The sequence below is a fragment of the Micromonospora sp. NPDC048894 genome (assembly GCF_040649765.1).
GTDB lineage: Bacteria > Actinomycetota > Actinomycetes > Mycobacteriales > Micromonosporaceae > Micromonospora > Micromonospora antibiotica.
Genome location: NZ_JBEZFY010000003.1, coordinates 237,380 through 468,065 on the forward strand (window position 1 = coordinate 237,380; position 230,686 = coordinate 468,065).

Consider the following 230,686-nt stretch of genomic DNA (forward strand, 5'->3'; position numbering starts at 1 on the left):
CGCCGCCCCCCCCCGCCGGGCCGCCTCCCCACCCGGCGGGCCCCCGCGCCGGGCCGGCTCAGCCCGACCCCCGGGCGGGGGGGCGTCGCGGGGCCGGCCCGGCGCGGGCCGGCCCCACGGGCGGGGCCGACCCGGTCAGGTCGTGCCCGGGTGGGGTGGGGTGGGCGCCGCCGGACGGCTCAGCTGCTCCGGCAGCGGCTTGCTGTGCAGGATCACCAGTTCTCCGACGGCCCGGGTCAGGGCGACGTAGAGCCGGTTCATGCCCCGGGGTTCGGCGGCGACGATGTCGGCGGGTTCGACCAGCACCACCCGGTCGTACTCCAGGCCCTTGACCTGGCTGACCGGGACCGCGTGTAGGGCGTCGGCCAGGTGGTCGGGGGCGATGACGGTCCCGGTCTCCCCGGCCACGGCCGCGGCCAGGTCGTCGACCCGGCGGATCTCCAGGCTGCCGCCGGGCCGGAACGACCGGGTCGGGGCGATGCCGGGCGGCAGGGCCCGGGCCGCGAAGTCGGCGATGACCTCGGGCACCCGGTAGCCGGTGGGCAGGTCCAGCGTTCGGGCGGTCCGCTTGCCGAGCCGTTGCACCAGCTCCGGCCACGAGCCGCAGGCCAGCGGATGGGTCGCCTGACCGAGGTCGCCCACGATGGTCATCGAGGCGTACTCGGCCCGGCGGGCGATCATCCGGCACTCCATCGGCGACAGGTCCTGCGCCTCGTCGAGGATGACGTGCTGGTAGGCGTCCTCGACGGGATCCTCGGCCTCGGCCACCGGCAGCGGCTCGGCCAGCACCGGAACGTAGCCCTCCTCGCCGTACGGGTCGAAGCCGTCGACCCAGCCCACCACCTGGTGGCCCTCCCGCAGGATGATCGCCGCCGCCCAGCGCTGGGCACCCCAGTGGCCGCTGTCCAGCGACTGCCCGGACTGCGCCATGGGGGTGGCCAGGCCGGGAGCGAAGAGCTGCCACCCGTCGGCGAGGCTCGGGCTGAGCACGAAGGTCTCGGCCAGCCGGGTGCCGCTGCCCAGTTCCCGGCGCTGCCACTCGGGCCGGACCTCGGCGACCCGTGGCGGCCGGCCCAGGATCTCGGCCAGCTCGTCGAGCAGCGGGACGTCGTCCACCGACCATCCGCCCCGCTGGGCGGGGAGGACGTCCTGCGGGGTCAGTGCCGGCCACCAGGCGGTCAGGAAGGCGTCGGGGACCTCCCGGCCGTCCAGCAGTTCCGCCAGCACCGTCGCGGCCTGCGGCCGGGCGGCGTTGGGGGCGATCCCGGCGGCCTCGCACCGGCGGCGGATTTCCCGGCGGGCGCGCGCCAGGTCGTCGGCGTCGAGACCCCACAGCCGGTCCGGCACGTTCGGCGGGGTGTCCCAGGCCAGGTCGGTCAGCACCCGCACCATCCGCAGGTCACCCTTGGTGCGGGCCACCTCGGCGCTGTCCCGTCGGGTCGCCACGACACCGTCGAACAGCTCACCGATCGCGCGCAGGTGGACGCTGTCCTCGCCGAGACCGGGCAGCACCCGGCCGATGTAGGCGGTGAACACCGTGGACGGGCCGACCACCAGCACCCGGCCGTCGGCGAACCGGCCCCGGTCGCGGTAGAGCAGGTAGGCGGCCCGGTGCAGGGCCACCTGCGTCTTGCCGGTCCCCGGACCGCCGGTGATCAGGGTGACCCCGTGGGTCGGTGCCCGGATCGCCTCGTCCTGCTCGCGTTGGATGGTCGAGACGATGTCGCGCATGTGTGCGCCGCGTTCCCGGGTCAGCGACGCGAGCAGGGCACCCTCGCCGACCACCCCGTCGACGGGCGTGGTCGACAGCACCTCGTCGTCGAGGCCGACCACGGTACGCCCGGCGCAGGTGATCACACGGCGACGGGTGACCCCGAGCGGTTCGCCGGGGGTGGCCCGGTAGAACGGTGCGGCGGCGGGGGCCCGCCAGTCCACCACCAGCGGCTCCCGGTCGGCGTCGCGGACACCCAACCGACCGATCCGGTACGTCTCGTCGTCGTCGAAGTCGAGCCGGCCGAAGACGATGCCCTCTTCCTGGTCGTCGAGATCGGACAGCCGGGTGGCGGCACCCAGCACCATGGCGTCCCGCTCGACCAGGCCGGCGACCGGTCCGCCGCCGGCCCGCCGGTGCCCCTCCTCGTTCAGCTGTCTGGCCTGCGCTCGCATGACCTCCAGGCGGGCGTACACCGCGTCGACCACCTGTTGTTCGATGGCGATCTGCCGGGCTGTCTCGGACACGTGCTCCCCGTTCTCCCGCCGGCCGGTCCGGCGTGGACCGGTCGAGCGTAGGCGGGTCCCCGGGGGCAAAAATCGTTATCCGGGACGATCTGGGCGGCTTGACCGGCGCATATGATGAATGTGGCGGCAGGGGACGGATGCTCCGTTTCCGGGGATCGAGCGCTGCGACGCGACCCCCCATCTCACCGGCCGGACGCCGCCCCGGCGGCCCCGGTCGGACGATCACTCGTTCCACGGCGTGGGCCACTGTTTGTCTGAGACCTGGTTGGCCCTCACTCGGCCCGGGCCGCACTGCGCCGCCCGGCTGGTCGGGCTCGACCTCGACCGGGGCACCGACGCGGAACTCGCCGCCGTGCGTGCGGCCCTGGTGGCGCACAAGGCGGCATCTTCGTCAACCCGGGCTCGACGTCACACGTCTTCAGTGTCTCCCCGGCGGCGAGCCGGGCCGTGTTGGATCTGCTCTACGCCCACCTCACCGAGCCGGAGCACCTGGTCCGGGGGACCGTTCCCGGGGGGCCGGGCGACCTGTGGCGTCCGCCGGTGGCTTGATCACCGGTGTCCGACCTGCTCGCATCCCGGCGCGACCCTGTCGTCGGACGGGTGGGACCCGGGCGCGGCTGCGGTGCCGGCCGCGGCGGACCGGGTGTGACCGGGGGTCCGTCACCGAACGGGGATCGGTCGGGGTCGGCCTGGGTCGGGTGGTCCGTCGAGCTGCGGACCGGGATCGTGCTCGCTGCGGTACCCGCCGTCAGCGGGTCTTCCTGGTCGCCCGTTTGCGGGGCGGGGTCAACAGGTCGGCGATCGCGCTGATCGCGGTGGGCACCGTGCGGTAGTACGCCCAGACCCCGCGCTTCTCGCGTTCGATCAACCCGGCCTCGGTGAGGATGCGCAGGTGGTGACTGACCGTCGGCTGGGACAGGCCGAGCGGCGCGGTGAGGTCGGTGACGGACGCCTCGCCCTCCGGGGCGGACTGGATGAGGCTGAGCAGTCGCAGGCGGGCCGGGTCGGCGAATGCCTTCAGCACTCCCGCGAGCCGTTCCGCGTCGGCACGTTTGATCGGCTCGCCGGCCAGCGGCGAGACCACAGGTGTATTGATTTTCGCAGCTCCCACGTCCGCCATCATGGCAGCAAGTGCCCCGTCCGACCGCTGGATCGACAATCGGCCGGCACGAATTCGCGGATCGGGTGACTCCTGCCGGCGAGTCGGCCGACCCGCCGTGGTGGGAGTGGACGACACCCGGGGGCGGGGGCACAGGACGTCACTCCCGTGCCCCCGCCCCCGGGTCGCCTGCCTGCCGCTTCCCGGTGGCGCAGCCGTTCAGCGGCCGGTCCGTTCAGCGGGCGGCCCGGGTCAGCGGGCGGTGCGGCCGGCGGGCGGCCCCGGGTCAGCGGGCGGTGCGGCCGGCGGGCGGCCCGGGTCAGCGGGCGGTGCAGGTGGGTGTCAGCCCGGACCCGCTGCCGTTGCCCTGGAAGCCGAATTCCGCCACCTGGCCGGCACCGAGCTGGCCGTTGTAGCTGACGTTGGTGAAGCGCACCGTGCCGGTGCTGCCGCTGGCGGTGGCGTTCCAGGTGTTGGTGACGCTCGCGCCACCGGGCAGGGTCGTGCTGACGGTCCAGCCGGTGGTGCCGGAGGAGCCGGCGGTGACCCGTACGGAGGCGGTGAAGCCCCCGGTCCACTGGTTCACCGTGACGGTGGCGGAGCAGCCGCTACCGCCGGGCGGTGGCGTGGTCGGGGTCGCGGGGGGAGTGGTGGGGGTGGCCGGGGGAGTGGTCGGCGGCGGCGTGGTGGGCGGCGTCGTGCCGTCGAACTGGGTGAAGAAGCTCCACACCACCGGTCGGGTCCAGGACTTCTCGCCGGGCGCGTAGGGGTCGGCGGTGCCGTCCACGGCGTTGGGGGCGTGCCCGCCGTCGAACGGCGCCCAGGCGACCGGGTATCCGGCCCGGCAGCCCGAGTAGTAGGTGATGGTGTGCGTCAGGCTGCCCTGCGCCGGCTCCGGCGGGTTCTGCGGGGTGCAGCCGTTGTTGCGGACGAACCGGTCGCGCAGCGACCGCCCGGTCGCGATGGGGAGCACGCTGTCCCGCAGCCCGTGGATGCCGATGTACGCGATCGGCTGGGTGCCGCCGTTGCAGCCGCTGAGCTGGCCGCCGGAGTAGACGGCGACGGCGCGGAAGACGGTGGCGCGGGCGCAGGCGATGGCGTAGCTCATGCCGCCGCCGTAGCTGAAGCCCATGGCGAACCGCTGGGTGGTCTCGACGCACAGGGCGGACTCGATCTGGCGCATCATGTCGTCGACGAATGTCAGGTCCCGGTCGCCGCTGTTGGCCCAGCCGTTGCCGATGCCCTGCGGTGCGACGAAGATCGCGCTGTTGTTCGACAGCGCCCGGATGCCGTAGTACGACCAGGGATAGCCGCTGGTGCCGCCCGAGTCGACGTCGTTGGCGGTGCCACCGTTCCAGTGGAAGCCGAAGATCAGCTTGTAGGGGTGGTTGCGGTCGTAGTTGTCGGGGATCCGCAGGATGTACGAGCGGTTCTGGCCGCCGCTGGAGATGGTGCGGTTGCCGCTGGTCAGCGTGGGTGCCTTGCCGCAGCCGGCGGTCGCCGCGAGCGGGGTGACGTCGTTGGCGTACGCGGGCGGGCTGGCTCCGGCGGTGATCGCGGCACCGCCCAGCGTGAGGGCGAGCGTCGCCGCTGCCGCGACGATGCCGGCCGCGAGTCGGTGTCTCGACATCAGGGGAACTCCTTCGACGTCAGCGTGGTGGTGGGGGGTGTGACTTGCCCGCCTGCCCGGCGCGGACGGCGGCGGTCGTGGGGTGACCCGGTCGCGCCGGTGGTGGGTCACCGGATCGGGACAGGCGTTCACATTCATCGATGATTACGAACGTAATCCGTATGACGTATGATGTCAACGAGCGGGCGGTCGGTGGTGGCCACGGAGCGGGTCCGAGGCGTGCCGGTCCGGAGCCCGGCCAGGCGGGCACCGGGTGCGCGACGACGGGGCCGGCGACGCGGACCGGTCCGCATCGCCGGCCCCGTCGTCGTGGGCCCGTGCCGGCGTCAGCCGGGAGGGTGGTTCACCAGGTCAGGGGCAGGGTGTTGACGAACCGGGTGAGCGCGCCGGCGAGGAGCTGGTCGTCGCGGCGGGAGGGGTGCCAGTCGCAACCGAGCTTGTCCAGCCCCAGCGCGTTGTCGTCGTAGTAGAGCGAGCGGATCCGGGTGTCGCCCCGGCTGGTGCGGGTCTGCACGATCTGCTGGACTGAGCTGGCGAGCGCCGTGGTGGGGGACAGGTCGGGGTAGGTGAGCACGATGAACGTGTCGGGGCCGTACCGGCTGCGCAGCTTGTCGATGAACGCCAGGTAGGCGGTCCGGTAGTCGGCGGCGAGCTGGTCGACGGTGGACCAGCGCTCACCGGGGTTGAGGGCGGTGGAGAAGTCGTTGATGCCCAGCCCGACCACGACCAGCTGCGGCTTCCAGGTGCCCGGGTTCTGCCACGTCGTGCTGTTCCACAGGGCCTGGAGATCGGTCTCGTAGTAGGTGCGGAAGTTGTCCGTGCCGCCACCGTTGTAGTTGCGCACCATGCCGAGGCCGGACCAGGCGATGAGCTGGTAGTCGGCGTTCAGGCTCTGCGCGGTCAGCGCGCCGAAGGTGACGTCGGCGTTGGAGTTGCGGGTGACCCCGCCGTTGCTGTTGCAGTCCCGGGTGGTCGACATGTTGCCGTACCCGGCGGTCCAGGAGTCGCCGATGAACTCGATCTGCCGACTGCGCGGGGCGGGTCTGGCCAGGATCGCACCGCCGGAGGCGGCGACCAGACCACCGAACTCGCCGGCGGCCCACGGGCTCTCGGTGCGCTTGGCCAGTCGTACGGTGTGCTCGGTGTTGGCGAGGTTGCGCACCCAGTAGGTGGTCCGACCCGGGGTGACCAGGGTGGCGACGGTTGCCCCGTCGATCTGCACGACGTAGTCGTTCTGCGCGTCGTTGAGGACGATCCCGACCCCGGTGCCGCGGAACCGGCCCTCGAAGTAGACGCCGGGCCAGGTGTACTGCGCGCTGCTGCCGACCGCCTTGACCCGCCCGACCGTCGACGTCTGGTCCAGCGCCCCGGATGCCGGCGGCGCGGTGGTCGGCGGCACCGTCGTGGGCGGCGCGGTGGTCGGTGGTGCGGTGGTCGGTGGTGCGGTGGTGGGCGGCGTGGTCGTCGGTGGTGCGGTGGTGGGCGGCGCGGTCGGGCTGGTGGTACGCCCGGTGCACGGCACCCCGTTGAGGGCGAAGTCGACAGGCACCGGGTTCGCCGCGTTGTTCCATGAGGCGCCGAAGCCGAACTGGGTGCTCGCCCCGGAGCCGAGGGTGCCGTTCCAACCGGCATTGGTGACCGTGACCCGACCGGCGGACTGGGTCACCGTGCCGTTCCACAGCTGGTCGATCACCTGCCCTGCGGAAAAGGACCAGGTCAGCCGCCAACCGGTGAGCGGATCGCCGAGGTTGGTGAGGTCGACGCTCGCGCCGAACCCGCCCGGCCACTGGTTCGTGACCGTGTAGGTGACCCGACAGCCGGCAGCTGCCTGGGCGGGTACGGTGCCGACGAGCGCGGCAGTGGCGGCGACGGTGGCGGTGGCGAACAGCGACACCGCCAACCGGAACCGGGAACGGGTGAGTCGCATCGATGGTCCTTCCGCGAGGGTGGCGGCGACTGTTGTCGGCCGTGGTTCGGGGCGGCTGCACCGGATCTCCCGTTCGGGGCGGTGGCCGCGCAGGCGTCGAGGGGATGCGCCGGGTGGTGGCGTGCCGCCAACGGCCCTGATCCGCCGTCGGTCGACTCGCGTCTGTTGGTGTCGTGCGGTGTCTCGTCCGCAGCCAGCCCGGCTCCGCAGGCATTATCCCGCCCGGCTTTCACGTCCGTCAATCGAGACGGTCGTCGTGCGGGGCGTCGGCCGGTGGCGTCCCGGCCGTACCCGGACCGGAAATTTAGCGAGATCCATCTATATTGACGTCGGGCGTCGGCAGCGGCAGGATCGCGGCACCACCCCCGTGATCTGCCCTGGAGGCGTCATGCCCCGTCCCCGTCTGCCGCTGCTGCGGGCCGCCACCCGGACGGTCGCGCTCGCCGCGGCCACCGCCGGTGTGCTGTCCGTCGCCGCCGCGCCCGCCACCGCCGCCGTCCCCACCGGCCGCTACGTCGCGCTCGGCGACTCGTACACGTCCGGTCCGCTGATCCCCACCCAGGTCGACCGGAACTGCCTGCGCTCCAACCGCAACTACCCGTCCCTGGTCGCCGCGTCCGCCGGCTCCTCGTCGTTCACGGACGTGAGCTGCTCCGGGGCCACCACGGACGACATCCGCTACGGCAGCGGCACGCTGCCCCCGCAGCTCACCGCGGTCACCCCGGACACCGCCCTGGTGACGGTGCAGATCGGCGGCAACGACATCGGCTTCTCCAGCATCATCGGCGACTGCGCGCAGGCGAGCTTCAGCAGTCCGCTCGGCTCGCCGTGCAAGAACCTCTACACCGCCGGCGGCACCGACCAGTTGCAGGCCCGGATCACCGCCACCGCGCCGAAGGTGACCGCCGTGCTCCAGGCGGTCCGCCAGGCGGCGCCCGGCGCGCGGATCGTGGTGCTCGGATACCCGGCGATCGTGCCGGACTCCGGGTACGGCTGCTGGCCACTGGTCCCGATCGCCTACCAGGACGTGCCGTACCTGCGGGGGGTGGCCAAGTCGCTCAACGCGATGCTGGCCGGTGCCGCCGCCGCCAACGACGCCGTCTACGCCGACGTCTACACCCCGTCGATCGGACGCGACACCTGCAAGAGCAGCGGCACCCGGTGGGTGGAGGGGCTGCTGCCGGAGAACGCCGCCGCGCCCTTCCACCCGAACGCCCGGGGCGAGCAGGGCATGGCCACCGCACTGCTGGCCACCTTGGACGACTGAACTGACCGCACCCTGCTCACGCCGGTACGGCGGTGCGTCCGCCCGGCGGGGACCCCCCGGTCCTGAGCTGTCGGATCCCGGAGTCGGGGCCGACGTCATGACCGGGGGGCCCGCCGTTGCGGGGGACACCCGTCAGGCCACGGCGCATTCCTGGCCGTTGAGGGTGAACCCGGTCGGCTTGGCGTTGCCGCCGGACCAACTGGAGATGAAGCCGAAGTTGGCGCTGCCACCGGGGCTGATGGTGCCGTTCCAGCCCACGTTCGTGGCGGTGACCTGGGCCCCGCTCTGCGTGTAGGTGGCACCCCACGCCTGGTTGAGCTGCTGGCCGTTGGCGAACGACCAGCGCAGGCTCCAGCCGTCGACCGCCGTGGTGCCGGTGTTGCGGACGATCACCTCGGCCTGGAACCCGTCCGGCCACTGGCTGCTGATCGCGTACGTGACCTGGCAGGACGCGGTCGACGGCGGCGGCGTGGTCGGGGCCGGGGTGGTCGGGGCCGGCGTGGTGGGCGTCGGGGGCGGGGTGGTCGGGGTGGGGGTGCTGGTCGCGCCGCTGACCCGGTAGACGACCGTCCCGTGACCCGGCACGCTGGCCGAGATGGCCCCGGAGGTGGTGCTGGTCGTGTTGGCCCACGCGTCACGCAGGGTGAACGAGCCGCCCGACAGCCCGATCGCGGCGGCGGTGGTGCTGATCGTGGTGGCGGCCGTCCCCTGGTTGAACAGGGCGACGGCGACGTCGCCGTTGGCGAGCCGCTTGGCCAGCACCCGGCGGGTGCCGTCGAAGGAGACCTGGCTGGCCTGGAGCGCGAGCGGGTCCTGGCTGATGCCGAGGAGATTGGCGTTCTTCAGGATCGTCTGGGTCGCCGCGTTCATGTTGCGCAGGTCGTTCCCGGCGATCATCGGTGAGGCCAGGATGGCCCAGAGCGCGAAGTGGCTGCGCATCTCGGTGTCGGTCATGCCACCGCGGCCGACCTCCATCATGTCCATGTCGTTGAACGCGCCGGGCTTGGCCCGCGCCGCGAGCGGCACGGTGACGTCGACGATGTTCTGGATGCCCATCGGGTAGCCGTTGGTCTGGCCGCTGTTCCAGGTGTTGGTGATGTCCTCGGTGGTGCGCCACATGTTCGACACGTCGCCCCAGTTGCGCTGCGGCCCGGTCTTGGAGTGGATGCTGTTCGAGTTGATGCTCAGCACGATGGGTCGACCGGCCGCGGCCAGCCCGTCGCGCATCTTGGCGAAGGCCCGCACCTGGTCGTCGATGCTGCCGCTGGGCGAGCACCAGTCGTACTTCAGGTAGTCGACGCCCCAGGCGGCGAACTGCCGGGCGTCCTGGGCCTCGCGGCCCTGGGAGCCGGTGGCGCCGGGGTAGGAGTTGAAGTACTGGGCGCAGGTCTTGTCCAGCGGCGCCTGGTAGATGCCGAACTTCAGCCCCCGGGCGTGGATGTAGTCGCCGAGCGCCTTCATGCCGGAGGGGAACCGGGTCGGGTCACCCTGGAGGTTGCCGGCCGAGTCCCGGTTCGGGTTCATCCAGCAGTCGTCGACCACGACGTACTGGTAGCCGGCGTCCTTCATGCCGGAACTGACCATCGCGTCGGTCATCTGCCGGATCAGCGCCTCGCTGATGTTGCAGCCGAAGGTGTTCCAGCTGTTCCACCCCAGCGGCGGGGTGCGGGCCACCCCGTTGTCCAGGGCCAGCGCCGGGGAGGTCCGCAGCACCACCGCCGGGCCCGCCACCAGCAGCAGCCCGGCCGCCAGGGCGGTCAGCAGGCGACGCCTGCGGGTAGATGGTCTTCTCATGTTCTTCCGTCCGTTCCACTCGGGGATCATGTGTGCCGGCAGGGGGCGGGACGCGTCGTCGCCACCTCGGCCGGCCCGGGGGCGGACCGAGGCGGCGACGACACGTCCGGTGCCGGTCAGCTCGTGGTGCAGGTGAGGTTCGTCGGCGCGTTGTTGGTGCCGCTCACCGTGCCGATGAAGCCGAACGTGGTGGAGGCACCGGCGGCCAGCGCCCCGTTGTAGTCGACGTTCTTCACGGTCACGTTCGCGCCGCTCTGGGTGTGCGACCCGCCCCAGATCTGGCTGACGGTCTGTCCGTTGGGGAACGTCCAGGACACCGTCCAGCCCCGGATCGCGGTCGCGCCGGCGGTCACGGTGACCTCGGCCTGGAAGCCACCCGACCACGAGCCCGTCACCGCGTACGTCGCCCGTGCTCCCGAGGGTGCGGGCGAGCTGGTGGTCGGGACCGGGGTCGTCGGCGGTGGGGTCGTCGGCGGCGGGGTGGTCGGGACGGGGGTGGTCGGCGTGGGGGTCGGAGTCAGCGTCGGGGTCGGCGTCACGCCCGGCCGGGCCGCCCGGTAGGTGTGCCCGGCGCGGACGGTGAACTGGACGACGTCGGTCTCCGGGCGGGTGGTGGCCGGTGCGCTGCCGTCGGCGACATCGACGAGGGTGAAGCTGCCGGTGAACAGCCGCGACCGCACCCGCAGCGTGCCGTCGCGGTCGGCGCGGATACCGATCTCGTCGGGCTGCCCGCTGCTCCACGCCACCCCGACGGTGTAGCCGCCGCGCCCCCGCAGGCCGGCGACCTGGCCGGTGGGCCAGGCGCTGGGCAGCGCGGGCAGCACGTTCAGCTCACCGGTGTGGCTGTGCAGCAGCATCTCGGCGATGCCGGACGTGGCGCCGAAGTTGCCGTCGATCTGGAACGGCGGGTGCAGGTCGAACATGTTCGGGGCGAGCCGGTCGGTGCGCACCAGGTCCTTCAGCAGCTTGTGGGCGCGGGCGCCGTCCTCCAGCCGGGCCCAGAAATTGATCTTCCAGGCGAGGGACCAGCCGGTCCCGTCGTCGCCCCGCAACTCCAGGGTCTTGCGGGCGGCCTCGTACAGGGACGGGGTGCCCCGCTTGGTGATCTGGTTGCTGGGGTGCAGTCCGTACAGGTGCGAGACGTGCCGGTGGTTCCGCTCGGTCTCCACCCAGTCGGCCAGCCACTCCTGCACGTTGCCCCGCGAACCCACCCGGTTCGGGGGCAGCCGGTCCTTGGCGGTGCGTACCTGCGACCGGAAGGTGGTGTCCACGCCGAGGGTCTCGCTGGCGCGGGCGGCGGCGTCGAAGAGGTCCCGCAGGATCTGGTTGTCCATCGTCGGCCCGGCGCAGACGCTGGCGTTCGAGTGGTGCGGCAGCTCCGGTGAGTTCGACGGGTTCGTCACCAGGTAACCCAGCGTCGGGTGGGCGACCAGGGTGTCGAGGAAGAACTGCGCGGCGCCCTTGAGCGCCGGGTAGTTGGCCTGGAGGAAGCCCAGGTCACCGGTGAACAGGTAGTGGTCCCAGATCAGGGTGCCCAGCCACGCGCCACCGGTCTGCCACATGCCCCACAGCGCCCCGTCCACCACCGACGCGCCCCGCCAGGCGTCGGTGTTGTGGTGGGTGACCCAGCCACCCGCGCCGTACTGCGCCTGGGCGACCCGGGCACCGGTCACCGTCAGGTCCTTGACCATGTCGAAGACCGGCAGGAAACACTCGGCGAGGTTGGTGGTGTCGGCCGGCCAGTAGTTCATCGGCAGGTTCGCGTTGATCGTGTACTTCGAGTCCCAGGACGGCGTCAGCGAGTCGTTCCAGATGCCCTGCAGGTTCGCCGGCTGGGTGCCCGGCCGCGACGACGAGATGAGCAGGTACCGCCCGAACTGGAACAGCAGCGCGGCGAACTGCGGGTCGTTGCTGCTCGCGTGCTGGGCGATCCGTACGTCGGTCGTCTGGTCGGCCGCGGCCGTCCGACCCAGGTTGATGCTCACCCGGTTGAACAGCGCCTGGTAGTCGGCGAGGTGCCGGCTGCGCAGCTGCTCGATGGCGACGCCCTTGGCGGCGTTGAGCCGGGTTCGGGCGATGCCCTGGTAGTCGCCGTTGACGGTGCGGTAGTTGACGTAGCTGGAGCCGATCGAGATCAGGATGGTCACGCTGGTGGCCCCGGACACCCGCAGGGTGCCCCCGGAGCTGCTGACCGTGCCACCGGTCGCGGCGGCGTTGGCCAGGGCCAGGAACCGCACCGAGCCGGTGACCCCCTCCTGGCTGCCGGAGATGCCGTCCAGCCCGATGGTGGCGGAATCCGGGCTCGACACGGTGGTGCGCTGCGGGCTGTCGAAGGTGGCGGAGAACGTGATCGCGTTGGCCCGGTCGGCGGTCAACCGCACCACGATCACCTGGTCGGCTGCGCTGGCGAACACCTCCCGCTGGTGCCGTACCCCGTTGAGCAGGTAGGTCGTGGTGACCGTGGCGGTGGTCAGGTCGAGGGTCCGGACGTACTGGCTCGTCCCGCTGGCCGAGCCGAAGGCCAGCCGCAGGTTGCCCACGGTCTGGTAGGCGAGCTGGCCGCCCGGGTTGCCCATCATGGTCTGGTTGATCAGGTCCTGCGCCGAGGTCCACTGGTCGGCGAAGACCCGCCGCCGGATCTCGGCCAGGTTGGTCGCCCCCCGGGTGTTGGCCGAGTCGTACGGGCCGCCGGCCCAGACGGTGTCCTCGTTGAGCTGGAGCCGCTCGGTGTCGACGTTGCCGAACACCATCGCGCCGAGCCGTCCGTTGCCGATCGGCAGCGCGCGGAGCCAGTCGGTGCCGGCTCCCTCGTCGTACCACAGGGCCAGGTCGTTGGCGGCCAACACCTGGGGCGGTGCGACCGAGTCGGCGCGGGCGGTGGCGGTCCAGGCGACCGGGACCAGCGCGGCACCGGCCCCTGCCGCTCCTGCCTTGAGGACGTTCCTTCGGGTCACTTCAGACATGATCACTCCCAGCAGTGCGGATCAGGGACGGGTGCGGGTGGGGGGACGGGCGTCGCCGCCGGGCCGGGTGCTCAACCGTCACGCCCGGCCCGCCGTGGCCGGCGCATCGGTGCTGGCCGGACGTCGTGCCATGGCATGACTCCTGTCGGTGCTACGCAGTGGTGGTCCGACCGCAGGGCAGGGTGGGACGGCCGTCGTCGTGGTCCCGGGACGGGGACACGGCCGATCGCCAACCGGCCCGAGTCGGTGTTTCGATCAGCCGGCAACGGGATACGCCGCTGTGAGCGTTAACAGGTGCGGCCCCTCGCACCCTGACGTCGACATCCGCGAATGCCGTGACGGCGCGTCGAGCTCCCGGCGGCGCACCATCTCGCCTTATATGGACTCTCGTGGATTCGCGGGGTCCCGTCAAGATATGACGGCCATGTTGCGCGAATGTTCCTGCCGGGTGCCGGCGGTCCGGCCGGCCGGCCGTGTCCCGTCGCGCCGGGTGGGTGGACGCCCGGTGCCGTCGGGGGAGCTACCGACTCGGGCCCGGGGTGCGGGGTTTCTTGCCAGCTCAGGGCGCTGTCCTGGCGGGGTGCCGGTGGGTGCGCCGCCGGGGGTGGGGGTGTGCCGGCAGCCGGGGACCTTGAACCCCGGGCGGGTCTTCCGTAGCATTCGGGTCGCGAAATGTTATCGCAAACATTTCTGGACCGTGGCAGCGTCGCGGGCCCACAGGCACCGTCCACTGTGGTGAAATTCCCCTCAGGGAGGTGATGCCCGGTGTCCGCCGGACCGTCCTACCGCAATCCGGTCGTCCCCGGTTTCCACCCCGACCCGAGTGTCTGTCGGGTGGGCGAGGACTACTACCTGGTCTGCTCCAGCTTCGAGTACTTCCCCGGCGTACCCCTGCTGCACAGCCGTGACCTGGTCAACTGGCGGCAGATCGGCAACATCCTGGACCGGCCGGGCCAGTGCGAACTGCCCCCGGACGCCGAGGCGTCCCGGGGCATCTTCGCGCCGACCCTGCGCCACCACGACGGACGGTTCTGGCTGATCACCACCAACGTCAGCCTGGGGCGGCACCTCATCGTCACCGCGCCGCACCCCGACGGCCCCTGGTCCGACCCGGTCTATCTCGACCTGCCGCACGTCGACCCCTCGCTGGCCTGGGACGACGACGGCAACTGCTGGCTGACCACCTCCGGGGTGGACGCCTACCGGATCGACCCGGAGGCGGGGGAGGTGCTGGAGGGCCCGATCGCGCTGTGGTCGGGCACCGGCGGCCAGTACCCCGAGGCGCCGCACCTCTACCGGATCGACGGCTGGTGGTACCTGCTGCTCTCCGAGGGTGGCACGCACACCGGCCACGCCGTCTCCGTCGCCCGCTCGCGCAGCCCGCGCGGCCCGTTCACCCCCGCGCCCACCAACCCGATCCTGACCCACCGCAGCAGTGACCGCCCGGTGCAGGCCACCGGGCACGCCGACCTGGTCCAGGCCGTCGACGGTAGCTGGTGGCTGGTCCTGCTGGGCATCCGGGCCAAGGGCCACTGGCCGCCCTACCACGTCCTCGGCCGCGAGACCTTCCTCGCCCCGGTGCGCTGGGTCGACGGCTGGCCGGTCGTCGACCCGGTCGAGGAGCTCACCGTGGCACCCGCCGGCAGCGCCCCGGCCGGTGCCGCCCCGCCCGACCCGGGCGACCACCACGACGACTTCGACGCGACCACCCTGGCACCGGAGTGGATCTCGCCCCGCCGCCGACCCGCCGACTCCTGGTCGCTGACCGCCCGGCCGGGCTGGCTCACCCTGCATGCCGAGGGCGCGACGCTAGACCTGGCCGGCGCGACGATCGTGGCGCTGCGGCAACGGCACCACGACTGCCGGGCCAGCGTCCGGGTGGACCCGGGCGACGGCACCGCCGGGCTCACCATCCGGATCGACGAGGCGCACCACTACGACCTGGAGGTAGGGGCCGGCACGGTCCGGGTCGTCGGCCGGGTCGGGCCGTTCCGGCAGGTGTTCGCCACCCGTGCCGTGCCGCCGGGCCCGCTCGTGCTGACGATCGCCACCCGCACCGACGACGTCTTCCCGCCGACCGTGACGTCCGCCGCCGAACTGGCGGCCGGAACCGCACCCCGGGGGGTACGCGCCGCCGGCTGCGACATGGTCACCTTCGAGGTGGCCGGCCCGACCGGCCCGACCGTGCTGGCCGAACTGGACGGGCGCTACCTGTCCACCGAGGTCGCCGCCGGCTTCACCGGCCGGGTCATCGGCATGTACGTCACGCAGGGCAGCGCCGCGTTCGACTGGTTCGCGTACCGGCCGGTGGCGGAGCGCGCCGGTGCCGGGCCCGTGGGCGCTACCGGGCCGTCGGTGGAGCCCGCACCGTAGACTTCGTCCCGTGATCGAGGAAGGTCGACGCCGTGGCTCGCGCAAGCCCCGGCGGGGCGACCTGCCCATCGCCACCATCGCCGAACTCGCCGGGGTGTCCCCGCCGACGGTGTCCAAGGTGCTCAACGGCCGCCGGGGGGTGGGCGAGCAGACCCGGCAGCGGGTGGAGGCGTTGCTACGCGACCACGGCTACCGCCGCCGACCGGCCGGTGGCGTGGCACCCTGCATCGAGGTGGTCTTCCACCAGATGCTCTCCTCGATCGCCATGCCGATCCTGCGCGGGGTCCAGGAGGTCGCCGGCCCCCGCGACCACACGGTCGGCTTCACCGACGTGCACCACCGCCTGCGGGCCGGGCAGCCCTGGGTGGAGTCGCTGCTGCTGCGCCAACCGGCCGCCGTGATCACGGTGTTCTCGCTTCTCACAGCCGAGGACGGGGCGCGGTTCAGCGCCGCCGGCATTCCGTTGGTGGCGGTCGATCCGATCGGCGACCTGTTTCCCGTCCCCGCCGTCGGGTCGAGCAACTGGAGCGGGGCGCTGTCCGCCACCCGGCATCTCCTGGATCTCGGCCACCGGCGGATCGGGGTGCTCAACGGTCCGGTCGGGGACCTGTCGGCGCGGGCCCGCCGGGACGGCTTCCGCGCCGCGTTGGACTACGCGGGTGTCCCATTCGACGAGCGCCTCGAACGCGGCGGGGTGTTCACCTTCGAGGAGGGCCGACGCCTCGCCGCCGAGCTGCTCGGCCGGCCGGAGCCGCCCACCGCCGTCGTCTGCGGCAACGACCTGCAGGCGTTGGGCGTCTATGCGGCGGCCCGGGAGGTCGGACTGCGGATTCCCGACGAGCTCAGCGTCGTGGGCTTCGACGACGTCGACGAGGCGGCCTGGCTGGCGCCGCCGCTGACCACGGTGCGGCAGCCGTTCGGGGAGATCGGGGCCACCGCCGCCCGGCTCGCGTTGACCCTGGCCGACGGCCACCCGCTCACCCAGGACCGCTACGAACTCGGCACCTCGCTCGTGGTGCGGGGCAGCACCGCCGTACCACGGTCCCGCTGACCCCGGGCGGGTCGCGGACCCGTGCGCCGTGCCGTCGGCAACAGGTGCTGTCGGTCCCGGGCGGTGGCGGCCCCGCCGGTCCGCCCAGCTCCTGTGCTGCCGGTCCGCCCTGTGCCTGTGCTGCCGGTCCGCCCAGTGCCTGTGCGGTCGGGGGTCGCCCTGTTCCTGTGCTGCCGGGGGTCGGCCGGTGCCCGTGCCGCCGGGGGTTGCCGGTTTGCCCGATTCGCCCGCCGGTGTCATCCGGTGGGGGGACATGGGTCGACGCGCCGCAGCTAAACTTGATTTGTTCCAGAACAGCGGGCTAGGGTCGTGCCATGACGGCCGACCTCGAGGCACAGTTGCGGGCGGCATCGCTGCGCGTGACCCGGCCCCGACTGGCCGTGCTCGCCGCGCTGCGCGACCACCCGCACGTCGACACCGACACGGTGATCGCGCTGGTCCGGGCCGACCTGCCCACGGTCTCCCACCAGGCGGTCTACGACGTGCTGCGGGCGCTCACCGACGCCGGCCTGGTGCGCCGCATCCAGCCGGGGCGGGCGACCGCCCGCTACGAGTCACGGGTGGGGGACAACCACCACCACGTCGTGTGCCGCTCCTGCGGTGCGATCGCCGACGTCGACTGCGCCGTCGGTCACGTTCCTTGCCTCACCGCCTCCGACGATCACGGTTTCGTGGTCGACGAGGCGGAGGTCGTCTACTGGGGCACCTGCCCCGACTGCGCGGCCGACCGCACCTCCCAGTGATCCACCAGTTCGGAAGGAAGCACATGAGCGACACCCAGGACAACGCTCCCGCCAGCGCGCAGGGCGTGGACCAGAAGGCGGCGGCCGGTTGCCCGGTCGCGCACGACTCGGTGACCGCGCACGGCAGCGAGAGCGAGAACCCGGCGATCGACTCGCCGACGCCGAAGACCGGTGGGCGTCCGCGTACCAACCGGGACTGGTGGCCCAACCAGCTCGACCTCTCGGTCCTGCACGCCCACTCGGCCAAGGGCAACCCGCTGGGGGAGGACTTCAGCTACGCCAGGGAGTTCGCCAAGCTCGACGTCGAGGCGCTCAAGCGGGACATCACCGAGGTGCTCACCACCTCGCAGGACTGGTGGCCGGCCGACTTCGGCCACTACGGCGGCCTGATGATCCGGATGAGCTGGCACGCCGCCGGCACGTACCGGATCGAGGACGGCCGTGGGGGCGCCGGTGACGGCGGGCAGCGGTTCGCGCCGCTGAACAGCTGGCCGGACAACGCCAACCTGGACAAGGCCCGCCGGCTGCTCTGGCCGGTCAAGCAGAAGTACGGCCAGCAGATCTCCTGGGCCGACCTGCTCGTGCTTGCCGGCAACGTGGCCCTGGAGTCGATGGGCTTCACGACCTTCGGTTTCGGCTTCGGCCGGCAGGACGTCTGGGAGCCGGAGGAGATCTTCTGGGGCCCGGAGGACACCTGGCTCGGCGACGAGCGCTACGCCTCCGAGAGTGAGATGGCGGCCGGCGTCGGGGCGACCGAGATGGGCCTCATCTACGTCAACCCGGAGGGTCCCCGGGGCAACGCCGACCCGCTCGCGGCGTCGCACTTCATCCGGGAGACCTTCCGCCGGATGGCGATGAACGACGAGGAGACCGTCGCCCTCATCGCCGGCGGCCACACCTTCGGCAAGACCCACGGCGCCGGCATCGCCGACGACCACGTCGGCCCCGAGCCCGAGGGCGCCCCGCTGGAGGCGCAGGGCCTGGGCTGGCTGAGCACCCACGGCAGCGGCAAGGGTGGCGACACCATCACCAGTGGTCTGGAGGTCACCTGGACCGACCGGCCGACGCAGTGGAGCAACCGCTTCTTCGAGATCCTCTTCGGCTACGAGTGGGAGCTGACCACCAGCCCCGGCGGGGCGAAGCAGTGGGTCGCCAAGGACGCCGAGGCGATCATCCCGGACGCGCACGACCCGGCCAAGAAGCACAAGCCGACGATGCTCACCACCGACCTGTCGCTGCGCGTCGACCCGGCGTACGAGAAGATCTCGCGGCGCTTCCTGGAGCACCCGGACGAGTTCGCCCTGGCGTTCGCCAAGGCCTGGTACAAGCTGCTGCACCGGGACATGGGCCCGGTCAGCCGCTTCCTCGGCCCGTGGGTCGCCGAGCCGCAGCTCTGGCAGGACCCGGTGCCGGCCGTCGACCACGAGCTGGTGTCCGACGCCGACGTCGCCGCCCTCAAGGCGAAGGTCCTCGACTCCGGCCTGACCACCGCGCAGCTGGTCGCCACCGCGTGGGCCTCTGCGGCGACCTTCCGGCACACCGACAAGCGCGGTGGCGCCAACGGCGCGCGGATCCGCCTCGAGCCGCAGCGCAGCTGGGAGGTCAACCAGCCCGAGCAGCTCGCGACGGTGCTGGGCACGCTGGAGGGGATCCAGCGGGAGTTCAACGCCGCCGGTGCGGCCAAGATCTCCCTCGCGGACCTGATCGTGCTGGCCGGCTCGGCGGCCGTGGAGCGGGCGGCCCGCGAGGCGGGTGTCGAGGTGACCGTGCCGTTCCGGGCCGGCCGCACCGACGCCAGCCAGGAGGAGACGGACGTCGAGTCCTTCGCCGTGATGGAGCCGCGTGCCGACGGGTTCCGCAACTACCTGCGTCCGGGTGAGAAGACCCAGCCGGAGGTGCTGCTCGTCGACCGGGCGTACATGCTCAACCTGACCGCGCCGGAGATGACCGTCCTCGTCGGCGGTCTGCGGGCCCTCGGCAACAACGTCGGCGGCACGGCGCACGGCGTGCTCACCGACCGGCCGGGCGTGCTCACCAACGACTTCTTCGCCAACCTGCTCTCGCCGGGCACCCGGTGGCGGGCGTCGGAGTCCGACGAGCACGTCTACGAGATCCGGGACCTGGCCACCGACGAGGTGAAGTGGACCGCCACCGCGGTCGACCTCATCTTCGGGTCCAACTCCCAGCTGCGGGCCCTCGCCGAGGTCTACGCCAGCCAGGACGCGGGCACCAAGTTCGTGACCGACTTCGTGGCGGCCTGGACCAAGGTCATGGAGCTGGACCGGTTCGACCTGTCCTGACCCCAGGTTCCCTGAAGGGCCCCGGCCGATCGACGATCGGCCGGGGCCCGTTCCGGTTCGGGGGCGGGTGAACCCACTTCATATTGGACAAAAGCTGCCAAAGCGCCATATAGTCTCTTTCGTGTATTTCCTGGCAGCCCTGGTCAGCCCGTTGCTGCTCGTCGGTGGCGTCGCGCCGCCCGGCGTGGCACCCGTCGCCCGTGTGCAGGCGATGGCGCTGGTGGTCGGGCTGGACATCACCGTGCCCCCTACGGCCAGCCTCGGTGCGGGCCTGGCGGGGACCACCCTCAGTCGCTCGTTGGGCACCGTCACCGTGGCGGACACCCGGACGACCAACCCCAACACCTGGACGGCCACCGTGTCCGCCACGGCGTTCATCACCGGCGGGGGTGGCCCGGCCCAGACCATCGCCACCACCCAGGTCTCCTACTGGTCGGGCCCGGTGACCAAGCAGAACGGTGGGGGTACCAAGGTGCCTGGTCAGGCCACCGCAGCCCAGGCGGTGACGCTTACCGTGCCACGGATCGCGTTCAGCAAGACCACGGGCAACCAGCGAAACAGCGTGAGCTGGGCGCCCACCCTCCGCGTGGCGATCCCCGCCGGAGCGGTGACGGGCGTCTACTCCGGCACCATCACACACTCTGTCGCCTAATGGGTGATTTGACGCTAATGCAACCTATGGGCTTTTTTGAGTGTTTAGCGTGGAGGCATGAAGAAGTCATTGCTCGCCCTGGCCGCCGGGGCGGCGGTGCTCGCCGTAGCGTCGCCCGCCGCCGCCGCCCCGTCGGGCGACACCATCGTCACCTTCACCGTGTCGACCGCCAACCTGGACATCGCCGTGCCCGCCTCGGTGAACCTGGGCGCGGCCTTCGCCGGCTCCACCATCACCGGCTCGCTCGGCAACGTCACGGTCACGGACAGCCGGGCGGCGCTCTCGGCGACCTGGACCGCGTCGGTCACCAGCACCTCGTTCACCACCGGTGCGGGCTCGGTTGAGGAGACCATCCTGCCCAACCTGGTGGAGTACTGGTCCGGGCCGGCGCTGTCCACCACGGGCACCGGCACCTTCGTGCCCGGTCAACCCACCGTGGCCGACGCGGTGACGCTCAACCTGCCCCGGACGGCCTTCTCCAAGACCTCCGGCAGCGGCAACAACTCGGCCACCTGGGACCCCAGCCTCCGGATCACCATTCCGCCCGCAGCCGTCGGCGGACTCTACTCGGGGGTGATCACCCATTCGGTGGCCTGACCGACTCCGTGTCGTGATCCTGGCCGTCACCGTCCTGGTGGCGGCCGGGACACCGGCGATTGCCGCGTCGCCGTCGCCGCAGCCGAGCCCGAGCTTCAGCGGGCCGGCCGCGGCGGTCGGCATCCGGCTGCTCGACGCCCCGGTGAACCGGCGCGACGACAGCCGCGCGCACAAGTACATCGTCGACCACGTCCACCCCGGGACGACCATCAGGCGGCGGATCGTGGTGGAGAACGTCTCGGAGGTCGAGCGGAAGATCGCCGTCTACGCCGCCGCCGCCGAGATCGACCGCACCGGCTTCGTCTTCGCACCCGACCGGACGCCCAACGAGCTGAGCAGCTGGATCACCGTCGACCGCGACGAGGTGGAGCTGGAGCCCGACGACGAGGCGGTGCTCACGGTGACCATCACGGTGCCGAAGAAGGCATCCGCCGGGGAACGGTACGCGGTCATCTGGGCCGAGGTGTCCACCACCGACGGCGCGAACGTCCGCAACATCGGTCGGGCCGGAATCCGGGTGTACCTGTCGGTCGGGCCGGGCGGCGAGCCGCCGTCGGGCTTCGAGGTGTCGGGGCTCACCGGCGACCGCGACGGCGACGGCGCACCGGTGGTGACCGCCGAGGTGCGCAACACCGGGCAGCGGGCGCTGGATCTCGCCGGCCAGCTACGCCTCACCGACGGCCCGGGTGGGCTGTCGGTCGGGCCGGTGCGCGCCGAGGCGGACACGCTCGCCCTCGGCGCCACCACCACCGTACGCGTGGTGCTGGACCCCCGACTGCCGGACGGCCCGTGGGCCGCCCGGCTCGACCTCGCCAGCGGGTGGACCAAGCGCACCGCGACCGGCACGGTCTCCTTCGGTGGGCCGACGGCCGCCGCCGCGACCAGCACGGACCGCTCCGGACTGGTGCTCACCGGCGGCTTCGTCGCGTCGGCCGTGGTCCTGCTCCTGTTCACCGGCTACGTGTTCCGCCGTCGAGGCCGGTCGCGGCAGGCGCTACCCGCCTGAGCGGATCGACAGTGAAAGTGCGCGCCACGTAATATTGCGTGGTGCGCACTTTCCTGAACGGTGGTCACATGAGCGGCCTCCGTGAGCGCAAGAAGATCGAGACCAGGGCGGCGCTGAGTTGGGCGGCCATCCGGCTGACCGTGGCCCGGGGCTTCGACAACGTGCTGGTGGAGGACATCGCCCAGGCCGTGGGCGTCTCCCCGCGAACGTTCAACAACTACTTCTCCAGCAAGGCCGAGGCGATCGCCTTCCGGCATCTCGACCGCAGTCGCCGGGTGGCCGAGGCGCTGCGCCAGCGGCCGGCCGGCGAACCACTCTGGGCGGCGCTGGTCGAGGCGACGCTGACCCGGTTCACCCCCGGCCCGGAGGTCGCCCAGTCGCCACCGGGCGCGCACGCCGAGTGGGTCGACGGGCTCGCGGTGATGCTCGCCGAGCCGGCGTTGCAGGCGGAGATGCTGCGCGCCAGCGCGATCGCCGAGGCCGACCTGGCCGCAGCCGTCGCCGAACGCACCGGCACCGACCTGGGACGCGACCTCTATCCCCATCTCGTCGCGGCCAGTGTGACCGCCGCCGTGAACGCGGCGATCCGGCACTACCTGCGTGCCGATCCGCCCGTTCCGATGGAGCGGTTGCTCCCCGACGCGCTGGCCCAACTCGCCGCCGGCCTGCCGGCGCCCACACCACGATGACCGCATCCCCTGCCCTGCCTCGGCCATGTCCCTGCCCCGGCCCGCTCTCCGCGTCACCGCTGACCGTGCATCCCTGACCATGCGCACGCCGGCCTGACCCACGCGCGCCGGCCCGACCGTACGCCGGCATCATCCGCGCACCGCGACGACCGCCCGCTCTGAACCGCAGCTCACCGCGTCCACCCCGAGGCCGTCGGGGTGTCCTGTCCTGCCCATGGTCCGCCGCCGTCCCGGCGAGCGGGGCCACCCTGCCCCCGAAAGGATCTTGCGATGATCGATGTCGTAATCGTCGGTGCCGGCCCGAACGGCCTCCTGCTCGCCATCGAACTGGCCCTGGCCGGCGTTCGGCCCGTCGTGTGTGAGCGGCTGTCGGCACCCACCACCGAGCAGCGTGCCAACGGACTGGTCGGACAGGTGGTTCGGATGCTCGACCGGCGCGGCCTGCACCACCGTCTGGTCGACGATCCGGCACCGCCACAGCCCGCGCCCGGGTTCGTCTTCGGGGCGCTGCCGCTGGACCTGCGGGCGGTGCCGGACAACCCACTGCACCTGATCGAGGTTCCGCAGGCCCACCTGGAGCGGGTGCTCGCCGAACGGGCCGCCGAACTGGGCGTGCAGGTCCGCCGGGGGCACGAGGTGACCGGGCTGACCCAGGGGGCCGACGACGTACGCGTCGCGTTCTCCGACGGCACGACCCTGCGCTGCCGCTACCTGGTCGGCGCGGACGGCGGGCACAGCGTCGTCCGCCGGCTGGCCGGGATCGACTTCCCCGGCGTGTCGACGGATCGCACCGTCTCCCGCACCGCCCAGGTCAGCCTGCCGGCGGAGCTGATCGACGCGTCGACCGGCGGCCTCGCGATTCCCGGGTACGGCACCGTCGCACCGTTCCGGCACACCCGTACCGAGCGGGGACTGATCGCCTGGGCCCCCTTCACCGGGCGTCCGGCGGGCCTCAGCACGATCGAGTGGCCCGACGCGAGGCAGTTCGACGGGCCACTCACCCTCGCCGAGATGCGGGCCAGTGTCGCCCGGGTGCTCGGGGTCGACGTGCCGATCGATCCGCCGGCCGGCCCGGGGCCGCACCTGCTGCGCCGCCTGGTGGGGGGCAACACCCGGCTCGCCGAACGGTACCGCGCCGGGCGGGTGCTGCTGCTCGGCGACGCCGCCCACGTCCACTCCGCGATCGGCGGGCCCGGACTCAACCTCGGCCTCCAGGACGCGGTGAACCTGGGCTGGAAGCTGGCCGGGCAGCTGCACGGCTGGGCCCCGGACGGGCTGCTGGACTCGTACGAGGCGGAGCGTCGCCCGGTGGCGCGTCGGGTGACCATGTCGACGCAGGCCCAGTCGGCGCTGATCGCCCCGGGCAGTGACGTCACCGCGCTGCGGGTGCTCCTCGGCGAGCTGCTCAGCCGGCCGGAGAACGCCGCCCACGTCGCCGCCCTCCTGGCCGGCGCGGACATCCGCTACGAGACGGGGACGCCGGGCGGGCCGCTGGTCGGGCGCTGGGCACCCGACCTGGTGTGGCACACCGACGCCGGCCCGGTACGGCTGGCCGGGCTGACCCGGACCGCCCGTGCGCTGCTGCTCGACCCCACCGGCGAGCTGGCCGAGGTGGCCGGGCCGTGGCGGGACCGGGTCGACGTGGTCACCGGGCGGTTCGCCCTGGACACCGCAGCGGCCGACGCGCCCGGCGACGGCACGTCGACCGCGCTGCTGCTGCGTCCGGACTGCTACGTGGCCTGGCAGTCCACCCGGGACGACGCGGACCGCGACGGGTTGCGGGCCGCGCTCACCCGCTGGTTCGGCCCGCCGCGCGCCGACCGGTCCTGAAGGCCGGGGTCGGCCGGCCCGGCGGGGAGGTGCCGGGCCGGCCGGTGCGTGGTGCGGCGTCAGTCCCGCTGGATGACCATGCCGGCGGCGACGGTGCGGTTGGTGGTCTCGTCGATGATGACGAAACCGCCTGTGGTGCGGTTGCGGTGGTAGTCGTCGGCCAGCAACGGCACGGTGGTCCGCAACCGGATCCGCCCGATCTCGTTGAGCGCGAGCGACGTGCTGCTCTCGTCCCGGTGCAGGGTGTTGATGTCGAGCCGGTAGTGCAGCTCGCGGACGATGGCGCGCGCCGTCCGGGTGGTGTGCTTGACGACGTACCGGCCGCCGACCTCCAACGGGCGGGTCTCGTCCATCCAGCAGACCATCGCCTCGATGTCCTGCGAGACGGTCGGGGTGTTGTTCGGCCGGCAGATCATGTCGCCCCGGGACACGTCGATCTCGTCGTCGAGGCGGACGGTGACCGACATCGGGGGGAACGCCTCGTCGACCGGGCCGTCGGCGGTGTCGATCGAGGCGATCCGGCTGGTGAAGCCGGACGGCAGCACCATCACCTCGTCGCCGGGCTTGAGGACCCCGGAGGCGACCTGCCCGGCGTAGCCCCGGTAGTCGGTGACCGTGGTCGACTGGGGGCGGATCACGTACTGCACCGGGAACCGGACGTCGACCAGGTTGCGGTCCGAGGCGATGTGCACGTGCTCCAGGTGGTGCAGCAGCGACGGACCCTCGTACCACGGCATGGTGTCGGCGCGGGTGGCGATGTTGTCACCCTGCAACGCCGACACCGGAATCACCGCCAGGTCGGGCACGTCGAGTTTGGTCGCGAAGGCGGTGAACTCGTCGGCGATCTGCTCGAAGACGTCCTGGGAGTAGTCGACCAGGTCCATCTTGTTGACGCACAACACCAGGTGCGGCACCCGCAGCAGCGAACACAGGAACGCGTGCCGCCGCGACTGCTCCACCAGGCCCTTACGGGCGTCCACCAGCACCAGGGTGAGGTCCGCGGTGGACGCGCCGGTGACCATGTTGCGGGTGTACTGGGTGTGCCCGGGGGTGTCGGCGATGATGAACTTGCGCCGGGGGGTGGCGAAGTAGCGGTACGCCACGTCGATGGTGATGCCCTGCTCCCGCTCGGCCCGCAGACCGTCGGTGAGCAACGCCAGGTTGGTGTACTCGTCACCCCGGGCCGCGCTGACCGCCTCCACCGCCGCCAACTGGTCGGTGAACAACGACTTCGTGTCATACAGCAACCGACCGATCAGGGTCGACTTACCATCGTCCACACTCCCCGCGGTAGCGAACCGCAGCAGGTCCATCGGTCGGGCCTCGGCCGGGGAACCGGCCGGTGCCAGCATGTCGGTGCTCATCAGAAGTAGCCCTCCCGCTTGCGGTCCTCCATGGCGGCCTCGCTGACCCGGTCGTCGCCCCGGGTCGCACCCCGCTCGGTGATCCGCGTCGCGGCCACCTCGTCGATCACCTTCTCCACCGTGTCCGCGTCGGAGCGGACGGCGGCGGTGCACGACGCGTCGCCGACGGTGCGGTACCGCACCCGGGCGGTGAAGGGTTCCTCGCCGGCGCGGGGGGTGAAGAACTCGTTGACGGCGTAGAACATGCCGTCGCGTTCGATCACCTCACGGTCGTGCGCGTAGTAGATCGACGGCAACGGCACCCGCTCCCGCGCGATGTAGTGCCAGATGTCCAACTCGGTCCAGTTCGACAACGGAAACACCCGGATCGACTCACCCGGATGATGCCGACCGTTGTACAACGACCACAACTCCGGCCGCTGATTCTTCGGATCCCACTGCCCGAACTCGTCCCGGAACGAGAACACCCGCTCCTTCGCCCGCGCCTTCTCCTCGTCCCGCCGCGCCCCACCGAACAACGCGTCGAACCGGTGCTTCTCCACCGCGTCCAACAACACCGGCGTCTGGATCCGGTTCCGCATCCCGTCACCGGACTCGCGGACCAGGCCCCGGGTGAGCGCCTCCGGGACACTCGCCACGATCAGGTGCAGACCCAACTCGGTCACCCGCCGGTCGCGGTAGTCGAGCACCTCCGGGAAGTTGTGCCCGGTGTCGACGTGCATCACCGGAAACGGGATGCCGGCCGGGGCGAACGCCTTCTGCGCCAGACGCAGCATCACGATCGAGTCCTTGCCACCGGAGAAGAGCAGCACCGGCCGCTCCATCTCGGCGACCACCTCACGCATCACGAAGATGCTCTCCGCCTCCAGCTCGTCGAGCTGGGAGACCTGGTACGCAGCCGATCCGCTGCTCATCTCGGGTCCTTTCCGGGGTGGGGGACGGGGGAACCGGACGGGACCGCCGTGCCGGCCAGCTGCCGTCGCAGCGCGGCCAGCAGCGGCTCGGCCAGCTCGTCGCGACAGACCAGCAGGTCGGGCAGCCGGGGGTCCGCCTCGTTGTAGGTCAGCGGGGAACCGTCGATGCGGGACGCGTGCAACCCGGCGGCCGTGGCCACCGCCACCGGTGCGGCGGAGTCCCACTCGTACTGGCCGCCGGCGTGGATGTAGGCGTCCACCTCACCGGTCACCACCGCCGCGATCTTCGCCCCCGCCGAACCCATCGGCACCAGTTCCGCGCCGACCTCCTCGGCCAGCGCGGCCAGGAACGCGGGGGGACGGCTGCGGCTGGCCGCGAGCCGGATCACCCCGCCAGGCGGGGGCGGCGGTGCGGTGGGATCGTCGGTGGCCAGCACCCGACTCTGCGCCGGCAACCCGACCGCCCCGGCGACCAACCCGTGCGGGGTGGCCGCGTCGCGGGCCCAGAGCGCCACGTGCACCGCCCAGTCGGCACGCCCCGGCTCGGAGAACTCCCGGGTGCCGTCCAACGGGTCGACGATCCACACCCGGTCGGCGGTCCGGCGGGACACCGGGTCCCCGCCGTCGACCAGCCGCGAGCCCTCGTCCTCCTCGGACAACACCGCGTCGGCGGGCCGCCACCGGGCCAGCTCGGCCCGGAGGAAGTCGTGCGACGCCCGGTCACCGGCGGCCTTCAACGCGGCGGGATCGGCGTGACCGTGGGTGGCACGTACCCGGAGCAGCAGTTCACCGGCGAGGACGGCGAGCCGGCGGGCGAGCGCCGCGTCGGATTCGGCGATGGTGGGGTCAACCATGGCAACTCCTCGACCTGTCGGGAACGGGCGTGGTGCGGGTGCGGTGCCGGGCGCGGCTGGTCACTGGATCGCCCGACGGTTGAAGCAGCGGACACTGACCCAGGTCAGCACGACGGCCACCCCGGTCAGCACGGTCAGGCACACCCACCCCGGCAGGTGCGGCACGCCGGGCAGCAACGCCCCGCGCACCCCCTCCGAGACGTACGTCATCGGGTTGAGCGCGGTGACCACCTGGTACCAGGGCACCGACGACAGCCGGGGCCACGGGTAGTGGATGCAGCCGGTCCAGATGATCGGGGTGAGGATCACCGAGAAGGTCACGTTGATCCGCTGCACCGGCAGGGTGGTGGCCAGGCTCATCCCGATCGCCCCGCCGATCCACGCCCCGAGCAGCGCCACCACGAACGCCAGCGGCAGCCCCGCCGGCCGCCACGGCGCGGAACCGACCATCAGCGCCCCGAGCGGATAGATCAGCACGGCCGCGAGCAGCCCCCGGATGGTGGCGATCACCAGCTTGCCGATCGCGACGTACCCGGTCGGCAGCGGCGCCATCAACCGGTCCTCGATCTCCATGGTGAAGCCGAACTCCTTCACCAGCGGCAGGGCCACGCTCTGCAACGCGGTGGTGAGAGCGGCCAGCGCGATGATGCCGGGCAGGAAGACGTCGGCGAAGCCGCGCCCGACGAGGCCCTGGCTGCCCAGGACGGTGTCGAAGACGAAGAGCATGAACAGCGGCGTCAACCCGACCTGCACCAGGATGACCCACAGTTCCCGGCCGGTGACCATCAGGTCGCGGCGCAGCACCGCGGCGAACACCCGCCCGGTGCCGGGGCGGGAGCGCGGCTCGGTGGCCGGGCGCAGTGGGGTCGGGGTGTCGAGAGCGGTCACCTCGGTTGCCTTCCGGTGAGTTCGATGAAGACGTCCTCCAGGCTGGGTTCGCTGATGTCGACCGCGTTGACCGCCGCCGACCGGGCGGCCAGCGCGGCCACCGCCGGGCCGAGCAGGGTGGCGGCATCGCCGGCCAGGTGCAGGCGGATGCGCAGCCGGCCCCGGCCGCCGTTGCCCGCAGCGCCGCCGCCGCGCCCCAGCAGACCCGCCCCGGCCAGGGCGGCCAACCGGCCGCCACCGGGCCGCCCACCACCACCGGCGGCGAGCGCGGCCAACATCGCGGCACCACCCGCACCGACACCGGCCAGCCCGCCCGGTCGCCCGCCGGGCGGGCCGGTCGGCGTCGCCAGCCGTTCCGCCTTGCGCACGCCGGTCAGCTCGCCCAGGGCGGCGCAGAGCGCGTCCGGGTCGTCCCCGCCGGCCGGGGTGACCGTGAGGTCGAGCAGCGCGTCCCCGGCCAGGCCCCGGACCAGGTTGGTGGGGGTGTCGAGGGTGAGCAGCCGGCCGTGGTCGACGATGCCGACCCGGTCGACCACCCGGGCCGCCTCGTTCATCGCGTGGGTGGTCAGCACGATCGCCACCCCGCGGGCCCGCAGCTCGCGCAGCTGCCCCCAGATCAACAGGCGGGTCTGCGGGTCGAGGGCGTTGGTCGGCTCGTCGAGGAAGAGCACCGTCGGCTCGTGGGTCAGCGCCCGGGCGATCATCAACCGCTGCGCCATCCCGCCCGAGTACGCCTCGATCCGCCGGTCGGCCCGTTCGGTGAGACCGAACCGCTCCAGCAGCTCTGCGGCGCGGGCCTGCGCCTCCCGACGTCGTACCCCGTGGTAGGTGGCGTGGTAGACCAGGTTCTGCCGGGGGGTCAGGGCCCGGTCCAGGTTGTTGTGCTGCGGCACCACGGCCAGCTGGGCGCGGGCGGCGGCCGGGTCCCGGCCCACGTCGACCCCACCGACCACCACCCGGCCGCCGGTGGCCCGCAGCCGGGTGGTCAGGATGCCGACGGTGGTGGACTTGCCGGCCCCGTTCGGCCCGAACAGCCCGAAGATCTCGCCCGGCGCGACGGTGAACGACAGCCCGTCCACCGCGTTGGTGTCCGCGCGGGGATAACGCTTGACGAGGTCGTCGACCTCGACCACTGCCGGCCCGTCTCTGCTGGGCATCTCAACTCCTGTCCTGTGGGGTGCGGGTACCGACCCCGGCCGGCGGGTGGTGCCGTCAGCAGCCGGGGCCGGTGGTGGTGCCGTCAGCCGCCGGAGGGCTGGGGGTGCGCGGCGAAGAACCGCCAGATGGTGTCGGTGGCGTTCAGCGCGGTGGAGGGGGGATCGAGGTCGAGCAGTTTCTCCGCCCGGGGCGGGTTGGGCCGTCCGCCGGGCCACTGGTGTCCCGCGTCGGCGACGGTGATCAGCTCGACGGCGCGGCCCTGGGCGCAGTTCGCCGTCGTGCGGGTGACCGGCCCGTCGGTGGTCACCTTCGGTGCGCCACAGGAGTCGACGGAGCGCCAGCGGGCGGCCAGTTCGGTGGTGGGCGGACCGTCGATCTTGACCGGGTTGCGGCCGGTGCCGCCGTTGTCCCGGCGGCCGGGGCCACCGGCGTACGGCATGGTCTGGTCCTGGCGGCCGTGGATGTGCAGCACCGAGACCGGTTTCGGATCGGCGCACTGCCCGGTGAGGGTACTGGCCACCGCGCCGATCGCGGCGAACGTCGTGGTGTCGCAGACCAGCTTGTACGCCAGCAGCCCGCCGTTGGAGATCCCGGTGACGTAGCGGCGGGCCGGGTCGACCGGCAGCTCCCGGCCGACGGTGGTGACCAGTTCGGTGATGAAGCCGACGTCGTCGACGCCCTCCCGGGCGGGTGCGCCGCAGCACTGTGGACCGATGGCCCAGGCCCGGTTCAGCCCGTCCGGGAACAGCACCAGGAAGCCGTCCCGGTCGGCCTGGGCCGTCCAGCCGTACGCCTGCTCGGCCTGCTCGCCGGTGCCGGCCGCGCCGTGCAGCATCACCACCAGCGGGACCGGCCCGCTGAGGTCGGCCGAGGCGGGCCGGTAGAGCCGGTAGCTGCGTTCCCGCCCGTCCACGGTGATGGTGTGCGTGGAGCTGCCGACGGCGACGTCCGGCCGGGCGTCGGCGGAGGGTGCGGCGCTGGCGGGCGGGGTGGTGCCGCCGGTGGGCGTGGCGTCCTCGCGGCGGGGGCTGCATCCGGCGGGGGCGGTCAGCGCGACGAGCAGGGCGAGCGCCCCCACGAGCCGACGAGCCGACCGGCCCGGCCGGGCGGAGTGCTGCCCGACTTCAGGGCGAAAAACGGTAAAAGGCATCATATCAATACTTTCGCCCGGGAATGTTCGAGCAACGTCAGGGACGCGCCAGGATTGGGCAAGGGACGGCGGAGGCCGCCGGCCCGGCGACGACGCGGTCACCGGGCCGACGCCTCAGCTCAGTAGCCCCGGAGCCGGAGCAGTTCCCAACCACCCTCGGGGACGTCGTCGGTCGGGTCCGCCCGCAGGTTCATCGGGTTCGCCATCCCCAGATAGAGGGTGGGACCGTCGGCGACCATGTTGCGGATGCCGTAGTTCAGGTAGTTGCCCAACCCGGTGTTGTCCACCGTCGTCGCCGGCTTCGTCGGCGACGAGAAGGCGTACAGGTCACCGCCGTATACCGCCTCCGGCAGGGCACTGGAGCGCATCCCGGCCGCGTCCATCGGCGCCCGGGCCAGGTCGTCGGCCAACGCCGGTGACAGGCCCAACTCGGCGGCGGTCTCCTTGCCCAGCTCCTTGGCCAGGTAGCTCCAGTCCATCGTGCCGACGTACAGCTTCCCGCCGGCCACCACCATCTTCCAGGTGTAGTTGTTGTACGGGTTACCGAAACCGGGCGGGCCGAACTTCGGCGTCTGGTGCGTCGGCTGCAACGCCCACGCCCCGACCCCGTTGTTGGCCGCCGGGTCGAACGCGGGCAGCTCGGTCGCGCCGTACAGCAGCTCGACCTTCTCGAAGTGGGAGCCGAAGTTGCGGCCCCGGTAGATGCTGATCGACCGCTGGGTGTTCTGGATGGTGGCCTGCGCCGCCGCCTCGTCCACCGGCGGGTAGGTCGACATGTGCACCGTGGTCGCCTTCATCGGCACGTGCATCGTGCCCCAGTACAGGAAACCGCCGTAGGAGGCCAGGCCACCCAGGGCGTACGCGCGGGCCACCACCGGGTCCGGCTCGTACTCCGACACGTTCCACACCTGCTGCCAGCCGTCGGCGTCCTCCGGGTTGAGCCCCGGGGCGCCCGAGGCCAGCAGCGGGCTCATCCAGACCGCGGCGATGCTCGGCGGCGGGGCGGCCGAACCAGCCGTCGGGCCGGCCAGCTCGGCGTCGGAGCCCGGCCAGGTGGTGACGAACAGCCGCCCCTGGTGGACGGTGAGGTCGGCGGCCTGCGCCGGCAGGTTCGCCACCACCGTGAACGCGAACGGGTCGGACTTGCTGCCCGTCCAGCGCAGCACGTTGCCGCGCTCACCCCCGTTGGCCCCGACACCCACCCCGGCGTACAGGGCGTCACCGGCCACCGTGAAGTGCCGGATGTTGCCGTACATGGGGAAGTTGCGGGAGCCGAGGAACGCGCCGGTGTCGGTGTCGAACGCGAACAGGTTGACGCTGGTGCCCAGCGCCGGGCCGCCCAGCAGGGCCACCCCGTTGAAGCTGCCGGCCGCCCGGATGCCCGCAGTGGTCTGCAACCGGTTCGAGTCCTCGGTGGAGGCCGCCTTCACCAGGTCGGTCTTCTCGGTCAGCTTGTTGGCGCGGGTGTCATAGGTGTACAGGCGCGGCTGACGGTGGTCACCGAGGATCGGCGGCAACTGCGGGTTGCGCTTGGCGACCTGGCTCTCGCCGTACTCGCAGACCCAGTCGTCGTTGACCGTCGGGGTGGTGTTGCGCAGGGCCCGCCCACTGGTCAGGCAGTTGACGTTCGCTCCGGTGCCGAACCACAGCATCTTGCCGACCCGGGTCATCCCCCACAGGTACGCCTGGTTGACCTTGGTCTTGCCCTCGGCGCACGGCGGCCCGGCCGGGTACGGCAGCCCGATCCCGGCGAAGCACTCGTCCGGCTGAGCCTTGGCGAGCAGTTGCGGGCTGCTCTGCTGCGCGCCGGCCGCGCTGGCCGCGCTGCCGGGGTCGGCGGCGTCGAGTGGCGCACCGAGCGCCGCCGAGGGAACCGCCAACACCGACCCGAGTCCGAGTACGGCGACGGCGGTCGACAACCGCCGTGCGGAGAACCGGAGTGGATTCACCAACAATCTCTCTTTCGAAGGAAGGTGGACACCCGTTCCCGGGCCCGGCGGACCGGACCCGGTAGCGGGCAGGGACACACAGGGACCGCCTAGACGGCGGCGGGCAGCTTCCGGGGCGCCGGGGCGACGACCCGCGACGCCATCCGCTCGGCCCACCCGGACGGGTCGGGGAAGTCCAGGAACCGGCCGAGACCGGTCAGCTCGGCCACCGGGTCGGCGACCAGGTCCTCGTAGGACATCCGCAGCAGGTGCGCCGGGGGCACGTCCCGCAGCGCCTGGTCGGCCTGGCTGCTCATGAAGGCGCACAACCCGAGGTAACGGCGCAGGTCCTGGCCCCGCTCGCGCAGCGCGTCGGCGGTCAACCGGTCCGGCAGGTACGGCTGGAGGTCCTCCGGCACCGCCTGGTCCGCGCCGACCCGGAACGGGTCCAGACCGCACCGGCCGAGGAACTCCACCCGCAACTGGATGAGCTGGAACGACGAGTGCCGGCTCATCGACCGGGCGGTGTCCTCCCAGCTGCGGGTCAGGTAGACGACCTTGCAGTCCGGGAACCCCCGCAGCAGGTACGGCGCCACGTGGCTGGAGCCGCCGGAGCGTTCCACCCACCGGGTCTTGCCGGTCAGCACGGCGAGCAGATCCAGGAAGTCGTGGTGGTGCTGGGCCACCGTCTGGGTGCGGAACTGCGGCACCCGCTCGGCGAGCTGGTCGAACAGCGCATCGGGGTCGGGGGTCAGCTTCGACAGCGTGATCGCCAGGATGCGGGGCAGCTCGGTGAGCCGGTCGGCCCACCGGCCCGTGGCCGGGTAACGGACCTCCTTCGGCGGCAGGCCGATCCGGAACAGCGTGGACAGCTCCGCCTTGGGGCTGGCCAGCACCGCCCAGTATTCGGCGCCGGTGAGCACCTCGGCACTGCGCGCCCACGGCGCGACCGACATGAAGAACTCCTGGGCCGACAGGGTGTCCGGCTCCTCGTGGATCAGGTCGGACAGCAGCGTGGAGCCGCACCGACCGTTGCTGATGATGATCGACCGGCCGGTGATCGGGGTGTCCATCGGTACTCCTCCTGCGTGTCGCGTCGTCATGCTGTGGTGGGTTGGGCCACGTCGAGTGAGCAGTCCTCGGCGAGCCAGGCGAAGACCTGCCGGCGCACCTCCTCCGGCCGGTCGATCAGCACCGTGTGCCGCTGGTCGGGCAGCACCACGACCCGGGTCTGCGGCAGCAGCCCGCGTACCGTCGGGGCCAGCTCCACCACCGCCGAGTCGCCGCCGTAGAGGCAGAGCACCGGGCAGTCGATCGCGGCCAGCGCCCCGGCCGTCGGCAGCGGGCTCGCCGGCAACTCCTGCGCCAGACTGGTGTCGGTGAGCATCCGGTGCGTCTCGGCGGCCCGTTGGGCGGCGACCCGGCCCCGCCGGGCTCCGATCTCGGTGACCGCCCCGGCCCGGGGCAGCCGGTCGGCGACCCGGGCCAGCCGCTCACGGACCCGGCGCATCCACTCCGGGACCGGTGGCGCGGACTCCACGGTCACGATGCCGGCCACCCGTTCGGGGTGCCGGGCGGCGTACCCGAACGCGATGGTCCCGCCGAACGAGTTGCCCAGCAACAGCAGCGGCCCGGTGACGTCCAGGGCGGCCAGCAGCTCCGCCAGGTCGTCGACGAAGTCGTCCAGGGCGTACCCGGTGGCGGGGCGCTCGCTGCGCCCGTGGCCGCGCAGGTCGTACAGGACGGTCGGGAAGCCGGCCCGGGACAGCGGCTCGGCCAGGGTGAAGTACCAGCTCGCCATGGTGTCCGAGGCCATCCCGTGGATCAGCACGGCGGTCGGCGTCGGCCCGGTCCGGCCGTCGACGGCCGGACCGGGGGGATCGAGCCGCTGCGTGTGCAGGGTGATCCCGTTCGCCCGGACCATGGTCACCGGCTGCCCGCCCCGACCTCGTCGGCCTGCCCCAGCGACTCGGCGATGTGCGTGACGAGCTGGCCGACCTTCAACTCCCGGACGGTCTCCAGGTCCAGCTTGGCGACGAAGTGGGCGAAGTTCACCGTGTCGCCGTAGCGGGACTGGAGCCGACCGGCGAGCGCGACCACGTCGATGCTCTCCATCCCCAGGTCACCGGAGAACGTGGTGTCCATGGTGACCACCTGGTCGTCGGCGAAGTCGCCCAGTACGGCGTCGATCATCTCGGTGAGCTCGGCGAGGATGGTGTCCTGGGCCGCGGGCATGATCGTTGCTCCTTCTGCTGATCGGATGGGTTGGGCGGTGCTGCGCACCGGGTGCCGGGTCACGGCCGGGACACCCCGGGCGGGGTGGCGGGTGCCGGCTCCGGCCCCCAGGTCCAGGCCACGACGTAACGGCGCGGCGGGAGGTCCTCGGGGTTGGCCACGTCCCGGTGACCGACCCGGTAGGCCCGTCCGCCGATCTGGACGGTCATCCCGACGTCGGTGGCCGAGTAGACCCGGAACCGGCGCGGCGAGCCGTCCAGCCCGGTGCCCTCGGCCTTGGCGACCGCCTCCTTGGCCGCCCAGAACCGGGTGAACCACAACCGCCGGGCCTCGACGTCCGTGCCGGCGAGGGAGGTCAGCAGGGTCAGCTCGGCCGGGGTGAGGGCGAAGGTGAAGGTGCTCTCCGGGTGCTCGGTGACCTCCGCGACGTCGATGCCGACGCCGGGGGACCCGGGCACCGCGTCGGGTGCCCGGCGGCGGGCGATCGCCACCCCGATCTCCGCGCAGTGCGCCAGCGAGACGTCACAGTCGCCGAGGCCCCGGCCGGGCCGCCCACGCACCCACGGCCGGCCGTCGGGGTCGTTGCCGACGGTCAGCTCGATCGGGTAGATGTCGGTGTGGCCGTCCTCCCAGAGCCGGGCCCGCACCGCGTCCTTGGCCGCGATCCGACCCAGCATCCACTGCTTGCGGGTCTTGGCCGGGTGCCGCTCGTACTCGGCGTAGGCGGCCCCGCCGAGGATGCCCCGGGCGGCCATGCCCCGGGTGACCAGGTCGGTCCAGCAGTCGAAGGCCATCGTCCAGCCCTCGGGCTGCAACAGCGACATCGGGTGCCGCTCGGGGAACCGTTCCGCGACCCGGGCCTGCGGGTGGCTGTCGAACCGCCGGTCCACCGCCCCCTCGATCTCCGACCACACCCGGCCCTGGTAACTGAGCTGGGTGTCGGCGACGAGCTTGCCGTCGTCGATGACGCGGACCCGGGCGACGCACTCGAACGCCCGGCCGGCCGGCGGTGGCGGACCGTAGAACCGCACCTGGCCGAGACCGACCGGCAGCGCGACGGTCCGGAACGGCTGGGTGGTGATCAGCCAGTTGCCGATGAGCTGCAGGGCGTTGTCCAGCAGCGCACCCGGGGGCACCGGTGCGGTGACGATGCCGCGTACGTGCATGTCGCCGAGCGCGTGCACCTCGGTCACGCCCTGGAACTGCGGGCCGTGGAACATGAGCCGCTCCGCGTACATCTCGGCGGCGCCGAGGGTGGGCGGGCGTTCGGTGGCCGGGTCGTGGGTCCAGACCGGCGGCGGCGTCGGGTACGCCGTGCCGACCTCGATGGTCGCCCGGGCGTACCCGGCGAAGGCGACCGCGTACCGGTTCGGGCCGGCCGCGCGGACCACGATCTCCACGTCGGTGGCCGGTTCGGCGATCAGCCACCGGTTGAACTTGGCGTCGTGCACCGCCACCACCGGGACGCCGGGCACCAGCTGCTCCACGGCCTCCATCATGTGCGCGACCAGGGCGGTCGCCGGCACCACCGGCCACCGGTCCTCCGGGTCCGGCCAGTCGTCGGGCTGCACGAAGAAGCAGTGGTCCAGCAGGTAGGGCATGGTTTCCAGGGAGATCCGCCGGGTGATCCGACCGATCTCCGCGCCGACCGCTGCGACGGTCGCCGGGCGGACCGGGGCGGCCGGCGTCACCGGCCGGTTGCCGGTCGGCACGGTGGCGGTCTGCGCCGTCGGCACGGTGGGCGTCTTCGCCATCGGCGTGGTGGGCGGCATCCCGGTCGGCGTGGTGGGTGGCCGCCCGGTGGGGGCGGTCGCGGGTCGGGCCGACGTCGCGGTGCCGTTGCCACCGGTGGCCGTCGGGGCGTCGGCCGTGCCCCGGGTGTTCTCCCGCAGCAGGGCGGCGAGTTCGGCGGCGGCGCTGGAACCGCCGGAGAGCCGGTGCAGCGCGTCCAGCGCGGCGGCCGGAGCACCGGCCGGCGTGGCGGCGGCCGGCTGTCCGGCCACCCGGGCGACCGGGACCGGTGCGGCCGTCGGTGCCACGGCCGGCGGCGGTGCGGTGACCGGCGGCGGTGCGGCGGCGGGTCGGGCGACCGCAGCGGGCACGGCAGCCGGCGGGGTGATTGTGGTCGGCCGGGTGACCGCAGCGGGCACGGCGGTCGGCCGGGTGACCGTGGCGGGCACCACGGCCGGCCGGGCCGCGCCGTTTCCGTTGCCCGGGGTGGACAGCGGAGCGTCCTGCGACGCGGTCACGCCGAGCAGGCCGGCGGCGTCCGCGCCGAGGCGGACCAGCGGCCCGCCGAGGTCGAGCTTCATCCGGGGACCGCGTCGGCCGGTGCCCACCCCGGGCTTCGCCGGGCCGTCGGTGCCGGCCGCATCCGGGGTACGGCGCTGCGTCGTGGCCGCCGTCCGATCGGCCGGGGTCAGCGCGCCCAGATCCGGGGAGGCCCCCTCCACCCACAGGGCGGTGGCGACCCGGCGCAGCTGGTTCAACCCGCTGCGGTGCGCGGTGTTCACCGGCATCGCCAGATGGTCGCGCCCGCGCAGGTTGTCCCCGATCAGCGAGGCGAGCTGCCCCGCGCCGACCTGGAGGAACACCCGGAACCCGGCGGCGTACATCGCCTCCACGGTCTGCCGGAACCAGACCGGCTCCATCATGTGCCGGACGAAGATCCGGTTGACCTCCTCCTCGTCGGCGGGGAACGGCGCGTGCAGGGTCGCCGACCAGACCGGCATCCGGGTCGGGTGCACCTCCCAGCGGCCCAGGGCGGCACCGATCGAGGTGAGCCCGTCGGCGAAGGCGGGGGTGTGGAACGCCGACCGGAACGGCAGCTTCTGGCACAGGATGTTGCGGGTACGCAGCGCCTCGACGAGCCGGTCGACCTGCGGCTCCGGCCCGTTGACCACCGACTGCGCCGGAGCGTTGTCGTGCGACAGGACCACCCCCGGGTAGTCGCCGAGCAGCGGGGCGACCCGGTCCGCGCCGGCCCCGACGGCGGCGAAGACGTAGCCGGAGACCTCCACCGAGTCGGCGTTGAACAGGTCGAGGAACTCGTCCATCGCGGCGGTGCTGATCTGGCCGCTGACCGCGGCGGCGGTCCACTCGCCGATGCTGTGCCCGGCGACCGCGTCGGGTCGTACGCTCATCCGGGCCAGGGCGTCGTCGAGCAGCTTGCCCACCTCGATCAGGCCGGCGCCGTGCCGGCCCAGGTCGGCGGCGGACCACTCGCGGTCCGGCAGGCCGAAGTGGGCGGCCAGGTCGGCGGTGCGGGGGGCGAACTCCGCCTCCAGGCCGGGGAAGACGAAGGCGAGCTTGCCCGCCCCCGGGCCGAGCAGCGGCCGGGGACTGAACCAGATGTCCCGCCCGCCCCGCCACGCCTGCCCCCGGGCAACCGTCTTGCGGGCCACCGCGAGCAGCTTGTCCGTCGGGTTGACGATGCCCAGCCGGGTCTGCGGCGGGGCCTCCCCGCCGGAGCGGGCGGCCAGCTCGACGCCGATCCGGCGTACCTCCTGGTCGTCGCGGTCCAGCAGGTCGGCGAGCCCGGCCGGGTCCGACGCGGCCAGCCAGAGCACCTGGTCCGGCTCGTCGACGACGGCCCGGCCGGCGGCCGGGGCGGTCAGCCCCACCACCGGCTCGCCCACCGACACCGGGGCCTGCTCGATGATCAGGTGGGCGTTGATCCCACCGAACCCGAACGCGTTGACGCCGGCCCGGCGCGGCCCGTCGCTCTCCCACGGCCGGGCGGTGTCGATCGGCGCGAACCGGGTCGCCGCCATCTCCTTGCGCGGCGTCTCGCAGTGCAGGGTGGGCGGCAGCACCCCCCGGTGCACGGCGAGCGCGGCCTTGATCAGGCCGGCCACCCCGGCGGCCGGCATGGTGTGCCCGATCATCGACTTCACCGAGCCGATCACCGGACGCGGCCCACCGGTGTACGGGCCGAACACCTCCGCCACCGTGGTCAGCTCGGCGGCGTCCCCGGTCGGGGTGCCGGTGCCGTGCGCCTCCAGCAGCCCCAACGCGTCGGGGGCGGTCGGGTCGAGCCCGGCGGCCTCCCAGGCCCGGCGGATCGCCAGCACCTGACCGGAGACCGCCGGGTTGAACATGCTCGCCGACTTGCCGTCGCTGGACACCCCGCTGCCCCGGATCACCGCGTAGACCCGGTCGCCGTCGCGCACCGCGTCGGCGTACCGCTTGAGCACCACCACACCGGTGCCCTCGCCGATCAGCAGGCCGTCGGCGGCGGCGTCGAACGGCCGGATCTCCCCCTGCCGGGACAACGCCCGGAGCTGGTTGAACACCGACCAGAAGCTGATGTCGTGGACGTGGTGCACGCCACCGGCGAGCACCGCGTCGAGCCGACCGTTGACCAGCTCGGTGATGCCCTGGTCGACGGCGATCAGCGACGAGGCGCAGGCGGCGTCGATGGTGTACGCCGGGCCGCGCAGGTCGAGCCGGTTGGCCACCCGGGAGGCGGCCAGGTTGGGCACCAGACCGATCGTCCCCTCCGGCTGGTACGGCCCGAGCCGCTCGTCGAACTTCTTGCGCAGCAGCTCCAACCGGGCCGGGTCGACATCGGGGATCAGCTCCCGCAGGATGCTGACGACCTGGCTGGACATCCGCACCCGCTGGGCGTAGCGGGCCTGGGCGGGGCTGAGGATGCCACCCCGGCCGAGGATCACGCCGATCCGGTCGCGGGCCGGGAGCCGGTCGCCGCCGCCCGCGTCGTCGATCGCCGCGGCGGCCACCTCCAGCGTGATCAGCTGGTCCGGCTCGATGTCGCCGACGGAGGCCGGCATCACTCCGAACCGCAGCGGCTCGAAGGTGGCGTACTCGTCGACGAACCCGCCGCGCCGGCAGTACATCCGGTCGGCCCGGTGGGACTGCTCCGGGTCGTAGAACTCCTCGTCCCAACGGTGCGCGGGGACGTCGGTGATCGCGTCGACCCCGCCGATCAGGTTGCGCCAGTAGCTTTCCAGGTCACCGGCGGAGGGCATCAGGGCGGCCATCCCGACGATCGCGATCTGGCCGGGCGCAGCGGCGCCGTTGTTCATCGGTTCCTCCGACGGATGGGGCGGGTGGGGGCGGGACGAGGCATCGACACCCTCACCACCCGGAGGCGGTGTAGACGACCGAGGTGACCGACGGGTCGGCCCAGGCCAGCTCGCGCAGCAGGGCCAGCGCGCCCTCCTCCGGGTCGATCAGGCCGATGCCGCGCCGGGCGTACTCCCGGCTCAGTTCGGCGGTGACCATGCCGCCGTGGCCGACGCCCGGGGCCCACGGACCCCAGTGGACGGTCACGCAGCGCACCCCGGTCCGGGCGGCGTACCGGGTGCCGATGGCGTCCAGCGCGTCGTTGGCCGCCGCGTAGTCGGCCTGGCCCCGGTTGCCGTAGGCGGCGGCGATGCTGCCGAAGAAGACCAGGAACCGCGGCGCGGTGGGCAACGCGTCGAGGCCGGCCAGCAGGCCCCGCGCCCCGTCGACCTTGGTGTCGAAGACCCGGGTGAACGACGCCGGGTCCTTCTCGGCGATCAGCTTGTCCTCGATGATCCCGGCGGCGTAGACCACGCCGTCGAGGCGGCCGTACTCGGCGTGGATGCCGGCCAGCAGCGCGCTGGTCGCCGCCGCGTCCCGGACGTCCAGGGCGTGGTAGCGGACCTCACCGCCCAGCTCGGTCAGCTCGGCGATGGTCGCGGTCACCTCCCGGGCCGCCAGGATCGCCTGCGCGGTGCGGGAGATCTCGGCCGGCGAGGACGACCCGCGCCGGGCCAGCACACCGACGAGCGCGGCGCGGTCGGTGGCGGCGGCCAGCTCCGGGTCCTGGGGTCCGGTCGGCAACGGGGTACGGCCGACCAGTTCGATGCGGCAGCCGGTGGCGGAGGCGAGCGCCCGGGCGAACCACGGGGTGATGCCCCGCGCCCCACCGATCAGCACCACCACCGAGTCGCGTTCCAGGCCGATCGCGGCCGCCTCGGAGACCCCGTCACCGGCCGGTCCGGCACCCCCGGCGGCCAGCGCGCCCAGTTCGACCGGGACCAGGTCGGCGACGTACCGGTCGGTGCCGCGTCGGGCGACCACCGGGGCGTCGGAGGCGGTGAGCAGTTCGTCGAGGAGTTGCCGGGCGAGGACCTCCGGCGACGCGGCCGGGTCGACCGCCACGAAGCGGGCGGTCAGCCCCGGGTACTCCCGGGCGATCGTGCGGAACAGGCCGGGCATGCCGTCGGCCGCGCCGGTGACGTCCTGTGCCCCGGCGGCGAGCAGCCAGCGCGGCCCGGCGGCCAGGGCCCGCTGCAACAGCGGGAACACGTCGGGCAGCAGCGGCTCGTCGAGGTTGGTCAACCCGTCGAGCACCAGCACCCCGTCGAACCCCTGGTCGGCCTGCTCGCTGTCGAGCACTCCCAGCTGGCCGCCGGCACCGTGGGCCCCGAGCAGTTCGGCCAGGTACGCCCCGACCGGGCCGCCCCCGGTGATCAGGAAGCGCATTCCGGTGAGCGTGGTGGCGGGGTCGAGCTGCTGGCCGGCCTGGGTGCTCTCCCGGGCGACCAGTCGCTTCGGTGCGATCCCCACCCCGACCTCGGTCGGCGCGGGCGGTGCGGCGGGCGGGGCGGCGACGGCGGCCGGTGCGGCGACGGTCGCCGGGGCGGGCGGTGCGGCGGCGACGGCGACCGTCGGGGTGACGGTGACGGTGGCGCTCATCTTGTGGTCGAGCCAGGTGACCATGGCGCGGACGGTGCGGGCCTTGACGAGGTCTTCGAGTTCGCTCTCGTCGCCTTCGACGGCGAGGGAGAGGCGTTGGGCGACCTCGCCGGCGACTTCGGCGCGTTTGATGGAGTCGATGGAGAGGTCGGCTTCGAGGTCGAGGTCGAGTTCGATGAGGTCGACGGGGTAGCCGGTGCGCTCGCTGATGACGGTGAGGATCGCCTGCTGGAAGTCCGCGAGGCTGGCACCGGCGGGCGCGACCGGCCCGGCCGGGGCGGCGGCGGGCAGCGCCACCGGGGCGGCGGGGAGCGCCCCGGCGGGGGTGGCCGCCAGCGGGCCGGTCGTGGTGGACGAGACGTGGATGGTGCCGCTCATCTTCTGGTCGAGCCAGGTGACCATGGCCCGGACGGTGCGGGCCTTGACGAGGTCTTCGAGTTCGCTCTCGTCGCCTTCGACGCTGAGGGAGAGGCGTTGGGCGACCTCGCCGGCGACTTCGGCGCGTTTGATGGAGTCGATGGAGAGGTCGGCTTCGAGGTCGAGGTCGGGCTCGATGAGGTCGACGGGGTAGCCGGTGCGCTCGCTGATCACCGCCAGGATCGCCTGCTGGAAGTCCGCTGCGGTCACGCCGACCTGGTCGCCGGAGGGCAGCGCGGCGGTCAGGGTGGCGGTGGCGGTGACCGTGCCGCTCATCTTCTCGTCGAGCCAGGTGACCATGGCCCGGACGGTGCGGGCCTTGACGAGGTCTTCGAGTTCGCTCTCGTCACCTTCGACGCTGAGGGAGAGGCGTTGGGCGACCTCGCCGGCGACTTCGGCGCGTTTGATGGAGTCGATGGACAGGTCGGCTTCGAGGTCGAGGTCGAGTTCGATGAGGTCGACGGGGTAGCCGGTGCGCTCGCTGATCACCGCCAGGATCGCCTGCTGGAACTCGGCGATGCCCGGCCCGGCCGGAGCCACGACCACGCCCGCCGGGGCGGCAGCCGGGACGACACCACCGACCGTGGGGAAGGAGGGCACGAGGTCCGGGGTGACCGGCGCGGGCCGTTCGATCACCGGCGCGGTGGCCAGCGCCGTGCCGCCGTTCGACGCCGCCACGGCGGGCATCGCTGCCGGAGCCGCCACGGCCCGGGGGGTCGGGGTGGGAGGCGGAGCCACCGCCGGCGTCACCGAGGGTCGGGGCGTCGCCACGGGCGTCGCCGCCGGGGCGGGCACCGGGGCCGGGGTGGGCGTCGGGGCCGGGCCGGCCGGCAGCGCCGGGTACTGCTCGACCCGGTACGTCTCGGTGGGCTGCCCGCCCACCCGACCGCCGCCGTCACCGGAGTCGCCGAGGAAGGCGAGCATCACGTCGCGTTGGGTGGCGATCATCTCGCGGGTGGTGCGCAGGTATTCGCTGAGCAGCTCGCCCCGGATGTCCCGGACGGCCGCCGGCTCGGGGACGGTGACGGTCCGGACTTCGCGGACGGTCACCGGTTCGGGGGCGCGGACGGTGCCGGTGGCGGTGCCGGGGGTGGTGGCGGTGCCGTTGGCGGGGGTCATCGACAACTCCTTGATCCGTCGGGGTGGGGTCATGCCACCGGGAAGACAGTTGCCGTGCTGGTCCCGGACGAGTTGACCGTCGACCGTCCACAGCGGACGACGACTCGGAGCGGTGGTGGTGGTGTCGTCCGCGACCCGCCCGTGGAAGAGCCAGTCGGGGCGGACCGGTGCGCCGGCGCAGGCGAGTTCGGCCACCGAGATCAGGAATCCGCGTAGCCCGTCGGACGGACCGCGTTCACAGGCGACGGTCCGGTGCGGCCGGTCGCCGAGGACCGCCTGCACCAGCCGGCTGAGCACCTGACCGGGGCCGACCTCGACGAAGAGGCGGGCGCCGGCGGCGTACATCGCCTCGACCTGCTCGACGAAGCGCACCGGTGCGCCGATCTGCTCGGCGAGGTGGTGCCGGACCTGGCCGGCGTCACCGGAGTACGGGGCGGCGGTCAGGTTCGACCAGACCGGGATCCGGGGCTCGGCGATCGGCCGGGCGGCGAGCACCTCGGCGAAGGTCTCCACCGCCCCGGCGACCACCGGGCTGTGGAAGGCACAGGCCACCGGGATGGTCCGGGCCGACAGGCCGGCCTCCTTGAGCGCGACCACCGCCGCCCGTACCTTCGCCGTCGGGCCGGAGACCACCACCTGCTGCGGCGCGTTCCGGTTGGCCAGCACCACCTCGCTGGTCAGGCCGGCCCCGGCGAGCACCTGGGCGACCTGGTCGGCGGTGGCGGTGACGGCCGCCATGGTGCCCGGGTCCTCACCGCACGCGCCGAGGATGGCCGCCGCCCGTTCCCGGCTCAGGTCGAGCAGGGTGGCCGCGTCGAACGCCCCGGCGACGCAGAGGCCGACGAGTTCGCCGTAGCTGTGGCCGGCGGTCATGTCGGGGCGGACCCCGAGCCTGCGCAGCAGGTGGTCCATGGCCAGACCGCCGATGCCGAGCACCGGTTGGGCGGTCCGGGTGTCGCGTACCCGGTCGTCCTGGGCGCGGCGGGAGTCCTGGTCGAAGGCGGCCGGCGGGAAGAGCAGCTCCGCGGCGGCCGGGTCGAGTTCGAGGTAGTGCCGCAGCTCGGGGAAGGCGACGAAGAGTTCGGCCAGCGCGCCGGGGCGCTGGCTGCCCTGGCCGGGGAAGAGGAACGCCAGCTGACCGGGCCCGACCGGGTCGACCCCGGTCGGCTGGACCAGGCCCCGGACCGGGTCGTGTTCGCCGGCCAGCGCCCGGTGCAGCAGGGTCTCCAGTTCGGCCAGGTCGCGGGCGACCACCGCGACCTGGGTCGTCCCGGGCCGGTTGGCGGCCTTGGCGGCGACCGACGCGGCCAGCTCGGCCAGCCGACCCGACCGGTTGCCGGTCCCGTCGGCGGCCAGGCTCTCCAGCAGCTGCCGGACGCCCTGGTGGGCGGCGGCCCGGTCGGTGCCCCGGAAGCAGAACAGCTCCGCCGGCCAGATCCGTTGCGCGTGCCGGGGTTCCGCCGCGTTGGGGTAGGCGCTGAGCACGACGTGGAAGTTGGTGCCGCCGAAGCCGAAGGCGCTGACCCCGGCGATCCGCTCGGCGGCCGGCACCGGCCACGGGCGGGCCTCGGTGAAGAACGCGAACGGGCTCTGCTGCGGGTGCCAGGCCGGGTTGGGTCGTTCCAGATGGATGGTGGGGGGCCGGACGCCGTGGTAGAGGGCGAGCGTCGCCTTGATCAGCCCAGCCAGGCCGGCGGCGCACTTGGTGTGCCCGATCTGGGACTTCACCGAGCCGAGCGCGCAGCTGCCCGGTTCGGCGCCGGACTCGACGAACATCCGGGTCAGCGTCTCCAGTTCGGTGCGGTCGCCGACCACCGTGCCGGTGCCGTGCGCCTCGACCAGCCCGACCTCCCGGGGGGAGATGCCGGTGCGGTGGTAGGCCCGGTCCAGGGCCCGGCGCTGCCCGTCGGGGCGCGGCGCGGTCAGGCCGAGGGCCCGCCCGTCGCTGGCCCCGCCGAGCCCCTTGATCACGCCGTAGATCCGGTCGCCGTCGCGTTCGGCGTCGGCCAGCCGTTTGAGTACGACGCAGGCGACGCCCTCACCGAGGGCGATCCCGTCACCGGTGCTGTCGAAGGGGCGCGACCGGCCGGTGGGGGACAGCGCGTGCGCCGAGGTGAACATCAGGTAGTCGTTGACCCCGTTGTGCAGGTCGGCTCCGCCGCAGATCATCAGGTCGCTGTCCCCGGCGACCAGTTCCTTGCACGCGGCGTCCATCGCGGCCAGGGACGAGGCGCAGGCCGCGTCGATGGTGTAGTTGGGCCCGCCCAGGTCGAGCCGGTTGGCGACCCGGCCGGCGATCACGTTGGCCAGCACGCCGGGGAAGCTGTCCTCGGTGACCGTGGGCAGCAGCTCCTGCATCTGCTCGGGCACCTCACCGAGGTACGCCGGGAGCATGGTGCGCAGGGTCTGCGCGTGTCCCATGTCGCTGCCGGCCTCCGCGCCGAAGACCACGCCGGTGCGGGCGTGGTCCGCGCCGGGGGCGTCGTAGGCGTAACCGGCGTCGACCAGCGCCCGGTGGGAGACCTCCAGGGCGAGCAGTTGGGTCGGGTCGATGCTGCTCAGCGCGGCCGGCGGAATGCCGTAGCCGATGGCGTCGAAGGGCACCGGGTCGATGAACCCGCCCCACTTGGAGACGCTGATCCGGCCGGTCTGCCCCGGACCGACCTCGGGGGCGTAGTAGTGGTCGGTGTCCCAGCGGTCGGCCGGCACCTCGGTGACGGTGTCGACACCGCTGAGCACGGTACGCCAGAAGCTGTCCAGGTCGGGGGAGCCGGGCAGCATGCAGGCCATCCCGACGATGGCGATGTCCAGCGGGGCGGGCGACTCGTCGAGGTCGGCGGTCGGCGGCGTGAGCCGGGCCCGCAGCGCGTCGAGCCGGTCGGCGTGGAAGCCGCGTACCTCGGTGGTCACCTCGTCGTGCAGCGCGGCGACGGTGGTGGCGGTGTTGCGCAGTACGGCGACCTGGCCGGCCATGAACAGGCCGTCGCTGGCCTGGACGCTCTCGTCGACGGACTCGACGACGTCGCCGGAGCGGCGCAGGCCCTTGCTGGCGATCCGCAGCCGGCCGACGTTGAGCAGCTCCAACTGTTCCCACACTTCGCGGTTCTCCGCCCCGGCGCCCTCCAGTTGGTTGCGCAACTGGTGGAAGTCGTCGACGAACGGGGTGTGCAGGCAGCGGGTGGCGTGCCCGGGGGCGGTCTCCAGCAGCGCGGTGTGCTCGGCGGTGAGCGCCTCACGCTGGAACAACGGCTGGACCGCGCCGTGGGTCACGGCCTCGGCGGTGAACAGGTAGGCGGTGCCCATCAGGACGCCGACCCGGGCGCCCCGGCGGGCCAGCGGCGCGGCCATCGTGGCGACCATCGCGGCCGACCGGGCGTCGTGCACCCCACCGGCGAAGAAGACCTGGAGCTGGGCGCCGGCGGCCGGGTCGGTGTCGAGGTGCTCGTCGAGCACCGCGAGCTGGGCCTCCCACAGCGGGAAGCTCGCCCGGGGTCCGACGTGCCCGCCGCACTCGGCGCCCTCGAAGATGAACTTACGGGCGCCGGAGCGCAGGAACTGGCGCAGCAGGCCGGGGGAGGGCACGTGCAGGAAGGTGCTGATCCCCTGCTCCTCCAGGGCGCGGGCCTGCGGTGGGCGGCCACCGGCGATGATCGCGCAGGCGGGCCGGATCTCCTGGATGACCGCCAGTTGGGCGGCGCGCAGCTCCTCGGGGGCGAAACCGAGCACCCCGACGCCCCACGGGCGGTCACCGAGCTGGGCGGCGGTCTCGGTGAGCATCCGGCGGCACTGGTCGGCGGAGTTGAGGGCGAGCGCGATGAACGGCAGCGCGCCGCCGTCGGCGACGGCGGCGGCGAAGGCGGCCTCGTCGCTGACCCGGGTCATCGGGCCCTGGGCGACGGGCACCCGCACCCCGAGGGCCTCGGCCAGGGGCGCACCGGGTTGGAGCAGGTCGGCGGCGTCCGGGCCGTCGACGGCGTCGAGCATCGCCGCGCGCATGCCGCGTACGGCGGCGGCGGTGTCCGGCCAGCGGTCGGCGAAGGCGGCGGCCAGCCAGCCGTCCTGGCCGACGGGGAGCAGTTCGGCGTCGGCCTGGTGCGGCCCGCCCCGGCGGATGCCCCGGACCCCGTCGCGCAGCACGGTTTCCGAGCCGTCCATCCGCCGGATCACGGCCTGGACGTCGGCCGGGAGTTCCGACTCGGGCATCAGGGCGAGCTGGGTGTCCAGGACGACGCCGGCCGCGCCGCCGACCAGGCAGGCGCCGGCGGTCCGCGGGCCGATCCCGCCGGCCACCCAGACCGGCAGGTCGAGGGTGTCGTCGGCGACGAGCTGCTGGAGCAGGACGAACGAGCTGAGCTCGCCGACCCGGCCGCCGGCCTCCATTCCCCGGGCGATCAGCCCGTGTGCCCCGGCCGCCGCTGCGGCGTGCGCCTCGGCCCGGCTGGTGACCTCCACGAGCACCCGGTGGTGCCCGGTGATCTCGGCAAGCGGCCACGGGCTCGCCGGCTCGACCACGACCAGATCCACCCGGCCGGCCGCGGCGCGTGCCACGTCGGCGGGGGTGGCCCGGCAGCCGGCGGGCACCCGGATGCCGATCGGGTCGGCCGACCAGTTCGCCGCCCGGGTAAGTGCCCGTAACGACCAGTCGTCGCCGGCGGCCAGGTCGATGATGCCGCGCCCACCACCGGCGGTGGTGGCGGCCGTGATCCGTGGGCCGGGTTCCAGGACGCCGACAGGATTGACGACCAGGATCAGGTCACGCGTGTACGGTGCGCTACTCATCGGGCTCCCACTTCGGTCGCGAAGGATCGCGTGGTGACGGGGGGATCTGCCGGCCGAACGCCAGCGAGCGCGGTTCTGATTTGCGGCAGTCAATGTCGCGCTGAGTCACAATCTAGTGTGGCTCAGTTACATCCCGGTTAAATCCAACCGTCGGAGCCGCCGCAGTGAAGATTTCCTACCAAGGCTACCGGATATGCCCTCGGGGTCACCAGGCAAAATGTCGGCCGGTGAGCCGACGCTGTCGCCAGATCGTGCCACGGTGAGTTGCCAGTTCATTTGCGGGTTTATTTCCAAACTGTTTTCTGCTGATCGAGAACCTCCTGGTAGCAGAGATCAACTCGCCGCGCATCCCACGATGTGGAACGGGCCTTGCCATGGATTGCGGTGAACATTAAAGATCCGTATCGGCATTCTTGCCGTCATTACCCATCGATTTGATATGGCATTCGTGAGGCGAGGTGAGATTGGCTTCGATCATTAGAATCCCTGGTCGGGGGCGGGGTGTCGGTCACCCGGGCTCCCGCCTCGCCCATCGCCGCTGACCTCGGCGGTGACCACCGGCCGCGCGAAGATGCCCCGCCGGTGTCGCCGATAACGGCTCTGGGCTGGTCAAACGCCAAGCTTTGACGACAGTCGACGTACTCACTTAACGAACGTTTCACGCGCTGTCTGCCGATCCCCCTCCTGCGGGTCGGCGCAAGCGATCTGCGGGGGATTCCGCCAGCGGTGCCCACCCCCGTACAGGCCCCGACCAGCCGGGACGTCCGTCACCGCCACGGTGATCCGCCCTAGCCGGGCCGACTTTCCCCATTCACCTTCCGGATCGGCGGTAATTGTGCGTAGCCTGCTTCTTCTTGCCCTCGTCGGCCTCGGTGCGCAACTGGTCGACGGCAGCCTCGGGATGGCGTACGGCGTGACATCCACCACATTGTTGTTGGCCCTCAACACAGGCGCGGCCAGCGCCTCGGCGACCGTTCACCTGGCCGAGATCGGCACCACCCTGGTCTCGGGTGCCGCGCACTGGCGGTTCGGCAACGTCGACTGGACGGTGGTCCGCCGGGTCGGTGTGCCGGGCGCCGTGGGGGCGTTCGCCGGCGCGACCTTCCTGTCCAGCCTCTCCACCGCGACCGCGGCCCCGATCATGTCGCTGATCCTGCTCACCCTCGGCCTCTACGTGCTGATCCGGTTCACCGTCGCCGGGCTGCCCCGCGACCGGGTCGGGCTGCCCCTGCGCAAGCGTTTCCTCGGGCCGCTGGGGCTCGTCGCCGGCTTCGTCGACGCCACCGGTGGCGGGGGCTGGGGCCCGGTCGGCACGCCCGCGATCCTGGCCAGCGGCCGACTGGAGCCCCGCCGGGTGATCGGCTCGATCGACACCAGCGAGTTCCTGGTGGCGGTCGCCGCGAGCCTGGGCTTCCTGGTCGGCATCGGCTCGGAGAACATCAACTTCGGCTGGGTGGGGGCGCTGCTGCTCGGCGGCATGATCGCCGCGCCGATCGCCGCCTGGCTCGTCCGGTTGGTCCCGCCCCGCGTGCTCGGTTCCGCCGTCGGGGGGGTCATCGTCCTGACCAACATCCGGACCCTGCTGCGCAGCGACTGGATCGGTGCGCCGGACGCCGTCCGCTACGCCAGCTACCTGATCGTCGTGGTGCTCTGGGTGGCCGCGGTGACCTGGTCACTGCGTCGGCACCTGGCCGACCGGCAGGCCACCCCGGTCGCCGTCGGACCGGAGGCCGGTGCCGGGGAACCCGCCACCACGTCCAGCTGACCGGGCGGCCGGCGGCTCCCCGACCCCCCGGCCCCGGGCAGGTCGGGGAGCCGCCGGCAACCCCGGGCGTCGCAGTCCGGCCGGCGACTGCTGCTGGGGTCGGGCCGCCGACCGTGGCGCCGCCGACCGTGGTGCCGCCGGCGGGCGTGGTTCAGGGCGCGGCGTGCTCGGCCTGGGCCCGGATCTGCCGGAAGATCTCCTGCGGCTGGGCGGTCTGCGGAAAGTCGGCGAGGTGGACCACACCGAGCGTGTGCCGGTCGGCCCAGGCGCAGACGTCGAACCAGACACCCCCGCTGCGGCCGTGCCCGCAGCGGGCGGACCCACCGACCGGCCCCGGGGGCACCGGCGTCACATCCGTGATGGCGGTGAGCCGGGCGAAGATCTGGTCCAGGGCCCGCTCGGGGTCGGGGACCGTGCCGGAGACCCCACTGAGCAGGACGACCCGACGGTCGCCGGGTCGGTACAGCCCGAGTTCGGCCGAGTGTTCCTCCTTGACCGGGATGTAGGCGGTGCCCACCGCGCTGCCCGGCTCACCGTCGAGCAGCGGCTTGAGCCCTGACATGGTGCTCTGGGCGACCATGGTCAGTCGCCGGTCGAGCGACTCGTTCCAGGTGCCCAGCACCGTCGTCGGCTTGTCCAGCCGCGGCACGGCGGGGTCGGGGGGCGGCGGCGACGCCCCGGCCGACCTCGCGGCGACGGGCTCGGCGGTGCCCGAACAACCGGTCGCCGTCAGCAGGCCCGCGAGGACCAGCGCACCCGTGCGTACCGCCTGCCGTAACCCCGTGCTGGGTTGCGGATCCATGTGTGCCTCGTCCCCGGTCGCAGTGGCATCGGGCAGGATAGCGTGCACTGTCGTCAGTGGAGGGGGACCGGATGAAGCTGATGCGGGTGGGCCCGGCCGGCGCGGAGCGGCCGGTGCTGCACTCCGACGGCCGGCACTACGACCTGTCCCCGCTGACCACGGACATCGACGCCGCCTTCCTCGCCTCCGACGGCCCGGCCCGGGTCCGGGCGGCCCGCGACCTGCCGGAGGTGGACGTCACCGGCCTGCGGGTCGGTCCGCCGGTGGCCCGGCCCGGCGCGGTGCTCTGCGTGGGGCAGAACTACGCCGCGCATGCCGCCGAGTCCGGTGCCGCCCCGCCCGAGACCCCGATCATCTTCTACAAGGCACCCAACACGGTGGTCGGCCCGTACGACGACGTGCTGGTGCCCCGGGGCGCGACCGCCACCGACTGGGAGGTCGAGCTGGCCGTGGTCATCGGCCGGCGGGCCCGCTACCTGGAGTCGCCCGCGCAGAGCCTCGCCCACGTCGCCGGCTACCTGGTCTCCAACGACGTGTCCGAGCGCGACTTCCAGCTGCGTGACTCCGGTGGCCAGTGGTCCAAGGGGAAGTCCTGTGAGACCTTCCAGCCGCTCGGCCCGTGGCTGGTCACCCCGGACGAGATCGCCGACGTGCAGGATCTCGGGTTGCGTTCCTGGGTCAACGGCGAGCCCCGGCAGGACTCCCGCACCTCGGACATGGTCTTCGATGTGGCGTACCTGATCTGGCACCTGTCGCAGTACACGGTGCTCGACCCCGGTGACGTGATCAACACCGGTACGCCGGAGGGGGTGGCCCTGTCCGGCCGGTTCCCCTACCTGCGGCCCGGTGACGTGGTGGAGGTCGAGGTGGACGGGCTGGGCCGGCAACGGGTCACCATGGCGGCGGCCTGACCGGCGGCGGGGAGCCGCTGCCGGCGATTCTGACGGGCCAGCACCGGTCCGACGGGAGTGGGCACCGGTCCGACGGGAGCCGGGCGCCAGACCCACGGGAGCGGGCACCGGTCCGACGGGAGCCGGCGACCGCTGCCCGGGTGGCCCTGCCGTCCGCCCGGATCAGCGGACCAGCCGCAGGCCCGACATGCCGCCGTCGACGGCCAGCGCGGTGCCGGTGGTCGCCCCCGACAGCGGGGAGGCGAGAAAGGCCACCGCCTGGGCGACCTCGTCGGCGGTGACCAGCCGGCCGGTGGGCTGCCGGGCGGCGAGCCGGCGCTTCTCCGCGGCCGGGTCCCCGGCCCCGGCGAGCAGCCGGGTCACCCACGGGGTGTCCACCGTGCCCGGCGCCACCGTGCACACCCGGATGCCGTCGCCCACCAGGTCCGCGGCCATGGCCAGGCTGAGTGCGTGCACCGCACCCTTGGTGGCGGAGTAGACGGCCCGGTCGACCAGCCCCGCCGTCGCCGCGATCGAGGTGATGCTGACGATGGCGGCGCTGGTCGAACGCCGCAGGTGGGGCAGGGCGGCCCGGCAGGCCCGGGCGACCCCGACGACATTGACGTCGAGGCAGCGGTGCCACTCGGCGTCGTCAGCGGCCTCCACCGCCCCCACCGCACTGACCGCCGCGCAGTTCACCAGCACGTCGAGACCGCCCAGGGTCGCGGCGACCCGGTCCATGACCCCGTCCAGCGGGCCGGTGACGTCGGCGGTGAGCCGGAGGTGCCCGCCGCCCGCACCGGGGTCGCGGTCGAGGACGGCGACCCGGGCCCCACGCGCGGCCAGCAGGTCGGCGACCGCCGCGCCGATGCCCGAACCGCCGCCGGTGACCGCCGCCACCAGACCGTGGAAATCCGTCATCTCGGCACCTCGTAGCACGGGCGACAGGGACCGGCGGACGCCCCACCCGCACCGGACGTCCACCGGGGCCGGTGTGCCGTGGCGATCGGCGGGCCAGCCGCCCGCCCGGCCGCCGGGACCGCAGCACATCGCACCTCGCACCGGACGCCATAGATCATATACGATTTCTTCGATCGCGGCCGGGAGCGGTGAGGGGGCACGGTGCGCATCGCGTTGTTCGTCACCTGCCTCAACGACGCGCTCTTCCCGCGCGTCGGCATCGCCACCGTGACGGTGCTGGAGCGGCTCGGCCACACCGTGACCTTTCCCGCCGGGCAGAGCTGCTGCGGCCAGTTGCACGCCAACACCGGCTATCCGGGCCCGGCCCGCGCGCTGGAGCAGAGCACCGAGGCGGCGTTCGCCGGCCACGACGTCGTCGTCTCCCCGTCCGGTTCCTGCGTGGCCCACCTGCGGGCGCACACCCGACTGCCGGTGTACGAGCTGTCGGAGCTGCTGGTGGACGTGCTCGCGGTCACCGACGTGGGGGCCCGCTTCCCCTACCGGGTCACCTATCATCCGACCTGCCACGGGCTGCGGATGCTGCGGCTGGGCGACCGGCCGCTGCGGCTGCTCGGCGCGGTGCGTGACCTGGAACTGCTGGGCCTGCCCGAGCCGGAGCAGTGCTGCGGCTTCGGGGGCACCTTCGCGCTCAAGAACGCCGCCGTCTCCGGTGCCATGCTCGCCGACAAGTGCGCCCACGCGGTGGCCACCGGGGCCGACTACCTGGCCGCCGCCGACAGCTCCTGCCTGGCGCACATCGGTGGTGGTCTGGCCCGCCGGCCCGGTGCCCCGCGACCCGTCCACTACGCCGAGATCCTCGCCGCGACCGGGGCCGGAGCGGTGGGATGAGCACCCGACACCCCCCGCCGGGCCGGCAGTTGCCCATCGTGGCCGTCACCCCGTTCCCCCGGGCGGCGGCCGGTGCGCTGCGCGACGCCCAACTACGGGCCAACCTGGGCCGGGCCACCCGCACCATCCGGGAGAAGCGGGCCGCGGTGGTGGCCGAGGTGCCCGACTGGGAGCAGCTGCGCGACCGGGCGGCCCGGGTCAAGGACGACGTGCTCGACCGGCTGCCCGAGCTGGTGGACCGGTTCACGCGGGCGGCCACCGCCGCCGGGGCGACCGTGCACCACGCCACGGACGCCGCCGCCGCCAACGCGGTGGTCACCGACCTGGTCCGGGCGCAGGGCGTCGACCAGGTGGTGAAGGTCAAGTCGATGGCGACCCAGGAGATCGGCCTCAACGAGGCGTTGGCGGCGGCCGGGGTGACGGCGGTGGAGACCGACCTGGCCGAGCTGATCGTCCAACTCGCCGACGACACCCCGTCGCACATCCTGGTGCCGGCGATCCACTACAACCGGGGGCAGATCCGGGAGTTGTTCGCCCGGCGGATGCCCGGCTTCCGCGCCGACTCGGACGATCCGGCGGTGCTGGCCGGTGCCGCCCGGGACTATCTGCGGCGTACCTTCCTGGCGGCCCGGGTGGCGATCTGCGGGGCCAACTTCGCGGTGGCCGAGACCGGCTCGTTGGTGGTCGTCGAGTCCGAGGGCAACGGCCGGATGTGCCTGACCCTGCCGGACACCCTGATCGCCGTGGTCGGGGTGGAGAAGCTGCTGCCCCGCTTCGCCGATCTCGGTGACTTCCTGCGGCTGCTGCCGCGCTCGTCGACCGGCGAACGGATGAACCCGTACACCTCGATCTTCACCGGGGTGACCCCCGGCGACGGGCCGCGTCGGCTGCACGTCGTGCTGCTGGACAACGGCCGACGCCGGGTGGCGGCCGACCCGGTGGGCCGGGCGGCGTTGCGCTGCATCCGCTGCTCGGCCTGCCTGAACGTGTGCCCGGTCTACGAGCGGGTCGGCGGCCACGCCTACGGCTCGGTCTATCCCGGGCCGATCGGGGCGATCCTGTCGCCCCAGCTCACCGGGCAGGACGCCGGCCACAACGCGACCCTGCCGTACGCCTCGACGCTCTGCGGGGCCTGCTACGACGTCTGCCCCGTCAAGATCGACATCCCGGCCATCCTGGTCCACCTGCGCCAGACGGGGCCGAAGCCGGCCGCCGAACGCGTGGCGATGGCGTGGCTCGCCTGGACGATGCGTGACCGTCGGCGGTGGCGGGCGGCGCTGCGGGCGGCCCGCTCCGGCGGCCGGCCCCTGCGGGTGCTGGGCCGGCGGCACGGCGGGCGGCTGCGCCGCGCCCCGTGGCCCCTGTCGGCGTGGACGACGCACCGCGACGCCCCACTGCCCGCCGAGGAGTCCTTCCGCGACTGGTGGCACCGCACCCATGACTCCTGAGCTGACCGCGCTCTTCGTCGCCCGGGCCGGGGACCACCACGCCGGGGTGCACCCCTGCACCCCGGCGGAACTGCCCGGGCTGCTCGCCACCCTGCTCGCCGGGGCGACCGCCGTGGTGCTGCCGCCCGGGACACCACCGCAGTGGACCACCCGGCTCGGCCCGCCCACCCTGGCCGGCGACATGCTCACCGCCACCGAGCTGGACGCCCCCGGCCTGGCCGTGCTCACCGGCTGCGCACTCGCCGTCGCCGAGACCGGCACCCTGGTCCTCGACGGGGGCGCGGCCCAGGGCCGCCGGTTGCTGACCCTGGTCCCCGACCACCACGTCTGCGTGGTCCGCGCCGCGCAGATCGTGGCCGACGTGCCCGACCTGGTGATCGCGCTGCCCGACCCCACCCGCCCCCTGACGATGATCTCCGGCCCCTCCGCGACCAGCGACATCGAGCTGAACCGGGTGGAGGGCGTGCACGGCCCCCGCCGCCTCGACATCGTCTGCCTCCCCCCGGGGTAGCCGGGCCGGGCCCACCGGACCCCGCCATGATCGCGCTCGATCCGTGTCGTAGTGGCATCCGGCCGCGACGGAGGGGACCACCTCCGGGATCGAGCACGATCAAGCGGTTCCCCCACGGACCGGCAGCGCGGGCCACGAGCGCACCCCGGCTACCCTCGCCGCCGTGGACGCTGTGGAGATCGAAGCACCCGTCGTCGCGGTCACCGTCTATCCGGACCGGGCCCGGGTCACCCGCCGGGGGAGCACCCGGTTGACCGCCGGGGAACACCGGATCCGGATCGCCCCCCTGCCGCTGCGGCTGCGCCGGGACTCCCTGCGCACCGGGGGCGGGGGCGCGGTCACCGTCCTCGGGGTGGAGGTGAGCACCTGGCGGCAGCCCCGCAGCACCGACGGTCAGGTCGACACGCTCACCCGGCGGGCCCGGGAACTGGCCGACGCCCTGGCCGAGGTCGACGACGACGCCGAGGTCGAGACGCAGCGACGACAGTTCCTCACCCGGCTGGCCGACCGGGCCGGCGGCACGTACGCCCGCACGCTGGCCGCCGGTGACACCGCCCCGACCGACGTGGCCACCTTCGCCGACGCGGTGGCCGCCCAACTCGCCGAGTCCCACCGCCGTCGACGTGGGCTGGCCCGGCAGCGCACCGAGCTGACCGAGGAGTTGGCGGCCGTCGAACGGGAGCTGGCCGCCGCGAACGGCAAACGGGAACCGGACCGGCTGGCCGCCGAGGTGACGGTGGCGGTGGACGCCGACGACACCGACGTGGACCTGGAGCTGAGCTACCTGGTCGACGGGGCACGCTGGGAATCCTCCTACGACCTGCGGCTGGTCGAGGAGACCATGACGGTCACCTGGTTCGGTCTGGTCACCCAGGACACCGGCGAAGACTGGCCGCAGTGCGCGCTGCAACTCTCGACCGCCCGGCCGGCGGTGGCTGCCGGCGTACCCGAGTTGTCGCCCTGGTATCTCGACCGGGTCCGGCCGGTGCCGGTGCCCCGGACGGCGGCGAGCTTCGGCGCACCACCGCCCCCCGCGCCCGCCGCCGCCCCGGCCGGTGGTGGTGGGGTGGCCCGCGCGGGCGCCCCGCGCCCCGTGGTGCGGGAAAGCGTGGCCGAGGTCGAGCAGGGGGTCACCGCGGCCACCTACCGGCCGGCCCGCCCGGTGGCGGTGCCCGCCGACGGCAGCGCCTACCGGGCCGTCATCGCCGTGCTGGACCTGCCGGTCCGCCTCGACCACGTGACCGTGCCGGTCCGGGCCGCCGAGGCGCACCTGCGGGCGACGGTCCGCAACACCTCGGCGCACACCCTGCGCGCCGGCCCGGCGGCGGTCTTCCACGGTGCCGACTTCGTCGCCGCCACCCGGCTGCCGACGTGGGCGCCCGACGAGGAGACCGAGCTGGCGCTCGGGGTGGACGACCGGGTCCGGGTGGAACGGGAGCTGACCCGGCGGGCCGACACCCGGGCCACCCTCGGCTCCACCCGGCGGCGGGACGTGGAGTACCGGATCAGCGTGGCCAACCACACCCCCCGGCCGGCGACCGTCGAGGTCCACGACCAGCTGCCGGTCTCCCGCGACGAGGCGGTGGCGGTCCGGGAGGCCGCCCTGACCCCGCCGCCGGACGAGCGTACCGAGCTGGGCGAGCTGACCTGGCGGTTGCGGCTCGGCCCGGGCGAGAGCGGCGAGATCACCCTCGGTTTCCGGGTCGAACTCGGCAAGGGGGTCGACCTGGCCGGCTGGCGGGAGTGACCGCCGCTCCCGCCGTGACCCGCCCGGCCGGCCGGGCGGGTCACGGCGGTCACCCGACGGCCGTCACGGTGAGCGCGGCGACCGACGGGTGGGGCCGCCCCTGCGCGTCGTCGATCGCGACGGCCAGCCCGCCGGTGGCCCCCGGCCCGGTGGGCGTGACCACCCGCAGGGCCGGGCCGCCGTCGACCCGGGCCACCGTCTCCCCGTCGCGCACGGTGACCGCGAGCCGGTGGGTGGCCGCCGGATCCAGCGCGGCCTCGGCGACCACCCGGCCGGCGCGCAGCAACGCCACCCGGCCGTGGGCCACCCGCACCGACACCGTGGCGTCACCGTTCACCCCGACCAGCACGGTCACCGTGCCGCCGTCGGCACGCAGGCCACGCACCGTGGCGTCGGCCGTGTAGCCGGTCCAGTCCGCGCTGGCGTACGCGAGCAGGGTGCCGTAGGCGCGGCGGGGGCTGTCGGCGGGGAACCGGCCGCCGGTCAGCGGGGACAGGTCGGTCATCGGCTCGCCGTGCTGGTCGCGCCAGTCCCAGGCGCGGGCGAACGGGTCGGTCACCCCGGCCGGCACACCCGTGCGTTCGACGACCGCGCTGACCAGTTCGGCGGCGTCGGTCGTGGCGTACACCTCGGCCCGCTCGACCTGCCCGTCGGCCGCCGACCGGCGGCTGCCCGGTTGCGGGGCGAGCGACTTGTTGGTCAGCGCGCCGACGAACCGGGCGGCGATCAGGTCGCGGCTGAACGCGGCGGCCTGCGGGTCGGTCGTCGCGTCCCCGATCTCGGAGAACGGGTACGCGAACAGGCGCGGCCGGGGCAACCCGTGGGTGGTGAACGCGGCGAACATCGCATCGAAGTCGGCGGTCAGCCGCTGCCGGTAGGCGGCCAGGCTCTCCTGGGTGCCGGTGGTCGGCTCCCACCGCCGGTGGGTCAGCGGGGAGCCGAGCCGCCCTGGCGCGGTCTGCACCCGGGTGTGCAGGTCGTGGGTGTGCGCCTGGAAGTCCCACCGGCCGGAGCGGCGCATCCGGTCGATCTCCGCCCAGCTCAGGTAGTACGGCCGGTGGGTGCCCACCTGCCCGGTGATCAGGTAGGAGGCGGCCACCATCCGGTGCCGGCGCAGGATCGGGTCGGCGTACGACCACAGGCCCCGGGTGCCGTCGTCGAAGGTGAGGTAGACCGAACGGGCCGGCACCTCGCCGCCGCGCAGGTAGTCGACGTACTGGGCCGAGGAGATCGTCCGGTAGCCGGCGGTGCGCAGTGCGGTGAGCTGGGCGTCGAACGCCTCCGGGGTGACCACGTAGTGTTCCCGGCCGCCCGGCGTGGTCGCCGCCGGGTCGTCGCCGTGCGGTCGGATGTCGTGGTAGGCCACCACCACCGGCGCGGCCCGCTCCGGCAGCCGCCCGGCCGTCTCGGCGAAGCGGCGCAGGTCGGCGGGGTCGACCCGGGTGACCGGGGTGTCGTGCTGCCCGCTGACGTGACGGCGCAGGTCGGCCAGGTACCAGGACACCCCGAAGGGCGCCGCCACCACCAGCAGGGTCACCAGCGACAGCAGTCCGCCGAGCGTGCGGGGCCACAGCCGGCTCACCGGAGCACCTCGCCCCGGGAGAAGACCACCGCGTAGAGCAGCACCAGCACCGCCGCCCCGGCGAGGGTGAGCGCCACCCGGGCCAGCCGGCTCAGCGACCGCCGCCCGGCGTTCACACCGTGCTCCGCGACCACACGCCACGCCGGATCGTCCCCACCGACCAGGGCAGCAACCAGGACAACATGGTGGCGGAGAGCACGCTCATCAACGGCCGGTACGCCCAGCGCGGGTCACCCGGGTTGTCCAGCCGGTAGGCCAGCCCCCACGCAGTGCCCTTGAGCAGCACCCCGCACAGGTAGAGCAGCGGCACCGCCCACCAGCCGCGCAGCGGCGCCCAGACCAGGTGGGAGAAGGCCATCGCCGGGGCCAGCGCCACCCACAGCGCGTGTCCGTAGTAGAGCGCGGCCGGGCCGGGCCCCCGCCGCCACATGAACGTGCCGGTGAAGAACAGGTTCCGCACGTAGCTTTTCTTCCAGCGGGTCTGCTGACGCAGGAACGGCCGCAGCCGGGCCGGCACGGTGGTCCACACCTTCGCCGAACGCACGTAGCCGACCCGCCAGGCGCGGGGCGGGTGGTCCTCGTCGCGGACGAACGGCGAGTCGGCGAAGCGCGCCTTGAGCCGGTCGCCGATCCAGCGTTGCCCCAGCACGTAGCCGGTGAGCTGCCGGTCGGTGGCGAACCGGAACTCGCCGCCGAGGAACCGGTCGGCCGCCCAGGCGGGCAGGTAGTTGAGCACCGCCTCCCGCCGGAACACCGCCAGCGGGCCGGAGACGCAGGTGACCGCCCCGAACGACGCCTCGGCAGCCTTGGAAACCCGGAACTGGCCCTCGTACCAGACGTCCTGGACCCGGGTGAGCAGCGACTCGTCGGGGTTCAGCGCGCGGGCGTGGCCGCTGACCGCGCCGAGGTCGGGTTGCCGCAGCAGGGCCTCGACGCAGCGGCCCAACGCGTCCGGGGCGAGCACGCAGTCGGAGTCGGTGAAGGCGAGCACGTCGCCGGTGGCGTGTCGGGCGGCGTGCACCAGGGCCCGCTTCTTTCCGACGTTGCGCGGCAGGTGCAGCACGGTGACCGGGAGTTCGGCGGCCAGCCGGTCGAGCACCTCGGCGGTGCCGTCGGTGGAGCCGTCGTCGACCACGATCACCTGCAACGGGCGGACGTCGCTGCCGGTCATCGACCGCACGCACGCCTCGATGCCGTCCGCCTCGTCCTTCACCGCCACCAGCAGGCTCACCGTCGGGGCCGGCGGCAGCGGCGGGAAGGAGGCGGTGTGCCGGGGCTGCGCCGGGGCCTCGGCGGGGTCGACGTAGCGGGCGTAGGCCAGGTAGAACACGGCGACGGTGGCGGTGAGCACGGCGAAGCCGTAGAACGCCAGCAGCGGGGCGTACGGCAACTGGGGCAGTTGCCGGGCCAGCAGCACGATCAGCGGCAGCAACGCGAGCACGGTGAGCAGCCGGCGCAGGCCACGCCGGACGGGGGCGGTCACCGGCATCTCAGACGACCTCCCGCCGGGGCAGCCCGGCCAGCCGGTAGGTGGCGTCGAGCACCATCGGCTGCCCGCGCAGCCACGCCTCGTCCAGGCCGGACTGGCGGGTGTGCACGACCACCAGGTCCCACTCCCGGTCGGCCGGGTCGGCGACCCGGTGCAGGGTCTGGCCGTCGGGGGTGCGGACCGTGTCGACGAGCTCGTCGACGAAGCCGACGTCCGCGCCGGCCCGGACCAGCTCACCGATGATCTCCAACGCCGGGGACTCCCGTACGTCGGCCACCCCGGGCTTGTAGGTCACCCCGGCGAGCAGCACCCGGGCGCCGAGCAGGGGGCGGCCGGCCCCGGCGAGCAGTTCCCGGATCCGGTCGACGACCCGGCGGGGGCGGGCGGCGATGCCCCGCATCGCGGTCTCGATCAGGGGCGCCTCGCGGCGTTGGCCGCGTACCTGCCACAGCAGGTAGTGCGGGTCGCAGGGGATGCAGTGCCCGCCCACCCCGGGGCCGGGCTGGAAGGCCATGAACCCGTACGGCTTGGTGTCCGCCCCGTCGATCACCTCGGTGACGTCCAGGTGCAGGTCCCGGCAGAGGTCGGCGAACTCGTTGGCGAGGGCGATGTTGACCGCCCGGAAGGTGTTCTCCAGCAGCTTGGTCATCTCGGCGGCCTCGGGGGAGCCGAGCCGGTGCACCAGGGGGGTGATCCGGGACAGCGCGGCGGCGGCCCGTGCGGTGCAGTCCGGGGTGGTGCCGCCGACGACCCGGGGGGTGAGTTCCTGGCGGTGCCGGTCGTTGCCGGGGTCGACCCGTTCCGGGGCGAAGGCCACGAAGACCTCCTGCCCGACCCGCAGGCCCCGGGCGGCCAGCGGCGCGACCAGCAGCTCCCGGGTGGTGCCGACGTAGCTGGTGGAGGTGAGCACGATGGTCTGGCCGGGGCGGGCGTGGGCGACCACCGCCGCGCAGGCCGCCCGCAACGCGGCGAGGTCGGGGGCGAGGTGCCGGTCGACCGGCGTGGGTACGCAGATCAGCACCGTGTCGGCGTCGGCGATCTCACCGACCGCGGTGGTGAGGCGCAGCGCGGGATCGGTGGCCCGCAACGTCTCCCGGAGTCGGTCGTGGTCGTCGTCGAGCAGGTCGGCGCGACCGGCCCGGATGTCGTCGAGCCGGTCCGGTGAGATGTCCACCCCGATCACCCGGGAGCCGCTGGCGACCAGGGCCAGGCTGGTCGGCAGGCCCACGTAACCGAGGCCCACCACGGCGGTACGCGCCCCGGGGGCGGTGGTGGCGGTGGCCGGCTCCGGTGGCGCGGCCGGGGCCGTCGGGGCGCTGGTCGGGACGTCGGACCGGGCGGCGGGCAGAAGCTGCGACATGGTCGGTGACCCTCACGGACGGTGAACGGGGATGACCCAAGAGTGCGACTAGCCCACCCCCGTCGGCTGTCCGACGAACAGTCGTCACGAAGCGAAAAGGCTACGGTCGGTGACTGTCCTTTCGGTCAGTTTTCGGCGTGTTACCTGCCCGGAAGCGGTGTTGCCACCTGGAAGTCCTGACCGGCGGTGGTCTCCGGCGCATCATGGGTCCCGCCCGTCCCACCGCTGTCACCGGTCGGTGCGGAGTAAGAATCATCACTGGCGGTGAGCCGTCGATCGTGCGCAACCCGCCGGGGCCGGCGGTCCGACCGGTCGGCCGTTCCCCGGCTCCACGGCCCCGCGTGTCGCCCCGGGAGCGCCCGGGCGGGACGGGTGCGATCCGGCGATCCGTGTGGTTCACCGTCTCTGCCGCCGCCTGGGGCGACGGGCGGGCGTGGTGTCGCCCGGCTGCTCCGACGGGTACTCCGGGCACCCCCGTCGATGGTCACCCACGGTGACGCAGCGGTGCCGGCTGCTGGGTGCCGCCGCGTGACGGGACGACGGCCCGGCTTTGTCGCCCGGGTGGGCTAGCCTCCGGTGTCTTAACCCACCGAGCCATGGGGTGTCCACATGGGATGGTCAGAGGTGTCGGGTGGCTACCAGGTCACTCTCCGCGATGGTGATGTCGTCGCCCGGAACGCCAAGGGACGGGAACTCCGTTCCGTGCCGGCGTCCCTGCGCGACGATCCGACCGTGGTGGGGCTGCGTCAGCTCACCGAGTGGCTGACCCGGCACGAGGGCCAGTGCCGCACGGACATCGAACGCTGGATGGTGCGTTCGCTGCCGGTGCCGGTCGCGGTCCTGACCGAGGTGTGGCCGGACGAGGCGTGGCGCACCGCGCTGACCGACCTCGTCGTCGTGGTGCTCGACGACGACGGCCACCGGGACCCGGACGGCGTGGGTCTGCTCCGCGAGGTCGGCGACGGTCAGGTCGGGCTGGTCGACCTCGACGGTGACTCCGTCCGCCGGGCCGCCCGACGGATCGTCATCCCCCACCCGGTCACCCTCGACGACCTCGACGACCTCCGGGAGTTCGCCGCCGAACTCCAGGTCCGCCAGTCCGTCGACCAGCTCTTCCGGCAGACCTGGGTCCGGGGGCCGCAGGTCGACGCGACGGCGACCCGGTTCGGCGACTACGCCGGCGGCCGGTACGACCAGCTGCGCCACCTGACGGCCCGCGCGACGAAGCTCGGCTACCCGGTGCGCGGCGGCAACGCGGTGTGCCGGATCGTCGAGGACGGGCGCACCGTCGAGGCCCGGTCGTGGGTCGGCGCGGAGGACCCGTACTTCGAGACCGAGACCGGTGACCTCGTCTTCACCGACCGGCACGGCACCGCCCTGCCGCTGGGCGCGGTCGGCCCGGTGGCCTGGTCGGAGGGAACCCGGATGGCCGCCGCGCTGTACGCCGGCCGGGTCGTGGCAGCAGAGCAGGAGGAGGACCGGTGAGCATCGACGCGATGGACCTGTTGGAGGCGGGCGCGGTGCTGCCCGTCGGCACGGTGGTGGCCAAGGACGACACCACCGACACCCTGACCGCCCGCCGGTACACCCACCCCGTCCTCGCCGGACGGACCGTGGTCCGGCTGGTCAGCGAGGCGCTGGGCGAGGCCGAGGACCTGTCCATGGAGTTCCTCGGCTTCGACCGGCCGCAGCGGGTGACCCCGGTCGGCGTGGTCCGCCAGCAGGCGCTCGGCTTCCCGGCCTGGGCGCTGGTCCACGACCCGGCCAACGGGCACCACGCCCTGGCCCTGGTCAAGGAGATCGAGCGGCTGGCCCGTACGGCGCGCTCCCGGGTCGGCCCGGCCAAGGACGGCTTCAACGCCCTCGGGGAGCGGCTGGCCCGGTCGGTGCCGCACTTCCTGCCCACGTTCTACGAGGAGGCCGGTCGGGCGTTCCTCGCCGCCGACAGCGTCACCCACGCCGCGAGCATGTTCGGCAAGGCCCGCGACGCCGAACGCGCCTACGGGCTGACCATCGACGAGGACCGCCAGCACGCCGTGTTCCTGGAGTTCGCGCTGGCCGGGGCGCTGACCGCGAAGGCGCTCTCCGGTCACGCCCGGGACCTCGCGACCCGGCGTTCCGCCGCCGACGCGTACGCGATGTTCCTGCGGCTGTGCGTGGAGCGCACCCTGGGTGGCCTGCCCCCGTACGCGGCGATGCACACCGACCTGCGCCGGCTGGCCCGCGCCGCCGGGCTCGACCCGGCCGCCGAGGACGAGCGGGTACTCGGCGAACTGTTGGCCGCGCCCGCGCTCAACCGGGCGCCGGAGGCGTTCTGGAACGCCTACCGGGCGTCGTTGGCCCGGCTCGCCGCGAACGATCCCGCCCTGCGCGGCCGGCTGCTCGGCCTGACCCCCCAGCACTGCGGCGACGACGTCTGGCTGGAGGTGCTGGAGTCGGCCGGCGCCACCCAGGCGCTGACCGGGCCGGCGGGCGGCGTCCCCGCCGAGGCCGAGTCGCCGGACGGACCCGCCGGCTGGCTGCGCCGCTTCGACGAGCACCGGGAACGCCGCTCGTGGCGGGTCCGCAAGCGGCACCCCGGGCTGCTCGCCCTGGTGGACCGGATGGCGGGACGGCTCAAGGCCGACGGGGTGCCGGTCGTTCTCTGCCGCGCCCACGACGCCGTGGACCTCGACCTGCTCGACACCTGCCTGGCGCTGGGGGTGCCCGTCGCGGATCCGGCCGGCGACGTCCGGCACCGGCTGGACAACTGGTTCTCCGACGACACCGACGGCCGGCGTGACCTGGTCGCCGTCGCCGCCGACCCCCGGTTCCTGCCGATGCTGCTCGAGGGCGTCGAACGGCGACTGCGCACCGGCGCGCGCGACCAGCGCGACCCGACGCCCCGGGTACGGGAGATCGTCGCGGTGCCCGGCCTGCGGACCGCCCTGCGCAGCTGGCTGGACACCCTCGCCGACGCCGTCGGGCGGCAGGGGCTGCCGACACTCGACCAGCACCTCGACCGGGTCGGTACCGTCGCCTGCCCGACCGGCTTCGCCGTCAACCCCGACGCGGTACGCCGACTCGTCGACCACGACCTCGGCCCGGTCCTCGGCCGTACGCTGCGCTGCGGCCTGCTCGACGAGTACGGCTGGCCCGCCCTGGACACCGCCGCCGAACGGCTCACCGAGTCGACCACGGACGTGCAGCTCACCGGGCAGTGGCCGAACCTGCTGCTGCTCACCGGCGACCTGGTGACGGTCATCGGGCCGGACGCCGTGGAGCAGGAACACCTGATGCGGATCCCGGCCGGGGAGAACCGGTACCGCTGGCGGCTGGTGCTGCGCCACGTCGACGGGCAACTGCTGGTCTGCTGGGACCGGGGCCGGGACCGGGCCGCCTACTGGAGCGGCACCCCGGACGACGTCTTCACCCTCGCCGACGACGCCTTCACCACCTACCCCCAGCTGTCGCTGCCGCTGCCCGGCGGCGGGCGCACCATGGGGCGGCGTCCGTTGCGGGTCGGCGACCGGGCCGAGCGAACCGGTGGCCGGGTCATCAGCGACGGCACCACCTACTGGCTACGCGCCGCCGACCACCCGCTGGGCTGGCAGGAGTACGACCCCACGACGGGCGAGCGTGGACGGTTCTCCCGGCCGACGTTCTTCGAGGACGGCACCGTCGACGGTCGACCCCTCGACGCCGGCGCGTCCTGGCTGCGCCCCACCGAGTCGTCCGACAGCCCGCTGGGCCGCGCCGACGGGCTGGCCGGCTGGCGGGTGCGGCGCGGGGCGGACGGCGGCTGGTCCGGCGAAGCCGTGAACGGGCGGTCCTTCGCCCTGCCGGCGGGTGCCGCCGACGGCAGGCTCGCGGCGGCGGTGCGGTTCCCCGGCGCGGACACCACCTTCGGACTGCTGCACGGTGGCCGGGGCGCCAACGGCGAGTTGCTGCTCTGCGCCGAGGACGGCTTCCTGCTCGGGCGCTACCCGTCCGGCGGTGAGCGGTCCGCCTTCGCCGCCGGCAGCCGGCTGGTGCCGCCGCCGGAGTACTGGCACTTCCTGCGCCCCCGCGACGAGGCCGGCTCGGCGGCGCTGCGCGACGTCACCGACGCGCAGGCCGGCGCCCTGCTGGCCGACGCGGCCGGGCTGGACGCCGACCAGGTGCGTGCCCTGGTCGGCCGGCACCTGCCGCAGCTCACCGCGCCCGCCCTCGTCGCCGGGGTCGCCGGGCTCGTCACCCGGGCCGCCGAGCAGGTGACGCGGCTGCGGACGCTGGCCGCCGTGCTCGACGGCGAGCAGGACAACGCGCTGCCGGCGCAGGAGGCCCCGACCGGGTCACCGGCGGTCGACCGGCTGCTCTCCGAAGGGCTCGCCGGGCTGATCCAGTACTGCTACGCCGCGGAGGACAGCTCCCTGCGGCTGATCTCCCGCGCGGGTGCCGCGCTCACCGGCACCGACCCGATGCCTGCCGCCCGGGTCCAGCTGGACGGTGACCTCGACTGGTTCGACCTGCTGGGGGTACTGCCGGCCGCGATGTACCGGGCGGTGGCCCCGATCTGCCTGTCCGAGGTCCGTGAGGCGCTGCTGACGCTGCTGGAGGTGTGCGCCCGTTCCGGGCTCCTCGCCCCGGGCAGCCGACTGCGGCGGGTCACCCTGGTCGCCGACGGCAACCAGCCGCTCGACCACGTCCGGGGACAGGTGCTGACCGAGGCCGGCCGGCGGTTGCTGGTGCTCGCCGTCGACACCGACGACCGTGAACTCGACGTGCTCGACTGGACGCCGACCGGACGGTTCTCGGCGGTGTCCGGCTTCCGGATCACCGAGGAGCGGATCCTGCCGACCGGTGACGTCACGCCGCAGCGGATCGACGAGTTCGTCCGGCTCGCCCGGGCCAACGAGCCGATGGAGTGGCAGCCGGAGTGGGCCCGCACCCTGTCCGACGCGGCGGGCATGAGCTACTCCGAGGCGGTGCTGCTGCTGGCGGGCCTGCCCCGGCTCGTGTGGGAGAGGGCCCCCGCCGAACTGCTGACCATCCTGGAACTGCCCGACCCGGCCGCCCCCGCCGCGGCGGCCCGGTTCTGGGGCACCGGCGGTCGCGGCCGGCAGGTCTTCGCCAACCTGCTCGGGCGGCTGATCCCCGAGGACGCGGCGCGGCTGTGGGTCGACGGGCCCCGGCAGGATCTGATCGTCGAGGAGTGGGTGCGGCGGCACGGGCCACGGCGACCCGTGTCCGACGAGTTGATCGTTCAGGTGGACCGGGCCGGGGTGACCAGCCCGCTGCCGGCCTCGACGGTGCTCCACTGGGTCGCCAACGCGGCCACCGGCCGCTGGCTGGCCGGGTCCGGCACCGGTGTCGACGACGACGACGCGCTGATCGCGCTGACCAGGACGCTGCCGTGGCTGGCGTACCACCTGGCCGTCGACGACCCGATCCGGGCGGCGCTGCCGGTCGCCGCCGACCTGGCCCGGCAGCGGTTGGCCGACCCCGGCTTCACCGTCTTCGTCGGGCACGTCGACGGCACGAAGCTGCCGGCGTTCACCGCCGCGTTCGGCCTGCCGGTGACGACCGGCCCGGCCGGCACCGAGGTCGGCCCGGTGCTGATCCCGCCGACCGACCGCTGGCACCGGGTCCGGTTGTACCCGTCCCGGCTGTCCGCAACGGACGATCCGGCGGTGGCCGTGCTGCGGGCCCGCCTCGACCACGTCAACGAGCAGCTGCTCGCGGCGCTGCGGGCGCTGGTCGGCGGCCAGCTCACCGAGGTGGTGTCGCACGTCGTCCCGGCGATGGACGACGGCTTCGCGCAGGACCCGACCCGGTCCGACCCTGAACTGGTCGCCACGGTCGCCACGACGCTCGGGCTGGGTGCCGACGCCGCGGCGCTCTACCTGCAACTGCTCGCCCTGCCCGACCCGACCGACCGCAACGTCGCCCGGTGGACCGGCTGGAAGCCGGCCCGACTCAAGGCGGCCCGCGCCGAGCTGGCCGCGACCGGTCACGTCGTGGTGGCGAAACGGCCCCGGGCCGGGCGGTCGCTGTTCCTGCCCGGCGGCTGGTTGGCGCTCAAGGCGCCGCTGCTGCCGCTGGAACGGTGGAAACTCCCGCTGCTGATCGGGGGCGAGGGTGGCGTGACCGCCCTCGGCATCGTCTCCCCGGTGGCCCCACCGCCCCGCCTGTTCGCGCTCGCCTGGGCCCGGCTGCGCGACGGCGACGCACCCCGCTTCGACGATCTCGTTACGGAAGGCCGCCGATGACCACCACGACCACCCCGACGGCGCGTCAGGTCGAGCCGGCCGAACACGCCCACGCCACCGAGCTGGCGTTCCTCGCCGCGTACGACGACGGGGCCCGGCCGCCGGGCTGGCGGTTGACCCCCCGTGCCGTCGTCACGTTCATCGTCGGCAGCGCCGGTGTCCCGCTGGAACTGCCCCGACAGGCCCGCCGTGACGACCTGCCCCGCACCCTGACCGTGGCCGCCAAGTTCGTCGGGGAACGGGCACTGGTCGAACGCTGCGTCGTCACCCTCGCCGGGGAGCGGGGCCTGCTGCTCGTCGGCGAACCGGGCACCGCCAAGTCGATGCTGTCGGAGCTGCTGTCCGCCGCGATCTGCGGCAGCAGCGAACTGGTCGTGCAGGGCACCGCGGGCACCACCGAGGACCAGCTCCGCTACGGCTGGAACTACGCGCTGCTGCTCGCGCACGGGCCGAGCGCCGCCGCGCTGGTGCCGTCGCCGATCCTGTCCGCGATGCGTACCGGCGCGGTGGCCCGGGTGGAGGAGATCACCCGCTGCCTGCCGGAGGTCCAGGACGCGCTGGTGTCCATCCTGTCCGACCGGCGGATCGCGGTGCCCGAGCTGTCCGGCACCGCCGACGCCACCGTCCCCGCCGCGCCCGGGTTCACGCTGATCGCCACCGCCAACCTGCGTGACCGGGGGGTGTCGGAGATGTCGGCGGCGCTCAAGCGCCGGTTCAACTTCGAGACCGTCGGCCCCATCGGTGACCTGGCCCAGGAGATCGCCCTGGTGCAGCGGCAGGCCCGCGCCACGCTGGAGCGGGTGCAGGCCCCCTTCGCGGTCGACGAGGCCGTGCTGGAGGCCCTGGTCACCGCGTTCCGGGACCTGCGCGCGGGTCGGTCGGTCGAGGGCTGGGAGGTGGAACGGCCCTCCACCGTGATGAGCACCGCCGAGGCGGTGGCGGTCGCATCGTCGCTGGCGCTGGCGGCGGCCTACTTCCCCGGCGACCGGGACGTGTTGTCGCTGCTGCCGGGTCACCTGCTCGGCGTGGTCCGCAAGGACGACCCGGCCGACGGGGCCAAGTTGCTCGGCTACTGGGACGGCGCGGTGCGGCGGCGGGCCGAGGACGGTGCGCGGCTGTGGCGGCAACTCTGGGAACTGCGCGATGTCCTCGCCGACTGAACCGCCGTCCCCGGCCGGGCCGCCGTCGCCGCGCGCCGCGCAGGTGCCCGCCGGGCCACCGGCGGAACCGGTCGACCCCACGGTCGCGGTCACCGCGCTGGCCGGGCACCGGCGGCCCTACCTGATCGGGGTACGCCACCACTCGCCCGCGCTGGCGGTGGCCCTGCCCCGGCTGCTGGCCGGGTACCGGCCCGAGGTGCTGCTCCTGGAACTCCCACCGGAACTCGGCGAGTGGCTGCCGTGGCTCGCCGACCCGGCCACCACCGCCCCGGTGGCGCTGGCCGGGGTGGTCGGCGAGGGCGGGGGACCGGCGTTCTACCCGTTCGCCGACTTCTCCCCGGAACTGGTGGCGGTGCGCTGGGCCGCCCGTAACGGGGTTCCGGTCGTACCGTGTGACCTGCCGTTGGCGGACGCGGCCTGGGGGGAGCGCGAGCCGGGTGCCGCCCCGACGCCGGGCTTGTCGTTCGCCGACGCGCTGCGCGCGGCGGGCAGCGGGCGGGCCGACGAGGACCTGTGGGACCGGTCGGTCGAGGCCCGCGCCCCGGGCGCCGACCCGGAGGCGGTACGCCGGGCGGCGCTCGCGGTCGGCTGGGCGATGCGGGCCGACGCCGAACGGGGGACCGGGGTGTCCCCCCTCGACCTGCGGCGGGAGGCATGGATGCGGCAGTGCCTGGCGGAGGCGGGGCAGCGTCGGGTCGCCGCCCTGGTCGGCGCGTTCCACGCCCCGGCGCTGCTGACCGGTGCGCCGGCCCCGTCCCGGGCCGGGCCGGCCGGTGCGTCGTCGGTGGTGACGTCGCTGGTGCCGTACACGTTCGGGTTGCTCGACGCCCGGTCGGGCTATCCGGCGGGCATCCGCGATCCGCAGTGGCAGCAGTCGGTCCTCACCGCCGCCGGCGACCCCGCCGCGGTCGAGTCGGCCACGACCGCCGCCGTGGTGGCCGTCTGCGCGGCGATCCGGCGGGCCGGCCACCCGGCCGGTCCCGGCGAGGCCCGGGAGACGGTCCGGCTCGCCCTCGACCTGGCCCGACTGCGCGGCCTGCCCGCACCGGGCCGGGGTGAACTGGTCGAGGCGATCCAGAGCGTGTTGGCCCACGGCGAGGTGCTCGGTCGGGGTCGGGCGGTGGCCCGCGCGATGGAGGAGGTACTCGTCGGGGACCGGCGCGGCGCGCTGGCCCCCGGTGCCCCCCGCTCCGGGCTGGCCCCGGCGGTGCGGGAACTGCTGGCCCGGTTGCGCCTGCCCGGGGCCGGCGACCCAGCCAGGGAGCTGCGGTTGGACCCGTTGCGTTCGCCGCTGGACCGGCGGCGGGAGATCACCCTGCACCGGCTGACGGTCTGTGGCGTCGGCTACGCCACGCCGGTCGCCGGCACGGGGGTCGGCGGGGTCGACCCGGTCACCACCCGCTGGCGGGTGGAGTGGTCGCCCCGGACCGAGGCGACCATCGAGGTGGCCGGGCTGCACGGGGTGACCCTCGGCCAGGCCGCCGAGGGCGCGTTGGTGCAGCGGCGACGGCGGGAGCGGGCCGAGGACGGACCGACGGTGACCGCCCTGATCGCCGGGCTGGAGGACGCCGCCCGGTGCGACCTGGCCGGGTTGGCCGCCCGCCGGCTCGCCGAGGTGGCGGTCACCGTACCGGCCGAAGGCACCCTCGGTGAACTGGTCGCCGCGTTGGCGCTGCTCGACCGGTTGCGCCTCGGCCACCTGCCAGGCACATCGGAGCTGCCGGCGGACGAACTGGGCCGGGTCGTCGAGGCGTTGGAGAGCGCGGCGGTCCGGCAGGTCGACGGGCTGCTCGGCGCCGAGGACGTATCCGACGCGGAGGCGTTGGCAACGCTCGCCCAGCGGGCCGACGTCGCCGGGGCGGGGCTGCGCCTGGCCGACTGCCTGGCCCGGCTCGCCACCGGGGGTTCGCCGCTGATGGCCGCCGCCGCCGGGGCGGTCCAGGTCCTGCTGGGCCTGCGGGAGCCGGCCGCCTACGGACGGCTCGTCACGTCCTGGCTGGACACCGCGACGACGCCCACCGGACGCCAGCAGTTGCAGGGCCACCTGACCGGGTTGCTGGTCGCCGCCGAACCGCTGCTACGGGCCAGCGACGAGGTGCTCGACGGGCTCCTGGAACGGGTCGAGACCCTGCCCGACGAGGAGTTCCTCATCCGGCTGCCGGCGCTGCGCGCCGGCTTCCACGTGGTCAGCCCGGCCGGGCGGGACCGGCTGCTGGACGTGGTCCGGGAACGACTGGACGACACCGGTCCGACCGCCGACGTCGCGGTGCTCGACGACCCGGACGCCCTGCTGGTCCGGCTGCACGCCGACGCGGCGGGCCGCCGGGCGCTCCTGGCGCAGGGTCTGCTCGCCGCCGAGCCGGCGGACCCGTCGCCGCAGCCGCCGACGGTCACCGACGCGACGCGGCCGGCCGTCCGGCGTACCCCGGCCGGTGGGTTGTCGACAGTGGACCGGTGGCGGCTGGTGCTCGGCCGGGAGTCGACCCGGGTCGGGCCGCGCGCCCGCCGCTACGCCACCGCGCTCGACGAGCTGTACGGGGCCGGCCGGGGTGAGGGGGCCGGTGCCGAGGCGGCCGGTCGCGCCGGCCGGGAGGCGTCCTTCCCCGGCGTACGGGAGTGGGCGCAGGAACTGTCCGCCCTGTTCGGCCCCGGGGTGCGCGAGGAGGTGCTGGCCCGGGCGGTGGAGGCGGGCCGGCTGGACGCGGTCACCGAACTGGACCCGGCGGCGGTGCGCCCGTCGGTCGAGCTGCTCCGTGACGTGCTCACCCTCGCCGGTGGGCTGCCGGAGTCCACGGTGGCGCGGCTGCGCCCGCTGGTGGCCCGGATCGTGGCGGAGCTGACCCGGCAGCTGGCCGCCCGGCTGCGCCCGGCGTTGACCGGGTTGACGACCCCCCGCCCCACCTACCGGCCGGGTGGCCCGCTGGACCTGCCCCGGACGCTGCGCGCCAACCTGACCACCGCCCGCCGCGACGGGCAGGGCCGGGTGACGCTGGTGCCGGAGCGGCCGGTGTTCCGGACCCGGGCCCGCCGGGGGGTGGACTGGCGGCTGGTGCTCGTCGTCGACGTCTCCGGCTCGATGGAGGAGTCGGTGATCTGGTCGGCGCTCACCGCCGCGGTGCTGGCCGGTGTCCCGGCGCTGAGCACGCACTTCGTCGCCTTCTCCACCGAGGTGGTGGACCTGACCGAGCGGGTGGACGACCCGCTGGCCCTGCTGTTGGAGGTCAGCGTCGGCGGGGGCACGCACATCGCGGCCGGGCTGCGCTACGCCCGGTCCCTGGTCACCGTGCCGCAGCGGACGATGGTGGTGGTGATCAGCGACTTCGAGGAGGGGTACCCGATGGGTGGTCTGCTGGCCGAGACCCGGGCGTTGGTGGAGGCGGGCTGTCAGGTGCTGGGCTGTGCCAGCCTGGACGACACCGGCCGTCCCCGCTACTCGGTCGCGGCGGCGGGTCAGCTGGTCGCGGCGGGGATGCCGGTCGCCGCGTTGAGCCCGCTGGAGCTGGCCCGGTGGGTCGGCGAGCAGGTGCGGCGGTGACCGGCCTGCCGCCGGTGACCGCGCCGGTGCTGGCCGAGGCCCTGGAGGCGCTGCCCGCCCGGCTGCGCCGCAAGGTCGACGACGCGGTCGCCCGGGCCGCTGGCTGGCCGGTCACCGGCACGGACGGCGGGGCGACGGTCCGGGTCGACGAGGCGACCACGGTGACCCTGGTGACGGCCGACGGGGTGGTGCGCCGCGCCGCCGACGCCCGGTGCAGTTGCCTGCTCGCGCCGAACTGCCTGCACCGGATGGCGGTGCTCGCCCTGGCCCCGGTGGACGACGCGGCCCCGGTGGACGACGCGGCTGCCATGAACGACGCGGCCCGGGTGGACGACGCGGCCGCCGGCCGGCCCGTCGATCCGGCTTGCGCGACCGAACCGCCCGCCGGGGTGACCGGTGACGCGGTGGCGGAGGGTGCCGGGTCGCCGCCCGCGCCCACCGAGCGGCAGCGGGCCGCCGCCGACGGGCTGTGGCAGGTGGGCGTGGCGGTGCTCGGGGCGGGGATCGTCGGCTGCGGGGTGGTGCTGCGGACCGCCCTGCTGCGGGCGGTGCACGAGGCCCGGGCCAACGGCCTGCACCGGGCTGCCGCGGCCGGCACCCGGGTCGCGGCCGGGCTGCGGGCCGCCCGGGAGGGCGAACCCCAGCACCGGCTGGCCGACCTGACCGACGACCTGCGGGAGCTGCTGGCGGTGTCCCGCCGGCTGCGCGGGGAGACGCCGGCCGGTGACCTCGGCGCGTTGCTGGGCACCGCCCGGCGGACCTACGACCCACAGGCCGGCCTGCGACTGTACGGGCTCTGCACGGTCCCGGTGGTGGCCGATTCCGGGTACGCCGGGGTGGTCACCTACCTGGCGGACCGCGACGGTCGACTCTGGACGGTCGCCGATCTCGCCCCGGGTGACGCGGGCCGGGCCGCCGGCGCGGGTGACGCGACCGTGGCGGTGGGCGAGTCGGGGCTCAGCCACCGGCAGCTCACCCGGGCCGGGCTGGTGGTGTCCGGCGGCACCGCCTCGGAGTCGGGGCAGTTGGGTGCCGGGCGGGCGGTCCGGGCGGCGCGGGCCGCCGGGGTGGGCTGGGCCGAGGAACCCCTCGCCGGGCTCTGGGCGCAGCCCCTGCCCGACCAGGTCCGGCGGGCCTTCGGCGCGGTGACCCTGCCGTTGCCGGAGCGCCCGGCCGGTGCCGACCTGCTCTTCCTGACCGTACGGGTGCTGGGTGGGCACGACCACACCGTCCTGGTCGACACCGCCGACGGGGCGGTCCTGACGCTGACCGTCGCCGACGAGCACGCCGCCCTGCCGCACCGGGCCAACCTGCGCCTGCTGGGGCAGGCGGTGGGGGCGCGGCTGCGCCTGGTGGGTCGGCTCGATCCGACCCGCCGGGCGACCGTCCAGGCGCTCGCCGTGGGACCGGTCGACGACGACGGGCCGGGGCTCACCCTGCCGGCGAGCTGGGCGGGTCACGCCGATCTCGGCTACGACCGGCTGCACACGAGCCAGCTCAGGACGGGGGACGCTGCGGCGGTGCCACCGCCCGACCGGCTCGCGGCCCCGGACCCGGCCGTGCCGCGTCCCCGGCTCGGCGATCCCGCCCTGGAGTCGTTGCGCCGGCAGGTGGAGCGGGTCGTCTCGGGTGGCCGGGCGATCCAGGCGTTGGCCGACCCGACGGAACGGAAGCTGCGGCTGGCCCGCCTGGACCTCGGCGCGCACCTGCTCGCCGCGATGGGATCGGCGGCCCGGGCCCGACCCCGGGATGCCTTCGGGCGGCTCACCGACGACGACGGGCAGGCGTTCGCCGCGTCCTGGCTGGCGTTGGCGGTCTACGAGGAGGCGGCGTCTCGGGCGTCGGCGGAGGCGTCCTGGCTGCCGTGACCGTCCACGCCCGGCCGGGTCATTCGCCTGTCGGCCCGGCCCGGCCCGCCCGGTCGGGCCGGTCAGCGGGCGTCGTCGGGTACGGCGGTGGACAGCAGCGTGACCAGGTCGTCGAGGGTGTCCAGGGGCCGGCCGGGACCGTTCAGCTCGACCTCGACGTCGTACTCCAGCTCGATCGCGTCGACCATGCGGAGCAGGCCGAGCGAGTCGACGCCGAGAGCGACCATCGAGCCGCCGGTGAGCAGGTCGGTGGCCGCGACGTCGCCGCCGGTGGCCTCGCTGACCAGGTCGGCGAGCCGCCCCCGCAGGTCGGTGGTGTCGTTGGTGTCCATCAGCGCTCCTTCACGGACGGCCGGACGATCTCGGCGATCTCGGCGATGGTGGGGGTGTCGAAGAAGGCGTCCAGGGGCACCTCGACGCCGAGTCGTTGCCGGATGCGGCTACTGATCCGGGTGATCGTCAGCGAGTGGCCGCCCAGGTCGAACAGGTCCTCGTGCACGCCGATGTCGGGGATCCGCAGCACCTCCTGCCAGATCAGCCGCAGCTGGGTCACCACCGGATCGTCGTCCCCGACCGGCATGACGGCTGCGCCCGGTGCCGGGTCGCCGGGCGACCCGCCGGTTCCGGTGGTGCCGGGCGTGCCGGTGGTGCCGGGTGCTCCGGTGCCGGGCGTGCCGGTGGTGCCGGGCGCGAGGATGGTGCCGGGGGGATCGTCGGTGGTGCCGGCCGGGGGCGTCGCGGTGCCGGCCGGGCGGGTGGGGTCGGTGACCGGTGGCCGGGGGAGGTCCACGGTGAGGTCCCGGGCGGCCAGGGCGGCCCGGTCGACCTTGCCGTTCGGGCTCGACGGCAGCCGGTCGAGCGGCACGAAGTCGGTCGGCAGCACGGCCTGCGGCAGGCTCGCCGCCAGGTGCCGGCGCAGCTCGGCCGGTGCCGGGTCGGTGCCGGTGCGGGCCACCAGGTAGGCGACGAGCCGGGGCCCGTCGGCGTCCGGGCGCAGCACCGTCGCCGCGCCGGCCACGGCCGGATGGTCGAGCAGCCGGGCGTCGATCTCACCCAACTCGATCCGGTGTCCCCGGATCTTCACCTGGTCGTCGGTGCGGCCGAGGAAGTCCAGCCGCCCGTCGGGCAGCCACCGGCAGCGGTCGCCGGTGCGGTAGAGCCGCTCCCCGGGCCGCCCGAACGGGTCCGGCACGAACACCTCGGCGGTCCGGTCGTCGCGGCCGAGGTAGCCGGCGGCCAACCCGACGCCGGCCAGGTGCAACTCACCCGGCACCCCGATCGGCACCGGTCGTCCCGAGGTGTCCAGCAGGTACGCCCGCACGTTCGGCAGGGGCCGTCCGATGGTGACCTCGTCGGGATCGGCGGGGACGTCGGCCATCGTGGCGTACACCGTCGCCTCCGTCGGGCCGTACCCGTTGATCAGGCGGCTGGTGCGGGCCCGCAGGTCCCGGGCGAGGGCGACCGGCAGGGCCTCCCCGCCGGTGACCGCGACCAGCGGCGGGGTGGGCCCGGCGGCGTCCGGTGCGGGCGTGCCGAGGCCGGCCTCCAGCAGCACCCGCCAACCCGACGGGGTGGCCTGGGCGTGGGTCACCCCGGCGGTGTGGACCAGCCGCAGCACACCCGCGCCGTCGAGGGGGCCGACCGTCGAGGCGACGACCACCCGGCCGCCGGTGACCAGCGGCAGGAAGACCTCCACGGTGGAGATGTCGAACGACAGCGAGGTCAGGTGCAGCCACCGGTGCGCCGGGCCACTGCCCAGCAGGTCCCGGACGCCCAACAGCAGGTTGGTCAGCGCCCCGTGCCGCACCGACACACCCTTGGGTCGGCCGGTCGAGCCCGAGGTGTAGAGCACGTAGGCCAGGTCGTCGGCGTCCGGCGGCACGGCGGGGGTGACCGGCGTCGGCCCGGTGAGCAGGTCGATCCCGTCGAGGGTGAGGGTCGGCCAGGTCAGCGCGGTCACCGTCGGCGTCACCACCAGCGTGGGGGTGGCGTCGGCGAGGACGAGTTCCCGGCGGGCCGGCGGGTGCTGCGGATCCACCGGCAGGTACGCGGCCCGGCAGCGCAGCACCGCCAGTAGGGTGACCACCGCCCGCCAGGACCGGTCCAGGGCGACCGCGACGAGTGACCCGGGCCCGATCCCACGTTGGCGCAGCAGCCCGGCCAACCGGTCGGCGGCGGCGTCGAGCTGCGCGTAGCTGAGGATCAGGTCGTCGTCGACCACGGCCGGCGCGTCCGGGTCGGCGGCGACCCGGGCGGCGAACAGGGTGGGCACGCTCGCCCCGGCGGGGTACGCCCGGCCGGTGTCGTTCCACTCCCGGGTGACCCGGTCGAGTTCCTCGGCGGGCAGCACCGGCAGCTGCGCCACCGGCCGGTCCGGGTCGGCGACCACGGCGGCGAGCAGGGTACGCAGGTGCGCCCCGACGCGGCGTACCGCGTCGGTCGGGATCGCCGCCGGGCTGTGCTGGAGGCTGACCGTGGGGCCGGTGGGGGCGTCCACGATCTGTACGTGCAGGGCGTTGCGGGCGGCGCCACCGAACAGCGTCCAGTCGACCGCTGCGGTCACCCCGGGGAAGACCGGTTCCGCGCCGCGCCGCCGGTAGCCGACGCTGACCGGGGTCACCGCCGGGGCGGGCCGCAGACCGGGCACCGCGTGGGCCAGCGGCACGGCCCGGTGCCGGTACACCTCGCGCAGCCGGACCCGCACGGCGCGGGCGTACGCGCGGAACGTGCCGTCGGCCGGGTCGACGGTGACCGGCAGTTCGTTGACGAACAATCCGATCCGGTCGGCCTGCTCGGGGGTGCGGGTGGACAGCGCCACCCCGACCGGCGTGCCCTGGTTGCCGTACCGCCCGAGCAGGGTGTGCAGCGCGGCGAACAGCAGCTCGAAGCGGGTCACGCCGAGCGACCGGGCCGCCGGGTCGAGGCCGTCGACCACGTCGGCGGGCAGCGTCACCTCGACGGCGACGCCGGGTTCGGCGCCGGTGGGTAGCCGGCGCAGGCCGGGCAGCACCACGTCGCCGGGGCCGGACCAGTGCCGCGCCCAGAAGTCGCGGGCGGCGGGCAGGTCGACGGCGATCCGCTGCTGCTCGACCGCCGCGCGGCCGGCGTGGTCGTCGCCGGGCTGTTCCGGGCCGGTGTCGGCGGGCCGCACCGGCCCGGCGGACCGGGCGGCGGCGTATCCGGCGGCCAGGTCGTGGACCAGCACGTCCTTGGAGGTGCCGTCGAAGACCAGGTGGTGCGCGGTGACCAGCAGCAGGTGGGCACCCGTCGTCCCGGTCAGCAGGGTGAACCGGGCCAGCGGGCCGGTCCGCAGGTCGTACGGCCGGGCGATCTCCTCGGCGACCCGGGCGTCGGTCAGCTCCCCGAAGGTGACCGACGGGCGGGTGTCGGCCGGCGTCAACCGGGGGGTGCCGTCGTCGTCGGTGCCGACCCGGGCGGCCAGGACCGGATGCCGGGCGACCGTCGCCGCGCACGCCGCGACGAGGGCCGCCCGGTCCAGCTCCGCGCCGAACCGGATGCCCAGCGCCATGTGGTACGCCGTGCCGGCGACCCCGGCCTGTTCGGTGAACCAGACGGCGTGCTGCGCGAAGGTCGCCTCGGCGGTGCCCACATGCTCTCCCATGGTCGTGCTGTCGGTGCGGGTGGTCAGTTGTCGAACAGGACGGTCAGCTGCCGTTTGAGCACCTTGCCGCCCTCGTTGCGGGGCAGCCGGTCCAGCAGCAGCAGCCGGGCGGGCAGCTGGTGGTCGGCCAGCCGGTCGGCGAGGAAGCCGCGCAGCACCGGCAGCGTCAGCCCGTCCGTGCCGGCCTGCGGCCGGGTCACCACGGCGGCGGCCACCGCAGAACCGAGCACCGGATGCGGCACCCCCACCACGGCTACCTCGGCGACCAGCGGATGCTCGTGCAGCGCCGCCTCGACCTCGACGGTGGAGACCTTGAACGCACCGGTCTTGATCACGTCCTGGTGCCGGTCGGTGAGGTAGAGGTAGCCGTCGGCGTCGATCCGGCCCACGTCACCCATCCGTACCCACCCGTCGCGGAAGGTGGTCCGGTTCGCCGAGTCGTCGCGGTAGTAGGCGCGCGGGTGCGGTGAGCGTAGCCACACGTCGCCGGTCGTCCCGGCCGGCAGCGGGCGGCCCCCGGGGTCGGCGACCATCAGCTGCCCGCCGACCGGCCGGCCGACCGCGTCCGGCCGGGCCGGGTCGTAGATCATCGTGGTCTGCGCCGGGGCTGCCTCGGTGGAGGTGTAGTAGTTGACGATCGTGGCCTGCGGGAAGGCCGTGGCCAGCCGGGCCGCGACCGCCGGTGGCAGCGGCGCGGCGGTGGACCCGATCAGTTGTACGCCGCTGGTGTCGCGGTCCCGCAGCGCCCCGGAGTCGAGCAGCTCGATGGCGATCGACGGCACCACGAACACCGTCCCGGTGCCGGCGGCGGCGACCAGCCGGGCGAACCGGACCGGGGTGAACCGGGGCAGGGTGAGCGCGGCGGCCTTCGCGGTCAACGCGTTGAGCAGCATCGTCTGCCCGGCGTTGGTGCCGATGGCGAAGGCGTGCAGGAACCGCTGCGAGTGGGCCAGGGCCAACCGGCGCGGGTGGTGCGGCGCACCGGCGGTGAGGTTGGCGTGCCGTGCCGACACCCCCTTGGGGCGGCCCGTCGTCCCCGAGGTGTAGAGGATCTGCGCGAGGTCACCGGGGCGGACGGTGACCGGGTCGCCGTCGTCGGGGTGCCCGTCGGCGCGCAGCTCGGCGTCGCCGAACACCGCCACGCCGGGTGGGGCGGGTGGGGCGGGGGTGTCGTCGCCGTACACGACGGCGGTGGCCGTGCAGTGGGTCAGCGCGTACCCGAGCTGCCCGGCGGCGAGCCGGTCGGACAGCGGCACCGCCACCCCGCCGGCCCACAGGACCCCGCAGTACGCCACCGCGTAGCGGACCCAGTCGCGGGGGCCGAAGACCAGGCCGACCCGGTCGCCGGGGCGTAGCCCCCGACGTCGCAGCGCGGCGGCGACGGCCCGTGCCCCGGCGGACCACTGGGCGAAGGTCAACGTGGCCACCTGGTGCACCTCGACCGCCACCTGGTCCGGGTGCAGCCCGGTGCGCCAGTCGAGCAGTTCCGGCAGGGTACGCGGCGGTGGCGTCCCGGTGGGTGTCGTGCTCACCGCGACCCTCCCGTCCCGACACCCACCGGGGTCCGGTCGGCGGGGGCGGTCGTACGGGCCCGGCGTTCCTCGAGGCCGACCAGGTCGTCCGGGGGCGCGTCGGGCACCTCGTCGTCGAACCGGGCCAGGGTGGGGGTGGCCAGCGACACCAGCGCGGTCAGCGCGATGCACACCCCGAACAGCACGTAGAGCAGCCCGTGCCCGCGACCCGGCCCGACCCCGAGCACCACCCCGACGGTGCCGGCCAGCGCCCCGTCGGGCAGCAGCGTGGGCTCCACCACCCGGGCGGCGAACGGGGCGACGACGCCCCAGCCCAGCGGCAGGGTGGACTGGGCGACCATCTGGTTGACCGCGAACACCCGGCCGTGCACCCGGGCCGGCACCTTGGTCTGGATGATCGTCTGGTAGACGCCGTTGACGATGCCCAGCGCCAGGTACATGCCGAAGGCGCCGGCCCCGATGAGCAGCAGGTTGGGTCGCAACCCGGTCAGCACGGCGGCCACCGCGATGCCGAGGGTGCCCAGCAGCACCGCCCGCATCCGGCGTCGGCGGGGTCCGCCCCAGAGCAGCATCACCAGGCCCCCGGTGGCCGCACCGACCCCGCCGGTCAGCGCGACGCGGGACACGTCGGTGAGGTCGGCGAAGCCGAGCACCAGCGGGGAGAGCAGGAACAGCACCGGGAACAGGAAGAAGTTGAGCGCGGCGAAGAACGCCAGCATGGCGCGGAACTCCCGACGCCGCAGCGCGTAGCGCAGCCCGGCGACGATCTCGGTGCCGATGCCCTCGCGGCGTTGCAGGGCCAGGGTGCGGGGGAACCGGACGACCGCCAGCACCCCGACCGCGAACAGGTACGACGCCACGTCGACGAGCAGGATGCCGCGCAGCCCGACGGTCTCCAGCAGGGCCACGGCGAGCAGCGGCACGGTGAACTGGGTGAGGCCGACGGCGGTCTGGGTGAGGCCGTTGGCGTGCCCGAGGAAGCGTTTGGGCACCAGTTGCGGCACCGCCGAGACGAACGCGAGCCGTTGGAAGGCCAGTGCCACCGACAGCCAGCCGACCAGCGGATAGAAGTGCCACACCTGCGCCCGGTCGGTGAGCACCAGCCCGGCGAGCACCGCGTTGGCGCTGCCGGCGGCGAGGCCGGCGAGTAGCAGCACGCGCCGCCTGCTGGTGCGGTCGATCAGCGCGCCGGCCAGCGGTGCGACCAGCAGGCCGGGCAGCAGGCCGAGCACGGCGAACAGGGCGAACCGGGCGAGTGACCCGGTCTGCGTGTAGATCCACAGTGGAATCGCGAAGGTGGTCAGCGCGGTGCCCAGCCCGGAGACGACCTGACCGGCCGCGACCAGGCCGAAGCGGCGCAGGCTCGGCGGTGGCGCGGTCCGGCCCCGGTCCCCGCCACCCACGCCTGCCGGGGGCGGGTCGGACGTGGTGGGTGCGTCGGCGCTGCGGCGGGAGACGGCGGCGAGCTGCCAGGCCGGTGGCGTGGCGTCCGACCCGGTCGGGGCGGGCCGGGGTGGCGTGTCGAGCCGTCGGTGCACGTCGGTGACGATCTCGGCCAGTTCATCCGACCGGTACTTGAGGAAGTAGTGCCCGCCCTCGTCGACCACGACGAGCGCGGTGCGGTCACTGAGGAAGTGCCATTCCCGGAACCGTTCCTCGTGGTAGTCGGTGCTGCGGTCCCGCTCACCGACCACCGAGACGACCGGTGCCCGCAGCGGGGTGACCCGCCGGCGCATCAGGTCGGTGAAGTAGTCCTCGGCCACCCGGGCGTCGTGCCGCATCGCCCGGACCAGGAACCGCACCTCGTCGGGGGCGAGCGAGCCGACGGCGGTGCCCTGCGCCTGCAACCAGGTGCGGTAGATCCGGTCGCTGCGCAGCCGTTCGGCCAACCGCAGCCGCAGCAGCGGCCCGAGCGGCCCGTCGGCGGGGCGGGCGAACGGGAACACCGCACCGAGGTAGACCGCGAGCAGGTCCCGTCCGGCGGCCTCCAGCCGGCGGGCGACCTCCACGGCCAGCGCCCCGCCGGGGCCGCAGTGCCCGTACACGATCAGTGGGCCGGTGACCCGGCCCAGAAGTTCCGCGACCACCCCGGCGGCGACGTCGGCGATCGGTGCGGGCTCGTCGGCGAGGCCGATGTCGTGTCCGGGTACGGCCACCGCCAGCAGCCGGTACCCGGCCGGCAGCGCGTCGGCCAGCGGCTGGTACACCACCGCGCTGCCCCCGCCGTACGGCACGCACACCAGGGTGGCGACCCGGTCGACGGCGGGCACCGGCGGCGTCAGCTCGTGCAGCAGCCCGGCCCGACCCGGGTCCGGCCCGCCGACGAAGCCGGCCAACTCGCGTACGGTGCGGTACCGGAACAGGTCCATCACGCTGACCGTCGGGGTGCCGTCGGTGACGGTGGGCAGCTCCCGGCGCAGCCGGGCCACCACCCGGGTGGCCAGCAGCGAGTGCCCGCCCAGGTCGAAGAAGTCGTCGGTGACGCCCACCTCGGGCACCCCGAGCACCGCCCGCCACACGTCGGCCACCAGCGTCTCCACCGGCCCCACCGGGGGCACCCGCTCGCCGGTCGGGCCGTCGTCGGTGGGCTCGGGCAGGGCCCGCCGGTCCACCTTCCCGTGTTCCTGCAACGGCAGCCGGTCCAGCACCACCCAGCGGGTGGGCACCATGTGCTCGGGCAGCCGCCCGGCGAGCAGGCGACGCCAGCGCGCCGGGTCCGGGGCGTTCGCGTCCGGCCCCGGTTCGGCATCCGCGTCCGGCCCCGGTTCCGGCTCCAGGTAGGCCACCAGCCGCTCGTCGCGCAGCAGCACCGCCGCTTGGCGTACCCCCGGGCAGTCCCGCAGGGCGGCCTCCACCTCACCCAACTCGACCCGGTAGCCACGGATCTTCACCTGGTGGTCGCGGCGACCGAGGAAGACCAGCTCCCCGTCGGCCCGCCACCGGCCCAGGTCACCGGTGCGGTACAGCCGGGACCCGGGCGGCCCGTACGGGTCGGGCACGAACCGTTCGGCGGTCGGGCCGGGCCGGTGCAGGTAGCCCCGGGCGAGCCGGTCCCCGCCGAGGTACAGCTCACCGGGCACCCCGACCGGCACCGGACGCATCCGCTCGTCGAGCACGTGCACCGAGGCGTACGGCAGCGGCCGGCCGGTCGGTACCGGGCCGACGTCCGGCCCGTCCACGGGCACCTGGTAGGTGGCCACGCCGACGGTGGCCTCGGTGGGCCCGTAGTGGTTGAACACCCGGGTCGGCCCGGCGGCGAGCGGGGCGATCCGCTCCAGGTCGGACGCCTCGCCGCCGAGGATCAGCGCCCGGGCCGGCAGCAGGTCCTCCGCTGCGCAGTCGGCGGTCAGCGCCGCCAGGTGCGACGGGGTGATCTTGAGGTAGTCGATCCGTTCGTCGCGCAGCCGGGCGGCCAGCTCGGCCCCGGTGCCCCGGCGGGGGAGCAGGTGCACCGTGCCGCCGGTGGCCAGCGCCAGGTAGAAGACGGTGACGGCGAAGTCGAACGACATCGACTGCAACAGCCCGTACCGGGCGGCCGGGACCACGGCGAACCGGTCCGCCACCCCGTCGAGGTAGCGCAGCACCGGCCGGTGCGGCACGGCCACCCCCTTCGGGGTGCCGGTCGAGCCGGAGGTGTAGATGACGTAGGCCAGGTGCTCGCCGCCGACGCCGGCCGTGGGTCGGTCGTCCGGTGCGGCGGTGACCTCGGTGGCGATCTCGTCCAGGCGGGTCGCCACCGTCCCGGCGGGCAGCCGGTCGAGCAGGTCCGCGCTGGTCAGCAGCACGGTCGGCCGGGCGTCGGCGAGCATCAGGCCGAGCCGGGCGGCGGGCTGCTCCGGGTCCAGCGGCAGGTACGCGCCGCCGGCCCGCAGCACCCCGAGCAGCGTCACGGCCAGCTCGACCGACTGCTCCAGCAGCACCCCGACCAGCCGGTCCGGGCCCACCCCCCGGGCCCGCAACCAGTGGGCGAGCCGGTTGGCCCGCCGGTCCAGCTCCCGGTAGCTGATCCGGTCCGACCCGCAGACCACGGCCGGTGCGTCCGGGGTGGCGGCGACGTGCGGGGCGATCAGGTCGGCCAGGGTGACCGCCGCCCCGGTGACCCCGGTGCGGTCGTCCGACGGCAAACCACGCGCCTGCTCCCCGACCCACCGGTCCGGAGCCGGCGGTGTCCCCGGGGCGGGCGGCGTTGCCGGAGCGCCGGCGAGGGCCAGCATCCGGTCCCGTTCGGCCGGGTCGAGCAGGTCCAGGTCGACGACCGGCCGGTCCGGGTCGGCGACGGCGGCCCGCAGCAGGGTCTGGAAGGACCCGGCGAGCCGGGCCACGGTGGCGGCGTCGAACAGGTCGGTGTGGTAGACGAACGTGCCGCGCAGTCCGTCGGCGCTCTCCCCGACGTACAGCGACAGGTCGAAGCGGGCGCTGGCGGCGTCGGTGCCGACGCCCTCGACGTGCAGTCCGGCCGGCCACCGGTCGCCGCCCCGGGCGTAGTTCTGCAGGGTGAACAGCACCTGGAACACCGGGGCGCGGGTGACGTCCCGGGTGACGTTGAGTTCCTTGACGAGGCGTTCGAACGGGATCTCCTGGTGCGCCAGGGCGCGCACGACGGTGCCCCGGTTGCGGCGCAGCAGGCTCGCGAAGCTCGGCTCGGCGGCGGTCGTCGGGTCGGGGGAGAGGTCGGCGCGCAGGGCCAGGGTGTTGACGAAGAGACCGATCAGGTGTTCCAGCTCGGGGACCACCCGGCCGGCCACCGGCGAGCCGACGGCGAAGTCCCGCTGCCCGCTGTGTCGGAACAGCACGGCCTGCAAGCCGGTGAGCAGGGTCATGTAGAGGGTGGCCCGGTGGGTCCGGCCCAGCCGGCGCAGCCCGTCGGTGAGGTCGGCGTCGACGGTGAACCGGTGGGTCGCGCCCGGGTAGGACTGCACGGTCGGGCGGGGCCGGTCGGTGGGCAGCTCCAGCGGCGGCACGCCGGCCAGCGCGCGGGTCCAGTGGGCGAATCCGTCCCCGGTCGCCGGGCCGTCGAGCCGGTCCCGCTGCCAGCGGGCGTAGTCGACGTAGCGGGTGACCGGCGGGGCGGGTGGTTCGCCACCGTCGCGCAGCGCGGCGTAACCGGCGGCGATCTCGCCGAGCAGCAGGTCCAACGACCATCCGTCGCTGACGATGTGGTGCATGGCCAGGTGCAGCAGGTGCTCGGTGTCGGCCAGCCGGACGACGAGCACCCGCAGCAGCGGCGCGACGGTGAGGTCGAACGGGGTGTGGACCGACTCGGCGACCAGCGCGTGGGCGGCGTCCCCCGTCACTGCGGCGGTGACGGTCACCGGCACCCGCACCTCGGGCAGCACCGTCACCACGGGCTCCCCGTCGACGCTCTCGGTGAACCGCATCCGCAGGCTGTCGTGCCGGGTGGCGGTGGCGTCGAGGGCGGCGCGCAGCAGGTCGACGTCGAACGGCCCGCGCAGCCGCACCGTCGCGTGCACGACGTACGCGGCGGTGCCGGGGGAGAGCTGTTCGGTGAACCAGATCCGTTCCTGACCGAATGACAGACGCGGAGTTCCGGTGGACCGGGGGATGGCGGAATGTGGCGGGGCGGCCCGCGTCGGTACGTCAACGTTCGTCACGCGGTGCCTTACTCGAAACGGTGCGGGCAGTGGCCAGTAGTGTGCACGTCGGGTGCGAACCGTCGGATCGGCTGATCGGTCCACTATGGAAAGCACCTTCGAGCGATTCGGCGACGTTCGTCACGTCGTACGGTCGGGAATGCGATTCGCCGACGCGGTGGTGCCTGCGCAATGGGCGTCCGAGACCCTGGTCCACGCCGAGTTCGCCGGCGACGGTGCCGGGGTGGCCCCGTTGACCTGGGCCCAGCGGGTGATGTGGCGCTCGATCGCCCGCAACGGCTCGAACCACGTCTTTCTCAACCTGCGCCGTACCGTCCCGGTGTCCCGGCGGGCGGGGGCGGCGGTGCCCGGCGTCGCCCGCGCGGTGGGCGCGTTGGTCGGTCGGCACGGCGCGTTGCGCACCCGGGTCCGGGAGGTCGACGGGGAGCCACGCCAGGAGACGGCGGCGGCCGGGGCGCTGCCGCTGCTGGTCTGCGCCGGGGCGCACGACGGCGCAGAGGCCGCCCGGGAGGCCGCCGGCCGGCTCGGCGACGTCGCTTTCGACCACGCCGCCGAGTGGCCGCTGCGGGTCGCGCTGGTGACGGTCGACGACCGGGTACGACAGGTCGTGGTGGTGTTCAGCCACTCCACGGTGGACGCGTACGCCGCCGAGACGGTGCTGCGGGACCTGCGGCTGATCATGCTGCGTGGTGACGTGTCCACCCCCGCCGGACCGCAGTCGGCGGACGTGGCGCGGGGGCAGCACGGGGCCGACCGGGACCGCTCGGCGCGGGCGGTCGGGCACTGGCTGCGGGAGTTCGACCGGCTGCCGACGTCGCCGCCCGCGCAGCCGGGGCCGGGCCTGGCCCCGCCGTGGCGGCGCGGGGTGCTGGTCTCGTCCGCCGTCGACACGGCCACCCGGCTGATCGCCGCCCGGCACCGGGTCAGCGGCTCCGCGGTGTTGCTGGCCGGGGTGGTGGCGATGGCCGCCGGTGGTGACGGGCAGGACCGTCGCGGCTTATTCCCGATGGCCCACAATCGATTTCGCGCCGGGTACGCGAATGCCGTCGCCAATCTCGGCCAGATCGGTTTCGGTGTGCTGGATCTGTCCGGTCGCCCCCATTTCGGGGAGTTGTTGTCCCGGGTGTGGAGCGCCTCCCTGGACGGCCTGCGGCACGCGTATTACGACCCGGTCGCGCTGCGGCACGCATTCGTCGAACGGGGGGTCGACCCGGCGTCGGCGTTCCAGCCGCACTACTACTTCAATGACATCAGGTTGCCCCTCGGCGGGGTCGACCGGGTGCCGGTGGTGACCCGGGACACGCTGCGGGCCGCCACGGGCCGGAGCACCTTCTCCTGGACGACGGGGCTCGACCAGGCGTCCTGGCAGTTGCTGACCCACGTGGTCGACGAGCCGTCGGGGGTGGGTGTCACACTCACGGTCGACACCCGGCACCGGACGCTGGACGCCGTCGAACCGTTCCTGCGCGGGCTGGAGGAGTTGCTGGTGGAGGCCGCTTTCCACGAGGTGCCCTGGCCCTGGTCTCCGGCCGCCGGGCCGTCCCCGGCCGCTGAGTCGGCGCTCACCGCCGGGCCGTCCCCGGCCGCTGAGTCGGCGCTCACCGCCGGGCCGTCCCCGGCCGCTGAGTCGGCGCTCACCGCCGGGCCGTCCCCGGCTGCCGGGCCGGTGCCCACCGGGGGGACGGGCGGCGACGCCTGGCCCGGCGGCGACCGGGTGGCGTACGCCGAGTTCGACGGAGGTCGGGACGCGACCGCGCCGTTGACGTGGGGACAGCGGGCGATGTGGCGGACGGTGGCGGAGTTCGTGGCGCCCGCCGCCTACCGGGTGCTGACCCTGCCGCGCACGCTGGCGGTGTCGGCACGGGCCGGGGTGGACGTGCCCCGGGCGGTGCGGGCGGTGGGGGCGCTCCTCGCCCGGCACGAGTCGTTGCGCACCCGGGTCCGCCCGCACGACGGGCAGCTGTGCCAGGTGGCGTCGGCGGCCGGGCGGCTGCCGGTCGGAGTGCACGCCGTACCCCGGCCGGCCGACGACCCGGACGGCGCGCGCACCGCGGCGGAGCTGGCCGCGCGGCTGGCCGGGGTGCCCTTCGACCACGCCGTGGCGTATCCGCTGCGGGTCGCGCTGGTCACCGTGGACGATCGGGTACGGCAGGTCGTGCTGGTGTTCAGCCACTGCGCCGTCGACTTCCACGCCGCCGGCATCGTCCTGCGGGACCTGCGGTTGCTGCTGCTACGGGGGGTGTTGGACAGCCCGCCCGGGCTCCAGTCGCTGGATCTCGCCGCGCGGGAGCGCACGGTGCAGCGGCGGCGTTCGCAGCGGGCGGTGGCGTACTGGACCAGGCAGTTCGCGGGCCTGCCGATGGACCTGGCCGATCCGACCGGAGCGGGGTCGACGCCCCGCTACCGGCGGGGTTCGCTGGTCTCCCCGGCCGTCCACCACGCGGTGCGGCTGGTCGCCGCCCGGCACGGCGTCAGCACCTCGACCGTCCTGCTGGCCGCGACCGCCGCGGTGCTGAGCGGGGGTGGGCAGGATGCCTGCGGGATGGTGGTGATGGCGAACAACCGCTTCCCGCCGGGGTACGACCAGGCGGTCGCCACCCTGAACCAGATCGGGCTCTGCCGGCTCGACCTGGTCGATCGACCGGACTTCGCCGAGTTGCTGTCCCGGGCCGGGCGGGCGGCCCTGGACGCCTACCGGCACGCCTACTACGACCCGGCCGAGTTCGAGCGTGCCTTCACCGAGCTGGGGCACGACCACCGTAGCGTGCTGGCCCCGCTGTGCTACCTCAACGACACCCGGCTCGCCCCCGAGGTCGGGCCCGGCGCGGCCGGTCCGGACGAGGCCGGCCTGCGGGCGATGGTGACGCCCGGCGCGTTCCGCTGGGTGGGGGAGCTGGACCGGTTCGCGTGGCGGTGCCGGGTGCAGGTGCTCGACGCCCCGGGCGCGGTGGAACTGGTCGTCACCGCCGACACCCGCTACCTGTCTGTCGAGCGGGCCGAGGGGCTGCTGTCCGGCATCGAGGCGTTGCTGGTCGAGGCGGCCTTCCACGGGGTGCCGTGGCCATGGTCCCCGGCGGGGTGAGGGTGCCCCAGAGGCCCGGAGGGACACCCTCACCCCATTGGCCGGGGCGTCGCGGTCCATCGTCCGCGACGCCCCGGCCGGCTCAGGCCGGGCTGCCGGTGACCGTGCTCCCGGACTTCGTGATCCGGTACGTCTTCTGCGTACCGCTCCAGAAGTGGAAGGTCAGGGTGACCGGGCCGTCGTTGACCTCGGCGAAGAACTCCGGCTTCAGCAGGATGGTGTTGGCGCTGTAGTCCGGTTGGAAGTGCGTCCAGAACTCCTTGTAGGAGGTCCAGTTGGCCGGTCCCGCGCCGCTGCCGTCGGCGTACTTGGCCTCCATGGTGGCGAGCTGGTCACCCCGGAACTGGGTGGGGATGGCGAACGAGCTGGTCGTGCCGCTGGCCGCCGACTGGGTCGGCGGGTCGTAGGAGATGATGCTGATCTGCCACGGCACGCCCTGGGAGAAGCGGGCCTCGATGGTGGCGTTGACCCCGGCGGCGCGGTTGCCGGCCAGCCGGCTCAGCGCCGACGCGGTCAGCGTGAGGGTGCTGCCGGAGACCGTGTAGTCGGTGCCGTTGACCAGGTTGGTGCTGCCCTGCCGCAGGCCCTGGAACGACGTGCCGTTGAGGTTGAGGGTGAGCGACCTGCTGGTGATGGTGCCGCTGCGCGGCAGGTAGACCTGGTCGGAGGACGCGGTGGCCGAGCGGGTGGTCAGGTTCGCCTTCATCAGGTCGTAGATGCCCTGGTCCCGCCACTGCAACGTGGGGCGGTTGAGGAAGGATCCCGCGTCCCAGAGCATGGTGGTGAGGTTGCGGGTGCGGGCGTGGTAGCCGACGGCCTCGAAGAACTTCAGCAGTTCGCCGCGTTCGATGATGCCGGGGCGGGTGTAGTCGTAGCTGAGCAGCGCCCACTCACCGATGATCACGGGGATGCCGCGGGCGACGAAGGAGGCGCGGGCCCGCTCGAAGGTGCCGACGAGGTCCTGCTCGACGTTGCTGTCGTAGCGGGTGCCGCCGGCGATGTTGACGCTGAACGGCCAGTACCCGTAGAAGTGGATGGTCGCGGCGATGTTGGGGTCGCGCAGCTGGCTGAGCGTGGTGTTCAGCGCGTCCATCCGGGCCTGCTCGCCACTGGTGTGCAGGGTGGGCAGTACCAGCAGCCGGGTGGCGTTGCCGCCGCCGGACTGGCGGATCAGGCGGACGAAGGCCAGGTGCAGCTCCCGCAGCACCTCGTCGCCCTGGGCGTCGTCGGAGGTGCCGGTGAACTGCGGCTCGTTGATGTTCTCGAAGACCAGCTTGGCCGAGTGGTCGCGGAAGGTGGCTGCGATCTGGGTCCACAACGCGTTGTACCGGTTCAGGACGGTGGTGCGGTCGCCCGGGTACGTGTTGATCCACTGCCAGGAGTCGTGATGCAGGTTGATCATCACGTAGAAGCCCTCGGCCAGCGACCAGTCGACCACCTGCCGGACCCGCGCCAACCAGACCGGATCGATGGTGTACGTCGGCGCCGGACCGGTGTGGTCGGTCCAGGTCACCGGGATGCGGATGCTGTTGTAGCCCTGTGAGCGCACCTGGTGCAGCAGGGCCTGGGTGGTCAGCGGGTTGCCCCACGCGGTCTCGTCGGGAATGGCGTCGAGGGTGTTGCCCAGGTTCCAGCCGGGCTGCATCGCCGCCACCGTCGCCATCGGGTCCCCACCCGGCGACGGCGACGGGGAGGTCGTCGGCGTCGGGGTGGGGGTCGGCGTCGGCGTCGGGGTCTGGGTGGGGCTGGCGGTCGGGGTGCCGCTCGGGTTCCCGGTGCACGCGACGCCGTTGAGGGTGAACGAGGTCGGTACGGGGTTGCTGCCCGTCCACGACCCGTTGAAGCCGAAGGAGACCGTGCCGTTGGTGGCGATCGCCGCGTTGTAGCTCAGGTTCTTCGCGGTGACCTGGCTGCCGGCGGCGGTGACCGTCGAGTTCCACGCCTGGGTGACGCGCTGGCCGGCCGGGAAGGCCCAGGTCAGCGTCCAGCCGTTGATCGCGTCACCGAGGTTGGTGACCTTTACGTCGGCGGTGAATCCGCCCTGCCACTGCGACGGCACGGTGTACGCCACCCGGCAGCCGGCGGCGGCCTGGGCGCTGCCGGTGATCATCAGGCCCGCGAACAGCAGTGCGGCAAGTGCGCCGGCGAGCAGGCCGGCCCGCCGCCGCATTCTTCGGAGGTGGTGTGAACTCATCTGGGAACTCCTCGCCATGGTGGCACGGTGGTTGGGGTCGTCGGACGTCTCGCCGACCGGGCCGCCCTGACGGGTCCGGGGTTAACCGGATCGGGTGGGGCCACCGCACCGGGCCACCGCAACCGGGAGAACGGGGTTGCGCCGGGCGGGCGTGACCGTCCGACGGCACGGCCGGGCGTGGCGGATACGGACGCTGCCCAGTGCGTCCGTACGGAATGGCGAGGCTCCCGCCTGGAAACAATCGGAGGATGGACTCGGAAAGTTTCCGTCGCAGACCATACAAGTGGCGGTTGACGCACGTCAATGGAGGGGAAGTTCCCGGGTTGTCCGGGACCGGACTCGCTGGTCTGGCCCCGCTGGCGACACGGGAACACCGGAAGGTGCTTCGTTCAGATCGACAGATGACGGAAACTTTTGGTCGTACCCCCGAATGTGCGTCGGGGCCGGACGCCGACCGCCGGGTTATCCTGGTTTCCCTGAACGGTGCCGGCGGCCCGGTCGCGTGGCGATGCCGGCCCGACCGGCAGCCGCCGCAGAGGAGGAGGCCGGGTTGAGGCACGTCGAGTCGGGCAGGCCGGGCGGCGACCTGGCGTCGTTCGTCGATCCGACCAGGCCGGTGACGATCGCGGCGATCGCGGAGTCAGCCGGCGTGTCGATTCCGACCGTGTCGAAGGTGATCAACGGTAGGTCCGGTGTCGCGGCGGACACGCGGGCCCGCGTCGAGGCGGCGATCAGCCACCACGGCTACCGCAGGACCGCCCCGGCGACCCGCAGCAACATCATGGAGCTGGTCTTCGACGAGATCGAGGACATGTGGGGCCTGGAGATCATCCGGGGCGTCGAGCGGGCGGCCCGGCAGCAGCGCGTCGGCGTCGTGCTGACGGAGTTCGGGCCGCAACGCAACGCGATCCGGTACTGGATCGACGACACCCTCGCCCGCCGGCCGGACTGCCTGGTGATGGTGGCCCAACTGGGCGCGGAGGACCACCAGCGGCTACGGGCCCGGGGCATCCCGTTCGTGGTCTTCGACCCCACCACCGAGCTGCCCGAGGACGTGCCGTTCGTCGGTGCGACGAACTGGGCCGGCGGCCGGTCGGCCACCCGCCACCTGATCGGGCTCGGTCACCGACGGATCGCGATGATCGGTGGCCCGGAACACGTCCTGTGCTGCCGGGCCCGACTGGACGGCCACCGGTCCGCCCTGGAGGCGGCCGGCCTGCCGGTGACCGCCGACCTGGTCGTGCACACCGGCCTGAACCCCGCCGACGGCGAGGCCGCGGCGCTCGACCTGCTCCGCCGGCCCGACCGGCCGACCGCCATCTTCGCGTGCAACGACCTGCAGGCCCTGGGCGTCTACCAGGCGGCCCGGTCGCTGGGGCTGCGGATTCCCGCCGACCTCAGCGTCGTCGGCTTCGACGACCTGCCGATGGCCGCCCTGGTCGACCCGGCGCTGACCACCGTGCACCAGCCGTTGATCGAGATGGCGGCCACCGCCACCGAGCTGGCGCTCGCGCTCGGCCGGGGGGAGCCGACCGGCCAGGTCCGCCTGGAGCTGGCGACCACCCTCACCGTCCGGCAGAGCACCGCGCCCCCGGCGACCTGAGGGGACGGCCGCCCCGCGACCGCCCGCGTGCTGCCCGGTCCGCACCCGGACCGCCCGCCGGACCCGGTCGGGCGGGCGTGGTGTGCCGATCCGCGTGCCGATCTCGATCGCCGCGAGAAACTCCCGGCCCGCTGGCCCCCGGCGGCGACGGTGGACGGTCGGATCGACCCGGACAGATCGCTACGACTTGACGAATGACATGTTATCGCTCACAGTCGATGCGAGGACGACAGCGCCTGATGGCTCACCGGGCGAGCCGTGCTGGTCGCACCTTGGATCGCGACGTCCCCCCAGGGCATGCGGGACGTCGGATCAGGATTCCCGTCAGCAACTGCCGGTGGCGGCGCGACCGGCCCCGTACGCATGGGGTCGGACGGTTCCGCCCGGCCGGCCCGGTCTCCTCTGACAAGGAGGATCATGGCTCCCTTTTCGGGCGGCGCCACGCCGTTCCACCGTACGGGCGATCCTCCCGCCGGCCCGGGCTGCGCCCTCGGCGTCGAGGTCACCGGTGTCGATCGCGTGCGTGGACCACGGCGGGGTCTCCGCCCGTCCGCGCCGTGGCTGACCGGGCGGCGTACCACGCCGGCCGGTGCGGTCCGCCGCACGGGGAGTCGGGCATCCCAACACCACCACCGCTGCACCCACACCGAGAAGGATGCGACATGAGACCCAAGAGAGCCCTGCTAGCGACGGCGACCCTCGCCGTCGCCGGCGCACTCACCGTCGGAATGACGCTGGCGATGGCCCCCTCCGCCAGCGCCGGGACGACCCTGCGGGCGGCGGCGGCCGAGAAGGGCCGCTACTTCGGCGCGGCGGTCGCGACGGGCAAGCTGTCCACCAGCACCTACACCACCATTCTCAACCGCGAGTTCAACTCGATCGTGGCCGAGAACGAGATGAAGTGGGACGCCACCGAGCCGCAGCAGGGCCGGTTCAGCTACACCGGCGGCGACCGGATCGTCAGCCACGCCCAGGCCAACGGGATGAGCGTGCGTGGCCACGCGCTGCTCTGGCACCAGCAGGAGCCGGGCTGGGCGCAGGGCATGTCGGGCAGCGCACTGCGCAGCGCGATGATCAACCACGTCACCCAGGTCGCCACCCACTTCCGCGGCAAGATCTATGCCTGGGACGTGGTGAACGAGGCGTTCGCCGACGGTGGCAGCGGTGGGCGTCGTGACTCCAACCTGCAGCGCACCGGCAACGACTGGATCGAGGCGGCGTTCCGGGCCGCCCGCGCCGCCGACCCGGGCGCGAAGCTCTGCTACAACGACTACAACACCGACGGCGTCAACGCGAAGTCGACTGGCGTCTACAACATGGTGCGGGACTTCAAGTCCCGGGGTGTGCCGATCGACTGCGTCGGCTTCCAGTCCCACCTGGGCACCACGATCCCGGGCGACTACCAGGCCAACCTCAAGCGCTTCGCCGACCTCGGCGTGGAAGTCCAGATCACCGAGCTGGACGTGATGACCGGTGGCAACCAGGCCAACATCTTCGGCACGGTCACCCGGTCCTGCATGGCCATCCCGCAGTGCGCCGGCATCACCGTGTGGGGGGTGCGCGACTGCGACTCGTGGCGCGGCTCCGACAACGCGCTGCTGTTCGACTGCAACGGCAACAAGAAGCCGGCGTACGACTCGGTGCTGAACGCGCTCAACGCCGGCCCGGGCAACCCGACGACCACCCCGCCGAACCCGACCACCACGCCGCCGAACCCGACGACGACCCCGCCGAACCCGACCACGCCGCCTCCGGGCGGGGCGGGCTGCTCGGCGTCGGTGTCGTTGAACTCGTGGACGGGTGGTTTCGTGGCCACGGTGAAGGTGACCGCGGGTTCGTCGGGTACCCGTGGGTGGACGGTGAGCGTGACCCTGCCGGGTGGGACGAGTGTGACCGGGACGTGGTCGGCGACGGCCAGTGGTAACTCCGGGACGGTGCGGTTCACGAACGTGGACTACAACGGTGCGCTCGGTGCCGGTCAGTCGACCGAGTTCGGTTTCCAGGGCACGGGCAGCGCGGCGGGTGTGACCCCGACCTGCACCGCCAGCTGAGCACCACCGTCAGATTGAGTACCAGCGTCAGTTGACTACCACCACCGCCGCCGGCCCGACCCGGGCGCACCCGGGTCGGGCCGGCGGTGCATCACCCCCGACCCGCCGGCCGGTGCGACGCGCCCCGGCCGGACCATCGTCGGCCAGCCCCGGACCGGGCCAGTCCGGACCGTCGTCCCGCACGCCGGGAGGGCCCGTCGTCCGTCGCTGACCACCGACTCCGACAGAGGAACCGCCGATGAAACCCCGACTCGCACTGCTGGCCGCCGCGCTGGCGACCGCCCTGGCGACCGTCACGGCCGTGGTCGCGGCCCCCAACCCGGCGTCGGCCGCGACGTTGACCCAGGTGACCAACTTCGGCACCAACCCGACCAACCTGCAGATGCACCTGTACGTGCCCGACCGGGTGGCCGCCCGGCCGGCGCTGCTGCTGGCCCTGCACTACTGCACCGGCAGCGGCCCGGCGCTGCACACCGGTTACGGGCTCAGTTCGCTGGCCGACCGCTACGGCTACATCGTGATCTACCCGTCGGTGACCCGCAGCAGCAAGTGCTGGGACGTCTCCTCCCCGCAGGCGCTGCGGCGCAACGGCGGCAGCGACCCCGTGGGCCTCAAGTCGATGATCGACTACGTGCGGAACCGCTACCCGGTCGACGCGAACCGGATCGGCGTCGCCGGGTTCTCCTCCGGCGCGATGATGACCAACGTGATGGCGGGGGTCTATCCGGACGTGTTCAACGCCGGGGTCAGCTCCTCCGGTGTCCCGTTCGGCTGCTTCGCCACCACCAACGGCTCGGAGTGGAACAGCGACTGCTCCGGCGGGCGGATCGTGAAGACCCCCCAGCAGTGGGGTGACCTGGTCCGCAACGCCTACCCCGGCTACACCGGCAAGCGGCCCCGGATGCAGATCTGGCACGGCACCACGGACACCACGCTGAGCTACGTCAACTTCGGCGAGCAGGTCAAGCAGTGGACCAACGTGCTCGGTGTCGCGCAGACCCCCAGCTCCACCGACTACCCGCAGACCAGCGCCACCCGTACCCGCTACGGCGGCACCGGTGGCACCGCGCCGGTGGAGGCGATCAGCTTCCAGGGCTACGGGCACTCCATCCCGTTCGACGCCGCCCAGGCCGTCCGCTTCCTCGGCTTCGACAGCGCCAGCCCCACCACGCCGCCGCCGAACCCGACGACCACCCCGCCGAACCCCACCACCCCGCCGCCGAACCCCACCACGCCGCCGCCGACGACTCCGCCGGCCACGGGCGGGTGTTCGGCGTCGGTGTCGTTGAACTCGTGGACGGGTGGTTTCGTGGCCACGGTGAAGGTGACCGCGGGTTCGTCGGGTACCCGTGGGTGGACGGTGAGCGTGACCCTGCCGGGTGGGACGAGTGTGACCGGGACGTGGTCGGCGACGGCCAGTGGTAACTCCGGGACGGTGCGGTTCACGAACGTGGACTACAACGGTGCGCTCGGTGCCGGTCAGTCGACCGAGTTCGGTTTCCAGGGCACGGGCAGCGCGGCGGGTGTGACCCCGACCTGCACCGCCGCCTGACCGACACGACCGGCGGCTCCGGGCGGCGCACCCCCCGCAGAGGTGCTCCGCCCGGAGCCCCGTCGCGCCCGGACACCCCGGGCGACCTCCGACCGGGCGCAGGGCCGGGTTCACTCCCCGGCCCTGCGCCCTGCCTCACCGACGCAGACCCCTGCGCCGTGTCACACCGGCGTACGCCGCCACTGCTGGTTCGTGCCGGCGCCGCAGGTCCACTGCACGACCTGCACCCCGTCGGTCAGCCCGGCGTTGAGCACGTCGAGACACTTGTTGCTGTGCCGGGCCACCAGCTGCACCTGGCCGTCACCGACGTCCTGGATCCGCCACTGCTGGTTGGTGCCCCCGTTGCAGGTCCACTGCACCACCCGGGCTCCGTCGGCGGTCGTGCCGGCGCCGCCGTAGACGTCGAGGCACTTGCCGCTGTTGACGCTCACCACCGTGGACCAGCCGCCGCCGACGTCCGAGAACCGCCACCGCTGGTTGGCCTGACCGTTCGCGGCCCACTGCACGACGTTCGCGCCGTCGGTCGTGGCGGCGTTGTTGACGTCGAGCAGCTTCGCGCTGTGCCGGGCGGTCAGCGTGTACGTCGTCGGGGTCGGGGTGGTGGTCTGCGGCGTCAGCCGGTAGAGCCCGGCACCGTGGGCGGGCAGCGAACGGCTGAACGTCCCGGTCGAGGTGCCCAGGGCCGCGCCGGACCAGAGGTCGGTGGCGGTGGCCGAGCCGATGCCCAGGTCGGCCAGGTTCACCGACACGGTGGCCGCCGCGCCCTCCCGGTTGAACAGCGCGACGTACCGGTCCGTGCTGTCCGGCACGTCGGCGACCCACACCTGCCGGGTGCCGCCGGTGAGCTGGCGGTTGTTGGCGCTGCGCTGGTCGACCGCCAGCACCGCGCTGTTGGTCATCAACGCCAGCTCCGCCGGCCGGTTCTCCACCAGGTTGCCGCCCCACATCAGCGGCGCCCGGTTGATCACCCAGAGCGACATGAGGGTGCGCTGCTCGTCCGCGCTGAGGTTGGAGTAGCGCGGCGAGCCGACCGGGCCGTGCTTCGACAGCCGGCCGATCGGGATCATGTCCGGGTCGGGCCAGGCCCCCGCCCTGCGGTACGGCGTCCAGTTGCGCAACTGGTCGAACAGGGCGTCCACCGACGACCAGTTGTCCCACAGGTCGTTGACGATCCGCCACATGTGCGCGTTGTTCTGCACGTGCGGGCCGGCGGACAGCGGCGTGGCCCCCGGCGACAGGCTCAGCACCATCGGCCGGCCGCTGCGCCCGATCGCCGTCCGGTAACCCTCGACCTCCGCCTGCCGGTAGGTAGGCGCGGCGATGTCGTCGACCTTGACGAAGTCGACGCCCCACCCGGCCAGCAGTTGGAACACCGAGTCGAGGTACGCCTGCGCGCAGGGGTTGGACATGTCCAGCCCCCACATCAGGTTGAGCCAGGCCGCGCTGTTGCCGGCGTCGATCTGGTTGGCGCGGCACGAGGTGCCGAGGATCGGCACGTTGTCCGCGACCGCCTGCCGGGGGATGCCCCGCATCAGGTGGACGCCGAACTTCAGCCCCTGGGCGTGCACGTGGTCGGCCAGCGGTTTGAACCCGTTGTCGCCGGCCGCCGACGGGAACCGGGTGGTGTCGGGCAGCAGCCGCCCGTTGGCGTCCATCCGGAGCCGGGGTTGCAGGTTGGCATCCTGGTTGGGGCTGCCGTTGTGCTGCCCGGGGAAGTACCACGCCCAGTCGACGACGATGTACTGCCAGCCGTACTGGCGCAGGTTGGCGCCCATGTAGTCGGCGTTGGCCCGGACGTCGGCCTCGGTGACGCTCCAGTTGAACGAGTCGTAGCTGTTCCAGCCCATCGGTGGGGTGTCGGTGACGCCGTTGTCCCACGCCTGCGCCGGCTGTGGGCTGCCGACGCCGACCAGGTTCGTCACGAGCAGGACGGTGGCGGCCAGCAGGACCGCCGCCCGTCGGGTCGCTGAGTGGATGACACGGTGCTGCATCGGACCTCCTCGATCACCGGGTCAGCGGTAGCCGGCGGCGGTGATGTTGGCCTGTACCGCGTTCTCGGTGGCGTCCGACGGGTAGCCGGCGACCATCGCCCCCTCGTAGAAGGTGCCGACGCTCTGGTTGGTGTTGTCGATGCAGCAGTCCCCGCCGCTGCCCAGGATGATCGCGCCCTGCTTCTTCATCGGGCTGTACCCGCGCGGCAGCGACCCGTCATAGAGGGTGTAGAGGCTGCCGGACTGGGCGTTGCTGCCCTTGATGGCGAATCGGGAGGTGCCGTTGTTCTTCAGGGTGGCGGTGACGAACTTGCTGGTGAACGCCCGCTGGTTGGAGTTCCAGGAGCTGCTGCCGCCGGGGTAGAGGCCGTACTCCAGGTCGGCCTGCACCCAGGGGCCGGAGCCGGAGCAGCCACCGAACCAGCAGCTGGTGCCGAAGTAGATCGCGTCCATCGCGCCCGCGCCGTCGGCCCGCCGGGTGGTCTCGCTGTTGCCGTAGTCGAAGCAGCAGCCGCTGTTGACGTGGGTGCCGCTGGTGACCATGTACATGCCCTCCGGCGCGGCGCCGGTCGGCACCCCGGTCAGGTGACCGTCACGCCAGTAGCTGCTCTTACCGGGGATGTAGAGCGAGTACACCTTGTCGCCGCCGACCGTCAGCGACTCCTTGTTCGCCACCGCCGGCTGGACGGCGCCACCGACCCCGCCGGCACCCTGGTAGCCGAGGTTGTTGCCGCGTCCGGACTGGTCGAAGATGATCGTGATGACGCAGGTGGTGTTCGCGCAGAAGCTGTCCTGGCTGGCGGCGTTGGCCCGCCCGCCCGGCGACAGCACGCCGATGTTGCGGGTGGTGTTGTCCGAGGACCGGCGCACCTGGTAGAGCGAGCCGTTGTAGGCGGCGTAGAGCGCCCGGGTGGTGCTGTGCGCCGCGATGCAGGCGGTGCCCCCGGCGGCGTAGATGTCACACGGCTGGCTGGTGCCCGGCGGTGGGGTGGTCGGTGGCGGGGTGGTGGGCGGCGGTGTGGTCGGCGGGGGCGTGGTCGGCGGTGGTCCGGTGGTCGGGTTCACCCCGCCGGTGCAGGTGGTGCCGTTGAGGCTGAACGAGGTGGGGGCGGGGTTGCTGCCGGTCCACGCGCCGTTGAAGCCGAAGCTGGCGGTGCCGTTGGTGGGGATCGTGGCGTTGTAGCTGGCGTTGGTGACGGTGACCTGGGCGCCGGCCTGGGTGTAGCTGCCGTTCCACAGCTGGGTGATGGTCTGTCCGGCGGCGTAGTTCCAGGTCAGTCGCCACCCGTTCACCGCGTCACCGAGGTTGGTGATGGTGACGTTGGTGCCGAAGCCGCCCTGCCAGGACGAGCTGACCGCATAGCTGACCTGGCATCCGGCGGCAGCCGCCGAGGCTTCGGTCTGGGCGGCGACGGCACCGACGAGCAGGAGGGTGGTGGTGGCGGCGACCAGCGCCGGCCGCCGACGGAGGAATCGGGTTTCTGGCACGGGAACTCCTGATGATGACTGGACGGTGCGGCACGCCCTGGCAGGGCGGGGACGGATCACCCCTCGACGCGGTACGGGGGGCTGCGGTCGCGGCGGTTCAGGCGACCACGCAGGTCGCCCCGTTCAGGGTGAATGCCGTGGGGGCGGCGGCGTTGCCGGTGTGGGTGGCCTGGAATCCGATAGTGGTCGACGCTCCGGGGGCCAGCGTGCCGTTGTAACTGACGTTCGTGGCGGTGACCTGGCCGCTGGCCGGTGCGTAGCTGGCGTTCCAGCCGCCGGTGATGACCTGCCCGGCGGGCAGGGTGAACCCGAGGGACCAGCCGTTGAGCGCCGTGCTGGCGGTGTTGACGATGGTGATGCTGGAGGTCAGCCCGCTGTTCCACGCGCTGATCGTGTCGGTGACCCGGCAGGCACCCGACTGCGACGTCGGCGTGGGCGTCGGGGTCGAGGTCGGGGTGACCGTCGGCGTGGGGGTCGGGGTGACCGTCGGCGTCGGCGTCGGCGTGGGCGTGGGCGTGGGGCTGGCGGTGGGGGTGGGGGTGGGCGCGCTACCGTCCAGGCCGAGGAAGGTGATGGCGTACGCGAGCTGTCCGGCCATCGGCAGCTGGTGACCCACCCCGGCGATGCTGATCCCCTCGACGGGAGCCTGCGGGCCCGTCCCGCCGTAGCGGGTGCGCGTCCAGGACGACTGGGGACGGTCGGTGGCGGTGGGCGTGGTGCTCAACCCGTGCAGGTTGGTCCACTGCTTGATCTCCTCGCCGTAGTTGGGGTAGGCGAGGGTGGTGTCGGTGACGCCGTGCCACAACTGCATCCGGGGATAACGGCCCGTGTACCCGGGGTACATCGCGCGGGCCTGGTCGCCCCACTGTTGCGCCGTCTTGATCACCGTGCCGCCGGAGCAGCGGCTGTTCCACAGCGATCCGTCGGTGGTGGCGAAGCAGCCGGCCGGCACCCCGGAGAACGCCGACGCGGCGGAGAAGACGTCGGGGTACTGCGCGGCGAGCACATTGGTCATCATCGCCCCGGAGGAGAACCCGGAGACCACGATCCGCGCCGGGTCGACGTTGTAGCGCTGCCGGGCGTACGCGACCATCGACATGATCCCGGTCGAGTCGCCGCCACCGTTGCGGGTGAGGGCGGCCGGGGTGGAGACGTCGAAGCAGCTTCCGCTGCGGGTGGCCTCGGGCACCACGATGAGGTAGCCGTAGCGGTCGGCGGCGGTCACGTAGTCGTGCCCGTTGCCGTTGAAGATCCCGCTGGCCGAACCGCTGCAGTAGTGCACCAGGAGCAGCAGCGCCGGGCGGGGCGCGAGGGTGCTCGGGGCGTACAGGTACATGTTGAGGTTGGTGGGGTTGTTGCCGAATCCGGTCACTCTGGTCAGGGTCGCCGCGGTCGCGGGCTGCGCCGTCATCAGGACGGTGGATGCCGCGATTGCGAGGACGACGGCTGCCAGCGCGGCGCGCAGACTGCCCTTCATCGGTGGCCTTTCTTTCAGGGGGTGGAGATCGCCGCGCCGGGAGGCGGTGCGGGCGTCGCGTCCGGTCGTCGACCCTTGGGCGCGGACGGCGGTGGCGCGATCCGGTGGCGCGGACCGCTGTGCGCCGGTCGTAGCCGTCCGGCCCTTCGTGGCGTCGGCGTCGGCTCCGCCTACGGTCGGACGAGCGGCCACCCGGCCATCCGGAGTCCGTACCCGATAAATCGACGATCGTCCATTACGTTAACGTTAACAAGAAGTGCTGTCCAGAGCCGGACAGCACTGTGCGGGGCGGGTCGCCGCCAGCCTGGTCAGCGCGGCACGGCGGGTGGACACGCCACCGCGGCGACCGGTGACGGTCCGCCCGTCACCGGGGCGCGGCGACGCTGTCCCGGGTGATCAGGGTGGGGGAGATGGTCTGCCGCAGCGTGTGGTCGACGCCTGCGTCGATCTGCGTCAGCAGCAGGCCGAGGCTGGCCTCGGCCACGGTGTCGAAGTCCGGCCGGACGGTGGTCAACGGCGGGATGAAGTACGCGGCGTCCGGGACGTCGTCGAAACCGACGACGCTGACCTCCTCCGGCACCCGCCGGCCGTGTTCGTGCAGCGCGTGCAGCACGCCCAGCGCGAGATCGTCGTTGGCCGTGAAGATCGCGGTGACCTCAGGGGTCCGGGCCAGCATCTGGCCGCACCGGTATCCCGAGGCGGCGGACCAGTCCGCCTGCAACACCGGGGGAACCTCCGCACCGGCGGCCTGCAACGTCTCCCGCCAGCCGGCGAGACGCCCCGCGCTGTCGAACCAGTCGGCCGGGCCCGACACGTGCCAGACCGTCCGGTGACCCGCGTCGAGCAGGTGCCGGGTGGCCAACCGGCCCCCCTCCACCTGGTCGATGGTGACCAGCGGCACCGGACGGCGGGGGTCGCCGTCCACGGTGACCAGCGGGATGTCGGTGGGAAGGCACTCCAGCGCCTCGCCGGCGGACTCCACCGGTGCGATCACCACGATCCCGGCGACCCGGTGGGCCAGGTGCCGCTCGACGACGGCGGTGATGGAGGTACGGTCCAGGTTGCGGACGCTACCGACGCTGACGGCGAAGCCGGCCTCGGCCGCGGCGAGTTCGAAAGCGGACAGCAGGGACGCCGGGCCGTAGAGGGTGGTGTTGAGCGCCACCACACCGAGCACCTGCGATCGCCCGGTGACCAGGGTGCGGGCGGCCCGGTTCGGGCGGTAGCCGAGCTCGGTGATCGCGGCCTGGACCCGTAGGCGGGTCTGTTCCCGCACGTGGGGATGTCCGTTGAGGACCCGCGACACGGTCTGGTGGGAAACTCCGGCGAGGCGGGCCACGTCTCTCATCGCAGGAGCGCGCACAGTAATCCCACACCTCTCGGTCCGCCCCGCAGCCCGCTGACGGCGAAGCGGCCCGGCCCGGCGTCCGATGAGGGACGTCGGACACGAGGCATGGGCGTGCACGCCGTGGACAACGCTGGATCAGCGAGAGTCTACGCGGCGTGTCGCCCTGATTGGGTCGGCGACGCGGCCGAGTGTCGCCGGCGTGCCGTGATATTCGTCATCACGGATCGCAGGCGGTAGGCGAACTGGCGGTGACGGGTCCCTCTGGCCCTCCCTCGCTCCTCGAAGGTCACTGTCCTACGCCGTGTCGGGCCGGCCAGCCGTGCCGGACGACGGACCTGACCTGGACCCGCACGCCGTACCAGACGTCGGGCGGTGCGCCACCGGTGGAACCGGAGGACACCGTGACCAGGGCGACCGCACCACGACGACCTGCCGTATCGATCGAACCGGATGCTACTCGAAACCGTTCGGCAACGACAAGGACAGGTTTCGAGGACCCGCCCCGGCAACCGCCCCGGACCGGCCGCGCCGCCCCGGACCGGCCGCGCCGAGCGGGTCAGTGCGCCGGTGCCGCCGCGGTGCTGCCCCGCACCACCAGCGTGGTGGCCAGTTCGACCCGGGTCTGCGTGAGGTTCTCGTTGGCGGCCAGGGTCAGCACCATCCGCGTCGCGGCGGCGGCCATCTCGGTCAGCGGCTGCCGCACCGAGGTCATCGGCGGTCCGCAGAACATGGTGTACGGGATGTCGTCGAAGCCCACCACGCTGAGGTCCTGGGGGATCCGTCGGCCGGCCAACCGGGCCGCCTCGTAGACGCCGAGCGCCTGCAGGTCGTTGCCGCACACTATCGCCGTGGGCGTGGGGTTCTGCCGGAGCAGTTCCTGGCCGAGGCTGAGACCGTCCTCGAAGGAGAACCAGTGGCCGAAGCGCAGCCGGCGCGCGGGCAGCCCGGCTCCCGCCGCCTCCAACGCCGCCCGGGCACCGTCCAGGCGGGCCTTGGCGCACAGCCGTTCGGTCGGCCCGGAGATCACCCCGACCTGCCGATGCCCCAGGTCGAGTACGTGCCGGGCGGCCTCGAAGCCACCGCTCCAGTTGGTCGTCGTCACCGACGGGACGGCGTGCAGTGGCGGCTCGCCCGTGGGATCGATGACGACCAGGGGGATCGCGCTCGCCGCCAGCAGGGCGTGCTGTTCGGAGGTGAAGCCGAGATTCACCGCGATCACTCCGGTCGGGCGACGGGCCAGCAGGTCGCGGGCCCAGAACCGCCCCTCCGAGACCTGGCGGCGGGCGTCGATGAAGCCGACGGCGAGCCGGTGCGCCCCGGCGACCTGCTGCACCCCCTGCATGATCAGCACCGCCAGGTTGCTCTGCATGCCGTAGAAGACCACCTCCACGCTGGCGTTCGGGGTGCCCAGTTCGGGGCGGCGGTAGCCGTGCTCGCGTAGCAGCGACTCCACCCGGGCCCGGGTCTCCGCCGCGACCCCGGTGCGGCCGTTGAGGACCTTGGACACGGTGGGCGCCGAGACGTCCGCCAGTTGGGCGATCGTGGTCAGCGTCGGTTCGCCCCGGCGTCGGCTGCGTCGTGGCGCCCCGGCCGGCCTGCCGACCGTCGGGGTGGTGGTACGCGCGGGGTCCGCCGCGGCGGTTGCCGGGGGGACGGCGGCGGGGGGCCCGGGGGTGCCACCCGACCTGCCGGCCACCGGGTCGCCGGTCGGGGCGGCAGGCGTGGGCTGTCGTCGTACCCGGTCGAGCAGCCGGCTGCGGACGGCTTCGGCGTGGCGGGCCGCGACCGGGCCGGCGGGCACGGTCTCGGTGAGGTAGCGCCGACGCTTCGACACGGGGTCGATCCCGGCGTACACCCGCACCCGGAGCGAGCCGCTGGGAAGCTGCTCGATCTCGCCGCGAGCGCGCCGTCCGCGTCTGGAGCTATCTGACATGGAGCCAGCGTATTCGATGTCAGGCGGTGCAGATAGCTCCACGATGGCTCCATGCCGCACTGCTGCGTCCCGCGTCCCGGCGTGGTCCGCAGCCCTCGGGGGGCCGCCGGTGGGCCGACCTGCCGACGCCCGGTGATAGAGCGGTAAAAATATGGAAGCAGTTGAATACGCTGAAACGCTTACGTAACATGAGGGGCCGTTGTTAGCGCTCACACCGAGCCGTTCGAGCGCTCACACCCGGGGTGGTTCGAGCCGACTCCCGGACGTCCCGCCCGACGCGGCACCACTGATTGGAGACTTCGTGAAGCGATTCGTGCGAGCCCGGAGCTGGGGGCGGGCGCTGGCAGCCGGTCTGCTCCTGGCCGGCGTCCTGGTGGGCATCCGGATGCCGGTGGCGCAGGCACTGGACAACGGGACGGCCCGGACCCCGCCGATGGGCTGGAACAGTTGGAACTCCTTCGGCTGCAACATCAACGAGGCGCTGATCCGGCAGACGGCCGACGCGCTGGTCAGCAGCGGTATGCGGGATCTGGGCTACCAGTACGTCGTGGTCGACGACTGCTGGTTCAACCCCAACCGGGACTCGGCGGGCAACCTCCAGGGTGACCCGACCCGGTTCCCCTCCGGGATGAAGGCGCTCGGCGACTACATCCACGCCCGGGGGCTGAAGTTCGGCATCTACCAGGTGCCGGTCGACAAGACCTGCGCCCAGTACTTCAACTCCTACCCCGGCGCCACCGGCAGCCAGGGCCACGAGGTGCAGGACGCCCGGCAGTTCGCCAACTGGGGCGTCGACTATCTCAAGTACGACTGGTGCTCGCCGAACGGCTCCATCGACCAGCAGGTCACCACGTTCGCCAAGATGCGCGACGCCCTGGCCGCCACCGGCCGGCCGATCGTCTACAGCATCAACCCCAACAGCATCCACGCCAAGACCGGGCCGCAGCGCAACTGGGGCGACGTGGCGAACATGTGGCGCACCACCGAGGACATCACCAACACCTGGAACAGCGGCCAGACCAACGGCTACCCGATGGGCATCCAGAACATCATCGACGTCAACGTGCCGCTGGCCCCGTACGCGAAGCCCGGCGCCTTCACCGACCCCGACATGATGGAGGTGGGCCGGGGCGGCATGACCGACACCGAGATGCGCAGCCACTTCGCGATGTGGGCGATCATGGCCTCGCCCCTGATCGCCGGCAACGACGTCCGGTCGATGAACTCCGCCACCCAGACCATCCTCAAGAACGCGAACCTGATCGCCATCAACCAGGACGCGCTGGCGTTGCAGGGCGCCCAGGTCTCCTTCGACGGCACCCGCCGGGTGCTGGCCAAGCGGCTTGCCAACGGCGACGTCGCGGTCGCCCTGTTCAACCAGGGTGGCTCGACGACGACGATCTCCACCACCGCCGCCGCCATCGGCAAGTCCGGCTCCTCCTTCACCCTGGTCGACGCCTGGACCAACGCGAGCACCACCAGCACCGGCACCATCTCCGCGAGTGTGCCGTCGCACGGCACGGTGGTGTACCGGGTCAGCGGCGGTGGCACCGCCCCGCCGCCGACGACGCCGCCGTCCACCGCGGGCGCGCTGGCCAGCGTCGCCTCCGGTCGGTGCCTCGACGTCCCGCAGAGCAGCACCGCCAACGGCACCCAACCGGTGATCTGGGACTGCAACGGGGCTGCCAACCAGCGCTGGACGGCCAACGGCCAGACCCTCCAGTCCCTCGGTAAGTGCCTGGACGCGCCGACCAACGCCACCGCCGGCACCAAGGCCCAGATCTGGGACTGCAACGGTGGGACCAACCAGCAGTGGACGTTCAACGCCAACGGCACGATCAGCAGCGTGCAGTCCGGCCTCTGCCTCGACGTGAACAACAACGGCACCGCCAACGGCACCACGGTGCTGCTCTGGTCGTGCACCGGGGCGGCCAACCAGCGCTGGACCCGCCGCTGACCGACCGGCCGCCGCCGTCCGCCCGCTGCCGGTCCGGGCACCGGGCGGGCGGACGCCGGTGAGCGGCCCCGGACCCGGACGGCGTGGTGCGGACGCCGTCCGGGTCCGGTCCGCTTGCGCGTCCGTCCGTCCGTCCGGCACGGCGGTGGCCGCCCCCGCGTCCAACCCGGCACGGTGGTGGCCGCCTCCGAGCCCGTCCGGCACGGCGGTGGCCGCCCCCGCCCGTACCGCTGCGGCCGGGTGGTGGCCGCAGGAACGCTCAGCCGGCCGTGCCGGTGGCGGTCAGCCCGTCCCCGGCGCGGTAACGGACCGCGATCGGATCACTCAGCGCACCGACGAACTCCCCGTCGACGTGGTCGTGGAATCCGATGAGGGACCAGTCCCCGGCCGGTCCGGGGACCAGCCGGGGCGCGTAGAGGTGCGGGTGCGGGAACGGGCGGGCCGAGGCGATGTCCCACGGGCCGCGTACGTCGTGACCCTCCGCCACCCAGATCCGGTGGCCGTCGTGGCGGGTGCCGGCGGCGTCGGTGGAGAACAGCAGCAGGGGCTGCCCGTCGACGACGGCGACCTGGGGGACCTCCAGGTGCCCGAAGCCGGCCGGGATCGACAGCGGCGGTTGGACGGTCCAGTTCACCAGGTCCGGTGAGGTGGCGTGACCGACGACCCCGCGTGCCTCGGTCGGCCCGGTGTTGATCCGGGCGGTGACGAGCATGTGCCAGCCGGCGCCGTCCGGATCGGGGAACACCCACGGGTCGCGCCAGGCCTGCTCGTACCACAGCGTCCGGTCGAGCAGTTCGTACCAGGTGGGGTCGGCTTCGACGAGCGGCCCGTCGCCGTGCCGGCGCCAGGTGGTCAGGTCGTCGGAGACGGCCAGGCCGATCCGCTGGACCAGCCCGTCCTCGGCGCGGCCGACCCCGGTGTAGAACAGGTACCACCGCCCGTCCGGGCCGCGCACGGTGCAGCCCGTCCAGGTCGCGAGGTCGTCCCAGCTCGGCGCGTCGGCCGGGACGAGCGCGTCGGCGACCAGGTGCCAGGTGTGCAGGTCGGTCGAGACGGCGTGGCCGATCGTGGCGCGGCGGTGCCGGCGGTGCGGGTCGTGCAGGGCACGGGAGGCGCGCAGGAAGAACGCGTGCCACCGGTCGTTGTCGTCCCGGGCGTACCAGCTGTCCCACACCCAGTGGTCGGGTAGACGTAGCATGGCGGGGAAGCTAGCACTAAATCGGTTTAGCGACCAGTTCGGGTGGCCAGCGGCCGGTGGTGGGAGCGCTGCGGCGGGCACCTGCCCGGCGGTCGCGCCGGGGGGTCCCGGCTATCGGACCGGGGTGGCCACGGACCGGCGGCGACGCAGCGGCATGGGGACGAGGGACGGTTCGGCGTCGCCGCCGTCGAGGAGGATCTCGACGGCCCGCCGCCCCATCTGCTCGTGCGGCAGAGCGGTGGTGGACAGGCCGGGGCGCAACCAGGCGGCGATCGGGTCGTCGTCGAACGAGACCACCGAGAGGTCGTCCGGGACGGTCAGCCCGGCCTCGGCGAGCGCCTGGTAGGCGCCGAACGCGAGCCGGTCGTTCATGCAGATGATCGCGGTCGGCCGGGTGGGCCGGCCCAGCAGCGTGCGCATGGCGGCGTAGCCGTGTTCGGGCAGCCACTCGGCGCAGAAGCACTCGGTCAGCAGCTCGACCCCGGCGGCACCGAGCGCCTGGTGCACGCCGCGCAGCCGGGCCCGGGCCGCCAGGGAGACCTCCTCGTCGTCCTCCTTGAGACGGTTGCGGCCGATCAGCGCGATCCGGTCGCGGTGGCCCTGGTCGAGCAGGGTGGTGGCGACGGTACGGCCGGCCCGCTCGTCGTCGGGGAGCACGCAGGGCAGGTCGTCCGGGCTGGTGGCGTTGAGCAGCACCACCGGGCCGCCGAGGATGGCCGCCGGGACGGTCAGCCGCCGGGTCGCCATCGCGGCGTAGATCACCCCGTCGACCTGCCGGTCGAGCATCGCCTCGATGGCGTACTGCTCGAAGGTGGCGTCGCCCTGCGTCTCGGTGATGAGCAGCACGTGGTCGCGCTCCCGGGCCGCGTCGAGCGCGCCGCGGATGAGGCCGCCGGCGAACCGGGTGGTGGCGACGATGTCGGAGACGAACGCGATGGTGGCGGTCTTGCGGGTACGCAGGCTCCGGGCCGCCAGGTTGGGCCGGTAGCCCAGCTCCTCGGCGGCGGCGAAGACGCGCTGGTGCGCCTCGGCCGACAGCCGGGTGCCCTCCCGGCCGTTGAGGACCATCGACGCGGCGGTCTTGGACAGCCCGGCCCGTCGCGCGACATCGGCCAGGGTTGCTCTGTTGCGGCCCATCAGTCCTCCGAATCGGCGGCGGCGTCGCGGCCGTCGCTCCCGCCCATCATGATGCGTGGTCCGGCCGGGCCCGGTGCCGGCGGTCACCCCGGGTGTGTGTCGGTGACCACCCGCGACGGCCGGTGGGGCGGGTGGCTGAGCGTGAACCGGATGTTTCCGGACCGTTGCCAATTGGTCCTTGACAGCTCAGGTCGCCGCGCGCATGCTCTGCTAAATCAGTTTAGCGGCTACTTTTGACAGGTCGGGCGGCACCCTCGGTGACCCCCGGCGTGGTCATCGGTAACGACATCGCGTGCTGCGGCGGCATGCCGACGGCGACGTACTGTTGCGGCTGGTCACCCACCGTGACGACCCGCCGACCCGGCCCGTACCGCGGCCGGGGCACGCACGGAAGAGTCGAGGAGTCCTCAATTGGCTACACCACTGGCAAGGTTCTCCCGCCGGACGGCGCTCCTGGCCCCCGTGCTGGCGTTGGGGCTGGCCGCCACGGCGTGCAGCGCACCCGGTGCGGACGAGTCGCCGCGCGCCGGGTCCGACGCCGCCGTCAGCACCGAGCTGGGCAGCGACCCGATCACCCTGGAGATGTACGCCGAGACCGGCTTCCCGCTGGCCAAGGCGCTGGCCGACGAGTTCACCAAGCAGCACCCGAACGTCAAGTTCAACATCCGCGAGGACCAGTTCACGGTCATCGTGGAGAACGCGCCCCGGGTGATGGCCTCGGACAACTCGCCGGACATCATCCGGCTCCCCACCATGGTCGACCTGGTCAAGGACGACCTGCTCAAGAACCTCGACCCCTACTTCACCGCGTACGGCTGGGACAAGTTCCCCGCCTCCCAGTTGGTGCAGCTGCGGGTCGGCGAGGGCGGCACCACCCGGGGCACCGGCTCGCTGTGGGGGATGGGCCTCGGCTACAGCGTCACCGGGGTGTTCTACAACAAGAAGCTCGCCGAGCAGGTCGGGATGACCCAGCCGCCGGCCACCATCGCCGAGTTCGAGCAGCTGCTGGCCAAGGCCAAGACCGCCGGCGTGCAGCCGATCATGCAGTTCAACAAGAACACCGCGGGCATCAACTTCCCGCACCAGGCGTTGCAGAACCAGTTCGGTGACCCGGCCCAGGTGGCCGACTGGATCTTCCAGAAGCCGGGCGCGACGTTCGACACTCCGGCCGCGCTGAAGGCCACCCAGACCATCCAGAAGTGGGCCCAGGCCGGCTACTTCCCCAAGGACGCCAACGCCCTGGACTACGCGAGCATGGTGGGCGAGTTCCAGAAGAACAACGGCCTGTTCATGTTCAACGGCGACTGGGAGTCGGCCAACCTCGACAAGACGATGCCCGGCAACGTGGGCTTCTTCCTGTTCCCGAGCGAGTCGGCCGGCGGCAAACACGTGGCGATGTCCGCCCCGAACACCTTCGGCATCAGCGCCAAGGCCAAGAACCCCGACGCCGCCGCGTTCTTCCTGAACTGGGCGCACACCAACCCCACCGCCCGGGAGATCGCCGTCAAGATCGGCGGCTCCAGCCCGGGTGGCCCGAGTGACCTGGCCGTGCCGGCCGCCGCGCCGAACACCGTGCTGGCCGAGACGCTCAAGGCGTCGCAGCAGCTCGGTGAGGAGAACGGCGCGGTGGACTTCACCGCGAACGCCACCGGTGGCATCTTCGCCGCCGCGATCACCCCGGAGATGCAGAAGCTGATCGCCGGTCAGCAGACCCCCGAGGGGTACGTCAAGGCGGTCCAGGCCGAGTACGCGAAGGAACTCTCCCGATGACGTCTGCCTTCGGCAGCGCACCGGTCGGGCGGGGTGACCCGGTGTCCACACCGGCTCGTCCCACCCGTCCCTCCGCCGCGCGGGCCCCCCGGAAACGGTGGGCCCGCGCGGGCGGGACGGGCTGGCTCTTCGTCCTGCCCGCAGTCGTGATGTACGCCGCCTTCGTCCTTCGTCCACTCGTGCTGACCATCCAGTACTCGTTCTACAACTGGAACGGCATCGGGGTGGCCCGCTGGGCGGGACTGGACAACTACCTGACCGTGTTCACCGACAGCGACCTGCTGAAGATCATCGGCAACGCGCTCGTCCTGATCGTCTTCTTCAGCTTCGTCCCGGTCGCGCTCGGCCTGCTGGTGGCCAGCCTGGTCCGCCGCATCACCACCGGCGCGTTCGGCACCGTGGTGCGTACGGTGCTGTTCCTGCCCCAGGTCATCCCCCTGGTGGCGGCGGGTATCGCGTGGAGCTGGCTGCTGTCGTCCAACGGCCTGATCAACCAGCTGCTGCGCGCGGTCGGCCTGGGCGGGGTGGCCCGCGCCTGGCTCGGTGACTTCGACACCGCGCTGCCCGCCGTCGGCGTCATCGGCGCCTGGGTGCTGCTCGGCCTCTGCACGATCCTGCTGGTGACCGGGATGAGCAAGATCGATCCCGCGTTGTACGAGGCGGCCCGCCTCGACGGCGCCGGCCCGATCCGGGAGTTCTTCGCCGTCACTTTGCCCAGCCTGCGCCAGGAGATCGGGGTCTGCCTGACGGTGACCATCATCGCCGCCCTGGCCAGCTTCGACATCGTCTACATCTCGACCAGTGGCGGTCCCGGCCTGCAGACCACCGTGCCGGGCCTGGAGATCTACCGGCTGGCCTTCTCGCAGCGCCAGGTCGGTCTCGCCTCCGCGTTGGCCGTCGTGCTGATGCTGCTGGTGCTGCTCTGCGTGCTGCCGATCCAGCGACTGACCCGGGGGGACAAGTCATGAACCTGAGCCGGCGCGAGAACCTGACCGGCCGGATCTTCCTGCTCGTCCTGGTCGTGGTCACCCTGCTGCCGTTCGTCAGCATGCTCTCCGCGGCGTTGCAGCCCCGGGGCACCGTGCCCAGCGGCCTGGCCTGGCCGTCGGACCCGCAGTGGGGCAACTTCGCCGACGCGTTCACGGTGGCGAACATGGGTGCGCTGCTGCGCTCCAGCCTGCTCATCGTGGCCGGCGTCGTGCCGGTCTCGGTGCTGATCGCCACCATGGCCGGTTTCGGGCTGGGCCAGCTGCGGGTCCCCGGTGGCCGGATCGTGTTCGGTCTGCTGCTACTCGGGCTGACCCTGCCGTTCGAGGCGGTGGTCACCCCGCTCTACTACCAGATGCAGGACCTCGGCCTGCTCAACACCCGGTGGGCGATCATCCTGCCGTTGATCGGGCTCTACATGCCGTTCGCGGTCTTCTGGATGCGGGCGCACTTCAGCAACGTGCCGGTCGAGTTGTCCGAGGCGGCCCGGGTCGACGGCAGCAGCACCTGGCAGCTGTTCTGGCGGGTCCAGGTGCCGCTCGCCCGGCCGGCCATCGCGTCGCTGACCATCCTGATGTTCCTCTGGACGTGGAACCAGTTCCTGCTGGCCATCGTCCTGGTCGACGATCCGGCCAAGCGGACGATGGCGGGTGCGCTCGGGGCGTTCCAGGGGCAGTGGGGCACCGACCTGGTGCTGCTGTGCGCCGGCTCGCTGCTGATCCTCACCCCGACCCTGATCGTCTTCCTGATCTTCCAGCGTCAGTTCATCAAGGCCCTGATCCAGGGCTCACTGAAGGGATAGCAGTGGCCACGCAGCCGCAGATCCACGGCCACGCCGACGAACGCTACGGGCGGGTGGCAGACGTCTTCCGCACCAACTTCACCGACCGGGGGGAGGTCGGCGCGGCGGTCACCGTCTACGTCGGCGGTCGCCAGGTCGTCGACCTGTACGGCGGGACCGCCGACCCCCGTACCGGCCGGCCCTGGACGGCGCACACCCCGGTCGTCGTCTACTCCTGCACCAAGGGCATCCTGGCGGTCTGCGCCTACCTGCTGGTGCAGCAGGGCCGACTCGACCTCGACGCGCCGGTCACCCGCTACTGGCCCGAGTTCGGCCAGCACGGCAAGGCCGACATCCCGGTGCGCTGGCTGCTCACCCACCAGTCCGGCCTGCCCGCGCTCGACCGCCCGTTGACCCTCGACGAGGTGCTCGCGTGGGACCCGGTGATCGCGGCGATCGAGGCCCAGGCCCCACTGTGGCAGCCGGGCACGGCGCACAGCTACCACCCGATGACCTACGGCTGGCTGATCGGCGAGGTGATCCACCGGATCACCGGTCAGCTGCCCGGGGCGTACTTCCGCGACGCCCTGGCGGCACCGCTGGGCCTGCGGACCTGGCTCGGGTTGCCGGCGACCGAACGCGACACGGTCGCCTGGAACCTCGCCCCGCCGCCCGACCCGGAACCGTTCGTCGACCCGGTGGCCGACCGGGGGATCACCATGGGTGGCGCGTTCGCGTTCCCCGCCGACGACGCCGGCCTGGTCAGCTTCAACGACCCGGCCATCCAGGCCGCCGGCATCCCGGGCGCCGGCGCGGTGAGCACAGCCGACGGACTGGCCCGCCTCTACGCCGCGTGCGTGTCTCCGGTGGCGGGACCGCCCGTGCTCGACCCGGCGTCGATCGACGACGCGACGGTCGTGCGGTCCCGGGGCCAGCAGCGGCACGGACCGCCGGACACCGGCCAACGCTGGGGCAGTGGCTTCCTGCTGCACTCGCCGCCGGCCCGGCCGTTGCTGTCCGAGCGCAGCTTCGGCCACGACGGTGCGGGCGGCAACCTCGGCTTCGGCGACGACGCCCACCAGGTCGGCTTCGGTTACGTGGTCAACCAGATGCAGGGCATGGGCGACGAACGCGCCAACCTGCTGACCGCCGCGCTGCGGTCCTGCCTGGACGACTGACCAGCCAGGTAGGACACCCCACACAACTCGCACCCCGGACCCCCGGGACCCCCGGACCCCGGACCCCGGACTCCTTTGCGCCCCGGGCACCCCGACGATCGGGGCACCCGGGGCGCACGGCTGTCCCAGTCGCGACGGCCCGCCCACCGCCCACCACACCGCGCTCGTCGCCCGCCCCCGCGCCCACCACCCGTCGCCCGCCCCCGCGCCACCACCCGTCGCCCGCCCCCGCGCCCACCACCCGTCGCCCACCCCCGCGCCACCACCCGTCGCCCACCCCCGCGCCACCACCCGTCGCCCGTCCCCCTCCGGCCATCCACCCTCCGACCACCGGTCCTCCGGGGGATGCGTCGGTCGTGGTGGGGAGGGTGGGCGCTGAGTGCATTCAGCGGAGCGCCTGGCATTGATCGCCTGCTGTCGATGACGACCGCGTAACAGGTTGGAAACCCGGCGGGACGTCGGCGTCGGCGGGTCCGCCGTCCGGTCGCAGCCCGGGGGTGGTGGGCGGGCCGCCGTCGCCGTGTTCACCACGGAAGTGACCCCGCGCCGGCCCGGCGGGCGGGACGCCGGTGGGTGGACAAGTCGGAGACGCCCGTTACGAGACCGTGACGTCCGGATTTCCGAGGGGGTGTTGACGGGGGCGATGTGAGCGCTAACACTACCCCGAAAGGTGACAGGTGGTCCCCGCAGTCGGCGGGAGTTCCGGAGAGGAGAAACCTGTGCGCAGGAAATTCCTGGTCGCGATCGGCGGCGCGGCACTGGCGTTCAGCCTTGCCGCATGCAGCGGCGGGGGAGCGGGTAGCGGGGGCGACAGCAGCGACAAGAAGCCCGCCGATCTGACCATCGGCGTCTCCATGCCGACCCAGACCTCGGAGCGGTGGATCGCCGACGGCAAGGCGGTGAAGGAGAAGCTGGAGGCCAAGGGCTACAAGGTCGACCTCCAGTACGCCGGTGACGACATCCCCACCCAGTCCCAGCAGGTCGACCAGATGATCACGCAGGGCGCGGACGTCCTGATCATCGCGGCGATCGACGGCACCGCGCTCAGCGGCCAGCTGGACGCCGCCGCAGCGGCGAAGATCCCGGTCATCTCCTACGACCGGCTGCTGCTGGGCAACAAGAACGTCGACTTCTACGTCAGCTTCGACAACTACAAGGTCGGCGTCGCCCAGGCGACCGCTCTGCTGGTCGGCCTCGGCCTGCAGACCAAGGACGGTGGCAAGGGCACCGCCACCGGCCCGTTCAACGTCGAGCTGTTCGCCGGCTCGCTGGACGACAACAACACCCAGTACTTCTGGGGCGGGGCGATGGACACCCTCAAGCCGTTCATGGACAACGGCACGCTGAAGGTCAAGTCCGGCCAGACCCGCATCGAGCAGGCGGCGATCCTGCGCTGGCAGCAGGAGACCGCGCAGAAGCGGATGGAGGACCTGCTCACCTCCGGCTACAACGACGGCACCGTGGTCAACGGGGTGTTGTCGCCGTACGACGGGATCTCCCGGGGCATCATCACCGCCCTGCAGAACGCCGGCTACGGCAAGGGCGCCAAGAAGCTCCCCGTGGTGACCGGCCAGGACGCCGAGATCGCCTCGATCAAGCTGATCAACGACGGGGTGCAGAGCTCCACCGTCTTCAAGGACACCCGGCTGCTCGCCGAGCAGGCCGTCATCGCGGCGGAGGCGTTCCTGCAGGACAAGCAGCCGCAGGCCAACGACACCACGACCTACAACAACAAGATCAAGGTCGTCCCGGCGTACCTGCTGCCGATCGAGACCGTCTACAAGGACGACATCACCAAGGTGCTCGTCGACTCCGGTTACTGGTCGGCCGAAGAGGTCGCCGCCGGTCAGGCCAAGAAGTAAGCCGGTCGTCGGGCGCGGCGGTGACCGACCGCCGCGCCCGACGCATCGCAAGCCCGCCTCAGGCTTCGACGATCAGGACGCTGACCATGGACGACACCATCCTCGAGATGCGACGCATCACGAAGACCTTCCCCGGGGTGACCGCGCTGGCGGACGTCTCCCTCGCGGTGCGCCGGGGGGAGATCCACGCCATCTGCGGCGAGAACGGCGCCGGCAAGTCCACCCTGATGAAGGTGCTCTCCGGGGTGCACCCGACCGGCTCGTACGACGGCGAGATCGTGCTGGACGGCAAGCCGATGAACTTCCGCGGCATCCGCGACAGCGAGTCCCACGGCGTCGTCATCATCCACCAGGAACTCGCCCTGGTGCCCTACCTCTCGATCGCCGAGAACATCTTCCTCGGCAACGAGCGGCGCGGTCCGGGCGGCCTGATCGACTGGAACCGGGCCAACGCCGAGGCCGCCGAACTGCTCGCCTCGGTGGGCCTGTACGAGAACCCGGTCACCCCGGTCATCCAGCTCGGCGTCGGCAAGCAGCAGCTGGTCGAGATCGCCAAGGCGCTGTCCAAGAAGGTCCGGCTGCTCATCCTGGACGAGCCGACCGCCGCGCTCAACGACATCGACTCGGCGCACCTGCTCGACCTGCTGCGCCGGCTGCGCGACCAGGGCATCACCAGCATCCTGATCTCGCACAAGCTCAACGAGGTCACCGCGATCGCCGACGCGACCACGGTCATCCGGGACGGACGCACCGTGGAGACCCTCTCCCTGGCCTCCGGGGAGGTCACCCAGGAGCGGATCATCCGCGGCATGGTCGGCCGGGACCTGGACAGCTTCTATCCCGACCGGGTCTCGTCGCCGGGGGAGGAGGTGCTGCGCATCGAGAACTGGAGCGTGCGGCACCCCACCCAGGACCGGCTCGTCGTCGACGACGCCAGCCTGGACGTCCGTGCCGGCGAGGTGGTCGGCATCGCCGGTCTGATGGGCGCCGGTCGTACCGAGTTGGCGATGAGCCTCTTCGGCCGGACGTACGGCCGGGACATCCGGGGTCGGCTGTTCGTGCGCGGCCGGGAGGTCCGGGCGCGCACCGTCGCGGAGGCCATCGAGCACGGCATCGCCTATGTCACCGAGGACCGCAAGCGCTTCGGCCTCAACCTCATCGACGACGTGCGGCACAACGTCTCCGCCGCCGCCCTGGGCCGGCTCGCCCGCCTCGGTTGGGTCAACGGCAACGAGGAGATCAAGGTCGCCGAGCAGAGCCGGCGGGACATGAACATCAAGACGACAAGCGTGATGGCCGTGGTGGGCAAGCTCTCCGGTGGCAACCAGCAGAAGGTCGTGCTGTCGAAGTGGCTGTTCACCAATCCGGACGTGCTGATCCTCGACGAGCCGACCCGGGGAATCGACGTCGGGGCGAAGTTCGAGATCTACACGATCGTCAACCGGCTCGTCGCCGAGGGTAAGGCGGTGATCCTGATCTCCTCGGAGCTGCCGGAGCTGCTCGGCATGTGCGACCGCATCTACACCCTCGCCGCCGGCCGGATCACCGGCCAGGTGCCGGTGGCCGAGGCGACCCAGGAGAACCTCATGGATCTGATGACGAAGGACAAGGAGCGCGTGGGATGACCAGCGTCAAGACCTCATCGCCGCCGTCCCCGCCGCCGGCCGACAAGAGTCCGGGCGTCGCCCTGCACGCCGGCACCAGCGACCTGCGTGCGCTGATCATGAACAACCTGCGGCAGAGTGGCATCTACGTCGCACTCGTCGTCATCGTCGGGTTCTTCGCCGTGCTCACCGACGGGGTGTCGCTGAGCCCCGGCAACATCACCAACATCGTCCTGCAGTACTCGTACATCCTGGTGCTGGCGATCGGCATGGTGATCATCATCATCGGCGGTCACATCGACCTGTCGGTGGGCTCGGTGGTCGCCCTCACCGGGGCGGTCTCCGCCGTGCTGGTCATCCGGGAGGGCTTCCCGTGGTGGGTCGGCATCCTGGCCGCGGTGGCGGTGGGCGTCGCGGTCGGCGCGTGGCACGGCTTCTGGGTGGCGTACGCCGGTATCCCGGCCTTCATCGTGACGCTCGCCGGCATGCTGCTGTTCCGCGGCCTGACCCTGCGGGTGCTGGACAACATCTCGCTCTCCCCGTTCCCTGCCGACTACCAGCAGGTCGCGGCCGGCTTCCTCAACGGGCTGCTCGGCGGGGACGGCTTCGACGCCTTCACCCTGCTGATCGGCGCCGTCGCGGTGGCCGGGTACGCGGTGAGCGGCTTCCGGACCCGGGTGGCCCGGGTCCGCTACCAGCAGCCGGTGGAGTCGTTCCCCCTGTTCGTCGCCCGGGTGGTGCTGGTGGGCGCGGTCATCATGTACTTCGCCTGGCAGTTGGCGCACGCCCGGGGCCTGCCGATCGTGCTGATCATCCTGGCCGCGCTGGTGCTGGTCTACGGCCTGCTCACCCGGCGTACCGTCTTCGGTCGACAGGTCTACGCGATCGGCGGCAACCTCTCGGCGGCGACCCTCTCCGGGGTCAAGGTGCGGACGGTCAACTTCTGGATGTTCGTCAACATGGGCTTCCTGGCGGCGGTTGCCGGGGTGATCTACTCCTCGCGCTCCAACGGCGCGCAGCCCGCCGCGGGCAACATGTTCGAGCTCGACGCGATCGCCGCCGCGTTCATCGGTGGCGCGGCGGTCACCGGTGGGGTCGGCACCGTGATGGGTGCCGTGGTCGGTGGTCTGATCATGGCGGTGATGAGCAACGGGATGCAGCTCATGGGCGTCGACCAGTCCATCCAGTCGGTGGTCAAGGGCCTGGTGCTGCTCGTCGCCGTGGCCTTCGACGTCTACAACAAGCGGCGTGCCGGCGCCTCCCGCTGACCGGTGACGCGGCACCCGCCCGCGTCGTACCCCTTCGCCCGGACGCCCCGGGCCGCGTCGGAACGGTCCGACGCGGCCCGGGGCGTTGGCATTTGCGCCCGTCGATCGTGTCAACGCTGTTTCAGCTTGACGAGCATCATGTTATCGCTCACAGTCTATGGATAGCTGAAGCCGTTCCCGCAGCGGCTGGTCGGCACCCCCGACCTGTCGCTGTACCGCGTCGTGCGCCATCGCGGACGCGCCGCCGAGGTGAACGTTGACATCGGCAGGCTTCGAACAATGCGACGACGGTGGCCCCGGGCCGGACCCAGGGCCCCCGTCGATCGACCGTTGGTGAGGGAGGGTCATGGTAGCCATGGGAGAGGTGCCGATCGCGGTCCGGCGACGGCGCGGCTGGTGGTCACGGGTCGTCGCCGCCCTGCTGACGCTGCTGGTCGGCGGTGGTCTCGTCGTGGTCCAGTCGACCGGCGCGGCGGCGGCGACGGTGGACACCACCGCCTGGTACGTGCTGGTCAACCGCAACAGCGGCAAGGCGCTGGACGTGTACAACTTCGCCACCAACGACGGCGCGCGGATCACCCAGTGGACCCGCGGCGACGGCACCAACCAGCAGTGGCAGTTCGTCGACTCCGGCGGCGGCTACTACCGGTTGAAGTCGCGGCTCTCGGGCAAGGTCCTCGACGTCTACAACCTCTCCACCGCCGACGGCGCGGCGATCGTGCAGTGGACCGACGGCAACGGCACCAACCAGCAGTTCCGGCTCGCCGACTCGGCCGACGGCTACGTCCGGCTGCTCAACCGCAACAGCGGCAAGGCGGTCGAGGTGCAGAACGCCTCCACCGCCGACGGCGGCAACATCGTCCAGTACTCCGACTGGGGTGGCACCAACCAGCAGTGGCAGCTCGTCCGCGTCGACGGCGGCAGCACCCCGACCACGCCGCCACCCACCACGCCACCGGCGAGCGGCTCGTTCACCAACCCGGTGGTGTGGCAGGACTTCGCCGACGTCGACATCATCCGGGTCGGCGACGCGTTCTACCTGTCCGCCTCGACCATGCACTACTCGCCGGGCGCCCCGATCCTGCGCTCCTACGACCTGGTCAACTGGGAGTTCGCCGGGCACTCGGTGCCCAAGCTCGACTTCGGCGCGAAGTATGACATGTCCGGCGGGCGGGCGTACGTCAACGGGATCTGGGCGTCGACGCTGAACTACCGCCCGAGCAACCGCACCTACTACTGGGCCGGCTGCATCGACTTCGCCAAGACCTACATCTACACCGCCGCCGCCGTCGACGGGGCCTGGAACCAGCACTCCACCATCAACAAGTGCTACTACGACGCCGGCATGCTGGTCGACGACAACGACACCATGTACGTCGCCTACGGCAACAGCCAGATCAGCGTCGCGCAGCTGTCCGCCGACGGCAAGAGCGAGGTCCGCAGCCAGCAGGTCTTCTCCACCCCGTCGAGCGTGGGCACCCTGGAGGGGGCCCGGTTCTACAAGCGCAACGGCAGCTACTACATCTGGCTCACCCGGCCGGCCAACGGCCAGTACGTGCTGAAGTCGTCGAGCCCGTTCGGCCCGTACGAGATGCGGCAGGTGCTGCTCAACATGCCCGGCCCGATCTCCGGCGGCGGCGTGCCGCACCAGGGCGGTCTGGTGCAGACCCCGGCCGGCCAGTGGTACTACATGTCCTTCGTGGACGCCTACCCCGGTGGGCGGGTGCCGGCACTGGCCCCGATCACCTGGACCGCCGACGGCTGGCCGCAGATCCAGACGGTCAACGGCGGCTGGGGCACGTCGTACCCGAACCCGCTGCCGACCCGACCGGTCAAGCCGTTGACCGGCACCGACACCTTCAGCGGCAGCACCCTCGGCCCGCAGTGGGAGTGGAACCACAACCCGGACAACACCAAGTGGTCGGTGAACAACGGCCTGCGCCTGCAGACCGCCACCGTCACCAACGACCTCTACAGCGCCCGGAACACGGTGACCCACCGGATCCAGGGGCCGACCTCCACCGCCACCGTCGAACTCGACTACTCGGCGCTGCGCGACGGCGACCGGACCGGGCTGGCGGTGCTGCGCAACTCGTCGGCCTGGATCGGCGTCCGCCGGGACAACGGCGCGACCCGGGTGTCGATGACCAACAACCTCACCATGGACGGCAGCTGGCGGACCACCAACACCGGTTCGGAGATCGCCTCCGCCCCGGTCAGCGGGGGACGCATCTGGCTACGGGCCACCGCCGACATCCGGCCCGGCTCCGGCCGGCAGGCCCGGTTCTCCTACAGCACCGACGGCACCAACTTCACCGCCCTGGGTAACGCGCTCACCCTCGACAGCAACTGGCAGTTCTTCATGGGCTACCGCTTCGCCATCTTCAACCACGCCACCCAGGCCCTCGGTGGCACCAGCACGATCCGCCAGTTCCAGCTGACCACCCCCTGACCCACCCGGTCGCGGCCGGCAGACGCCGGGGCCGCCCGTACCGTCGGACCGCCCAGCGGACCCGGTCGGCACGGGCGGCCCCGGCGGCCAGGCTCCGGTTCGTGCCGGCTCCGGGTTCGTGCCGGCTTCGGTTCGTGCCGGGCTCCGGTCCGTGCCGGGTTCAGGGGCAAACGGAATGGGGCTGCCCCGATCGGGGCAGCCCCATTCGTCAGGCCGCAGGTCCGCCGCCGTCTCGCCGGCGGTGGCGGACCTGCGGCCGGTCCAGGCCAACCGCTACTGGTTGGCGACGATCCGCCACCGGTTGTCCGCGCTGCCGTTGTCGGAGTCCTGTACGGCCTGGGCGCCCTGGGCGGTCGAGCCGTTGAGGATGCCGAGCAGCTTCCCGCTGTTGACGTTGCGGATCTTGTAGGTGCCGTCACCCTGGTTCAGCAGGACCCAGCGGTGGTCGGCGGTGCCGTTGTCCGCCCACTGCAGGACGCGGGCGTTGTCGGCGGTGGACATGTTCTCCACGCCGAGGACCTTGCCGCTGTTGACGTTGCGGAACCGGACGGCGTCGCCGTCGGTCACCACCACCCAGTTGTGGTCGGCGGTGCCGGTGTCACCCCACTGGAGGGCGAGCCCGCCGTCGGCGGTGGACATGTTCTGGATGCCGAGGACCAGGCCGCTGCCGACGTTGACGAGTCGCGAGCTGGCACCACCGGGGTTGCTGCCACCGCTGGTGTTCCAGTAGACCGTGTAGTTGAAGCCGTGGGCGTCGTAGAACGGTCCGAGGTTGACCGTGGAGCCGTTCGCGGTGGCGGTGAACGCCAGGGTGCTGGTGCTCGTCCGGGTCACCGACGAGGCGTTCAACGACGGCAGGGCGCTCAGGCCGGTGTTGCCGTAGTTGCCCGCCAGCACCGCCGGGCCGTACATGAGGGCCGCGACGTTGGCGTTGTCGTTGCTCGGCTGCACGACGACCTTCATCGGCAGCCGTACGGTGACGGTGTCGCCGGCCGCCCAGGTGCGGGTGACCGTGGCGTAGCTGCCGGGGTTGGTGGCGACGCTCTGCGTCTCGCCGTTGACGGCGATCGTCGCGCCGGTGGCCCAGGCCGGGATGCGGACCCGGATGCTCCACGAGCCGCTCATCGACCCGGAGAGGGTGAGCGTGCTGGTGTCGCTCGCCGGGTAGCTGGTGCTCTGGGTGACCGTGATCCCGCGCTGCGACCAGGTCAGCACCGACGGAACGAACAGGTTCACCGTCAGCGTGGTGTCGTTGTAGAAGTAGATCGAGTCCATCAGCTTGGTGTTGGCCTCGATGCCGGTGCCCTGGCAGCACCAGAACGAGTTGTAGTCGGTGCTGAAGGTGCCGCCGCCCCAGGCCGGCCCGACGCCCCGTCGGCCACCCGGCTTGAGCGGGGTGAAGTAGGTGACGTGGCCGTGCCCGTCGGCCGGGTTCTGCGCGCCGACGACATGGTTGAGCAGGGCACGCTCGTAGAAGTCGAAGTACGCGACCCGGTTCGGGTCGAGCAGCCACAGCTCCCGGGTCAGCTTGAGCATGTTGTGGGTGTTGCAGTGCTCGCAGGTGTCGTTGGTCAGGTACCCGGCGATCGCGTTCGGCGGCCGGAAGTGCTCGGCCTGGCTGTTGCCGCCGATGACGTAGGTGTGCGCGTTGACGGTCATGTTCCACGCGTTGCTGGCGATGTCCCGGTAGCGCGTGGTGCCGGTCGCCTTGAACTCCCGCGCCGCGCCGATCCACTTGGGCACCTGGGTGTTGGCGTGCTTGCCGTTGAGCTGGTCGGAGTTGCTGGCGAGCGGGTTGAACACGCCTGCGTGGTCGAACCGCTGGGCGACGGTCAGCCAGCGCCCGTCGCCGGTGTGCTGGTAGATGTCGGTCAACGCCTCGTTCATGCCGCCGAACTCGGTCTCCAGCATCGACTGCATCTGGTTGTAGCTCAGCCGCGACGTGCGGGTGTCGACCCAGCCGGCCAGCGCCAGCAGCACCGAGCGGGCCTGCGTGTTGCCGATGTAGCGCCACACGTCGAGCAGCCCCATGAGGGTCTTGTGGATGCAGTAGTAGGGCACGTTGCCGTTGGACAGCGTGCGGGCCTCCAGGGCCGAGAAGTCCGACTCCGGGAAGCCGGACAGGTAACCGGCGGTGAATCCGGCAGCACCGTTGTTGGCCTGGCACTTCGCCAGCTCGGCCACCATGTAGTTCGCCTTGTCCCGGCAGGTGGTGTCGCCCAGCACCGCGTACGCCTGCGCCCAGGCGGTCAGGAAGTGCCCCTGCATGTGGGTGCGGAACGGGAACGACGGCGCGTCCCAGCCACCGTTGGAGGCGGCGTTGTTGGTGCCGAGGCGGTGGTTGGCCCGGAAGTTGCGGAGCATCCGGTCGACGTCGACGAACCGCAGGTAGCTCAGTGTCCGGTTCTGGTTGTCCAGCAGCCGGCCGGCGGTCAGCCGGACCTGCCCCAGCTCGAACGGGTACGCGGAGACACCGAGGTCCGATCGGGCCGGGGGGACCACCAGCGCCGCGGCGGCCGGCCCGGATCCGAGTAGGGTGCCACCCGCGGCGGAGACGAGCGCGGTGGCGCCGGCGGCCTGGAGAAGCTGGCGTCGGTTGAGGGACGGGGACATGGGAACCTCCAGTGGACCGGATCACGGGCTGGCGCCCGTCCGGGTGAGTAGTGGGTGTCGGTGGTGGGGTGCCGGCCCGCCCCGGTGGGGCGGAGCGGGCCGGCGCGACTGTCAGCCGCGCGACGGGGTCACGCGGGGGTGCAGGTCAGGTCGGTCGGTGGCTGGTTGCTGCCGGTGGTCGAGCTGATATAGCCGACGGTGGTGGAGCCGCCGGCTCCGAGCTGCCCGTTGTAGGCGGCGTTGGTGACGGTCACCTGGTTGCCCTGCTGGGTCAGGGTGCCGTTCCACGCCTGGGCCACCGTCTGCCCGCTGGGCAGGGTGAAGCTCACCCGCCAGCCGGTGATCGGGGCGGACCCGTTGGTGATGGTCAGCTTGCCCTCGAAGCCGCCCTGCCAGGTGTTGACCACGGTGTTGGTGGCCGCGCAGGTCGTTCCGGAGGGGGTCGTCGGAGCCGGCGTCGTCGGGGCCGGGGTCGTCGGGGTGGGGGTGGGGGTCGCGGTGGGCGTCGTGGTGGGCGTCGCGGTCGGGGTGGGCGTCGGGGTGGTGCCGCTGCCGTTGAACTGCCACCAGTTGACGTTGAACAGGGTGCCGCTGCCGCCGGTGAACCGCAGGTACATGTCGTGGGTGCCGGTCGCGCCGGACACCGGGCAGGAGACGGTCTGCCAGTTCTGCCAGCCGCCGGTGACCGGCACGGAGCAGCTCGCCACCCGGGTGCCGGTGGTGCTGTCCAGCCGGACCTCGATGGTGCCGCCGCTGCCGGCCGAGGCCACCCGGGCGTTGAAGGACGTCGCACCGGTACCGAAGCCGACCCCCTTGACCTTGATGTAGTCGCCGTTCTCGATGAAGCCGACGTTCATCCCGCCCTCGCTGGACGCCTCGGTCTCGATGCCGGAGCCCCAGGCGATCGTCTCGGCCTCCTGCCGCACGTACGGGTTGAGCGTGCCGATCTGCGGTGCGCCGGTGCTGCTCATGTTGATCGTCGGGATGGTGCCATTGGTGCCGTAGGTGAACTTCTCCACCGCGACCGACCGGGTGTAGCCGCCACCGCCGGGCAGCGCGCCGTTGTGGTAGAAGAAGTACGACCCGCCGTTGAAGTCGACGATTCCGGCATGGTTGGTGAAGCTGCCGCCCTGGCGGGGCATGACCGTGCCCCGGTAGGTCCACGGCCCGGTGGGGCCGGGCGCCGTGGAGTAGCCGATGAACTCGCTGCAGCACTCGGCGGCGAAGACGTTGTAGTAGGTTCCGTTGCGCTTGAAGACCCAGGGGCCCTCCTCGTAGAGGGTGGGTCGGGTGGCGTTGCCGTTGCGGGTGCCGTATCCGGCGGTGGTCAGCGGAATCTTGGTGACACTGCCGGAGTACGAGATCATGTCGGCGTTCAGCTTGACGTACCACAGGTTGGGGTTGCCCCAGTAGAGGTACGCCTGCCCGTCGTCGTCGATGAAGACGGTCGGGTCGATCTCGCCGTTGGCCGCCAGCGGGCGGCCGATGGCATCCCGGAACGGGCCGGTGGGGCTGTCGCTCACCGCCACCCCGATGGCCATCGAGTTGGTCGACTTCGCGGTCACCGGCACGTACCAGTAGAACTTGCCGTTGCGGGCGATGACCTGGCCCGCCCAGGCGTCCGCCTTCGCCCAGCTGAAGGTGCCGACGTTGAGCGGCGAGCCGTGGTCGGTCCAGTTGACCATGTCGGCGGAGGACCAGACCCGCCACTCCTTCATGGTGAACCAGGTCGAGCCGTCCTCGTCGTGGCCGGTGTAGAGGTACACCCGGCCGTTGTGCACCAGCGGGGCCGGGTCGGCGGTGTAGATGTGCTGGACGATGGGGTTGTCGGCCTTCGCGGTGCCGGCCGGGAGCAGGGTCGAGACCAGGAGCAGGGCCGTCAACCAGGCGAAGGAGCGCCGCAGTCGGGTCAGGGGTGGCAGTGCGGGTTTCACCAGTACCTCCCAGTATGGGCGATGCGTGTCGTGGGGCGTCACGCCTCGGTGGCCTGCCCGGACTCCGCCGACGCCCCGGCCGGTGAGCCGGTGCTGTCGGGACTCGTCCGGACTGCCCGCCGTGCGGGTACGCGGGTGTGGCGTCACGGTCGGCGATCGCGCTCCCGGCCTGCCAGGGACGGCACCGCAGTCGGCGCGCGGTCGTGTCAGGACCCCACGGTGGCGGTGGACGACGTGCGCCGGGGGATCCGGGTGTGTCGAGGTGTCGATGCGACCCGGCGGCGCGCAGCGTCCACGGAGGTGCCCGGAGGTGTCCCACCGACGTCGCCCGTGCCCGCACTCCGCTCCGCCGCCCGGATCCCGGGGGTGGAGCGGGGGAGGCGTGCCCTTCGCTCCCGCGGCCGACGGTATCTTGTTATCGTTAACACCCGCAAGCCATTGACGTTCGTTGGTTACGCGGGCGTCATCGGGGTCCCCCTGCGGGCCCGGTCCGCCGGGCGGGAGCGACGGGTGATCCACCCGCCGCCGGGGGTCAGCGCACCAATCGCCCGGTGTCCGGTCCGCCGCGCCGGACCAGCCAGGCCTCGGTGATGTGGGTGACCATGGCCGCGGCGGCGCCGTCCGGGTCGTGGGCCGCGATGCGCTCGTAGATGCGCCGGTGTCCCCGGTTGGAGGCCACGCACAGCGCCCGTTCGGAGCGGCCCATGTAGCGGGCGGTGTTGACCACCTGGCTCTCCAGTGACCGCACCACGCCCCTGGCGATCCGGTTGCCGGACGCCTGCATGATCACGTCGTGGAACGCCCGGTCGTGCTCGTGGTAGGCGACCTGGTCGTCGACCAGCTCGTCCATCCGGTCGACCAGGGCACGCAGCCGGTCGACGGTCTCCTGGTCGGCCAGCCGGGCGGCGACGTTGGCCATGTCGGACTCCAGCACCCGCCGGGTGGCCACCAGGTCGTCGAGAATGGTCAGGCTGTCGTCCTCGGCGATCGTCGCGGAGAGCACGAGTTCGTCGAGCATGTCCCACATCGACGGTGGGGTGACGATGGTGCCGCTGCCCTGGCGGACCTGCACCAGGCCCTTCTCCTGAAGGATCTTCACGGCCTCCCGGACGACCGTGCGGCTCACCGAGAACGCCTCGCACAGCGCCGGCTCGGGAGGCAGTGGGGCGCCGGGCGGGTGAACTCCGCGTACGATGCGTCCCACCAGTTCGGCGGTGACGGCGGTCGCGAGGTTGGCGGGTCGTCGTGCCCAGCTCGGGGGCGTTGCCGTGTTCAGGGTGATCTCCCGTGCCGTCATGTCCCCTCCAGTGGATTCCGCGGACCGCGCCACGACCTGCCTGCGGCGAATTCTACGTCCCAGTGTTGACGTCATACGTCATACGAGTTACTTTCTCGTCAATCCAAGTGTCTCGATTCAGCGGGGTCGGCCGACGTCGAAAGTGAGCAGCGATGAAGCACCGAGCAGTGTGGTCAGCCGTTCTCGTCGCGGCATTGGCGCTGGCCGGCTGCGGGAGCGCCGGCGGGACGCGTTCCCCGTCCGGCGGGGCGGACGGGAAGCTGGTCGTCTGGGACTGGAAGTCCGGCGAGGCGTCCGCCCGGGCGTACCTGGAGAAGGCGAAGGCCGACTTCGCCAGGAAGCACCCCGACGTCACCGTCGAGTTCGTCGCCCAGCCCTTCGAGCAGTACTACACCCTGCTCGGCACGGCGATCCAGGCCGGCAAGGGGCCGGACGTGATGCTGTTCAACGGGGGCGGCCAGATCCGGGACCGGGCGGACGCGCTGCTGCCCCTGGACGAGTACCTCACCGACGACCGGCAGCGGCTCGCCGGCTGGGACGCGTTCACCAAGGACGGCAAGACCTACGCCGCCCCGGTGACGCTGCAGGGCCACCCGATCTACTACAACCGGGCTCTTTACGACAAGGCCGGCCTCGACCCCGCCAGCCCCGCCACCACCTGGTCGAAGTTCCTCGCCGACTGCGCCACCATCACCCGGCAGACCGGCGCGAAGTGCCTCGCCCTCGGCAACAAGGAGGGCTACGGCATCCAGTTCTTCCTCTCCGCCTTCGGCTCCGGCGTGTTCAGCGCGCAGGAGTACGACGACTGGATCGCCGGCAAGCGGGACTGGACATCGCCGCACGTCAAGCGGATCTTCGCGCTCTGGAAGGAGGCCCAGGACGCGAAGCTGAACAGCGACGGGGCGAACTCGACGGCGATGTTCAACGACTCCTTCGCGATCTTCCAGTCCGCGAAGGCCGCCCACGTCATCGGGCTGATGTCGGACGTCGGACACTGGAAGGACTTCAGCGAGTTCCTCACCGCCGAGAAGCTCGGCGTGATGCGCGCCCCCGTCGTCGTACCCGGGGCCACCCCGAGCCTGCCCTACGACGGCGGCATCGGCTACGGGGTCGCCAGATGGACCAAGGACCCCAGGGTCGCCGCCGACCTGGTGCGTTCGCTGACCTCGACCGACGCGCTGAAGTCCTTCTACGCCGACGCCGGGGCGATCGCCGCCGACACCACCATCGACGTGTCCCAGGGCGGCCCGGCCGTGGCCACCATCGTCGCCGACCTCAAGGCCGGCAAGCCCGCCCTGCACGTGGCGCTCTCCTCCAAGACCCTGGAGCTGATGGGCCGGCTCTCCCAGCAACTGCTGAGCGGCTCGATCAGCGTCGACGAGGCGGTGAAGCAGCTGGCCGCCTCCGATCAGGCCGGCTGACCCCGTGCCGGTTCCCGAGGCGGTACCGTCGGTCCGTCCGGCCCCGACCGGCCGGGCCGGCGGGACGCCGCCGAGATCCGTACCCCCCGCCCCCGCCGTCTCGCGGCGCGGCCGGGGTGGCCGCCGGGCGGAACGGCTCGCCCCCTTCGTGCTGCTGGCCCCGGCCCTGCTGATCCTCGCGCTGCTGCGGTTCTGGCCGCTGCTGCTCGGGGTCAACTTCTCCTTCACCGGTGACGGCGACCGTGACGGGCTGATGGTCGGCCTGGACAACTACCGGGAGCTGCTCGGAGACCCGCTGTTCCGGGACGCGCTGGGCAACGTCGGGCTGCTCGTGCTGCTGCTGCCGGTGGCGGTGGCGATCCCCGGCCTGCTCGCGACCCTCATCTACCTGCGGGTCCCCGGGCACCGGCTGTACCGCAGCGTCTACTTCTTTCCGGCCGTGCTGTCCCCGGTCATCGTCGGGGCCATCTTCAACCTGCTGCTCGCCTTCGACGGCCCGCTCAACGCCCTGCTCGGCGGGGTCGGCATCGGGCCGGTGGACTGGCTCGGCGACCCGGACGTGGCGATGTTCGTCGTGGTCGGGGTGCACGTCTGGGCGACCTTCGGGATGGCGCTGGTGGTGTTCCTCGCCGGCTTCGCCACCCTGGACGCCTCGCTGCTGGACGCCGCCCGGGTCGACGGCGCGTCGCTGCCCCAGACCGTCCGGCACGTGATCGTGCCCAGCCTCGCCCGCACCATCCAGTTCGTCTTCGTCACCACGATGATCGGGATGCTGACCTCCATGTTCGGCCTGCTCTACGTGATGACCAGCGGCGGCCCGGAGGGGTCGACCTACCTGCCGGAGTACTACATCTGGATCCAGCAGGGCCAGATGAACCGGCCGGCGCTCGCCTCGGCCGCCTCGACGGTGCTCTTCCTCATCATGCTCGTGGTGGGGCTGCTGCAGATCAGCCTGCTCCGGCGGGCGGTGAGGGAGGCGTGATGTCCCGTGTCCGGTGGGGTCGGTGGCTGCTGGCCCTGCCGATGGCCGTGCTGGCCCTGGCGACCGTCTACCCCCTGGTCTTCACCGCCAACGTGGCGATGAAGACCCGCCGCGACTACGTCCTCGACCGCTTCTCGCTGGTGGACTCCCTGCGGTGGGACAACGTCGCGGCGGCGTGGAACAGCGTCGGGATGGCCCGCTACCTGACCAACTCGGTGGTCGTGGTGACGGTCTCGGTGCTCCTGCTGCTGTTGTTCGGGTCGATGGCCGGCTTCGCGTTGAGCCAGCTGCGTTTCCGGGGTTCGTCGGTGCTCTTCCTGTGCTGCCTCGCGGCGCTCTTCGTGCCGTTCCAGGTGATCATGGTGCCGCTGGCGCGGATCATGTCCGACGCCGGTCTCGTCGACACCTACCCGGGGCTGGTGCTCGCCTACGTGGCGCAGTTCCTGCCCTTCACCATCTTCCTGATGACCAGCTACTACCGGACCATACCCCCGGAGATCATCGACGCGGCCCGGATCGACGGCAACGACGTCTACGGTGTCTACCGGCGGATCATGCTGCCGCTGGGCGCCCCGGCCCTGCTGTCGGTCGGCATCCTCAACGCGCTGTTCTGCTGGAACGACGTACTGATCTCGTTGCTGCTGATGCCCTCGGCCGAGCACCGGACCCTGATGGTCGGGGTGACCTCGCTGCGGGGGCAGTACTCCGCCGACATCCCCACCTTCGCCGCGGGGGTGCTGATCGCCGCCGTACCCGTGCTGGTGATCTACCTCTTTCTCCAGCGTCAGATCGCCGACGGTGTCGCCGCCGGTGCTACGAAGGGCTGACATGCGGATCACCGGATACCGGACCCTGACCACCGTGCAGGAGTGGGGTCGGCCCGTCGGCGACGCGAACGGCGTCTTCACCGACGGGGTGACCACGGTGCCGATCATCGTGGTCGAGACCGACGAGGGCATCACCGGGGTCGGCCTCGGACCGCACACCGACCTCGAACGGATCTTCGCCGCGATCGACGGCGAGGACCCCCGCGCGGTGACCACCCTTTACGACCGGATGCTGCGGCAGACCTTCAAGGCGGGCCACGCCGGCACGGTGTTCGGCACGATCGGGGCGTTGGACACCGCGCTGTGGGACATCAAGGCCCAGTCGGCGGGGCAACCGCTCTGGCGGCTGCTGGGCGGACGCGACCGGCGGGTGCCCGCGTACGCGTCCGGCCTCGACATCGGCCTGGACGACGACGAGCTGGTGGCGGCCTACACGGTCTACGCCCGACACGGGCTGCGGGCCGCCAAGCTCAAGGGCGGCCTGGACATCGAGCGGGACCGGCACCGGCTGCACGTGGTCCGGGACGTGCTCACCGAGGCCGGTCGGGGGCAGCGCCCCGGCCTGATGCTCGACGTCAACGAGGCGTGGACCCGCAAGCAGGCCGTCCGGCACGTCGGCGAACTCGAACGTACCCTGGACCTCGTCTGGATCGAGGAACCCGTCCGACGGTGGGACGCCGAGGGCCTGGCCGTCGTCGGTCGCGGTATCCGGGCGTCGGTCGCGACCGGGGAGAACCTCACCGGCCTCGAACAGTACCGGCCGCTGATCGCCGCGGCGGCGGTGGACATCGTGCAGATGGCCGCGGTCTGGGGGGTCACCCACTTCCTGCGGGTGGCCGCCCTGGCGCACGCCTACGACCTGCCGGTCAGCCCGATCGGCAACAGCCCCGTGGGGCTGCTGCACGCCGCCACGTCGGTGCCCAACCACCTGGTCAGCGAGCTACAGGACCTCCGGCCCCCGGTCGGGATCACCCGTGACCTGTACGTCGAGGACGGGGCGTTCGTCCTCGGCGACACACCGGGCCTGGGCGTCACGGTCGCCGAGGAGGAGATCCGTACCCATCCCCGCCGTTCGGACGTGCCCACACCCGACGGACCCAACGTGCGGCCGGAACGGGCCGGACGCCGGCTGCTGGCGGAGAACGACCAGATCGTCGCCGGGCCGCAGCGGTACGTCACGCCGCTGCCCGGCACCCCGGCGCACCACCACGACGGCCTGCCGTCCGCCGTCAGGAACTGACCCCGACCCACGAGGGAGTACGCATGCAGGCAGTGGTCTGCCACCGCGCCCGGCACCACCGGCCCGACGAGCTGGTGGAGGCACACCGGTGAGCGCCCTGTTCGACCTGTCCGGCCGGACCGCCGTGGTGACCGGCGCACGCCGGGGCATCGGGCTGGCCATGGCCGAGGCGCTGGCCGTCGCGGGCGCCGACGTGATCGGGGTCTCGGCGCAGCTGGAGGCCACCGGCAGTGAGGTGGAGCGCCGGGTACGCGCGGCGGGCCGCTCGTTCACCGCGTTGCGCGCCGACCTGGCCGACCGGGCCGCGGTCCGCCGGCTCGTCGGTGACCTGCACGACCTCGGCCCGGTCGACATCCTGGTCAACAACGGCGGCACCATCGCCCGTGCCCCGGCGGCCGAGCACCCCGACGAGATGTGGGACCACGTCATCGAGGTGAACCTGACCAGCCAGTTCGTGCTGAGTCGGGAGATCGGCCGGGCGATGGTGGCCCGGGGCCACGGAAAGATCATCTTCACCGCGTCGCTGCTCAGCTTCCAGGGCGGCATCACCGTCCCCGGATACGCCGCCTCCAAGTCCGGCATCGCCGGGCTGACCAGGGCGCTGGCCAACGAGTGGGCGGCGCACGGGGTCAACGTCAACGCCATCGCCCCCGGCTACATCGCCACCGACAACACCCGGGCGCTACGCGAGGACCCGGAACGCGACCGGGCCATCCTGGCCCGCATCCCGACCGGCCGGTGGGGAAACGCCGACGACCTCGCCGGCGCCACGGTGTTCCTGGCCTCCCCGGCGTCGGACTACGTCAACGGCATCGTCCTGCCCGTCGACGGCGGATGGTTGGGCCGATGAGCGCACCGCCCGGCACCGTCGACGCCCACCACCACCTCTGGGTCCGGGCCCGGCACCCGCAACCCTGGATCGACCCGGCCACCATGGCCGCCATCGACGCCGACTTCACCCCGGCCGACCTGGCCCGGGTCACCCGTCCCGTCGGGGTCACCGGGACCGTCCTGGTGCAGGCCAACTCCACCGAGGCGGAGACGGTGGACCTGCTGGGCGTCGCCGCCGACGATCCGCTCATCCGGGGGGTCGTCGGCTGGCTGGACGTCACGGCCCCGGACGTCACCGAACGACTGGGCCGGCTGCGGGCGGCGCGCGGCGGCCACCTGCTGGTCGGCGTCCGCTACTCCGTGCAGGACGAGCCCGACCCGGCGTTCCTCGACCGGGTCGACGTGCGGCGGGGGATAACCGCGGTGGGCGCCGCCGGTCTCGCCTTCGACCTGTTGGTGCGGCAGCACCAACTGGGCGCGGCCGGTCGGCTCGCCCGCGACCTGCCCGAGGTGCGGTTCGTCCTGGACCACCTCGGCAAACCGGCGCTGGGCGGGACGGACCTCGACGGGTGGGCCCGCGACCTGCACGCCCTGGCGGGCGCGGCCAACGCCACGGCGAAACTGTCCGGCCTGGTCACCGAGGTGCACCGGGCACCGTGGACACCGCAGGACCTGCGCCCCGCCGTCGAACACGCCCTCGACGCGTTCGGCCCGGACCGGTTGATGTTCGGCTCCGACTGGCCGGTCTGCCTGCTCGCCAGCTCCTACCCACGCTGGGTCGACACGCTGGCGGGACTGCTGGACCCGCTCGGCGACGATGAGCGGGCGGCGATCTGGCGGCACACCGCCCGGCGGGTCTACCGACTGGAGCCGTCGTGAACGCCCGCCCGCTGCCGCGCCGACCGGCGGTACGCCTCACCGCGCTGGGCTTCGGCGCGGCGCAGGCCGGCAACCTCTACCGGGCCACCACCGACGAGGAGTTCACCGCCGCCGTCGACACCGCCTGGGCGGGTGGCCTGCGCTACTACGACACCGCACCGCACTACGGGCTCGGCCTGTCCGAACGGCGGCTCGGCGCGGCGCTGCGTACCCGGCCGCGCGACGAGTACGTGGTGTCGACGAAGGTCGGGCGGTTGCTCGTACCGTCGCCGCAGGACGCCCACCGGCGCGACCCGGAAGGCTTCGACGTGCCCGCCGACCACCGGCGGGTCTGGGACTTCAGCCGCGACGGCGTGCTCCGTTCGCTGGAGTCCAGCCTGGCCCGCACCGGCCTGGACCGGATCGACGTCGTCTACCTGCACGACCCCGACGACCACTGGGAGCAGGCCGCCACCGAGGCGGTGCCCGCCCTGGTGGAGCTGCGCGACCAGGGCGTGGTGGGGGCCATCGGGGCCGGCATGAACCAGTCCCACCTGCTCACCCGGTTCGTCGAGGAGACCGACGTCGACGTGGTGATGTGCGCCGGCCGGTACACCCTGCTGGAACAGGGGGCGCTGGCCGACCTGCTGCCCGCCGCCGAACGCCGGGGCGTCGGCGTGGTCATCGCCGGGGTCTACAACTCCGGCCTGCTGTCGCAGGACCGGCCCCCGGCCGACGCCACCTACAACTACCAACAGGCCCCACCGGAGCTGATCGACCGGGCCCACCGGATCGCCGACGTCTGCCAGGCGTACGGCGTCACCCTGCCGCAGGCGGCGCTCGCCTTCGTCCGCTCCCCTCCCGCAGTCGTCTCGACGGTCGTCGGCCTGCGCAACCGCGCGCAGGTCACGCAGGCGCTGACCCGCGCGGACGCCGACGTCCCGGCGGCGCTGTGGCCGGCGCTGCGGGCCGCCGGGCTGCTCGACCCGGCCGCGGCGTGATTCCACCGCGACCGGGGGCACCCCACCACCCCACCAGGATTGGAGTCCCACCCGTGTCCGTCCCGACATCACCCGCCCGGCGCGGGCCGGTGCTGGCCGGCCTGGCCGCCACGGCGCTCGCCGCCACGGTCGCCGTGCTCGCCCCGGCCGGTCCCGCCCTCGCCGCCACCACCACCCTCTACGCGTCCCCCGCCGGCAGCGGCACCGCCTGCTCCAGCAGCCAGCCCTGCTCGCTGACCGAGGCGCAGAACGCCGTCCGGTCCCGTACCGCCGGGATGTCCGGCGACATCGTCGTCGAGCTGGCCGACGGCGTCTACCGGCTGGCCGCGCCGCTGCGGTTCACCGCCGCCGACTCCGGCACCAACGGCTACACCGTGACCTGGCGGGCCGCCGCCTCCGCCCGCCCGCAGCTCAGCGGGGCGCGCGCGGTCACCGGCTGGTCGCAGGTCGACGCCGGGAAGAACATCTGGCGGGCGAGCGTGCCCGCCGGGCTGGACAGCCGGCAGCTCTACGTCAACGGCGCGGTCGCCACCCGGGCGCGGACCGCCGTCAACCGGGCCGACTTCACCTTCACCACCAGCGGCATGCGGTTCAGCAACGGCGCGTTGAGCTACCTCAACAACCTGGGCAACCAGAACCGGGTCGAGGTGGAGAGCGTCGGCTCGTTCACCGACCGGTACTCGCCGGTGCAGAGCATCAGCGGCAACTTCCTGACCATGCAGCAGCCGGCCTGGAACAACAACACCTTCGGCTTCGACACCCTGTCCAAGCCGCACCGTGCCGGCCCGTTCTACCTGGCCAACGCGTACGAGTTCCTGGACAGCCCGGGGGAGTGGTACCTCAATCCGGGCAGTGGGCAGCTCAACTACATCCCGCTGGCCGGGCAGAACATGAACAGCGTCAGCGTGGAGCTGCCGCAGCTGTCGTCGCTGGTGAACGTCGGTGGCAGCTACGACGCCCCGGCGCACCACATCGCGTTCAGCGGGATCACCTTCACCGGCACCAGCTGGCTCGGCCCGAGCAGCAGCAACGGCTTCGCCGACCAGCAGACCGGCGCGCACATCACCGGCACCTGGGCCCGCCCGGCCGACGCGCTCACCTCCTGCCAGGAGGGCTGCCCGCTGTTCGAGGCGACCCGGCCGAACTGGAACCAGATGCCGGCCGCCGTGCAGGTCTCCGCCGCCAACACCATCACCTTCGGCGACTCCCAGTTCGTCAACCTCGGGCAGACCGCCATCGGCATCGGCAACGACGCCAACGCGCACGCCAGCGGGGTCGGCCTGGGGGCCAGCAACATCACCGTCACCCGCTCCGAGATCGCCCGCAACTCGGCCGGCGGCATCGTCGTCGGCGGGGTGCGCGCCGACGCCCACCACCCGGGCGACCAGCGGATGACCAACCGGAACATCACCATCAGCAACAACCGGGTGCACGACCTCGGACTGGAGTACCGGGGTGTGGTGTCGATCCTGACCACGTACGTCAACACCTCGCTGGTGTCGCACAACGAGGTCTACAACATGCCGTACACCGGGCTGTCGGTGGGCTACGGCTGGGGCGCCAACGACGCGGGCGGCAGCCAGCACTACGCCAACCGTGGGCTGTACAACTACCAGCCGCGCTACTCGACGGCGACCACGGCGGCCAACAACCAGGTCGTCGGCAACTACATCCACGACGTGATGCAGCAGATGACCGACGGTGGCTGCCTCTACACGCTGTCGGCGAACCCGGGCGGGACCATCAACGAGAACTACTGCCTGCGGACCAACGGCTGGTTCGGGCTCTACTTCGACGAGGGCTCCCGTTACTACACCGCCCGCAACAACGTCTTCTCCTCCACCGGCACCTGGGCCACCGCCAACTACTGGTACGCCGAGAACATGGGCAACTTCACCGTGACCAACAACTGGTCGACCAACAACAGCACCAACGTGACCAACGGTGACCGGGGCAACGTCGTCAACAACAACACCGTGGTCAGCAACAACAGCTGGCCCTCGGCAGCGCAGACCGTGATGGCCAACGCCGGGGTGCAGGGCACCACCAACCCGCCGACGCAGGGCGCGCAGCTCGTCGGGGTGCAGTCCGGCCGGTGCGCCGAGGTCACCGGTTCCAGCACCACCAACGGCACCCAGGCCCAGCTCTGGGACTGCACCGGCGCGGCCAACCAGCGGTGGACCCAAACCGCCAGCCGGCAGTTGATGGTCTATGGCAACAAGTGCCTGGACGCCTCCGGGCAGGGCACCAGCAACGGCACCAAGGTGGTGATCTGGGACTGCAACGGCGGCACCAACCAGCAGTGGAACGTCAACGCCAACGGCACGGTCACCGGCGTGCAGTCCGGGCTCTGCCTGGACGCGAACGCCGCCGGTACGGCCAACGGCACCAAGTTGATCCTCTGGGCCTGCAACGGCGGCACCAACCAGCAGTGGAGCCTGCGCAGCTGACCGGTCGACCACGGGGTGCGCGGGGTCGGGCGGACGGCCCGGCCCCGCGCACCCGACGTCGTTGCCCACCCGGTGTCGCCACCGCCACGTGCGGCCGGTCAGGAGGTGCGGCGGCAGCGGGCGAGTGCGGTGCGCAGCTCGCGACGCAGTGACCGGTCCACCTCGGGTGCGGCGAGCGCGGCGGCGAAGTCCCGGGCCGCCTCGTCCCACCGGCCCAGCCGGGCCAGCGCGGTGCCCCGGTTGTAGCGGGGCACCGGTGCCGCCGACAGCGCGACCGCCCGGTCCAGGTCGGCCACGGCGTCGGCCACCGCACCCCGGTCGAACCGGACGGCGGCCCGGTTCGTCCACGCCTCGACCAGCTCCGGATCGCCGGCCAACGCCCGGCTGAACAGCGCCTCGGCCTCGGCCGCCGCACCGCGCTCCGAGCGGATCAGCCCGAGGGTGCACAGCAGGGCGGGTTCGTGCGGGGCCAGCACCAGCCCGGCCCGCGCCCCCGTCTCGGCGACGTCGAGGGCTCCCCGGCCGAGGTGCAGGTTGACCAGGGCGATCCGGGCATCGAGGTGTCCGGGCTCGATGGCCAGCACCCGGTCCAGGTCGTCGCGGGCCCGCCCGGTGCGGCCCCGCTCCTGCTGGAGCACCGCCCGGTTGTAGTACGCCTCCGGCAGGTGCGGCCCGAGGCGGATCGCGCTGCCGTAATCCCGGATCGCGGCCCGGTGTCGCCCGGCGGCCCGGTGCAGGGCGGCCCGGTCCACGTAGTACTCGCAGTTGTCGGGGTCGTGGCCGATCACGGTGTCGAGTTCGGCCAGGGCCCGTTGCGGGTCGCCCAGCGCCAGGTGGACCTGGGCCCGGTTGTGGCGCAGCCGGGCCACGTCCTGGGGGCGTTCACCGGGGGCGAGCACCGCCGTCAGCCGGGCCAGCCCGTCGTCGATCAGCCGCAGCGCCCGCTCCGGCTCGCCCGCCCGGCTGTCCAGCAGGGCGACGCCCTGCTCGTAGAAGACCGTCGAGAGGAGCCGCTGCCGGGGGTCGGGCACCGTGTGGGCGAGCCGGAGCGCCTCCGCCAGCCAGTGCCGCGCCCGTGCCGGGGCCTGGGCGGCGGCCGGCAGGTGCCGGGCGTACAACATCGCGGTGGCGTACGCGGCCGACATGGTGATCTTCGGATCGTCGGTGACGGTCCGGGTCTCGTGGTAGAGGTCGAGCGCCTCGGTGGCCTGGTCCAGTGCCGCCAGGGCGGTGGCCAGGCCGGTGGTGAACGACCACCAGTGCGGCAGGTCGTCGGCCGGGGTGACCAGGGCACGCCCCTGTCGGGCGGTGCGGGCCGCGTGGTGGTAGAAGCCGCCGGCCAGGCTCTCGCCGAGGGCGGTGCGCAGCGCCGCCGGGCTCAGGTCGACGGCCGGCAAGGCTGGGCCGTTGTCACACAGTTCCAGCCGCACCGGGTACGCCCCGAGTCGGCCGGCCAGCGCGTCGAGCAGCTCGCGGGTGGTCTCGTCGGCCGCGCCGACGTGGACGAACCGGAGCGTGACCGGTCGGCGCAGGGTGCCCGCCCAGGCCGCCACGAACTCGGTCGCGCCGTAGGCCAGGGCGGCGGTGCGTCGGGCGGGGTGGAACCGGATCGGCGCCTCGTCGGCGGCGGCGCGGGCGGCCGGGTCGAGCCGGGGCGCGATGGCCCGTAGCTCGGTGCGGTGCCGGGCGGCCAGCCGGGGGCGGTCCGCGGCGATCCGCTGGAGCAGGTCGGCGACCCCGGCGTACGGCCCGTGGTCACGGTGGCAGTCGTAGGGCGGTGGCTCGTCGGTCACGGTCGGGCCGGCGTCGCCGAGGGCGGGCGCCCGGGGGCGCCCGCCGGGCCGGCAGTTACCAGCACCACTCGATCCAGAGCCGGCGGGCGCCGGACACCAGACGCAGTGCACTCGTACGACGGACGGTCATCTTCTTCATGGGCACCTCCGTGGTCGTCCACTCCGGACTGCGCAGAGCCTAATCCCGATCAAGGGAAATGCGAAGGGCGCTCGGGAAACCGGCGGGCCTGGTGGCCTGACCGCCGACCGGTCCGGCGACGTCGCATTGACAGATGTCCCTCAATTAGTGAATATTCTTGCCTGAGAGCGCTCTCACATCCGTCGACAGCTCTGGAGGGTGCAGAATGATCCGTCACCTGGGTGCCGTTCTCGGGGCCGCGACGCTGGTCGGTGCGCTGGCCGCCGCGCCCGCCGGGGCCGCACCGGTCACTGCGCCGGCCGACCCGTCCGCGCCGGCCGCCGTCGACCCGTCCGCCGGCCTTCCCGCCGGGCAACGGGCGGCGCTGCGCCGGGATCTCGGTCTGACCGACGAGCAGCTCCGCCTCCGCACGGTCGTCGAGGCCGCTGCGCCGTCGACCGAGCGTCGGCTCCGGGCCGAGCTGGGCGTCGCGTACGGCGGGTCCTGGGTCGCGGGGGACGGGAGCAGCCTGGTGGTCGGGGTGACCACGGCCGCCGACGCCGCCCGGGTCCGCCGTGCCGGCGCCCAGCCGCAGGTGGTCCGGCGGAGCCTGGCCGAGCTGGACCGGGCCCGGGCCACCCTCGACCGGGCGGCCGGCCGGGCCGGCCCGGCCGTGCACTCCTGGTATGTCGACCCGGCGAGCAACAGCGTGGTGATCCAGGCCGCCGACACCGCTGCGGCCCGGGCGTTCGCCGAGGCCACCGGCACCGCCGACGCGACCCGACCGGTCGTCGCCGCGCAGTCCTACCGCCCGGTCTACGACATCCGGGGCGGCGACCAGTACGTCATCAACAACAACACCCTCTGCTCGGTCGGCTTCGCCGTCGCCGGTGGCTTCGTCACCGCCGGTCACTGCGGTGGGGCGGGCAGCACCACCAGCGGCAGCGGCGTCGCGCAGGGCACCTTCCGGGGCTCGTCCTTCCCGGGCAACGACTACGCCTGGGTGCAGACCAACTCCTCGTGGGTGGCCACGCCCACGGTGAACACCTACAACGGCGGCACGACCGCGGTGGCCGGCTCGGCGGAGGCCGCCGTCGGCAGCGCGGTCTGCCGGTCCGGCCGGACCACCGGCTGGCGGTGCGGCACCATCACCGCCCGGGACGTCACGGTCAACTACTCCGGTTCCCTGGTGTACGGCCTGGTGGCGAGCAGCGCGTGCGCCCAGCCCGGCGACTCGGGTGGCGCGTTCGTCTCCGGCAACCAGGCGCAGGGCGTCACCTCCGGTGCCGGTGGCGACTGCAACTCCGGTGGCACCACCGTCTACCAGCCGGTCAACGAGATCCTCGGCGCGTACGGGCTGTCGCTGACCACCACCGGCGGTGGCGGTGCCGGCCAGCTCGTCGGGTACGCCGGCAAGTGCATCGACGTGCCCAACTCCAACGGCGTGGACGGCCAGTACCTGCAACTGTGGACCTGCAACGGCACCAACGCCCAGCGGTGGACCTTCGCCGGGGACGGCACCGTGCGGGCGCTCGGGCTGTGCATGGACGTGGCCTGGGGCTCGACCGCCAACGGAGCGGTCGTCCAGTTGGCCAGGTGCAGCGGCAACCCGGCCCAGCAGTTCGTCCTCAGTGGTGCCGGTGACCTGGTCAACCCGCAGGCCGACAAGTGCGTCGACGTGCAGGGCGCGAACAGCGCGGACGGTGCCCGGCTGGTCATCTGGGAGTGCACCGGCGGGGCCAACCAGAAGTGGCGGCGCGGCTGAGCGACCCGGGCGCGGGGCAGGCGACGACCGGGTTGCCCGCCCCGCGCGCCGTCGCGCCACCGGTCAGCATCGCCGCAGCGCGTGCGGGTGCACCCGACGGCGGCACCCTCGGTCGTCGTCCGGCCGACCCGTCAGGTCGGTGTCGGGGCGCGGTCCGGGGTGGATCGGGGGTCACCGGGCAGCCGGTCGCGGCAGAAGTCCCGGAACGAGCGGGGTGGGCGGCCGGTCACGTCCGCGACGGTGCTGGTGGTCCGGTCCTCCGCGCCGGCCGCGATCGCCGTGTCCAGGCTCGCGAGGAACCGGGCGAAGTCGGCTGGCAGGCCGTTGGCCTCGTGGTACGCCGAGAGCTCGGCCTCGCTGACGGCACGGTGCCGGACCGGTCGGCCGCCGGTGTCGGTGAGGACGGCGGCGATGTCGGCATAGCTCAGGCGTTCGGGGCCGGTGATGAGGTGCTCGGTGTCGTGCGACGTCGGATCGGTGAGGGCGCGGACCGCCACCCCGGCGATGTCGGCCGGATCGACGATGCCGACCCGGGCGTCGCCGGTGGCGCTGATGATCTCGCCGCGTTCCCGGGCGCTCACCCCGTGCGGACGGTCACCGACGAAGTTCTCCATGAACCAGGAGGGCCGCAGCACCGCCCACTCCGGGAAGAGCCCACCCAGCCGGGCCTGCACCTCGCCCAGGCCGGGCGTGCCCGCCTCGATCGCCGAGGAGCTGAGCAGGACGGCCCGCCGCACTCCCCGGGTGCGGGCCAGTTCCAGCAACGGCAGCATGACCGGTGCGGGATCGACCTCGCCGACGGGTGGGACCAGGTACACGCCCGTCACGCCCTCCAGTGCGGCGCGGTGGGTGCCGGGGTCGTACCAGTCGAAGCGGACGTCCCCGGCGCAGGCCCGGCGGCTGGCGACGCGGACCGGGCGGCCGGCGTCGGCGAGGGTGGCGGCGACGAGCCGGCCGGTCGTCCCGGTGCCGCCGATGACCAGGATCACGAGCGCACCAGCCCGCCGTCGAGCAGGTCCTGTGCGGCCTGCGGGTTCCAGTAGTCGCGGTAGTGCACGATGTGGCCGTCCCGGATGGTCAGCACGGCGATGTACCGCAGGCGGTAGGGCCGGTCGCTGGCGACGACGACGCCACCGGCGGTGAACTCGGCGACGAGCACCGCCGGATCGGTGGTCTCGTGCACGGTGACCTCGGTGATCTCGCGAACGTCGAGGATCTCCGGATAGTCGATGAGGTAGTCGTGCACGGCGGCCCGGCCGGTGACCCGGCTCGGTTGCCCGGCCGGCGCGAACGGGAACTCCATGACGCCGTCGTCGGCGAACAGGGCGATGAATCCCGGCATGTCCTTGGCGAGCAACAGGTGCATGGCCCGGTGGAACAGGGCGGTGGAAGGGTTCGACACGGTTGTCCCCTGGTCGTCGGTGCCGTCCCGCTGGGTGGTTACCATAGCGGACGGCCGGTCCGTTTCACTGTAGCGGACTGGCGGTCCGTTTTGCGAGGGGAGAGCGGGTGCGCGCCGACGCGGCACGAAACCGGACGGCCGTACTGGCCGCCGCTGATCGGTTGTTCGATGCCGCGACCGACCCCGACCAGGTCTCGATGGACGACATCGCCGCCGCCGCCGGAGTGGGCAAGGGCACGCTGTTTCGCCGCTTCGGCGACCGGATGGGGCTGCTCCGGGCCCTGTACGCGCAGCGCGGAGACCAGTTGCGGGCGGTACTGACGGCGACGCCCCCGACGGGGCCGCCGGCGGAGCGTGCCCTGCACCTGCTCCGCGAGGTGGTGCGGTTCAAACGGGACAGCCGGGTGCTGACGTTGGCCCTGGAGAACGCGGGCGACGGCAGCCCCTACCGCACCGGGTCGTACGAGGAGTGGCACGTCCTGCTGGTCGCGCTCGTCACCGAGGCGCGCGGCCCCGCGTCGGCGGACTACCTGGCCCACGCCCTGTTGGCGGCAGTGCGCAGCGACCTGGTGGAACACCTGCGGGACTGGCCCGACGAGCGCTGGGAGACGGGGTTGGCCGCCCTGACCCGCGCGGTGCTGGACGTCGACGCGTCGCCGGCGGCAGCCGGGGCGGGTGACCCCGTACGCCACTAGGATCGGTGTGGAGGTGGGCGAGGCATGAGACTCGGACTGCACTACTGGAACTACTCGACCCCGACCGATCCGGCGGCGATCGCACCGACGCTGATCGAGACCGCGACGATCGCGGAGGAGGCCGGGGTCGCATCGTTCACCGTGATGGACCACTACTTCCAGATGGAGGCGATGGCCCCGGCCGAGGAGCCGATGCTGGAGGCGTACACGACGCTGGGTTTCGTCGCGGCGCGGACCTCGCGGATGACGCTCGGCGTGCTGGTCACCGGCGTGATGTACCGCTACCCGGGGCTGCTCGCCAAGATCGTGACCACCCTGGACGTGCTCTCCGGCGGCCGGGCCCGGCTCGGCATCGGCGCGTCCTGGTACGAGCGCGAGCAGCACGGCCTCGGGGTGCCGGTGGTGCCGGTGGCCGAGCGGTTCGAACGGCTGGAGGAGACGCTGCGGATCTGCCGGCAGATGTGGAGCGACGACAACGGGCCGTTCGAGGGCCGGCACTACCGGTTGGCCGAGACGCTCAACTCGCCGCAGCCGCTGCGACGGCCCCACCCGCCGGTCATGATCGGCGGCAGCGGCGAGAAGAGGACCCTGCTGCTGGTGGCCCGGTACGCCGACGCCTGCAACCTGTTCGGCAGCAGCCCTGCCGAGGTGGCGCACAAGCTGGACGTGCTGCGCGGGCACTGCGCCGCCGAGGGCCGCGACTACGACACCATCGACAAGACGGTCATCGTGATGCGACCGCCGCTGGCCGACGTGGACGCGTTCCTCGCCGAGGTGGCCGAGTACGCGGCGCTCGGCGTGACCGAGGTGCAGGTCACCCCGGACCGGCACCCGGTGGAGTTCACCCGACGGGTCGCCGACGAGGTGTTGCCCAGGCTGACCACCATCGGCTGAGCCGGTCGGGCCGCCGTCCGTCTTCCGGGACCGCGTCGCCCACCCTGCCCCGCCGCCCGTTTCGCGGGACCGGCCGTCCACCCCACCGTGCCCCGCCGCCCGTTTCGCGGGACCGGGTCGTCCACCCCACCGTGCCCACCCCGCCACTGTTCACCCCGCCGCTGTCCGTCCGTCGTCCGCCCCGCCGCTGTCCGGCGGGGCGGACGACGTGGCGGTCACTGGGACAGGTGGGCGACCTCGTCGGCGGTGAGCCGCAGCCCGGCCGGGGCGGCGCTGCGCGCCGCCGCCGCGACGGCCGGCGGGTCGGCCGGTCGGCGCAGGTGCCAGTCGGTCACCGCCTGGTAGGCGGCGACCACCGACAGCAGCCGGTCCTCGCCGTACGGCAGGCCACCGAGGATGGTGCCGATCGGCAGGCCCGCGCCGGTGAACCCGATCGGGAAGCCGATCTCCGGCAGGCCGAGGATGTCGAACGGCACCGGACCGGTCTGCACCACCACGTCGCACCCGGCGAAGAGTTGGTCGAGCACCCGTTCCATCAGCAGCAGCTTGGCCCGCTGGCCGGTGATGAACTCGCCGCCACCCAGCAGCGCCCCCTGCAACCAGCCGGTCACCGACACCCCGAAGCCGCGCAGGTCGGTACGCAGGTAGGGCAGGAACGGCTCGGTGCGCTCCGGCAGCCGTACGTTGTTGAACGCGGTGCCGGTGAGCAGCTCCCACTCGTCGGGCAGCGGCACGTCGACGATCGTCGCGCCGGTGATCGCGGCGAGCTTCGCCAGGTACGCCTGCCGGGCCAGCGCGGTCTCCGAGGTGCCGGCGGTGAAGCCGGGTAGCACCCCGATCCGGGTCTTCCACCGCAGCTTGAGCTTGCCGCCCTGGTGGGTCGGGGTGGCCGCGTCGATCAGCTTGGGCACCTCGGGCAGGCCCTGGCTGCGCGGGTCGGCCGGGTCCTCACCGGCCATCGCGGTGAGCATGATGGCGGCGTCCTTGGCGTCGCGGGCCAGCGGGCCGGGATGGTCGCGGGTGTAGCTGAGCGGGATGATCCCGTGCAGCGACACCCGACCCATCGTCGGCTTGAGACCGGTGAGGTTCTGCGCGTTGGACGGCGCGGTGATCGACCCGCCGGTCTGGGTGCCGGTGCCGGACGCGGCGAGCCGGCCCGCCACGGCGGTGGCGGTGCCGGTGGACGATCCGCCGGGGTCGGTGGCCGGGTTGGTGGGGGTCCAGGCGTTGACCGTGGTGACCACCCCGGCGGGGGTGGTGGCCCGGGTGGTGGCCAGCGGACCCATCTGGGTCTTGCCCAGCACGATCGCCCCGCCGCCGGTGACCAGCCGGGTCACCGCCGTGGCGTCGTACGGTGGTCGGAAGTCGGCGAACAGGTAGGAGCTGGCGGTGGTCGGCACCCCGGCGGTGTAGTAGTTGTCCTTGATGGCCAGCGGGATGCCGTGCAGCGCGCCCCGGTGCGGCTTGCGGGCCATCGCGCGGGCCGCCTTGACCGCCTGCTCGGCGAGCACCAGGTTGAACGCCTGGTAGGTCGGCTCGTAGCGGGAGATCCGGGCCAGGTACGCCTCGACCAGCTTCTCCGAGGTGAGCTTGCCGGCCCGGATCAGCCAGGCGGCCTCGGCGATGGTCAGCTCGGTCGGGTCGGCCACCGCCTCCGGGCGCGGCTTGACGTAGGCGTTCGGCACGGCCAGCGCCGGGTTGTAGCGGCCGGGCGGGGCGACCGCCGCGCGGGTGACGCCGGCCGCCGAGGCGACGGCGGGCAGCCCGACGACGCCGCCGACCGCCGAGGCGGTGGCCAGTGCGGCGGTCCGGGCGAGGAAGGCGCGACGGTCGACGCCGTGGTCGGCAGGGGCTGTGCTCATCACTTCCGCCATTCCGTGCTGATCGAGGGGTAGAGCATCGGCGCGGGCTGCTGGGACAGCGCCTTGGCCACGGCCGGGTCGGTGCCGGCCGGGGCGGGCGGCTGGTAGGCGGCGAGCGTGCCCACCGTGCTGCGGACGAACGAACGCAGCGAGGCCAGCACGGTGGCCTGGCCGGGGGAGCCGGTCTGTGGGTCGGCGGTGGTGCCGGGTGGGAGTTGGTCGAGGTCGATGCCGAGCGACGCGAGCCGGGCGCGGATGAGGACGTCCAGCTCGGCGTCGGTCGGTGGGGTGGGGGCCATGACGCTCCTTGAGGGGTGGGCGACGTTGACCCACTGTTGAGCCGGATCGTGTCGCGGACGTGACATGTTGATCTCGGCGTCGTGAAGCCACGCAGGTCAATGCCCCTGTACGTGGGCGCGACAGTGGACGGCCGGGCCAGCGCATCGGGGCCCCGCGATCGCCCAGCACGTCCCGGCCGACGGGTCTACTCGTACGACATGTTGGGCCCGTTCGTGGCCATTGCGCTGGGGCAGGTGGCGGTCGGGCCGGTCGCTGCGGTGGTCGGTACCCGCGACACCGTGCTGATCCTCGCTGCGCTGGTGGTGCTCTCCGTGCTCGGGATGGTGCCCAGCCGGGCGGTCCGCCGGCTGGCGGCGTCGACGCCGGGGCCTGAGCGTGCGGCGGCACGGCCGGCGTTGACGTCGGGCCCGTGCGGGAACCGGCCGGTGGACCGGCGCGTGGTCGGACGTTTCGCGGAGCCGGTGCCCGGCCGGCCCGCTCCCCGGTGGGGTGCCGCCTGCCCCCGTCGGACGACCGGCGGGGGCGGCGGCAGCCGGACGGCTGCCGGCAGCGGTCGGGCCGGCGCCGGTCGGGGTACGCCGGACCCGCGCACCACCATGCGGTGGACCGAGTCGCGCCGGCCCGACAGTTACCGCAGGGCATTCCCGTTCGACTATGGGGAAAGGGGGGAACGTCAGATCAATTGCCCGCCGTCGTCGCGAATCCCGCCACAATCGAACCGGTCCCGGCCGGCCCTGGGTGCCATGCGTTATGCCGGGTATTTCGGACCACGCCGGGTGGCCGTACCCCATTACCCGGTGGTCGTCCGCCGCCGGGAACGACTCAGTCGTGGAGCGTGACGTCGGGCAGTGGGCGGCCGGTGGCGTCGAACAGCGCGGTTCCGCAGTCGCAGTGCTCGTCGGCGAGGCTCCCGGTCGCGGGCAGTTGCCAGACCAGCATCTCCCCGCAGCCCGGGCAGTCGAGGCTGACCAGGGTCTCGGTGGGTGGCGAGGCCCAGTCCCGTACCGGCTGGCCCTGGTGGGTCAGCCCGGTCGGCGGCTGCCCGCCGGTCCGCAGGACCAGCACCGGGTAGCTGTCGGTGCCGTCGTCGTGCACCGCGAGAGTGAAGCCGAGCGGTGCCAGCACGCCGGACAGGTGGTGGAGTTGGCGGATCGGCAGGTCGCCCCGGCCCAGCGTCGGGTCGGCCTCGGCGGCCCGCTGGACGACGTCGGTGTCGACGCCGTCCGGCTGGGCCCCGAAGGCCCGGATCCGCCCGGCCACGAACGCCGCCAGGGCGCCGGGCTCCTCCTCGCCGGTCCAGTCCATCACGAACAGCACGCTGTCGACCCCGATGCCCCGGGCCCGCTCGTCGGGGGTGAGGACCAGGTCCGCCAACTCCGTCACGGCGGTCACGTTAGCAACCGTCGGATGGCGGGCCGTGCGCGCCGGTCGCCCCCTGTCGCCGCCCGCGTCGTGGCGGCGTGCGACGACCATCGGACGCGCGGGATCGGTGCGGACCCGGATGCGGCCGGCGTGCTTGACCCCTATGGAAGGGGAAACTAAACTCCGGCCGTTAACGTTCACAATTATCACAGTCGATATGTGCTGTCGAAACGCCGACGGTGACGTCCAGGTCATCCCCGTGGCGGCGCAGCAGATCGGTGCCGACCGGCTCGATGGAACCGGCAGGGCGCGTATCACCACCACCACCACCAGGAGGACGAAAGAAATGACGCAGGATCAGAATGGGCCGGCGGCCAGCGAGCGGAAAACACTGAGCCGTCGCGTAGTCCTGACCACGCTGGGCACGCTGCCCGTCGCGGCGGCCACGGCGGCCCTGGGAGCCACGGAGGCCTCCGCCGCCCCGGCGAGCATCAACCTGTCGGCGACCCGGCAGACGATCAAGGGCTACGGCGCGATGGCCCACGCCGGCTGGATCGGCGACCTGACCGCCGCCCAGCGGGAGACGGCGTTCGGCACCGGTGAGGGCCGGCTCGGCTTCTCCGTGCTGCGCATCCCGGTTGGCGAGAGCCAGGCGGACTGGAGCCGTGACCTGGCCACCGCCAAGCGCGCGGCCGAACTCGGGGTGACCGTCTTCGCCTCGCCGTGGAACCCCCCGGCCAGCATGATCGAGACGTTCACCCGGGGCAGCCAGACCAACGCCAAGCGCCTGCGGGCCAGCTCCTACGCCGCATATGCGCAGTACCTGAACGACTTCACCGTGTACATGCGCAACAACGGGGTGAACCTCTACGCCATCTCCGTGCAGAACGAGCCCGACTACGCCCACGACTGGACGTGGTGGACCTCCGGCGAGATCATCAAGTTCCTCAAGGAGAACTCCGGGGTGATCAGCACCCGGGTGATGGCGCCGGAGTCGTTCCAGTACGTCAAGTCGATGTCGGACCCGATCCTCAACGACGCCACCGCACTGGCCAACGTCGACATCATCGGGGCCCACCTCTACGGCACCTCGTACTCGAACTTCCCGTACCCGCTGTTCAAGCAGAAGGGGGCGGGCAAGGAACTGTGGATGACCGAGGTCTACTACCCGAACAGCAACGCGAACTCGGGTGACGCGTGGCCGGAGGCGCTCGACGTCGGCGAGCACATCCACCGGTCCATGGTCGACGCCGAGTTCCAGACGTACGTCTGGTGGTACCTGCGGCGCAGCTACGGCCCCATGCGCGAGGACGGCCAGATCAGTAAGCGGGGCGCGATGATGGCCCAGTTCGCCCGGTTCGTGCGGCCCGGATACGTCCGCGTCGACGCCACGGCCAACCCGGCGTCGAACGTCTACGTCTCGGCCTACCGGGGCGGCAACACCGTGGTCATCGTCGCGGTCAACAAGAACACCTCGGCGGTGAGCCAGCAGTTCACCCTCTCCGGCGCCACCGCGTCGGGCAGCGTGCAGAACTGGCTGACCGACGGCAGCCGCAACGTCGCCCCGCAGAGCGCGCTGACCATGTCCAACGGCTCGTTGACCGTCAACCTGCCCGCGCGCAGCGTGATGACGTTCGTGACCAGCGTCAACGGCACCACGCCGACCCCCACCCCGACCGTGACGCCCACGGGCACCCCGACGCCGACCCCGACGCCGACCCCGACGCCCACCCCGACCCCCACCCCCACGGCGGGCGGCAGCGGACCCCGGGTCGGCTACACGATGAACAGCTGGGACTCCGGCTTCACCGCCAGCATCAGCATCACCAACACCGGCACGTCGACGATCGACGGCTGGACGTTGGTGTTCACCCTGCCGTCGGGCCAGTCCATCACGTCGGCCTGGAGCGCCACCATCTCGCCCACCAGCGGTCAGGTGAGCGCCCGCAACGTCAGCTACAACGGCACGATCGCCCCCGGCGCCACCGTCGAGATCGGCTTCCAGGCCAACCACACCGGCAACACCGCCAAACCGACCGCGTTCACCCTCAACGGCATCCCCTGCACCGTGGCCTGACGGCCGACGGCGCGACCTCGACGACCGTGCGGGCCCGCCTCCTCCGGCACCGGAGCAGGCGGGCCCGCACCTTGTGCACGCGACGCTTGCTCCTCACGTGGCGTCATGGCGGATAGTCGGAGCCGTGGAGGAACACCTGACCGTGGGACGGGTGGCGGAGCTGGCCGGGGTCACCGTCCGCACCCTGCACCACTACGACGGGATCGGCCTGCTGACGCCGTCCGCCCGCACTCCGGCGGGGCACCGGGCGTACTCGGCGGGCGACGTGCGACGGCTGCGGGAGGTGCTCGGCTACCGGCGGCTCGGCTTCGGGCTGCGGGAGATCGCGGCACTGGTGGACGACCCGACGACCGACCCGGTCGCGCACCTGTGCCGGCTGCGCGGTCTGCTGGCGGACCAGCGCGACCGGGCCGCCGCCATGGTGACGGCCATCGACCGGGAACTGGAGGCGCGGGCGATGGGGATTGCGACGCCGCCGGAGGAGCAACTGCGGGTGTTCGGCGCGCGATTGTACGACACCATCGGCGCGGCCTACCCGGCGACCCGGCGTACCGAGCCCCGGATCGCCGCCCGGATCTGGGCGGCGCTGGGTGACGCGCGCACGGTGCTCAACGTCGGGGCCGGCACCGGTTCCTACGAGCCACCCGACCGCGAGGTCACGGCGGTGGAACCGTCGGCGGTGATGCGGGCGCAGCGCCCCCCGGGTGCGGCGCGGTGCGTGGCCGCCGCCGCCGAGAACCTGCCCTTCGCGGACCGGTCCTTCGACGCCGCGATGGCGGTCAGCACCGTCCATCACTGGCCGGACCCGGTCGCCGGGCTGCGGGAGATGCGACGGGTGGCCCGTCGGGTGGTGGTGTTCACCTACGACGCCGACGACACCGGCTGGCGGGAGCGGTTCTGGCTGACCCGCGACTACCTGCCGGAGTTTGCGGGACTGCTCGTCGGCTGGCCCGCGCTGGCCGACCTGACCCGCGCGACCGGTGGCCGCGCCGAGCCGGTGGGTGTCCCGTGGGACTGCGCCGACGGTCTCTTCGAGGCGTACTGGCGGCGGCCCGAAGCCTACCTGGACGAGCCGGTGCGGCGGGCGACGTCGGTCTGGACCAGGGTCGGGCCGCAGGCCGAGCGCAGGGCCGTGCGGATGCTGCGGGCGGACCTCGCCTCCGGCCGGTGGACGCAGCGCAACCGCGACCTCATCAGCCGCGACACCGCCGAGCTCGGCCTACGCCTGCTGGTGTCCTGAGCACGCCGGCCGGGAAACCTGTCCGCCGGTCGCCGGGGTGGTGCCGACGGATGCCCGGGCCGGGACCGACCCGGGCGGGTCTGTCACCCGTGGCGGCTAACCTGCCGTCATGGTGAGCGCCGAACTGGATGAGTTGATCGTCGCCGACGCGGACGCGCTGCGTGCCTGGTTGTCGGCTCACCACGCCACCTCGCCGGGCGTCTGGCTCGCCCTGACCCGCAAGGGCGGCACGGTCACCACGCTGACCTGGCAGCAGGCGGTCGACGAGGGCCTGTGCTTCGGCTGGATCGACGGCCAGGCCCGGAAACGGGACCTGGAGACCTCGTGGATCAGGTTCACCCCCCGCCGGCCGCGCAGCATCTGGTCGCAACGCAACGTCGCCCATGTGGCGCGGCTGGAGGAGCAGGGGCGGATGCAGCCCTCGGGGCGGGCCGCGGTGGAGGCCGCGAAGGCCGACGGGCGGTGGGCGGCGGCCTACGCCCCGCCGTCGGAGGTCGAGGTGCCGGCCGACCTGCTCGCCGCCATCGCCGCCGTACCGGCCGCCCAGGCCATGTTCGACGTGCTCACCAGCGCCAACCGGTTCGCGCTCAGCCACCGCCTCAACGCGGTGAAGCGGGCGCAGACCCGCGAGCGGAAGATCGTCGAGTTCGTCGCCATGCTGGCCCGCCACGAGACGATCCACCCGCAGAAGGCCAGGCCACCGCAGTCGCCGTGATCCCTTTCTAGCGGGGCGTCCCGGGCCAGGCGTCGATGCACAGCGCGTAGGTGTAGCCGTCCACCCAGCCCCGTTCGGCGTGCCAGGAATCGCCGACGCCGTGCTGCTCCCGACGCATCCCGACCTTCTCCAGCACCCGTACCGAGGCGAGGTTGTCGGCGAAGCAGCCGGCGGTGATCCGGCGGACGCCCAGCCCGGCGAACGCGTGCGTCACCATCGCCGCGACCGCCTCGGTGGCGTAGCCGTGGCCGCCGTGGGCCGGGTCGAAGATGTAGCCGAGCTGCGCCTCCGTGCGTGCCGGCATGCCCGGCTGGCCCATCCCGTCCACCACGTCGAGCGAGACCGTGCCGATCACCAGGCCGGCCAGGGTCACCGCCATGCTGTGGTCGTCGGGGTCCGCCGCCGCGCGCCGCCACGCCGCCCGGAACGCCGCCGGCTCCACCTGGGTACGCAGCAGCCAGTAGGTGACCTCGGGCAGGTTGCGGTATTCGAGGATCCGGTCGACGTCCTCGTCCCGTACCGGGCGGAGTTCCAGGCGGGCGGTGCGCAGCGTGGTGCCTTCCATGCGGCCGGACTCTAACCCACAGTGGTCGGGCTCAGCCGGCCGGTCGCAGGTCGGCGAGGAGCTGCTCCACCCGGGCCCGGATCTCGTCGCGGATCGGGCGGACCGCCTCGACGCCCTGGCCGGCCGGGTCGGGCACCGGTTCCGGCGGCGGAAACCGCAGTTCCGGTACGCGCAGCAGCGAAGTGTCAGGTAGGCGACGCTGCCCGCGCGACCACTGTGCAGGGCCCGAACCGTGCCCTGGCAGAACCCCTCTGAGCTGCGAAAACTGGTAGGAACGGAGCGAGATTCCACTACCCGCCGACGGCGGGGAGCGGGTCGATTTCCGCCGGTCACCGTCGCGGTACGGGGGCATCGGGCACGCGGTCCAGAGCCGAACCGCTGTCTCGTCCCTTCCTCCGTGGGTGGCCCACCGCCCCCCCCGAAGAGGGAGAACACTTCATGTCCCTGGTGCACCGTCTCCACCCACGGGCGGCCTTCGTCGCCGCCCTGCTGCTGCTCGTCGGCCTGCTCACCGCACCCACCTCCGCCTCGGCGCGTGACCCCGGTCGGTCCGTCCCGCCCCCGGCGTCCACACTCCACCGCCCGCTTCCTGCCGCGCCGGCCGCCACCCTGGCGGCCCGGCCGAAACCCCCGGCGGCCCCGGCCGCACCCACCGCCACCCGTTTCCGCACCACGGCCACGGTCACCTGGAAGGCGCCGGCCTCGCCGGACACCGCCATCACCGGGTACGCGGTGACCGTCTACCGGGACGGAAAGAAGACCCGCTCGGTCTCCTTCGACGCCTCAACGACCAGCCGGAAGGTCTCCGGGCTGACGGCGAAGGGCAGCTACACCTTCACCGTGGCGGCGAAGAACGTCGCCGGGACCGGCCCGGCCAGCGCGCGCTCGAAGGCGGCGAAGCTGCTCGCCCTGCCGGGTGCCCCGACCGTCATCGCGGTCACCGCGGACACCGCCTCGGCGGTGCTGAGCTGGACCCCCGGCCCGGACGGCGGCTCGCCGATCACCGGTTACGAGGTCCACCCGTACGTCGGCGGGGTACGCCAGGCCGCGCAGTCGTTCGGCCCGGCCACCACCAACACGGTGACCGGCCTGCTCCCGACCACCACGTACACCTTCACCGTGGCGGCCCGGACCGCCGCCGGGACCGGCCCGGAGTCCGCGCCGTCGGCGACGGTGACCGCGAACGTGTCGCCGACGCTGCTGTTCGACGCCCCCACCGACGCCACCGTCGGGATCGCCTACGTCGCCACCCTGAACGTCACCCACGGCGTGCCGCCGTTCACCTGGTCGGTGGCCTCCGGCGCGCTGCCCCCCGGGCTGATCCTCAACCCGGTCACCAACGGCATCTCCGGGGTGCCGACCACCGCCGGTCAGTACCCGGTGGTGATCCGGGTGGTCGACGCGGCGGCCCGCTCCGGCACCCGGCTGATCGTGCTGACCGTCAACCAGGCACCCACCCTGGTCTTCCCGCCGCCGCCGTTGGCCGAGGTCGATGCGATCTATGCCGACCTGCTCACCGTCGTCGGCGGCACCGCGCCGTTCGTCTGGGGGCTGGCCGACGGGTCGATGCCCCCCGGGCTGACCCTCGACCCGGCCACCGGCCTGATCTCCGGCCGGCCGACCCTCGCCGGGACCTACCCGGCCACCATCCGGGTCACCGACGCCAACGGCTTCACCGCCACCAAGCCGATCCGGCTGGTGGTGCAGCCCAAGAGCGTGGTCACCCTGACCGCCTCCACCAACGCCACCACCTTCGGCACCCCGGTGCACTTCGAGGTGGTCATCGGGCCCGGTCAGGCCGACGGGGCGGTGACGTTGATCGACGCACTGCCCAACGGGATCGAGACCCGGCTCGGGACGTTCCCGGTGGCGCTCAACCGCGCGTCGTTCGATCTGCAGATGCCGGCCTTCGGCCTCAACGAGTTCCGGGTGCAGTACGACGGGGTCGATCCGAACGCCGAGGTGGTGTCGAACTCGGTCACGGTCGAGGTCTCCGCCCTGCGGGAGCAACTGGAGATCAACCAGTTCGCCCAGTCGGGTCTGACCGGCCTCGCCGACCAGTACGTCACGGTCACCAACACCACCGCGCTCGACCTGCCGATCGCCGGGTTCCGGATCGAGGCCCCCGGCGGGGTGGTCGTGGTCGTTCCGGGCAGCGCCCGACCGCTCCCACCGCGCCGCGGCTTCCTGGTGGTGGGCCCGACCTACTCGCTGCCCAACATCCAACCCGACCTGGTCGTGTCGGGTCTCGGCCAGGGCGGCCTGCGGCTGGTCGCGCCGGACACGGCACACACCGTCACCGACGCGGCCGGCTCCACGCCGGGCTTCGTCGAGGGCACCCCGCTGCCGGCCTTCGGCAGCCCACCGTTCGTCAACCATGCGTGGGTCCGGCTGAGCGTCGGCGGCAAGCCACAGGACACCAGCGACAACGCGGCGGACTTCCGGCTGGTGGCGACCGTGCTCGGCCCGATCAACGGGGTGCCGTCGGCGTTGGGCACCCCGTCGCCGCAGAACAGCCTGGGCACCTACCAGCAGAACACCGCGGTGCAGTCGACGCTGCTCGACCCGGGCGTCGCCCAGGGCGTCGCGCCCAACCGGGTCCGGGTCGAGGGCAGCCCGGGAACGTTGATCATCCGGCGCACCATCACCAACCGGTCCAGCGCGCCGATCACCCAGGCCCGGGTCCGGATCACTGCCCTGAGCCAGGAGAACGGGGCCCCGCTGCCCGGCGGGTCGTCCCCGGCCATCCACTCCAACATGCGGCTGGTCAACCCGGTCAACCCGACCAGCTCGATCACCATCAGCACCGGTCAGACCCTGCTGGTGCGGAACCTGTCGATGGACGCGCCGGCCACCAACCCGCCCGGCGGCGGGCTGGCCACCACCCTGACCGTCCCGTTCGACCTGGGCGGGCTGCGGCCGGGCGGGCAGGTGCACATCGCCCTCACCTTCGCCGTCGACACGCCGGGCACGTTCTGGATCGCCTATGACATCGACGCGCTCGGCACCGGTGACACCCCGACCATCGCGGGCACCGGCAAGGCGGCCAAGAAGGCCAAGTCGGCCACCTCGGCCAGGCAGCGGGCGCTCGACGCCCGCCGGTTGGCCGAGTCCAGGAAGTTGAGCCTGATCACCGGCACCGTGCGCTGAGGCACGGCCGCATCAGGGGTGCGGGTGGCGGGTCACCATGACCGCCACCCGCACCGCTGCGCCGACGACGGTCGTTGACCAGGACATGAACGGGGGAGCGATGGGGACGACCGGGCGGTCCGTCTACGGGCTGTGCGTGCACGGGTTGGACGAGGTCGAGGAGCTTCCCCCGTCCGACGCCCACCCGGACCGTCCGGCGGTACGCGTCGGGCAGACCACCGCCGTGCCGCCGCCGCCGGTCCCCATCGACCTCGACGGTGGGGTACGGGTCCTCGTCGACGGGCGGACCCTCGCGGTGGACCGGCGGCGGGGCACCGCCACCTTCCACGGCCCGCCGCTCGCCCCCGACGTGCTCGCCCACCCCTACCTCGCCCCGGTGGCGACGGTCTTCAACCGGTGGGCCGGCCGGGAGACGTTCCACAGTGGCGCGTTCGTCCACGCCGGGCGGGCCTGGGCGGTGGTCGGGCCGCGTACCGCCGGCAAGAGCAGCCTGCTCGCCGCCCTGGCCGCCCGGGACGTCCCGGTGGTCGCCGACGACATCCTGGTGGTCGACCGGACCGAGGTCTACGCCGGCCCGCGCTGCATCGACCTGCGGGAACCCGTGCCGGGGCCGGCGCTGTCCACCCGGGCGGTCCGGGCCGGTGAGCGGCTGCGGGTGGCCCTGCCGCCGATCGCCGACCGGACCCCGCTGGGTGGCTGGCTCTTCCTCGGCTGGGGCCGGACGCCGACGACGACCCCGGTGCCCCCGGCCGAGCTGCTGGCCCGGCTCGCCGGCTGCCGGTCCTGGCACCGGTTGCCCACCGACCCGGCCGCCCTGCTGGGCCTCGCCGCCCTGCCGGCGTGGGACCTCACCCGGCCGCGTGACTGGGCCGCGTTCGGGCCGACCCTGCGGCTGGTCGAGCGGACCCTGACCGCCGCGCGGGCCGTGGCGGCGTCCCGATGACCGCATCGCAGGCCACCGGCGCGGCCGTCCGGCACCTCGCTCTCGACGCGACCGCCGTGGCGACCTGCGCCCGGCTGGCCGACCGGGGGATACCGGCCATCCTACTCAAGGGGGCCGGGCTGGCCCGCCGTCTCGGCACCGAGGGACGCCGGGTCTATTCCGACGTCGACCTGCTGGTCGCGCCGGACGACTTCGACCGCGCCGAAGCGCTTCTCGCCGGGTCGGGCTTCCGCAGCGCGTTGCCGCCGGGCCGCCCCGATCCCCGGCTGCTCTGGTATGAGCGCCCCTGGTACGCGCCCGGCCCGGCACCGCTCGTCGTCGACCTGCACCGGGGCTTTCACGGGGTGGCCGACCCGCAGGCGTTCTGGACCCTGCTGTCGGCGTCGGCGCAGCGGCTGCCGTTGGCCGGCGGCACGGTCGCCGTACCCGACGTGGCCGCCACCGCCCTGCTGGTCGCCGTGCACGCCGCGATGCCCGGTCGCTCCGACCGGCCGTACGCCGATCTGCGGCGTGCGTTGGTGGTCTTCCCGGTCGAGGTGTGGCGGGCGGCCACCGTGCTCGCCACACAGACCGGCGCGGTGCCGGCGTTCGGCTTCGGGCTGCGCCTGGCACCGGACGGCGCGGCACTGGCGGACCGCCTCGGCCTGCCCCGGCAGACGAGCCGGACGCAGTGGGCCGCCGTGCGTCGGGTCTCCGGCCCCGCGTACGTGCTGGCCCGGCTCGCCGAGCTGCCCACCGGACGGGACCGGTGGCGGCACCTGGTGCCGTACCTCCTGCCACCACCCACCGCGATGCGGCACGACAGCCGGCTGGCCCGGCGCGGTCCGGTGGGCCTGTCGGCCGCCTACCTGCTGCGTTTCGCCCGGCACATCGTCAGCCTGCCGACGGCGGTGCGGGAGCTGCGGACCGCCACCCGGCTGGCGCGGCGCTCCCGCCATGGCTGACCGGCACCGGTCGACCCTGCGTGCCATGGCGCGGGCGCTGCGCCGGGGTGGCCTGCCGGCGGCCCGGACGGCCCTCTGGACGGGCCGGGCGGTGCATCAGGCGCGTCGGCAGCTCGCCCGGCACGGCATGACCGACCTGCGGCTGCCGGCCCCGCCGCCCGGCGCGGCCGCCCACCGCGCGGTGGTGCTCGGCGTGCTGCGCCGCACCGGGGCCAACTGCCTGGAACGCTCCCTGGTGCGGCAACGCTGGTACGGCGCTCAGCTGGTCGCCCGGACGGTCGTGATCGGGGTGACCGCCCCGAGCACCGGTTTCCACGCCCACGCCTGGCTCGACGGCGACACCGACGCCGAGCGGGAGGCCATGGTGGAGATCCTCCGCCGGCCCACCCCGCCGGCCTGGCTGGGCGAACGGCCCTGACGCCGGCCACCCGGGCCTGGCGGTCGGCCCTGACGTCGGGGCATCCGGGCCGGTCGGGCTGGCGGGCCGACAGCGGGTCACCGCCCCGGTAGCAGGCCGTGTCGGCGCAGGTCGTCGAGGAAGGCCGCGACATCGGCGCTCGCCCGGTCCCGATCCACGGCGATGTCGGCGACCAGCACGGTCACCAGTTCCCGCTGGGTCGCGCCGCCGACCAGGCGCTGCCACAGCAACGCCCCGCAGCGGTCCAGTCCGAAGTAGACCGAGCGCTCGGTGTCCAGCACGACCACCTCGTCGCCGGCCTGCCGCCAGGCCACCCGGGTCGGGTCCACCCGGTGTACGGTCTCCGGCCGGCTCATCCGCTCACCTCCGCGTCGGCTCCGGCGCGTCGCCCTCCGGCCGGTGGCAGCGCTCGGATCGGCGTGGCCCGCGTCGGGAACCGAGGGGCCGGGGATGGTGTGGTCGCCAGCCAGAGCTGCTGGACCAGGGCGGCGGTGCCGCCGGGGATCGGCCAGCGGGACCAGGTGTCGCGCAGGGCGGCCACGTCGACCAGCTCCGGGTCCGCGCCGGTGCCGTCCCAGGAGCGGACGAAATCCCGGGTCGGGGTACGCAGAAAGACGTCGCGGAAGTGGGCCTTGCGGCGGGGCGCGATGACCTCGGGCGGCAGGGCGTCGCCGACGATCTCGGCGAGCAGACCGTCCCGGGAGGTGCGGTGCCGCCGCCCGGCCAGTGCGGTCAGCGCGTCCAGGAAGCCGTCGTCGAGCAGCGGATGGACCGGGGTGACGTCGTGGTCCTCGGCGACGGCGGTGAAGGCTGACCGGGTGATCACCAGGTCACGGCGGCGGGTGTGCCACGCGACGCGGGGGCCGAGCCGGCGCGGCTCGGCCCGCTGCTCCGCCCGCAGCGCGCGGCCGACCTGCCGGGCTGTCTCGGCCGGCAGCCACGGGAACAGCCGCTTCGGCCGGTGCCGGCGCGACAGCTCACGGGCGAGGACCCGGACCCGGCCCAGGCGGGCCCGGGTCGACCGGGGTGGCGGACGACGCCATCCCGACAACACCTGGTCCCCGCCGAGGCCGGTGAGCACGCTTCCGCCAGTGGCCAGCTCCAGCAGCGGCAGGTGCAGGTGCAGGTTCACCGGATGCCGTACCCCGTACCGGTGCAGGAAACGGCCGGCTACCGGGCCGACCAGGTCCAGGTCGTGGTCGGCCCGCAGGATCTCCCATGCGGACCCGAGGCCAAGCGCCGCGACGACCCGGTCCTGCCAGGGCGACTCGTCGGCCCGGGGTGCGCCGGTGAACCGCCAGGTGATCGGGACCGGGTCGGGCAGGCCCTCCCACCGGGCCATCCGGACGGCCACGGCGAGCACCAGCGACGAGTCCAACCCGCCGGAGAAGCTCACCACGCACGGCGGTCGGCGCAGCGCGGGCAGCACCGCCTGGCCCAGCGCGGCGAGCGGGTCCGGGGCGACCGGGGGGACGACCCGCAGGGTCGGCGGCCCCACGCCCAGCACGGTGCCGGACGCGATGTCGAGCGGAGTCGGACGGAGCATGGGCACCTCAATCACGGGTCAGGGTTCCCCGGGCGGTGGCGATCCGTAGCGCGCGCCCGAAGAACCAGGTCGACAGGGGTAACAGCAACACGGTGGCGGCCAACAGGGTGAGTGCGGAGCCGGCCCAGGCGTCGCCGGACAACGCGGCGCGCAGGCCGTCCAGCGCGATCCGGCTGGGCAGCACGGCGGTCAGGGTGGGTAGGCCACCGGGAAGCGCGGCCACCGGGAAGTACGTCCCGGACAGGAAGGACAATCCGACGATCATCAGGCGGGCGGCGCTCTCGCCGTACCCGACGGCAACGGCGAACGCGGTCAACCCGATGCCGATACCCATCATCGCCGCGCTGCCGGCCACCAGGACCGCGGCGACGCCCCACCAGTCGGCCCGCGCGGTGTGCAGGCCGAACAGCGCGTGCAGCAGGACCAGGTAGAACCCGGCGCGCAGCAACGCCAGCAGGAAAGGGTACGCGGCCGTGCCCACCGCGAGGGCGGACGCCGGCACCGGCTGCGCGGCCAGCAGCTCCAGCGTGCCGCTGCGTTGCTCCCGGGCCACCCGCGAGGTCAGCTGGGTGCTCGCGGCCTGGAGGACGAGCATGAAGGTGATGCCGACCGCGACGAAGTCGAAGTAGGTCGTCGCGCCCAGCAGGCGGTGCGCCCCCGGTGGCGTCAACACCCGGGAGATGAACAGGAAGACCAGCAGGTTCACCACCCCGAACACGAGGTCCAGCAGCAGTGGCAGCCGGATCAGCTGTCGCTCGCCCAGGTCCCGCCGGGCCAGGGCGAGCACGGCCCGACCGCCCGCCGCCGACCCGGGCCGGGGAGCCGGGCCGGGGGCGGGCGGAGCCGGCCGGGGGTGCAGACGCGTGCCGGCCCGTGGCGTCATCCGACCGCCGCCAGGGTGAGCCGCTGCTGGCAACGGTTGCCGTCGTCGGCGTGGTGGGAGGCGACCACACAGGTCAGCTCCGTCCGCCGGTCGATGGTCTGCCAGAGCAACCGCCGGCCCTCCTCGTCGAGGGAGCGCCCCGGCTCGTCGAGCAGCAGGAGCGCGGGTGCGGCGACGAGCGACCGGGCGATGCTGATCCGGGCGCGCATGCCGGCCGAGCAGCGGGCGGCCGGCATGCTGGCGTAGCGGGCGATGCCCAACTCCTCCTCGATTGCGTCGACGGCGGCGCGGACGGCCCGCCGGGGGAGCCGGAGCCGGGCGACGAGCGTGATGTTCTGGTGTGCCGTGAGCTGCTCGTAGAGGCCCTGTTCCGGCGCCAGGCACACGCCGGTCGCGCGCCGGGCACCCGGCGAGCCGACCGGATGGCCGGCCACGGTGGCCTGCCCGGCACTCAGGGCCAGCGTGCCGGACAGGCACCGCAGCAGGGTGGTCTTGCCGGATCCGTTGGGCCCCGCCAGGAGCACCCGTTCGCCGGCCGCCGCCTCGAAGTCGAGGTCGGTGAAGACACTGCGGTGACCGAACCGTCGGGTGGCCCGCACGAGACGCAGCATCGGCGTCCGGCCCTCACCGTTGGTTCAGAGCAGCGAGGCGTCGCCGTTGCCGCCCAGCCCGTCGTCGGGCCCGACGGTGCCGCCCTGGGTGAGTTCGGCGAGGGTGCCGAGCCGGGTGACGGTCGGGGGCCGGTAGCCCGAGGCGTCGGGTGCGGTGGGAGTGCCGTCGAGGTCGCGGAGTGAATCCATGTCAGTTCCCTGCTTCGGTAGATGGACGCCCAGAAAACCCCATTGCGGGTCATGAAAGGCGTTTGGGGCGATAGTAGCTGCTATGGAGTGTTTCCGGTATCGGACTCCTGCGGCGTTGCCGTTGTCGGAATTAACGCTTGGAGACCGTGGTGGTCACGCTGCTCGGCGGTCTCGTTCCGCGAATTGCGCCTTGTGCGCGTCGTGGCTGCCTATCCGGGGATCCCGCGCAAGTCGGCCGACGCGCGTCGACCGTCTGGTGACTGCCGGCGGCGGCCTGCGTCGGAGCGGTTCCCGGCTGTGGTTACTGTCCACGGTGCTCTGTCGAGGGGGTCATCTGCGCTGGCCAGAGCGGTATCCGGCGGGCGGGGGGGCGATGGCTGGTGTGTGCCGGGGTGATTTCGACCTGACTTCTTCGTGTGCCGCAACCTTTTCTCGCGAGCGAGAAATTTGCTTTCGCGCTGCTTGGATCTGTTCTACCTTCGTCTTTCACCACCTTGGTGCGCGAATCGCGAATATGTAGCGTGATTAGAGTGTCCGATCCGGGGTAGGGCAGGTAGCAGATCGGTGATGTCGCCTATAGTGCGGCATTATTGGATTTCTGCTGCCCGGTGCGTTGCCAGGCGGCGTGGCCACGGGAGGGCACCGGATGGCTGGCTACCGGCCGCCCCTTTCCCGGCGATCGACGGCGCGACCAGCCGTGGAAGCCGATCCCGAGGCCGGGGTGCAGCCATTGCCCTGGCAGCGGTACACCATGACCGACGCCGACGAGGTGCGCGCGTTCCTGCGGGCCACGTTCGCCGACGTCACCGTCGCGGTGTCCGAGTTCGGGGCCGAGGGGGCGCAACTGCGGGGCATGAGAGCGATGCTCGGCGATGTGACGCTGTACGGACTGCGGTGCTCGGCATGCCTCCGGGTGGAGGCCGTCGCGCACGGACTGGTCAACATCTTGCACGTGCGCGACGGACGGTTGTCGGTCAGCGACCGCCGGGACGTCCACCGAGTCACACCCGGCCAGGTGGCCCTCCTGCCGGCCGAGCAGGCGCTGGAGTTGGAGGGCGAGGCCGTTGAGTCGTTCGCCGTCGGGCTGCCGACGTCGCTGGTCGACGAGGTCGCCCACACCTGGTCCGGAGGTGGCGGTGGGCGGGTGCGTTTCGTGGGAACCCGTCCGGTCTCGGTCGGGCTGGAGCGGCACTGGTTGGGGACGCTGGCGTACGTGCGGCAGGTGGTGCTGGCCGACCTCGCCCTGGCCACCAACCCGCTGGTCATCGAGCAGGTCCGGCACATGCTGGCGGCGGCGGCGCTGGCGGTCTTCCCGAGCGCCGCCGTCGTACCCCAGCCGCGCGGCCCGGGTGACATCGCGCCCTCGGTGGTACGCCGGGCGATGGACCACGTGGAGGCGCACAGCGACCGGTACGTGTCGCTGGCGGAGCTGGCCGAGGCCTCCGGCGTCTCCGCCCGAGGGTTGCAGTACGCGTTCCGCCGTTACCAGGACACCACCCCCGCCCGGTACGCCCGCCGGGTTCGGCTGGGCCGCGCCCACGAGGACCTGCTCCGGGGGGGCCCGGCGGCGGGCGACACGGTGGCCGCGATCGCCGCCCGCTGGGGGTTCACGGACGCGAAGCGCTTCGCCACCGACTACCGGGCCGCCTACGGCCAGCCGCCGAGCCGCACGCTGCGATCCTGACCCGGCCGTCGCGTGTTTGGATGGTCCGGTGGAGTTCACCGTGACAGACGCGCCGGACCGGGAGCGGTTCGAGGCGCGCGACGAGACCGGAACGCTGGCCGGGATGGTCACCTACCAGTTGACCGGCACCATCATCGCCTACACGCACACCGAGGTCGAGCCGGCCTTCGAGGGTCGGGGGGCCGGCTCGACGCTGGCCCGCGCGGTCATGGACGACGCCCGCTCCCGGGGCCGGACGGTGGTGCCGATCTGCCCGTTCCTCGGTGACTGGCTGGGCCGGCACCCGGAGTACGCGGACATCGTGGTCCGGTCCACCCGGAAGATCAGGTAGGTCGGCAGGGCAGCCCCGCGCCGCCCCGGGTGGGTCGTCGCCCGGGTCGTGTCGGGTGGGTGGCTGGTTCGTCGTGCGGTGAGCGGGCGGGAGCGCTGCGCATCGGTGGGCCTCACCTCCTTGACGGCGTCTGATTGTTGCGTTGACAATTCCAGCCTGTTAACGCTCACATGACGCCGAGGAATCCCCCATGCGCTCAGCAGTTCCCCGGGACCACCACGCCACCATCCCCCGCCGCACCCGTACCCTCGCCGCCGCGACGCTGCTCACCCTGGTCGCCGCGCTGACCCCCGCCGTGGCGACCCCGGCCGACGCGGCTGCCGCCGACGTCACCGACGGGCTGCTGTTGCGCTACGACCTCGACCAGCGCACCGGCACCACCATCACCGACACCTCCGGCCACGGCAACGACGGCACCCTGGTCGGCGGCGGCACCTGGACCGGCCCGGACGGGCTGCTGCTCGACGGCGTCGACGACCACGTCAAGCTGCCGAACGACATCATGGCCGGCCGGTCGTCGCTCACCGTCGCGGTCGACGTCCTCGTCGACCCGACACAGCAGACCCCGTACTTCCTCTGGGGCCTGGGCAACCCGGCCACCTCCGCCGCCGGCACCGGCTACCTGTTCGCCAGCGGCGACGCGTTCCGCGCCGGCATCACCACCACCAACTGGGCCGGTGAGCAGGTCACCGGCGCCGGCGGCAACCTGACCCGGGGGGTCTGGAAGTCGGTCACCTACACCCAGACCGGCACCACCGGCACCCTCTACGCCGACGGTGTGCAGGTGGCCCGCAACACCGCCGTCACCGTGCCGCCCAGCGCCGTCGGCAACGGCGTCACCACCAGCAACCACCTCGGCCGGTCCACCTACGCCACCGACCGGTTCCTCAAGGGACGGGTGGCGAACTTCCGGATCTACGACCGGGCGCTCACCCCCGCCGAGGTCGCCGCGATCGTACGACCCGAGGAGTCCGACCAGACCCGGGCCGAGTCGGCCGCCGCCGCGCTGTCCCTGGTGCACGCCGACGACGTCCGCGGCAACCTGACCCTGCCCGGCACCGGCCGGCACGGCGCGACGGTCGCCTGGCGCTCGGCCCGGCCCGAGGTGGTCACCCCCGACGGCGTGGTCCGTCGCCCGGCGCACGGCGCGGGCGACGTCACGGTCCCGGTGACCGCCACCGTCACCGTCGGCAGCGCCACCGCCGAACGGACCATCCCGCTGACCGTTCGGGAGCTGCCGGCCCCCGCGCCGTACGCCGGCTACGCGTTCAGCTACTTCACCGGCAACTCGATCGCCGGGGAGAAGATCTACTTCGCCGCCAGCCGGGGCAACAACGCCCTGCAGTGGACCGAGGTCAACGGCGGCCAGCCGAAACTGGAGTCGACGTACGGCACCCGGGGCCTGCGCGACCCGTTCCTGATCCGCAGCCCGGAGGGGGACCGGTTCTTCCTGATCGCCACCGACCTGTCGATCGGCCGCAACGGCGACTGGGACGCCGCCCAGCGCCGGGGCAGCCGTTACCTGGAGGTGTGGGAGTCCACCGACCTGGTCAACTGGTCGGCGCAGCGGCACGTCGAGGTCTCCCCGCCGACCGCCGGCAACACCTGGGCGCCCGAGGCGTACTGGGACGCCGAGCGCGGCGAGTACCTGGTCTTCTGGGCCTCGAAGCTGTTCGCCGAGAACGACCCGAACCACACGGGCAACACGTACAACCGGATGCTGGCCGCCACCACCCGCGACTTCGTCACGTTCAGCCCGGCGACGATCTGGCAGGACCGGGGCGAGTCGCGGATCGACTCCACGATGATCCGCGAGGGCGACACCTACTACCGGTTCACCAAGGACGAGGGCGGCGGCGGCACCGGCTGCTCCGACATCATCCAGGAGAGGTCGACCTCGCTGACCGCCGTCGACCTGCCCGGCCGACCGTCGTGGACGATGCTCGACTCGTGCATCGGCCGTGACGCCGGCACCTCCGCCGTGGAGGGACCCACCGTCTTCAAGGCCAACCCCGGCGACACCTCCGGCTCGCGCTACTACCTCTTCGTCGACGAGTACGGCGGCCGGGGCTACATCCCGCTGGGCACCGACGACCTGGCCAAGCCGAACTGGAAGGTGCCGGCCTCCTACCGGCTGCCGGCCAGCCCCCGCCACGGCACCGTCATCCCGGTCACCCGTGCCGAACTCGACGCGCTCAACGACGCGCCACCACCGGTGGACGCCAACGCCGACGGGGTGGTGGCCCACTACCGGCTCGACCAGACAGGCGGCGGCACGGTCACCGACGACTCCGGCAACGGCCACCACGCCACCCTGGCCGGGGACGCCCGCTGGGACGCAGGCAGCCTCACCCTCGGCGGCACCAACGGCCACGTCGACCTGCCCGACAACATCATGGCCGGCCTCGACGAGATCACCGTGTCGATGGACGTGAACATCGCCGCCGACCAGGCCACCCCGTACTTTCTCTGGGGGCTCGGCAACACCGACTCCGCAGGCGTCGGCAACGGCTACCTGTTCACCACCGGCAACGACTACCGCACCTCGATCAGCCTCGGCAACTGGACCGGCGAACAGACCGTCACCGGTGGCCGGGCGGTCCCCCGTGGAGCGTGGAAGACGCTGACGTACACCCTGAACCGGGCCGGCACCGCGCGGATCTACCTGGACGGGGTGCGGGTGGCCGAGAAGACCGGGCTGACCGTCGCCCCCGGTGACATCGGCGGCGGTCGGACCACCGCGAACTACCTGGGCCGCTCCCAGTACGCCAGCGACCGCTACCTCAAGGGCCGGATCCGCGACTTCTCGCTCTACAACCGGGCGCTCACCGACGCCGAGGTCGCCGCGCTCGGCAGCAACGGCACCAGCGTGGTCTCCGTCGAACTCGACAGCCTGAAAGTCCCGGCCGTGGTGGACGCCGCCACCGGCACCATCACCCTGCCGGTCCGGCCGGGCACCGACCTGACCAGACTCGCCCCGCGCTACCTGGTCGCGCCGACCTCCACGGTCAAGCCCGCCGGGCCGCGCAACTACACCCGGCCGGTGGGGGTCACCGTCACCAGCGCAGCCGGGGCCAGCCGGGTGTGGACGGTGCGGGCGGTGCCGATGAACACCCCGGTGCTGCCCGGCTTCAACGCCGACCCGAACATCGTCCGGTTCGGCGACACCTACTACATCTACGCCACCACCGACGGCTTCCCCGGCTGGGGCAGCTCGACGTTCACCGTGTGGTCCAGCCGCAACCTGGTCGACTGGACCGCCCACGACACCATCCTCGACCTCGGGCCGGACATCAGCTGGGCGGACACCAACGCCTGGGCGCCGGCCGCGATCGAGAAGAACGGGAAGTACTACCTGTACTTCTCGGCGCAGCAGAACATCGGCGTCGCGGTGGCCGACTCGCCCCTCGGGCCGTTCGTGGACCCGCTCGGCCGGCCCCTGGTGAGCAAGGCCGACTACGGCAACGCCCAGCAGATCGACCCGGCGGTGTTCACCGACGACGACGGGAAGAGCTACCTGTACTGGGGCAACGGCACCCCGTACGTGGTGCCGCTGAACGACGACATGGTCTCCTACGACGTCGGCAGGCGGGTCCGGCTGACCGGGCTCACCGGCTTCCGCGAGGGCCTGTTCCTGCACAAGCGCAACGGCGTCTACTACCTGTCCTGGTCGATCGACGACACCGGCAGCGAGAACTACCGGGTCGGTTACGGCATGGGCAGCAGCCCGCTCGGGCCGTTCACCAGCAAGGGGGAGATCCTCACCAAGGACCCGGGCCAGGGCATCCTGGGCACCGGTCACCACTCGATCATCCAGGTGCCCGGCACCGACGACTGGTACGTGGCGTACCACCGGTTCGCCATCCCGGGCGGCGACGGCACCCACCGGGAGACCACCATCGACCGGTTGTACTTCGCCGACGACGGCACCATCAGGCCGGTGGTGCCCACGCTCAGCGGCGTCGAGCCGCTGCGCTACCGGGGCGGGCAGCCCCGGCTGCGGATCACCGACCCGGGCGCCGACGGCTGGTACGGCGCGAACGCCGCCCTCACCCTGGCCCACGGCGAGCTGATCCGGTTGGTGGAGTACCAGATCGACGGGGGAGGCTGGTTCCCGTACCGGGAGCCGGTGGCCCTGCCGGCGGGCCGGCACACGGTGCAGTACCGGGCGCAGGGGGTCAACCTGTTCTGGAGCGAGCCCTGGTCGGTGTCGGTGCAGGTGGACCGGGTGGCACCGACCGCCGAGGCGACGCTGGTGGGCCGCACGCTGGTCGTCACCGGTCGCGACGGCGACTCCGGGGTGGCCCGGGTGGAGTACCGCCTCGACGGTGGGGAGTGGACCACCTGGACCGGGCCAGTGCCGCTGGACGACCTGGCGCACGGGGTCCGTTACCGCGCGGTCGACGTGGCCGGCAACGTCGGTGAGGTGGGTGTCCTGCGGGTCCCCGCAGTCAGGTAACCGCCGCCCTCCCGCGTCGCCCCGACGCGTCAGCCGCCCCGCGCCGCCCGACCGGAGCACGGTCGGGCGGCGCGGGCCGCTGCCCGGGGCAGGCCGGTCCCCGAGGGGTGTCGCGGCCCCGGGAGCGTGGGTGCGGGGTCGGCCCCGACCGGTTCGGGCGTACGACGCGGTGCCGGGTCCGGCCGACGCCTGGTCCGAGCCGGAGCACGATGCGACTCCGACATCTCACATGCCGGTAGCCGCAGCGGGCGGGCCCGGCGCATGCCGTCGGTCGGCGGACGTCGATGCGTCCGAAGTCCGTTGACGATGTCGGGCGAGCGCCTGCCGTACCCCGTCCGCGGTGCTGATCCAGCGGGTCGGCCCCTCCCCGACGCCGGTGGTCCCGACCGCCCCGTCCGGGGCCGGCCCGACCGTGTCGGGGCGGACCGGGCCGGCGTCGTCCGGGTGTCGGGCGGCGAGCAGGGCCGACCAGCGTCGGACCTGGTCGGCCCAGGCCCCGCCGGTCGGGGTCAGGTGCAGGTGGAAGCGGGGGTGCCGGGCCAGCCAACCCCGGACCGCCGCAGCCCCGTGTGACGCCGGGTCGTCGGCGATCACGTGCACCAGCAGCCCGGCGGGCACCGCCCGGTCCACCGCCACCAGGAACCGCCGGTACGCGGCCGCGCGTCGCCGCCGCTGCGGGCCGTCCTCCCCGACGGGTGCGGGCGACCCCGGCCGGTACGGATCGGACCCGGTCGGGGGCGGGCTGCCGCTGGTCGGGGAGCGGTCGTCCCGGGGCGTGGCGCAGAGCACCAGAACCTGCTCCGGCGGATGACGGTAGAGCCCGACCAGGGCCACCACCGAGGCGACGAACCCCGGGTCGGCCGCCAGGGTCGGGCCGTCCTGCAGGTGCGGGCGCAGGTCGAACTGTCGCCAGATCCGGCCGACCGTGGACGCCGACAGCCCGGTGTGGGCGGCCATCGACGCCCGGGACCACCGCCGGGCCGGCGCGGGCGTGCCGCCGAGGGTGGCCGCCACCACCCGGTCCACCTGCTCGGGACGCACCGAGGTGGGCCGGCCGGTACGCAGGTCGTCGGCGAGCCCCGACAGCCGGGCGGCGGCGAACCGGGAACGCCATTTCCCGACCGTCGCGGGTGAAACGTTCAACCGGGTCGCGACCTCGATATTCGTGGCCCCGTCGGCGCATGCCAAAACGATGCGGCAGCGAATGGCGAACGCCTGCGTCGAGTGGGCCGCGCGGGCCCCCCTCGCCAGTTGTTCCCGTTCCTCGTCGGTGAGCACCAGCCTGGCCTTCGGTCGCCCCTTCCCCATGCCCGGATCCTATCCGGATATGGCACGGACTAATGACGCATGACGATGTAGGGGGCGGGTGCCGACGATTGCCCCGACGGTTGCCCTGGACGGTTCACGACGCGACTGAGTATGGTCCCGACGAGTCCCGAGAGTTGGGGGAAGGGACCGCTGCCGCAACGTTGCCGTGGCCCGTGTGGTGATCTGACATGGGGGGACCGCTTCAGTGACCGCGACCGATCTGCACGAGAACATGACCTCGATCTGCGCCGACGTGCTCAACCGAGTCACCGTCGGCCCCGACGACGATCTCGTCGAGCTCGGCATGGACTCGGTGGGCGCGGTGGAGATCGTGACCCGGGTCGAGGCGGCGTACGGGGTGGACGTGGTCGACGTCATCTTCGACACACCCACGGTCAACCGGCTCTGCGCCGTCGTCGAGGAGTCCGCCGTCCGCGACGAGTCGCATGCCTAGTCCGCTGGTCGAGCCGGATCTCACCGTCACGGCGAACCTGCTGGACCTCGTCTCCCAGGCCGCCGCGGCCTACGGCGACGACCCGTACCTGCTCCCGGCGGAGCCCGGCGGGCGGGTGGTCAGCTTCACCGACGTGCTGACCTTCACCCGGGGCTGTGCGGCGCTGCTCGACGAGCACCGGGTGCCACCGGGCGGCCGGGTGGCCGTGGTCCTGCACAACTCCTCGCTGGCCGCGCTGCTCTTCCTCGGGATCATCGCCGCCGGGCGGATGCTGGTGCCGCTGAACCCGAAGTCCGGCCCGGCCGAGCTGGACACCCTGCTCGCCCACGCCGACGTCAGGCTGGTGCTCGGTCCGTCAGCGACCGCCGCGAAGGCGTCGCCCGGCCGGCGCTGGCTGCCTGTCGACGACGCGGAGGTGTTCCTCACCGAGGTCCTCGACCGGGGCGTCGCGCGCCCGGGGGACCTGCCCGCACCTCCGGGCGGCGCGGCGGGGGACGCCGAGATCGTCTACACCTCCGGTTCGACCGGCGCGGCCAAGGGGGTGGTGCTGTCGCACCGCGCCCTGCTGGCCAACTCGCTGGCCATGGTGAAGTGGGCCGACGCGGGCCGCGACGATGTCTTCCTCAACGTCATCCCCATGCTGCACGTCGGCGGGCAGGGCCTGCCCACGCTGACGCCGTTGTGGTCCGGGGGGCGCTCGGTCTGCGTCCGCTCGGAGGTGGCGCTGGCCCGGTTCTGGACCTACGTGGACCGGTTCCGGCCCACCTGGACCCTGGTGGTCAACGCCTACCTCGCGCACCTGGTCGAACGACCGCAACGACCGGCCGCCAGCCGGCTCAAGGGGGTCCTCGCCGGTGGCTCGGCGCTCAGCCCCGAGCTGATCCACCGGTTCGAGGCCACCTTCGACATCCCGGTGTTCCAGGTCTACGGCATGACCGAGATGACCTCCCTGACGGTGGTGGAGCCCCGGGACCGCCGGCCGGCCGACCGCCGTACGGCCGGGCTGCCGGTGCCGTTCGCCCAGGTGCGGGTCGTCGACGAGGCCGGCCGGGACGTCCCGCCGGGGGAGAGCGGCGAGGTGCTGATGCGCGGGCCGAGCATCTTCACCCGGTACGAGCAGGCGCCGGAACTCACCGCCGGGCGGCTGGTCGACGGCTGGGTCCGCAGCGGCGATCTCGGCCACCTCGACGAACGCGGTGAGCTGACCATCGTCGACCGGATGGACAGCATGGTCATCGTCAGCGGGGAGAACGTCTATCCCGCCGAGATCGAGAACGTCGTGCCGCAGCTCGACGGGATCGAAGATGCGGTGGTCGCCGCGCTGCCGCACCCGGTGACGGGGGTGGAGCTGGTGCTGGTGTACACCCTGCTGCCCGGCGCGGAGGCCCGGGACGACGAATGGCGTGGGCTGTTGCTGAAACAGCTCAGCGCCTTCAAGGTGCCGCGCCGGTTCGTGCCGCTCAAGGAGATCGGGGTCGACAGTTTTCCGCGTACTCCGCTCGGCAAGATCCAACGGTCGGACGTGCGCAGGCTGGCGATCGAGAACCTGACCTGACGTCACCGTCGGTGGCGGGCGAGGAGGAACGGGGGGATTTTCGCAGGGGATCGGGTCACCGGGAGTCGTCCCGGGTCCGTCGTGGCGGCGCGGCAGCGCCGGTGTCCCCTTTTCCGTAATTTGCGGGTGTGAATGGCGACAGGAGGCGGTCTGCGTTATGTCGGTGGAGATCCTTGACGACGAAGAAGTGGTGGTCCGTACCCCCGAAGAGCTGAAGCGGATGCCTCGGGCCTACCAGAAGGCACTGATCAGTCAAATCATGATCAATACGGAGGGTGAGCTCTCCGGTGGCGACGACTACACGATGATGTTCCTGCCGCTGGCGCCCAACGCCGAGGAGCGTCAGGTCTGCGCCGAGCGGGCCGCCGAGGAGTACGACCACTACAAGATCGGCAAGCGGGTGCTGGCCGAGATCGGCATCGACACCTCCCACATGGAGAGCCAGACCATCGAGGAGCGTCGGCTCTTCGCCGACAAGCGGCTGCACCAGTGCACCACCTGGGCCGAGCGGGGCATCTACTCCTACATCGGCGAGGAGAGCGCCCTGATCATGATCAAGGAGTTCGCCCAGGGCAGCTACAAACCGTGGGCGGACGCGGTCCGGACGATCATCCTGGACGAGAAGATCCACATCGCGCACGGTGCCCGGGTCTGCCGCAACCTCGCCACCACCGACGAGGGGCGCGAGCAGTTGCAGGCCGCGCTGGACCGGCTCTGGCCGGTGTTCCGCGACCTGTTCGGCACGCCCGAATCCGAGCGCTCCAAGCGGGCGGTCCGGTACGGCCTGCGCCGCACCACCAACGGCGAGGCGTTGCAGCAGTGGGAGGACACCGTCGTTCCCCGGATCCACGCACTGGGGCTCGTCGTCCCGTCCGCAGGCACCTGAGAGGACGGTCATGCCCACTCCCATCGCGATCAATCCCCGTCCGCTGTCCCGGCGGGAGGCCAAGACCCGTCTGGCGTCCCTGCTGGCCGACCGCCCCGACCTGGCCGCGCGGTTGCAGGTCGTGCGGGACATGGGCCGCCGGGTCAGCGCGACCGAGGTGCACCTCACCACCACCTGCAACATCCGGTGCAAGGGGTGCTGGTACTTCGAGGGCGGCTTCGACGCGGCCGTCCCCGAGACCTCCGACCCGGAGCTGATCTCCCGGTTCGTGGACTCGCTCGTGGCCAAGGGCGTCACCCAGGCGACCCTGATCGGCGGCGAGCCGACCCTGGTCCTGCCCCGGGTGGTGCCGTTCGTCGAGCGGCTGCCGTACGTGACCATCTCCACCAACGGCATCCGGCCGCTGCCCATGGTCGGCTTCGAGCAGGTCGCGGTCGCCATCAGCCTGTTCGGTGGCGGCCCGCTCGACGACGCGCTGCGCGGCTACCGGGTCAACGGCTCGTCGTTCTCCGGGCTGTTCGAGACCGCCCTCGGGCACTACCGCAACGACCCCCGGGTGATCTTCGTGTACGCGCTGTCGGAGGAGGGTCTGCAGTACGTCGAGCCGACCGTCCGGGCCATCCAGGACAACGGCAACCAGGTCACCTTCAACTTCTACTCCGCCCACGGCAGCGACCACGCCCTGCGCATCGAGAACGAGCAGCGCACCCTCGCCGAGGCGCTCCGGGTCAAGCAGGCGTACCCCGAGACGGTGGTCTGCCACCCGTACTTCATCGAGGCGCTGATCACCGGTCGCACCCACTGGGACGGCCAGTTCGGCTACGACGTCTGCCCCAGCATCAGCGTGGACCACCCGGACCACGCCGAGCGGATCCGCAACGGCAACCCGGTCCTGGACGGCTTCGCCGTCTACGGCGCCGACTACCAGACCCTCCAGTTCTGCTGCACCTCCGGCAACTGCGCGGACTGCCGGGACAGCCAGGGCGTCTACAGCTGGCTGCTGGTCAGCATGAACCGCTTCCTCGACGACACCGGCCGGCTGGAGACCTGGCTGGAGCTGGCCGAGAGCTACTGGCGGCAGTGGTACTGGGCGCAACGGCACCACACCAACCTCGCCCGCCAGGCCCCGCTCGCCGCCTAGGCGACCCGCACCGAGAAAAGCCTAGGCGACCCGCACCGAGAAAAGGAGCATCCGGATGTCTTCCCCATCGACCGAGATCACCGCCCCCGCCGTCGAGGAGCGCCTGCGCGCCGAACTGATCGACCTCGGCGTCGAGGAGGACGCGATCAGCGCCGACGCCAAGTTCGACGCGCTCGACATCGACTCGCTCGACGTGGCCGACCTGATGGCCATGGTCGTCAAGGAGTACGGGGTGGAGATCCCGCGCAGCGAACTCGCGGACGTCACCGTCGGTCAACTCGTCGAGCGGATCGTGGCGGGCGCGTCGCGTTGAGCTCGTTGCTGAGCCTGGACAAGCGCACCTACCTGGTCACCGGGGTCCTCAACAACGAGTCCATCGCCTGGCACGTGGCGGCGGCCCTGCAACGGGAGGGCTGCGAGGTCATCCTGACCTCGTACGGGCGGGTCGGCCGGATCACCCGACGGGTGGCCGAGCTGCTGCCGTCCCGCCCCGAGGTGCTCGAACTGGACGTGATGTCCGACGCGAGCGTCGACGAGCTGGCCGAGGCGATCGGCAGCCGCTGGGGGCAGCTCGACGGGGTGCTGCACAGCATCGCCGCCGCCCCGCCCGACGCGTTGGGGGCCGGGTTCGTCACCGCCGCAGCCGGTGGGGTGCTCGACGGGTTCCGCGCGTCGGCGTACTCGTTCCAGCAGCTCACCACCGCGCTGTCGCCGCTGCTGAGTCAGGCCCCCGGCGGCGGCGCGGTGGTCGGGCTGACCGTCGACTCGACCCGGGCGCTGCCCGGATACGGGTGGATGGGGGTCTACAAGTCGGCGCTGGAGGCGGTCTGCCGCTACCTGGCGATGCACCTCGGCCCGACCGGGATCAGGGTCAACCTCGTCGCCGCCGGGCCGGTCGAGACCGTGTCGGCGCGCGGGGTGCGCACCTTCTCCGCCCTGGCCGACCAGTACGAGCGGTGGGCGCCGCTGGGCTGGGACCGCGCCGACCCGGCCCGGGTGGTCGGGGCGGTGCTGTTCCTGCTGTCGGACCTGTCCCGGTACACCACCGGGCAGGTGGTGCACGCCGACGGCGGCATGCACGCCGTCTTCGGCGGCGTCCCGGCCCCCGGACCGGCTGCGGCCCCGGGGCCAGCCCCGGCTCCGGCGGCACCGTCGCCACCAGACACCGCCGGCTGACACACACTGCGGGGAGGGACTGTGCGTCTCGTCATCAAAGGCACGGCCGAGCCACTCGTGGGGGAGTTCGACGTCCCGGCGTCGAAGTACCACGCGCACCGGGCGCTGATGCTCGCGTCGCTGGCCGACGGGACCAGTCGCATCCACGGCGCCTGCCACGCCGGCCACGTGCAGCACACCATCCGGGCGCTGCGTGACCTCGGCACGGCCGTCACCGTCGAGGACGACGCCTTCGTGGTGCACGGCGGCCGGTACCGTCCGGTGCGGCCGGAGATCTCGGTCGGCAGCTCCGGCACCACGCTCTACTTCCTCACCGGGCTGGCCGCCCTGGCCGACACCCCGGTCGGCATCACCGGGCAGAAGTACTTCCGACGGCGGCCGATCCGCCCGCTGCTCGACGCCCTCGCCGGCATCGGCGTGGAGATCAGCTCGACCGGCGGACTGCTGCCGATCCGGGTCGCCGCCCGCCCGCCGACCGGGGGCCGGGTGCGGATCCCCGGCACCCTCTCCCAGTGGATCTCCAGCCTGCTGCTGGTCAGCCCGTTCGCCACCGGGCCCACCACGATCGAGGTGGTCGGTGAGTTCAACGAGCGGTCCTACGTCGACCTGACGGTCGCGATGATGCGCCAGTTCGGCCTGCACGTGCAGGTCAGTGGCGACGGCCGCCGGTACGACGTCGAGCCCGGCCAGCGGCCCACCCCGGCGGTGGTACGGCTGCCCCCGGACGTCGGCGCCGCCGCGTTCGGCCTGGCCGCGACCGCCCTGCACCCGTCCGACGTGCTGTTCCGGGGCCTGCCGGCGGTCCCCGCCGGGGAGCTGGACCATCCGGAGGCGCACCTGCTGGACAGCCTCACCACCATGGGCGTGCCGTTGACCCGTGACCCGGCGACCGGCTGGATCAGGGTGCGCCACGACGGGCTGCGGCTGGCCCCGGTGCGGGTGGACTGCCGTGCGGTGCCCGACATGCTGCCGGTGCTCAGCGTCCTCGGCTCCCACGCGCACGGCACCACCGTGCTGGACAACGTGGCCCACGTACGGCTCAAGGAGTCCGACCGGGTGACGGCGATGTTGCAACTCAACCGGATGGGCGGCCGGCTGCGGCTCGACGGCGACCGGCTCGTCTGCGAGGGGGTCGGCCAGTTGCGGGAGGCCGACCTGTCCTCGTTCAACGACCACCGGGTGTTGATGGCGCTGGCGGTGGCCGCTTCCCGGGCCACCGGCGAGACCCGGCTGACCTACCCGAACGCCCACCGGATCTCCTTCCCGCAGTTCCTCGAACAGATGAACGCCGTCGGCCTCAACATGTCGGTCGACCGGGCCCGCGCCCGCCGCCTGCCCCGACCCGCCGCCGGCGAGCCGGCCGGTCGGTTACGCCCCGACAACCCGCCGCCGGCCCGCCCGTCCCCGGTGTCGCCGGCCGGGACACCACCGGGTGTGACGCCGGCACCGACGCCGACGTCGTCGGTCGGGTTGCCGGCACCGACCCCGCCGGTGGTGACGCCGACGCCGTCGGGCGGGGTGTCGGCACGGGGGCGGTCCGTGGCGCTGCCGTCACCGGCGCGGTTGGCCGAGACACCCGTCGCCGAGCTGGTCCGTCGGCACGCCGGTGCGCGCCCCGACGCCGAGGCCGTGATCGAGGCGGCCTCGCCGGGGCGGCCCGGCACCACGCTGAGCTGGGGCGAGTTGGACCGCCGGGCCGACCAGGCCGCGTCGTTGCTGCGGGAGCTGGGGGTGGGCCCCGGCGAGGTGGTCGCCTGGCAGCTGCCGAACTGGACCGAGTTCGTGGTGCTCACGCTGGCCACCACCCGGATCGGCGCGGTCTGCTGCCCGCTGATGCCGTTCTTCCGGGAACGCGAGATGGGCCGGCTGCTGCGCCGCTCCCGGGCCCGGGTGCTGGTGGTCCCCGACCGGTTCCGGGGTCGCGCGCACCTCGCCGAGACCGCGGCGATGCTGGCCGGCCCGGACGCCCCGGGCGTGGCACACGTCCTCGTCGTCGCCGGCCACACCACCCCGGACGGCCACCCCACCGCCGACGGCACCGTCATCCCGGCCGGCACCGCCGCACCGGCCGGCACCGCCGCACCGGCCGGCACCGCCGCACCGGCCGACGCCGCCGGACTGCCGGCGGACACCACGGACCTGCGCTGGCAGTGGTTCGGCCCGGCGCTGGCCCGGCAACGTCCCGACGGCGCGGCACCGGCCGCCCACCGGCCCCACCCGGCGGCGCTGGCCCAGTTGATGTTCACCTCCGGCACGTCCGGGGAGCCGAAGGGCGTGCTGCACCGCGTCGACACGCTGACCCGGGCCGCCGCGATGCAGGCCCGGCACCTCGGCCTGACCGCCGCCGACCGGTTGTTCATCCCGTCGCCGTTGGCCCACCAGACCGGCTTCCTCTACGGCATGTGGCTGGGGTTCACCATCGGCGCACCCGTGGTGCTGCAACCGATCTGGGACGGCCGGACCGCGCTGGAGACGCTGCACCACACCCGATCCACCTTCGTCCAGGCGGCCACCCCCTTCCTCGCCGACCTCGTCGAGGCCGTGGAGACGGGCGGGCAGCCACCACCGGCGCTGCGGGTCTTCGTCGCCACCGGCGCGGCGGTGCCCCGCAACCTCGCCGAGCACGCCACCCGGACCCTCGGCGCGGCGGTCTGCGGGGCCTGGGGCTCCACCGAATCGTGCCTCGGCACGCTCAGCGCGCCGACCGACGCGCCGGCACACGCCTGGGGCACGGACGGGCGGGCGCTGGAGGGGATCCGGATCAGGGTGACCGACGACGCCGGCACCGTGCTCGGCCCCGGCGTGGAGGGCAACTTCGAGGTCGCCGGGGACTGCCTGTTCGCCGGCTACCTCGACCGCCCCGACCTGACCGCGGCGGCGCTCACCCCGGACGGCTGGTACCGCAGCGGCGACCTGGCCACCATCGACGACGCCGGCTACCTGCGGATCACCGGTCGGGTGACCGACGTGGTCAACCGGGGTGGCGAGAAGATCCCGGTGGCGGAGGTGGAGCAACTGCTGCACACCCACCCCGCCGTGCGCGAGGTGGCGATCGTGGCGATGCCCGACCCGCGCCTCGGCGAGCGGGCCTGCGCGTTCGTGGTGACCCGCGGGGCATTCGGCTTCGCCGAGATGCAGCGGTTCCTCGACGCCCACAAGGTCGCCAAACAGTACTGGCCCGAGCGGCTGGAGACCGTCACCGCGCTGCCCCGCAACGTGGTCGGCAAGGTGCAGAAGTTCGTGTTGCGTGACCAGATCAGCGCAACGATCGGCGAGGAGGCAGAGTGACCCAGGCCGATGGCACGTCGTTCGAGACGTTGGCCCGTGAGGTCGAGGCGTTCGTCCGGGGCCCCGGCGAGGCGTACGCGACGGTGATCGAACGCGACCGCAGTGTCCCCGCGCAGCTCTGGACCGACCTGCGCGACCGGGGCTACCTGCGCCTCGCCGCGCCGGTCGACTACGGCGGGGCCGGCCTGTCCTTCACCCAGTACCTGCACCTGCTCGAACTGTTCTCGATGTCGCACGCCTCGCTGCGGATGATCGTGCACGTGTCCAACGGGGTGTGGCGCTCCATCGACCAGTTCGCCTCCGACGAGCAACGCAAGAAGTTCGTGCTGCCGCAGGTCGCCGGGGACCTGCGGGTCGCGTTCACGCTCACCGAACCGACCGCCGGCACCGGGGCCGACCTGCGCGCCAGCGTGACCCGCGACGGCGACAGCTACCTGCTCAGCGGGGAGAAGCACCTGATCACCTTCGGGGTGAGCTGCGACTACTGGCTGCTGTTCGCCCGGTGCGCGGGCAGCACCGGCAAGGACGGCACGGTGGCGCTGATGGTGGACCGGAACGTCGAGGGCGTCCGGGTCCAACCGATGCCCGACACCATGGGCGTACGCGGCACCGACCACGCGCACCTGAGCTTCGACCGGGCGCCCGTGCCGGTCGCCAACCGGCTCGGCGAGGAGGGCGACGGGTTGGCCGTCGCGCTCGGCGGCTTCCTCACCCCGAGCCGGATCGGCGTGGCGATGACCTGCGTGGGGCTGGCCCGTCGGGCGCAGGAGCTGGCCGTCGAGCACGCCGGCAACCGGGTCACCTTCGGCAAACCGCTGGCGGCCCGGCAGGCGGTCGCGTTCGCGCTCGCCGAGAACGCCGCCGACATCGAGGCCGCCCGGCAGCTCACCCTGCACGCCGCCCGCCGCTGGGAAGCGGGCCAGAGCGACGCCGGGGCGCTGTCCTCGATGGCCAAGCTGGTCGCGGTGGACATGCTGACCCGGGTCACCGACAAGGCGTTGCAGGCGCACGGCGGCATCGGCTACTGGGAGGGCAGCACCATCGAACGGGTCTACCGCGACGCCCGCGCGCAGCGCTTCGAGGAGGGCACCAACGAGATCCAGAAGACCGTGATCGCCCGGGAGATCCTGGCGGCCGGACGATGACCGGCTACCAGGGGCGTACCGCCCTGATCACCGGCAGCTCCCGGGGCATCGGCCGGGCGCTGGCGCTCACCCTGGCCCGGGGCGGCGCCTCGGTGGTGGTCAACTACAAGAAGAACGCCGAACTCGCCGAGCAGGTCCGCAAGGAGATCGAGCAGCTCGGGGGGCGGGCCGTCGCGGTCGCCGCCGACGTGGAGCAACCCGAGGAGATCGAACGGCTCTTCGCGGTGGTCGAGCGGGAGTTCGGCACCCTCGACTACTTCGTGTGCAACGCGGCGGCCAGCTCCTTCAAGAACATCATGGACCTCAAGCCGCACCACCTGGACCGGTCGTACGCGATGAACATGCGCTCGTTCGTGCTGGGCGCGCAGCAGGCGGTGCGGCTGATGCCCGACGGCGGCCGGATCGTCGCGCTGTCCAGCTACGGCAGCATCCGCGCCTACCCGACGTACGCGAACCTGGGTGCGGCCAAGGCCGCGATCGAGGCGTGGGTGCGGTACATGGCCGTGGAGTTCGCCGGCCGGGGCATCAACGTCAACGCGGTCAACGGCGGCATCATCGAGACCGAGTCGTCGGGCTACTTCTATGACGTGCCCGGCATGGCCCCGCTGTCGGGGGTGCTGCCGCTGATCCCCAAGCAGCGGATGGGCACCGCCCAGGAGGTCGCCGACGTGATCGCCTTCCTGCTCTCCCCGGCCGCCGAGTACGTCACCGGGCAGACCCTGGTGGTGGACGGCGGGCTGTCGATCGTCGCGCCGCCGTTCACCCGGGACCTGAGCGGTCCGCTGGCATGACGACCGGGCTGGAGCGGGTGTTGCGTCCCGGCCGCATCGGTCGGCTGGCGCTGCCGCACCGGATCGTGATGGGGGCGATGCACCTGGGTTGGGAGAACCGGGACGACGACGGTCGGGCGTTGGCGGCGTTCTATCTGGCCCGGGTCGCCGGGGGTGCCGGGCTGATGGTCACCGGGGGTGCTGCGGTCAGCGCCGCCGGTGCCGACGTGCCCGGCTTCGGGGTGCTCGACGACGCCGCCTTCCGGGACCGGCTGCGTCGGGTCGCCGGTGAGGTCGGCGCGGCCGGTGGCCTGCTCGCCCTCCAGCTGTTCCACGCCGGACGGTACGCCCGGCCGGCGGCCGACGGTCCCCGCCCGGTCGCCCCGTCGGCGGTGCCCAGCCCGATCTCCCGGCTCACCCCGGACGCGCTGCCCGCCGCCGGGGTCGCCCGGATCGTCGAGGACTTCGCCCGGGGCGCACACCATGCCCGGGACCTCGGCTTCAGCGCCGTGGAGATCATGGGCTCGGAGGGCTATCTGATCGACCAGTTCCTCTCCCCGTTGACCAACCGGCGCGACGACGAGTGGGGCGGCGATCCGCAGCGCCGGATGCGGTTCGGGGTGGCCGTGGTGCGGGCGGTCCGCGCCGCGGTGGGCGCCGACTTCCCGGTGGTGATGCGGATGACCGGCGACGACCTGCTGCCCGGCGGCACCGACCGGGACACGGTGGCGCAGTACGCGCGGGCGCTCGCCGCCGCCGGTGCCGACGCGTTGAACGTCGGCGTCGGCTGGCACGAGTCACCCGTCCCGACTGTGCAGGCGGTGGTGCCGCCGGGGCACTGGGTGCCGGTGGCGTCGGTGGTCAAGGCCGCCGTGGGTGGGCTGCCCGTACTGGCCAGCAACCGGATCAACCGGCTGACGCAGGCCGAGGCGATCCTGGCCGGCACCACGCTGGACCTGGTGTCGATGGCCCGGCCGTTCCTGGCGGACCCGGCGCTGGTCGAGCGCAGCCGTGCGGGCCGCCCGGTGAACATCTGTGTGGCCTGCAACCAGGCCTGCATAGACCGTTCGCTGGTCGGTGCGGTGGTGTCCTGCATGGTCAACCCGCTCGTCGGCCGGGAGGCCGACCCCGGGTCCGGTGCCGCGCCGGCCGGGACCGACCCGACGGCCTCGGCCGAACTGCCGGCCTCGGTCGACCCGCCGATGCCGGCCGACCCGACCGGCTCGGCCGACCTGCCGATGCCGGCCGAGCCGGCGATCCACGTCGAGCCGATGCCGCCCGAGCCGGCGATCCACGTCGAGCCGGTGACCCGCGCCGGGCCGGTGGTGCGGGTCGGGGCGGTGGCCGGGTCCCGGGCGGTGGCGGTGGTCGGTGCGGGTCCCGCCGGGCTGCGCGCCGCCCACGACCTGGCCCTGGCCGGGCACCGGGTCACCGTCTACGAGGCGGACCGCGAACCCGGCGGGCAGTTCCGGCTGGCCTGCCGGGTGCCCGGCAAGGCCGACTACGCCGAGACGATCCGGTTCCTCACCGCCGAGCTGACCCGGCTGGGCGTGGTGCTGCACACCGGCTGGCCGGTCGCCGGGGCCGACGAGGACCTGCTGCGCCGCTACGACGGGGTGATCGTCGCCACCGGGGTGGTGCCGAGGCGGCCGGACCTGCCCGGCGGGGCCCTGCCGCACGTGCGCGACTACGGCACGGCCTTCACCGACGACGCGCTCGGCCGGCGGGTCGCCGTGATCGGCGGCGGTGGCATCGCCGTGGACCTGGCCCACCTGGCCAGCGAGCCGGGTGCCGGCCCACCCCGGCAGGTCACCATCCTGCTGCGCGGTGACCGGCTCGCCCCCCGGATGGGACGCTCCACCCGGTGGGCGGTGCTCGCCGAGTTGCGCCGCCGGCAGGTGACGGTGGTGACGGGCGTCCGGGGCCTGCGTGTCGACCCCGACGCCGTGCACCTGGTCGACGGCACCGGCGCGGCCCGGTCCGTACCCGCCGACACGGTGGTGGTCGCCGCCGGTCAGCTGCCCGCCGACGCCCTGGTGCGGACGGTACGCCGGGTCGGGGTCTGGCACCGGGTGGTGGGCGGAGCCCGCGACACCGTCGGCTTGGACGCGGTCCGGGCGATCGCCGAGGGGCACGCTGCGGCGTTGGCGTTCCAGCGGGCCGCCCGTGGCACCGGCCGGGCCCTGCGGGTCGGGGAGCCGGCATGACCGCCGACGCGACGCACCCCGACACCGTGGCCGGGGTGCTGCGGCGGACCGCCGAGGACCGGTGGCGCATCGTCAGGTTGCTGCCCCGGGCGGGTGGCCCGGCGGTGTGTGCCGCCGTGGTGGTCAACCTGCTGCTCGCCGCCGCGCCCGTGCTGTTCGTCGTCGCGACGAGCCGGATGATCGGGTGGCTGCCGCAGGCGGTCCGCGACGGCGTCGACGCGCCGGCCTTCGGTCACCTGGTGACCGCGTTCGTGGTGGCGGCGGGCGCGCTCAGCGCCCAGCAGTTGCTGGCCCAGCTGCAGGTCGCCACGGGTCTGCTGGTGCAGCGGCGGATCGACGGGTGGGTGGCCGACGAGCTGATGACGGCGGCGTTGAGCAGCGTCAGCACGACCCCGCTGGAGGACCAGGCGCTGCTCGAACAGCTCACCGAGGCGTCCCGTGAGGTCGAGCACGGCATCCAGAGTCCGGGGGCGGCGGGTGCCGGGATGCTGGCCCTGCTCGCCCGCTACGGACAACTCCTCGGGTACGCGGTGATCGTCGGAGCGGCCTTCGCCTGGTCGGCGGGGCTGGGCCTGCTGGTGGCCGTGCTGGCGTTCCGGCACGGGCAACGCGGTGGCCTGCGCCGGTACGCGGCGATCTACGGGTCGGTGGTGGCCCGGATCCGCCGGCTGACCTACTTCCGGGGTGTGGCGATGGGCCGGCCGGCGGCCAAGGAGATCCGTATCTTCGGCCTGCTGCCATGGTTGCGTGAGCAGTACCGGGAGGCGTACCTGGACTGGATGCGTCCGGTGTGGGCGCAGCGGCGACGGGTCTACCTCAAGCCCTACTTCCTCTACACGGCGGTCGGCCTGACGGTGCTCGTCGCCGTGCTCGCCGCGCTGGGCCTGGCCGGTGGCGGCGGGCAGCTCGGGCTGACCCGGCTGGCGCTGGTGATCCAGGCCGTGCTGGCGGCGGTCCAGCTCGGGGAGTTCTATCCCGAGGCCGACGTGCAGACCCAGTTCGGCATGAACGCCTACCGGGCGGTGGGCGAGTTCCGGGCCGGGATGCGCGACCGGACGGCCACCGGGGACGTGGCCGCCGGCCCCGCCGTCGAGCCTGCGTCGGGTCGGGCCGGCGACCGGCCGGCCGGCCCGGTGGACATCCGCTTCGAGGCGGTGTCGTTCCGTTACCCGCACCGCAGCACACCGGTCTTCACCGACCTGGACCTCACCCTGCCGGCCGGGGCGTGCACCGCGATCGTCGGGCTCAACGGTGCCGGCAAGACCACCCTGGTCAAGCTGCTGTCCCGGCTGGCGCTGCCCGACGCGGGCCGGATCACCGTCGGCGCGACACCGGTCGACGACCTCCCGCCGGCACACTGGCGACGCCACCTGGCGGTCATCTTCCAGGACTTTCTGCGCTACGAGACCAGCGCCGCCGACAACATCGCGTTGGGTGCGATCGCCCACGCCGACGACCGGGAGGGCATCCGTGCCGCCGCCGACGCCGCCGGCATCCTCGACACCCTCGACGCGTTGCCGCTGGGGCTGGACACCCCGCTGACCGGTCAGCTCCGCGACGGGGTGGACCTGTCCGGCGGTCAGTGGCAGCGGGTGGCCATCGCGCGGGCGTTGTTCGCCGTCCGGCACGGCGCATCGGTGCTGGTCCTCGACGAGCCGACGGCGAGCCTGGACGTCCGGGCCGAGGCACGGTTCTTCGACGAGATCATCGCCGCCACCACGGGGGTCACCACGGTGCTGATCTCGCACCGGTTCGCCACCGTACGCCGGGCGGACCACATCGTCGTGCTGGAGCAGGGGCGGGTGGTGGAGCAGGGTTCGCACGAGGAACTGCTCAGCCGGGGCGGCCGGTACGCCCGGCTGTTCAGCCTCCAGGCGCAGCGCTTCGCCGCCCACCCCGACCCCGTGACGTCCGACGCCACCGACGCCGGCCCGCCAACGGCCGGCCCGCCAACGGCCGGCCCGCCAACGGCCGGCCCGGTGGACGGCGGCGCGGTGGACGGCGATCTCGACGGCGGCCCGCTGGATGCCGGTGGCGCGGCGGCGGACGTCGGGTCGCCGGGGAGCACCCGATGAGCCGCGGGCTACTCTCCGCCGGGTGGTCGCTGTGGCGGACGTCGCTGCACCAGGACCGGCGTAAGGCGCTCACCGCGCTGGCCCTGGTCGTCGCCGGGGCGGTGGCGTGGCCCCTGGTGGCGGTGTTGCTGCGGGTGCTCTTCGATGCGGTCACCGCCGGCCGGCCGGTCACCGCGAGCGTCGCCGGCGTCGGCGTGGCGGTCCTGTTGATCGCCGGCCTGACCCTCGGCCACTTCGCCCACATCGCCTACTTCGAACTCGCCGAACTCGACGTCCTGCACGTGCACCAGCAGCTGATGGACGTCACCAACGGGTCGTCCGGGATGGCGCACGTCGAGCGGCCCGACTTCGCCGACAAGATCACCGTGTTGGAGCAGGACGTCCAACAACTCCGGGTCGGTCTCCAGGCCGTACTCACCGGTGTCGGGCTGGCCGTGGCGATGACGCTGACGACGGTGGTGCTGGCCGTACTGCATCCGTTGCTGTTGCTGCTGCCGTTGGCCGCCGTGCCGCCGCTGCTGGCCGGGCGGCGGGCCGAGCGGATGGTGAACCGGGCCCGGGAGGGGGGTGCCGAATCCACCCGCCGCGCCCTCGGGCTGTTCCGGCTCAGCACCGATGCCGCCGCCGGCAAGGAGTTGCGGATCTTCGGCCTGACCGGCGAGGTGCGGCGGCGGCACCGCGGGCACTGGCAGGACGCCACCCGACGGTTGTGGCGGGCCCAGCTGGTGGCGAGCCTGGTGCGGATGACCGGGCAGTTGGCGTTCACGGCCGGTTACATCGGGGCGGTCCTGGTGATCCTGCGCGACGCCGTCGCCGGCCGGCGCGGGGTGGGTGACGTAATCCTGGTCGTCACCATCGCGGCGCAGGTCAATCAGCAGGTCGCGGCGGCGGTCGGGGTGTTGCAGGACCTCCAGCGGCTGCGCAGCGTCTACCGTCGGCTCGACGAGGTGCACGACCTGGTGCGTACCGCCGACCGCCCCGCGCCGCCCGGTCATGCCGCCGCGCCCGGTCATCCCGCGTCGGTCGACCACCCCGCGTCGGTCGACCTGCCCACCCCGGTCGACGAACCGTCTCCGGTCGACCACCCCGGGTCGGTCGACGCGTGGTCGGTGGGCGGCGACCCGACGTCCGGCGGCGACACCGCCCGGGACACCGGGGGTGCGGGTCTGCCGCCGGCCCGGCTGCGGGAGGGCATCCGGCTGGCCGGGGTGACGCTGCGCTACCCCGGTGGGTCGCAGCCGGTGGTCACGGGCATCGACCTGCACCTGCCGGCGGGCGCCACCGTCGCCGTCGTCGGCGAGAACGGCGCCGGCAAGACCACAGTGGTCAAACTGCTCTGCGGCCTGCTGTCACCGACGTCCGGCCGGATTCTCGTCGACGGTGTCGAGCTGGGGGAGCTGTCGGTGCCGCGCTGGCGTGAGCGGATCGCCGCCGGTTTCCAGGACTTCGTCCGGTTCGAGCTGCCGGCCCGGCACACCGTCGGCGTCGGTGACCTGCCGCGCCGCGACGACGACCCGGCGGTACGGGCGGCGCTGGGCCGGGCCGGCGCCGAGGATCTGATCGGGCAGCTCGACGCCGGCCTGGACACCCCGCTGGGCCGTAGCCACACCGATGGCGCCGAGCTGTCCGGCGGGCAGTGGCAGAAACTCGCCCTCGGCCGGGCGTTCATGCGCGACGATCCACTGCTGGTGGTGCTGGACGAGCCGACCGCCGCGCTCGACGCGGAGGCCGAGCACGCGTTGTTCGCCCGCTACCGCGACCAGGCGCGGGAGGTGGCCGGCCGCACCGGCGCGGTCAGCGTGTTCGTGTCCCACCGGTTCTCCACCGTGCAACTGGCCGACGTGATCGTGGTGCTCGCCGACGGTGGCGTCGCCGAGGTCGGCAGCCACGCCGACCTGCTCGCCGCCGGCGGCCACTACGCCGAGATGTTCGAACTCCAGGCCAGGGCGTACCGGTGACCGGCCCCCATCGATTCCGGAGGACAAGGCAGTGACCAGCGCGACGCGTACCGACGAGTTCGACCCCTTCTCGCCCGAGTCCATGGACGACCCGTACCCCGCGTACGCCGAGCTGCTGCGCGCCGAGGAGCCGCTCTACCTGGCACAGCGCGACATGTGGTTGGTGATCCGTTACGAGCACGTCCGGTTGGCGGCGAAGAACCACGCCGCACTGTCCTCGGCCGACGGGATCGCCTACCACCGTTCGACGTTGCCGGTGCTCTTCGGGCTCGACCAGCCGGACCACACCCGGCTGCGGGCCCTGATCCGGCACGACTTCTCCCCGCGCGGGGTGCAGTTCTGGCGGCCGTTCATCGAGCAGGTCTGCGGCGAGCTGCTCGACGAGGCCGTGGCCACCGGCGACATCGACCTCGTCCAGCAGGCGATCATCCTGCAACCGGTGAAGGTCATCACCACCATCGTCGGGGTGCCCGACGACAACCTCGCCAAGCTCAAGCTCACCGCCGGCGTGCTGGAGAGCTTCATCGCCAACGCCAAGGTCGGCGAGGACGCACCCGACGACCCGACCGAGAACGCGTTGCGGTTGCAGGCGGCCAAGGCCGCCCTGTCGTCGGTCGCCGGCCTCTCCGGGTACCTGGGCAACCTGCTCACCCGGCGGCGCGACGAGCCGGCCCGCGACGACGTGGTGTCGAAGCTGTTCGCCGCCGCGGCCTCCGGCGGGGTGACCGAGAACGAGATCCTCTGGCTGTGCCTCACCCTGCTGGTGGGCGGGCAGGAGACGATGACCCACTTCCTGGGCAACATGCTCGACGCGCTGCTCAACCACCCCGACCAGTTCCGGCTGGTGCGCGAGCGGCCGGAGCTGATCGGGCCGACGATCGAGGAGACCGCCCGGTTCTACCCACCGGTGCAGAACGTCTTCCGCACCGCCACCACCGACGTGGTGGTCGGCAACACCACCATCCCGCAGGGGGCCCGGGTGGAGCTGTCGTTCGCCGCCGGCAACCGGGACCCGCGCAAGTTCCCCGACCCCGACGACTACCGGATCGACCGGGTGACCGACGGTCACCTCGGTTTCGGCGCGGGCATCCACACCTGCGTCGGCGCGCACCTGGCCCGCCTGCAGGCCACCACGTTCCTGCGGATGCTCATCGAACGCACCGACGACATCGCACTCATCGGTGAGCTGGTCAAGGTCAAGAGTCCGGCGTTCCGGGGGCTCGACCACCTGCCGCTGCGGTTGACCCCGCGCTCGTCCGGTCCGTACGCGTCGGTGGGGCGGGCGTAGTGGGCACCGACGACCGTGCGCAGGGGGACCGGGTGCGTGACACGACCACCGGCGTCGCCACGATCAGCGTGCCGTTCGCCACGGGCGAGAACGCGACCGCGCCGCTGACCTGGGCGCAGAGCGTGATGTGGGGGCCGATGCAGTGGTTCGGCAAGGAGGCGAACCAGTTCAACATCGGCCGGTCCCTGGTGCTGCCCGCGCCGGTCGCGCCGGCCCGGCTGCACGCCACCCTGCGGGCCCTGGTCGAGGCGCACCAGACCCTGCGCACCCGGTACGTCGAGCGGGGTGACCAGCCGCAGCAGCAGGTCGCCGCGGCCGGGGCGTACGACGTCGTGGTGGTCGACGACCACGGTGACCCGGCCCGGGTCGGCGACGAACTCGTCGCCGACCTGACCGCGACGGCGTTCGACCACGAGGCCGAATGGCCGCTGCGGGTCGGCTGTGCCCGGGACCGGACCGACCGGATCAGCGCGGTCGCGCTCGTCGGCTCCCACCTGGCGTTCGACGGCTGGGCCTTCAACACCCTCACCGCGCTGCTGCTCGCCCGACTCGCCGACCCGCCAGCACCGCCGGCACCGGCGACCGGGAGCGGGGCGCAGCCGCTGGCGCAGGCCGCCCACCAGCAGTCGGCGGCCGGCCGGCAGCAGAGCCGGCTGGGGCTGCGACACTGGGAGCAGGGCCTGTCGACCGCACCGGCCTCGATGTTCGACCTGCCCCGCGCGGCGACCGGCGACCAGCCCATCGAACGGCACCTGCTGGATTCCACCGCGGTCACCGCGGCGGCGACGGCGTTGGCCGCCCGGACCCGTACCTCGTTCTCGAACGTGCTGCTGTGCCTGACCACGCTGGTCCTGACCGCCTACAACGGGCACCGCACCGCCGTGTTCAAGTTGATCGCCGGCAACCGCCTGGACCGCGACAGCCGCGACCTGATCGCCCTGAACACGTTGGACGCCCTGCTGGTGCACCCGGTCGACGGGGACGTCGACCTGCTCACCGCGATCCGGCAACTGCACCGGCCGGCGTTCGAGGCGTACCGGCGGGCCCCGTGCGACCCGGCGGGGGTGCGGACGGTGGTCGACGAGGTGGGCCGGCGGCGTGGCCTGACGTTCGACCTGTCGGCCTATTTCAACAACGGGCACCGGGGCAGCGACTGGGCGACGGCCGACCCGGACCCGGGGCCGGACCGCCTCGCCGAGCTGCGCCGGGACTCCCGTTACTCGCGGCTGGAGCCGCTGTCCAAGAGCGACATGCGTTTCTACGTCGCGGCCAGCAACCAGGGGGACGGCCGGTGCCGGCTCGGGCTGCTGGTCGACACGGCCTTCTTTCCCGGAGGGCTCGGCGAGACCGTCATCCGGGGCATCGAGACCCTGCTCTGCGCGGCGGTCACCGGTGTGGTCCGGGTCGCCGAGATCGCCGACCGGATCGGCCTGACCCCGGCCCGGCGGGGTCCCGACTGGGTGTGCACCCCGGCCGGCTGGGTCCGCCCGCAGGCGGTGGCGGAGCTGGTCGGCGAGGTGGCCGGGACGACGGCCTTCGCCGAACCGGCGGCCGACGGCGCAATCACCGCCTACGTGTCCGGTCCGGGTTCGCCCGCGGAACTGCACCGGCGCGTCCTCGACGCGCTGGCGGGCCGCCCGGGGCTCGTCGCGCCGACCGGGTACGTGATCTGCGGGTCGACGCCGCCCCCCGGTGCGGGGCCCGACGCGTGGCGTGCCCTGCCCGTGCTCGCCCGGGGCTCGGGGCGTGATGGGTAGGGCGTGGCGGCCCGGGGGTCGGCCCGACCGGGGTGGCCGTCCGGGTGCGCCGGGCGGTGCGGTGGACGGCTGCCGGACGTCGATGGTGACTGATAGTGTTCTATCGGTCGTTCGGTGGCGGGAGAGCGGAGCCGGAGCGGGATGCTGGGGGGCGACGGCGAGATGGTGACCGACGACGTCGTGATCACCGGCATCGGTGCCGTCACGCCACTGGGTCTCGACCGGGACAGCACCTGGCAGGGCCTGCTGGCCGGCAAGTCCGGCGTCGGCCCGGTCACCGCGTTCGACGCCGCCGCGTTGCCCACCCGGATCGCCGCCGAGGTGCGCGGCTTCGAGCCGGCCGAGCACTTCTCCGGCAAACAGCTGCGACGGATGGCCCGGTTCAGCCAGTTCGCGGTGGTCGCCACCCGCGAGGCGGTCGCTGACGCCGGGCTCACCGTCGACGCCGACAACGCCGCCCGGGTCGGTGTGGTCGTCAACGCCGCCGTCGCCGGCTTCGACACCGTCGAGGCGACGGTACGCGGGCTGCTCGCCCCCGATCCGACCGCGCCCCTGTCGCACTTCGTGCCGTCCTCGTTGACCAACATGCCGGCCTGTGAGGTGGCCATCGAGGTGGGCGCGCACGGGCCGGTCAATGCCAGCGCGCTGGCCTGTGCCAGTGGCGCGTACGCGCTGCTCGACGCCCGCCGGCTGATCCTGGCCGGGGAGGCCGACGTGGTCATCTGCGGTGGCACCGACGCGGCGATCACCCCGGCCATGTTCGCCGGTCTGGTCAGCATGGGGGCGATGTCCCAGCGCAACGACGACCCGACCGGCGCGAGCCGGCCCTTCTCCGCCGACCGGGACGGCTTCGTCTTCGGTGAGGGCGCGGTGATCCTGGTGCTGGAGTCCGCCGCGCACGCCCGCCGCCGGGGTGCCACCCCGTATGCGACGGTCGCCGGTGGAGCGCTGACCAGCGACGCGTTCCACGTCAGCGCTCCCCGCCCCGGCGGGGTGTACGCCGCCGAGGCGATCCGGCAGGCGCTCGACCGGTCCGGGGTTCGCCCCGACCAGGTCGACTACGTCTGCGCCCACGGCACCTCGACGAAGGCCAACGACCTGACCGAGACGGTGGCGATCCGGGCGGCCCTCGGCGCGGCGGCCGACCGGGTCGCGGTCAGCGCCCCGAAGTCGATGCTCGGTCACCTGATCGGCGCGGCGGGTGCCCTCGGCGCGATGGTGTGTGCGCTGGCGATCCGCGAGGGCATCGTCCCGCCGACGGTCAACCTGCACCAGCCCGATCCGGCCTGCGACCTGGACTACGTGCCCCACCAGGCCCGGGAGACGCCGGTGCGGGCGGCCCTCACCAACGCGTTCGGCTTCGGTGGGCAGAACTGCGTCGTCGTGTTCACCGAAACCCCGTCGCGAGGAGAGCCCGGATGACCGCGCAGTTCCCGTTGGTCCCCACCGACCACCCCACTCCGCCGCAGACCCGGGAGGAGATCCTCGCCGACCCGGGGTTCGGCCGGTACTTCACCGACCACATGGCGACCGCCGTGTGGTCGCCGGACGCCGGCTGGCACGACCACCGGGTGGGTGCGCTGGAGCCGTTCACCATGCATCCCGGCGCGGCGGTCCTGCACTACGCGCAGGAGATCCTCGAAGGGCTCAAGGCGTTCCGGCACGCCGACGGCAGCGTCTGGCTGTTCCGCCCGGAGCTCAACGCCCGCCGGTTCGCCGCGTCCGCCCGCCGGATGGTCCTGCCGGAGCTGGACGAGGAGACCTTCGTCGAGAGCGTGGCCGCGCTGGTCCGCGCCGACGAGGCGTGGGTCCCGCCGTACGGCGGTGAGCAGAGCCTCTACCTGCGTCCGTTCATGTTCGCCTCGGAGGCGTTCCTCGGGGTGCGTCCCGCCCAGCAGGTCACCTACTGCGTGCTGGCCTGCCCGGCCGGGTCGTACTTCCCCAACGGGGTCACCGGCGTCACGCTCTGGGTCAGCACCACCTACAGCCGGGCGTCGATCGGTGGCACCGGCGCGGCGAAGTGCGGCGGCAACTACGCGGCCAGCCTCGCCCCGCAGCGGGAGGCCCTCGGTCACGGCTGCGAGCAGGTGCTCTACCTGGGTGGTGAGGGGCGGCGCAGCATCGACGAGTCGGGCACCATGAACGTCTTCTTCGTCACCCGCGACCACCAGCTGCTCACCCCCGGGCTGGGCACCATCCTCGACGGGGTGACCCGCGACAGCGTGCTGACCCTCGCCGCCGAGCACGGGTTGGAGCCGGTGCAGCGCACCATCGACCTGGACGAGATGCGGGCCGGGTTCGCCGACGGGTCGATGACGGAGGCGTTCGCCGCCGGTACGGCAGCGGTGATCACCCCGATCATCGGGCTCAAGAGCGACGACTTCGCCCTCACCATCGGCGACGGGGCACCGGGCAAGTACACCCAGCAGTTCCGGGAGCGGCTGCTCGACATCCAGTCCGGCCGGGCTGCCGACACCCACGGCTGGATGCGTCGGGTGCTGTAGTGCCCACCCCGATCGCGGTCGTCGGGATGGCGGTCCGCGCGCCCGGCGGGGTGTCGAGCCTCGACGCGTACTGGTCGGCGATCCTGGCCGGCCGGGACCTCACCGGCGAGCTGCCCGACGACCGCCGGGCCGGGTTCGGCACGCAGTGGGACGGGATGGTCACCCGGGGCGGCTACTGCGACGCCGTGTTCGACTTCGACGCGAAGTTCTTCGGCATCTCGCCCCGGGAGGCCCGGGTCCTCGACCCGCAGCACCGGCTGCTGCTCGAGGTGGTGTGGGAGGCGTTCGAGGACGCCGCGATCCCGGTCGCCACCGTCGCCGGGGGCACCGGGGTCTTCGTCGGGGTGACCGGCCGGGACTACCGGCAGTGGCTGACCGGGGACCCCAACTCGTACTGGACGATCGGCAACGGGCACAGCTTCACCGCCGGGCGGGTCGCGTACACCCTGGGGTTGCGGGGTCCGGTGTTCGCGCTGGACACGGCCTGTTCGTCGTCGCTGGTGGCGGTGCACACGGCGGCGCGGGCGCTGGCGGCGGGTGACTGTGACGCGGCGGTCGCGGGCGGGGTCAACCTGATCCTCGCGCCGAGCACCACCCGGTCGGTGGCGCAGACCGGCGCGTTGTCGCCGGACGGCCGGTCGCGCCCGTTCGACGCCGACGCCAACGGGTTCGTCCGGGGCGAGGGCTGCGCGATGCTGGTGTTGAAGCGGCTGGCCGACGCGCAGCGCGACGGCGACCGGGTGCTCGCGGTGCTGCGCGGCACCGGCATCAACCACGACGGCCGGACGGCGACGTTCACCACGCCGAACGTGTCCGCCCAGTCGGGGCTGATCGACACGGTGCTGGCCGCCGCCGGGATCACCCCGTCGGAGGTCGGTTACCACGAGGCGCACGGCACCGGGACCCCGCTGGGTGACCCGGCAGAGATGTCGGCGATCACGGCGGCGCTCGGTCGTGCCGACGGCCCGCCGCTGTACGTGGGTTCGGTGAAGGGCAACATCGGGCACACCGAGTCCGCCGCCGGGGTGCTCGGGCTGGTGAAGGCGGTGCTCTGTCTGCGGCGTCGGACGATCGCCCCGCAGGCGAACTTCCGCACCCTCAACCCCCGCATCGACCTCACCGGCACCGGCATCGAGATCCCGGTCGCCCCGGTCGCCTGGGACGACGGGTTCGGGGCCTGCGCGTCGACCAGCTCGTACGGGATGAGCGGCACGAACGCCTTCGCGGTGCTGTCGCCGGCCCCGCCGGTGCCGTCGACCGCGCCGTCGTCGGTGGACGGGTTCCCGGTGTCGGCGGCCACCGGGCCGGCGCTGAGTGAGTTGGCCCGCCGCTACGCCGACCGGTTGGCCGCACTGCCGGCGGTGGACTATCCGGCGTTCGCCGGCACCGCCGCCGGGGGGCGGACCCGGCTGGCGCACGCCGTGTGGGTGCGGGCGTCCGGGCCGGTGGAGGCGGTGGCGGCGCTGACGGCGGTGGCGGCCGGCACCGCCCATCCGGATGTGCGGGTGCTCGGCGCGGACGATCCGGTGCCCATGCCGAAGGGCCGGGCGGTGACCGCGCTGCCGACCTACCCCTGGCAGCGGCGCACCCATGTCGTGGACCGCCCGGACTGAGTCACCCGGTGACCCGGCCGTGGGCTGTCGACGTGTGGGCGCACCGGTGCCCCCGCCGTGGGCTGGATCGACCGGCGGCCCGGCCGGACGGTGCACGCGCCGGTGTCCCGGCCGGGGCAGGGGCGGACGGGTCAGCCGCCGGCCCGGACGGCGTGCTCGGCGCGCAGGGCCGCCCGGGTGGCCCGGGACGGCAGGGCGAAGTGCAGGGTGGAGGCGGCGACCAGGACGCCCCGGCGGTCGTTGGCGCGGGCGTCGACCACCGCCGACCGGCTGGCCAGTTTGATCACCTCGGCGGTGACCCGCAGCTGGCCGGGCTCGGCGGGTTCGAGGAAGCTGATGCTGCTGTGCGCCAGGACCATCGCGGGTGTCGGGCCGATCAGCACGGTGACCGCGACGAAGCCGGTCAGGTCCATCGCCCAGAACGTGGCCGGCCCGGAGATGGTGCCGTCGAGGCGGAGTTCGAGGCAGTCGGGGCCGGTCACCGAGACGACCCGCCCGTCGTCGACCGACTCCAGGTGCAGGCGCTCGGCCCCGGAGATGACCTCGGCGAGCCAGGCCCGCGCTTCATCGACCGACATCACCGCTGGACTAGCCATGGACGCCACTATAGGCGATGACCGGGTAGCGCTCCGTCCCCGAACGGTCACCCCGACGTGGCGGGTTGCCCACCCGGACGGCCCCGTCCGCCCGGCCCGACGGTCCACCGGCCCGGCAGGCCGGCCACCTCGGACGACACCCGCCGGGCCACCCCCTGTGTCAGGGCGGCCCGGCGGGCGGCGGTCACTCCAGCACGAACGTGGCGTCGGCGTTGCCGGTGGCGTCGGTGACGGTCCGCAGATAGAGCAGGCCGTTGCTGTGCCGCAGGTACTGGCCGGGGTAGTTGACCGCCTCGAACGACACCCCGGCGGCGTTGGACAGGCCGGGCCGCTGCACGAAGCTGGCGTCGGCGCGGTACGTCGACGACGCGTCGTCCCGCTCGACCCACACCTCCCAGTTGCGGTGCCGCAGGTGGTAGCCGGGGAAGTTGGTGGACTCCAGGGAGACCGTGTTGCCGCCGGCCAGGCCGGGCACCAGGCGGAACTGCGAGTCGGCGAGGTTGGTCACGTTCGCCTCCAACCGGGCCCGGTACTCCCAGTGGCGGACGAACCGGTCGGGCTGGTTGTCCGACCGCAGCCGGACCGGGGTGACCCCGTCGGGCACCGGGATGCCGAAGTTCGGGGTGCCGTCGGCGTTCCAGTAGACCTTCTGGACGCGGGTGCGCCGGTTGGGGTCGCGCAGCGGGTCACCGCTGATGTCCCGGTAGTTGCGGTCGTGGTAGACGAGGATGTCGCTCTGCCCGTCCTCGGAGACGGTGAACGAGTTGTGCCCCGGCCCCCACTGGCCGGTCGCGGCGTTGCTGGTGAAGACCGGTTGCGGCGACTTCACCCAGGACGACGCCCGGAGCAGGTCACTGCCGGCCGACGCGGTCAGCAGCCCGAGGCAGTAGTTGGCGTCGGTGGCGCTGGCCGAGTAGGTGAGGAAGATCCGGCCGTTGCGTTGCAGCACGGTCGGCCCCTCGTTGACCTTCACCCCGCCGCGCATCTCCCATTCCAGGGTCGGCACGGCGATCCGGGTGGGGGTGCCGCTGAGCGTCCACGGGTTCGCCATCCGGGCGATGTAGAGGTTGGAGTTGGTGGCGATGCCCGGTTCGGCCTGCGCCCAGATCAGGTAGCGCACACCGTTGGTGACGAACGTCGACGCGTCCAGGGCGAAGGTCTCCCAGGGGGTACGGATCTGCCCCTTCTCCGCCCAACTGGCGGTCAGCGGGTTCGCCCCGGTGCCCTCCAGGACGTACATCCGGATCGCCCAGACGTTGTCGGTGGCGCCGGCGGCGAAGTAGACGTACCACCGGCCGTCGATGAAGTGGATCTCCGGGGCCCAGATGTGCGCGCCCATGATCCCGCTGGTGTGCCGCCGCCAGATGACGGTCTCCGGTGCGGTGGACAGGCCTTGGAGGGTGGTGGCCCGGCGCAGCACGATCCGGTCGTACTCGGGGGCGGTGGCGGTCATGTAGTAGTAGCCGTCGGTGTGCCGCACGATGTGCGGGTCGGCGCGCTGCGCGACCAGCGGGTTGGTGACCCGGACGGCGGGGGCCGCCCCGGCCGGGGCGGCGGCGGTCAGCAGGGTGGCCAGCAGGGTCAGCACGATCAGCGCCGCCGTCCGGGCCCGGCCGGGGTGGCGGGCGGGCGGCAGGTCGGTGCGGGGTGCGGTGGCGGGCGGGTGCGGGTACGGCGGGACGGCCGAGCGGGGGTGGTGTGAGGCGGACATGGGGGTGCTCCTGTCGGAGGTGGGGGATACGCCTCGCCGGCCGACCACGGGGGTGGGCGGCCGGCGAGGAGGGACGGGTCCTACGACTTGGCCAGGTCGAACTTCCGGACGGTCACCGCGCCACCGAGGGAACTGGTGGCGTAGTTGAACATGGCGAACCGGTAGCCCATGAAGAACTGCCAGGCGTTGTTGAGGGTGAAGGCGGGACCGAGCGAGGTGAAGTTCACCCCGTCGGTGCTGTACGAGAAGCGGGCCTGCCGACCCGAGCCGGGACTGATGTCGGCGTTGACCCGCAGCCAGATCTTACCGCCGGAGATACCGGCCCCGGCGACCTCGGTGCCGGTGTTGGTGGTGTTCCAGTTGCTGTCCATGGTCAGGTTGTTGACCACGGCCACCCGGGTCGCGCCGTTGTCCCGGCGTACGCCGATCCAGGCCGACTGGTCGCGCAGCATCGCCAGGCCGCTGCGGTCACCGTCGCGCATGGTGGAGTAGTCGAGTTCGATGGTCGCGGTGGACCGGGGACCCTGGATCCGGTGGGTCAGCGTGTTGCGGGCATTGTAGAGGTCGTTGGTCACCGTGGCGGTCTGCAACCGCAGGCCGTCGTTGACCGACCACTTGGTGTTGTCCGGGTTGTGGTTCCACTCGTACTGCGGGCCGAGGGTGGTGCCGGCGAACGTGTCGGTCCCGATCATGGGTTTGACCTGGCGTGGTGGTCGGGGCACGTTCGGGTACGGGTAGGAGGCACCCCAGGTGTTGTTGACCAGCTGGAGGACGGGCCAGCCGCTGGCGTTCCAGGTGACCGGGGCGAGCACGGGCACCCGGCCGCCGGGGTAGGCGTCCACGAACCCCATGTAGTACCAGTCACCGTTCTGCGTCTGCACCATGCCACCCTGGTGCGGCACGCCACCGCCGGCGATGGGTCCGGGCAGGTTCAGCAGCACCTGTTGCATGGTGTACGGCCCGAACGGGCTGGACGCCTTGAGGATGTACTGCCCGTTGGCCGGTCGGGTGAGGAAGATGTAGTAGCTGCCGTTGCGCTTGTAGAACCGGGCCCCCTCCAGGGTGCCCACGTTCGACGGGGTGGTGAACACCTGCTGCGAGCGGACCTGGGTCTTCCCGTCGGCGGAGAGCTGGGCGACACTGATGTTCGTGTTGCCGTACGCCACGTACATGGTGTCGTTGTCGTCGACCAGCAGGCCGGCGTCGTAGTAGCACTGGTCGAGGGTGGTGTGCCTGGTCCAGGGTCCCTCGGCCGACGGCGCGGTGTAGATGTAGGTCTTGTTGAAGTCGATGCAGCCGCCCCAGTAGAACGTCTTGTTGCTCTTGCGGTAGCCCAGGAACGACGCCCAGATGCCCCGGACGTATCCGCGCCCGGCGGTCATGTCGTACTTCTGGCCGAAGTCCAGCTTGGGCACCGAGTGCCCGGCGAACTCCCAGTTGACCAGGTCGTAGGAGCGCAGCACCGGAGCGCCGGGGGAGTAGTGCATGGTCGACGCGGAGTAGTAGTAGGTGTCGTCCACCCGCAGGATGTCGATGTCCGCGAAGTCCTGCCAGAGCACCGGGTTGGCGAAGGTCGACGAGGGCGGCCACTGCCCCGGCGGCGGGGTGGTGGGGGGCGGCGTGGTCGGCGGCGGGGTGGTCGGTGGTGGCGTGGTGGGCGGGGGTGTGGTCGGCGGGGGTGTGGTCGGCGGCGGGGTGGTGGGGTTCGGGCCGCCGTTGCACACGGTGCCGTTGAGGGTGAAGCTCGTCGGCTTCGGGTTGCTGCCGTTCCACGAGCCGTTGAACCCGAACGACACGTTGGCACCGGTGGCGATGGTGCCGTTGTAGCTGACGTTGCGGGCGGTCACCTCCGCCCCCGACTGCGTGACGGTGGCGTTCCACGCCTGGGTGACCTGCTGCCCGGCCGCGTACGACCAGGTCAGGGTCCAGCCGTTGATCGGGTCACCCAGGTTGGTGATGGCCACGTTCGCGCCGAAGCCACCACCCCACTCGGACGAGACGGTGTAGTCGACCGTGCAGCCGGCCGCGGCGGCCTCGGCTGGTAGGGCGACGGCTGTCCCGGCGGCGATCAGGCCGATGGCCAGAGCCAGCCGGGCCGGCAACTTTCTGTTCAATGGCATGCGGTACTCCTACTGGGGTGGTGGGAGTCGGAGGGTCGGGAGCAGTCCGGCACCGGGGTGCGGTCACCCCGGTGCCGGACGGCGGTCAGGCGACCGTGCAGGCGGTGCCGTTGAGCGTGAACGAGGACGGTCGGGCCGTGCTGCCGGTGTGGGTGGCCTGGAAGCCGACGTCGACCGAGGTGTTCGGCGCGATGGTGCCGTTGTAGGACACGTTGCGGGCGGTCACCGCCCCGCTCGTGGGCGTGTAGGTGGCGTTCCAGCCGCTGGTGATGGTCTGCCCACCGGGCAGGGTGAACTCCAGCGCCCAGCCGTTGACCGCCGTGCTGCTGGTGTTGGTGACGCTGATGGAGGCGGTGAGACCGGAGTTCCAGGCGTTGACCGTGTACCCGACCCGGCAACCTGCCGACGGCGGGGGCGTGGTGGGCGGGGGCGTCGTCGGCGGGGGCGTGGTGGGCGGCGGAGTGGTCGGCGGGGGCGTGGTCGGCGGCGGGGTGGTCGGCGTGTTACCGCCGAGGCTGCCGGGCACGGCGCGCAGGGCGTTGTACCAGGTGGTGGCCATCTTGCGGTAGCCGGTGGCGTTGGGGTGGATGCCGTCGGCCAGGTCGGCCGTGCCCACCGCGCTGAACATGTCCACCAGGTGCACCCGCTTGCCGGCGGTGACCTTGCTCTGCACGATCCCGGGGATCGCCGCGTTGAAGGTGCGCACCGCCGACTCGGTGCCGTTGCGCGGGATGATGGTGGCGACGAAGACGTCCGCGTTCGGCGCGGTGTTGGTGATCTTGTCGATCAGGGTGGAGAGCCGGGCCGGGGCGCCGGAGGCGTTGTACATGTCGTTGGTGCCGATGTGCAGCAGCACCGTGCGCGGGGTGGTGTTACGCAGCCAGTTCACCACGTTGGCGTCGATCTGGGCGATGGTCCAGCCGGAGTGGCCCTCGTGGTCGTGGTCGCCCAGGTTGGACGGACCGTTGAACATCGACCCGACGAAGTCGACCCGGTAGCCGTCGGCGACCAGCCGCTGCCACAGCTCGATGCGGTAGCCGCCGGGGACGTTGAACCCGTCGGTGATCGAGTCGCCGAGGGGCATCACCCGTACCCCGCCGTTGGACTCGGCGGCGGCGGGTGCGGTCACCACGGACCCGGTGGCGACCGCGGCCACCAGGGCCGCGGTGGCCAGGCCGAGCAGGCGCAGGCCCCGACGCATGGTGGGCAGGCGTCGGCCGGCGGGGGCGGCGTCGACGAGGTGGGATCGGTCGGACGGGGGTGGCCCGGCGTTCGGGCAGCTCGTGCCGCTCATGAAAACTCCCTGGGGTGGCGGTGCGGACGGTGCAGCACGGCGACCGTCCCGGGGGTCGCCGTCTCGTCCGGCTGGTGGACGAAGGAGTGCGTCGGCACCACCCGGACGCCGGCTCGCGGGGCGGACCGACCACCGCTTCCCGGCGGATCTGCATGGGGTGATGGGCGGACGGTGCGCCGCGCGCAACGGCCAGGATCCCGGACTCGTCACTGGTCGTGGACGCCGTGAGGTGCCGCTGGCCGCCGGTCGCGACGTGGACGAACCGGTGACCCACAGCCGGAGCGTGCCCTGCGCTCCCGCCGGGATGCACCATATCGTGTTATCGCTAACATCAGCAACATCGGTGAGTGACGATGCCCGGGTGGGCTGCCGACCGGACGAACCACCCTCCGGGGGCCGGGGGCGGGACGCGGCGACCGGGCTCGGGCGGGCCGACCGCCGGTCACCGCGCCGCGTGCTCCGTGCCCCCCACCAGCAGCGCGTCGAGCCAGCGCAGTTGCCGTTCGACCTGCCACGCCTCGCCACCCTCGTGGCCGTTGAACGGGTAGGTGTGCAGCTGCCGCGCCGGTGTCCCCTCCCGACCGTTCGCCGCGCCGTACTGGTTGTAGGCGGCGAAGCCGGTGCTCGGTGGGCAGACGTTGTCGCGCAGGCCGATGCCGAAGTGCGCGGGCGCGGTGGCCCGTCGGGCGAAGGTCACCCCGTCGACGTAGGACAGCGTGTGCCGGACAGCCTCCTCGACCTGCCGGTGCACCGCCAGGTACCTGGCGATCTCACCGTACGGGGCGGCGTCGGTCAGTTCGATCCCGCGCTGGACGTCGCAGAGGAACGGCGCGGTGGTCAGCAGCGCCGCGAGGTCGTCGCGCAGGCCGGCGACCGCCAGGGCCAGCCCGCCGCCCTGGCTGTTGCCGACGGCGGCGACCCGGGCCGGGTCCACCCCGGGCAGCGCGCGCAGGGCATCGACCGCCCGGACGGCGTCGGTGATCAGCCGACGGTAGTGGTAGTCGTACGGGTCGAGGATGCCCCAGGTGGCGGGCCACGGGCCACCGGGCGCCCCGTGCGGGTCCGAGGTGTCGCCCGCGCCGTGCAGCCCGGACTGGCCCCGGTTGTCCATCAGCAGGTGCGCGTACCCGGCCACCGGCCAGGTCAGCCGCTCGTGCGGCAGGCCCCGGCCGCGCCCGTAACCGGCGTACTCGACCACGGCGGGCAGCGCGGCGTCGACCCCGGCCGGGCGGGTGTACCAGGCCCGCACCGGGTCACCGGCGAAACCGGCGAAGGTGACGTCCCAGGTGTCGACCAGGCGCAGGTCGGTCCGGTGTGGGCGGACGTCGACGAGCACCGGCCGGACGGTCGCCTCGGCGAGCGTGGTACGCCAGAACGCGTCGAAGTCGGCGGGCTCGACGACAGCCGGCGTGTACCGCCGCAGGTCTTCGGTGGCAGACATGGGTTCCTCGGGTGGTCAGGGGCGGGTGGTGGCGGGTGGTGCGGTGCTCTCCCGGACGACCAGCTCGGTCACCAGGTCGATCCGGCTGGTCGCGACGGAGCCACCCCGGGCCAGCTCCAGCAGCATCTGGGTGGCGGTGCCGGCCATGTCCCGCAGCGGTTGGTGCACGGTGGTCAGCGGCGGGTCGGTCCAACCGGCCACCGGCAGGTCGTCGTACCCGATCACCGAGAGGTCGTCGGGCACCCGCAGGCCGAGCTGGCGGGCGGCCCGGAGCACGCCGATGGCCTGCAGGTCGGAGCCGGCGAAGATCGCGGTGGGCCGGTCGGGCCCGGCCAGCAGCTCCAACCCGTGGGCGTGCCCGCCGTCGACGTAGAAGCTGCCGTAGCGCACCAGGTCGACGTCCACGGCCAGCCCCAACTGGTCGTGCGCGGAGCGGAAGCCGGCGGCGCGGGCCTGGCTGCACAGCACGTCCCGGGGGCCGGAGATGACGGCGATCCGCCGGTGTCCCAACTCCATCAGGTGCCGGGTGGCCAACAGGCCGCCGTTCCAGTTGTTCGACCCGACGGTCGGCACCGACGCCGAGGTCGCGCTGTCGGTGTCGACCACCACGAACGGGATGCGGTGCTCGGCCAGCAGGAGTTGTTGGGACGGGGTCGGGTGGCAGAGCACGAAGAGCAGGCCCAGCGGCCGGCGGGCGATCAGGGCGTCCAACCGGCGGGGCGCGGGCCGGTGCTCCCCGTCGAGCTGGGAGATGGCGATGCCGAGCCCGGCGGCGCTGGCCACCGCCTCCACCCCGCTCATGATCTCCATCGCCCAGCCGGAGTTGAACTCGTGGAAGACGAGGTCGATCTGGTCGATGCCGGGCGACTGCCGGCGGATGCGACGGCGGTACCGGTGGCGCTCCAGGCTCTCCTCGACCCGCGCCCGGGTCTCTGCGGCGACGTCCGCACGCCCGTTGAGCACCTTCGAGACGGTCGCCACGGAGACGCCGACCTCCTCGGCGATGGTGGCGATGGTGGCCGAGGACTGTGGGGTGGGCGGGCGGGACGCGGTCATCGAAGCCTCACCAGGCACTTCCGAAAGTTTCGGAGGACTCTAACACGTCGGCTGCGAAAGCGGGATCGGCGTCGATGGAAGATTTTGACGGGGGTGAATGCCCTTTGCGGGAGGAGCGCTCCCGGATGTCGCATTTGAGACCCTTGACAGTCTCCGGGATGCCTCCTAAGTTGCCCGAAAAAGGTAACGCGCTGTTTACGAAATTTTCGAACCCTCCGCCGGCACACCGCGTCGGTCAGTTCGGCGCGGGCGGGGGAGCGGTCGATGGTGAGAGGTGTGGCATGAGAAGTCAGGTGCCCGTCGACGACGGCCCGACGCCCCAGGACACCCAGCCGTGGCGGGATCCGCGACGCTCACCCGCGCAACGGGCCGACGCGCTGGTCCCGGTCATGTCGCTGGAGGAGAAGATCGCCCAGCTCGTCGGGGTCTGGGTCGGCGCGGAGGCCTCCGGCGAGGGGGTCGCCCCGCACCAGGCCGACATGATCGACGGGGCCCCGCCGTGGAGTGACATCATCCGGTACGGGCTCGGGCAACTGACCCGGCCGTTCGGCACCGCGCCGGTCGACCCCGTCGTGGGCGCCCGCTCGCTGGCCGCCTCCCAGGCGCAGATCGCCGCGGCGAGCCGGTTCGGCATCCCGGCCCAGGTGCACGAGGAGTGCCTCACCGGGTTCGCCGCCTGGCGGGCCACGGTCTATCCGACCCCGCTGGGCTGGGGCGCGTCCTTCGACCCCGCGCTGGTCGAGGAGATGGCCGGTCGAATCGGCCGGTCGATGCGGGCCGCCGGCGTCCACCAGGGACTCGCCCCGGTACTCGACGTCACCCGGGACTACCGGTGGGGACGCACCGAGGAGACCATCGGCGAGGATCCCTACCTGGTCGGGACGACCGGTGCGGCGTACGTGCGGGGCCTGGAACGGGCCGGTGTCGTCGCCACCCTCAAGCACTTCGCCGGCTACTCCGCCTCCCGGGGCGGCCGGAACCTCGCCCCGGTGTCGATGGGCCACCGGGAGCTGGCCGACGTCATCCTGCCGCCGTTCGAGATGGCGCTGCGCCTCGGTGGGGCCCGCTCGGTGATGCACTCGTACGCCGAGATCGACGGCCTGCCCGTCGCCGCCGACGAAGGGCTGCTCACCCGGCTGCTGCGTGACGAGTGGGGGTTCACCGGCACCCTCGTCGCCGACTACTTCGCGGTGCGGTTCCTGGAGACCCTGCACGGGGTGGCCGCCGACGCCGCCGACGCCGCCCGACTCGCCCTGCGCGCCGGCATCGACGTGGAACTGCCCACCGTGGACGCCTTCGGCGAACCGCTGGTGGCGGCGGTGCGGGCCGGCGAGGTCGACGAGGCGCTGATCGACCGCGCGCTGCGCCGGGTGCTGATCCAGAAGATCGAGCTGGGGCTGCTCGACGCGGACTGGCAGGAACTGCCCGAGGACGTGGAAAACCTACGCCTCGACGACGAGACCAGCCGGGACGTCGCCGTCCGGCTGGCCCGCGAGTCGGTGGTGCTGCTGCGCAACGACGGCGTGCTGCCGCTCGCCCCCGACCTGCGGGTCGCCCTGGTCGGCCCGGTCGCCGACGACCCGATGGCCCTGCTCGGCTGCTACTCCTTCCCCAACCACGTCGGCGTCCGGCACCCGGAGCACGGGTTGGGCCTGGAGATCCCCTCGCTGCGCGACGAACTCACCCGGTTGGTTCCCGGCCTCGTGCACGAGCCGGGCTGCGCCATCACCGACGGGGACACCTCCGGCATCCCGGCGGCGGTCGCCGCGGCGGCGGCGGCCGACGTGTGCGTGCTCGCCGTCGGCGACCGCGCCGGCATGTTCGGCCGGGGCACCTCCGGCGAGGGCTGCGACGCCGACGACCTGCGGCTGCCCGGCGTCCAGGCCGACCTGGTCCGGGCCGTGCTCGACACCGGCACGCCGGTGGTCCTGGTGCTGATGACCGGCCGGCCCTACGCGCTCGGCCCCGACCACGACCGGGCCGCCGCCGTCGTCCAGGCGTTCTTCCTCGGCCAGCGCGGCGGGCAGGCGCTCGCCGAGGTGCTCACCGGCGCGGTGAACCCGTCCGGGCGGCTACCGGTCAGCGTCCCCCGCGACGCGGGTGGCCTGCCGGGCACCTACCTGACGCCGCCGCTGGGCCGACGCTCCGAGGTCTCCTCGATCGACCCCACCCCGGCGTACCCGTTCGGCCACGGGTTGAGCTACACCACCTTCGCGTGGACCGACCCGGTGGTGCCGGGCGTCGGGCCGGCCGACGGGCCGCCGGCCTGGCCGGTCGACGGCGAGACGACGGTACGGATCACCGTGCGCAACACCGGGCACCGGGCCGGCACCGAGGTGGTCCAGCTCTACCTGCACGACCCGGTGGCGCAGACCACCCGGCCCGTGGTCCGGCTGGTCGGCTTCGCCCGGGTGCCGCTGGACCCCGGCGCGGCGGCGCACGTCAGCTTCACCGTGCCGGCCGACCTCACCTCGTTCACCGGGCGCGACGGCCGGCGCATCGTCGAACCCGGCGACGTCGAGCTGCGGTTCGGCCGCTCCAGCGGCGACACCGCGGCGGCCCTGCCGCTGCGCCTGACCGGCGACGAACGTCAGGTCGGCGTCCAGCGGCACCTGCTCACGTCGGTACGGGTCGAGCCCGTCGCGACCGGCCCGCACGCCGGATAGGAGGCCGAGGATGACATCCGAGACGTTACGGCCGCCCCCGGCGACCCCGGGACAGGCGGCGGCGAACCCGGCCCCGCGACGCCGTCGCCGACGCTCCTGGCGGCGGTCCCTGCGTCGGGACTGGCAGCTCTACTCGCTGGCCGTCGTGCCGCTGCTGTTCTTCCTGGTGTTCCGCTACCTGCCGATGATCGGCAACGTGATCGCGTTCCGCCGGTTCAGCCCCGGCGGCAGCGTCTTCGGCGAATACTGGGTGGGCCTGCGGTACTTCCGGCTGTTCCTCGCCGACCCCACCTTCTGGCAGGTGTTCACCAACACCCTGGTCCTGGGCACGCTGACCCTGCTGTTCTGCTTCCCACTGCCGATCGTGCTGGCGCTGCTGCTCAACGAGGTCCGGGCCCGCCGGCTCAAGCGGTTCGTCCAGTCGGTGTCCTACCTGCCGCACTTCCTGTCCATCGTGATCGTCGCGGCGATGGTGATGCAGTTGCTGTCGATGGACGGCTCGGTCAACCAGCTGGTCCGGGGTCTCGGCGGGGAGGGCGTGCCGTTCCTGCAGCAGCCGGGCTGGTTCCGGGCCATCTACGTCTCCTCGGAGGTCTGGCAGACCGTCGGCTGGGGGACGATCCTCTACCTGGCGGCACTCACCACCATCGACGAGAACCTCTACGAGGCGGCCCGCATCGACGGGGCCAACCGGTGGCGGCAGACCTGGCACGTCACGCTGCCCGGGATCCGGCCGACGATGGTGACCCTGCTGATCCTCAACATCGGCACCTTCATGGCCGTCGGGTTCGAGAAGATCCTGCTGCTGTACAACCCGTTGACGTACCCGACCGCCGACGTGATCTCCACGTACCTGTTCCGGTTGGGCTTCGAGTCGAGCAACTTCAGCTACGCCGCCGCCATCGGCCTGTTCGAGGCGGTGATCGGGCTGATCCTGGTCCTCGGGGCGAACACCATCTCCCGGCGTACGGTCGGGACGAGCCTGTGGTGACCGTGGCCCCCGGCACGGCCGGCCCGAAGACGACACCACCCGCGCGGGCCCGCCGGTCGCGGGGCATCCGGCCCACCCGGGGTTACCGGGTGTTCCAGGCGGTCAACGGGGTCGTGCTGACCCTCGTGGTGATCGTGACGCTCTACCCGTTCGTCAACATCGTGGCCCGGTCGCTCAGCGACGAGGCGCCGATCATCGCGGGCCGGGTCAACCTCGTCCCGCAGGGCTTCAACCTCACCGCCTACCGGTTGGTGATGTCCGACCCGATGTTCTGGACCAACTACCGCAACACCGTGGTCTACACCGTCGTGGCCACCGCCATCTCGATCGTGCTGACCACCTGCTACGCGTACGTGTTGTCCAAGCACCAGCTCCGAGGGCGTGGGGTGCTCGTCGGGATCGCCGTGTTCACCATGTTCTTCTCCGGCGGGCTGATCCCCAACTATGTGCTCATCACCAGCCTGGGGATGAAGAACAGCATCTGGGCGGTGGTGCTGCCCAACGCGATCAACGTGTTCAACCTGCTGGTGATGAAGGCGTTCTTCGAGAGCCTGCCGGTCGAGTTGGAGGAGGCCGCCGCCGTCGACGGGCTCAGTACGTACGGCACCCTGCTGCGGATCGTGTTGCCGCTGTCCAAGGCGATCATCGCCACGATGCTGCTGTTCTACGCGGTGTCCTTCTGGAACTCCTGGTTCACCGCGTTCCTCTACCTGGACCAGCAGGACCTGCTCCCGGTCACGGTCTACCTGCGCAACCTCATCGCCGGGGCGACCGGGGCGCAGTCGGCAGGCGGTGTCGCCGAGTCCGACGCGGTGCAGGCGGCGGCCACCATCCAGGCCGTGACCATCGTGCTCACCACCCTGCCGATCCTCGCGGTCTACCCCTTCATCCAACGGTTCTTCGTGTCCGGCGTGATGCTCGGCGCGGTCAAGGGGTAGCCCGACCGTTCCACTCCACCGCACCCCCACACCACCCGATCGAAAGGACGAGCCATGTTCCACAGGACGTGGCGCCGCGTGGCGATAGCCACTGCCGGGCTGCTCACCCTCACCCTCGTCGGGGCCTGCTCCGATGACGCCCCGGAGGCCAAGAACCTCGACGGCAACCGGGCCGGCGCGATGGCCGACTACGGGATCGACAAGCAGTTCAAGGCCACCGAACCGCTGTCCTTCTCCATCCTCTACAACAACCATCCGAACTATCCGCTCAAGGACGACTGGTTGTTCTGGTCGGAGCTGACCAAGCGGACCAACGTCAAGCTCGCCCCGGTTGCCGTGCCGCTGAGCGACTACGAGCAGAAGCGCAGCCTGCTGATCGGTGCCGGCGACGCCCCACTGATCATGCCGAAGACCTATCACCCGCAGGAGAACGCCTTCGTCTCCTCCGGCGCGATCCTGCCGGTGAGCGACTACCTGGACCTGATGCCCAACCTCAAGGACAAGATCGCCAAGTGGAACCTCCAACCGGAGTTCGACACGCTGCGACAGTCCGACGGCAAGTTCTACCTGCTGCCCGGCCTGCACGAGAAGCCGTGGGCGGAGTACTCGATCGCGGTGCGTACCGACATCCTCCAGCAGCTCAACCTCCAGATCCCCAAGACCTGGGACGAGCTGTACACCGTGCTCAAGGCGATGAAGGCGCGCTACCCCGACTCGTACCCGTACTCGGACCGGTGGAGCAAGCCGAACCCGGGCGGTGAGCTGCTGAGCATCGTCGGCGCCGCGCACGGCATCCGGACCGGCTGGAGCTGGAACCCCGCCACCTGGGACCCGGCGGCGAAGAAGTTCGTCTACACCGGCGCCACCGAGCAGTACAAGCAGGTGATCGTCTACCTCAACAAGCTGGTCGCCGAGAAGCTGCTCGACCCGGAGAGCTTCACCCAGACCGATGAGCAGGCCAGGCAGAAGCTCGCCAACGGCAAGTCCTTCGTCATCGGCAGCAACGCCCAGACCCTGGTCAACGACTACCGCCCCGACCTGGCCAAGACCCTGCCGAACGCCAAGCTGACGAAGATCCCGCTGCTGGTCGGCCCGGCCGGCGAGATCAACCCGGCCAGCCGGCTGGAGAACGGCATCATGATCTCCAAGAAGGCCCGGGACAGCAAGAACTTCGTGGCGATGATGCAGTTCATCGACTGGCTGTACTACTCCGAGGCCGGCGAGGAGTTCGCCAAGTGGGGCGTCGAGGGCACCACCTTCACCAGGGACGCCGCTGGCAAGTACACCCTGAACCCCGACGTCGACATGATCGGGCTCAACCCCAAGGGCAGCAAGCACCTGCAGAAGGACTTCGGCTTCGGCAACGGGGTGTTCTCCTACGGCGGCAAGCTCGACCTGGTGCAGTCGTTCTTCTCGCCGGAGGAGATGGAGTTCCAGAAGGTGATGAACGCCCGGACGCCGCTGCCGGTGGACCCGCCGGCCCCGCTCACCGACGAGGAGCGGGAGCAGGCGTCGCTGTGGGAGACCCCGCTGAAGGACCACGTCGTGCAGAACACGCTGAAGTTCATCCTCGGCCAGCGTCCCCTCACCGAGTGGGACGCCTACGTCGGTGAGCTGAAGGCCAAGAACGCCGACCAGTACATCGGCCTGGTCAACAAGGCGCACGAGCGGTTCGAGAAGGACAACGGCTGACCGACCCGGTCCGACCCGGTCCGGCCGGGCCCTGCCACGGGCCCGGCCGGACCGGTCACCGACGCGGCGACCACCGGAGGACGACCACGATGCGGATCACCGTTCCCGCCCAGCCCGTGGGGCGGCTCACCGACGCCTGGCGGCACTGTGTCGGCACCGGGCGCTTCGAGCTGGCCCTGCGCCGCGACTACCAGGACTCGCTGGCCCTGATCCAGCAGGACATCGGCTTCCGGCACATCCGCGGGCACGGCCTGCTCAGCGACGGCGTCGGTGTCCACCGTCCCTACCAGCACGGCGGCGAACGGCGGGTGCACCACTCCTTCACGTACGTCGACCAGGTCGTCGACGCCTACCTCGGGCTGGGCATCCGACCCTTCGTGGAGTTGGGCTTCATGCCCGAGGCGCTGGCCTCCGGCGAGCAGACGGTGTTCTGGTGGCAGGGCAACGTCACCCCACCCCGCTGCTGGTCGGAGTGGGCCGACCTGGTCCGCGCCACGGTGGCCCACCTGGTCGACCGGTACGGCCTCGACGAGGTGCGGGGCTGGCCGATCGAGGTGTGGAACGAGCCCAACCTGCCCGACTTCTGGCAGGGTGCGGACCGGGACGCCTACCACCGCCTCTACGAGGTCACCGCGCACGCGGTCAAGGAGGTCGACGCCGGGTTGCAGGTCGGCGGCCCGGCCATCTCACCCGGCGCGGACGACTGGCTGGAACCCTTCGCCGACTTCGTCGCCGCACGCGGCGTGCCTGTCGACTTCGTCAGCCGGCACGCCTACACCTCCGGTCCCGCCCAGCACGTACCCTTCGGCACCCACCAGACGCTGGCCCCGGCGTCGTCGCTGCTGGAGCAGTTCGCCGCGCCCCGGCGGCATCTGTACGGCACCGCCCTGGCGGAGCTGCCGGTGCACATCACCGAGTTCAACTCCTCCTACCGGCCGGACAACCCGATCCACGACACGGCCTTCCACGCCGCGTACCTGGCCCCGGTGCTGGCGGCCGGCGGTGACCTGGTCGACTCCTTCTCGTACTGGACGTTCAGCGACATGTTCGAGGAGACGGGGGTGCCGACCGCGCTGTTCCACGGCGGGTTCGGCCTGCTCACCCACCGGCAGATCAAGAAACCCACCTACCACCTGTACGCCTTCATGGCCCGCCTCGGCGACGAGGTGCTGGCGCGCGGTGCGGACCACCTGGTCACCCGGCATCCCGACGGCCGGGTCGCCGTGCTGGCCTGGGCGCCGGTGGACGTGACGGGCCACACGCCGGTGCCCGACCGGCACCCGCTGGCCCTGTCGGTGCCGGTGGGCCCGCCCGGTGCCTCGTCGGTGTTCCTGCTCCGCTCGTCGGTCAGCGAGGAGGCCGGTAACGCCTGGACCGCCTGGAGCGAGATGGGCCGTCCCCGGTCTCCCCGCCCAGGGCAGTTGGACAGCCTGCGGGAGGCCGCCGAGCCGGCCCGCTCCCACCGGGCCCTGCCGGTCACCGCCGGCCGGGTCGACCTCGACCTCACCCTGGCCCGGCACGAGGTCACCCTGGTCGAGTTGGCGGCGGTGCGCGACGAGACCCCGCCGTGGTGGGACGAGGCCCGGCTGCTCGGCGGCCCCACCGAGCGCACCCCGCCGACGAACCGGGACGAGCGGTCGTGAGCGCGCAGCCCTGGCGGGAGTTCGGCGACGGTCCACTGTCGCGGGCCGCCGCGTCGATCTACACGGTGCTCGTCGTCGGGCTGCTGCTGGCACTGGTCACCCTGCCCGGACTGGTCCCGCTGCTCCTGCTCGGCCGGGACGCCAGCAACCTGCCGCTGGTCGCGGTCTGCCTGCTCCCCGTCGGCCCGGCGGTCTCCGCCGCCCTGTACGCCCTGTACCACCAACGCCCCGACCTGACCGACCTGCATCCCGCGGCCCGGTTCTGGCAGGGCTACCGGGCCAACCTGCCGCAGGTGCTGCGGCTCTGGGTGCCGCTGCTGCTGTGGCTGACCGTCCTCGGGGTCAACCTCACCCACCTGTCCGCCGCGGGCGTCCCGGCCGGCTGGGCGGTGCCGCTGGTCGGGCTCGGCGTGCTGCTCGTGCTGATCGGCGGCAACGCCCTGGTGATCGCCTCGCTGTTCACCTTCCGCACCCGCGACGTGCTGCGGCTGGCGGTGCACTTCCTGATCCGCACCCCGGGCGTCACCGTCGGCAACCTGCTGTTGCTGGCCGCCGCCGCGGCGCTCACCGTGCTCTTCTCCGAGGCGCTGCTGGCGTTGCTGGCCGTGCTGTTCGTCGTGGCGTACCTGCGGGTCGCCACGGCGATGACCGACATCGTGCGGAAGGACTTCACCGGATGACCAGGCCCGTCACCGTCCCGGCCGGAGTGAGCGGCGCCGGGGAACCCCGGCCGCATCCCGCCTGGCTGCCGCCGGAGGCGTGGCGGCCCCTCGGCGTACGCCGGGTGCTGGTGCACGGCGACGGTCTGCTGGTCGACACGGTCTTCGCCGAGGTGGCGCAGGCCTGCGCCGCACACGGCGGACGGGTGGACCGCACCGGCACCGGCACCGACGGCGCGTCGGCGGTCGACCCCGTCGACCTGGTGCTCGCCCTGCGTGACCCGGGACCGCTGCCGTCGGCGGTGCCGGCCGCCGTCACGGCGGTCCCGGCCCCCGACGGGCCGCTCGGCGACGAGGGGTTCCTGCTGACCCGGGTCGACGACGTGACGGTGGTGCTGGCCGACGCCCCGGCCGGGCTGCTGTACGGGCTGTTCCACCTGGTCCGGCTCGGCGAGGCCGCCCACACCGGGGACCATCCGGCGCGGGCGCACCGACCCGCGCTGCGCCGCCGGATGCTCGACCACTGGGACAACGTGGCCGTGCACCCGGTGATGGGGCAGGTGGAGCGCGGCTACGCCGGCGGCTCGATCTTCTGGCGCGACGGCGGCCCGCGCGGCGACCGGGACCGGCTGCGGGCGTACGGCCGGCTGCTCGCCGCCATGGGCGTCAACGCGATCTCGGTCAACAACGTCAACGTGGGCCTGACCGAGGCGCGGCTGTTGACCGACCGGCTCGACGACGTGGTCGACCTCGCCGACCTGCTGCGCCCGTACGGCATCCGGGTGCACCTGTCGGTGACCTTCGCCGCTCCCGTGGTCCTCGGTGGCCTGCCCACCGCCGACCCCCTCGACGACGGCGTGCGGGACTGGTGGGAGAGCACCACCCGCCGGGTCTACGCGCGCATCCCCGACTTCGGCGGGTACGTGGTGAAGGCCGACTCGGAGGGGCAGCCCGGCCCGTTCAGCTACGGGCGCGACCACGCCGACGGGGCGAACCTGCTGGCCGCCGCGCTCGCCCCGCACGGGGCAGTGGTGCACTGGCGGGCGTTCGTCTACGACCACCGGCAGGACTGGCGGGACCGGACGACCGACCGGGCCCGCGCCGCGTACGACCACTTCGCCCCACTGGACGGGCGGTTCGCCGACAACGTCGTCCTCCAGGTGAAGTTCGGCCCGGTCGACTTCCAGCCCCGGGAGCCGGTGTCGCCGGTGATCGCGGCGATGCCGGCCACCCGGGTGGCGGTGGAGTTGCAGGTGACCCAGGAGTACACCGGCCAGCAGTGGCACGCGTGCTACCTCGCCCCCTGGTGGCACGAGGTGCTGGCCTTCCGGCCGTGGGGGCCGGCGGAGCGCAGCGTCACCGACGTGCTGGCGGACGTGCCCGGTCCCGGGCCGCACCGGGGTGGTGACCTGGTCGCCGTCGCCAACGTCGGTGACGACCCGTTCTGGTGCGGGCACCCGCTCGCCCAGGCCAACCTGTACGCCTTCGGGCGGCTGGCCTGGGATCCGGGCCTGGCGGCCGACGTGATCCTCGACGAGTGGATCGACCTGACCTTCCCGGCGTCGACGGTGGGTGACCCGGCGTTGGTCCGTGAGACGCTGCACGCGGTGCTCGACGACTCCTGGCGCACCTACGAGCGCTACACCGCCCCGTTGGGGGTCGGCTTCATGGTCAATCCGGCCGGTCACTACGGGCCGGGGGTGGACGGCTACGAGTACAGCCGGTGGGGCACCTACCACTTCGCCGACCGTGACGGCGTCGGCGTGGACCGGACCTGCGCGACCGGCACCGGTTTCGCCGGGCAGTACCCGCCGCCCTGGTCCCAGGTGTACGAGTCGCTGGAGCGGTGCCCGGACGAGCTGCTGCTGTTCTTCCACCACGTGCCCTACTCGCACGTCCTGCACAGCGGCGTCACCGTCATCCAGCACATCTACGACACGCACTTCTCCGGGGTGGCGGAGGTGGTGGCGATGCGGGACCGGTGGACCCGGCTCGCCGGGGTGATCGACCAGGCGGTGTACGACCGGGTCGTCGAGCGTCTCGACGAGCAGTTGCGCTGTGCGACCGAGTGGCGGGACCAGGTCAACACGTACTTCTTCCGCAAGTCCGGGGTGCCCGACGCCCGGGGCCGCCGCATCCACTGACCAGCACCGCGTATCCGGCCGGCGTGGGCCGACCCGCCGGACGCCGGGACGTGGCACGATCACGGGGGTGAGCAGCAGATCCGCCCCCGACCAGCAGCTCCGCGACCTGGCCCGGCTGCGCCGGGTGCGGGACCGCATCGACCGGGAGTACGCCCGACCGCTGGACGTCGAGGCGCTCGCCCGGGGCGTGCACATGTCGGCCGGTCACCTGAGCCGGCAGTTCCGCCGCGCCTACGGCGAGTCACCGTACTCCTATCTGATGACCCGGCGCATCGAGCGGGCGATGGCGCTGCTGCGTCGGGGCGACCTCAGCGTCACCGAGGTCTGCTTCGCGGTCGGCTGCTCGTCGCTGGGCACCTTCAGCACCCGCTTCGCCGAGCTGGTCGGCATGCCGCCGAGCAGCTACCGGACGCTTGCGGAGCAGGGGTCGGCCCAGTTGCCGCCGTGCCTGACCAAACAGGTGACCCGACCGGTCAGGAATCGAGAAGCACCCGCCACGATCATCACCTAGCGTGAGCGGCATGGATCTCACCATCGACACCTGCGTCCTGCCGCACGACGACCCGGACGCCTCGCTGGTCTTCTACCGCGACATCCTCGGCTTCGAGGTCCGCAACGACGTCGGCTCGGGCAAGATGCGCTGGATCACCGTCGGGCCACCCGGCCAGCCCGGCACGTCGATCCTGCTGGCCCCACCGGCGGTCGACCCCGGGGTCACCGACGAGGAACGCCGGACCATCGCCGAGATGATGGCCAAGGGCACCTACGGCTGGCTCATGCTGGCCACCCCCGACCTCGACGGCACCTTCGAGACGGTACAGGCCAGTGCCGCCGAGGTCGTCCAGGAGCCGATCGACCAGCCGTACGGGGTGCGCGACTGCGCCTTCCGCGACCCGGCCGGCAACCTGATCCGCGTCAAGCAGCTGCGCTGACCCCGCCCGTCCGGTGGGGTGCACGGTCAGCAGTAGGTCCAGTCGCCCCACTGGTCGGTCGGTACGTTGCAGGTGCTGCCCCGGGCCCAGGTCCCGTTGGAATAGTAGAAGTTGACGGTCACGAACCCGCGCCACCACCAGCCGTAGAGCTGACCGTAGCCGGACGAGTCGAGCGGGATCGAGGGGGAGTAGACCCAGTCGCCTGACTGGTTGTATCCCTCCAGGTAGACGAACCCGTAGGCCGGGCCGCTGTAGTTGAACGCGATCTGCTGACCGTTGGAGCCGGCCACCGCAGGCGGGGCGGCGGCGGTCACGGCGGCCATCGTGACGGCCGCACCGACAGCGATCCTGCCGATTCTCGTCGGTATCCGCATGTTCACCTCTTCTGACCGTGGCGTCGACGTGGCTGGCGGTGGCCGCAGGCGCGCGGGCCGGGTCTCCTGCCGCCGGCGGGACCGGCGGTGACCGTCAGAAGCAGGAGGTCCAGTCCGAACCGCTCTGCTCGGTCGGTACCCAGCAGGTACGGCTGTCCCGGCTGGTCCCGTCGGCGTAGTAGAAGTGCACGGTGACCCACCCCTTCCACCACCAGTCGCTCAACGCCCCGTAGCCGGTGGCGCCGAGGTAGATCGACGGGGAGGTCACGTACTGCCCGTTGTTGTTGGAGCCCTCGAGGGTGGCGCGGCCCCAGGCGGGACCCCAGTCGAAGTAGACCTGTTGCCCGTTCGAGCCGGCCCGGGCCGGCGTCCCGGCGGACAGGCCGCCGGCCACACCCACCGCCACCGCGACTGTCGTGGCGAGGAGCCGGCCCGTCCGGGCCCGGCCCGCGCCGGTCCGTGCTGTCGTCATGACACCATCCTCACCCTACTGTGGCCGCCTGTGTACGTACGGTAGACCCCGGCGGGGTGGATGCCCAGACGTCCCCGGCGGTCCCGCGCTCACCAGGGGTGGACGGTGCCGTCCTCCAGCCGGTTGACCGGCAGGTACGCCGGGGCGTACGGGTAGCGGGCCGCCGCCTGTTCGTCGATGTCCACCCCGAGGCCGGGGGTTTCCGCCGGGTGCAGGTAGCCGTCGGCGTAGTGGTAGCCGTGCGGGAAGACCTCGTCGGTGGCGTCGGTGTGCCGCATGTACTCCTGCAGCCCGAAGTTGGGGATGGCCAGGTCGACGTGGAGGGCGGCGGCCATGCAGACGGGGGAGAGGTCGGTGGCCCCGTGCGAGCCGCTGCGCACGTGGTGCAGCGCCGCCAGGTCGAAGATGCGTCGCAGGTGGGTGATCCCACCGGCGTGCACCACCGTGGTGCGGATGTAGTCGATGAGCTGTTCCCGGATGAGCTGGGCGGCGTCCCAGATGGTGTTGAACACCTCGCCGACGGCGACCGGGGTGGTGGTGTGCTGCCGGATCAGCCGGAAGCCCTCCGGCAACTCGGCGGGGACCGGGTCCTCCATCCAGGTCAGCGCGTACGGCTCCAGGCTCTTGCCGAGCCGGGCGGCCTCGATCGGGCTGAGCCGGTGGTGCACGTCGTGCAGCAGCCGCAGGGTGGGGCCGAACTCGTCGCGTACCCGGGCGAAGACCGTCGGGACGTGCGCGAGGTAACGCGCGGTGGACCAGGTGGCCTCGCTGGGCAGGGCCGCGTCGGCCGGCTCGTAGAACAGCTTGTCGGTGCTGACCCCGTAGGTCTTGGGTAGGCCGGGCACGCCGCACTGCACCCGGACGGCCCGGTAGCCGAGGTCGACGTAGCGGGCGACCTCGACCAGCACGTCCTCGACGGTCTCGCCGTTGGCGTGCCCGTAGACGGTGACCCCGTCGCGGGACCGGCCGCCGAGCAGCTGGTAGACCGGCAGGCCGGCGACCTTGCCCTTGATGTCCCACAGCGCGGTGTCCACGGCGGCGATGGCGCTCATCGTCACCGGCCCCCGTCGCCAGTAGGCGCCCTGGTAGAGGTACTGCCAGGTGTCCTCGATCCGGGCGGGGTCCCGCCCGATCAGCAGCGGCACCACGTGGTCGCGCAGGTAGGACGCGACGGCCAGCTCGCGGCCGTTGAGGGTGGCGTCCCCGACGCCGGTGACCCCCTCGTCGGTGACGATCTTGAGGGTGACGAAGTTGCGGCCCGGGCAGGTGACGATGACCCGGGCGTCGACGATCCGCACACGGCCTCCTTCGGGTGGCGACGAAGGCCGTGTGGTCCGCCGCGCGGACGAAGGCCGTGGTCCGTTCCGCGTGGGTGGCCGGTAGGCGGCGACGACGCCGGATGGCATCCGTCGTCGCCCGTCCGGCCCGGCTGTCGGCCCGCCACGTGGTCGCCCCGAAGTCTGGAACCGCCCGCGCGGGCGTGTCAAGGGCCGGCCCGGACGAAGGGATGTGACCGCTCACCTGGTCGTCGCATGCCGGCTGCTCGATGGCTGGTCGCAGCGGTGATGGTGGATGCCGTGCCGGGGCCGCTCAGGATGGTTACGGCAGTGTTACATGGATGCGCCTTGACGGATTCCATGTGAGCGCTAACACTTGCCCCCAACGATTGAACGGAGAACGGCATGGATGCAGGCGCGAACCCGCAGGACCGGTACGTCGTCGGCGTCGACTACGGCACGCTGTCGGGTCGGGCGCTGGTGGTGCGGGTCGGCGACGGCGCCGAGCTGGGCACGGCGGTGCACGAGTACCGCCACGCGGTGATGGAGACGACGCTCGCCGCCGACGGCCAGCCCCTGCCGGCCGACTGGGCGCTGCAGGACCCGGACGACTACCGCGAGGTGCTGCGCGAGGCGGTACCCGCCGCGCTCGCCGCGAGCGGCGTCGACCCGGCCCAGGTGGTCGCCATCGGCATCGACTTCACCGCCTGCACCGTGCTGCCCACCCTGGCCGACGGCACGCCGCTGTGCGAGCTGCCGGACCTGCGTACCCGCCCGCACGCCTGGGTGAAGCTGTGGAAGCACCACGCCGCCCAGCCGCAGGCCGACCGGATCAACGCGCTGGCCCACTCCCGGGGCGAGTCCTGGATCGGCCGCTACGGCGGCAAGATCTCCGCCGAGTGGCAGTACGCCAAGGGGCTGCAGCTGCTGGAGGAGGACCCGGAGGTCTACGCCCGCGCCGAGCGCTGGATCGAGGCAGCCGACTGGATCGTCTGGCAGCTGTGCGGCATCGAGACCCGTAACGTCTGTACCGCGGGCTACAAGGGGCTGCTCCAGGACGGCCACTACCCGTCCCCGGCCTACCTGTCCGCGCTGAACCCCGGCTTCGCCGACTTCGTCGCCAAGATCGACGGGCCGCTGGCGCAGCTCGGCACGCGGGCCGGCGGGCTCACCGCGCAGGCCGCCGCCTGGACCGGGCTGCCGGAGGGGATCGCGGTGGCCGTCGGCAACGTCGACGCCCACGTCACCGCCGCCGCCGCGCAGGCGCTGACCCCCGGTCGGTTGGTCGCCATCATGGGCACCTCCACCTGCCACGTGGTCAACGGTACCGAGCGGGCCGAGGTCGCCGGCATGTGCGGGGTGGTCGACGGCGGGATCAGCGCCGGCTCCTGGGGCTACGAGGCCGGCCAGAGCGGCGTCGGTGACATCTTCGGCTGGTTCGTCAAGCACGCCGCCCCCGCCGGGTTCGCCTCCCACGAGGAGCTGACCGCCGCCGCCGCGGCCCAGCCCGTCGGCGCACACGGCCTGGTGGCCCTGGACTGGTGGAACGGCAACCGCTCCCTGCTGGTCAACCACGACCTCAGCGGGGTGCTCGTCGGGCTGACCCTGGCCACCCGGCCGCCGGACGTCTACCGCGCGCTGCTGGAGTCCACCGCGTACGGCACCCGCATGATCATCGAGGCGTTCGCCGAGGCGGGCGTCCCGGTCGACGAGCTGATCGTGGCCGGCGGGCTCACCAACAACAGCCTGCTGATGCAGATCTACGCCGACGTGACCCGGCGTCCGCTGGGCATCATCGGTTCGGCGCAGGGTCCGGCCCTCGGGTCGGCGATCCACGCGGCGGTCGCGGCCGGGGCGTACCCGGACGTGCCGACCGCCTCGGCGGCGATGGGCCGGGTCGACCGCGAGGTCTACCGGCCCGACCCGGAGCGGGCCCGCGCCTACGACGCGCTCTACGCCGAGTACCGCCGGCTGCACGACCACTTCGGTCGGGGCGGCGACGACGTGCTGCTGCGGCTGCGGGCGATCCGCAACGCGGCCCGCCGCCCCGCCGTCAACCCCACGGCCGACCCGACCACCCACCCCCTGGAGGTGCCGGCATGACCCTCGACCTCGACGCCGAGGTGGCCCGGCTGCGCGAGCAGGTGGCCACCCTGCACGGCGAGCTGGTGCGCTACAACCTGGTGGCCTGGACGGCCGGCAACGTCTCGGCCCGGGTGCCCGGCCGGGAGCTGATGGTGATCAAGCCGAGCGGGGTGTCCTACGACGACCTGCGGCCCGACAACATGATCGTCTGCGACCTCGACGGGGTCGTGGTCGACGGTGACCTGTCACCGTCGAGCGACACCGCCGCCCACGCCTACGTCTACCGGGCGATGCCCGAGGTCGGCGGCGTGGTGCACACCCACAGCGGGTACGCCACCGCCTGGGCCGCCTGCGGCGAGGCGATCCCGTGCCACCTCACCGCCCAGGCCGACGAGTTCGGCGGCGAGATCCCGGTCGGTCCGTTCGCGCTCATCGGCGGCGACGACATCGGCAAGGGCATCGTGGCGACCCTGTCCGGGCACCGCTCACCGGCGGTGCTGATGCGCAACCACGGCGTGTTCACCATCGGCCGGGACGCCCGCTCGGCGGTGAAGGCCGCCGTCATGTGCGAGGACGTGGCCCGGACCGCGCACCTGGCCCGGTCGCTCGGCACCCCCGTGCCGATGGCCCAGGCCGACATCGACTCCCTCTACCACCGCTACCAGAACGTCTACGGGCAACCGGGGCCGTAACCGCGGCCCCGCCCGTCCTCGCCACCGGCCGCCCCGTGCGGTCCGGTCGATCCACCGCAACCCGATGCACCACCCCTGGAAGGTCCGGTCCGTCCGGCGTGCCGTCCGGCCGGTCCTTCCCGAAGTAGCACCATCCCCCACCTCATCCCCGTACAAGGAGTCTTCACATGGCGAAGACCGGTATTACCCTCACCCGACGTGGCCTCGGCGCGATGCTCGCCGTCGGCCTGCTGGCCGGCGGACTCGCCGGCTGCGGCAACAGCGACACCGGCGGTGACGACAAGAGCGGCGGCAGCGGCAGCGGCAAGCTGGTCATCGGCTTCTCGCAGGTCGGCGCGGAGAGCGGCTGGCGCACGGCGAACACCAACTCGATCAAGGAGTCGGCCACCGAGGCCGGCTACGAGCTGAAGTTCGACGACGCCCAGGGCAAGCAGGAGAACCAGATCAAGGCGATCCGCAACTTCATCCAGCAGAAGGTCGACGTGATCGCCTTCTCGCCGGTGGTGGAGTCGGGCTGGGACACCGTGCTCAAGGAGGCCAAGGACGCCAAGATCCCGGTGATCCTGACCGACCGGGCCGTCGACTCGGCCGACAAGAGCCTCTACAAGACCTTCATCGGCTCGGACTTCGTCAAGGAGGGCAAGCTCGCCGGCGAGTGGCTGGTCAAGGAGAAGTCGGCCGCGACCGGCCCGGTGAACATCGTGGAGCTGCAGGGCACCACCGGTTCGGCCCCGGCCAACGACCGCAAGAAGGGCTTCGCCGAGGCGATCGCCGCCAACCCCAACCTGAAGGTCGTCGCCTCGCAGAGCGGTGACTTCACCCGGGCCGGCGGCAAGCAGGTCATGGAGCAGTTCCTCAAGGCCAACCCGAAGATCGACGTGCTCTTCGCGCACAACGACGACATGGGCCTGGGTGCGCTGGAGGCGATCACCGCGGCGGGCAAGACGCCCGGCAAGGACATCACCATCATCACCATCGACGCGGTCAAGGACGGCATGCAGGCGCTGGCCGACGGCAAGTTCAACTTCATCGCGGAGTGCAGCCCGCTGCTCGGCCCGCAGCTGATGGACCTGGCCAAGAAGGTCAAGGCCGGCGAGGAGGTCCCCGCCCGGGTCGAGACCGAGGAGACCACCTTCACCCAGGAGCAGGCCAAGACTGCTCTGCCCAACCGGAAGTACTGATCTGACCGGAGGCCGCCGCGTTCGGCGCGGCGGCCTCCGCTTCCGAGGAAAGGTTCGGTGGGATGTCGGATAGGCATCCGGTCCTGACGATGACCGCGATCAGCAAGCTCTTCCCCGGGGTCCGCGCCCTCGACGGCGTCGACCTCCGGCTCTTCCCCGGTGAGGTGCACGCCCTGATGGGCGAGAACGGCGCCGGGAAGTCCACCCTCATCAAAGTGCTGACCGGCGTCTACGGCACCGATTCCGGCACCATCACACTCGACGGCGACGAGGTCTCCTTCTCCGGCCCGATGCAGGCCACCGCCGCCGGGGTGAGCACCGTCTACCAGGAGGTCAACCTCCTACCCAACCTGTCGGTGGCGGAGAACATCTACATCGGCCGGGAGCCGCGCCGGCTCGGCGCGGTCAACTGGCGCGAGATGCGCCGCCGGGCGCAGGAGCTGCTGGCCCGCATCGACCTGCACATCGACGTCAGCGAACTGCTCGGCAACTACTCACTGGCCGTGCAGCAGATGGTCGCGATCGCCCGCGCCGTCGACATCCGGGCCCGGGTGCTGATCCTCGACGAGCCCACCTCCAGCCTGGACGCCGACGAGGTGGCCCAGCTGATGCGGATCATGCGGCAGCTGCGCGACGACGGCATCGCGATCATCTTCGTCACCCACTTCCTCGACCAGGTGTACGCCATCGCCGACCGGATCACCGTGCTGCGCAACGGCCGGCTCGTCGGCGAGTACCTCACCAGCGAACTGCCGCAGATCGCGTTGGTGGAGAAGATGATCGGTAAGGAGCTGGACGCCCTGGAGCGCCTCGACGAGGCGACCAGCGGCGGCGACCGGGCGGCCCTCGAACAGGGCACCCCCCTGGTGGCGGCCGACGGGCTCGGCCGGTCCGGTTCCGTCGCGCCGTTCAGCCTCACCATCCACCAGGGCGAGGTGGTCGGCCTGGCCGGCCTGCTCGGCTCGGGGCGTACCGAGGTGGCCCGGTTGTTCTTCGGCGCGGACCGCGCCGATGCCGGCCGGCTCGCCGTGGACGGTGCCCCGGTGGCGATCCGCAACCCGGTGGCCGCCATCGACCGGGACATCGCGTTCTGCTCCGAGAACCGCCGCACCGAGGGACTGGTCGGCGAGCTGTCGGTGCGGGAGAACATCATCCTGGCCATGCAGGCGGCCCGGGGCTGGCTGCGGCCGGTGCCGCGCCGCCGGCAGGACGAACTGGTCCAGCACTGGATCAAGGCGCTGAGCATCCGGCCGGCCGATCCGGAGATGCCGGTGCGCAACCTGTCCGGCGGCAACCAGCAGAAGGTGCTGCTGGCCCGGTGGCTGATCACCGAACCCCGGCTGCTGATCCTCGACGAGCCGACCCGGGGCATCGACATCGGCGCCAAGACCGAGATCCAGCGTCTGGTGGCGCAGCTGTCCGACGGCGGAATGGCGGTGCTGTTCATCTCCGCCGAGCTGGAGGAGGTGCTGCGGCTCAGCCACAAGGTCGCCGTGATGCGCGACCGGCAGCTGGTCACCGAACTCACCAACGACGACAGCCTCGATGCCGCCCGCGTCATGCAGGTCATCGCCAGCGGCAGCTCCCAGGAAGGGTCGGTGCCGGCATGAGCACCGTACGGGCCCGCGCTGCGGGCGTCACCAGCCACCGGCTGTTCTGGCCGCTCGTGGTGCTGGTGCTGCTGCTGGTCGCGAACGCCGTCTACCGGCCGAGCTTCCTGTCGATCGAGCTGAAGAACGGCCACCTCTACGGCAGCCTGATCGACATCGTCCGGCTCAGCGCCCCGCTGATCCTGGTCGCCCTGGGCATGTCCCTGGTGATCGCCACCGGCGGCATCGACCTCTCGGTGGGTGCGGTGGCGGCGGTCGCCGGTGCGGTGGCCTGCCTCTACATCAGCGAGCAGCCCGACCAGAACAGTCTGGGCGTGGTGCTCACCGCGGTGGCGCTCGGCTTCGGGGTGGCCCTGCTGCTCGGTGCCTGGAACGGCATCCTGGTCGCCGGCATCGGCATCCAACCGATCATCGCCACGCTGATCCTGATGGTGGCCGGCCGGGGCCTGGCCCAGTTGATCGCCGAAGGGCAGATCATCACCATCAACAGCGGGCCCTACAAGGTGATCGGGGTGGGGCACCTGCTGACCCTGCCGTTCGCGATCGTCATCGCCCTCGCGGTGACCCTGCTGGTGGCGGTGCTGACCCGGCGTACCGCGCTCGGCATGATCATCGAGTCGGTCGGCGGCAACGCCGAGGCCAGCCGGTTGGCCGGCATCCGTTCCCGGCGGATCACCTTCCTGGTGTACGTGGTGAGCGCCGCCTGCGCGGCCATCGCCGGGTTCATGATGACGGCGAACGTCTCCAGCGCCGACGGCAACGCGGTCGGGCTCTGGGTCGAGCTGGACGCCATCCTGGCCGTGGTCATCGGCGGCACCGCGTTGGCCGGCGGCCGGTTCTACCTCGGCGGCACGGTGGTCGGCGCGTTGCTCATCCAGACCCTCACCACCTCGGTGTACGCCATGAACATCGACCCGCAGACGTCCCTGCTGTTCAAGGCGGTCGTGGTGATCGTGGTCTGTCTCATCCAGGCCCCGGCCTTCCGGGCGCGGTTCCGCCGTCGGCGCAGCGTCCCGGTGACTCCGGTGGAGCCGGTCGGCACAGAGAAGGAGCAGGTTCCGGCATGACCACGACCCCGTTGGCCGCCCGCCCGGGCCGTGCCTGGTGGCGGGTGCCACCCCGGCACGTGCCGGTGCTCGCCACCGCAGCGCTGCTGCTGGTTATGTACTCCATCGGTGTTTCGCAGTACCAGGCGTTCTCCAACATCCAGGTCGTCTTCAACGTCTTCATCGACAACGGCTTCCTGCTGGTCGTCGCGGTGGGGATGACCTTCGTCATCCTCACCGGGGGCATCGACCTGTCGGTCGGGTCGGTGGTGGCGATGACCGCGATGGTGTCGGCCTCCCTGCTGGGCAACGGCCTGCACCCCGCCCTGGTGCTGGTGATCGCGTTGCTGCTCGGCCCGATCCTCGGGTTCGCGATGGGCTGCGTGATCCACTTCTTCGACATCCAACCCTTCATCGTCACGCTGGCCGGGATGTTCTTCGCCCGGGGGGTGTGCACCTGGATCAGCACCACCTCGATCCCGATCACCGACGGGTTCTGGACCAGCGCCGCCCAGCACCGCATCCACCTCGGCGAGAACTTCGTCTCGGTCGGCGCGCTGATCGCCGTCGCGGTGGTGGCCGTGGCGGCGGCCGTGCTGGCGTACACCCGGCTCGGGCGCAACGTGTACGCCATCGGCGGCAACCAGCAGTCCGCGCTGCTGATGGGCCTGCCGGTGGGCCGTACGAAGATCGCGGTCTACACGATCAGCGGCCTCTGCTCGGCGATCGGCGGCATCCTGCTGTCGTTCTACACCCTGTCGGGTGCCCCGCTGATCGCGGTGGGCATGGAGTTGGACGTGATCGCGGCGGTCGTCATCGGCGGCACCCTGCTCACCGGCGGCTCCGGGTACGTCTTCGGCACCCTGCTCGGGGTGCTGGTGCTCAGCATCATCCAGACGTTGATCACCTTTGACGGCACGCTCAACTCGTGGTGGACCAAGATCGTCATTGGTGGCCTGCTGTTCGTGTTCATCCTGCTCCAACGCCTCGTTGGTATCCGTACCAAGTGACCCTCGCCAGTCCCACCGGAAGGCAACGCCCATGACCAACCCATCCCCGGTCGCCGAGGTCTGGTTCCTCACCGGCAGCCAGGGCCTGTACGGCCCGGAGACCCTGCGCCAGGTGGCCGAGCAGTCCCGACGGATCGCCGAACGGCTCGACGCCGACCCGGCCGTCCCGGCCCGGGTGGTCTGGAAGCCGGTGCTGACCTCCAGCGCCGAGATCCTGGCCGTCTGCCGCGACGCCGCCGTGCAGGGTGCGGTCGGGGTGATCGCGTGGATGCACACCTTCTCGCCGGCCAAGATGTGGATCTCGGGGCTGGACGCGCTGCGTACCCCGCTGCTGCACCTGCACACCCAGGCCAACGTGGAACTGCCCTGGTCCGAGATCGACATGGACTTCATGAACCTCAACCAGGCCGCCCACGGCGACCGGGAGTTCGGGTACGTCCAGACCCGGCTCGGTGTCGCCCGCAAGACCGTCGCCGGGCACGTCAGCGACCCCCGGGTCGCCGCCCGGATCGGCGCGTGGACCCGGGCCGCGATCGGGCACGCCGAGATGCGGTCGCTGCGGCTGGCCCGCTTCGGCGACAACATGCGCGACGTCGCGGTGACCGAGGGGGACAAGGTCGAGGCCGAGCTGCGCTTCGGCGTCTCGGTCAACACCTACGGGGTCAACGACCTGGTCGAGGCCGTCGACGCGGTCGCCGACGCGCGCATCGACGACCTGGTCAAGGAGTACGACGACAGCTACCGCCTGGTCGCCGCGCTGCGCTCCGGCGGCGACCGGCACGACTCGCTGCGCTACGCCGCCCGGATCGAGGCGGGGCTGCGCGACTTCCTCGACGCCGGTGGGTTCCGCGCCTTCACCACCAACTTCGAGGACCTGGGCGGGCTGCGTCAGCTGCCCGGCTTGGCCGTGCAGCGGTTGATGGCCGACGGGTACGGCTTCGGCGGTGAGGGCGACTGGAAGACCTCGGTGCTGGTGCGCACGCTCAAGTCGATGTCCGTCGGCACCACCGGTGGCACCTCGTTCATGGAGGACTACACCTACGACCTCACCCCGGGTCGGGAACTGGTGCTCGGGGCGCACATGCTGGAGGTCTGCCCGACCATCGCGGCGGCCACCCCGAACGTCGAGATCCACCCGCTGGGCATCGGTGGCCGGGAGGACCCGGTCCGGATGGTCTTCGACGCCCAGCCCGGCCCGGCCGTGGTGCTCGGCCTGGCCGACATGGGGGAGCGGTTCCGGCTGGTCGCCAACGAGATCGACGTGGTCGCGCCGCCGTACCCGCTGCCGAAGTTGCCGGTGGCGCGGGCGGTGTGGCGGCCCCGGCCGGACCTGGCCGCGTCGGCGGAGGCCTGGCTCACCGCCGGCGCCCCGCACCACACGGTGCTGTCCCAGGCCGTCGGGGTCGAGGAGCTGCACGACCTCGCCGAGATGGTCGGCACCGAACTGGTCGTCATCGACGCCGACACGACCCCCCGCCGGTTCGCCGACGAGCTGCGCTGGAACCAGGCCTACTACCGCCTGGCCCGGGGTTTCTGACCCGCCATGGGCCAGCAGCGGCCCGGACGCGCCGCGGTGATGAGCGACGTCGCGCAACTCGCCGGGGTGTCGCACCAGACCGTGTCCCGGGTGCTCAACAACCACCCGAGCGTTCGGCCGGAGACCCGGGAGCGGGTGCTGCGTGCCGTGCACCAGCTCAACTACCGGCCCAACGCGTTGGCCCGGGGGCTGGCCGGCCGCCGCTCCCGGGTCATCGGCGTGGTCAGCTTCGACACCATCCTGTTCGGCCCGGCGGCCACCCTGCTGGGCATCGAGCGGGCCGCCCGCGCCGCCGGGTACGGCATCAGCATCGTCACCCTGGAGCGGCTGGACCGTAGCGGGATGCGCTCGGCCATCGACGCGCTGACCGAGCAGTCGGTGGCCGGCGTCGTCGTCATCACCCCGATGATGACGGCGTCGGTCGCCGTGCACGGCCTGCCCACCGGGGTGCCCGCAGTGGTGGTCGAGGCCAGCGGGGAACGCGGCGAACTGCCCAGCATCTCCGTCGACCAGGTGGCCGGTGCCCGGCTGGCGGTGCGGCACCTGCTCGACCTCGGCCACGAGACGGTGTGGCACATCGCCGGGCCCCGGGACTGGCTGGAGGCCCGCGACCGGGTCGACGGGTGGCGGCAGACCCTGGAGCAGGCGGGCCGCCGCGTCCCGCCGGTCATCGTCGGCGACTGGAGCCCCCGGGCCGGCTACGAGCTGGGCCAGTCCCTGGTGGAGCGCCCCGACGTGACGGCGGTCTTCTGCGCCAACGACCACCAGGCGCTGGGTCTGCTGCGCGCCCTGCACCAGCGGGGCGCCCGGATTCCCGAAGACGTCAGCGTGGTCGGTTTCGACGACATCCCCGAGGCCGAATACCTCTCCCCGCCACTGACCACGGTGCGGCAGGACTTCGACGAGGTCGGCCGGCGGTGCGTGGCGGCGCTGCTGGAACTCTTCGACGGTGCGGGCGCGGACGCGCCCCGCCCCCAGGTCGAACCGGTCCTCGTCGTCCGTGCGAGCAGCGGCAACCGCCGCCCCTGAGCCACCCCGACCGGTCCCGCCGTGAGCGTGCGGTACCGGCCGTCGGTGTGCGTCCGGCGGCGGGAACGGCCCGGGTGGGTGGGCCGTCCCGGCGGCGTCAACGGGGGTCGACCCGGGCCGCCCGGCCGGTGACGCCGGGGTGACGCGCGCTGCGACAGGGTCGAGCGACGACGCGCCGGTGCAGGTCCCGGCGGTCGGGACCCTCGTCACGGGCAGGCCGTCAAGGAGACTCCATGATCAGGACAATGCTCCGGATCCGCGCGCGCCCCGGTGCCGAACAGGCCGTCCGGTCGGCCTGGCGCACGGCTGCGGCACAGCTCGACGCGCTGCCCGGCAACCTGCGTCGGGACCTGTTCGTGGACGCGCACGACCCGCGTACGTTCGTCATCGCCACCGAGTGGGTCGACGACGACGCCCTGCTCGACTACGAGCGCGGCCCGGTGGCCGCCGGCCTCGCCGACGCCCTGCGTGCCGGGTGCGCGCCGCCCACCGCCGCCGACCGGCGGGTGATGCGCGACCGGCCCGGCGGGCACCCGACGCTCCTGGTGGACGTCGAGGTCACCGTCCCGGCCGCCCGGCTCGCCGAGTTCCACCGCGGCCACGCCGAGGTGACCGCCCGGATGGCCGGGGTCCCCGGCTACCTGCGCGAGGAGCTGCTGCGCGAGCCCGACACCGACGTCCACCACATCTTCGCCGAGTGGCGCACCGAGGCGGAGTTCCACCGCTGGGTGGCCAACCCGGCGCACGCGCGGGAGGAGGCCGGGCCGATCGCGCCGTTCCTGCTCGACTTCCGCCGCCGACTGTTCCACCTCGCGGCTCACCCCGGCACCGACCGGGCAGCCAGTACCGGTAGGGAGACCGACGTGCACACGACAACGGACGTACTCATCGTCGGGGCGGGGCCGACCGGGCTGACCGCCGCCGTCGAGCTGGCCCGGCGCGGCATCGACTGCCAGGTGGTGGAGAAGCGGGCCGCCCCGCCCGGTCAGGCGGACAAGGCCATCGGGGTGCACTGCCGCACGATGGAGATCTGGGCGCAGCAGGGCATCGCGCGGGAGGCGATGGACGCCGGGATCTGGCTCACCGGCAACGTGGTGTTCGTCAACGGCACCCAGACCCACCGGATGAGCTGGGAGCTGCCCGACCTGCCGTACGCGCACCTCGGCCTGCCCCAGTACGAGACCGAGCGGATCCTCACCGAGCGGCTGGCCACCCTCGGCGTACGGCCGCAGCGCGGGGCGGAGCTGACCGGGTTCACCCAGGGCGCGGACGGCGTACTGGCCACCCTGGCGCTCGCCGGGGGCGGCACCCAGACGGTCCGGGCGCAGTACCTGATCGGCGCCGACGGCGCGCACAGCCGGGTCCGTGACCTGCTCGGGCTGACGTTCTCGGGCGGGCTGGGCCGGTTCCCGCAGCTGTTCATGCTCGCCGACGTCGAGGTGAACTGGGACATGCCGCCGGGGCACCTGCTGCGGTTCCTGCACGAGACCGACGGTCAGATGGACGGCATGCTGGTCTGCGTACCGCTGCGCGGTGCGGGCCGGTACCGGATCGCGACCCTCGCGCCACCCCGGTTCTTCGCCCAGACCGGCGGTCGGGACGCCCCGCCCGGGTTCAGCGAGGAGTTGGCCGAGCCGACCCTCGACGACGTACAGGCGGCGCTTACCCGGCTGGCCCCACCGGGCACCCGGGCGGCGAACCTGCGCTGGTCGTCGGTGTTCCGGATCAGCCACGGCATCGTCGACCGGTACGGCCACGGCCGGGTCTTCGTCGCCGGTGACGCGGCCCACCTGCACCCGCCGGCCGGGGGACAGGGGATGAACACCGGCATCCAGGACGCCTGGAACCTGGCCTGGAAGGTGGCGCTGGCGGCGCGGGGGCTGGCCGCCCCCGGCCTGCTCGACAGTTACGAGGCCGAACGTCGCCCGGAGGGCGAGGAGATCGTCGGCCGGGCGGTACGGATGGCGTTCACCGACGAACTGGACCGTGCCGACCTGGAACGGCAGTTCCGCCAGGAGATGTCGCTGCTGCTCAGCTATGCCGACAGCCCGCTGGTCGGGGAGTGCGTGACCGACCCGGAGGGGCTGCGCGCCGGCCCGCGCCCCGGTGAGTGCGCCCCCGACCTGGGCGGGTTGACCCGGCGGGGGGTGGGGCACCCGTTGCGGCTGCGCGAGCTGACCGGCGGCACCCGGCACACCCTGCTGGTCTACGCCGACGCCTCGGCCGAACCGGCGGCGGTGGCGGCCGTGTCGGGGCTCTGCGCCGACGTCCGTGCCCTGACCCGGGGTGAGGTCGACGCGTACCTGCTGATCAGCCCGGACGCCGACGACCCGGGGCTGCTCGCGCCGCCGGTGCTGCGCGACGCCGGGGGTGAGTTCCGCGCCCGGTACGGGGTGACCGGCACCGCCCTGTACCTGATCCGCCCGGACGGGCACGTCGGCTTCCGCAGCCAACCGGTCGACGCCGACGCGCTGCGCAAGAACCTGCACCTGGTGTTCGGGGGTGCGCGATGACGGCGGTGCGCACGGTGCTCGCGATGCGGACCCGGGAGGGTTGCGCGGAGCGGTTCGAGGCGGAGTGGCTCTCGGCGGCGGCACAGATCCGGCTGCTCGACGGGTGCCTGCGCCAGGACCTCGTCCGCGACGCCGACGACCCGCGCAGCTATCTGATCATCAGTGACTGGGTGGACCGGGAACGGTTGGACGCCTTCGGCCGCAGCGAACACCGTGACCGGCTGCTGCGGGTGGTGCGGGACCTGCGGGAATCCGCCGAACGGCACACCTACCAGGTGCTGCACAGCATGCCCAGCGCACCCGAGGAGACCAGATGACCGAGCCGGTACCCGCCGCGCAGCTCTACACCGACCAGTTCGCCGTCGACCCCTACCCGTCCTTCGCCCGGCTGCGGGCCGACGCCCCGGTCTGCCCGGTCAGCTCGCCCCGGTTCGACTCGTACCTGCTCACCCGGTTCGACGACGCGCGGGCGGCGCTGACCGACCCCCGGCTGTCCAAGGACCTCTACGGACCCGGCCAGCACTACCTGCAGCTCTTCGGCCCGAACTCCGAGGCGTTGAACCGCAACATGCTCAACGCGGACCCGCCGGAGCACACCCGGTTGCGCCGGATGGTGTCGCAGGCGTTCGCGCCGCGTCGGATCGAGGCGTTGCGCCCCCGGGTACGGCAGATCGTCGACGACCTGATCGACGGGTTCGTCGCGCAGGGTCGGGCCGAGCTGATGCACGACTTCGCGATCCCGCTGCCGATGGTGGTGATCTGTGAGCTGCTCGGGGTGCCCCGGGCCGACCAGGAGCGGGTGCTGGACTGGACCCAGGTGATCCGGACCTCGGGGTCGGCGCGGCGACCCCCGGCGCAGGAGCGGGCGGCGGTCGGCGAGGCGCAGGTACGGCTGCACCACTACCTGGTGGAGCTGGTGGCCGCCAAACGGGTGGTCCCGGCCGACGACATGATCAGTGCGCTGATCGACGCCTGCGACCAGGACGGCCGGCTGTCCGAGGCGGAGCTGGTCACCACCACCTTCCTGCTGCTGTTCGCCGGGCACCAGACCACCGCCGACTTCCTGGGCAACGCGACGGTGGCCCTGCTGACCCACCCCGACCAGCTCGACCTGCTGCGCGACACCCCGGACCTGCTGCCCTCGGCGATCGAGGAACTGCTGCGCTTCGACGGCCCGCTGCCGGTGGCCAGCCCTCGGGTCGCCACCGAGGACGTCGAATACCAGGGGGTACGCATCCCGGCCGGGTCGATCGTCGGGGTGGTGCTCAACGCCGCCAACCACGATCCGGCGCACTTCGTCGACCCGGACCGGCTGGACCTGCGCCGGGTCCGTGGCCCGCACCTCGGTTTCGGCCACGGCGTGCACTACTGCCTCGGGGTCTCCCTGGCCCGGATGGAGGCCCAGATCGCCCTGGCGGCACTGCTGCGCCGGTTGCCCGGGCTGCGCCTCGGGGTGCCGCCCACCGAGCTGCGCCGGTTGCCGGCGGCGTCCCCGTTCCGGGGGCTGCTGGAGCTGCCGGTCCGGTTCACCGCCTCCGCCCCGCCGGTGTCGTACCCGCCGGCCAGTCGCCCCCGTCCCACCGAGCCGACCCGTACCGTCTGATCCCCGAGGAGTTCCGATGACCTTCCGCAACGTGATCGTCTGTTCCATGGTGCCGGGCAGCGAGCAGACCGTCGCCGACGTGTTCGGGTACTACGACCGGACCACCCGGCCGCAGGACCTGGGCGTGGTCGGGCGGACCCTGCTGTCGTTCCACGGCCTCTACATCCACCTGATCGAGCGCGACGCGGACCCGAAGGTGACCGGGCAGACCCGGGGCCTGCCCGCCTTCCAGCAGATCGCCGAGCAGATCGCCCCGTACGTGACGCCCTACCCGAGGGACTGGAAGAACCCGTCGGACTCGGTGGCGAAGGAGTTCTACTCCTGGGCGCCGGCCGAGCCGCCGGCCGACGCGGGCGAGCCGAGCCGGACGGTCATCGTGGCCCGGATCAAGCCCGGTGCGGAACCCACCGTCGCGCAGATCTTCGCCGAGTCCGACGCCGGCCCGCTGCCCGCCATGATGGGGGTCACCGGGCGGTGGCTGTACTCGATCGACGACGTCTACCTGCACGTGCTGGAGCGCGTCGGCGAGCCGTTCGACGGCGCCGTGGAGCAACGCCACGACCAACCGGTCTTCGCCAAGATCATGGACGATCTCAGCCCGTACATCAGCCCGTTCGACCCGGACACCTGGGGCAGCCCGCTCGATGCCGTGGCCACCGAGTTCTACCGGTGGCGGGCGCAGGACTGACCCGGGCCGACCAGCGGGGGTCCGACCGCGCGGACCCCCGCTGGTGTCGGCGTCAGCCGGTGGGCAGGGTCGCCCAGCCCCGGTTGAAGGTCAAGCTGTCGTCGTCCGGGCGGTAGTTGCGCTCGATGTTGCCGGCGGCGTCCACCGAGAACCAGTGCACCTTGGTGCCGGCCGGGACGGTCAGCGTCTCGCCCCCCTCCCGGATGCCCGCCGAGGCGTACAGGGTGGAGTCGAACGTCGGCCGGGAGCCGTCGAGGGTGTAGAACACCGCCGCCGGCTCGCTGGTGTCGAACCGGACGCTGACGGTGCCCTCGGTGGCGCTCGGCGTGACCGCCAGGGTGCTGGTCGGGCGTTTCTTGTCCTTGTCGAAGTCCCGGGCCACCCGCAGCAGCTCGACCAGGCCGTTGCTGAACTCCATGGTCTCCTGGTGCGCCTCGTCCCAGGTGGGCTGGAAGCTGGTGCCCACCTCGAAGTTCCAGGCGTAGATGCCGTACTTGTACCAGAGCATGTCGCCGGAGTTGCCCGCCGCCGAGTACAGCACGTCGGAGATCGGGCCGGTCCGGGCCGGGGTGACCGCCATGTTGCGGTGCCGCTTGATCGCGGTGAGGATGCGCGACGACGCGCCCCAGAAGAACGACTCGTCGGCGAGCGTCGGCCGGGGCGCGGAGATCCGGCCCGGGGTGGCGTACGCGCCCGGCGACCACATGAAGTAGTTGCCGGAGGAGTGCAGGTTCATCGAGAACTTCATGTTGGGCCGCTGGGCCAGCCAGTCGACGTTGCGGTTCTCCGGCTCGGACAGCTCACTCGGCCCCGCGTAGGTGTCACTGGTGCAGCTCGCCGACGCCCCCGAGTAGCCGTCGAAGAGGCTGTACTCGGTGTAGTTGCGGTTGTTGTCCACCCCCCACGAGTTGCGGGCCAGCGCGTCGGTGGCGCCGCCCGGGGCACAGTGGTTGGTCATGTTGCGCCGCTGCGAGGCGTAGTCGTAGAACGAGTAGTGCCCGCCGTCCGGGTTGATCGACGGCACGATCCAGATGTCCAGGGTGCGCAGCAGCTGCTTGGTGTTCTCGTCGGTGGCGTGGTTGCGCAGCAGCCGCTCGGCGGTCTCGATGGTCACCAGCGGCGGGACCCACTCGCGGGCGTGCTCCTGGGCGTAGGCGAGCACCCCGGTGCGGGAGCCGTCGCGGTACTTGCCGATCCGGATGGCGTACACCGGGTGCGGGTCGCGGGAGACCCCCGCGGGTGCCTTCAGGTTGTCCGACAGCGGCGTCGGCGCGACCGGCGCGACCACCCCGGCGCCGGCGTCCCCCCGGTAGGTGTACGCCGTGACCAGCGCACCCGCCTCGGCCGTCAGCGCCGCGGCGACCTGGGCGGCGGTGCTGGTCACCACCCCGGTGGCGTCGGTGGCCAGGCTGACCCGGATGGCCTTGCCGGTCACCGTGACCGTGAGCGGCCGGTCGGCCGCGCCCGGGTCGGCCAGCTCGACGGTGAGGTCGTTGCCGCCCTCGTGCCCCCAGGCGAGCGAGTCGACCGCGACCCGGGTGGCGTTGGTCCCGCCGAGCACGACCTGGGCCTTACGCCGGTACCCGTTGGTCTGGTAGGGCAGCTTCACCACCTCGGCGAGCTGCGGGTAGGCGTCGGCCAGCCGCTTGATCCGGTCGTACAGCTCGGTCGGGGTGAGGTAGCTGGTGACGAAGTCCTTCTGGTAGCCCGGCCCCTCCGGGCTGTCGGCCGGGATGGGCAGCCACTCCTTCACCTCGGCGACCGCCACGTCCCCGGTGGGGCTGGTGATCTGGATGCGCTGCGGCCGGGCGGTGACGGCGGCGGCGCCCCGGTGATAGAGGTAGACCCCGGCGTCGACGAACCGGGAGATGTTCTGGGTGCCGCCGGAGCCGATCTCGGTGCCGGGGCCGCTGTCGCGTGCCACGGTCAGCGTGCTGGTGGAGGTCTGACCCTGGGCCCACTTCGCCTCGACCGAGAGCACCTGGTTGGTGCCGGAGGTGTAGTAGTCGGCCCGGATGATCTTCACGTCGGAGGCGGCGGCGCTGCGCTGCAGGGTCGCCGTGTACGCCCGGTTCTCGGCCTGGTGGGCGGCGATCGTCGCGTCCCGCTCGCTGACCCGCTGCGCGGAGTCGGCCGCGTCGTGCAGCACGGCACCGACCCGGTAGCCCCTCCGCTTGAGCGCGGCGACCTCGGTCGGGGTGACCACGGCGTGCACCACGATGCCCTGCGCGGTCCGGGTGACATGGTGGTCGAGGTCGACCCCGGTGGCGACCAGCTCGTCCAGCGCAGCGGTGCCGTCGACCACCACCTCCACCACGTCGGCCTGCTCGTCGGCGGAGCGTTCGAGCCCGATCGGGGCGTCGGCCTCCCGGTCGGGCGGGGCGGCGGTGCCGGCGGTCGCCGGGCCGGCGAGCAGCAGTAACGCCACGCCGGCAGCCGTGGCGGCGGGTAGCCGCCGCCAGCGGCGGGGCAGTGCGGAACGAGACATCTCGGGCCACCTTTCCTGGGGGTGCACGACGGGCCGACGGCGCGCGGCAGCGCCCGCCGTCGGGCGGGGTACGAAACGGGGAGGTCGGACGCCGACAGTCGGGCGACGGTGGGCGGCCGGTCATGACGTCGACCCGCCGCAGGACGGGGGACACGGGGTGTCTCCCGGACGCGCGGCGGTGACGGACCGGCGCCGATCCGGTCTGCGTGACGGGCGGGGGGCGTACCTGGTTACGGTCGGTCCTGGGGGCATTGCCGATCGGTGCGCCCATCCTGGCCGTACCCGCTCGGATCTGTCAATGATCTGTCCGGCCGGACACGGGCTGTCACAGTGCGGCGGTGCGGGTGTCCTGTCCCGACGGTCGCCGGGCGGCCGGCACGGTCAGGACGGGGTGCGGTAGTGGCCGGTGAGCCGGCCCAGCTTCATCGCCAGGTGCAGGCACAACCGTTCGTTGCCGTCCTTGAGGTCGGTGTCGGCGAGCTGCTCGACGCGTTGCAGCCGGTAGTAGAGGGTGGTCCGGTGCAGCCGCAGCTTCTCGGCCGTGGCGTGGGCGTTGCCGGCCAGGTCGAGGTAGGCCTCCAGGGTCTCCAGCAGCACCTGGTGGGCGTCGTCGCGCAGCAGCCGCTCCAACCCGGGGTGCACCCCGGCGACGTCGAGGTGCCGCGCGTCCAGCTGCGACAACACCCGGTAGATGCCCAGGCCGGCCCAGGAGACCACCCGGCCGAGCGCCGGCAGTTGGACACCGACCCGGGCCGCCTGCACCGCCTCCCGGTACGACTGCACCGCGTCGGCCAGCCCCGGGCGGGACTGACCGATGCCGGTCACCGTGCGCTCCACCGAGGACAGCCCCCGGGTCGCCTGCCCCAGCGCCTCGTCGAGGTGACCGGCGGCGGTTTCCGGGGTGGGCCGGCCGGCGATCCGACCACCGCAGATCAGCAGCACCCCGTGGTCGGGCCAGACCATGTGCAGCGACTCGCGTACGCCGAGCCACCGGCGGGTCGCCACCAGTGCCTGTTCCAGCGCGATCCGGGCCATCTCGTCGGGGTGCCGCCCGGTGACGGGGGCGAGTTGGGCCACCACCGCCGTGGTCGTGCCGTCACCGGCGACCGTGCCCTCCTCCAGCAGGGCACGCACGGCGTGCGC

155 protein-coding genes (1 of these 155 only partly in view) are annotated in these 230,686 nt (G+C 72.8%); 93 read left to right on the plus strand and 62 right to left on the minus strand.

Annotation, left to right across the window (positions count from 1 at the left end; all coding sequences use genetic code 11):
• Positions 1 to 135: 135 nt before the first annotated feature.
• The 4 genes from AB0C22_RS08205 to AB0C22_RS08220 all read right to left on the minus strand — a co-directional run bounded on the left by AB0C22_RS08205 (position 136) and on the right by AB0C22_RS08220 (position 6,894).
• Positions 136 to 2,238 carry a UvrD-helicase domain-containing protein gene (locus AB0C22_RS08205; protein WP_357534212.1) on the minus strand — a complete coding sequence of 701 codons (2,103 nt, stop codon included), beginning with the start codon at positions 2,236 to 2,238 and terminating at the stop codon, positions 136 to 138.
• Between the two features lie 748 nt (positions 2,239 to 2,986).
• Complete coding sequence (locus AB0C22_RS08210) at positions 2,987 to 3,358, minus strand: metalloregulator ArsR/SmtB family transcription factor (protein WP_219463000.1); 372 nt, start codon at positions 3,356 to 3,358, stop codon at positions 2,987 to 2,989.
• A gap of 298 nt (positions 3,359 to 3,656) precedes the next feature.
• Positions 3,657 to 4,967 (minus strand): cellulose binding domain-containing protein, encoded by a 1,311-nt coding sequence (locus tag AB0C22_RS08215; RefSeq protein ID WP_357534215.1) that lies wholly within the window; start codon positions 4,965 to 4,967, stop codon positions 3,657 to 3,659.
• A 343-nt stretch (positions 4,968 to 5,310) separates the two neighbouring features.
• Entirely contained in the window at positions 5,311 to 6,894 is a 1,584-nt protein-coding gene (locus tag AB0C22_RS08220; protein ID WP_357534217.1) for a cellulose binding domain-containing protein, read from the minus strand.
• Positions 6,895 to 7,282: 388 nt separating this feature from the next.
• Here AB0C22_RS08220 and AB0C22_RS08225 point away from each other — a divergent pair, with 388 nt between their 5' ends.
• A complete protein-coding gene (locus AB0C22_RS08225) occupies positions 7,283 to 8,161 on the plus strand; it encodes an SGNH/GDSL hydrolase family protein (RefSeq protein WP_208570836.1) in 879 nt (292 codons plus the stop codon).
• Positions 8,162 to 8,293: 132 nt separating this feature from the next.
• Here the strand turns inward: AB0C22_RS08225 and AB0C22_RS08230 are convergent, their stop codons facing one another.
• Together AB0C22_RS08230 and AB0C22_RS08235 are read right to left on the minus strand one after the other, a co-directional pair.
• Complete coding sequence (locus AB0C22_RS08230; protein ID WP_357534219.1) at positions 8,294 to 9,955, minus strand: cellulose binding domain-containing protein; 1,662 nt, start codon at positions 9,953 to 9,955, stop codon at positions 8,294 to 8,296.
• A 116-nt stretch (positions 9,956 to 10,071) separates the two neighbouring features.
• The gene (locus AB0C22_RS08235) at positions 10,072 to 12,918 is read right to left on the minus strand and encodes a glycoside hydrolase N-terminal domain-containing protein (protein WP_357534221.1); all 2,847 of its coding nucleotides are present in this window, start codon (positions 12,916 to 12,918) and stop codon (positions 10,072 to 10,074) included.
• 765 nt (positions 12,919 to 13,683) lie between these two features.
• On the opposite strand from AB0C22_RS08235, the gene AB0C22_RS08240 reads away from it, so the two are divergent.
• The 9 genes from AB0C22_RS08240 (at position 13,684) to AB0C22_RS08280 (ending at position 24,159) form a co-directional block, all read left to right on the plus strand.
• Positions 13,684 to 15,291, plus strand: a complete 1,608-nt coding sequence (locus AB0C22_RS08240; protein ID WP_357534223.1) for a glycoside hydrolase family 43 protein — start codon at positions 13,684 to 13,686, stop codon at positions 15,289 to 15,291.
• 10 nt (positions 15,292 to 15,301) lie between these two features.
• A complete protein-coding gene (locus AB0C22_RS08245) occupies positions 15,302 to 16,342 on the plus strand; it encodes a LacI family DNA-binding transcriptional regulator (protein WP_219462991.1) in 1,041 nt (346 codons plus the stop codon).
• A 314-nt stretch (positions 16,343 to 16,656) separates the two neighbouring features.
• Positions 16,657 to 17,085, plus strand: a complete 429-nt coding sequence (locus tag AB0C22_RS08250; RefSeq protein WP_219462990.1) for a Fur family transcriptional regulator — start codon at positions 16,657 to 16,659, stop codon at positions 17,083 to 17,085.
• A 23-nt stretch (positions 17,086 to 17,108) separates the two neighbouring features.
• A complete protein-coding gene (gene katG, locus AB0C22_RS08255) occupies positions 17,109 to 19,385 on the plus strand; it encodes a catalase/peroxidase HPI (RefSeq protein ID WP_219462988.1) in 2,277 nt (758 codons plus the stop codon).
• 121 nt (positions 19,386 to 19,506) lie between these two features.
• Positions 19,507 to 20,037, plus strand: coding sequence for a hypothetical protein (locus AB0C22_RS08260; RefSeq protein ID WP_219462985.1), 531 nt, complete (start codon positions 19,507 to 19,509; stop codon positions 20,035 to 20,037).
• 57 nt (positions 20,038 to 20,094) lie between these two features.
• Entirely contained in the window at positions 20,095 to 20,634 is a 540-nt protein-coding gene (locus tag AB0C22_RS08265) for a hypothetical protein (protein ID WP_357534226.1), read from the plus strand.
• 13 nt (positions 20,635 to 20,647) lie between these two features.
• Entirely contained in the window at positions 20,648 to 21,640 is a 993-nt protein-coding gene (locus tag AB0C22_RS08270) for a DUF916 domain-containing protein (RefSeq protein ID WP_219462981.1), read from the plus strand.
• 68 nt (positions 21,641 to 21,708) lie between these two features.
• Positions 21,709 to 22,329 carry a TetR family transcriptional regulator gene (locus AB0C22_RS08275; RefSeq protein WP_219462978.1) on the plus strand — a complete coding sequence of 207 codons (621 nt, stop codon included), beginning with the start codon at positions 21,709 to 21,711 and terminating at the stop codon, positions 22,327 to 22,329.
• Between the two features lie 270 nt (positions 22,330 to 22,599).
• On the plus strand, positions 22,600 to 24,159 hold the full coding sequence (locus AB0C22_RS08280; RefSeq protein WP_219462975.1) for an FAD-dependent monooxygenase: 1,560 nt from the start codon (positions 22,600 to 22,602) through the stop codon (positions 24,157 to 24,159).
• A 59-nt stretch (positions 24,160 to 24,218) separates the two neighbouring features.
• Here AB0C22_RS08280 and AB0C22_RS08285 read toward each other — a convergent pair whose 3' ends face one another.
• From AB0C22_RS08285 to AB0C22_RS08340, 12 genes are all read right to left on the minus strand, one after another.
• Positions 24,219 to 25,523 (minus strand): GTP-binding protein, encoded by a 1,305-nt coding sequence (locus AB0C22_RS08285; protein ID WP_357534229.1) that lies wholly within the window; start codon positions 25,521 to 25,523, stop codon positions 24,219 to 24,221.
• Positions 25,523 to 26,437, minus strand: a complete 915-nt coding sequence (cysD, locus tag AB0C22_RS08290) for a sulfate adenylyltransferase subunit CysD (RefSeq protein ID WP_208566797.1) — start codon at positions 26,435 to 26,437, stop codon at positions 25,523 to 25,525. Before cysD ends, AB0C22_RS08285 begins: the two co-directional genes overlap by 1 nt.
• Positions 26,434 to 27,291: a 3'(2'),5'-bisphosphate nucleotidase CysQ gene (locus tag AB0C22_RS08295; RefSeq protein ID WP_357534231.1), complete on the minus strand. Its 858-nt coding sequence runs from the start codon at positions 27,289 to 27,291 to the stop codon at positions 26,434 to 26,436. The genes cysD and AB0C22_RS08295 overlap by 4 nt, the downstream gene beginning before the upstream one ends.
• Before the next feature lie 60 nt (positions 27,292 to 27,351).
• Positions 27,352 to 28,179, minus strand: a complete 828-nt coding sequence (locus AB0C22_RS08300; protein WP_307799143.1) for an ABC transporter permease — start codon at positions 28,177 to 28,179, stop codon at positions 27,352 to 27,354.
• On the minus strand, positions 28,176 to 29,336 hold the full coding sequence (locus tag AB0C22_RS08305) for an ABC transporter ATP-binding protein (protein ID WP_219462968.1): 1,161 nt from the start codon (positions 29,334 to 29,336) through the stop codon (positions 28,176 to 28,178). Before AB0C22_RS08305 ends, AB0C22_RS08300 begins: the two co-directional genes overlap by 4 nt.
• Before the next feature lie 83 nt (positions 29,337 to 29,419).
• Positions 29,420 to 30,415, minus strand: coding sequence for a PHB depolymerase family esterase (locus AB0C22_RS08310; RefSeq protein ID WP_357534233.1), 996 nt, complete (start codon positions 30,413 to 30,415; stop codon positions 29,420 to 29,422).
• Between the two features lie 191 nt (positions 30,416 to 30,606).
• Entirely contained in the window at positions 30,607 to 32,436 is a 1,830-nt protein-coding gene (locus AB0C22_RS08315) for a hypothetical protein (protein WP_357534466.1), read from the minus strand.
• 89 nt (positions 32,437 to 32,525) lie between these two features.
• Entirely contained in the window at positions 32,526 to 33,488 is a 963-nt protein-coding gene (locus AB0C22_RS08320; protein WP_219462966.1) for a sulfotransferase domain-containing protein, read from the minus strand.
• Between the two features lie 26 nt (positions 33,489 to 33,514).
• Complete coding sequence (locus tag AB0C22_RS08325; RefSeq protein WP_255598285.1) at positions 33,515 to 34,339, minus strand: alpha/beta hydrolase; 825 nt, start codon at positions 34,337 to 34,339, stop codon at positions 33,515 to 33,517.
• A gap of 2 nt (positions 34,340 to 34,341) precedes the next feature.
• On the minus strand, positions 34,342 to 34,650 hold the full coding sequence (locus AB0C22_RS08330) for an acyl carrier protein (protein ID WP_208566792.1): 309 nt from the start codon (positions 34,648 to 34,650) through the stop codon (positions 34,342 to 34,344).
• A gap of 59 nt (positions 34,651 to 34,709) precedes the next feature.
• Positions 34,710 to 39,698 carry a type I polyketide synthase gene (locus AB0C22_RS08335; RefSeq protein WP_219462962.1) on the minus strand — a complete coding sequence of 1,663 codons (4,989 nt, stop codon included), beginning with the start codon at positions 39,696 to 39,698 and terminating at the stop codon, positions 34,710 to 34,712.
• A gap of 52 nt (positions 39,699 to 39,750) precedes the next feature.
• Positions 39,751 to 47,655 carry an SDR family NAD(P)-dependent oxidoreductase gene (locus AB0C22_RS08340; RefSeq protein ID WP_357534235.1) on the minus strand — a complete coding sequence of 2,635 codons (7,905 nt, stop codon included), beginning with the start codon at positions 47,653 to 47,655 and terminating at the stop codon, positions 39,751 to 39,753.
• Between the two features lie 835 nt (positions 47,656 to 48,490).
• Here AB0C22_RS08340 and AB0C22_RS08345 point away from each other — a divergent pair.
• Positions 48,491 to 49,420: a sulfite exporter TauE/SafE family protein gene (locus AB0C22_RS08345; RefSeq protein WP_208566788.1), complete on the plus strand. Its 930-nt coding sequence runs from the start codon at positions 48,491 to 48,493 to the stop codon at positions 49,418 to 49,420.
• A gap of 151 nt (positions 49,421 to 49,571) precedes the next feature.
• Here the strand turns inward: AB0C22_RS08345 and AB0C22_RS08350 are convergent, their stop codons facing one another.
• Positions 49,572 to 50,222 (minus strand): hypothetical protein, encoded by a 651-nt coding sequence (locus AB0C22_RS08350; RefSeq protein WP_357534237.1) that lies wholly within the window; start codon positions 50,220 to 50,222, stop codon positions 49,572 to 49,574.
• Positions 50,223 to 50,293: 71 nt separating this feature from the next.
• Between AB0C22_RS08350 and AB0C22_RS08355 the strand changes: the two genes are divergently transcribed.
• Entirely contained in the window at positions 50,294 to 51,133 is an 840-nt protein-coding gene (locus tag AB0C22_RS08355) for a fumarylacetoacetate hydrolase family protein (RefSeq protein WP_357534239.1), read from the plus strand.
• A 162-nt stretch (positions 51,134 to 51,295) separates the two neighbouring features.
• Here AB0C22_RS08355 and AB0C22_RS08360 read toward each other — a convergent pair whose 3' ends face one another.
• Positions 51,296 to 52,033 carry an SDR family oxidoreductase gene (locus tag AB0C22_RS08360; RefSeq protein ID WP_219462955.1) on the minus strand — a complete coding sequence of 246 codons (738 nt, stop codon included), beginning with the start codon at positions 52,031 to 52,033 and terminating at the stop codon, positions 51,296 to 51,298.
• Positions 52,034 to 52,234: 201 nt separating this feature from the next.
• Here AB0C22_RS08360 and AB0C22_RS08365 point away from each other — a divergent pair, with 201 nt between their 5' ends.
• The 4 genes from AB0C22_RS08365 to AB0C22_RS08380 all read left to right on the plus strand — a co-directional run bounded on the left by AB0C22_RS08365 (position 52,235) and on the right by AB0C22_RS08380 (position 56,627).
• Entirely contained in the window at positions 52,235 to 52,921 is a 687-nt protein-coding gene (locus tag AB0C22_RS08365) for a (Fe-S)-binding protein (RefSeq protein ID WP_208566784.1), read from the plus strand.
• On the plus strand, positions 52,918 to 54,369 hold the full coding sequence (locus tag AB0C22_RS08370; protein ID WP_357534241.1) for a lactate utilization protein B: 1,452 nt from the start codon (positions 52,918 to 52,920) through the stop codon (positions 54,367 to 54,369). The genes AB0C22_RS08365 and AB0C22_RS08370 overlap by 4 nt, the downstream gene beginning before the upstream one ends.
• The gene (locus AB0C22_RS08375; protein WP_357534243.1) at positions 54,359 to 54,880 is read left to right on the plus strand and encodes an LUD domain-containing protein; all 522 of its coding nucleotides are present in this window, start codon (positions 54,359 to 54,361) and stop codon (positions 54,878 to 54,880) included. Before AB0C22_RS08370 ends, AB0C22_RS08375 begins: the two co-directional genes overlap by 11 nt.
• 163 nt (positions 54,881 to 55,043) lie before the next feature.
• Entirely contained in the window at positions 55,044 to 56,627 is a 1,584-nt protein-coding gene (locus AB0C22_RS08380) for a DUF4139 domain-containing protein (protein WP_357534245.1), read from the plus strand.
• Positions 56,628 to 56,676: 49 nt separating this feature from the next.
• On the opposite strand, the gene AB0C22_RS08385 is transcribed toward AB0C22_RS08380, so the two are convergent.
• The 3 genes from AB0C22_RS08385 to AB0C22_RS08395 all read right to left on the minus strand — a co-directional run bounded on the left by AB0C22_RS08385 (position 56,677) and on the right by AB0C22_RS08395 (position 61,058).
• Positions 56,677 to 58,209 (minus strand): polysaccharide deacetylase family protein, encoded by a 1,533-nt coding sequence (locus tag AB0C22_RS08385; RefSeq protein ID WP_219462948.1) that lies wholly within the window; start codon positions 58,207 to 58,209, stop codon positions 56,677 to 56,679.
• Positions 58,210 to 58,321: 112 nt separating this feature from the next.
• Complete coding sequence (locus AB0C22_RS08390) at positions 58,322 to 59,698, minus strand: glycosyltransferase (protein ID WP_357534247.1); 1,377 nt, start codon at positions 59,696 to 59,698, stop codon at positions 58,322 to 58,324.
• Position 59,699: 1 nt separating this feature from the next.
• Positions 59,700 to 61,058, minus strand: a complete 1,359-nt coding sequence (locus AB0C22_RS08395) for a nucleotide sugar dehydrogenase (protein WP_357534249.1) — start codon at positions 61,056 to 61,058, stop codon at positions 59,700 to 59,702.
• Positions 61,059 to 61,667: 609 nt separating this feature from the next.
• On the opposite strand from AB0C22_RS08395, the gene AB0C22_RS08400 reads away from it, so the two are divergent.
• The 5 genes from AB0C22_RS08400 to AB0C22_RS08420 are packed head-to-tail and all read left to right on the plus strand — an operon-like array spanning position 61,668 to position 73,851.
• A complete protein-coding gene (locus tag AB0C22_RS08400) occupies positions 61,668 to 62,543 on the plus strand; it encodes a DUF4132 domain-containing protein (RefSeq protein ID WP_208566777.1) in 876 nt (291 codons plus the stop codon).
• On the plus strand, positions 62,540 to 67,288 hold the full coding sequence (locus AB0C22_RS08405; protein ID WP_357534251.1) for a hypothetical protein: 4,749 nt from the start codon (positions 62,540 to 62,542) through the stop codon (positions 67,286 to 67,288). The genes AB0C22_RS08400 and AB0C22_RS08405 overlap by 4 nt, the downstream gene beginning before the upstream one ends.
• Positions 67,285 to 68,448: an AAA family ATPase gene (locus tag AB0C22_RS08410; RefSeq protein ID WP_208566775.1), complete on the plus strand. Its 1,164-nt coding sequence runs from the start codon at positions 67,285 to 67,287 to the stop codon at positions 68,446 to 68,448. The genes AB0C22_RS08405 and AB0C22_RS08410 overlap by 4 nt, the downstream gene beginning before the upstream one ends.
• Positions 68,432 to 71,983 carry a DUF5682 family protein gene (locus tag AB0C22_RS08415; protein WP_219462930.1) on the plus strand — a complete coding sequence of 1,184 codons (3,552 nt, stop codon included), beginning with the start codon at positions 68,432 to 68,434 and terminating at the stop codon, positions 71,981 to 71,983. The genes AB0C22_RS08410 and AB0C22_RS08415 overlap by 17 nt, the downstream gene beginning before the upstream one ends.
• A complete protein-coding gene (locus AB0C22_RS08420; RefSeq protein ID WP_357534254.1) occupies positions 71,980 to 73,851 on the plus strand; it encodes a hypothetical protein in 1,872 nt (623 codons plus the stop codon). Before AB0C22_RS08415 ends, AB0C22_RS08420 begins: the two co-directional genes overlap by 4 nt.
• A gap of 62 nt (positions 73,852 to 73,913) precedes the next feature.
• Here the strand turns inward: AB0C22_RS08420 and AB0C22_RS08425 are convergent, their stop codons facing one another.
• The 4 genes from AB0C22_RS08425 to AB0C22_RS08440 are packed head-to-tail and all read right to left on the minus strand — an operon-like array spanning position 73,914 to position 84,617.
• Complete coding sequence (locus AB0C22_RS08425) at positions 73,914 to 74,183, minus strand: phosphopantetheine-binding protein (protein WP_208566772.1); 270 nt, start codon at positions 74,181 to 74,183, stop codon at positions 73,914 to 73,916.
• Positions 74,183 to 77,473 carry an amino acid adenylation domain-containing protein gene (locus AB0C22_RS08430; protein WP_357534256.1) on the minus strand — a complete coding sequence of 1,097 codons (3,291 nt, stop codon included), beginning with the start codon at positions 77,471 to 77,473 and terminating at the stop codon, positions 74,183 to 74,185. Before AB0C22_RS08430 ends, AB0C22_RS08425 begins: the two co-directional genes overlap by 1 nt.
• Positions 77,474 to 77,496: 23 nt before the next feature.
• The gene (locus tag AB0C22_RS08435; protein WP_308290799.1) at positions 77,497 to 79,005 is read right to left on the minus strand and encodes a class I adenylate-forming enzyme family protein; all 1,509 of its coding nucleotides are present in this window, start codon (positions 79,003 to 79,005) and stop codon (positions 77,497 to 77,499) included.
• On the minus strand, positions 79,002 to 84,617 hold the full coding sequence (locus AB0C22_RS08440; RefSeq protein WP_219462922.1) for a non-ribosomal peptide synthetase/MFS transporter: 5,616 nt from the start codon (positions 84,615 to 84,617) through the stop codon (positions 79,002 to 79,004). The genes AB0C22_RS08435 and AB0C22_RS08440 overlap by 4 nt, the downstream gene beginning before the upstream one ends.
• 139 nt (positions 84,618 to 84,756) lie before the next feature.
• Between AB0C22_RS08440 and AB0C22_RS08445 the strand changes: the two genes are divergently transcribed.
• Positions 84,757 to 87,699, plus strand: a complete 2,943-nt coding sequence (locus AB0C22_RS08445) for a condensation domain-containing protein (RefSeq protein ID WP_357534259.1) — start codon at positions 84,757 to 84,759, stop codon at positions 87,697 to 87,699.
• 82 nt (positions 87,700 to 87,781) lie between these two features.
• Here AB0C22_RS08445 and AB0C22_RS08450 read toward each other — a convergent pair whose 3' ends face one another.
• Positions 87,782 to 89,893 carry a cellulase family glycosylhydrolase gene (locus AB0C22_RS08450; RefSeq protein ID WP_255597625.1) on the minus strand — a complete coding sequence of 704 codons (2,112 nt, stop codon included), beginning with the start codon at positions 89,891 to 89,893 and terminating at the stop codon, positions 87,782 to 87,784.
• A gap of 550 nt (positions 89,894 to 90,443) precedes the next feature.
• Here AB0C22_RS08450 and AB0C22_RS08455 point away from each other — a divergent pair.
• The 3 genes from AB0C22_RS08455 to AB0C22_RS08465 all read left to right on the plus strand — a co-directional run bounded on the left by AB0C22_RS08455 (position 90,444) and on the right by AB0C22_RS08465 (position 95,099).
• Positions 90,444 to 91,496: a substrate-binding domain-containing protein gene (locus tag AB0C22_RS08455; protein ID WP_357534261.1), complete on the plus strand. Its 1,053-nt coding sequence runs from the start codon at positions 90,444 to 90,446 to the stop codon at positions 91,494 to 91,496.
• Between the two features lie 662 nt (positions 91,497 to 92,158).
• Positions 92,159 to 93,547 carry an endo-1,4-beta-xylanase gene (locus AB0C22_RS08460; RefSeq protein ID WP_208566767.1) on the plus strand — a complete coding sequence of 463 codons (1,389 nt, stop codon included), beginning with the start codon at positions 92,159 to 92,161 and terminating at the stop codon, positions 93,545 to 93,547.
• A 238-nt stretch (positions 93,548 to 93,785) separates the two neighbouring features.
• The gene (locus AB0C22_RS08465) at positions 93,786 to 95,099 is read left to right on the plus strand and encodes a PHB depolymerase family esterase (protein ID WP_219462918.1); all 1,314 of its coding nucleotides are present in this window, start codon (positions 93,786 to 93,788) and stop codon (positions 95,097 to 95,099) included.
• A 161-nt stretch (positions 95,100 to 95,260) separates the two neighbouring features.
• Here AB0C22_RS08465 and AB0C22_RS08470 read toward each other — a convergent pair whose 3' ends face one another.
• From AB0C22_RS08470 to AB0C22_RS08490, 5 genes are all read right to left on the minus strand, one after another.
• Positions 95,261 to 97,090, minus strand: coding sequence for an alpha-galactosidase (locus AB0C22_RS08470; protein WP_357534264.1), 1,830 nt, complete (start codon positions 97,088 to 97,090; stop codon positions 95,261 to 95,263).
• A gap of 21 nt (positions 97,091 to 97,111) precedes the next feature.
• Entirely contained in the window at positions 97,112 to 98,578 is a 1,467-nt protein-coding gene (locus AB0C22_RS08475) for an arabinofuranosidase catalytic domain-containing protein (RefSeq protein ID WP_357534266.1), read from the minus strand.
• A 97-nt stretch (positions 98,579 to 98,675) separates the two neighbouring features.
• Positions 98,676 to 100,055: a PHB depolymerase family esterase gene (locus AB0C22_RS08480; RefSeq protein WP_357534268.1), complete on the minus strand. Its 1,380-nt coding sequence runs from the start codon at positions 100,053 to 100,055 to the stop codon at positions 98,676 to 98,678.
• A gap of 364 nt (positions 100,056 to 100,419) precedes the next feature.
• Positions 100,420 to 101,403 (minus strand): LacI family DNA-binding transcriptional regulator, encoded by a 984-nt coding sequence (locus AB0C22_RS08485; protein WP_219462911.1) that lies wholly within the window; start codon positions 101,401 to 101,403, stop codon positions 100,420 to 100,422.
• 556 nt (positions 101,404 to 101,959) lie between these two features.
• A complete protein-coding gene (locus AB0C22_RS08490) occupies positions 101,960 to 103,336 on the minus strand; it encodes a LacI family DNA-binding transcriptional regulator (RefSeq protein ID WP_357534270.1) in 1,377 nt (458 codons plus the stop codon).
• Between the two features lie 385 nt (positions 103,337 to 103,721).
• Here AB0C22_RS08490 and AB0C22_RS08495 point away from each other — a divergent pair, with 385 nt between their 5' ends.
• Complete coding sequence (locus AB0C22_RS08495; protein ID WP_208566849.1) at positions 103,722 to 105,293, plus strand: glycoside hydrolase family 27 protein; 1,572 nt, start codon at positions 103,722 to 103,724, stop codon at positions 105,291 to 105,293.
• 259 nt (positions 105,294 to 105,552) lie between these two features.
• Here the strand turns inward: AB0C22_RS08495 and AB0C22_RS08500 are convergent, their stop codons facing one another.
• The gene (locus AB0C22_RS08500; RefSeq protein ID WP_219462909.1) at positions 105,553 to 106,491 is read right to left on the minus strand and encodes a family 43 glycosylhydrolase; all 939 of its coding nucleotides are present in this window, start codon (positions 106,489 to 106,491) and stop codon (positions 105,553 to 105,555) included.
• 111 nt (positions 106,492 to 106,602) lie between these two features.
• Positions 106,603 to 107,628 (minus strand): LacI family DNA-binding transcriptional regulator, encoded by a 1,026-nt coding sequence (locus AB0C22_RS08505; RefSeq protein ID WP_219462907.1) that lies wholly within the window; start codon positions 107,626 to 107,628, stop codon positions 106,603 to 106,605.
• 411 nt (positions 107,629 to 108,039) lie between these two features.
• Here AB0C22_RS08505 and AB0C22_RS08510 point away from each other — a divergent pair, with 411 nt between their 5' ends.
• The 8 genes from AB0C22_RS08510 to AB0C22_RS08545 all read left to right on the plus strand — a co-directional run bounded on the left by AB0C22_RS08510 (position 108,040) and on the right by AB0C22_RS08545 (position 119,530).
• Positions 108,040 to 109,398, plus strand: a complete 1,359-nt coding sequence (locus tag AB0C22_RS08510) for an extracellular solute-binding protein (protein ID WP_208566758.1) — start codon at positions 108,040 to 108,042, stop codon at positions 109,396 to 109,398.
• Positions 109,395 to 110,366 carry a sugar ABC transporter permease gene (locus AB0C22_RS08515; RefSeq protein WP_208566757.1) on the plus strand — a complete coding sequence of 324 codons (972 nt, stop codon included), beginning with the start codon at positions 109,395 to 109,397 and terminating at the stop codon, positions 110,364 to 110,366. The genes AB0C22_RS08510 and AB0C22_RS08515 overlap by 4 nt, the downstream gene beginning before the upstream one ends.
• A complete protein-coding gene (locus AB0C22_RS08520) occupies positions 110,363 to 111,187 on the plus strand; it encodes a carbohydrate ABC transporter permease (RefSeq protein WP_219462904.1) in 825 nt (274 codons plus the stop codon). The genes AB0C22_RS08515 and AB0C22_RS08520 overlap by 4 nt, the downstream gene beginning before the upstream one ends.
• Positions 111,188 to 111,189: 2 nt before the next feature.
• On the plus strand, positions 111,190 to 112,344 hold the full coding sequence (locus AB0C22_RS08525; RefSeq protein ID WP_219462901.1) for a serine hydrolase domain-containing protein: 1,155 nt from the start codon (positions 111,190 to 111,192) through the stop codon (positions 112,342 to 112,344).
• 719 nt (positions 112,345 to 113,063) lie between these two features.
• Complete coding sequence (gene chvE, locus AB0C22_RS08530; protein ID WP_357534273.1) at positions 113,064 to 114,206, plus strand: multiple monosaccharide ABC transporter substrate-binding protein; 1,143 nt, start codon at positions 113,064 to 113,066, stop codon at positions 114,204 to 114,206.
• Positions 114,207 to 114,292: 86 nt separating this feature from the next.
• A complete protein-coding gene (gene mmsA, locus AB0C22_RS08535; RefSeq protein ID WP_208566753.1) occupies positions 114,293 to 115,831 on the plus strand; it encodes a multiple monosaccharide ABC transporter ATP-binding protein in 1,539 nt (512 codons plus the stop codon).
• Entirely contained in the window at positions 115,828 to 117,078 is a 1,251-nt protein-coding gene (gene mmsB, locus AB0C22_RS08540) for a multiple monosaccharide ABC transporter permease (protein ID WP_219462898.1), read from the plus strand. The genes mmsA and mmsB overlap by 4 nt, the downstream gene beginning before the upstream one ends.
• Positions 117,079 to 117,424: 346 nt before the next feature.
• Positions 117,425 to 119,530 carry a family 43 glycosylhydrolase gene (locus AB0C22_RS08545; protein ID WP_219462895.1) on the plus strand — a complete coding sequence of 702 codons (2,106 nt, stop codon included), beginning with the start codon at positions 117,425 to 117,427 and terminating at the stop codon, positions 119,528 to 119,530.
• 273 nt (positions 119,531 to 119,803) lie between these two features.
• Here AB0C22_RS08545 and AB0C22_RS08550 read toward each other — a convergent pair whose 3' ends face one another.
• The 3 genes from AB0C22_RS08550 to AB0C22_RS08560 all read right to left on the minus strand — a co-directional run bounded on the left by AB0C22_RS08550 (position 119,804) and on the right by AB0C22_RS08560 (position 125,374).
• Positions 119,804 to 122,143: a beta-L-arabinofuranosidase domain-containing protein gene (locus AB0C22_RS08550; RefSeq protein ID WP_357534275.1), complete on the minus strand. Its 2,340-nt coding sequence runs from the start codon at positions 122,141 to 122,143 to the stop codon at positions 119,804 to 119,806.
• A gap of 128 nt (positions 122,144 to 122,271) precedes the next feature.
• On the minus strand, positions 122,272 to 124,026 hold the full coding sequence (locus AB0C22_RS08555; protein WP_357534469.1) for a family 43 glycosylhydrolase: 1,755 nt from the start codon (positions 124,024 to 124,026) through the stop codon (positions 122,272 to 122,274).
• Between the two features lie 583 nt (positions 124,027 to 124,609).
• Positions 124,610 to 125,374: an FCD domain-containing protein gene (locus tag AB0C22_RS08560; protein WP_219462891.1), complete on the minus strand. Its 765-nt coding sequence runs from the start codon at positions 125,372 to 125,374 to the stop codon at positions 124,610 to 124,612.
• Positions 125,375 to 125,526: 152 nt separating this feature from the next.
• On the opposite strand from AB0C22_RS08560, the gene AB0C22_RS08565 reads away from it, so the two are divergent.
• The 8 genes from AB0C22_RS08565 (at position 125,527) to AB0C22_RS08600 (ending at position 134,984) form a co-directional block, all read left to right on the plus strand.
• Entirely contained in the window at positions 125,527 to 126,795 is a 1,269-nt protein-coding gene (locus AB0C22_RS08565; RefSeq protein WP_219462889.1) for an extracellular solute-binding protein, read from the plus strand.
• Positions 126,796 to 126,799: 4 nt separating this feature from the next.
• Positions 126,800 to 127,777 carry a sugar ABC transporter permease gene (locus AB0C22_RS08570; RefSeq protein ID WP_357534278.1) on the plus strand — a complete coding sequence of 326 codons (978 nt, stop codon included), beginning with the start codon at positions 126,800 to 126,802 and terminating at the stop codon, positions 127,775 to 127,777.
• Positions 127,777 to 128,604 (plus strand): carbohydrate ABC transporter permease, encoded by an 828-nt coding sequence (locus tag AB0C22_RS08575; RefSeq protein WP_208566746.1) that lies wholly within the window; start codon positions 127,777 to 127,779, stop codon positions 128,602 to 128,604. The genes AB0C22_RS08570 and AB0C22_RS08575 overlap by 1 nt, the downstream gene beginning before the upstream one ends.
• 1 nt (position 128,605) lies before the next feature.
• Complete coding sequence (locus AB0C22_RS08580; RefSeq protein WP_208566745.1) at positions 128,606 to 129,844, plus strand: mandelate racemase/muconate lactonizing enzyme family protein; 1,239 nt, start codon at positions 128,606 to 128,608, stop codon at positions 129,842 to 129,844.
• 88 nt (positions 129,845 to 129,932) lie between these two features.
• Positions 129,933 to 130,694, plus strand: coding sequence for an SDR family NAD(P)-dependent oxidoreductase (locus AB0C22_RS08585; protein ID WP_219462885.1), 762 nt, complete (start codon positions 129,933 to 129,935; stop codon positions 130,692 to 130,694).
• Positions 130,691 to 131,554 (plus strand): amidohydrolase family protein, encoded by an 864-nt coding sequence (locus AB0C22_RS08590; protein WP_255597622.1) that lies wholly within the window; start codon positions 130,691 to 130,693, stop codon positions 131,552 to 131,554. The genes AB0C22_RS08585 and AB0C22_RS08590 overlap by 4 nt, the downstream gene beginning before the upstream one ends.
• Positions 131,551 to 132,534, plus strand: coding sequence for an aldo/keto reductase (locus tag AB0C22_RS08595; protein WP_219462882.1), 984 nt, complete (start codon positions 131,551 to 131,553; stop codon positions 132,532 to 132,534). The genes AB0C22_RS08590 and AB0C22_RS08595 overlap by 4 nt, the downstream gene beginning before the upstream one ends.
• A gap of 53 nt (positions 132,535 to 132,587) precedes the next feature.
• Entirely contained in the window at positions 132,588 to 134,984 is a 2,397-nt protein-coding gene (locus AB0C22_RS08600) for a ricin-type beta-trefoil lectin domain protein (protein ID WP_219462880.1), read from the plus strand.
• Positions 134,985 to 135,082: 98 nt separating this feature from the next.
• On the opposite strand, the gene AB0C22_RS08605 is transcribed toward AB0C22_RS08600, so the two are convergent.
• Positions 135,083 to 136,777: a tetratricopeptide repeat protein gene (locus AB0C22_RS08605; protein WP_357534282.1), complete on the minus strand. Its 1,695-nt coding sequence runs from the start codon at positions 136,775 to 136,777 to the stop codon at positions 135,083 to 135,085.
• Between the two features lie 344 nt (positions 136,778 to 137,121).
• Here AB0C22_RS08605 and AB0C22_RS08610 point away from each other — a divergent pair, with 344 nt between their 5' ends.
• Entirely contained in the window at positions 137,122 to 138,660 is a 1,539-nt protein-coding gene (locus tag AB0C22_RS08610) for a ricin-type beta-trefoil lectin domain protein (protein WP_357534284.1), read from the plus strand.
• Positions 138,661 to 138,791: 131 nt separating this feature from the next.
• Here AB0C22_RS08610 and AB0C22_RS08615 read toward each other — a convergent pair whose 3' ends face one another.
• Positions 138,792 to 139,649, minus strand: coding sequence for an NAD-dependent epimerase/dehydratase family protein (locus AB0C22_RS08615; protein ID WP_357534286.1), 858 nt, complete (start codon positions 139,647 to 139,649; stop codon positions 138,792 to 138,794).
• The gene (locus tag AB0C22_RS08620) at positions 139,646 to 140,062 is read right to left on the minus strand and encodes a nuclear transport factor 2 family protein (protein ID WP_308290798.1); all 417 of its coding nucleotides are present in this window, start codon (positions 140,060 to 140,062) and stop codon (positions 139,646 to 139,648) included. Before AB0C22_RS08620 ends, AB0C22_RS08615 begins: the two co-directional genes overlap by 4 nt.
• A gap of 107 nt (positions 140,063 to 140,169) precedes the next feature.
• On the opposite strand from AB0C22_RS08620, the gene AB0C22_RS08625 reads away from it, so the two are divergent.
• Both AB0C22_RS08625 and AB0C22_RS08630 read left to right on the plus strand, forming a co-directional pair.
• Positions 140,170 to 140,757, plus strand: a complete 588-nt coding sequence (locus tag AB0C22_RS08625) for a TetR/AcrR family transcriptional regulator (RefSeq protein WP_219462873.1) — start codon at positions 140,170 to 140,172, stop codon at positions 140,755 to 140,757.
• 24 nt (positions 140,758 to 140,781) lie between these two features.
• Positions 140,782 to 141,651 (plus strand): LLM class F420-dependent oxidoreductase, encoded by an 870-nt coding sequence (locus tag AB0C22_RS08630; protein ID WP_219462870.1) that lies wholly within the window; start codon positions 140,782 to 140,784, stop codon positions 141,649 to 141,651.
• Positions 141,652 to 141,866: 215 nt separating this feature from the next.
• Here AB0C22_RS08630 and AB0C22_RS08635 read toward each other — a convergent pair whose 3' ends face one another.
• The 3 genes from AB0C22_RS08635 to AB0C22_RS08645 form a co-directional block, all read right to left on the minus strand.
• Positions 141,867 to 143,513 (minus strand): amidase, encoded by a 1,647-nt coding sequence (locus AB0C22_RS08635; RefSeq protein WP_357534289.1) that lies wholly within the window; start codon positions 143,511 to 143,513, stop codon positions 141,867 to 141,869.
• Entirely contained in the window at positions 143,513 to 143,812 is a 300-nt protein-coding gene (locus AB0C22_RS08640; RefSeq protein ID WP_219462865.1) for a hypothetical protein, read from the minus strand. Before AB0C22_RS08640 ends, AB0C22_RS08635 begins: the two co-directional genes overlap by 1 nt.
• Positions 143,813 to 144,635: 823 nt before the next feature.
• On the minus strand, positions 144,636 to 145,205 hold the full coding sequence (locus AB0C22_RS08645; protein WP_308290797.1) for a hypothetical protein: 570 nt from the start codon (positions 145,203 to 145,205) through the stop codon (positions 144,636 to 144,638).
• A 316-nt stretch (positions 145,206 to 145,521) separates the two neighbouring features.
• On the opposite strand from AB0C22_RS08645, the gene AB0C22_RS08650 reads away from it, so the two are divergent.
• The 3 genes from AB0C22_RS08650 to AB0C22_RS08660 all read left to right on the plus strand — a co-directional run bounded on the left by AB0C22_RS08650 (position 145,522) and on the right by AB0C22_RS08660 (position 149,207).
• Positions 145,522 to 147,252 (plus strand): cellulose binding domain-containing protein, encoded by a 1,731-nt coding sequence (locus tag AB0C22_RS08650; RefSeq protein ID WP_357534291.1) that lies wholly within the window; start codon positions 145,522 to 145,524, stop codon positions 147,250 to 147,252.
• Positions 147,253 to 147,376: 124 nt separating this feature from the next.
• Positions 147,377 to 148,492, plus strand: a complete 1,116-nt coding sequence (locus AB0C22_RS08655) for a MerR family transcriptional regulator (protein WP_219462861.1) — start codon at positions 147,377 to 147,379, stop codon at positions 148,490 to 148,492.
• 109 nt (positions 148,493 to 148,601) lie between these two features.
• Positions 148,602 to 149,207 carry a YdeI/OmpD-associated family protein gene (locus AB0C22_RS08660; RefSeq protein WP_219462859.1) on the plus strand — a complete coding sequence of 202 codons (606 nt, stop codon included), beginning with the start codon at positions 148,602 to 148,604 and terminating at the stop codon, positions 149,205 to 149,207.
• Positions 149,208 to 149,214: 7 nt separating this feature from the next.
• On the opposite strand, the gene AB0C22_RS08665 is transcribed toward AB0C22_RS08660, so the two are convergent.
• Positions 149,215 to 149,772, minus strand: a complete 558-nt coding sequence (locus AB0C22_RS08665; protein WP_219462856.1) for a GNAT family protein — start codon at positions 149,770 to 149,772, stop codon at positions 149,215 to 149,217.
• A 438-nt stretch (positions 149,773 to 150,210) separates the two neighbouring features.
• On the opposite strand from AB0C22_RS08665, the gene AB0C22_RS08670 reads away from it, so the two are divergent.
• Genes AB0C22_RS08670 through AB0C22_RS08685 form a run of 4 tightly spaced genes read left to right on the plus strand, consistent with a single transcriptional unit; the run spans position 150,211 to position 155,227 of the window.
• Positions 150,211 to 152,922 carry a fibronectin type III domain-containing protein gene (locus AB0C22_RS08670; RefSeq protein WP_357534294.1) on the plus strand — a complete coding sequence of 904 codons (2,712 nt, stop codon included), beginning with the start codon at positions 150,211 to 150,213 and terminating at the stop codon, positions 152,920 to 152,922.
• 37 nt (positions 152,923 to 152,959) lie between these two features.
• Positions 152,960 to 153,865 carry a hypothetical protein gene (locus AB0C22_RS08675; RefSeq protein ID WP_357534296.1) on the plus strand — a complete coding sequence of 302 codons (906 nt, stop codon included), beginning with the start codon at positions 152,960 to 152,962 and terminating at the stop codon, positions 153,863 to 153,865.
• Positions 153,862 to 154,809 (plus strand): nucleotidyltransferase family protein, encoded by a 948-nt coding sequence (locus tag AB0C22_RS08680; protein WP_357534298.1) that lies wholly within the window; start codon positions 153,862 to 153,864, stop codon positions 154,807 to 154,809. The genes AB0C22_RS08675 and AB0C22_RS08680 overlap by 4 nt, the downstream gene beginning before the upstream one ends.
• Positions 154,802 to 155,227, plus strand: a complete 426-nt coding sequence (locus tag AB0C22_RS08685; protein WP_357534300.1) for a lasso peptide biosynthesis protein — start codon at positions 154,802 to 154,804, stop codon at positions 155,225 to 155,227. Before AB0C22_RS08680 ends, AB0C22_RS08685 begins: the two co-directional genes overlap by 8 nt.
• A 77-nt stretch (positions 155,228 to 155,304) precedes the next feature.
• Here AB0C22_RS08685 and AB0C22_RS08690 read toward each other — a convergent pair whose 3' ends face one another.
• Genes AB0C22_RS08690 through AB0C22_RS08710 form a run of 5 tightly spaced genes read right to left on the minus strand, consistent with a single transcriptional unit; the run spans position 155,305 to position 158,456 of the window.
• Positions 155,305 to 155,583, minus strand: coding sequence for a PqqD family protein (locus AB0C22_RS08690; RefSeq protein WP_357534302.1), 279 nt, complete (start codon positions 155,581 to 155,583; stop codon positions 155,305 to 155,307).
• Positions 155,580 to 156,773, minus strand: a complete 1,194-nt coding sequence (locus AB0C22_RS08695; RefSeq protein WP_357534304.1) for an asparagine synthase-related protein — start codon at positions 156,771 to 156,773, stop codon at positions 155,580 to 155,582. The genes AB0C22_RS08690 and AB0C22_RS08695 overlap by 4 nt, the downstream gene beginning before the upstream one ends.
• Before the next feature lie 7 nt (positions 156,774 to 156,780).
• Positions 156,781 to 157,656: an ABC transporter permease gene (locus AB0C22_RS08700; protein ID WP_219462842.1), complete on the minus strand. Its 876-nt coding sequence runs from the start codon at positions 157,654 to 157,656 to the stop codon at positions 156,781 to 156,783.
• Positions 157,653 to 158,267 carry an ATP-binding cassette domain-containing protein gene (locus AB0C22_RS08705; protein ID WP_219462840.1) on the minus strand — a complete coding sequence of 205 codons (615 nt, stop codon included), beginning with the start codon at positions 158,265 to 158,267 and terminating at the stop codon, positions 157,653 to 157,655. The genes AB0C22_RS08700 and AB0C22_RS08705 overlap by 4 nt, the downstream gene beginning before the upstream one ends.
• Positions 158,268 to 158,291: 24 nt before the next feature.
• The gene (locus AB0C22_RS08710; RefSeq protein ID WP_219462838.1) at positions 158,292 to 158,456 is read right to left on the minus strand and encodes a lasso RiPP family leader peptide-containing protein; all 165 of its coding nucleotides are present in this window, start codon (positions 158,454 to 158,456) and stop codon (positions 158,292 to 158,294) included.
• A 697-nt stretch (positions 158,457 to 159,153) separates the two neighbouring features.
• Here AB0C22_RS08710 and AB0C22_RS08715 point away from each other — a divergent pair.
• From AB0C22_RS08715 to AB0C22_RS08725, 3 genes are all read left to right on the plus strand, one after another.
• Complete coding sequence (locus AB0C22_RS08715) at positions 159,154 to 160,140, plus strand: helix-turn-helix domain-containing protein (RefSeq protein WP_357534307.1); 987 nt, start codon at positions 159,154 to 159,156, stop codon at positions 160,138 to 160,140.
• 40 nt (positions 160,141 to 160,180) lie between these two features.
• Positions 160,181 to 160,471 carry a GNAT family N-acetyltransferase gene (locus tag AB0C22_RS08720; protein ID WP_357534309.1) on the plus strand — a complete coding sequence of 97 codons (291 nt, stop codon included), beginning with the start codon at positions 160,181 to 160,183 and terminating at the stop codon, positions 160,469 to 160,471.
• A gap of 190 nt (positions 160,472 to 160,661) precedes the next feature.
• Entirely contained in the window at positions 160,662 to 164,930 is a 4,269-nt protein-coding gene (locus AB0C22_RS08725) for a family 43 glycosylhydrolase (protein WP_357534311.1), read from the plus strand.
• A 225-nt stretch (positions 164,931 to 165,155) separates the two neighbouring features.
• Here the strand turns inward: AB0C22_RS08725 and AB0C22_RS08730 are convergent, their stop codons facing one another.
• Entirely contained in the window at positions 165,156 to 166,238 is a 1,083-nt protein-coding gene (locus AB0C22_RS08730) for a helix-turn-helix domain-containing protein (RefSeq protein WP_357534313.1), read from the minus strand.
• A 205-nt stretch (positions 166,239 to 166,443) separates the two neighbouring features.
• On the opposite strand from AB0C22_RS08730, the gene AB0C22_RS08735 reads away from it, so the two are divergent.
• The 17 genes from AB0C22_RS08735 (at position 166,444) to AB0C22_RS08815 (ending at position 190,055) form a co-directional block, all read left to right on the plus strand.
• A complete protein-coding gene (locus tag AB0C22_RS08735) occupies positions 166,444 to 166,692 on the plus strand; it encodes an acyl carrier protein (RefSeq protein WP_219462823.1) in 249 nt (82 codons plus the stop codon).
• Positions 166,685 to 168,247 (plus strand): class I adenylate-forming enzyme family protein, encoded by a 1,563-nt coding sequence (locus AB0C22_RS08740; RefSeq protein WP_357534315.1) that lies wholly within the window; start codon positions 166,685 to 166,687, stop codon positions 168,245 to 168,247. The genes AB0C22_RS08735 and AB0C22_RS08740 overlap by 8 nt, the downstream gene beginning before the upstream one ends.
• Positions 168,248 to 168,410: 163 nt before the next feature.
• The gene (locus AB0C22_RS08745) at positions 168,411 to 169,133 is read left to right on the plus strand and encodes a Phenylacetic acid catabolic protein (RefSeq protein ID WP_208566722.1); all 723 of its coding nucleotides are present in this window, start codon (positions 168,411 to 168,413) and stop codon (positions 169,131 to 169,133) included.
• Positions 169,134 to 169,143: 10 nt separating this feature from the next.
• Positions 169,144 to 170,274 (plus strand): 4Fe-4S cluster-binding domain-containing protein, encoded by a 1,131-nt coding sequence (locus AB0C22_RS08750; protein ID WP_219462819.1) that lies wholly within the window; start codon positions 169,144 to 169,146, stop codon positions 170,272 to 170,274.
• A gap of 55 nt (positions 170,275 to 170,329) precedes the next feature.
• Positions 170,330 to 170,587, plus strand: a complete 258-nt coding sequence (locus tag AB0C22_RS08755; RefSeq protein ID WP_208566720.1) for a phosphopantetheine-binding protein — start codon at positions 170,330 to 170,332, stop codon at positions 170,585 to 170,587.
• Positions 170,584 to 171,450: an SDR family oxidoreductase gene (locus AB0C22_RS08760; RefSeq protein ID WP_357534318.1), complete on the plus strand. Its 867-nt coding sequence runs from the start codon at positions 170,584 to 170,586 to the stop codon at positions 171,448 to 171,450. The genes AB0C22_RS08755 and AB0C22_RS08760 overlap by 4 nt, the downstream gene beginning before the upstream one ends.
• Before the next feature lie 21 nt (positions 171,451 to 171,471).
• On the plus strand, positions 171,472 to 174,738 hold the full coding sequence (gene aroA / locus AB0C22_RS08765) for a 3-phosphoshikimate 1-carboxyvinyltransferase (RefSeq protein ID WP_357534320.1): 3,267 nt from the start codon (positions 171,472 to 171,474) through the stop codon (positions 174,736 to 174,738).
• Positions 174,735 to 175,883 (plus strand): acyl-CoA dehydrogenase family protein, encoded by a 1,149-nt coding sequence (locus tag AB0C22_RS08770; RefSeq protein ID WP_357534321.1) that lies wholly within the window; start codon positions 174,735 to 174,737, stop codon positions 175,881 to 175,883. The genes aroA and AB0C22_RS08770 overlap by 4 nt, the downstream gene beginning before the upstream one ends.
• Positions 175,880 to 176,674 carry an SDR family oxidoreductase gene (locus tag AB0C22_RS08775; RefSeq protein ID WP_208566717.1) on the plus strand — a complete coding sequence of 265 codons (795 nt, stop codon included), beginning with the start codon at positions 175,880 to 175,882 and terminating at the stop codon, positions 176,672 to 176,674. The genes AB0C22_RS08770 and AB0C22_RS08775 overlap by 4 nt, the downstream gene beginning before the upstream one ends.
• Positions 176,671 to 178,860 (plus strand): FAD-dependent oxidoreductase, encoded by a 2,190-nt coding sequence (locus AB0C22_RS08780; protein ID WP_357534323.1) that lies wholly within the window; start codon positions 176,671 to 176,673, stop codon positions 178,858 to 178,860. The genes AB0C22_RS08775 and AB0C22_RS08780 overlap by 4 nt, the downstream gene beginning before the upstream one ends.
• Positions 178,857 to 180,935, plus strand: coding sequence for an ATP-binding cassette domain-containing protein (locus AB0C22_RS08785; RefSeq protein WP_357534325.1), 2,079 nt, complete (start codon positions 178,857 to 178,859; stop codon positions 180,933 to 180,935). Before AB0C22_RS08780 ends, AB0C22_RS08785 begins: the two co-directional genes overlap by 4 nt.
• A complete protein-coding gene (locus AB0C22_RS08790; RefSeq protein ID WP_255597619.1) occupies positions 180,932 to 182,893 on the plus strand; it encodes an ABC transporter ATP-binding protein in 1,962 nt (653 codons plus the stop codon). The genes AB0C22_RS08785 and AB0C22_RS08790 overlap by 4 nt, the downstream gene beginning before the upstream one ends.
• A 31-nt stretch (positions 182,894 to 182,924) precedes the next feature.
• The gene (locus AB0C22_RS08795) at positions 182,925 to 184,181 is read left to right on the plus strand and encodes a cytochrome P450 (RefSeq protein ID WP_219462811.1); all 1,257 of its coding nucleotides are present in this window, start codon (positions 182,925 to 182,927) and stop codon (positions 184,179 to 184,181) included.
• A gap of 32 nt (positions 184,182 to 184,213) precedes the next feature.
• Positions 184,214 to 185,938, plus strand: a complete 1,725-nt coding sequence (locus tag AB0C22_RS08800; protein ID WP_357534328.1) for a condensation domain-containing protein — start codon at positions 184,214 to 184,216, stop codon at positions 185,936 to 185,938.
• Between the two features lie 141 nt (positions 185,939 to 186,079).
• On the plus strand, positions 186,080 to 187,360 hold the full coding sequence (fabF, locus tag AB0C22_RS08805) for a beta-ketoacyl-ACP synthase II (RefSeq protein WP_255597618.1): 1,281 nt from the start codon (positions 186,080 to 186,082) through the stop codon (positions 187,358 to 187,360).
• Complete coding sequence (locus tag AB0C22_RS08810; RefSeq protein ID WP_208566712.1) at positions 187,357 to 188,442, plus strand: branched-chain amino acid aminotransferase; 1,086 nt, start codon at positions 187,357 to 187,359, stop codon at positions 188,440 to 188,442. Before fabF ends, AB0C22_RS08810 begins: the two co-directional genes overlap by 4 nt.
• Positions 188,442 to 190,055 carry a polyketide synthase gene (locus tag AB0C22_RS08815; protein ID WP_308290795.1) on the plus strand — a complete coding sequence of 538 codons (1,614 nt, stop codon included), beginning with the start codon at positions 188,442 to 188,444 and terminating at the stop codon, positions 190,053 to 190,055. Before AB0C22_RS08810 ends, AB0C22_RS08815 begins: the two co-directional genes overlap by 1 nt.
• 131 nt (positions 190,056 to 190,186) lie before the next feature.
• Here AB0C22_RS08815 and AB0C22_RS08820 read toward each other — a convergent pair whose 3' ends face one another.
• The 6 genes from AB0C22_RS08820 to AB0C22_RS08845 form a co-directional block, all read right to left on the minus strand.
• On the minus strand, positions 190,187 to 190,651 hold the full coding sequence (locus AB0C22_RS08820) for a PaaI family thioesterase (RefSeq protein WP_219462807.1): 465 nt from the start codon (positions 190,649 to 190,651) through the stop codon (positions 190,187 to 190,189).
• Between the two features lie 184 nt (positions 190,652 to 190,835).
• The gene (locus AB0C22_RS08825) at positions 190,836 to 192,362 is read right to left on the minus strand and encodes a family 43 glycosylhydrolase (protein WP_357534331.1); all 1,527 of its coding nucleotides are present in this window, start codon (positions 192,360 to 192,362) and stop codon (positions 190,836 to 190,838) included.
• An 80-nt stretch (positions 192,363 to 192,442) separates the two neighbouring features.
• Positions 192,443 to 194,482: a family 43 glycosylhydrolase gene (locus AB0C22_RS08830; RefSeq protein ID WP_357534333.1), complete on the minus strand. Its 2,040-nt coding sequence runs from the start codon at positions 194,480 to 194,482 to the stop codon at positions 192,443 to 192,445.
• A gap of 85 nt (positions 194,483 to 194,567) precedes the next feature.
• Positions 194,568 to 195,776: a cellulose binding domain-containing protein gene (locus AB0C22_RS08835; protein WP_357534335.1), complete on the minus strand. Its 1,209-nt coding sequence runs from the start codon at positions 195,774 to 195,776 to the stop codon at positions 194,568 to 194,570.
• Positions 195,777 to 196,218: 442 nt separating this feature from the next.
• On the minus strand, positions 196,219 to 197,217 hold the full coding sequence (locus AB0C22_RS08840) for an acetylxylan esterase (protein WP_357534337.1): 999 nt from the start codon (positions 197,215 to 197,217) through the stop codon (positions 196,219 to 196,221).
• Between the two features lie 15 nt (positions 197,218 to 197,232).
• Positions 197,233 to 198,273: a LacI family DNA-binding transcriptional regulator gene (locus AB0C22_RS08845; protein ID WP_219462803.1), complete on the minus strand. Its 1,041-nt coding sequence runs from the start codon at positions 198,271 to 198,273 to the stop codon at positions 197,233 to 197,235.
• A gap of 281 nt (positions 198,274 to 198,554) precedes the next feature.
• On the opposite strand from AB0C22_RS08845, the gene AB0C22_RS08850 reads away from it, so the two are divergent.
• The 9 genes from AB0C22_RS08850 to AB0C22_RS08890 all read left to right on the plus strand — a co-directional run bounded on the left by AB0C22_RS08850 (position 198,555) and on the right by AB0C22_RS08890 (position 209,938).
• Complete coding sequence (locus tag AB0C22_RS08850; protein WP_357534339.1) at positions 198,555 to 200,939, plus strand: glycoside hydrolase family 3 N-terminal domain-containing protein; 2,385 nt, start codon at positions 198,555 to 198,557, stop codon at positions 200,937 to 200,939.
• Between the two features lie 10 nt (positions 200,940 to 200,949).
• Positions 200,950 to 201,930 (plus strand): ABC transporter permease subunit, encoded by a 981-nt coding sequence (locus AB0C22_RS08855; RefSeq protein ID WP_244252070.1) that lies wholly within the window; start codon positions 200,950 to 200,952, stop codon positions 201,928 to 201,930.
• Positions 201,927 to 202,868 carry a carbohydrate ABC transporter permease gene (locus AB0C22_RS08860; protein ID WP_308290793.1) on the plus strand — a complete coding sequence of 314 codons (942 nt, stop codon included), beginning with the start codon at positions 201,927 to 201,929 and terminating at the stop codon, positions 202,866 to 202,868. Before AB0C22_RS08855 ends, AB0C22_RS08860 begins: the two co-directional genes overlap by 4 nt.
• A 78-nt stretch (positions 202,869 to 202,946) precedes the next feature.
• Positions 202,947 to 204,560: an extracellular solute-binding protein gene (locus AB0C22_RS08865; RefSeq protein ID WP_308290792.1), complete on the plus strand. Its 1,614-nt coding sequence runs from the start codon at positions 202,947 to 202,949 to the stop codon at positions 204,558 to 204,560.
• A gap of 89 nt (positions 204,561 to 204,649) precedes the next feature.
• Positions 204,650 to 206,203 (plus strand): xylan 1,4-beta-xylosidase, encoded by a 1,554-nt coding sequence (locus tag AB0C22_RS08870; RefSeq protein ID WP_357534342.1) that lies wholly within the window; start codon positions 204,650 to 204,652, stop codon positions 206,201 to 206,203.
• Positions 206,200 to 206,883, plus strand: coding sequence for a DUF624 domain-containing protein (locus AB0C22_RS08875; protein WP_219462794.1), 684 nt, complete (start codon positions 206,200 to 206,202; stop codon positions 206,881 to 206,883). The genes AB0C22_RS08870 and AB0C22_RS08875 overlap by 4 nt, the downstream gene beginning before the upstream one ends.
• Positions 206,880 to 209,006, plus strand: a complete 2,127-nt coding sequence (locus AB0C22_RS08880) for an alpha-glucuronidase (RefSeq protein WP_219462792.1) — start codon at positions 206,880 to 206,882, stop codon at positions 209,004 to 209,006. The genes AB0C22_RS08875 and AB0C22_RS08880 overlap by 4 nt, the downstream gene beginning before the upstream one ends.
• Positions 209,007 to 209,073: 67 nt before the next feature.
• Complete coding sequence (locus AB0C22_RS08885) at positions 209,074 to 209,517, plus strand: helix-turn-helix transcriptional regulator (RefSeq protein ID WP_219462790.1); 444 nt, start codon at positions 209,074 to 209,076, stop codon at positions 209,515 to 209,517.
• A gap of 10 nt (positions 209,518 to 209,527) precedes the next feature.
• Positions 209,528 to 209,938 carry a VOC family protein gene (locus AB0C22_RS08890; RefSeq protein WP_219462789.1) on the plus strand — a complete coding sequence of 137 codons (411 nt, stop codon included), beginning with the start codon at positions 209,528 to 209,530 and terminating at the stop codon, positions 209,936 to 209,938.
• A gap of 26 nt (positions 209,939 to 209,964) precedes the next feature.
• On the opposite strand, the gene AB0C22_RS08895 is transcribed toward AB0C22_RS08890, so the two are convergent.
• The 3 genes from AB0C22_RS08895 to manD all read right to left on the minus strand — a co-directional run bounded on the left by AB0C22_RS08895 (position 209,965) and on the right by manD (position 212,082).
• Positions 209,965 to 210,252 carry a hypothetical protein gene (locus AB0C22_RS08895; protein WP_219462787.1) on the minus strand — a complete coding sequence of 96 codons (288 nt, stop codon included), beginning with the start codon at positions 210,250 to 210,252 and terminating at the stop codon, positions 209,965 to 209,967.
• A gap of 154 nt (positions 210,253 to 210,406) precedes the next feature.
• Positions 210,407 to 210,784, minus strand: coding sequence for a hypothetical protein (locus AB0C22_RS08900; protein WP_219462785.1), 378 nt, complete (start codon positions 210,782 to 210,784; stop codon positions 210,407 to 210,409).
• 89 nt (positions 210,785 to 210,873) lie between these two features.
• Positions 210,874 to 212,082: a D-mannonate dehydratase ManD gene (gene manD / locus AB0C22_RS08905; protein WP_219462783.1), complete on the minus strand. Its 1,209-nt coding sequence runs from the start codon at positions 212,080 to 212,082 to the stop codon at positions 210,874 to 210,876.
• Positions 212,083 to 212,466: 384 nt separating this feature from the next.
• On the opposite strand from manD, the gene araB reads away from it, so the two are divergent.
• From araB to AB0C22_RS08965, 12 genes are all read left to right on the plus strand, one after another.
• A complete protein-coding gene (araB, locus tag AB0C22_RS08910; RefSeq protein WP_357534346.1) occupies positions 212,467 to 214,164 on the plus strand; it encodes a ribulokinase in 1,698 nt (565 codons plus the stop codon).
• A complete protein-coding gene (locus AB0C22_RS08915; RefSeq protein ID WP_219462775.1) occupies positions 214,161 to 214,838 on the plus strand; it encodes an L-ribulose-5-phosphate 4-epimerase in 678 nt (225 codons plus the stop codon). Before araB ends, AB0C22_RS08915 begins: the two co-directional genes overlap by 4 nt.
• Before the next feature lie 167 nt (positions 214,839 to 215,005).
• Complete coding sequence (locus tag AB0C22_RS08920) at positions 215,006 to 216,019, plus strand: ABC transporter substrate-binding protein (RefSeq protein ID WP_219462773.1); 1,014 nt, start codon at positions 215,006 to 215,008, stop codon at positions 216,017 to 216,019.
• A 62-nt stretch (positions 216,020 to 216,081) separates the two neighbouring features.
• Complete coding sequence (locus AB0C22_RS08925; protein ID WP_219462771.1) at positions 216,082 to 217,629, plus strand: sugar ABC transporter ATP-binding protein; 1,548 nt, start codon at positions 216,082 to 216,084, stop codon at positions 217,627 to 217,629.
• On the plus strand, positions 217,626 to 218,696 hold the full coding sequence (locus AB0C22_RS08930) for an ABC transporter permease (RefSeq protein ID WP_208566692.1): 1,071 nt from the start codon (positions 217,626 to 217,628) through the stop codon (positions 218,694 to 218,696). The genes AB0C22_RS08925 and AB0C22_RS08930 overlap by 4 nt, the downstream gene beginning before the upstream one ends.
• The gene (yjfF, locus tag AB0C22_RS08935; protein WP_219462770.1) at positions 218,693 to 219,685 is read left to right on the plus strand and encodes a galactofuranose ABC transporter, permease protein YjfF; all 993 of its coding nucleotides are present in this window, start codon (positions 218,693 to 218,695) and stop codon (positions 219,683 to 219,685) included. The genes AB0C22_RS08930 and yjfF overlap by 4 nt, the downstream gene beginning before the upstream one ends.
• A gap of 31 nt (positions 219,686 to 219,716) precedes the next feature.
• On the plus strand, positions 219,717 to 221,222 hold the full coding sequence (gene araA / locus AB0C22_RS08940; RefSeq protein WP_208566690.1) for an L-arabinose isomerase: 1,506 nt from the start codon (positions 219,717 to 219,719) through the stop codon (positions 221,220 to 221,222).
• Positions 221,223 to 221,261: 39 nt separating this feature from the next.
• Positions 221,262 to 222,251 carry a LacI family DNA-binding transcriptional regulator gene (locus AB0C22_RS08945; protein ID WP_208566839.1) on the plus strand — a complete coding sequence of 330 codons (990 nt, stop codon included), beginning with the start codon at positions 221,262 to 221,264 and terminating at the stop codon, positions 222,249 to 222,251.
• A 233-nt stretch (positions 222,252 to 222,484) separates the two neighbouring features.
• A complete protein-coding gene (locus AB0C22_RS08950; protein ID WP_219462768.1) occupies positions 222,485 to 224,764 on the plus strand; it encodes an FAD-dependent oxidoreductase in 2,280 nt (759 codons plus the stop codon).
• On the plus strand, positions 224,761 to 225,081 hold the full coding sequence (locus tag AB0C22_RS08955; protein WP_219462766.1) for an antibiotic biosynthesis monooxygenase family protein: 321 nt from the start codon (positions 224,761 to 224,763) through the stop codon (positions 225,079 to 225,081). Before AB0C22_RS08950 ends, AB0C22_RS08955 begins: the two co-directional genes overlap by 4 nt.
• Entirely contained in the window at positions 225,078 to 226,367 is a 1,290-nt protein-coding gene (locus tag AB0C22_RS08960) for a cytochrome P450 (protein WP_219462764.1), read from the plus strand. Before AB0C22_RS08955 ends, AB0C22_RS08960 begins: the two co-directional genes overlap by 4 nt.
• A 16-nt stretch (positions 226,368 to 226,383) precedes the next feature.
• Positions 226,384 to 227,055 carry a TcmI family type II polyketide cyclase gene (locus tag AB0C22_RS08965; RefSeq protein WP_219462763.1) on the plus strand — a complete coding sequence of 224 codons (672 nt, stop codon included), beginning with the start codon at positions 226,384 to 226,386 and terminating at the stop codon, positions 227,053 to 227,055.
• A 52-nt stretch (positions 227,056 to 227,107) separates the two neighbouring features.
• Here the strand turns inward: AB0C22_RS08965 and AB0C22_RS08970 are convergent, their stop codons facing one another.
• Entirely contained in the window at positions 227,108 to 229,543 is a 2,436-nt protein-coding gene (locus AB0C22_RS08970) for a M14 family metallopeptidase (protein ID WP_357534352.1), read from the minus strand.
• A gap of 381 nt (positions 229,544 to 229,924) precedes the next feature.
• Positions 229,925 to 230,686, minus strand: partial view of a helix-turn-helix domain-containing protein gene (locus tag AB0C22_RS08975; RefSeq protein ID WP_357534354.1) — the 3' portion only. 471 nt of this gene lie beyond the right edge of the window; only the last 762 of its 1,233 coding nucleotides appear in the window; its start codon lies off the right edge, out of view — the gene reads right to left on this strand; it ends in the stop codon at positions 229,925 to 229,927.

Coding starts and splice junctions, on each gene's coding strand:
- araA (WP_208566690.1), top strand. CDS start 219,717: ATGACCAACCCATCCCCGGTCGCCGAGGTCTGGTTCCTCACCGGCAGC.
- AB0C22_RS08710 (WP_219462838.1), bottom strand. CDS start 158,456: ATGGATTCACTCCGCGACCTCGACGGCACTCCCACCGCACCCGACGCC.
- AB0C22_RS08755 (WP_208566720.1), top strand. CDS start 170,330: ATGTCTTCCCCATCGACCGAGATCACCGCCCCCGCCGTCGAGGAGCGC.
- AB0C22_RS08900 (WP_219462785.1), bottom strand. CDS start 210,784: ATGACGACAGCACGGACCGGCGCGGGCCGGGCCCGGACGGGCCGGCTC.
- AB0C22_RS08830 (WP_357534333.1), bottom strand. CDS start 194,482: ATGCCATTGAACAGAAAGTTGCCGGCCCGGCTGGCTCTGGCCATCGGC.
- AB0C22_RS08680 (WP_357534298.1), top strand. CDS start 153,862: ATGACCGCATCGCAGGCCACCGGCGCGGCCGTCCGGCACCTCGCTCTC.
- AB0C22_RS08785 (WP_357534325.1), top strand. CDS start 178,857: ATGACCGCCGACGCGACGCACCCCGACACCGTGGCCGGGGTGCTGCGG.
- AB0C22_RS08825 (WP_357534331.1), bottom strand. CDS start 192,362: ATGTCCGCCTCACACCACCCCCGCTCGGCCGTCCCGCCGTACCCGCAC.
- AB0C22_RS08390 (WP_357534247.1), bottom strand. CDS start 59,698: ATGCCGGTGACCGCCCCCGTCCGGCGTGGCCTGCGCCGGCTGCTCACC.
- AB0C22_RS08480 (WP_357534268.1), bottom strand. CDS start 100,055: ATGAAGGGCAGTCTGCGCGCCGCGCTGGCAGCCGTCGTCCTCGCAATC.
- AB0C22_RS08280 (WP_219462975.1), top strand. CDS start 22,600: ATGATCGATGTCGTAATCGTCGGTGCCGGCCCGAACGGCCTCCTGCTC.
- AB0C22_RS08635 (WP_357534289.1), bottom strand. CDS start 143,513: ATGAGCACAGCCCCTGCCGACCACGGCGTCGACCGTCGCGCCTTCCTC.
- AB0C22_RS08550 (WP_357534275.1), bottom strand. CDS start 122,143: ATGTCCCCGTCCCTCAACCGACGCCAGCTTCTCCAGGCCGCCGGCGCC.
- AB0C22_RS08285 (WP_357534229.1), bottom strand. CDS start 25,523: ATGAGCACCGACATGCTGGCACCGGCCGGTTCCCCGGCCGAGGCCCGA.
- AB0C22_RS08780 (WP_357534323.1), top strand. CDS start 176,671: ATGACGACCGGGCTGGAGCGGGTGTTGCGTCCCGGCCGCATCGGTCGG.
- AB0C22_RS08920 (WP_219462773.1), top strand. CDS start 215,006: ATGGCGAAGACCGGTATTACCCTCACCCGACGTGGCCTCGGCGCGATG.
- AB0C22_RS08450 (WP_255597625.1), bottom strand. CDS start 89,893: ATGAGTTCACACCACCTCCGAAGAATGCGGCGGCGGGCCGGCCTGCTC.
- AB0C22_RS08210 (WP_219463000.1), bottom strand. CDS start 3,358: ATGGCGGACGTGGGAGCTGCGAAAATCAATACACCTGTGGTCTCGCCG.
- cysD (WP_208566797.1), bottom strand. CDS start 26,437: ATGAGCAGCGGATCGGCTGCGTACCAGGTCTCCCAGCTCGACGAGCTG.
- AB0C22_RS08790 (WP_255597619.1), top strand. CDS start 180,932: ATGAGCCGCGGGCTACTCTCCGCCGGGTGGTCGCTGTGGCGGACGTCG.
- AB0C22_RS08970 (WP_357534352.1), bottom strand. CDS start 229,543: ATGTCTCGTTCCGCACTGCCCCGCCGCTGGCGGCGGCTACCCGCCGCC.
- AB0C22_RS08225 (WP_208570836.1), top strand. CDS start 7,283: ATGCCCCGTCCCCGTCTGCCGCTGCTGCGGGCCGCCACCCGGACGGTC.
- AB0C22_RS08490 (WP_357534270.1), bottom strand. CDS start 103,336: ATGTCAGATAGCTCCAGACGCGGACGGCGCGCTCGCGGCGAGATCGAG.
- AB0C22_RS08375 (WP_357534243.1), top strand. CDS start 54,359: ATGACTCCTGAGCTGACCGCGCTCTTCGTCGCCCGGGCCGGGGACCAC.
- AB0C22_RS08335 (WP_219462962.1), bottom strand. CDS start 39,698: ATGAACAACGGCGCCGCTGCGCCCGGCCAGATCGCGATCGTCGGGATG.
- AB0C22_RS08410 (WP_208566775.1), top strand. CDS start 67,285: ATGACCACCACGACCACCCCGACGGCGCGTCAGGTCGAGCCGGCCGAA.
- AB0C22_RS08470 (WP_357534264.1), bottom strand. CDS start 97,090: ATGCAGCACCGTGTCATCCACTCAGCGACCCGACGGGCGGCGGTCCTG.
- AB0C22_RS08305 (WP_219462968.1), bottom strand. CDS start 29,336: ATGCCCAGCAGAGACGGGCCGGCAGTGGTCGAGGTCGACGACCTCGTC.
- AB0C22_RS08295 (WP_357534231.1), bottom strand. CDS start 27,291: ATGGTTGACCCCACCATCGCCGAATCCGACGCGGCGCTCGCCCGCCGG.
- yjfF (WP_219462770.1), top strand. CDS start 218,693: ATGACCACGACCCCGTTGGCCGCCCGCCCGGGCCGTGCCTGGTGGCGG.
- AB0C22_RS08560 (WP_219462891.1), bottom strand. CDS start 125,374: ATGACGGCACGGGAGATCACCCTGAACACGGCAACGCCCCCGAGCTGG.
- araB (WP_357534346.1), top strand. CDS start 212,467: ATGGATGCAGGCGCGAACCCGCAGGACCGGTACGTCGTCGGCGTCGAC.
- AB0C22_RS08325 (WP_255598285.1), bottom strand. CDS start 34,339: ATGGTCCGGGCGAACGGGATCACCCTGCACACGCAGCGGCTCGATCCC.
- AB0C22_RS08880 (WP_219462792.1), top strand. CDS start 206,880: ATGACCAGGCCCGTCACCGTCCCGGCCGGAGTGAGCGGCGCCGGGGAA.
- AB0C22_RS08610 (WP_357534284.1), top strand. CDS start 137,122: ATGATCCGTCACCTGGGTGCCGTTCTCGGGGCCGCGACGCTGGTCGGT.
- AB0C22_RS08395 (WP_357534249.1), bottom strand. CDS start 61,058: ATGTCGCAGCTTCTGCCCGCCGCCCGGTCCGACGTCCCGACCAGCGCC.
- AB0C22_RS08840 (WP_357534337.1), bottom strand. CDS start 197,217: ATGTCTGCCACCGAAGACCTGCGGCGGTACACGCCGGCTGTCGTCGAG.
- katG (WP_219462988.1), top strand. CDS start 17,109: ATGAGCGACACCCAGGACAACGCTCCCGCCAGCGCGCAGGGCGTGGAC.
- AB0C22_RS08485 (WP_219462911.1), bottom strand. CDS start 101,403: ATGAGAGACGTGGCCCGCCTCGCCGGAGTTTCCCACCAGACCGTGTCG.
- AB0C22_RS08500 (WP_219462909.1), bottom strand. CDS start 106,491: ATGCTACGTCTACCCGACCACTGGGTGTGGGACAGCTGGTACGCCCGG.
- AB0C22_RS08590 (WP_255597622.1), top strand. CDS start 130,691: ATGAGCGCACCGCCCGGCACCGTCGACGCCCACCACCACCTCTGGGTC.
- mmsB (WP_219462898.1), top strand. CDS start 115,828: ATGACCAGCGTCAAGACCTCATCGCCGCCGTCCCCGCCGCCGGCCGAC.
- AB0C22_RS08415 (WP_219462930.1), top strand. CDS start 68,432: ATGTCCTCGCCGACTGAACCGCCGTCCCCGGCCGGGCCGCCGTCGCCG.
- fabF (WP_255597618.1), top strand. CDS start 186,080: ATGCTGGGGGGCGACGGCGAGATGGTGACCGACGACGTCGTGATCACC.
- AB0C22_RS08580 (WP_208566745.1), top strand. CDS start 128,606: ATGCGGATCACCGGATACCGGACCCTGACCACCGTGCAGGAGTGGGGT.
- AB0C22_RS08930 (WP_208566692.1), top strand. CDS start 217,626: ATGAGCACCGTACGGGCCCGCGCTGCGGGCGTCACCAGCCACCGGCTG.
- AB0C22_RS08955 (WP_219462766.1), top strand. CDS start 224,761: ATGACGGCGGTGCGCACGGTGCTCGCGATGCGGACCCGGGAGGGTTGC.
- AB0C22_RS08215 (WP_357534215.1), bottom strand. CDS start 4,967: ATGTCGAGACACCGACTCGCGGCCGGCATCGTCGCGGCAGCGGCGACG.
- AB0C22_RS08670 (WP_357534294.1), top strand. CDS start 150,211: ATGTCCCTGGTGCACCGTCTCCACCCACGGGCGGCCTTCGTCGCCGCC.
- AB0C22_RS08750 (WP_219462819.1), top strand. CDS start 169,144: ATGCCCACTCCCATCGCGATCAATCCCCGTCCGCTGTCCCGGCGGGAG.
- AB0C22_RS08650 (WP_357534291.1), top strand. CDS start 145,522: ATGACGCAGGATCAGAATGGGCCGGCGGCCAGCGAGCGGAAAACACTG.
- AB0C22_RS08230 (WP_357534219.1), bottom strand. CDS start 9,955: ATGAGAAGACCATCTACCCGCAGGCGTCGCCTGCTGACCGCCCTGGCG.
- AB0C22_RS08465 (WP_219462918.1), top strand. CDS start 93,786: ATGAAACCCCGACTCGCACTGCTGGCCGCCGCGCTGGCGACCGCCCTG.
- AB0C22_RS08665 (WP_219462856.1), bottom strand. CDS start 149,772: ATGGAAGGCACCACGCTGCGCACCGCCCGCCTGGAACTCCGCCCGGTA.
- AB0C22_RS08915 (WP_219462775.1), top strand. CDS start 214,161: ATGACCCTCGACCTCGACGCCGAGGTGGCCCGGCTGCGCGAGCAGGTG.
- AB0C22_RS08220 (WP_357534217.1), bottom strand. CDS start 6,894: ATGCGACTCACCCGTTCCCGGTTCCGGTTGGCGGTGTCGCTGTTCGCC.
- AB0C22_RS08730 (WP_357534313.1), bottom strand. CDS start 166,238: ATGGGGAAGGGGCGACCGAAGGCCAGGCTGGTGCTCACCGACGAGGAA.
- AB0C22_RS08630 (WP_219462870.1), top strand. CDS start 140,782: ATGAGACTCGGACTGCACTACTGGAACTACTCGACCCCGACCGATCCG.
- AB0C22_RS08700 (WP_219462842.1), bottom strand. CDS start 157,656: ATGACGCCACGGGCCGGCACGCGTCTGCACCCCCGGCCGGCTCCGCCC.
- AB0C22_RS08855 (WP_244252070.1), top strand. CDS start 200,950: ATGACATCCGAGACGTTACGGCCGCCCCCGGCGACCCCGGGACAGGCG.
- AB0C22_RS08945 (WP_208566839.1), top strand. CDS start 221,262: ATGAGCGACGTCGCGCAACTCGCCGGGGTGTCGCACCAGACCGTGTCC.
- AB0C22_RS08460 (WP_208566767.1), top strand. CDS start 92,159: ATGAGACCCAAGAGAGCCCTGCTAGCGACGGCGACCCTCGCCGTCGCC.
- AB0C22_RS08360 (WP_219462955.1), bottom strand. CDS start 52,033: ATGACGGATTTCCACGGTCTGGTGGCGGCGGTCACCGGCGGCGGTTCG.
- AB0C22_RS08775 (WP_208566717.1), top strand. CDS start 175,880: ATGACCGGCTACCAGGGGCGTACCGCCCTGATCACCGGCAGCTCCCGG.
- AB0C22_RS08835 (WP_357534335.1), bottom strand. CDS start 195,776: ATGAGCGGCACGAGCTGCCCGAACGCCGGGCCACCCCCGTCCGACCGA.
- AB0C22_RS08890 (WP_219462789.1), top strand. CDS start 209,528: ATGGATCTCACCATCGACACCTGCGTCCTGCCGCACGACGACCCGGAC.
- AB0C22_RS08675 (WP_357534296.1), top strand. CDS start 152,960: ATGACCGCCACCCGCACCGCTGCGCCGACGACGGTCGTTGACCAGGAC.
- AB0C22_RS08845 (WP_219462803.1), bottom strand. CDS start 198,273: ATGACCGCGTCCCGCCCGCCCACCCCACAGTCCTCGGCCACCATCGCC.
- AB0C22_RS08400 (WP_208566777.1), top strand. CDS start 61,668: ATGGGATGGTCAGAGGTGTCGGGTGGCTACCAGGTCACTCTCCGCGAT.
- AB0C22_RS08265 (WP_357534226.1), top strand. CDS start 20,095: ATGAAGAAGTCATTGCTCGCCCTGGCCGCCGGGGCGGCGGTGCTCGCC.
- AB0C22_RS08275 (WP_219462978.1), top strand. CDS start 21,709: ATGAGCGGCCTCCGTGAGCGCAAGAAGATCGAGACCAGGGCGGCGCTG.
- AB0C22_RS08820 (WP_219462807.1), bottom strand. CDS start 190,651: ATGGCTAGTCCAGCGGTGATGTCGGTCGATGAAGCGCGGGCCTGGCTC.
- AB0C22_RS08545 (WP_219462895.1), top strand. CDS start 117,425: ATGGTAGCCATGGGAGAGGTGCCGATCGCGGTCCGGCGACGGCGCGGC.
- AB0C22_RS08250 (WP_219462990.1), top strand. CDS start 16,657: ATGACGGCCGACCTCGAGGCACAGTTGCGGGCGGCATCGCTGCGCGTG.
- AB0C22_RS08355 (WP_357534239.1), top strand. CDS start 50,294: ATGAAGCTGATGCGGGTGGGCCCGGCCGGCGCGGAGCGGCCGGTGCTG.
- AB0C22_RS08870 (WP_357534342.1), top strand. CDS start 204,650: ATGCGGATCACCGTTCCCGCCCAGCCCGTGGGGCGGCTCACCGACGCC.
- AB0C22_RS08425 (WP_208566772.1), bottom strand. CDS start 74,183: ATGGACACCAACGACACCACCGACCTGCGGGGGCGGCTCGCCGACCTG.
- AB0C22_RS08660 (WP_219462859.1), top strand. CDS start 148,602: ATGGTGAGCGCCGAACTGGATGAGTTGATCGTCGCCGACGCGGACGCG.
- AB0C22_RS08350 (WP_357534237.1), bottom strand. CDS start 50,222: ATGGATCCGCAACCCAGCACGGGGTTACGGCAGGCGGTACGCACGGGT.
- AB0C22_RS08690 (WP_357534302.1), bottom strand. CDS start 155,583: ATGAGCCGGCCGGAGACCGTACACCGGGTGGACCCGACCCGGGTGGCC.
- AB0C22_RS08505 (WP_219462907.1), bottom strand. CDS start 107,628: ATGGGCCGCAACAGAGCAACCCTGGCCGATGTCGCGCGACGGGCCGGG.
- AB0C22_RS08960 (WP_219462764.1), top strand. CDS start 225,078: ATGACCGAGCCGGTACCCGCCGCGCAGCTCTACACCGACCAGTTCGCC.
- mmsA (WP_208566753.1), top strand. CDS start 114,293: ATGGACGACACCATCCTCGAGATGCGACGCATCACGAAGACCTTCCCC.
- AB0C22_RS08445 (WP_357534259.1), top strand. CDS start 84,757: ATGCGATTCGCCGACGCGGTGGTGCCTGCGCAATGGGCGTCCGAGACC.
- AB0C22_RS08565 (WP_219462889.1), top strand. CDS start 125,527: ATGAAGCACCGAGCAGTGTGGTCAGCCGTTCTCGTCGCGGCATTGGCG.
- AB0C22_RS08705 (WP_219462840.1), bottom strand. CDS start 158,267: ATGCTGCGTCTCGTGCGGGCCACCCGACGGTTCGGTCACCGCAGTGTC.
- AB0C22_RS08925 (WP_219462771.1), top strand. CDS start 216,082: ATGTCGGATAGGCATCCGGTCCTGACGATGACCGCGATCAGCAAGCTC.
- AB0C22_RS08235 (WP_357534221.1), bottom strand. CDS start 12,918: ATGTCTGAAGTGACCCGAAGGAACGTCCTCAAGGCAGGAGCGGCAGGG.
- AB0C22_RS08950 (WP_219462768.1), top strand. CDS start 222,485: ATGATCAGGACAATGCTCCGGATCCGCGCGCGCCCCGGTGCCGAACAG.
- AB0C22_RS08430 (WP_357534256.1), bottom strand. CDS start 77,473: ATGGGAGAGCATGTGGGCACCGCCGAGGCGACCTTCGCGCAGCACGCC.
- AB0C22_RS08515 (WP_208566757.1), top strand. CDS start 109,395: ATGACGTCTGCCTTCGGCAGCGCACCGGTCGGGCGGGGTGACCCGGTG.
- AB0C22_RS08495 (WP_208566849.1), top strand. CDS start 103,722: ATGCCGGTGGCGCAGGCACTGGACAACGGGACGGCCCGGACCCCGCCG.
- AB0C22_RS08640 (WP_219462865.1), bottom strand. CDS start 143,812: ATGGCCCCCACCCCACCGACCGACGCCGAGCTGGACGTCCTCATCCGC.
- AB0C22_RS08850 (WP_357534339.1), top strand. CDS start 198,555: ATGAGAAGTCAGGTGCCCGTCGACGACGGCCCGACGCCCCAGGACACC.
- AB0C22_RS08575 (WP_208566746.1), top strand. CDS start 127,777: ATGTCCCGTGTCCGGTGGGGTCGGTGGCTGCTGGCCCTGCCGATGGCC.
- AB0C22_RS08340 (WP_357534235.1), bottom strand. CDS start 47,655: ATGAGTAGCGCACCGTACACGCGTGACCTGATCCTGGTCGTCAATCCT.
- AB0C22_RS08725 (WP_357534311.1), top strand. CDS start 160,662: ATGCGCTCAGCAGTTCCCCGGGACCACCACGCCACCATCCCCCGCCGC.
- AB0C22_RS08520 (WP_219462904.1), top strand. CDS start 110,363: ATGAACCTGAGCCGGCGCGAGAACCTGACCGGCCGGATCTTCCTGCTC.
- AB0C22_RS08740 (WP_357534315.1), top strand. CDS start 166,685: ATGCCTAGTCCGCTGGTCGAGCCGGATCTCACCGTCACGGCGAACCTG.
- AB0C22_RS08965 (WP_219462763.1), top strand. CDS start 226,384: ATGACCTTCCGCAACGTGATCGTCTGTTCCATGGTGCCGGGCAGCGAG.
- AB0C22_RS08330 (WP_208566792.1), bottom strand. CDS start 34,650: ATGCCCGCGGCCCAGGACACCATCCTCGCCGAGCTCACCGAGATGATC.
- AB0C22_RS08685 (WP_357534300.1), top strand. CDS start 154,802: ATGGCTGACCGGCACCGGTCGACCCTGCGTGCCATGGCGCGGGCGCTG.
- AB0C22_RS08370 (WP_357534241.1), top strand. CDS start 52,918: ATGAGCACCCGACACCCCCCGCCGGGCCGGCAGTTGCCCATCGTGGCC.
- AB0C22_RS08320 (WP_219462966.1), bottom strand. CDS start 33,488: ATGGACACCCCGATCACCGGCCGGTCGATCATCATCAGCAACGGTCGG.
- AB0C22_RS08810 (WP_208566712.1), top strand. CDS start 187,357: ATGACCGCGCAGTTCCCGTTGGTCCCCACCGACCACCCCACTCCGCCG.
- AB0C22_RS08695 (WP_357534304.1), bottom strand. CDS start 156,773: ATGCTCCGTCCGACTCCGCTCGACATCGCGTCCGGCACCGTGCTGGGC.